The 230,686-nt window shown below is 47.9% G+C and carries 197 protein-coding genes and 2 riboswitches (2 of these 199 running past the window's edge); of the genes, 147 read left to right on the top strand and 50 right to left on the bottom strand.

The genetic code is table 11. From position 1 onward, the window contains the following. Both ADU23_RS07430 and ADU23_RS07425 read left to right on the top strand, forming a co-directional pair. Nucleotides 1–961, top strand: the 3' portion of a protein-coding gene (locus ADU23_RS07430) for a Gfo/Idh/MocA family protein (RefSeq protein ID WP_053373162.1). It extends 320 nt beyond the left edge of the window; only the last 961 of its 1,281 coding nucleotides appear in the window; the start codon falls outside the window, past its left edge; it ends in the stop codon at nucleotides 959–961. A 29-nt stretch (nucleotides 962–990) separates the two neighbouring features. Then, nucleotides 991–2,451, top strand: a complete 1,461-nt coding sequence (locus ADU23_RS07425; protein ID WP_082311035.1) for an arylsulfatase — start codon at nucleotides 991–993, stop codon at nucleotides 2,449–2,451. Between the two features lie 86 nt (nucleotides 2,452–2,537). On the opposite strand, the gene ADU23_RS07420 is transcribed toward ADU23_RS07425, so the two are convergent. Continuing rightward, entirely contained in the window at nucleotides 2,538–3,815 is a 1,278-nt protein-coding gene (locus tag ADU23_RS07420; protein ID WP_053373161.1) for an MFS transporter, read from the bottom strand. A 147-nt stretch (nucleotides 3,816–3,962) separates the two neighbouring features. On the opposite strand from ADU23_RS07420, the gene ADU23_RS07415 reads away from it, so the two are divergent. From ADU23_RS07415 to coaW, 3 genes are read left to right on the top strand one after another with little or no spacing between them, the layout of a single operon-like run. Then, a complete protein-coding gene (locus ADU23_RS07415; RefSeq protein ID WP_053373160.1) occupies nucleotides 3,963–4,328 on the top strand; it encodes a DUF423 domain-containing protein in 366 nt (121 codons plus the stop codon). A gap of 25 nt (nucleotides 4,329–4,353) precedes the next feature. Beyond that, nucleotides 4,354–5,019, top strand: coding sequence for a GNAT family N-acetyltransferase (locus tag ADU23_RS07410; protein WP_053373159.1), 666 nt, complete (start codon nucleotides 4,354–4,356; stop codon nucleotides 5,017–5,019). 39 nt (nucleotides 5,020–5,058) lie between these two features. After that, entirely contained in the window at nucleotides 5,059–5,880 is an 822-nt protein-coding gene (gene coaW / locus ADU23_RS07405) for a type II pantothenate kinase (RefSeq protein ID WP_231637333.1), read from the top strand. A 123-nt stretch (nucleotides 5,881–6,003) separates the two neighbouring features. Here the strand turns inward: coaW and ADU23_RS07400 are convergent, their stop codons facing one another. After that, the gene (locus ADU23_RS07400; RefSeq protein ID WP_053373158.1) at nucleotides 6,004–7,509 is read right to left on the bottom strand and encodes an MFS transporter; all 1,506 of its coding nucleotides are present in this window, start codon (nucleotides 7,507–7,509) and stop codon (nucleotides 6,004–6,006) included. Nucleotides 7,510–7,960: 451 nt separating this feature from the next. On the opposite strand from ADU23_RS07400, the gene ADU23_RS07395 reads away from it, so the two are divergent. The 20 genes from ADU23_RS07395 to ADU23_RS07300 all read left to right on the top strand — a co-directional run bounded on the left by ADU23_RS07395 (nucleotide 7,961) and on the right by ADU23_RS07300 (nucleotide 33,779). After that, nucleotides 7,961–9,283: a family 43 glycosylhydrolase gene (locus ADU23_RS07395; RefSeq protein ID WP_063845965.1), complete on the top strand. Its 1,323-nt coding sequence runs from the start codon at nucleotides 7,961–7,963 to the stop codon at nucleotides 9,281–9,283. A gap of 204 nt (nucleotides 9,284–9,487) precedes the next feature. Further along, nucleotides 9,488–9,904, top strand: a complete 417-nt coding sequence (locus ADU23_RS07390; RefSeq protein WP_053373157.1) for an SRPBCC domain-containing protein — start codon at nucleotides 9,488–9,490, stop codon at nucleotides 9,902–9,904. A gap of 229 nt (nucleotides 9,905–10,133) precedes the next feature. After that, nucleotides 10,134–11,243 (top strand): ABC transporter substrate-binding protein, encoded by a 1,110-nt coding sequence (locus tag ADU23_RS07385; RefSeq protein WP_053373156.1) that lies wholly within the window; start codon nucleotides 10,134–10,136, stop codon nucleotides 11,241–11,243. A gap of 95 nt (nucleotides 11,244–11,338) precedes the next feature. Then, entirely contained in the window at nucleotides 11,339–12,259 is a 921-nt protein-coding gene (locus ADU23_RS07380; protein WP_053373155.1) for an ABC transporter permease, read from the top strand. Beyond that, a complete protein-coding gene (locus ADU23_RS07375; RefSeq protein ID WP_157265678.1) occupies nucleotides 12,259–13,068 on the top strand; it encodes an ABC transporter permease in 810 nt (269 codons plus the stop codon). The genes ADU23_RS07380 and ADU23_RS07375 overlap by 1 nt, the downstream gene beginning before the upstream one ends. Next, on the top strand, nucleotides 13,065–14,108 hold the full coding sequence (locus ADU23_RS07370) for an ABC transporter ATP-binding protein (protein WP_053373154.1): 1,044 nt from the start codon (nucleotides 13,065–13,067) through the stop codon (nucleotides 14,106–14,108). Before ADU23_RS07375 ends, ADU23_RS07370 begins: the two co-directional genes overlap by 4 nt. Then, complete coding sequence (locus ADU23_RS07365; protein ID WP_053373153.1) at nucleotides 14,105–14,932, top strand: alkaline phosphatase family protein; 828 nt, start codon at nucleotides 14,105–14,107, stop codon at nucleotides 14,930–14,932. Before ADU23_RS07370 ends, ADU23_RS07365 begins: the two co-directional genes overlap by 4 nt. Before the next feature lie 276 nt (nucleotides 14,933–15,208). Further along, on the top strand, nucleotides 15,209–16,834 hold the full coding sequence (locus tag ADU23_RS07360; protein ID WP_053373152.1) for a response regulator transcription factor: 1,626 nt from the start codon (nucleotides 15,209–15,211) through the stop codon (nucleotides 16,832–16,834). Between the two features lies 1 nt (nucleotide 16,835). Further along, nucleotides 16,836–18,620, top strand: coding sequence for a cache domain-containing sensor histidine kinase (locus tag ADU23_RS07355; RefSeq protein ID WP_053373151.1), 1,785 nt, complete (start codon nucleotides 16,836–16,838; stop codon nucleotides 18,618–18,620). A gap of 13 nt (nucleotides 18,621–18,633) precedes the next feature. After that, complete coding sequence (locus ADU23_RS07350) at nucleotides 18,634–19,620, top strand: substrate-binding domain-containing protein (RefSeq protein ID WP_053373150.1); 987 nt, start codon at nucleotides 18,634–18,636, stop codon at nucleotides 19,618–19,620. 29 nt (nucleotides 19,621–19,649) lie between these two features. Further along, nucleotides 19,650–20,945 (top strand): extracellular solute-binding protein, encoded by a 1,296-nt coding sequence (locus ADU23_RS07345; protein ID WP_053373149.1) that lies wholly within the window; start codon nucleotides 19,650–19,652, stop codon nucleotides 20,943–20,945. 177 nt (nucleotides 20,946–21,122) lie between these two features. Then, nucleotides 21,123–22,499 (top strand): ABC transporter substrate-binding protein, encoded by a 1,377-nt coding sequence (locus tag ADU23_RS07340; RefSeq protein WP_141680396.1) that lies wholly within the window; start codon nucleotides 21,123–21,125, stop codon nucleotides 22,497–22,499. Between the two features lie 89 nt (nucleotides 22,500–22,588). Beyond that, on the top strand, nucleotides 22,589–23,491 hold the full coding sequence (locus ADU23_RS07335; protein ID WP_053373148.1) for a carbohydrate ABC transporter permease: 903 nt from the start codon (nucleotides 22,589–22,591) through the stop codon (nucleotides 23,489–23,491). 11 nt (nucleotides 23,492–23,502) lie between these two features. Further along, on the top strand, nucleotides 23,503–24,348 hold the full coding sequence (locus ADU23_RS07330; protein ID WP_053373147.1) for a carbohydrate ABC transporter permease: 846 nt from the start codon (nucleotides 23,503–23,505) through the stop codon (nucleotides 24,346–24,348). Between the two features lie 212 nt (nucleotides 24,349–24,560). Next, the gene (locus ADU23_RS07325) at nucleotides 24,561–25,658 is read left to right on the top strand and encodes a polysaccharide deacetylase family protein (protein ID WP_053373146.1); all 1,098 of its coding nucleotides are present in this window, start codon (nucleotides 24,561–24,563) and stop codon (nucleotides 25,656–25,658) included. A 181-nt stretch (nucleotides 25,659–25,839) separates the two neighbouring features. Then, nucleotides 25,840–26,991: an MFS transporter gene (locus ADU23_RS07320; RefSeq protein WP_053373145.1), complete on the top strand. Its 1,152-nt coding sequence runs from the start codon at nucleotides 25,840–25,842 to the stop codon at nucleotides 26,989–26,991. Nucleotides 26,992–27,149: 158 nt separating this feature from the next. Further along, nucleotides 27,150–28,241 (top strand): LytTR family transcriptional regulator DNA-binding domain-containing protein, encoded by a 1,092-nt coding sequence (locus ADU23_RS07315; RefSeq protein WP_053373144.1) that lies wholly within the window; start codon nucleotides 27,150–27,152, stop codon nucleotides 28,239–28,241. A gap of 173 nt (nucleotides 28,242–28,414) precedes the next feature. Further along, nucleotides 28,415–29,263 (top strand): ABC transporter ATP-binding protein, encoded by an 849-nt coding sequence (locus tag ADU23_RS07310; protein ID WP_053373143.1) that lies wholly within the window; start codon nucleotides 28,415–28,417, stop codon nucleotides 29,261–29,263. Continuing rightward, nucleotides 29,260–29,967, top strand: coding sequence for an ABC transporter permease (locus ADU23_RS07305; protein ID WP_053373142.1), 708 nt, complete (start codon nucleotides 29,260–29,262; stop codon nucleotides 29,965–29,967). Before ADU23_RS07310 ends, ADU23_RS07305 begins: the two co-directional genes overlap by 4 nt. A gap of 332 nt (nucleotides 29,968–30,299) precedes the next feature. Further along, nucleotides 30,300–33,779, top strand: coding sequence for an S-layer homology domain-containing protein (locus ADU23_RS07300; RefSeq protein ID WP_053373141.1), 3,480 nt, complete (start codon nucleotides 30,300–30,302; stop codon nucleotides 33,777–33,779). 76 nt (nucleotides 33,780–33,855) lie between these two features. Here the strand turns inward: ADU23_RS07300 and udk are convergent, their stop codons facing one another. After that, nucleotides 33,856–34,491 (bottom strand): uridine kinase, encoded by a 636-nt coding sequence (gene udk, locus ADU23_RS07295; protein ID WP_053373140.1) that lies wholly within the window; start codon nucleotides 34,489–34,491, stop codon nucleotides 33,856–33,858. A gap of 120 nt (nucleotides 34,492–34,611) precedes the next feature. Between udk and msrA the strand changes: the two genes are divergently transcribed. Continuing rightward, complete coding sequence (gene msrA, locus ADU23_RS07290) at nucleotides 34,612–35,289, top strand: peptide-methionine (S)-S-oxide reductase MsrA (protein ID WP_157265675.1); 678 nt, start codon at nucleotides 34,612–34,614, stop codon at nucleotides 35,287–35,289. Nucleotides 35,290–35,394: 105 nt separating this feature from the next. Beyond that, nucleotides 35,395–36,315: an aldo/keto reductase gene (locus ADU23_RS07285; RefSeq protein ID WP_053377515.1), complete on the top strand. Its 921-nt coding sequence runs from the start codon at nucleotides 35,395–35,397 to the stop codon at nucleotides 36,313–36,315. Nucleotides 36,316–36,434: 119 nt separating this feature from the next. Here ADU23_RS07285 and ADU23_RS07280 read toward each other — a convergent pair whose 3' ends face one another. The 7 genes from ADU23_RS07280 to ADU23_RS07250 form a co-directional block, all read right to left on the bottom strand. Next, the gene (locus tag ADU23_RS07280; protein WP_053373139.1) at nucleotides 36,435–36,887 is read right to left on the bottom strand and encodes a hypothetical protein; all 453 of its coding nucleotides are present in this window, start codon (nucleotides 36,885–36,887) and stop codon (nucleotides 36,435–36,437) included. Then, nucleotides 36,875–37,492: an ATP-binding cassette domain-containing protein gene (locus ADU23_RS07275; protein WP_053373138.1), complete on the bottom strand. Its 618-nt coding sequence runs from the start codon at nucleotides 37,490–37,492 to the stop codon at nucleotides 36,875–36,877. Before ADU23_RS07275 ends, ADU23_RS07280 begins: the two co-directional genes overlap by 13 nt. Further along, nucleotides 37,489–39,462 (bottom strand): DUF1430 domain-containing protein, encoded by a 1,974-nt coding sequence (locus ADU23_RS07270; RefSeq protein ID WP_053373137.1) that lies wholly within the window; start codon nucleotides 39,460–39,462, stop codon nucleotides 37,489–37,491. Before ADU23_RS07270 ends, ADU23_RS07275 begins: the two co-directional genes overlap by 4 nt. Nucleotides 39,463–39,548: 86 nt before the next feature. After that, complete coding sequence (locus tag ADU23_RS07265; protein WP_053373136.1) at nucleotides 39,549–39,896, bottom strand: mediterrocin family bacteriocin; 348 nt, start codon at nucleotides 39,894–39,896, stop codon at nucleotides 39,549–39,551. Nucleotides 39,897–40,234: 338 nt separating this feature from the next. Next, on the bottom strand, nucleotides 40,235–41,503 hold the full coding sequence (gene hflX, locus ADU23_RS07260; protein WP_053373135.1) for a GTPase HflX: 1,269 nt from the start codon (nucleotides 41,501–41,503) through the stop codon (nucleotides 40,235–40,237). A gap of 461 nt (nucleotides 41,504–41,964) precedes the next feature. Continuing rightward, a complete protein-coding gene (locus tag ADU23_RS07255; protein ID WP_053373134.1) occupies nucleotides 41,965–44,913 on the bottom strand; it encodes a DEAD/DEAH box helicase in 2,949 nt (982 codons plus the stop codon). After that, entirely contained in the window at nucleotides 44,910–46,121 is a 1,212-nt protein-coding gene (locus ADU23_RS07250; RefSeq protein ID WP_053373133.1) for a hypothetical protein, read from the bottom strand. The genes ADU23_RS07255 and ADU23_RS07250 overlap by 4 nt, the downstream gene beginning before the upstream one ends. Before the next feature lie 122 nt (nucleotides 46,122–46,243). Here ADU23_RS07250 and ADU23_RS07245 point away from each other — a divergent pair, with 122 nt between their 5' ends. The 8 genes from ADU23_RS07245 (at nucleotide 46,244) to ADU23_RS07205 (ending at nucleotide 53,676) form a co-directional block, all read left to right on the top strand. Further along, the gene (locus ADU23_RS07245) at nucleotides 46,244–46,564 is read left to right on the top strand and encodes a thioredoxin family protein (RefSeq protein WP_053373132.1); all 321 of its coding nucleotides are present in this window, start codon (nucleotides 46,244–46,246) and stop codon (nucleotides 46,562–46,564) included. Between the two features lie 103 nt (nucleotides 46,565–46,667). Further along, a complete protein-coding gene (locus ADU23_RS07240; protein WP_053373131.1) occupies nucleotides 46,668–47,927 on the top strand; it encodes an ATP-binding protein in 1,260 nt (419 codons plus the stop codon). A gap of 112 nt (nucleotides 47,928–48,039) precedes the next feature. Beyond that, on the top strand, nucleotides 48,040–48,270 hold the full coding sequence (locus ADU23_RS07235) for a hypothetical protein (protein WP_053373130.1): 231 nt from the start codon (nucleotides 48,040–48,042) through the stop codon (nucleotides 48,268–48,270). A gap of 412 nt (nucleotides 48,271–48,682) precedes the next feature. Further along, complete coding sequence (locus tag ADU23_RS07225) at nucleotides 48,683–49,816, top strand: GerAB/ArcD/ProY family transporter (RefSeq protein ID WP_053373128.1); 1,134 nt, start codon at nucleotides 48,683–48,685, stop codon at nucleotides 49,814–49,816. Next, on the top strand, nucleotides 49,776–51,257 hold the full coding sequence (locus ADU23_RS07220) for a spore germination protein (protein ID WP_231637332.1): 1,482 nt from the start codon (nucleotides 49,776–49,778) through the stop codon (nucleotides 51,255–51,257). Before ADU23_RS07225 ends, ADU23_RS07220 begins: the two co-directional genes overlap by 41 nt. Continuing rightward, nucleotides 51,250–52,449, top strand: a complete 1,200-nt coding sequence (locus ADU23_RS07215; RefSeq protein WP_053373127.1) for a Ger(x)C family spore germination protein — start codon at nucleotides 51,250–51,252, stop codon at nucleotides 52,447–52,449. The genes ADU23_RS07220 and ADU23_RS07215 overlap by 8 nt, the downstream gene beginning before the upstream one ends. A 215-nt stretch (nucleotides 52,450–52,664) precedes the next feature. Then, nucleotides 52,665–52,844 carry a hypothetical protein gene (locus ADU23_RS07210; protein ID WP_053373126.1) on the top strand — a complete coding sequence of 60 codons (180 nt, stop codon included), beginning with the start codon at nucleotides 52,665–52,667 and terminating at the stop codon, nucleotides 52,842–52,844. 175 nt (nucleotides 52,845–53,019) lie between these two features. After that, nucleotides 53,020–53,676 (top strand): polysaccharide deacetylase family protein, encoded by a 657-nt coding sequence (locus ADU23_RS07205; RefSeq protein ID WP_053373125.1) that lies wholly within the window; start codon nucleotides 53,020–53,022, stop codon nucleotides 53,674–53,676. Nucleotides 53,677–53,745: 69 nt separating this feature from the next. Here the strand turns inward: ADU23_RS07205 and ADU23_RS07200 are convergent, their stop codons facing one another. From ADU23_RS07200 to ADU23_RS07185, 3 genes are all read right to left on the bottom strand, one after another. Beyond that, entirely contained in the window at nucleotides 53,746–54,633 is an 888-nt protein-coding gene (locus tag ADU23_RS07200; RefSeq protein ID WP_063845962.1) for an IS3 family transposase, read from the bottom strand. 362 nt (nucleotides 54,634–54,995) lie between these two features. Beyond that, nucleotides 54,996–56,006, bottom strand: a complete 1,011-nt coding sequence (locus tag ADU23_RS07190; protein WP_053373123.1) for a bifunctional glycosyltransferase family 2/GtrA family protein — start codon at nucleotides 56,004–56,006, stop codon at nucleotides 54,996–54,998. A gap of 30 nt (nucleotides 56,007–56,036) precedes the next feature. Continuing rightward, complete coding sequence (locus tag ADU23_RS07185; protein ID WP_231637331.1) at nucleotides 56,037–57,014, bottom strand: phosphodiester glycosidase family protein; 978 nt, start codon at nucleotides 57,012–57,014, stop codon at nucleotides 56,037–56,039. A gap of 230 nt (nucleotides 57,015–57,244) precedes the next feature. On the opposite strand from ADU23_RS07185, the gene ADU23_RS07180 reads away from it, so the two are divergent. From ADU23_RS07180 to ADU23_RS07160, 5 genes are all read left to right on the top strand, one after another. Next, a complete protein-coding gene (locus ADU23_RS07180; RefSeq protein ID WP_053373122.1) occupies nucleotides 57,245–57,544 on the top strand; it encodes a hypothetical protein in 300 nt (99 codons plus the stop codon). A gap of 128 nt (nucleotides 57,545–57,672) precedes the next feature. Then, a complete protein-coding gene (locus ADU23_RS07175; RefSeq protein ID WP_053373121.1) occupies nucleotides 57,673–58,062 on the top strand; it encodes a hypothetical protein in 390 nt (129 codons plus the stop codon). Between the two features lie 110 nt (nucleotides 58,063–58,172). Then, complete coding sequence (locus ADU23_RS07170; protein ID WP_053373120.1) at nucleotides 58,173–58,640, top strand: CcdC family protein; 468 nt, start codon at nucleotides 58,173–58,175, stop codon at nucleotides 58,638–58,640. Between the two features lie 117 nt (nucleotides 58,641–58,757). Then, nucleotides 58,758–59,183, top strand: coding sequence for a MerR family transcriptional regulator (locus tag ADU23_RS07165; RefSeq protein WP_053373119.1), 426 nt, complete (start codon nucleotides 58,758–58,760; stop codon nucleotides 59,181–59,183). A gap of 4 nt (nucleotides 59,184–59,187) precedes the next feature. After that, nucleotides 59,188–60,612 (top strand): DHA2 family efflux MFS transporter permease subunit, encoded by a 1,425-nt coding sequence (locus ADU23_RS07160; RefSeq protein ID WP_053373118.1) that lies wholly within the window; start codon nucleotides 59,188–59,190, stop codon nucleotides 60,610–60,612. A gap of 48 nt (nucleotides 60,613–60,660) precedes the next feature. Here the strand turns inward: ADU23_RS07160 and ADU23_RS07155 are convergent, their stop codons facing one another. The 3 genes from ADU23_RS07155 to pyk all read right to left on the bottom strand — a co-directional run bounded on the left by ADU23_RS07155 (nucleotide 60,661) and on the right by pyk (nucleotide 63,163). Continuing rightward, nucleotides 60,661–61,035 carry a hypothetical protein gene (locus tag ADU23_RS07155; RefSeq protein WP_141680394.1) on the bottom strand — a complete coding sequence of 125 codons (375 nt, stop codon included), beginning with the start codon at nucleotides 61,033–61,035 and terminating at the stop codon, nucleotides 60,661–60,663. 254 nt (nucleotides 61,036–61,289) lie between these two features. Then, nucleotides 61,290–61,586 (bottom strand): hypothetical protein, encoded by a 297-nt coding sequence (locus ADU23_RS07150; protein ID WP_053373116.1) that lies wholly within the window; start codon nucleotides 61,584–61,586, stop codon nucleotides 61,290–61,292. 161 nt (nucleotides 61,587–61,747) lie between these two features. Continuing rightward, nucleotides 61,748–63,163 (bottom strand): pyruvate kinase, encoded by a 1,416-nt coding sequence (gene pyk / locus ADU23_RS07145; RefSeq protein ID WP_053373115.1) that lies wholly within the window; start codon nucleotides 63,161–63,163, stop codon nucleotides 61,748–61,750. Nucleotides 63,164–63,268: 105 nt separating this feature from the next. Here pyk and ADU23_RS07140 point away from each other — a divergent pair, with 105 nt between their 5' ends. The 5 genes from ADU23_RS07140 (at nucleotide 63,269) to ADU23_RS07120 (ending at nucleotide 69,811) form a co-directional block, all read left to right on the top strand. Further along, the gene (locus tag ADU23_RS07140) at nucleotides 63,269–64,051 is read left to right on the top strand and encodes a helix-turn-helix domain-containing protein (RefSeq protein ID WP_053373114.1); all 783 of its coding nucleotides are present in this window, start codon (nucleotides 63,269–63,271) and stop codon (nucleotides 64,049–64,051) included. Between the two features lie 388 nt (nucleotides 64,052–64,439). Then, the gene (gene thrS / locus ADU23_RS07135; RefSeq protein WP_053373113.1) at nucleotides 64,440–66,353 is read left to right on the top strand and encodes a threonine--tRNA ligase; all 1,914 of its coding nucleotides are present in this window, start codon (nucleotides 64,440–64,442) and stop codon (nucleotides 66,351–66,353) included. An 862-nt stretch (nucleotides 66,354–67,215) separates the two neighbouring features. Then, nucleotides 67,216–68,046, top strand: a complete 831-nt coding sequence (locus ADU23_RS07130; RefSeq protein ID WP_053373112.1) for a MetQ/NlpA family ABC transporter substrate-binding protein — start codon at nucleotides 67,216–67,218, stop codon at nucleotides 68,044–68,046. 72 nt (nucleotides 68,047–68,118) lie between these two features. Beyond that, a complete protein-coding gene (locus ADU23_RS07125) occupies nucleotides 68,119–69,147 on the top strand; it encodes a methionine ABC transporter ATP-binding protein (RefSeq protein WP_053373111.1) in 1,029 nt (342 codons plus the stop codon). Beyond that, complete coding sequence (locus ADU23_RS07120) at nucleotides 69,137–69,811, top strand: methionine ABC transporter permease (protein WP_053373110.1); 675 nt, start codon at nucleotides 69,137–69,139, stop codon at nucleotides 69,809–69,811. Before ADU23_RS07125 ends, ADU23_RS07120 begins: the two co-directional genes overlap by 11 nt. A gap of 96 nt (nucleotides 69,812–69,907) precedes the next feature. Here the strand turns inward: ADU23_RS07120 and ADU23_RS07115 are convergent, their stop codons facing one another. Further along, a complete protein-coding gene (locus ADU23_RS07115; RefSeq protein ID WP_053373109.1) occupies nucleotides 69,908–71,368 on the bottom strand; it encodes a DHA2 family efflux MFS transporter permease subunit in 1,461 nt (486 codons plus the stop codon). Nucleotides 71,369–71,634: 266 nt separating this feature from the next. Here ADU23_RS07115 and ADU23_RS07110 point away from each other — a divergent pair, with 266 nt between their 5' ends. From ADU23_RS07110 to ADU23_RS07095, 4 genes are all read left to right on the top strand, one after another. Beyond that, nucleotides 71,635–72,555, top strand: a complete 921-nt coding sequence (locus tag ADU23_RS07110) for a PLP-dependent cysteine synthase family protein (protein ID WP_053373108.1) — start codon at nucleotides 71,635–71,637, stop codon at nucleotides 72,553–72,555. A gap of 1 nt (nucleotide 72,556) precedes the next feature. Continuing rightward, entirely contained in the window at nucleotides 72,557–73,693 is a 1,137-nt protein-coding gene (locus ADU23_RS07105) for a bifunctional cystathionine gamma-lyase/homocysteine desulfhydrase (RefSeq protein ID WP_053377513.1), read from the top strand. A gap of 111 nt (nucleotides 73,694–73,804) precedes the next feature. Further along, the gene (locus ADU23_RS07100; protein WP_053373107.1) at nucleotides 73,805–74,932 is read left to right on the top strand and encodes a copper amine oxidase N-terminal domain-containing protein; all 1,128 of its coding nucleotides are present in this window, start codon (nucleotides 73,805–73,807) and stop codon (nucleotides 74,930–74,932) included. Nucleotides 74,933–75,179: 247 nt separating this feature from the next. Next, a complete protein-coding gene (locus tag ADU23_RS07095) occupies nucleotides 75,180–76,760 on the top strand; it encodes an ATP-binding protein (protein ID WP_053373106.1) in 1,581 nt (526 codons plus the stop codon). Nucleotides 76,761–76,816: 56 nt separating this feature from the next. Here the strand turns inward: ADU23_RS07095 and ADU23_RS07090 are convergent, their stop codons facing one another. After that, the gene (locus ADU23_RS07090; protein WP_053373105.1) at nucleotides 76,817–77,647 is read right to left on the bottom strand and encodes a hypothetical protein; all 831 of its coding nucleotides are present in this window, start codon (nucleotides 77,645–77,647) and stop codon (nucleotides 76,817–76,819) included. Between the two features lie 170 nt (nucleotides 77,648–77,817). Beyond that, a complete protein-coding gene (locus ADU23_RS07085; RefSeq protein WP_053373104.1) occupies nucleotides 77,818–78,624 on the bottom strand; it encodes a helix-turn-helix domain-containing protein in 807 nt (268 codons plus the stop codon). Nucleotides 78,625–78,758: 134 nt separating this feature from the next. Between ADU23_RS07085 and ADU23_RS07080 the strand changes: the two genes are divergently transcribed. The 7 genes from ADU23_RS07080 to ADU23_RS07050 all read left to right on the top strand — a co-directional run bounded on the left by ADU23_RS07080 (nucleotide 78,759) and on the right by ADU23_RS07050 (nucleotide 86,714). Beyond that, on the top strand, nucleotides 78,759–79,208 hold the full coding sequence (locus tag ADU23_RS07080) for an SRPBCC family protein (protein ID WP_053373103.1): 450 nt from the start codon (nucleotides 78,759–78,761) through the stop codon (nucleotides 79,206–79,208). A 170-nt stretch (nucleotides 79,209–79,378) separates the two neighbouring features. Continuing rightward, a complete protein-coding gene (locus ADU23_RS07075) occupies nucleotides 79,379–80,158 on the top strand; it encodes a Cof-type HAD-IIB family hydrolase (RefSeq protein ID WP_053373102.1) in 780 nt (259 codons plus the stop codon). A gap of 163 nt (nucleotides 80,159–80,321) precedes the next feature. Then, nucleotides 80,322–81,044 carry an ABC transporter ATP-binding protein gene (locus tag ADU23_RS07070; RefSeq protein WP_053373101.1) on the top strand — a complete coding sequence of 241 codons (723 nt, stop codon included), beginning with the start codon at nucleotides 80,322–80,324 and terminating at the stop codon, nucleotides 81,042–81,044. A gap of 14 nt (nucleotides 81,045–81,058) precedes the next feature. After that, on the top strand, nucleotides 81,059–82,288 hold the full coding sequence (locus ADU23_RS07065; RefSeq protein WP_053373100.1) for an ABC transporter permease: 1,230 nt from the start codon (nucleotides 81,059–81,061) through the stop codon (nucleotides 82,286–82,288). Between the two features lie 288 nt (nucleotides 82,289–82,576). Beyond that, a riboswitch (cyclic di-GMP riboswitch) is annotated at nucleotides 82,577–82,663 on the top strand. A 119-nt stretch (nucleotides 82,664–82,782) separates the two neighbouring features. Continuing rightward, nucleotides 82,783–84,471, top strand: coding sequence for a pyridoxal phosphate-dependent decarboxylase family protein (locus ADU23_RS07060; RefSeq protein ID WP_053373099.1), 1,689 nt, complete (start codon nucleotides 82,783–82,785; stop codon nucleotides 84,469–84,471). Next, nucleotides 84,452–86,200 carry a methyl-accepting chemotaxis protein gene (locus tag ADU23_RS07055; RefSeq protein ID WP_053373098.1) on the top strand — a complete coding sequence of 583 codons (1,749 nt, stop codon included), beginning with the start codon at nucleotides 84,452–84,454 and terminating at the stop codon, nucleotides 86,198–86,200. Before ADU23_RS07060 ends, ADU23_RS07055 begins: the two co-directional genes overlap by 20 nt. A gap of 130 nt (nucleotides 86,201–86,330) precedes the next feature. Beyond that, a complete protein-coding gene (locus tag ADU23_RS07050) occupies nucleotides 86,331–86,714 on the top strand; it encodes a GNAT family N-acetyltransferase (protein ID WP_053373097.1) in 384 nt (127 codons plus the stop codon). Nucleotides 86,715–86,995: 281 nt separating this feature from the next. Here the strand turns inward: ADU23_RS07050 and ADU23_RS07045 are convergent, their stop codons facing one another. Next, nucleotides 86,996–89,155, bottom strand: coding sequence for an ABC transporter transmembrane domain-containing protein (locus tag ADU23_RS07045; RefSeq protein ID WP_053373096.1), 2,160 nt, complete (start codon nucleotides 89,153–89,155; stop codon nucleotides 86,996–86,998). Nucleotides 89,156–89,352: 197 nt separating this feature from the next. On the opposite strand from ADU23_RS07045, the gene ADU23_RS07040 reads away from it, so the two are divergent. The 12 genes from ADU23_RS07040 to ADU23_RS06985 all read left to right on the top strand — a co-directional run bounded on the left by ADU23_RS07040 (nucleotide 89,353) and on the right by ADU23_RS06985 (nucleotide 103,695). Further along, nucleotides 89,353–90,171 carry a protein-glutamine gamma-glutamyltransferase gene (locus ADU23_RS07040; RefSeq protein WP_053373095.1) on the top strand — a complete coding sequence of 273 codons (819 nt, stop codon included), beginning with the start codon at nucleotides 89,353–89,355 and terminating at the stop codon, nucleotides 90,169–90,171. Nucleotides 90,172–90,283: 112 nt separating this feature from the next. Beyond that, nucleotides 90,284–90,964, top strand: coding sequence for a response regulator transcription factor (locus ADU23_RS07035; RefSeq protein ID WP_053373094.1), 681 nt, complete (start codon nucleotides 90,284–90,286; stop codon nucleotides 90,962–90,964). Next, on the top strand, nucleotides 90,961–92,337 hold the full coding sequence (locus ADU23_RS07030; protein ID WP_053373093.1) for a sensor histidine kinase: 1,377 nt from the start codon (nucleotides 90,961–90,963) through the stop codon (nucleotides 92,335–92,337). Before ADU23_RS07035 ends, ADU23_RS07030 begins: the two co-directional genes overlap by 4 nt. 71 nt (nucleotides 92,338–92,408) lie before the next feature. Beyond that, entirely contained in the window at nucleotides 92,409–94,601 is a 2,193-nt protein-coding gene (locus tag ADU23_RS07025) for an MMPL family transporter (RefSeq protein WP_063845959.1), read from the top strand. Between the two features lie 231 nt (nucleotides 94,602–94,832). Beyond that, entirely contained in the window at nucleotides 94,833–95,723 is an 891-nt protein-coding gene (locus ADU23_RS07020; protein WP_053373091.1) for an AraC family transcriptional regulator, read from the top strand. A gap of 119 nt (nucleotides 95,724–95,842) precedes the next feature. After that, complete coding sequence (locus ADU23_RS07015) at nucleotides 95,843–96,796, top strand: ABC transporter permease (RefSeq protein WP_053373090.1); 954 nt, start codon at nucleotides 95,843–95,845, stop codon at nucleotides 96,794–96,796. A 21-nt stretch (nucleotides 96,797–96,817) separates the two neighbouring features. After that, entirely contained in the window at nucleotides 96,818–97,711 is an 894-nt protein-coding gene (locus tag ADU23_RS07010) for a carbohydrate ABC transporter permease (protein WP_053373089.1), read from the top strand. A 59-nt stretch (nucleotides 97,712–97,770) separates the two neighbouring features. Beyond that, nucleotides 97,771–99,420 carry an extracellular solute-binding protein gene (locus ADU23_RS07005; RefSeq protein WP_053373088.1) on the top strand — a complete coding sequence of 550 codons (1,650 nt, stop codon included), beginning with the start codon at nucleotides 97,771–97,773 and terminating at the stop codon, nucleotides 99,418–99,420. 123 nt (nucleotides 99,421–99,543) lie between these two features. Further along, nucleotides 99,544–100,539: a BadF/BadG/BcrA/BcrD ATPase family protein gene (locus tag ADU23_RS07000; RefSeq protein WP_053377512.1), complete on the top strand. Its 996-nt coding sequence runs from the start codon at nucleotides 99,544–99,546 to the stop codon at nucleotides 100,537–100,539. Beyond that, nucleotides 100,524–101,822, top strand: coding sequence for a 6-phospho-beta-glucosidase (locus tag ADU23_RS06995; RefSeq protein WP_053373087.1), 1,299 nt, complete (start codon nucleotides 100,524–100,526; stop codon nucleotides 101,820–101,822). The genes ADU23_RS07000 and ADU23_RS06995 overlap by 16 nt, the downstream gene beginning before the upstream one ends. 567 nt (nucleotides 101,823–102,389) lie before the next feature. Further along, on the top strand, nucleotides 102,390–103,376 hold the full coding sequence (locus ADU23_RS06990; RefSeq protein WP_053373086.1) for an oxidoreductase: 987 nt from the start codon (nucleotides 102,390–102,392) through the stop codon (nucleotides 103,374–103,376). 19 nt (nucleotides 103,377–103,395) lie between these two features. Beyond that, entirely contained in the window at nucleotides 103,396–103,695 is a 300-nt protein-coding gene (locus ADU23_RS06985; RefSeq protein ID WP_053373085.1) for a hypothetical protein, read from the top strand. Between the two features lie 14 nt (nucleotides 103,696–103,709). On the opposite strand, the gene ADU23_RS06980 is transcribed toward ADU23_RS06985, so the two are convergent. Beyond that, the gene (locus tag ADU23_RS06980; RefSeq protein WP_053373084.1) at nucleotides 103,710–104,132 is read right to left on the bottom strand and encodes a DUF4395 domain-containing protein; all 423 of its coding nucleotides are present in this window, start codon (nucleotides 104,130–104,132) and stop codon (nucleotides 103,710–103,712) included. A 488-nt stretch (nucleotides 104,133–104,620) separates the two neighbouring features. On the opposite strand from ADU23_RS06980, the gene ADU23_RS06975 reads away from it, so the two are divergent. Genes ADU23_RS06975 through ADU23_RS06955 form a run of 5 tightly spaced genes read left to right on the top strand, consistent with a single transcriptional unit; the run spans nucleotide 104,621 to nucleotide 113,953 of the window. Continuing rightward, nucleotides 104,621–107,239, top strand: a complete 2,619-nt coding sequence (locus ADU23_RS06975; RefSeq protein WP_053373083.1) for an SLC13 family permease — start codon at nucleotides 104,621–104,623, stop codon at nucleotides 107,237–107,239. A gap of 25 nt (nucleotides 107,240–107,264) precedes the next feature. Then, complete coding sequence (locus tag ADU23_RS06970) at nucleotides 107,265–109,028, top strand: CHASE2 domain-containing protein (protein WP_053373082.1); 1,764 nt, start codon at nucleotides 107,265–107,267, stop codon at nucleotides 109,026–109,028. After that, nucleotides 109,025–111,598: a FecR family protein gene (locus tag ADU23_RS06965; protein ID WP_053373081.1), complete on the top strand. Its 2,574-nt coding sequence runs from the start codon at nucleotides 109,025–109,027 to the stop codon at nucleotides 111,596–111,598. The genes ADU23_RS06970 and ADU23_RS06965 overlap by 4 nt, the downstream gene beginning before the upstream one ends. Before the next feature lie 27 nt (nucleotides 111,599–111,625). Next, a complete protein-coding gene (locus ADU23_RS06960) occupies nucleotides 111,626–113,095 on the top strand; it encodes an NHL domain-containing protein (protein WP_053373080.1) in 1,470 nt (489 codons plus the stop codon). A gap of 36 nt (nucleotides 113,096–113,131) precedes the next feature. Further along, nucleotides 113,132–113,953: a class I SAM-dependent methyltransferase gene (locus ADU23_RS06955; RefSeq protein ID WP_053373079.1), complete on the top strand. Its 822-nt coding sequence runs from the start codon at nucleotides 113,132–113,134 to the stop codon at nucleotides 113,951–113,953. A gap of 221 nt (nucleotides 113,954–114,174) precedes the next feature. On the opposite strand, the gene ADU23_RS06950 is transcribed toward ADU23_RS06955, so the two are convergent. Both ADU23_RS06950 and ADU23_RS06945 read right to left on the bottom strand, forming a co-directional pair. Further along, on the bottom strand, nucleotides 114,175–114,378 hold the full coding sequence (locus tag ADU23_RS06950) for a hypothetical protein (protein WP_053373078.1): 204 nt from the start codon (nucleotides 114,376–114,378) through the stop codon (nucleotides 114,175–114,177). Beyond that, nucleotides 114,378–114,572 carry a sporulation protein Cse60 gene (locus ADU23_RS06945; RefSeq protein ID WP_053373077.1) on the bottom strand — a complete coding sequence of 65 codons (195 nt, stop codon included), beginning with the start codon at nucleotides 114,570–114,572 and terminating at the stop codon, nucleotides 114,378–114,380. The genes ADU23_RS06950 and ADU23_RS06945 overlap by 1 nt, the downstream gene beginning before the upstream one ends. Nucleotides 114,573–115,018: 446 nt before the next feature. On the opposite strand from ADU23_RS06945, the gene ADU23_RS06935 reads away from it, so the two are divergent. Further along, nucleotides 115,019–116,407 carry an asparaginase gene (locus ADU23_RS06935; RefSeq protein WP_082311028.1) on the top strand — a complete coding sequence of 463 codons (1,389 nt, stop codon included), beginning with the start codon at nucleotides 115,019–115,021 and terminating at the stop codon, nucleotides 116,405–116,407. 20 nt (nucleotides 116,408–116,427) lie between these two features. Continuing rightward, nucleotides 116,428–118,629, top strand: a complete 2,202-nt coding sequence (locus ADU23_RS06930; protein WP_053373075.1) for an asparaginase domain-containing protein — start codon at nucleotides 116,428–116,430, stop codon at nucleotides 118,627–118,629. Between the two features lie 73 nt (nucleotides 118,630–118,702). Here ADU23_RS06930 and ADU23_RS06925 read toward each other — a convergent pair whose 3' ends face one another. Then, nucleotides 118,703–120,532, bottom strand: coding sequence for an alpha/beta fold hydrolase (locus tag ADU23_RS06925; RefSeq protein WP_053373074.1), 1,830 nt, complete (start codon nucleotides 120,530–120,532; stop codon nucleotides 118,703–118,705). Nucleotides 120,533–120,593: 61 nt separating this feature from the next. Then, a complete protein-coding gene (locus ADU23_RS06920; protein ID WP_053373073.1) occupies nucleotides 120,594–121,175 on the bottom strand; it encodes a TetR/AcrR family transcriptional regulator in 582 nt (193 codons plus the stop codon). A gap of 147 nt (nucleotides 121,176–121,322) precedes the next feature. Between ADU23_RS06920 and ADU23_RS06915 the strand changes: the two genes are divergently transcribed. From ADU23_RS06915 to ADU23_RS06890, 7 genes are all read left to right on the top strand, one after another. Beyond that, a complete protein-coding gene (locus tag ADU23_RS06915; RefSeq protein ID WP_053373072.1) occupies nucleotides 121,323–121,961 on the top strand; it encodes a TetR/AcrR family transcriptional regulator in 639 nt (212 codons plus the stop codon). Nucleotides 121,962–122,145: 184 nt separating this feature from the next. After that, entirely contained in the window at nucleotides 122,146–122,922 is a 777-nt protein-coding gene (locus ADU23_RS06910) for an ABC transporter ATP-binding protein (protein WP_053373071.1), read from the top strand. Beyond that, nucleotides 122,909–123,058 carry a hypothetical protein gene (locus ADU23_RS33135; RefSeq protein ID WP_176707794.1) on the top strand — a complete coding sequence of 50 codons (150 nt, stop codon included), beginning with the start codon at nucleotides 122,909–122,911 and terminating at the stop codon, nucleotides 123,056–123,058. The genes ADU23_RS06910 and ADU23_RS33135 overlap by 14 nt, the downstream gene beginning before the upstream one ends. Continuing rightward, nucleotides 122,994–123,992 (top strand): aliphatic sulfonate ABC transporter substrate-binding protein, encoded by a 999-nt coding sequence (locus ADU23_RS06905; protein WP_231637582.1) that lies wholly within the window; start codon nucleotides 122,994–122,996, stop codon nucleotides 123,990–123,992. The genes ADU23_RS33135 and ADU23_RS06905 overlap by 65 nt, the downstream gene beginning before the upstream one ends. A 35-nt stretch (nucleotides 123,993–124,027) precedes the next feature. Further along, the gene (locus tag ADU23_RS06900) at nucleotides 124,028–124,879 is read left to right on the top strand and encodes an ABC transporter permease (RefSeq protein ID WP_082311027.1); all 852 of its coding nucleotides are present in this window, start codon (nucleotides 124,028–124,030) and stop codon (nucleotides 124,877–124,879) included. Continuing rightward, complete coding sequence (locus tag ADU23_RS06895; RefSeq protein WP_082311026.1) at nucleotides 124,876–125,703, top strand: ABC transporter permease; 828 nt, start codon at nucleotides 124,876–124,878, stop codon at nucleotides 125,701–125,703. The genes ADU23_RS06900 and ADU23_RS06895 overlap by 4 nt, the downstream gene beginning before the upstream one ends. Before the next feature lie 29 nt (nucleotides 125,704–125,732). After that, on the top strand, nucleotides 125,733–127,085 hold the full coding sequence (locus ADU23_RS06890) for an LLM class flavin-dependent oxidoreductase (protein WP_053373069.1): 1,353 nt from the start codon (nucleotides 125,733–125,735) through the stop codon (nucleotides 127,083–127,085). 49 nt (nucleotides 127,086–127,134) lie between these two features. Here ADU23_RS06890 and ADU23_RS06885 read toward each other — a convergent pair whose 3' ends face one another. The 3 genes from ADU23_RS06885 to ADU23_RS06875 form a co-directional block, all read right to left on the bottom strand. Then, on the bottom strand, nucleotides 127,135–127,707 hold the full coding sequence (locus ADU23_RS06885; protein ID WP_053373068.1) for a DUF6143 family protein: 573 nt from the start codon (nucleotides 127,705–127,707) through the stop codon (nucleotides 127,135–127,137). A gap of 64 nt (nucleotides 127,708–127,771) precedes the next feature. Then, a complete protein-coding gene (locus ADU23_RS06880; RefSeq protein ID WP_269433065.1) occupies nucleotides 127,772–129,298 on the bottom strand; it encodes a glycoside hydrolase family 43 protein in 1,527 nt (508 codons plus the stop codon). Nucleotides 129,299–129,419: 121 nt separating this feature from the next. Further along, nucleotides 129,420–130,139: a peptidylprolyl isomerase gene (locus tag ADU23_RS06875; RefSeq protein ID WP_053373067.1), complete on the bottom strand. Its 720-nt coding sequence runs from the start codon at nucleotides 130,137–130,139 to the stop codon at nucleotides 129,420–129,422. A gap of 356 nt (nucleotides 130,140–130,495) precedes the next feature. Between ADU23_RS06875 and ADU23_RS06870 the strand changes: the two genes are divergently transcribed. From ADU23_RS06870 to ADU23_RS06850, 5 genes are all read left to right on the top strand, one after another. Next, nucleotides 130,496–134,653, top strand: a complete 4,158-nt coding sequence (locus tag ADU23_RS06870; RefSeq protein ID WP_053373066.1) for a glycosyl hydrolase — start codon at nucleotides 130,496–130,498, stop codon at nucleotides 134,651–134,653. 234 nt (nucleotides 134,654–134,887) lie between these two features. Then, nucleotides 134,888–135,670 carry a CPBP family intramembrane glutamic endopeptidase gene (locus ADU23_RS06865; RefSeq protein ID WP_053373065.1) on the top strand — a complete coding sequence of 261 codons (783 nt, stop codon included), beginning with the start codon at nucleotides 134,888–134,890 and terminating at the stop codon, nucleotides 135,668–135,670. Between the two features lie 297 nt (nucleotides 135,671–135,967). Continuing rightward, nucleotides 135,968–137,269 (top strand): histidine--tRNA ligase, encoded by a 1,302-nt coding sequence (locus ADU23_RS06860; protein WP_053373064.1) that lies wholly within the window; start codon nucleotides 135,968–135,970, stop codon nucleotides 137,267–137,269. Nucleotides 137,270–137,517: 248 nt separating this feature from the next. Then, nucleotides 137,518–139,425, top strand: a complete 1,908-nt coding sequence (locus tag ADU23_RS06855) for an alpha/beta hydrolase family protein (RefSeq protein ID WP_053373063.1) — start codon at nucleotides 137,518–137,520, stop codon at nucleotides 139,423–139,425. A 340-nt stretch (nucleotides 139,426–139,765) separates the two neighbouring features. After that, a complete protein-coding gene (locus ADU23_RS06850; RefSeq protein ID WP_053373062.1) occupies nucleotides 139,766–140,287 on the top strand; it encodes a tubby C-terminal domain-like protein in 522 nt (173 codons plus the stop codon). Nucleotides 140,288–140,585: 298 nt separating this feature from the next. Here ADU23_RS06850 and ADU23_RS06845 read toward each other — a convergent pair whose 3' ends face one another. The 5 genes from ADU23_RS06845 to ADU23_RS06825 form a co-directional block, all read right to left on the bottom strand. Then, a complete protein-coding gene (locus ADU23_RS06845) occupies nucleotides 140,586–141,392 on the bottom strand; it encodes a stalk domain-containing protein (RefSeq protein WP_053373061.1) in 807 nt (268 codons plus the stop codon). Between the two features lie 157 nt (nucleotides 141,393–141,549). Further along, entirely contained in the window at nucleotides 141,550–142,044 is a 495-nt protein-coding gene (locus tag ADU23_RS06840; protein WP_053373060.1) for a glutathione peroxidase, read from the bottom strand. A gap of 148 nt (nucleotides 142,045–142,192) precedes the next feature. Then, entirely contained in the window at nucleotides 142,193–142,681 is a 489-nt protein-coding gene (locus tag ADU23_RS06835) for a hypothetical protein (RefSeq protein WP_053373059.1), read from the bottom strand. Between the two features lie 106 nt (nucleotides 142,682–142,787). Further along, nucleotides 142,788–143,765: an aldo/keto reductase gene (locus tag ADU23_RS06830; RefSeq protein ID WP_053373058.1), complete on the bottom strand. Its 978-nt coding sequence runs from the start codon at nucleotides 143,763–143,765 to the stop codon at nucleotides 142,788–142,790. 47 nt (nucleotides 143,766–143,812) lie between these two features. Further along, nucleotides 143,813–144,262, bottom strand: coding sequence for a MarR family winged helix-turn-helix transcriptional regulator (locus ADU23_RS06825; protein ID WP_053373057.1), 450 nt, complete (start codon nucleotides 144,260–144,262; stop codon nucleotides 143,813–143,815). A gap of 201 nt (nucleotides 144,263–144,463) precedes the next feature. Here ADU23_RS06825 and ADU23_RS06820 point away from each other — a divergent pair, with 201 nt between their 5' ends. The 7 genes from ADU23_RS06820 to ADU23_RS06790 all read left to right on the top strand — a co-directional run bounded on the left by ADU23_RS06820 (nucleotide 144,464) and on the right by ADU23_RS06790 (nucleotide 151,936). After that, entirely contained in the window at nucleotides 144,464–144,700 is a 237-nt protein-coding gene (locus tag ADU23_RS06820) for a DUF6953 family protein (protein WP_053373056.1), read from the top strand. 307 nt (nucleotides 144,701–145,007) lie between these two features. Continuing rightward, nucleotides 145,008–145,373, top strand: a complete 366-nt coding sequence (locus tag ADU23_RS06815) for a hypothetical protein (RefSeq protein ID WP_053373055.1) — start codon at nucleotides 145,008–145,010, stop codon at nucleotides 145,371–145,373. Nucleotides 145,374–145,624: 251 nt separating this feature from the next. Continuing rightward, nucleotides 145,625–146,968, top strand: coding sequence for an extracellular solute-binding protein (locus ADU23_RS06810; RefSeq protein WP_053373054.1), 1,344 nt, complete (start codon nucleotides 145,625–145,627; stop codon nucleotides 146,966–146,968). A gap of 72 nt (nucleotides 146,969–147,040) precedes the next feature. Next, nucleotides 147,041–147,934 (top strand): carbohydrate ABC transporter permease, encoded by an 894-nt coding sequence (locus ADU23_RS06805; protein WP_231637330.1) that lies wholly within the window; start codon nucleotides 147,041–147,043, stop codon nucleotides 147,932–147,934. A gap of 120 nt (nucleotides 147,935–148,054) precedes the next feature. Then, nucleotides 148,055–148,843 carry a carbohydrate ABC transporter permease gene (locus ADU23_RS06800; protein ID WP_053377508.1) on the top strand — a complete coding sequence of 263 codons (789 nt, stop codon included), beginning with the start codon at nucleotides 148,055–148,057 and terminating at the stop codon, nucleotides 148,841–148,843. Between the two features lie 72 nt (nucleotides 148,844–148,915). Further along, a complete protein-coding gene (locus ADU23_RS06795; protein ID WP_053373053.1) occupies nucleotides 148,916–150,739 on the top strand; it encodes a sensor histidine kinase in 1,824 nt (607 codons plus the stop codon). A gap of 27 nt (nucleotides 150,740–150,766) precedes the next feature. Continuing rightward, on the top strand, nucleotides 150,767–151,936 hold the full coding sequence (locus ADU23_RS06790; protein WP_053373052.1) for a response regulator: 1,170 nt from the start codon (nucleotides 150,767–150,769) through the stop codon (nucleotides 151,934–151,936). A gap of 47 nt (nucleotides 151,937–151,983) precedes the next feature. Here ADU23_RS06790 and ADU23_RS06785 read toward each other — a convergent pair whose 3' ends face one another. From ADU23_RS06785 to ADU23_RS06775, 3 genes are read right to left on the bottom strand one after another with little or no spacing between them, the layout of a single operon-like run. Further along, on the bottom strand, nucleotides 151,984–152,967 hold the full coding sequence (locus ADU23_RS06785; RefSeq protein WP_053373051.1) for an ornithine cyclodeaminase: 984 nt from the start codon (nucleotides 152,965–152,967) through the stop codon (nucleotides 151,984–151,986). A 33-nt stretch (nucleotides 152,968–153,000) separates the two neighbouring features. Continuing rightward, nucleotides 153,001–153,972, bottom strand: coding sequence for a 2,3-diaminopropionate biosynthesis protein SbnA (gene sbnA, locus ADU23_RS06780; RefSeq protein WP_053373050.1), 972 nt, complete (start codon nucleotides 153,970–153,972; stop codon nucleotides 153,001–153,003). Nucleotides 153,973–153,986: 14 nt separating this feature from the next. Then, nucleotides 153,987–155,225, bottom strand: coding sequence for a hypothetical protein (locus ADU23_RS06775; RefSeq protein ID WP_053373049.1), 1,239 nt, complete (start codon nucleotides 155,223–155,225; stop codon nucleotides 153,987–153,989). 163 nt (nucleotides 155,226–155,388) lie between these two features. Here ADU23_RS06775 and ADU23_RS06770 point away from each other — a divergent pair, with 163 nt between their 5' ends. Next, nucleotides 155,389–156,228 carry a YheC/YheD family protein gene (locus tag ADU23_RS06770; RefSeq protein WP_231637329.1) on the top strand — a complete coding sequence of 280 codons (840 nt, stop codon included), beginning with the start codon at nucleotides 155,389–155,391 and terminating at the stop codon, nucleotides 156,226–156,228. A 318-nt stretch (nucleotides 156,229–156,546) separates the two neighbouring features. Here ADU23_RS06770 and ADU23_RS06765 read toward each other — a convergent pair whose 3' ends face one another. Further along, nucleotides 156,547–158,214: a PucR family transcriptional regulator gene (locus tag ADU23_RS06765; RefSeq protein ID WP_053373048.1), complete on the bottom strand. Its 1,668-nt coding sequence runs from the start codon at nucleotides 158,212–158,214 to the stop codon at nucleotides 156,547–156,549. Between the two features lie 218 nt (nucleotides 158,215–158,432). On the opposite strand from ADU23_RS06765, the gene ADU23_RS06760 reads away from it, so the two are divergent. From ADU23_RS06760 to ADU23_RS06700, 13 genes are all read left to right on the top strand, one after another. Further along, a complete protein-coding gene (locus ADU23_RS06760) occupies nucleotides 158,433–159,194 on the top strand; it encodes an ABC transporter ATP-binding protein (RefSeq protein ID WP_053373047.1) in 762 nt (253 codons plus the stop codon). Continuing rightward, nucleotides 159,194–160,090, top strand: coding sequence for an ABC transporter permease (locus ADU23_RS06755; RefSeq protein WP_082311023.1), 897 nt, complete (start codon nucleotides 159,194–159,196; stop codon nucleotides 160,088–160,090). The genes ADU23_RS06760 and ADU23_RS06755 overlap by 1 nt, the downstream gene beginning before the upstream one ends. Before the next feature lie 87 nt (nucleotides 160,091–160,177). Further along, on the top strand, nucleotides 160,178–161,275 hold the full coding sequence (locus tag ADU23_RS06750; protein ID WP_053373046.1) for an ABC transporter substrate-binding protein: 1,098 nt from the start codon (nucleotides 160,178–160,180) through the stop codon (nucleotides 161,273–161,275). A gap of 192 nt (nucleotides 161,276–161,467) precedes the next feature. Beyond that, nucleotides 161,468–162,838 carry an allantoinase gene (locus ADU23_RS06745; RefSeq protein ID WP_053373045.1) on the top strand — a complete coding sequence of 457 codons (1,371 nt, stop codon included), beginning with the start codon at nucleotides 161,468–161,470 and terminating at the stop codon, nucleotides 162,836–162,838. A gap of 29 nt (nucleotides 162,839–162,867) precedes the next feature. After that, the gene (gene allC / locus ADU23_RS06740) at nucleotides 162,868–164,154 is read left to right on the top strand and encodes an allantoate deiminase (protein WP_053373044.1); all 1,287 of its coding nucleotides are present in this window, start codon (nucleotides 162,868–162,870) and stop codon (nucleotides 164,152–164,154) included. Further along, entirely contained in the window at nucleotides 164,151–165,377 is a 1,227-nt protein-coding gene (locus tag ADU23_RS06735) for a pyridoxal-phosphate-dependent aminotransferase family protein (protein ID WP_053373043.1), read from the top strand. The genes allC and ADU23_RS06735 overlap by 4 nt, the downstream gene beginning before the upstream one ends. 108 nt (nucleotides 165,378–165,485) lie before the next feature. Further along, entirely contained in the window at nucleotides 165,486–166,358 is an 873-nt protein-coding gene (locus tag ADU23_RS06730) for a hypothetical protein (protein ID WP_053373042.1), read from the top strand. A gap of 308 nt (nucleotides 166,359–166,666) precedes the next feature. After that, entirely contained in the window at nucleotides 166,667–168,673 is a 2,007-nt protein-coding gene (locus ADU23_RS06725) for a copper amine oxidase (protein WP_053373041.1), read from the top strand. Between the two features lie 188 nt (nucleotides 168,674–168,861). Continuing rightward, nucleotides 168,862–169,539 carry a FadR/GntR family transcriptional regulator gene (locus ADU23_RS06720; RefSeq protein WP_053373040.1) on the top strand — a complete coding sequence of 226 codons (678 nt, stop codon included), beginning with the start codon at nucleotides 168,862–168,864 and terminating at the stop codon, nucleotides 169,537–169,539. Between the two features lie 107 nt (nucleotides 169,540–169,646). After that, nucleotides 169,647–170,963, top strand: coding sequence for an ABC transporter substrate-binding protein (locus ADU23_RS06715; RefSeq protein WP_231637328.1), 1,317 nt, complete (start codon nucleotides 169,647–169,649; stop codon nucleotides 170,961–170,963). A gap of 72 nt (nucleotides 170,964–171,035) precedes the next feature. Beyond that, nucleotides 171,036–171,917, top strand: coding sequence for a carbohydrate ABC transporter permease (locus ADU23_RS06710; RefSeq protein WP_053377504.1), 882 nt, complete (start codon nucleotides 171,036–171,038; stop codon nucleotides 171,915–171,917). Then, a complete protein-coding gene (locus ADU23_RS06705; protein WP_053373039.1) occupies nucleotides 171,917–172,744 on the top strand; it encodes a carbohydrate ABC transporter permease in 828 nt (275 codons plus the stop codon). Before ADU23_RS06710 ends, ADU23_RS06705 begins: the two co-directional genes overlap by 1 nt. After that, the gene (locus ADU23_RS06700; protein ID WP_053373038.1) at nucleotides 172,741–173,913 is read left to right on the top strand and encodes a trans-sulfuration enzyme family protein; all 1,173 of its coding nucleotides are present in this window, start codon (nucleotides 172,741–172,743) and stop codon (nucleotides 173,911–173,913) included. Before ADU23_RS06705 ends, ADU23_RS06700 begins: the two co-directional genes overlap by 4 nt. A gap of 72 nt (nucleotides 173,914–173,985) precedes the next feature. Here the strand turns inward: ADU23_RS06700 and ADU23_RS06695 are convergent, their stop codons facing one another. From ADU23_RS06695 to ADU23_RS06685, 3 genes are all read right to left on the bottom strand, one after another. Next, nucleotides 173,986–176,127 (bottom strand): HAMP domain-containing histidine kinase, encoded by a 2,142-nt coding sequence (locus ADU23_RS06695; protein WP_053373037.1) that lies wholly within the window; start codon nucleotides 176,125–176,127, stop codon nucleotides 173,986–173,988. Beyond that, the gene (locus ADU23_RS06690; RefSeq protein ID WP_231637327.1) at nucleotides 176,105–176,803 is read right to left on the bottom strand and encodes a response regulator transcription factor; all 699 of its coding nucleotides are present in this window, start codon (nucleotides 176,801–176,803) and stop codon (nucleotides 176,105–176,107) included. Before ADU23_RS06690 ends, ADU23_RS06695 begins: the two co-directional genes overlap by 23 nt. A 202-nt stretch (nucleotides 176,804–177,005) precedes the next feature. Further along, nucleotides 177,006–177,620 (bottom strand): PH domain-containing protein, encoded by a 615-nt coding sequence (locus ADU23_RS06685; protein ID WP_053377503.1) that lies wholly within the window; start codon nucleotides 177,618–177,620, stop codon nucleotides 177,006–177,008. 250 nt (nucleotides 177,621–177,870) lie between these two features. On the opposite strand from ADU23_RS06685, the gene ADU23_RS06680 reads away from it, so the two are divergent. Then, nucleotides 177,871–179,253 carry an amino acid permease gene (locus ADU23_RS06680; RefSeq protein WP_082198434.1) on the top strand — a complete coding sequence of 461 codons (1,383 nt, stop codon included), beginning with the start codon at nucleotides 177,871–177,873 and terminating at the stop codon, nucleotides 179,251–179,253. Nucleotides 179,254–179,342: 89 nt separating this feature from the next. On the opposite strand, the gene ADU23_RS06675 is transcribed toward ADU23_RS06680, so the two are convergent. From ADU23_RS06675 to ytxJ, 3 genes are all read right to left on the bottom strand, one after another. After that, nucleotides 179,343–180,452 carry a stalk domain-containing protein gene (locus tag ADU23_RS06675; protein WP_053373034.1) on the bottom strand — a complete coding sequence of 370 codons (1,110 nt, stop codon included), beginning with the start codon at nucleotides 180,450–180,452 and terminating at the stop codon, nucleotides 179,343–179,345. A gap of 124 nt (nucleotides 180,453–180,576) precedes the next feature. Then, nucleotides 180,577–181,824, bottom strand: coding sequence for an S-layer homology domain-containing protein (locus ADU23_RS06670; RefSeq protein WP_053373033.1), 1,248 nt, complete (start codon nucleotides 181,822–181,824; stop codon nucleotides 180,577–180,579). Nucleotides 181,825–182,274: 450 nt separating this feature from the next. Further along, nucleotides 182,275–182,613, bottom strand: a complete 339-nt coding sequence (gene ytxJ, locus ADU23_RS06665) for a bacillithiol system redox-active protein YtxJ (protein ID WP_053373032.1) — start codon at nucleotides 182,611–182,613, stop codon at nucleotides 182,275–182,277. Nucleotides 182,614–182,848: 235 nt separating this feature from the next. Between ytxJ and ADU23_RS06660 the strand changes: the two genes are divergently transcribed. Next, nucleotides 182,849–183,424, top strand: a complete 576-nt coding sequence (locus tag ADU23_RS06660) for a TetR/AcrR family transcriptional regulator (protein ID WP_053377502.1) — start codon at nucleotides 182,849–182,851, stop codon at nucleotides 183,422–183,424. Nucleotides 183,425–183,500: 76 nt separating this feature from the next. Continuing rightward, a complete protein-coding gene (locus ADU23_RS06655; RefSeq protein ID WP_053373031.1) occupies nucleotides 183,501–185,741 on the top strand; it encodes a YhgE/Pip domain-containing protein in 2,241 nt (746 codons plus the stop codon). Between the two features lie 361 nt (nucleotides 185,742–186,102). Here the strand turns inward: ADU23_RS06655 and ADU23_RS06650 are convergent, their stop codons facing one another. The 6 genes from ADU23_RS06650 to ADU23_RS06625 all read right to left on the bottom strand — a co-directional run bounded on the left by ADU23_RS06650 (nucleotide 186,103) and on the right by ADU23_RS06625 (nucleotide 193,257). Beyond that, a complete protein-coding gene (locus ADU23_RS06650) occupies nucleotides 186,103–186,363 on the bottom strand; it encodes an HPr family phosphocarrier protein (RefSeq protein ID WP_053373030.1) in 261 nt (86 codons plus the stop codon). Continuing rightward, nucleotides 186,356–188,089, bottom strand: coding sequence for a phosphoenolpyruvate--protein phosphotransferase (gene ptsP, locus ADU23_RS06645; protein ID WP_053373029.1), 1,734 nt, complete (start codon nucleotides 188,087–188,089; stop codon nucleotides 186,356–186,358). The genes ADU23_RS06650 and ptsP overlap by 8 nt, the downstream gene beginning before the upstream one ends. Further along, the gene (locus ADU23_RS06640; RefSeq protein ID WP_053373028.1) at nucleotides 188,086–189,267 is read right to left on the bottom strand and encodes a mannitol-1-phosphate 5-dehydrogenase; all 1,182 of its coding nucleotides are present in this window, start codon (nucleotides 189,265–189,267) and stop codon (nucleotides 188,086–188,088) included. Before ADU23_RS06640 ends, ptsP begins: the two co-directional genes overlap by 4 nt. Continuing rightward, nucleotides 189,264–189,701: a PTS sugar transporter subunit IIA gene (locus ADU23_RS06635; RefSeq protein ID WP_053373027.1), complete on the bottom strand. Its 438-nt coding sequence runs from the start codon at nucleotides 189,699–189,701 to the stop codon at nucleotides 189,264–189,266. Before ADU23_RS06635 ends, ADU23_RS06640 begins: the two co-directional genes overlap by 4 nt. 2 nt (nucleotides 189,702–189,703) lie before the next feature. Then, entirely contained in the window at nucleotides 189,704–191,725 is a 2,022-nt protein-coding gene (locus ADU23_RS06630) for a BglG family transcription antiterminator (protein ID WP_053373026.1), read from the bottom strand. Nucleotides 191,726–191,820: 95 nt separating this feature from the next. Next, a complete protein-coding gene (locus ADU23_RS06625) occupies nucleotides 191,821–193,257 on the bottom strand; it encodes a PTS mannitol transporter subunit IICB (RefSeq protein WP_053373025.1) in 1,437 nt (478 codons plus the stop codon). A gap of 201 nt (nucleotides 193,258–193,458) precedes the next feature. Between ADU23_RS06625 and ADU23_RS06620 the strand changes: the two genes are divergently transcribed. From ADU23_RS06620 to ADU23_RS34190, 33 genes are all read left to right on the top strand, one after another. Beyond that, nucleotides 193,459–194,568: an ABC transporter ATP-binding protein gene (locus ADU23_RS06620; RefSeq protein WP_053373024.1), complete on the top strand. Its 1,110-nt coding sequence runs from the start codon at nucleotides 193,459–193,461 to the stop codon at nucleotides 194,566–194,568. Further along, the gene (locus tag ADU23_RS06615; RefSeq protein ID WP_053373023.1) at nucleotides 194,558–195,376 is read left to right on the top strand and encodes an ABC transporter permease; all 819 of its coding nucleotides are present in this window, start codon (nucleotides 194,558–194,560) and stop codon (nucleotides 195,374–195,376) included. Before ADU23_RS06620 ends, ADU23_RS06615 begins: the two co-directional genes overlap by 11 nt. Continuing rightward, nucleotides 195,360–196,160, top strand: coding sequence for an ABC transporter permease (locus tag ADU23_RS06610; protein ID WP_053373022.1), 801 nt, complete (start codon nucleotides 195,360–195,362; stop codon nucleotides 196,158–196,160). The genes ADU23_RS06615 and ADU23_RS06610 overlap by 17 nt, the downstream gene beginning before the upstream one ends. Next, the gene (locus ADU23_RS06605; protein WP_053373021.1) at nucleotides 196,160–197,233 is read left to right on the top strand and encodes an ABC transporter substrate-binding protein; all 1,074 of its coding nucleotides are present in this window, start codon (nucleotides 196,160–196,162) and stop codon (nucleotides 197,231–197,233) included. Before ADU23_RS06610 ends, ADU23_RS06605 begins: the two co-directional genes overlap by 1 nt. A 93-nt stretch (nucleotides 197,234–197,326) precedes the next feature. Further along, complete coding sequence (locus ADU23_RS06600) at nucleotides 197,327–198,268, top strand: DMT family transporter (protein ID WP_053373020.1); 942 nt, start codon at nucleotides 197,327–197,329, stop codon at nucleotides 198,266–198,268. Between the two features lie 362 nt (nucleotides 198,269–198,630). After that, nucleotides 198,631–199,293, top strand: a complete 663-nt coding sequence (locus ADU23_RS06595; RefSeq protein WP_053373019.1) for an HAD family hydrolase — start codon at nucleotides 198,631–198,633, stop codon at nucleotides 199,291–199,293. Between the two features lie 117 nt (nucleotides 199,294–199,410). Further along, on the top strand, nucleotides 199,411–200,577 hold the full coding sequence (locus ADU23_RS06590; RefSeq protein ID WP_053373018.1) for a mannitol-1-phosphate 5-dehydrogenase: 1,167 nt from the start codon (nucleotides 199,411–199,413) through the stop codon (nucleotides 200,575–200,577). 323 nt (nucleotides 200,578–200,900) lie between these two features. Then, nucleotides 200,901–202,160 (top strand): Glu/Leu/Phe/Val family dehydrogenase, encoded by a 1,260-nt coding sequence (locus ADU23_RS06585; RefSeq protein ID WP_053373017.1) that lies wholly within the window; start codon nucleotides 200,901–200,903, stop codon nucleotides 202,158–202,160. Between the two features lie 32 nt (nucleotides 202,161–202,192). Then, on the top strand, nucleotides 202,193–203,170 hold the full coding sequence (locus ADU23_RS06580) for a diaminopimelate dehydrogenase (RefSeq protein WP_053373016.1): 978 nt from the start codon (nucleotides 202,193–202,195) through the stop codon (nucleotides 203,168–203,170). Nucleotides 203,171–203,375: 205 nt separating this feature from the next. Then, the gene (locus tag ADU23_RS06575) at nucleotides 203,376–204,158 is read left to right on the top strand and encodes a tyrosine-protein phosphatase (RefSeq protein WP_053373015.1); all 783 of its coding nucleotides are present in this window, start codon (nucleotides 203,376–203,378) and stop codon (nucleotides 204,156–204,158) included. Between the two features lie 120 nt (nucleotides 204,159–204,278). Further along, on the top strand, nucleotides 204,279–206,384 hold the full coding sequence (locus ADU23_RS06570; RefSeq protein ID WP_053373014.1) for an S-layer homology domain-containing protein: 2,106 nt from the start codon (nucleotides 204,279–204,281) through the stop codon (nucleotides 206,382–206,384). Between the two features lie 161 nt (nucleotides 206,385–206,545). Further along, a complete protein-coding gene (locus ADU23_RS06565) occupies nucleotides 206,546–207,313 on the top strand; it encodes a YveK family protein (RefSeq protein ID WP_157265666.1) in 768 nt (255 codons plus the stop codon). Further along, complete coding sequence (locus ADU23_RS06560; protein WP_053373012.1) at nucleotides 207,294–207,986, top strand: CpsD/CapB family tyrosine-protein kinase; 693 nt, start codon at nucleotides 207,294–207,296, stop codon at nucleotides 207,984–207,986. The genes ADU23_RS06565 and ADU23_RS06560 overlap by 20 nt, the downstream gene beginning before the upstream one ends. Nucleotides 207,987–208,031: 45 nt before the next feature. Further along, entirely contained in the window at nucleotides 208,032–209,855 is a 1,824-nt protein-coding gene (locus ADU23_RS06555; RefSeq protein ID WP_053373011.1) for a polysaccharide biosynthesis protein, read from the top strand. A 32-nt stretch (nucleotides 209,856–209,887) separates the two neighbouring features. Further along, nucleotides 209,888–210,520: a hypothetical protein gene (locus ADU23_RS06550; protein ID WP_053373010.1), complete on the top strand. Its 633-nt coding sequence runs from the start codon at nucleotides 209,888–209,890 to the stop codon at nucleotides 210,518–210,520. An 83-nt stretch (nucleotides 210,521–210,603) separates the two neighbouring features. After that, a complete protein-coding gene (locus ADU23_RS06545; RefSeq protein ID WP_053373009.1) occupies nucleotides 210,604–211,980 on the top strand; it encodes a nucleotide sugar dehydrogenase in 1,377 nt (458 codons plus the stop codon). Between the two features lie 25 nt (nucleotides 211,981–212,005). Next, a complete protein-coding gene (locus ADU23_RS06540; protein WP_053373008.1) occupies nucleotides 212,006–212,608 on the top strand; it encodes a sugar transferase in 603 nt (200 codons plus the stop codon). Between the two features lie 37 nt (nucleotides 212,609–212,645). Further along, entirely contained in the window at nucleotides 212,646–213,542 is an 897-nt protein-coding gene (locus tag ADU23_RS06535) for a glycosyltransferase family 2 protein (RefSeq protein WP_053373007.1), read from the top strand. An 18-nt stretch (nucleotides 213,543–213,560) separates the two neighbouring features. Beyond that, nucleotides 213,561–214,337, top strand: a complete 777-nt coding sequence (locus ADU23_RS06530; protein ID WP_053373006.1) for a glycosyltransferase family A protein — start codon at nucleotides 213,561–213,563, stop codon at nucleotides 214,335–214,337. Between the two features lie 96 nt (nucleotides 214,338–214,433). After that, on the top strand, nucleotides 214,434–215,726 hold the full coding sequence (locus ADU23_RS06525; protein ID WP_053373005.1) for a glycosyltransferase family protein: 1,293 nt from the start codon (nucleotides 214,434–214,436) through the stop codon (nucleotides 215,724–215,726). A 4-nt stretch (nucleotides 215,727–215,730) separates the two neighbouring features. After that, a complete protein-coding gene (locus tag ADU23_RS06520; RefSeq protein ID WP_053373004.1) occupies nucleotides 215,731–216,951 on the top strand; it encodes a glycosyltransferase in 1,221 nt (406 codons plus the stop codon). 17 nt (nucleotides 216,952–216,968) lie between these two features. Further along, nucleotides 216,969–218,093 carry an EpsG family protein gene (locus tag ADU23_RS06515; protein WP_053373003.1) on the top strand — a complete coding sequence of 375 codons (1,125 nt, stop codon included), beginning with the start codon at nucleotides 216,969–216,971 and terminating at the stop codon, nucleotides 218,091–218,093. Nucleotides 218,094–218,104: 11 nt separating this feature from the next. Then, nucleotides 218,105–219,250, top strand: a complete 1,146-nt coding sequence (locus tag ADU23_RS06510) for a hypothetical protein (RefSeq protein WP_053373002.1) — start codon at nucleotides 218,105–218,107, stop codon at nucleotides 219,248–219,250. Nucleotides 219,251–219,306: 56 nt separating this feature from the next. Then, nucleotides 219,307–219,840, top strand: coding sequence for an acyltransferase (locus tag ADU23_RS06505; RefSeq protein WP_053373001.1), 534 nt, complete (start codon nucleotides 219,307–219,309; stop codon nucleotides 219,838–219,840). A gap of 12 nt (nucleotides 219,841–219,852) precedes the next feature. Beyond that, the gene (locus ADU23_RS06500) at nucleotides 219,853–221,355 is read left to right on the top strand and encodes an oligosaccharide flippase family protein (RefSeq protein WP_053373000.1); all 1,503 of its coding nucleotides are present in this window, start codon (nucleotides 219,853–219,855) and stop codon (nucleotides 221,353–221,355) included. A 1-nt stretch (nucleotide 221,356) separates the two neighbouring features. After that, a complete protein-coding gene (locus tag ADU23_RS06495) occupies nucleotides 221,357–222,376 on the top strand; it encodes a polysaccharide biosynthesis protein (protein ID WP_053372999.1) in 1,020 nt (339 codons plus the stop codon). Next, nucleotides 222,376–223,485 carry a polysaccharide biosynthesis C-terminal domain-containing protein gene (locus tag ADU23_RS06490; protein WP_053372998.1) on the top strand — a complete coding sequence of 370 codons (1,110 nt, stop codon included), beginning with the start codon at nucleotides 222,376–222,378 and terminating at the stop codon, nucleotides 223,483–223,485. The genes ADU23_RS06495 and ADU23_RS06490 overlap by 1 nt, the downstream gene beginning before the upstream one ends. A 5-nt stretch (nucleotides 223,486–223,490) precedes the next feature. Further along, nucleotides 223,491–224,615 carry a non-hydrolyzing UDP-N-acetylglucosamine 2-epimerase gene (gene wecB, locus ADU23_RS06485; RefSeq protein ID WP_053372997.1) on the top strand — a complete coding sequence of 375 codons (1,125 nt, stop codon included), beginning with the start codon at nucleotides 223,491–223,493 and terminating at the stop codon, nucleotides 224,613–224,615. 120 nt (nucleotides 224,616–224,735) lie between these two features. Beyond that, nucleotides 224,736–224,820: riboswitch (cyclic di-GMP riboswitch) on the top strand. Between the two features lie 48 nt (nucleotides 224,821–224,868). After that, the gene (locus ADU23_RS32695) at nucleotides 224,869–225,024 is read left to right on the top strand and encodes a hypothetical protein (protein ID WP_157265663.1); all 156 of its coding nucleotides are present in this window, start codon (nucleotides 224,869–224,871) and stop codon (nucleotides 225,022–225,024) included. Nucleotides 225,025–225,210: 186 nt separating this feature from the next. Beyond that, nucleotides 225,211–225,897, top strand: coding sequence for a hypothetical protein (locus tag ADU23_RS06480; RefSeq protein ID WP_157265660.1), 687 nt, complete (start codon nucleotides 225,211–225,213; stop codon nucleotides 225,895–225,897). Nucleotides 225,898–225,921: 24 nt separating this feature from the next. Then, nucleotides 225,922–226,905 (top strand): copper amine oxidase N-terminal domain-containing protein, encoded by a 984-nt coding sequence (locus ADU23_RS06475; RefSeq protein WP_053372995.1) that lies wholly within the window; start codon nucleotides 225,922–225,924, stop codon nucleotides 226,903–226,905. 576 nt (nucleotides 226,906–227,481) lie between these two features. Further along, a complete protein-coding gene (locus ADU23_RS32690) occupies nucleotides 227,482–227,655 on the top strand; it encodes a hypothetical protein (protein WP_157265657.1) in 174 nt (57 codons plus the stop codon). Next, on the top strand, nucleotides 227,630–227,884 hold the full coding sequence (locus ADU23_RS34190; RefSeq protein ID WP_369688959.1) for an aspartyl-phosphate phosphatase Spo0E family protein: 255 nt from the start codon (nucleotides 227,630–227,632) through the stop codon (nucleotides 227,882–227,884). The genes ADU23_RS32690 and ADU23_RS34190 overlap by 26 nt, the downstream gene beginning before the upstream one ends. A gap of 2 nt (nucleotides 227,885–227,886) precedes the next feature. On the opposite strand, the gene ADU23_RS06470 is transcribed toward ADU23_RS34190, so the two are convergent. Further along, nucleotides 227,887–228,207 (bottom strand): hypothetical protein, encoded by a 321-nt coding sequence (locus ADU23_RS06470; protein WP_053372994.1) that lies wholly within the window; start codon nucleotides 228,205–228,207, stop codon nucleotides 227,887–227,889. A 107-nt stretch (nucleotides 228,208–228,314) separates the two neighbouring features. Here ADU23_RS06470 and ADU23_RS06465 point away from each other — a divergent pair, with 107 nt between their 5' ends. From ADU23_RS06465 to ADU23_RS06455, 3 genes are all read left to right on the top strand, one after another. Beyond that, complete coding sequence (locus ADU23_RS06465; RefSeq protein WP_053372993.1) at nucleotides 228,315–228,857, top strand: VanZ family protein; 543 nt, start codon at nucleotides 228,315–228,317, stop codon at nucleotides 228,855–228,857. A 169-nt stretch (nucleotides 228,858–229,026) separates the two neighbouring features. Then, on the top strand, nucleotides 229,027–230,415 hold the full coding sequence (locus ADU23_RS06460; protein ID WP_053372992.1) for a stalk domain-containing protein: 1,389 nt from the start codon (nucleotides 229,027–229,029) through the stop codon (nucleotides 230,413–230,415). A 114-nt stretch (nucleotides 230,416–230,529) separates the two neighbouring features. Next, a protein-coding gene (locus ADU23_RS06455; RefSeq protein WP_053372991.1) for an acyltransferase family protein crosses the window boundary here: on the top strand, nucleotides 230,530–230,686 show its beginning. The gene runs 1,031 nt beyond the window's last position; only the first 157 of its 1,188 coding nucleotides appear in the window; its start codon is at nucleotides 230,530–230,532; the stop codon falls past the right edge of the window.

Below are 230,686 nucleotides of genomic sequence, written 5' to 3'. Positions count from 1 at the left end.
TAGCGAGTGTGTGGAAATGGAACAGGAGGCACTTAAGCAAGGACGTTTGCTGACGATCTGCCATGTGCTGCGTTATACGTCTTTTTGGCAGACGATCAAGCATGAGATTGAGCAGGGAGCCATCGGTGATATCGTTTCTGTCCAATTAAATGAGAATGTGGGCAATATGCATATGGCGCACAGCTTTGTTCGGGGGAACTGGCGCAATAGCGACGAATCAAGCCCGATGATTCTTCAGAAATCTTGTCATGATATGGATATTCTTTCTTATATTATGGATGAGCCTTGCGAGCGTGTGAGCTCGTTTGGGTCCTTGATGCATTTTCATGAAGGAAATAAGCCGGAAGGAGCGCCTGCATTTTGTGCTGAAGGCTGCGCGGCAGAGAAAGAGTGCCAGTATCATGCGGTAAACTACTATTTGAATGAAGGACGAGGATGGTCGCGGAAATTTACGAATAACGATACGGATGAGGAAATCATGGAAGCGCTCCGTACAGGTCCTTACGGTCGATGCGTGTACCAGACAGACAACAACGTGGTCGATCACCAGGTGGTCAATATGGAATTTGCCAGCGGAGCAACAGCAACCTTTAGTATGTGCGGTTTTACAGAGGACAACACTCGCATCGTGCAAATTATGGGGACAAAAGGCGATATTCGCGGGAATATGATGGATGATGCCATTACGATTCATCAGTTTGTTAAGAAGGAAAAACGTGTGGTGAAGCTGGAAGCGTCTGAATCGGGACATGGAGGCGGGGATGCCGGAATTGTCCGCTCCTTTATAAATGAAGTGCGAAATGATGGACAGAGTGATGTGGAAAGCTTATCTTCTGCAACGGTATCTGTGCGGAGTCATTTGATGGCCTTTGCCGCGGAAGAATCCAGGCTTCATAAAGGCAAGTCAATCGAATTGTCGCAATATAAAAATCAAATCATGCCGGCAGCCGTGAACAAATGAGCGAAAGTGAGACCATGAGGGGGTAAACCGTGAAACCGAATCTGCTGCTAATTACTGTAGACCAAATGCGCTTTGATTGCTTGAGCATTCAGAATCATCCGGTTGTGGAAACGCCAAACTTGGATGCGCTCGCAAATCGAGGCGTCCTGTTCAATAACGCGTATTCCGCTACGCCGGTATGCATTCCGGCAAGAGCCGCCATTATGACGGGAATGGGGCAGCATTCCCACGGAAGAGTCGGCTATGCCGACGGCATCCCATGGACGTACGAGCATATGCTGGCGGGGGAGCTGGCAAAGGAAGATTACCATACGCAATGCGTTGGGAAGATGCATGTATATCCAACCCGCAACTTATGCGGATTTCACAATATCGTATTGCATGACGGTTATTTGCATCATAACCGAAATGCAGCAGCTTCTTACGGGGAGCACTTCAATCAATGCGACGATTACTTGCAGTGGTTGTGGCGGATGGCGGGACCGGATGCCGATCTGACGGACCACGGGCTCGATTGCAACGCCTCTACGGTGGCAAGAGCTTGGCACCTGGATGAAGGGCTGCATCCCACAAACTGGACGGTATCGGAATCGATTGATTTTCTGCGGAGAAGGGATCCCGGGAAGCCTTTTTTCCTCTGGACTTCGTTCGTCAGGCCGCATTCGCCGCTTGATCCTCCTGCGGCTTACTTCGATCTGTATAAGGATGTTGAAATGCCGGACTCTCCCGTAGGCGACTGGGCTGACGAAGCCGCAGCGGAGAGAGGCAGGTTCAATCCGACGACCATTGCAGGCAAGCTTCCGAAGCGGCGCCTCAACCGTGCGAAGGCTGGCTATTATGCGCTTATTACCCATCTGGACGATCAGATCGGGAGGCTGCTGAACGCGCTGCAGGAATACAATGTGCTGGATAACACGCTCATTTTGTTCACCTCCGACCACGGCGAGCTGATGGGAGACCATCATCTATTCCGCAAAGGGCTTCCGTACGAGGGGAGCGCAAAAATACCGTTTATCGTATGCGATCCCGGCGGGAAGCTGGGTTTAAGAGCGGGCAGCGATGTTGATGAGCCGATCGAGCTCAGGGACATTATGCCGACGCTTCTGGAAGCGGCGGGTGCACCTATTCCGAAGACGGTGGAGGGCAAGAGCCTGCTGCCGTTATGCAAAGGGGAAGGGCCCGAATGGAGATCATATGTGCATGGGGAAATGGCGCTCGGTGAACTGTCCAACCAATACGTAACAGACGGCAAGGTCAAATATATTTGGTATTCGCAGACAGGCAAGGAGCAATTTTTTGATCTGCTTCAGGACCCGCAGGAGCTGAACAATTTGGCGGAGCAGCCGGAGCAGTCAGCAGAAGTCGCGGCTTGGAGAGAAGTGCTCATACATGAACTGGAAGGGCGTGAAGAGGGATTTGTCAGGGAAGGCCTGCTCATTGCAGGCAGGCCAGTCAAGCCGGCTCTGAATCATTTATTATTCGAGAAATAAAGAGCCTTTTTCATGGAAATGAAGAATAATCCCAAGGTAGAGGCTGCATTCATAACCAATGGGATCAAACAAGTTTTGCGGCCGCTTCATAGGGATGGAGCGGCTTTTTTATGCGCAGTTGACCGCTTCTGGCGAAATAGCATAAAGAAAAGCATAGACGCGGTAACATACAATATTCCTGTGATGCTGAACGTAATGGCGTAACCCCAATAATAACCATAGGCAGCGATAAGATGAGAATGAACCGGCCCCATTGTAGCCCATCCAAGCATAAAGGCTGTCTGCATGCAGGAATTGGCAAGGCTTTGTTTTTTGGCAGAGACCCGGTCAATGAGAATAGCAGATTGAAGCGGGTTAGCGGCATTCATAAGCGCCTGCCTAAATAAAAAGCTGATAGATGCTACGAGCAGCAGATTGGTGAAGCCAGTTAACAGCAGAAACGGCAGCGAAAGGGTTTGGAAAATAACGATCGCTTTCACTTGCCCAACTCGATTAGCTAGTGATGGACCAATGAGCATGGAGATGATCGTCATTACTTGTCCTAATGAGAGCAAGAAGCTCATCGCGCTAAGCGAAATCGAGAATCGATTCGTGAAATATAAATTTAAATAAGGAACGACAAGTCCGGACCCGATGCCGATTAATAGCTGTATCGCGGCAAACTTGGCAATAAACTTAATTTCACTGCTTGATTGCGCGCTTTGGCTTGCCGCAATGTCTTTGTTAACGGCTTGGTCAGCCTGCTTCTGAGCACGTGTTGATTCTCTTATAGCCTGCAATGGCAGAAATGCCGCAATTGCCGCTAGGCTGCCTGCGAGCAAAACGATTTTAAACGAGAGCAGCTTATCAAATCCTACGGTTTGCAAAATATCGGCAATGACGCCTCCGCCAAGGCTGCCGGCAACCTGGGAAGCGAGCACAAAGGCAGAATAGATGCTGAATATGCGCAGCCGGTCTGCTTTAGCTATATTTTCGGCTAAGAAAGGAATCGCGAGCACTTGAAAGATAGCAGCAAATAAGCCTGTCAGAACGGCCATCGTAAGCAGACTGCTCTCTGATTCGAATAAGGAGCGGCCAGCTAGTACGATACCGCTGCATAGAGCGCCAATGACGAGCAATCGCTTGCGGCTGGCGCGATCGCCGAACAAACCAATCGGAATGAAGCATAACGCCGTTGCGAGTGATTGCATACTTACGATTTTTCCGCTCATGGCGTCGGGGTAACCGAGCTCGTGGATATATAAGTTGTATAGTACTGCAAACATACCCGTTCCTATTTGATATAACATGTTAGCTAGAAAGAATAGACGAATGTTGCGGGACCAGCCCTGCCACTCCGTGGTGGTAGATTGAAAGAATTTCACGTAGATGCCTCCTGATGATGTTCCAACAAACAACCTTACTATTATGGCATCGGTAAATCAAGAGAGTAGAGACATGAGAATAATTCCATACCCTGTTTAATCATGATATGCTAAACATATAAATTGAAAATGAGGTGAGAAATACATATGCAAACCTTTGTTATACTCGGTAGTATTTTGATGGTTTTGGCGGTTGCGATTGGTGCGTTCGGCGCACATGCGCTTAAGAGCAAATTGGCGCCGGATAAGCTGAAGGTATATGAGGTAGGCGTGCAATACCACATTGCACATGCATTAGGTTTAATTTTGATCGGACTGCTTGCGGGCCAATATCCCGATGCTCAGATCATCGTTACGGGAGGCTGGTTTTTGGCAGCGGGAATTATTTTGTTCTCGGGAAGCCTATACGTGTTAAGTGTTGCGAAAGCTCGCTTTCTTGGTCCAATAACACCGCTGGGCGGACTTTCATTTATGATTGGCTGGGTGCTGGTCGCTGTGGGCGTCCTTTCATAAGTACAAATGTAAAGGTAGTGATGCCATGCTAACGCCAGTAACGCTTCTGGGGCGTATAGTCTGCCTGGAGCCGATGACGATGAACCACGTTCATGATCTCTGCTCTGCTGCCGCGGAGGATCGATCGACTTATTCGTTTACAAATGTACCTAACGGTCATGAAGAAACGAAACGATACATAGACGGCGCATTAATGTCTTTGGACAAAGGCCGGGCCATGCCATTTGTGGTACGTCATATCGAAACGGGCCGCATTGTCGGAACGACACGTTTTCTTGATCTTGAAGTGTTTTCTTGGCCGCCTCCAGGGCCGCCGGGTGTCTCCAGCGGCCCTTCGCCAACAGATGCGACCCCTCCAACCGTTGCTGAAATCGGGAGCACTTGGTATGCTCCCTCTGCTCAGCGCACGGGAGTCAATACAGAGTGCAAGCTTTTAATGCTTACCCATGCGTTTGAATCTTGGAATGCGATTAGAGTCACACTAAAGACAGATGCCCGCAACAAGCGCTCCCGTTCCGCCATACAACGGCTTGGCGCAGCATTTGAAGGTGTCCGCAGGGCACATGCTCCCGCCAGTGAAGGGGGCATTAGGGATACGGCATATTATTCGATTCTGGCGAATGAATGGCCGGAGGTACGTACGAATCTTCTAGAGCGACTAGAAAGAGGCTCGAGAGGCGCAGCCGAATAATGGAATAAATGTCTATACAATAGCGGGGTACATAAATCAATGATGAAAATTGGAATAGATGCTGGCGGTACACTAATTAAAGTCGCATGGATGCAGAGCGGCGCGCTCGAATTCAACAAGTTCCCGATCTCCCAATTGGAAAATGTGGCTCAGCAGATAAGCGGATTCGATAACGCTAAGATTTGTATCACGGGCGGTAAAGCCGCTTTATTGAAATCCTATTTGAGCAAAGAAGCGGCAGAGAAAGCGGCGGAGATCGTTGAATTCGAGGCAACCTGCAGCGGTGTGCGTTATCTTCTTGCGAAGAACGCTATATTAGAGGAAACGTATATTTTAACGAATGTGGGTACCGGCACTTCGATTCACCATGTCGGTCCCAGCAGTCAAAAAAGGGTCGGTGGAACCGGGGTTGGCGGCGGAACCATAATGGGGCTGTCGCAGCTGCTGACTGGGATAACAGATTATGAAACCATTGTATCATCCGCAGTTAAGGGAGAGCGTGACCGCATCGATTTGAAAGTAAAGCATATTTATGCAGGCGCAGAGCCTCCCATTCCAGGAGATTTAACCGCAAGTAATTTCGGAAATATACTGCCGTTGGTAGCTGCAGATCAATTGTCGAAGGAAGAACTACTGGCTTCTGTAATCGGCCTAGTGGGGGAAACGGCAGCTACAGTTAGCGTGCTTGCTGCGGGCCAATGTGGCGTCTCATCCGTCATTTTCATCGGTTCATCTTTCATTGGAAACGACCTTCTTAAAGAGGTTGTTCAAAATTATACAAAGCTAAGAGGAGCCTCGCCCTTGTTCATTGATAATGGCGAGTATTGCGGGGCAATTGGAGCCTTATTGTATGACAGTTAGAAAGCAAGATTCTCCGGGATCCGAGTTATGCAAACGCTCAGTCCCGGAATAATCGACATCTGCCAAAGCAATAACAGCCTCGAATTTCTGCCCCATTGTTTATCGCGTATTTTACAATCAGCTCTAATTGCCCCTAACCTTGGCACGATATGCAGCGGCACGGACCATAAACGCAGCGATCATAAGAATGAGTGTAGCAGTAGCTAGGACCGCAACAAACGACTTATCAAATGCCGCTTGCGCGATATGAATGAGGGTGGATCCGGCTGTGGCGGACAAATTTTCTGCTGCCATTAGTGCCTCGTCTAAGCTGTCCCGAACGACCGGAGAGACGGCTAGTCCTTCAGGAATAACGAATGAAGCGGTATAGATGAACGACGAAAGGCTGCCCAGAAGCGTAATGCTCAGCGTGCTGCCAAGCTCGAACGAGACTTCCTCGATGGATGCGGCCATGCCTGCTTTCTCAATAGGGGCATGAATCATAATCGAATTAGAAGCAGCAGTCATCGCTCCGCCAAGACCCGCCCCCAGAATCAACAGCGATACGACCTGTGCAATGATATTTCCATTATGGAAGAGCAGAAACGCACCCATCCCGAGACCAGAGATAAACAAACAAATCCATTGTACGTTCATCTTATCCACGCGATGCAGCACTAGCCCGATGATTATTCCGGAGAGGAATGAAGCGATCGGAGTAAATATAATGAACAGGCCGGCTTCTAGGGGGGAATACCCAAGCACGAGCTGAAGCCGCTGGGTGACGATCAATTCCATTCCTATTAGAGCAAAGCAAGACAGCAGAGCTGTCAGCACGCCTATCGTGAAGCGAGAATCTTTAAATAAGGCAAAATCGATTAAGGGATCGGTGCTCTTACGTTGGCGCAGCAAAAACAAAATCAAAGCCATAATTCCAATTGCGGCTGAAATCAAAGCGATGGCATACGAGCCATCACGCCTGCTGACCTCCTTGATTGCATACACGAGACCAACGAGGCCAATCATAATCTGGACGGAACCGATAAAATCCCATGTTTTGCTTGGATGCCCTTTAAGGTTCGGGATAAACAGAACGGCTAAAAGCAGAGCGATAATGACGATTGGAATATTGAGCAGGAACACCGAGCCCCACCAAAAATGCTCCAGCAATAAACCGCCAATGAGTGGGCCGATTCCGGCTCCGACAGAGGAGACGGATGCCCAAATGCCGATGGCTAGTGAGCGCTCGCGCTCATCCGAAAAGGTCGTGCGAATGATGGAAAGGGTTGCCGGCATCATCATCGCGGCGCCAACGGCAAGCAGGGCACGCGCGGCAATAAGAACGAGCGGGAATGGCGCGTAGGCCGCAAGCAGGGAAGCAATCCCAAATAGAATAAGCCCGCTGACGAAAAGCCTCTTATGACCGAGCCTATCGCCTAAAGTACCGAGACCGGGCAACAGCCCGGCCATCACAAGCGGATAAATGTTGACGATCCTTAGCTTTTCCGAAGCGGTAGCAGAAAGGTCATGCGTAAGCTGCGGGAGTGCGGTATAAAGCACCGTCATGTCAATGACGATTAGAAACAGGGCACTGGACACGATCGCCAGCACAATCCAGCGTTGAAGCTTAGAGAGATGAAAGGTAGACATTTGTAATCCTCCAAAGATGCGCAATAAAATTTTGCTCCCGTAAGGTATTATGAGGAACAACTGCCTTAATTAACCGCCCCTAAATTGATAGCAGCGCCTCATGTTCCTTGACGGGGCAATATGGTTACGTTAATGTACTATCGCCGCTAATCATTTGACGATTACGGGCAACGCATACGAATATGATTTGCTTAGTTATTTAGCTGTTGGAGATCCGGATAAATATGTCATCCAAATCGCGATCCAAATATAGTTCAGCAGTTACCCATCTCCACCATTCAAATCCACAACCATAAAAGGTTGTGGATTTTTTTATAAAAAAATCAGTTTAGATTCGACTATATTGTTTAATATCGTCCCATGGTGACGCCTAGTCATGCGGGGTATGCTGGAGTGAGCGTATATATTAAGTAAATCGTTCATTTTTAACGACAATAGGAGGATCAAAATAATGAGAAACGAAGGCGTATCGGCACCATCCATGAAGGTAACTTCGAAAAATCCCATTGTGACGTCAATATACACGGCCGACCCATCTGCCCACGTGTGGGGGGACGGCAAGGTTTATATTTATGCTTCCCATGACATGGACCCGGCAAGAGGCTGCGATCTGATGGACAGGTATCATGTGTTTTCCTCGTCGGATATGGTGAACTGGGTAGATGAAGGAGAAATTCTCCGCTCGGATGATGTGGCTTGGGGCAGACCGGAAGGCGGCTTTATGTGGGCGCCTGATGCGGCCTACAAGAACGGAACCTACTATTTCTATTATCCGCATCCGAGCGGCTCCAGCTGGAACGACACTTGGAAAATCGGGGTCGCAACGAGCCAAAGGCCTGCAAGCGGCTTTACCGATCAGGGCTATATTGAAGGGCTTGGGGGATTTGCGCTCATTGATCCTTGCGTGCTGGTGGATGATGATGACCGTGCCTACATGTACTACGGCGGCGGCAGCCGATGCGAGGGCGGCGAGCTGAACGAGGATATGATGTCGATTAAGGGCGAAATGCGGGAAATGGAAGGGTTGGAGGATTTTCACGAGGCGGCATGGGTATTCAAAAGAGAGGGCCTCTACTATTTGACCTACGCGGACAATCTGGACGGAAATAACCGGATGAGATACGCTACCAGCGAAAATCCGCTTGGCCCTTGGACCTATCGGGGGATCTTTCTGGAGCCGACCGACTGCTCGACAACTCATGGCTCCGTGGCGGAATTTAAGGGACAATGGTATTTGTTCTACCATAATCAAGATATCTCGGGCGAAGGCAATTTGCGAAGCATGTGCATCGACTATTTGTACTTCAATGAAGACGGAACGATCAAGACCGTCGTCCAGACTAAGGAAGGCGTTCAATCAGTCGGGGATGCTCCTGCACCCAATCCGAACGAAAAGGCCTACCCGGCAGAGAAATGCAGCGTTTACGGTGGGGCAGCAATCGAAACAAACGAGCAAGGCTCCAGCGTTGTAACCCATTTGCAAGCGGCAGGCTCCTACTGCCAGTTCGACAATGTCGATGGAGGGAAGGGCGGCAGAGCAACGATTCATTTTCGTTATGCCACGGCAGAGCGTCTCGCCAAGCTGAATCTGACGGTCAATGGCCATGATTATTCATTGCTAAATGCGTTGTCGACGGGAAGCTTGACCGATTTTACCGGCAAAGCCAGCCTTACAGTGACGCTGAATCCAGGGACGGACAACAGCATTAAACTGACAGGCGGCTATGGCAAAATCAGTCTTCAAGGCATAAGCGTCAGCCCGTTTGCTGATTAAGTGCAACCGGCCATTCACTCTCGGCATGCCATCGTTCACAAGTGTAGAAAGAGCGCCGTATTAGGCGCTCTTTGCCTTTTGCATGTTCGGTTGGTTACTATCCATAGATTGACAAAAAATAATAGAGAAGCTATCATGACCCCAAGAATAGGTTCGCGGTTATAAAATGAGCTAGTAGCAACAATTAATAGGGAGGCGGTTGCTATGTTAGGACAGACGGCTTCGGCAGGATTCCAAATTGGCGTTCGCAGGACATTTCCGATCTCGCAAGAGCAAGCATGGGCATTGTTGATTTCTCCTGTAGGACTAAAGCTATGTTTGGGCGACATTTCAGATTTAAAGCTAGAGGTTGGTCATCCGTACACAACCAAGGAAGGCATATTTGGCGAATTGCGTGTCGTAAAGCCGCTCCACCAGCTTCGGATGACATGGCAGAGGAAGACGTGGGAGAGCCCGTCAACGGTGCAAATCCGCATTATTCCTAATCCAAAGAGCGCAGGCAAAACAGTCATAAGCTTTCATCAGGAAAAGCTAAAGGATGCGAATGAGCGGGAAAATATGAAGCGGTACTGGGAAGAAGCGGCGGCTAAAATTTTGGGAAAAATAAATGCAGACATGTGAGTGCTATATATAAGGACTAAACGCTAAGAGAGTGCCTTAAAGGTGCTCTTTTTTTTGTGTAAATAGACCGCTGCCCACACTAAATTTACCATATAAATACATTAGTTTAACAAATGTGCTGAATTTAGATAACCTGGGGAAAATATTGCCGATCTATACTTTAAAAGGGTGAAAACAACAAGAATTCATAACAACCCACATTAATCCACATGGGAGTGAAAGAGAGATCATGAAACTTTGGTTCAAAAAAGAGTTAGTTGTAGGCGTTATTTTATCAGTGTTCGTTCTAATGCTTGCTGCATGCGGGGGAAGTAACAACAAGGAAGCAGCTAATGAGAGTGCTGAAGTTGAAGAAATCTCGGTAGCTGATCTTGAGAAGAACGCGAAGGAAGAAGGCTCTGTCGTAAGCGTCGGAATGCCGGACACTTGGGCGAACTGGAAGGACACATGGACGGATCTGCAAACCAAGTACGCGTTAACACATACGGATACAGATATGTCGAGCGCAGAGGAAATTGCCAAGTTTGAGGCTGAGAAAGATAAGCCAACCTCTGATATTGGCGACGTTGGTATTGCATTTGGACCGGTTGCGGTTGATAAAGGCGTTACGCAAGCTTACAAAACCTCCTATTGGGATGAAGTACCGGATTGGGCCAAAGATAAAGATGGGCACTGGATCGTAGGATACCAAGGCTCGATTTCGTTCCTAACGAATACGAAGCTTGTCCAAACGCCGCCCCAAAGCTGGGAAGACCTTAAGAGCGGCACCTACAAAATCATCGTTGGCGATGTAACAAAAGCAGCGCAGGCTCAAATGGCCGTGTTGGCCGCGGCGATCGCTTTTGGCGGGGACGAATCTAATATTGAGCCAGGAATTGCTTATTTCGAGGATCTTGCAAAAAAAGGCCGCCTTTCCAATGCGGAAGCTAGTCTGGCTAACATCGAAAAAGGCGAAGTCGAAGTGACGTTATTATGGGATTTTAACGCTTTGAACTCCAAAGACCAGCTTGGCAAGGACCAATTCAACGTAGCCATTCCTAAAGAAGGAAGCGTTGTGAGCGGTTATGCCACGATCATCAACAAATATGCTTTGCATCCAAATGCGGCGAAGCTGGCTCGTGAATATATTTTGAGCGATGCAGGCCAGATTAACTTGGCGAAAGGTTATGCAAGGCCGATTCGTGATAGCGTAAAGCTGCCTGAGGACGTAGCGGCAAAGCTGCTCCCTAGCGACGCATATGCTAACGTTAAGCCGGTTGGCGATTACAAGGTATGGGAAGAGACGGCTAAAAAATTACCGCAGCTGTGGCAGGAACGCGTTCTTGTGCACATGAACTAATCGTTAATCGTTAACCTGATAGCCGAAAATGGAGCGTCTTCGTCGTTGTTGCCGAAGACGCCCCCTTTTATTTAATAGGAGGAGAGAATACAGGCATGAGGCGAAGGAATCGGTGGGTGTTTCTAGGGTTAATCCCGTTTGTTGTCATGATTGTGGCGTTTCAATTCGCTCCAATCCTGTCTATGCTGGCCGGAAGTGTCAGGCCGGAGGACGGTCCGGGCTTTACGCTAAGCTATTACGCGAGAATTATGCAAAGTGAATACTATTTGAAGGCTATTAAGAACAGCCTGCTCATTTCTATATCCTCAAGTGCAATCGGAATCATCATCGGTCTCCTATGCGCTTACTCGATCACGCGATTTTCCCCAAAAATGCGGGATCGGCTTCTTATGCTCTCCAATATGACCTCGAATTTTGCAGGTGTTCCGCTCGCCTTTGCTTATATTATCCTGCTGGGCAGCAATGGCGTATTTACGCTGCTGTTTAAGCAGTGGGGCTGGAATGTATTTTCGGATTTTGATTTGTATAGCTGGACAGGTCTTATTTTGGTTTATGTTTACTTTCAGGTTCCGCTTGCCCTCTTGCTTCTGTATCCCTCTTTCTATGGAATCCGCGAGCAATGGAAAGAAGCGGCATCGCTGCTTGGAGCAAGCAATTGGAAGTTTTGGACCACGATCGGCATACCGGTTCTGATGCCAGCCGTCTTCGGGACGCTGGGCATTTTATTTGCGAATGCAATGGGCGCATATGCGACGGCTTATGCCTTAGTCGGAGGGAATTACAACTTGCTTGCCATTCGAATCGGTTCCCTGGTAGCGGGGGATGTCGTGAACGAGCCTCAGCTCGGCAATGCGCTTGCGGTTATTTTAGCGTTATCTACCTTACTCGCTGTATATCTTAATCATAAAATGGTTCAGCGATCCCAATTGTTTCAATCGAGTTCATCCCCTGTACAGGCACGAAAGCGCCGGAAACAGCTGAGCCGCCTTACGGCAGCCGTGAAGGAGGAGCTGTGATGGAGATGAAGAGGAAGAAGACGGGCTGGACGCATCGGCTGCTCATGCTGGTGCTCATGATTTATTTGCTGCTACCCTTATTAGCTACTTTCATTTATGCATTCGCCAAGGAATGGCAGACGACCGTACTCCCGACGCGCTGGACGACCGAATGGTTCAGCGGGATGTTCGAAGATATACGTTTTCTGGACGCGCTGTGGACCTCCCTCTATTTATGTGCAATAAGCGTAGCGCTGAGTCTCGTCATTATGCTGCCGGCCGTGTTTATTATTACGGTCTACCTGCCCAAATGGGAGACGTTTATGAAGGGGATTGTTGTGCTGCCTTATGCTGTGCCTGGCGTCGTGGCGGCGGTCGGTCTCATTCGTGCGTACTCCTCGGGTCCAATTGATATCGCTGGAACAGCCTATCTATTAATTGGCGCTTATTTCGTTGTCATTTTACCCTATATGTATCAAGGCATTCGTAATAGCCTGCTAACGGTGTCAGCGGTTGAGCTGCTTAATTCGGCAGAAATGTTAGGTGCCAGCCGGGCAAAAGCGTTCGTTAACGTGATTCTCCCCAATATTTGGCCAGGCGTCATTACCTCGACATTGTTATCTTTCTCTATCCTATTCGGTGAGTTTGTTCTAACCAACATGCTTGTCGGCGGGCATATCCATACGATACAGGTTTACCTTTATCAGAGGTTAGGGGAAAGCGGGCACTTGGCTAGCGCTATCGCGATTTCCTATTTCATTTTTATTCTGCTGTTGTCTATGGTCCTAATGAAGCTTGGCCAAAAAATGAAAAAGGGGATTCAAGGATGAGCGCATATTTGGAACTGCAAGGCATTCATAAGCAATTCGGCAGCACGAATGTGCTGAATCATGTTGATTTGCAAATCCGCGAAGGGGAGCTCGTGACGCTGCTTGGGCCATCGGGCTGCGGAAAGAGCACGCTGCTGCGCTGCATTGCGGGCCTGACGGAAATTGACGGCGGGCAAATTATTTTAGATAAAAAAAATATCGTGAACCTTCCTCCCCGCAATCGGGAGATTGGAATGGTGTTTCAATCTTATGCTCTGTTTCCTAATCTAACCGTCAGTGAAAATATTCAATACGGGATGAAAATGAGAGGGGTCGCCAAGGAAGAGAGAGTAAGGCGATCCGAGGAACTGCTTGCCATGATTGACCTGGAGGACAAGCGGGGCGCCTATCCCCAGCATCTTTCCGGCGGTCAGCAGCAGCGCGTGGCGCTTGCTCGTTCGCTTGCCGTTCAGCCCAAAGTGCTCCTGCTCGATGAGCCGCTGAGCGCATTGGATGCGAAAATTCGCAAAAACCTGCGGACAGAAATTCGTGATATACAGAAACGTTTTAATATGACGACGATCTTCGTGACGCATGATCAGGAAGAAGCGCTCATTTTATCCGACCGGGTATGTCTGATGAACAACGGAAGCATCGTGCAGGAGGGAACCCCTGAAGAGATTTACACGACTCCAAAAACAGAGTTTGTCGCCCGTTTCATGGGAAGCTACAACGTACTGACTAAACCTGAGGTTATGCGATTGTTCGAGCAGGTGGATAGTACGGCGGATAGCTTCGCTATTCGGCCTGAATCGGTCGTTCTGTTGGACGAGGAAGCTCGCCTAGCGGCAGTACGCGAGGGAAAGCGGATTGTGGAGGGAACCATCCATTCGGTCTCCATTCTCGGCAATATTATCCGTTATGCCATAGATGCCGCCAGCGTAAGGCTAACCATCGATGTGCTTAACGACGGCCGGTCACTGCGTTTGGGAGAGAGCAGCCGTGTATGCTTAGCGATGGATCATTCCCAGCTCTTGCATCTAGAGAGGGAGGGCGCATGACTGACACGTCACCAAGGCTGATCGTTGTTGTTCTGGACGGATTAAGATATGATTCGGCGCGAAAATATTTAGGCTACATGGAGCATCTTGTGGAGCAAGGACAGGTTCATTGTTACCGGGTTCAATCGGAGCTCCCGAGTCTGTCGCGTCCGCTCTACGAAGTGCTTCTTACGGGGACGCCGGCTGCGAAGAATGGCATTACGGCTAATCATATCGTTAGATTAAGCCAGGAGCAGAGCGTATTTGGGCTTGCTGCCAAGGCAGGACTCAGAACGGCTGCTGCCGCGTACCACTGGGTTAGCGAGCTTTATAATTCGTCGCCATTTAACCCGATTACGGATCGCCATCAGCATGACGAGAGCAAGCCGATCCAGCATGGTATTTTTTATTTCGAGGATCAATATCCAGACAGCCATCTATTCGTAGACGCCGAAAATTTGCGTGCAACGTATGACCCGCATTTTCTTTATATCCATACGATGAATATTGATGACGCGGGACATAAGCACGGCGGGGAAAGCAAGCCATATGAAGCATCCGTGCGCGCGGTGGATGGCATGCTTGCGACGTTGATGCCGCTATGGATGTCCCAAGGCTGCCGTATTATCGTAACCGCCGACCACGGGATGAACGCAGCCGGTTATCATGGCGGGACGGAGCCGGAGGAGCGGCATGTGCCGCTCTACATTTGCGGTGAAGCGCCTGACTTGCTGGCAGCAAGCGATGGCGAAGCTTTGCCGCAGCTTATGCTCGCCCCGTTAATGTGCCGCTATCTGGGACTGGAGCCGTCCGAGCGGATGATTGCTTTGGTAGATAAGCGGTAGCTGGACCCAGAGAGCATGACTGTAAAGATATGACGTGAAATAGTTATAAGATTTGGACGAAAAAATGAATGGTATGATTGTTGATCTGTAACACAAGGGAAGGAGCCTCGGTCTCCTTCCTTTTTTTGTATTATTCCCAAATTTACATGTGAGGTTTACGCATCTATATTTATTACGACCGTAAATCAATCAATTGTAAGCAAGCTAGTTCTCATGCATAATTGGGGTATATTGTTATAGCAAATAGATGTATTCCAATAGACTGGAGAGGCTTCGATGTACAGAGTAATGATTGTCGATGATGAAGCGGTTGTCCGGAACGGGTTGAAAAATACGATTAATTGGAGCGAGCATGGCTTCGAATTGATAGGCGATTATGCCAACGGCCGCGAGGCTTGGGATGCAGTAGAGATGTATAGGCCGGAGCTGGTCATTTCAGATATTAGCATGCCCTTTATGGATGGGCTGGAGCTTGCGGGATTAATCTCAGCGCAGTTTCCGTATATCAAAATGATTATTTTAACGGGGTATGACGAATTTGAATATGCGCAGCAAGCGATTCGGCTTAAAATATCGGATTTTATTTTGAAGCCGATTACGGCACAGGAAATTAGGCTTCTGCTCGACCGCATTAGAGCGGAGATGGATGAAGAGAAGAAGCGGCGCGAGGATCTAAGCAGGCTTAACAGCCAATTGGAGCAGAGCCTTCCGCTTCTTAAGGAGCGGTTTCTTGAGCGTCTAGTCGCAGTTGGGCTGAAAGAATCGGAGGTGACGGAGCGCTTCGCTTATTTTAATCTTCCGCCCGTGTCGCCGCTGTATGTGGTAATGGTTGTAGATATCGATGATTTCGGAAACCGCGAGCTGCATTCCTATGAGCATGATTCCGAATTTTTGCGATTTGCGGCATTTGATATTTTTCAAGAAACGCTGGAAGAAGATCATGTGCTAACCTTCCGTACCCGCGAGGAGCGGATGGTTGCGATTATTTTCGGACAGGACAATGAGAGTCTATTGTATGAGCTCGTATTTTCTCTTGCGGAGGAAGTCCGTTATCATGTGGAGAAATATTTGAGCTTTACGGTTACGATCGGAGTAGGCAGAGCCAGCGCTAACGTGGAGCAGCTTCCGATATCCTATAAGAGCGCTTTGTCTGTTCTGGATTACCGCTTTCTGCTTGGCAAAAATCGGGTACTGAGCATTATGGATATAGAGGGCAAGCCCACAAACGTTATGCCGCTTAGCCTGGAGTGGGATCGCAAGCTTGCGACAGCTGTCAAAACAGGCGCCATTCAAGAAGCGCATCAGTTAATTGAAACGGGAGTAGCCGAGCTTAAGGCGGCACTTGTCCCGGTAGAAGCCTGCATGCTGCAAATGCAGAAGGTTGTTCTATCGCTCATGAACTCGATCCAGGAGCTTGCTATTCAGCAGCAGGAGCCTTCCATCGAGCAGCAAATCAAGCTGATGAATGTGTTTAGATTCAAGACGCTGGATGAAATCGAGGTTTGGCTCAAAGAAGTGGTGAGCGCTGTCATTTCGACGATTACGGATAACCGCAATTATTTGACGAACATGCAAATTCATCGCGCAGTAGAGTACATTGATACGAATTATGCCAACGAGAAAATGTCTCTCCAGGATTTATGCCGCCATGTGCTCATGAGCACCAGCTATTTCAGCCTCGTCTTTAAGCAGCATACCGGAGAAACGTTTATCGAATATTTGACCGGTGTACGGGTTGCGAAGGCTAAGGAGCTGCTTCATAACTCAAATTTAAAATTATACGAAATCGCCGAGCAGGTCGGCTACAAGGACCCCAATTATTTCAGCATTCTATTTAAGAAGCATTCCGGAATAACACCCAAGGATTATCGAGATAAGCAAATAAAGGGGAGCGGAGCCTAGCATGCTCAAAGAACGTTTCTTTCCCTTATTCCCGCTCAAAAGCATTCAATCCAACATATCGTTAGCGTTCTCCTTATTAATATTGGCTGCAATCGTACTAACGAGTCTAGTAAGCTATCAAGTGTCCGTCGCCGCTGTCGAGCGGAACTCGAAAGGGTATATCGAAGAAATCATTAAGCAGGTCAATCTCAACATCCAATCCTATGTCGACAACATGGAGAACATCTCGCTGCTTGCTCTGACCAACAAGGATGTCAAATATTATATCTCCGACAACAGCTTCATAAGCGCAGAGAATCGCCGGATGTACGAGAAGCAAATATCCGACTTGTTTCAAGCGATTTTGTATACGCGCAAGGACATCGCTTCGATTATGGTGTTTGGCTATAATGGCAGATTTGTATCCGACCGCAGAATTACGAGCTTAAATCCGAATACCGATCTGGAGGAGCAAGCTTGGTATCAGATGGCTAAGGCAGCAGGCGGCCAGTCGGTCGTATCGGCTCCCCATGTGCAAAGCCTGATCGAGAACGAATACCGCTGGGTCGTTTCCCTAAGCCGGGAGCTTAAGAGCACCGATGGCATAACGGCCGAGGGCGTTTTCCTTGTTGATCTAAATCTCAGCATTATAAACGATATTTGCAACAACATTAATCTAGGCAAAAAAGGTTATCTCTTCATTGTGGACAAGCAGGGCAATATCGTCTACCATCCGCAGCAGCAGCTGATCGACAGCAAACTGCGGAGCGAGAGAATAACGGAGGTTTTGCAAGCCGAAAGCGGACAATCCTTTACCGTTAACCAAGGGGATGGCAAACGCATCTACTCCGTTCAGGATACAAACTTTGGATGGCGGATTGCGGGGGTTGCCTACACCGATGATTTGATTGCCAGCAAAGACAATTTGCGGAATTCGATTATTTTTTATTCCTTATGCGGCTTGGCTTTCTCGCTGCTTATTTCGCTTGGGCTGTCTCACCGGCTATCGAAGCCGATCCGGGTATTGACGTCGGATATGAAACAGGTGGAGAAAGGGAATTTCGACATTCAGACCGAAATCGGACAAATGAACGAAATCGGGCAGCTGGGCCGATCGTTTAATCTCATGGTCAGCCGGACAAAGTTTCTCATGGAGGAGACGATTCTAAACCAAGAGAACAAGCGCAAGAGCGAGCTGCTGCTGCTGCAATCACAGATTAATCCTCATTTTTTGTATAATACGCTCGATTCCATCGTCTGGATGGCCGAGCAGAAGCAGCATGAGGAGGTCGTGCTCATGACTTCCGCCTTAGCCAAGCTGTTCCGCGCGAGCATTACGAAGGATCAGGAGCTGATCCCGATTCGCGTAGAAATTGAGCATATTACGAACTATTTGCTGATACAGAAGATGCGCTACAATGATGAGCTTAATTATGTGATCGATATTGACGAAGCGATTGTTGGTTATAAGACACTTAAGATACTGCTTCAGCCCTTTGTCGAAAATGCGATCTATCACGGCATTCGCAGCATGTATGGTATGAATGACGGGTTAATTACGATACGCGGCAGACAATCGGGCGAACAGGTCATATTTGAAGTCGAGGACAACGGGCATGGCATGACACAGGAGCAGCTCGGACGGCTCTTCTTCCGCAGCGAGGAGGACAACCGCAATCAGGGCATCGGCATCCGTAACGTGAATGAGCGGATCAAGCTCTATTTTGGCCATGAATATGGCATTACAATCCGCAGCGAAATCGAGGAAGGCACCTGCATCACGATCGTAATACCGAAACTCGAGTAAGGAGAGCAGACTAATGCGGAAGCATCGATTTACGTTATGGCTCGTGCTGGCGATTGCGGTCATTGCGATCTATTCTGTATTTAATTTCAAACTATTTACGGGCTTTGCCCGCGAGGACAAAAGCGTCACCGTTATTTTGGAAACGCTGAATGTACGCTACGACTTCTGGCAGGCCGTGAACCAAGGCGCCGAAGCAGCGGCCAAAGAGATCGGGCTTAATCTGAGCGTGGAAGGCCCTCTTACCGAGGATGATGCGGATACTCAGATTCAAATATTGGAGGCAGCGATCGAGCGCAGGCCGCAAGCCATCGTCATTGCTACCCTTATGGATGACCGGATGCCGGCTGTTCTGGCGAAGGCGCGTGCGGCAGGCATTAAGCTGGTCGTTATTAATCAATCGCCGGATATGCTGCCTTCTCCGATCGTCGTCTCCAGCAATCATTTGGAATCAGGGCGGTTAGCGGGCCAGACGGCGATTAAGGAAACAAACGGCCATCCGAATATAGCGATTATTAGCGATAATGCGAATTCAGTCATTTCCGAGGAGCGGGTTGCAGGGATGAGGCTCGTTCTTGCCGGGTATACCGATAGCTTGAAGGGTCCCTATTATGCGGACAATTCCGAGGACAGAGCATACGAAATTGCCAAGCAGCTGATGATGAGCGACTCCTCCATCAATACGTTTATTACGCTAAACGGGTCCTCTTCCCAGGGCGTTGCTAAAGCGCTGAAGGAGCAAAATCGGATCGATGCGGTGAGCTTGATCGGGTTTGACAGCACGAGCGATGAGGTACAGCTGCTGGAAGCAGGCATCATCAAAGCGTCCATCGTGCAGAAACCGTTTAATATGGGCTACTTAGGCGTGAAAACAGCATTAAACCTAATCGAAGGCGACAACGCTGATCCTAAGATCGATATCGAATCCAGCGTCATTACGAAAGAGAATATGTACACCACTGAAAATCAGAAGCTGCTGTTCCCGTTTATTAATAGCAAGTAGACTTTTTTCTGGGAGGATAAGATCACCCTATGCAGCGAAAATTTTATAATAAGCAGCCCTTCATGATTTCCGTTATATTCACCCTTTCCGCGATTCTTCTCTCTTCATGCATGAATGCGAGCTCGGAGCCGATTGCGACGCCGAAGGAAGAGCGGGCGTTGATCCGGTTCGTTGCCTCTGAATACAGTACGGAGACGAAGCCGCTGCTGGAGAAGCTTGTAAAAGAATTCGAGCGTAAAAATCCGTTAATCGATGTGGAGCTGCAGGTAGCCAATTGGGATATTCTCGATGGCATCTATACGACTATGATCAGCAAGAATCAGCCTCCTGATCTTTTGAATACCAATGTTTATGCCCATTTTGCCCAGGATGACTTGCTTAATGACTTGGATGAGATCATATCGCCTGAGCTGGCGAGCAAGCTGTATCCGAATTTAGTTGAGATGGATCAGATGAACGGAGTGCAGTATGCCATCCCCTATGTAGCTACAACGCGGAATTTGTACTATAACAAAGATCTGTTCCAAAGAGCGGGCATCGCGGCTCCTCCGGCGACATGGTCAGAGCTTGAGCAGGCTGCCGGCAAAATCAAAGCGCTCGGCGAGGCGGAAGGATTCGGCGTAGATTTAACCGATAATGAGACGCAGGCATCGTTATCTTATATCTTTTACGGCTCGGGCGGAGAGTGGATTAAAGACGGGAAGTGGCATATTAACTCCAAAACAAACATCGAGGGTTTAACTTTTCTGAAAGAGCTGTTCGATAAAGGGCTGACCGATCCGGAGCCAACCGTTACGACTCGCGATGAGAAGCAGCGGATACTCGGAGCGGGAGAGCTTGCGATGATGATATCCGGCAATTATTTCTCGTCCGTCGTTCCGAAGGAATTCCCGAGCCTGCAATGGGGCAAAGGCCCGATACCGGTAAAGGACGGAACGCCGCCCATCACATTTGGCGTACACGATGTGCTAGTTTCGTTTAAGACCGATCATACGAACAAAGAAGCGTTGTCCAAATTTCTGGATTTTCTGTATGATGATCGTGCCTATGAGGAAATGATTAAGCGGGAAGGCTTCCTTCCTGCCACCACGACAGTAGGCGTTCGATTGTCCGAGCAGGACGAAGTGATGAAGAGCGATCTGGAAGCGCTGAGCAAAGCGAAGTTTTATCCGGTCAAGGAGCCGGCTTGGCAGGCCGTGCTCGATTATGCCCGCAAAATGGGCGATGCCGTCTTGTTCGAGCATACCACCCCAAAAGCAGCGTTAGATCAGCTCCAGCTTTTTGCCGAAACGAAGAGCAATCAGCTGAATAGCCGAAAAAAATGACGAAACACGATATTTTTCCTCTAAATTCATACAGAAGAGAAGATAATAAAGAATATATGGAAGATATTCAATAGAGAATAAAGCCCTCCCAATTTATGATGGAATTACGCGCTAGAGCTCAAATACGAGCTCATTGCTACGGCGTATAAAACATCATTTGTGGGAGGGTTTGCTTTAATGATTATGAAGAAAAAGTTTGCAGCGCTTGGTATCGCCGCTATATTGGCAGCCGTATCGCTAACGGGTTGTGGTGGATCGAATAACGGTGGTTCTACGGGTAAAGCTTCCAACACGCCTTCCAATTCTGCTCCTGCCGCCGAGACGACAGTCGCTCCCGATGCCGGGAACGAAACAACGAAACTGACGGGCGATTTCGAAATTCAATACTTTGTTGGCGGATATGGCGACAAATGGTGGAAAAAGGTTATTGCTGATTTCCAAGCCGCGAACCCTGATCTAAACATTAAAGAATCCGCAGGGCCAAAAATAAATGATCAAAACAGACCTCGTTGGATTGGAGGAAATCCTCCTGATTTCGTATACATCGACGGTCCGGTTCTAAATGACCGCCAAATGGTCGAGGATGGCCAGCTTGAAGATTTGACGGATTGGCTGAAGGAAGCCAAAAACGTGGACGGCGATTTGATTACCGATATTCTGGCTCAGCCCGCACAACAATTTGACGGCAAAGTGTACAACATTCCGCTCGTTTTGAACTCATGGGGCGTGTTCTGGAACAAAGCGCTCTTCAAGGAAAAGGGCTACACGGAGCCAACTGACTTCCAATCCTTCCTTGACGTAAGCGAAAAAATTAAAGCGGACGGCATTACGCCATTCATTCACACGGGCAAATATCCTTATTATATTAACGGTTCGATTCTGTATCCTGCTATCGTATCGGCAAACAACAATGATTTCTCCATTCTTCAAGACATGGCAGCTAACAAGGTAGAAGCATTCGAGAGCCCGGCTGTACTTGCTGCGCTTAACAAAATCGTTGCGCTGCGCGATAAAGGCTTCATTGACAAAGCTTCCATCCAAATCAATCACACGGATTCACAAATGCTGTTCCTGCAAAATAAAGATGCTTTTATCCCGAATGGTCTGTGGCTGCCTAACGAAATGGCAAAAGATATTCCTGCCGGCTTTGACTTTGGCTTCATTCCTTCGGTTACGCAGGAAGCGGGCGGCAAAGTGGTTGCCAACACTTCCACATCTACTGTAGCTATCGCTAAAAAAGGCAAAAACAAAGAAGCAGCTAAAGCGTTCCTGCAATTCATCTTCTCGAAGCAGCAAGCTTCCCAGTGGGCTGAGCTTAGCGGCGCGCCTTCCAACATCAAAGGCGACATCAGCGCTTCCAACGCTCCAAGCTTTGTTAAAGACGCAGCGAAATATTTGACGGACCCGAACACGGTTGTCATCCCGACGATTACTTATAACGCAGACGTGGATAAAGCGATGATGGATGCTACGGATGCCCTTACCATCAGCACGATTACGCCTGAAGAGTGGGTTAAACGGGTTACTGACGTCGTGAAAAAAGTGAGCAAATAATAAGCCTTTAACAAAATGAAAGCAGCGGGTGATCGAGGCATAACGCCCTTTGGTCACCTTCTGCGAGTTTACTTGGAAGGATGGGTAGCATGAGCTCAGGGACGGCAAAATGGCAGCGAAATATATTTATTGCATCATTCATCATTCCAACGCTTCTCTTTTTTGGCGTATTTACGATTTATCCGGTTTTGCAAAGCTTGTATTATTCCTTCTTCGAATGGTCCGGCATGTCGGACAAAAAAACGTTTATCGGCCTTGATAATTTCAAAGAGATGATTCACGATCCCATTGTATGGCGAGCGATTGGCAACGATTATTTTCTAGTTGCGGGCAAAATAATCGGCATTATGCTTCTCGCGACGTTTTTTGCAGTAGCGCTTACCCGCTTTGGCTTTAGGCTGGCTGGGTTCTTCCGCTCGATCTTCTTTATTCCGAATGTCATCTCCGTCGTAGTTATCGGCGTATTGTGGAATTTTATATATAATCCGCAAATCGGCTTCTTAAATGGTTTTCTATCGTTATTCACGAAGGAAAAAGTGACGATAACATGGCTTGGCTTTCCCGATCACTCGATTTGGATGCTGCTGCCTCCGGCCATTTGGGCGGGTATCGGATTTTATATGATCCTATTGATTGCTGCCATCCAGAGCATTCCCGAATCCTATTACGAGGCGGCTAACATTGAAGGCGCGGGCCAGTGGAAGCAATTTTGGAGCATTACCGTTCCTCTGACTTGGGAGCAAATCAAAGTATCCATTTTGAATATTATGATGACAACGCTCAATGGCTCCTTCGTTATCGTATGGATTATGACAGAGGGCGGACCGGATAACAGCACGCAGGTTATGGGCTCTTATTTGTACCAAATGGCATTCCGTCAATTTCATTTTGGCTACGGCGCTGCGATCGGCTTTATGATCTTGGTCCTCTCGTTAATTACGACTATCGCGCTTCAGCGGTTAATGCGTCACGATACCGTTGAGATGAGCTAAGGGGGATAAAGATGAATTTACAGATTAAAAATCCGGTCGCCAAGCTGATTGTTTATGCCATTTTGCTGCTGTGGGGCATTTCCGTCTTGTATCCTCTCCTATGGACGCTGCTTGATTCCTTGAAAAATAATGAACAATTTTTCTTGAATGCACCATGGTCATTGCCCGAAATGCCGCTGCTGTGGTCCAACTTCTCGTATGTATGGAACAAATATCATTTTGACACCTATTTCGTGAACTCGATCGTCATTACTTTCGGTTCGACCCTGCTCGCTTTGCTGTTGTCGGCAACGACGGCCTATGTCTTGGCTAGGTATAAGTTTAGAGGGAGCAATGCCTTGCTGCTGCTCTATATTTCGTCGATGATGGTTCCGTTTGTACTTGCGCTTATTCCTTTGTTCTTCTTAATGAATTCGATGGGCCTCATTAATACGAAGATCGGTTTGATCTTTGTGTATACGTCAAGCCTGCTTGCGTTCGGCATCTTTGTCCTCGTTGGGTTTTTCAAATCGCTGCCGAAGGAGTTGGAAGAGGCTGCAATCGTGGATGGCGCTTCGTATTACGGGACATTCTTTAGAGTCATGCTTCCGTTATCACAGCCAGGCTTAATTACCATTGGCATTGTGAACATCTTGAACATTTGGAACGAGTATATCGTAGGTACGATACTCATTAATGATCCTGAGCAATACACGCTGCCGGTGGAAATAGGCGTAATGCAAGCCGAGATGCAGTATCGTACAGAGTGGGGGCCGCTGTTCGCAGCGCTGCTCATCACAATTATTCCTGTCCTTATTATTTATATTATTTTTCAAAGGCAGATCGCGAGCGGCATTACGGCCGGTGCGGTCAAATAATGGCGACTACACGAAAGGGCACTTTTATCAAAGTGTCCTTTTTGGCGCGCTGCATTTCTTCGTGCTTCCAAACAAGGAAAATCGACTAGCTGGTCGGAGGGCGTTCACTAATGATAGTAAGATTGTATTACATATGGAGAGGACAATATTAGAATCACAAGGAAACCTCGTCTATAATACAGGGTATAAACCGAAAGAAGCGAGGCGGAAACATGGCGGCTGAAGCAGTTTGGAAGGGAAATACCAACCAGGCAATCTGTGCATTTACATTCGATGACGGTCCTTCCCAGCTTCCACTGGAACGATGGCTTGATGTTCTAGAGCAGGAAGGCGTCATCGGTACCTTTTTCTTCACCGGAGAATGGATCGATCAGTTCCCCTATAAAGCGAGAGAAATGATTTCCCGCGGGCATGTGCTTGCCCCTCATACGTATCACCATCGCAGGATGGCGCAGGTGCCAAAGTCTGTATTTCTTGAGGAGCTAAAGCTAACCGAGCTTGCTTATCAGGATGCAACAGGCTTGCCATGTCCAGCCTTTATGCGTTTCCCTTACTGCTCGTACAATGAGGAAAATCTGGAATGGCTTGCGGAGTGGGGCGGTTATCTGGATATCGAAGGAATCGATTCCGGCGATTGGGCTGGCGTTCCAGCCGAAGAAATCGTTGCAGAGGTTGAACCGGGCCTGGTTAACGGGGCGATTGTCGTTATGCATAGCAATGATATTGCAAAGCATTCTCCCGAGGCGCTCAGGGAGCTGATCCGAATGGCGAAGCAAAGAGGGCTTAAAGCCATAGGCATACCTGAATTGCTGCAATCGCTTGGCATAGAAGCGGGCCATAAATCATGGAAAATTACAGTCGAGGTTCCTGCCGAGCCGGATCTTCCTGCGGAGAATTGGGTTCCACTTAGCAGCCGTGAGCAGCTTGCGGAGATAGCGGCCCAAAGTATAGATTGGCACATTAGGCAATATACGCAAAATTTCACCTCCGAGAGCGATTGGCTTCAGCATCTGGAAAATTCGCTCCATGAGTTTCGCACGATAGAAGATCGCCAGTTATTTTATCTATGGGAATTTAGCGGCTCCTATTGGGGTTATGTTCGAGCTGGCGTTATGAAAGATACGCTCGTATTACTCGATTTTGCAGCTAAGGAGGCGCAGGCGGACACTTTGGTCTATATGCTTCGCTGGGCTGTGGAGACGGCAAACAGACTTGGCTTAACTCGAATTGAGGCCAGGCAGGATATTCGCAGAATGCACAAAATGTGCGTTCAGTTAGGCTGGCAAGCCGAGATTGTGGAAGATCAATAGGAAATAAGTAAATAGAGGGCTGCCCATTTATAGGCGGCTCTTTCTGTCTTGCCCTTTAGCAGGACGATCTTCAAATTTACAAAAGGCAATGATGAATATTATAATCCAATGAGTTGTTATAACCATTGAACGGATAGCTAACATATCAGTCAGTTTGCTGCGGAAAAGAGGAGAAGCTCGGGTGAAATCATTAGCAGGCTATTATTTTTTATTTTATCTGGCCATGTCAGTCGTTATGCCGTATACGAGCCTATATTTTAGCGATAGAGGCTTTAGCCACACCACGGTTGGCCTTATTTTATCTTTATGGGCTTTAGTCAGCGTCATTGCCCAGCCCGTGATGGGCCTCATCAACGACCGCATTAACAAACCGCGAAAAATCATGTTGATTTGTGCCATCGCGGCTCCCGTTCTCGGCTTAGGATTCCATTTTACGCATGGACTTGCGGCTATTCTTGTTTTATCTGTATTTTTCGCTTGGTTTCAATCCTCTGGCGGACCGATCGGCGACGCAATGGCAGTGGAAATAGCCAGCAAAAGGGGCTTCTCATTCGGCAGCGTTAGGCTGTGGGGAGCGTTAAGCTATGCGGTAGGAACCTTCTCGACGGGGATTTTGTACGAAAGATTTGGCTACACCGATATTTTTATTTATTATCTAGTTATAAGTACAACGGTCTGCCTGTCGCTAATGCTTCTTCCGGCAGCCCGAATTTCCCGCAGAAGAGTGACGTTATTTGGTCAAATGGGCGAGGTTGTTCGCAATAAACCTTTTATGATATTTGTGGTCACAAGCATGCTGATGATGATGTCGGCATCCATTAATATGAACTTTTTGCCGCTGTACTTTAAGGAAATGGGCTTCGATAAAAGCTGGATCGGCAGCGCTTTTGCGATTGCCGCCATTATTGAGGTCCCGATGTTTTGGGCAGCGACCAAGCTGAGCAAAAGAATCGGCAAATATCAGCTGTTATGCCTGGCCGCCGCCATTTATGGCATTCAATATTTCTTTTTGTTCTCATTCGCTAACGTTTCATTGACGCTGGCTGTTCAACTGTTGAACGGGATCGCCTTTGCTTTTGTAGCCGGCACATCGGTAGAAATCGTACAGAGCTATGCGACAGAGGGTACGAAGGCAACGCTTCAAACCGTATATGCGGCAGTAACATGGGGGCTTGGCGGAATTGTCGGAAATGCGATGGGAGGCATGGTTGTTGACCGCTTTGGGGCGCCATTCCTTTATTTAATCCTCTTCTGTCTATGTACCGCAGCTTCGCTGCTGTTTCTTTCAAGCCGGCATCACCAGAAATCCGCCAGCCATGTTATCGAAGCTTAATGCTGAAGGGTAGGCGCAGCAAAAAGGTCGTCTCTTACGGGAGCGGCCTTTTTTTTAATTTAACGCCCCTGTGTATTCGGAATGAGAGCCCGTATTGTATACTTGATTGGTCAAATGGATACTATTTCATTTAAATTAAAAATAGATTAGGTGATGAAATGACCGTGCTTACGATTCGGGAATTAGAGAGATATACGGAAAACGTGCTCGTATTCCCTGCTTTTCATATAGAAGTGGCTAGGCATGAGGTGGTCGCGCTCTATTCGGGCATGAGCGTGCGGCATACGCTAATCGCTATGCTAGGCGGAAGAATGCCGCTATCGAGCGGCGAGATTAGAGTGAATGATGTGGCATATACGACGAATAAAGCGGCTTATGTTTCGCAAATCGGTTTTGTTTTGTTAGAGGACGGGCTGTACGAGCGGCTAACGGTAAAGGAGCATTTTATATTTTACAAAAATTTGTACGGGTCTGATCTGGCGGTAGACAAGGCCATCCGCACGTCAAAGCTGGATGCCAAAGCAAATGTTAGGGTAGCTAAGCTAGGTTCGTCCGAGAAGCGCAGAATTCAATTTGCACGCTTATGGTTTCAGGACCCGGCGCTTTACGTATTCGAGGAGCCGGACCAGAACGTCGATCATGAAACGAAGCTCGTATTCCAGAGGATGGTCCAAGCGCTGAGCGATAACGGCAAAGGCGTGCTCGTTCTTACCGGCAATATGGAAACGGCGATAAGTGTGACCAGCCGCATATATCGACTAGATGAAAAAGGGCTAAAGGCATTTGATGTGCAAGATACGCAGGATGCTCCGCAAGCGGCGCCCTCCGAGACAGCTAACTATAACGAAGATCAGCAGCAATTGGCGGACGATGAGGAAACAAGCGAAGATGAGCCTGCCATTCAGCTAGTCAGGTTCGAGAAAATTCCTACCCGGATGAATGACAAAATTATTTTGTTCAATCCGCCGGAAATCGATTATATCGAAAGCAGCGAAGGGCAATCCAATCTTTATATTAAGGGCGAGATCTATCCGACGTCTTTCAAAATTAATGAGCTGGAGGAGCGGCTGCAAAGTTACGGTTTTTTTCGCTGCCATCGTTCCTACATCGTTAATTTGCAAAAGGTAAGAGAAATCGTCACCTATACGCGCAACAGCTACAGCCTTGTGCTCGATGACCAAGCCAAGTCGTCGGTTCCTTTGTCGAAAACAAAAATGGCGGAATTAAAGGACATGATAGGTCTCAAATAAGCTCCATTCGCCCAGCCGGCTGCTCCAAACAACGCCGATACTGCGCCATTCACCGCTAAATACGCGCCATTCATCCCTCCGTATGCTCCTTTCAACGGGAATATAATGCGCCTGCCTTCGTTCGAGGCTACGATTAGAGTAGATCGGATAACAAGACGGAGGTAGTGATCGCGATGGAAAATATCATTGAAGTGACTTCATTAGAAAAATCATTTGCAGATTTTCGAGCGTTGAAGGACGTATCCTTTAATGTAAGAAAAGGTGAAATTTTTGGTTTTTTAGGGCCAAGCGGGTCGGGCAAAACGACGACGATTAAAATATTAACGGCACAGCTAAAGCAGTCATCGGGAAGCGCTTTTGTATTGGGGGTGCCTGCAAGCCGATTGAAGGAAGAGAAATACCGTAAAAAAATGGGTGTCATTACGGACAACACCGCCTTGTATGGCCGGCTGAACGTATACGATAATTTGAAGCTGTATTGTGATTTGTATGATGTGCCTGCGAAACGGATCGACGAGGTTCTTCAGATGGTGAATTTGGAGAAAGAGAGCAAGAAAATGGTCTCCAAGCTATCCAGAGGGATGACGCAAAGGGTGACCTTGGCACGCGCTTTCCTGCATGAGCCGGAGCTGCTGTTTCTTGATGAGCCAACGTCCGCTCTGGACCCTGTCAACACAAAGCATGTCTATGAAGGGCTGACGCGTCTAAAGGAGAAGGGAACGACAATCTTTTTGACGACACATGACATGGTCGAAGCCGAAACGCTGTGCGACCGGGTTGCTTTCCTAAACAACGGGCAAATTCAACTGCTGGATGCGCCAAGGAAGCTGCGCGAGCAGCATGGGGATGCTACGCTAACGGTAGAGTTAAACAATGGAACTAGCGCTATCGTTCCCATGGGGGCTGAAGGCGCGCAGCAGCTATTCAACTATATGAGCTTGAATCAAGTCGTGTCGGTTCAAACCAATAATCCGACGCTTGGCGATATTTTTGTAGAGGTAACAGGGAGGGCATTGTCATGACTTTTTCCATGAAGCGCGTAATGACGATTATGCAAAAGGATTATAAGGATTTATCACGCAATCTGTATGTGTCCATGACGCTATTCATTCCGTTAATCATGGCGGCGATTTTTGGGCGCTTGGATAGCGGGACAGTTGATGCCCAGTATATGATTATCAATATGGCCTTTATTATGGTGGCGACCTATATTCAGTCCTCGCTCATTGCCGAAGAGAAGGAAAAGAATACGCTGCGCGGATTAATGCTGTCGCCAGCCAGCACGTTTGAGATTTTTTGCGGCAAAAGCTTGCTGACCTTCATTTCGACCGCTGTCATTGTTTTTCTCTCGTCGATGCTGATCGATTATCATCCGAAAAATATGTTAATCGTCACGGCGGCGCTCTTTTTGTCCGCGATTTTTTACCTAGGGGTTGGCACTTGGATCGGGCTGCTTACAAAGTCGGTTATGGAAGCCTCGGTTGCGATTGTGCCTGCCATCCTTATTTTTACTTTTGGCTCGCTTGTCATTCCTTTCATCGAGAAGTATCCGATTCTAGGTATCGTTGAGTATATGCCGAACTTTCAGCTTATCGACTTGGCCCGCCAAGTGGAGGCGGGTGCTGGCATGGTGGATGTGTGGCCCAATATGGGGATCATCCTAGTGTGGGCAATCGCCATTCATGTCTTATCTGTATATGTGTACAAGAAAAGCATGATGGATTAATGGAGCGAAAGATTGGCAAAAAAACTAAAAATACATTTTTTTGATTATATGTCATTGTTTTAAAAAATAATGCTCTTTAATAAACGGCTGGCAGATGCTGTATCTGCTAGCCGTTTATTTTATTTTTGCCCGTTTTACAGGCATTTCCTCCTCTGTTAACGCTATTGTTAAGAATTTGTATGGTTTGCTTCAAACGTATAGACAGAGCAAGTCCTATCCATTAATTTTAGACATGTGTTCATATGAATAGGTATGAGGGGGTCTTCTCTAGAAGCTTAGCATGCTATTAAACAAGCGAATGAAAGTACAACATTATAACGGAGGTTTATAACATGTTATCTAGCAAGTGGGCCAAGCTGGCAACAGCTGTTCTTCTATCGTCAAGTATTCTAGGACAAAACATTTCAATGACTACTGCTTTTGCAGACACAAATAATCAGCTAACCAAAGCTGCGGCTCCAAGCAGCGGAAAGTGGATGGCGGGCGATTACCATGTCCATACCTACGTTTCGAATGATGCGCAGCAATCCCTTCAAACCGTGCTTGACCAAGGCTTTGAAACATACGGCATGGACTGGTTGGCTTTATCCGATCACCTCAGAATGTCGGATCGTGATGACGAGGGACATAACGTACCAGGCGGACCGATTCCGCTTTCCCAAGCTATCGTTGATTATCAGACGAAAAAAATCAACGAACTGAGAGGTCAAGGCAAATACCAAGGCAAAATTACGTTTACGGGCTTTGAATGGGATATGCCAACTTACGACCATATGGGCGTAGGCATATTGGATGGCAGCATGAAGGCATCGAGCCAGTTTGAGTATTTATTTACGAATCGTGATGCCAATATGTTTAAGGCAGAGGATAGGGCTATATGGGATCAGAAGGATCAACGGGTCTATTCAAATGCAGCGGACGCCCGGACTGCGGTGAAGTGGCTGGCTTCGAATTACAATGACTCAAGCTACATGATTATTAATCATCCTTCAAGAAAACTAGCCAACGGGAAAACGATATTCCAAATTTCCGATATCCGCGATTTCAATAATATTGCTCCTAATGTCGTTTTCGGAATGGAAGGCATGCCGGGCAACCAGATGGAGCCTGACCGCGGCGGCTTGAATCAAAACAATCCGAAAAACAAAACGTATGGCGGTTCTGACTATATGATCGCGAAGGTCGGTGGCGTGTGGGATGCGCTGCTCGGCGAAGGACGCCATTTCTGGAATTTTGCTAATTCAGATTTCCATTTTAAAGTAGCCGGCGATCAATTTTCCAGCGGTTATTTGCCGGGTGAGTACTCAAAGAACTATACCTGGGTAGACGGAAATGATATGAATGCCGTTCTGAAGGGCATGCGCTCAGGCAAATCGTTTTCCGCGTACGGTAATCTGATCAATGCGCTGGATTTCAATATTGCAAACGAAACGGGCAAAGGCGAGATGGGAGAGGACTTTAAAGTAAAGGAAGGCGACCCGCTCAAGCTGACGATTCGGTTCAAAAGCCCAAAAACAAACAACTATGCCGTCATCAAAAGTGTAACACCTGCAGTTAACGACAGATATACGCATACTAGCAATGTAACGAATGAGGTTAACGTAGATCATGTTGATCTAATTGCAGGCGATGTCACAGGCGAGGTTAAGCCAGGATCACCGAATTACAACAAAGATACGAATGAATCAACGAAGGTTATTGCGAGATTTACGAGCAAAGACTGGACAACGGATGCAGAAGGCTACAATGTAATTACGTACAATTTAGGAGCTGCCAACAAGGACCAGTATTTTAGGCTTAGAGGAACAAATCTTGGCGTAGACGTTGCTGGCGAAACCGAAAACGGCGAGCCGCTTATTGACGCGAAAGTGGAAGACGACCGGAGTTTCGAGAATGATAAAGATGTTCAATCTATGAAGAGATTTAACGAAATTAACGATCGCAACTACAAGGATCTATGGTTCTATTCCAACCCAATCTTTGTAAAGAGCGAATCATACAGTGACGACCAAGCGGTGAGCGATGCGCTGAATGTACTGGATTTAGGCAACACGATCGGAGTAGAATCCGATATTGAGCTGCCGCAGCAAAGCCTGCACGGTACTTCTCTCACTTGGAAAAGCTCCAACCCGCAAGTGATCAGCGATACTGGGAAGTTCGGATTCCGTCCGAAAAATGATGCGTTGGTTACTTTGACCGCAACCGCTACTCGCGGCGACGTGTCCAAAAGCAAAGTTTTCTATGCCTCGGTGAAAGGCGCGGAGAATGCTGCCGGGCTGAAGCTTCAAGAAAAATTGAGCACAGAGGACAACCAAATTCTGAAAAATGGCGACTGGACGAACAAAAACGTAACGGTAAGCGTCTATGCATCCGTCTACAAGCCGGTTTCCATCGCGGAGCTGCTCGTGTCGAAGGATGGCGGACAACAGTATGAGCCATACGAGAACGAAAGCAAAATCGTAGTGTCGCAGGATGGCGAACATACGCTGTTGTTCAAAGCTAAGGATACGCTTGGCAACGAAACCTCATTGCCGGTGAAAGCTAATATTGACCGCGTCAAGCCGGTGCTTACTCTTGTAGGAGCAAAGACGATTAATCTAAACGTGGGCAACGCCTATACCGAGCAGGGTGCTACAGCAACGGATAACACTGGGGTAGCCGATAAGGTATCCGTCACGGGATCGGTGAACACTTCGACTGCCGGAACTTATACGCTGAAGTATAACGTTAGCGACCGTGCAGGCAATGCGGCGGATGAAATAACACGCACCGTTACCATAAGCAGAAACGATCCTGGAAGCAGCACTGGAGGCCCGGGTCCGGTTGTGACGAACCCGCCGAAGGGAGAGCCAAAGCCGGTCACTTCTGTAGAGGTTGAGCTTGATGCATCCAAAGGCACAGAAGGTTCGGTTAAAAATGTTGTAGCTTTCAAGGTGCCTGCCGACGCGGTTGCTACTGATGGAAAAATAAGCGCGAAGGTCGTTGAAGCGAGTGCCGTGCCATCGGCAGGAACGCTTGAGTCGCTTAGCCCTACGGTAGAGTTCCTTAGCACGTCAGGCAGCACGTTTAACAAGCCGATCGACATTACCTTCAACTACAAGCAAGAGCAAGTGCAAGCTGGCAAGAAAGCTGCGATCTATTACTACAATGAGCAGCAGAAGCGCTGGGTTTATATCGGCGGAGATGTTAGAGCGGACGGTACGATTACAGTTAGCGTTAAGCATTTCACCAAATTTGCGGTTTACCAAGCGGAGCCGAAAGTGCTCTCCGATGTGACCGCTCACTGGGCAGCACCATATACGGCTCGTTTGCTTGGCATGAATGTCATTCAAGGCTTTGAGGACAATACGTTCCGTCCTGATGTGACTGTAACGCGCGCAGCATTCGCGAAAATGATTGTCCAGGCGCTGGGGCTTCCAGCAGCTTCGGGGAATACCAGCTTTGCGGATAACAACGAGATTCCAGCATGGGCTAAAGGTGATGTAGCTGCTGCTGTACAAGCAGGCATTTTGAAGGGCTACGAGCAAAACGGAAAAACATGGTTTAAAGCAAGCCAAACGATTACACGCGCAGAAATGTCCGTGATGATCGCGAACGCTTTGAAAGCTAATTCGCAGCAGCCGGCAAACGCAGAGATCTCGTTTAAAGATGCTGCCGCCATTCCGGCTTGGGCAAAGTCCTCCATTAATACAGCTGTAACGGCTGGTATTCTTACGGGCTATAAAGATCTTACGTTCCGCTCGGACCGCGAAGCTAGCAGAGCAGAAGCTGCGGCTATGATTTACAGGCTGCTTGACAGCCTTCATATCTAAACGAATGGGATAACAAAAAGAACCTTCAAGCCACTCAAAAGGTGAGCTGAAGGTTCTTTTTTGTCGATTTTCAGCATTAAACGTCCGTTAATACCGTATCGTCTGTCAAATATTTTTCGGTCAAGATGGACAACAGCTGAATGCCGACCTCATTGTGTCCGCCCTCTGGGATAATCAGATCGGCATACTTTTTGGAAGGCTCGATAAAGGCCTCATGCATAGGCTTCACTGTTTTTAAATATTGGTCGTGCACGGATTGAATCGTCCGTCCGCGTTCCTCCATATCCCGAAGCACTCGGCGGAGAATACGGACATCGGGATCGGTGTCGACGAATACTTTGATGTCGAGTATGTTACGGATGCTCTCTTCATACAACACATGGAGTCCTTCGAGAATGACGATGCTGTTTGGCTTAAGCTCGACCGACTCACCCTCAACACGTGCAAAAAGGGAAAAGTCATAGACCGGCGCGTAGACGGTTTTGCCTTCTCTAAGAAGCAGGAGGTCGCGAGCTAACAGCTCGATGTCAAAAGATAACGGATGATCATAATTAATCATCTTGCGTTCGTCTAGGCTGAGATGTATGGGGTTACTATAGTAATTATCCTGGGATATGAATGTGACTTTTTCTGATCCAAGACGGTCGATAACAGAGCGGGCAACCGTTGTTTTGCCCGAACCGGTGCCGCCGGCGATTCCAATAATAAGCATGGCGATTAAATAAACCTCCCTAATTGTATTGCCGGTGCAATTTCAGCAATTTTAGTATTGTAGCATAGCCTTCACATTTTTTCATCTCAATCGTACAATCAAGCATAAGGAGGGCGGAAAATGAACAAATCGGGCTTTCAAGCTGGAAGAAGCGAGGCTTCGTTTTTGCACAGCAGCATTATGGCCGCAACGCTTGGAATGGGTTGTTTTTGGAGTCCGGAGGCATTATTCGGACATTTGCCTGGCGTGGTTCGAACGCGTGTCGGCTATGCTGGCGGCACCGCTGCGGACCCGACCTACAGGCAGATGGGAGATCATTCGGAGACGATCCAGATTGCTTTTGACTCGGAAATCGTTTCTTTTGAAGAGATTTTAGAGGTGTTTTGGGACAACCATAACCCGGATAACATCAATGATTATAAGGGGCGGCAGTATAGATCGATCTTGTTTTATACGGATGCACAGCAAATTGAAACGATTAGGCGCGTGTTGAAAAAACGGACCGTGCATGGAGTACCGGAGCCAATTACGGAAATCGCTCCTTTTGCGAAGTTTTATCCTGCCGAGGATCGGCATCAAAAGTATTATTTGAAGAGGTATCCCGATGCCATGGAGAAGCTTAGTGAATGGTATCCCACACAGGAAGAACTGATCGACTCCACCTTAGCTGCCCGTTTGAATGGCTTGGCCAAGGGCTATACAAATTTGGAGCGCATCGTGAATGAAATCGAGCGATGGCAGCTTCAAGCGGATGTGCAGAAGCGGATGGTGGAGCTCGTTAAGCGAATTCGGTGGTAGGAAATGCTTATTCCGATATAGGCGGACCAAGCTATTTCTTACCTGTGGCTAAGAATGGTAAAATGAATGAGACAGGCATCCGATCAAATCGAAGGAGTGATGAGCTTGAAGTATAGACGACTTGGAAGCACGGGGTTAAACGTATCGGTAATTGGTCTTGGAACCTGGCAGTTTGGCGGGGAGTGGGGCCGGGAATATTCGCAAAAGGAAGCGGATCTGGTTCTCGACAAAGGGCATGAGCTTGGCATTAACCTGATTGACACCGCTGAATGTTATGGCGATCATCTCTCGGAATCATTGATCGGGAATTATATCAGCCGCCGCAACCGCGAGGATTGGATCATTGCGACAAAGTTCGGGCATCACTTTCATGAGCGTTTCACTCGCACCGATTCATTTAACGCGGAGGGGGTCATTGCCCAGCTTGATGCATCGCTGAAGGCACTGCAGCTTGAATACATTGACTTGTACCAATTCCATTCCGGACCGGACCAGTCCTTCGACAACGATGAGCTGTGGACCGCACTGGATAAGCAAATAGCAGCTGGCAAAATCCGTTTTCTAGGCACGTCGATTGGAAGCAATGACAACCTTCATCAAACGGAGGCGTCATCCAAAGTGAACTCACGCGTCATTCAGGTTGTCTACAACAGGCTTGACCGCGCGCCGGAAGAGCGCGTATTCCCGTCTTGCCAGCAGCAGGATTTGGGCGTGCTTGCCCGCGTTCCGCTTGCGAGCGGTTATTTGAGCGGCAAATACAAGCCGGGTACAGTCTTCGGCGAGACCGATGTGCGCCACAGGCATGATGCCGAGAATACGCGGCTTAAGCTGCTCGAGGTGGAGCATATCCAGCGGGAAGAAGTTCCGCAAGGCGTAACGATGGCTAGCTGGGCGCTGGCATGGTGCTTGAAGCATCCGGCAGTTACCGCAGTTATCCCGGGCTGCAAGGACGCCGAGCAGGTTGAAGCCAACGCCAAAGCCGCAGACCTTCTCACTGAGCCGCATCCGCAGGATGTCAGCATCTAACTTGGCTAACGCCTATGATATAGCGTAAAAAAAATACCCCTAGAATCTCATCGGATAAACCAAGCGTTTATTCCGATGCTCATTCTAAGGGGTGTTTTTTCATTTGGCTGCTTTTTGCGTTAGTTCAAATCCCACATTTCATTTGCTCTAGCCAGCAGCCCATTTGCTTCAGCTTTATATTTCTCAATGAGCTGCACGGAATCCGTATCGTTCTTATCGATGGGGTTCATATTTTCATCCACATAGATTTCATGGGCTACTCCGTCTTTTTGCAGCCGGATTCCATACTCATAGCCGCCATTTATTAAGGGCCATATAATAAGGGCTTCCCCTTTATCATGATTAGCGATCCCTAAATTCCCTGTGAAGTGCAAGTAATCGGGCAGTTTCACATTGTAGATGTACCCATCCTTTGTTGTAATATACGAGCCGCCTTCTGTTTTAGGTATAGCTTCCGTAAAATCATGATAGCGGTTCTTTGTTATGAACAGCCAAGCCAAGTTCCAAACGCCAAATAGGATAAGTGCAGCAAGCACAACCATAAGAAATTTATTTTTCATTAACTTACGCATAAGTTTACGACCCTGCTTCCTTGTTTTTTAATCTCATCGTCATGTGTAACAAGAATGATGGTTTTACCTTCTTTATTCAGTTGCTTGAGGATGTTGATTACAACCTCTGCATTGTTTTTATCAAGTGATCCTGTCGGCTCATCTGCTAAAATAATGTCACATTTCTTAAGCATTAACCGAGCCAACGCGATCCGCTGCTGCTCCCCGCCAGATAAGGTATAAATTTTTTTGTTTATTTTATCCTCTAGCCCTACAATCCGTAACACCTCTTCGATGGTAAGGTCTGTTTTGCAGTCCTTGCGGATCATTTTCAAATTTTCTTTAACCGTTTTATTGTCAACTAATGCGAAGTTTTGAAATAAGAAGCCAATTTTGGTTCTAAAATAACCCAGATGGTTTTTTTTAACGCTAATGTCGATACCGTCAACAAGGATGGAGCCGCGCTCTATTTTTTCGATAGCTCCGATCATATTAAGCAATGTCGTTTTACCGCAGCCGCTGGGACCGGAAAAGATAACAAAATCCCCATTTTCAATGGTTAAGCTAAAATCTGAAAATAATAGCTTCTCTTCAAACGATTTGGTTACATTTTTGATCTCAATCATACGCTCCCTCCTTTCAATATTTTTTGGACTTTAACGTTTTCGATGCGCCGTATATAGAAGGTGATTACGAACAATTCCAGCACAAGAATAACGATACCCGCAGCAGTTAAATAGTAGACTTTATCCAATCCAAGAAGTATCGCGGCAACTACCGTTGATCCAATACTCACGATCGTCGTAATGCTTGTCATCAGAATGATTTTTCTGTTTTTCTCGAGTATACTGTGACCCAAAATTTTTTTAATCGAAAGCTCAATGGCGTTTACCTCGTACTCCAAACGAATGATGGAGGTAATGATTATAAATTCTAAAAACAATACTAAAAGGCTAAATATAAAGTTCATATATAAGATTCGTTTGGCGATATTCCAGCTCTTATTGTAGCTATCCAGAACATTCGTTTTTGTGACGATTTGACCTGTTAACTGATAGTCCTGCACGAATTGATTAAAAGGACCATCCGACATTTTATACATAATTTCAGTAGAACGGGCTAAGTAATGAGTGTCTTTATCAAACTTTTCAAGAGCGTCTGGTGGCAAGTTGTAATAAATAATAATTGGATTTTTCAGCAGATCGCTGCCGTATACCATATCCTCATCAATTCGGACGATGTCCACGTTATCCTCATAATAAATAACTTCATAATCGTAGGTGAAATCCTCTCCTTCATAAGACCGTACCGTATCCTTCAGCTCATCCAAGTCCACAGCGCTGCCTGACCGTTCTTTAGGCAAAAGGAAATAAATATCTTTGTTAAGCCGGAGACCCTTTAGCTCCTTAATTTTGCTGGATAAGTATGCAAGCGCGTTGCGATTTGCGATTAATCCCTTTCCGTCCAACAAACGATTGGTTCCGGATAACAATATGGCATCGGACTCCTTGAAAAATTGCTTGTAGAAGGCAGCTTGAGCCCTTTCTGCGTCTTCTGTCCTCAAATCATAAGATCCTTTGCCATAATCGATAACCCGGTATTCTAATCTTGTAAAGGAGTAGTCTTTGTGATCTGCGAAAAAGGATTTTTGTCGATACAGCTGATACGATTCAACCATTAGCACCACATTGCTCGAAATGACAAAAATCGTAATGACAACAGTCACCAGCTTTAAGCCGTAATTAAGCGATAGCAGCTTTTTGGACCCGCCTTTGACATTTGAAAAAACTTCTTTCAGATTGTAATGATATAGATTGATATATAACAGCGCGTTTGCAATTAATAAAATAGAGAAGAAGAGGAGCGAAAGCTGGAACCCGAAAAAAACATACGTATAACGGGATAAGCCGTATAAAATCAAGGCAAATAATAAGGCGAAGCAGAGCGTGTCCGCTAAAATGTTTTTCCAAACGATCCTGCTTATCGGTTCTCCCAATGAAACCCTGATCAGATTTTCTTTCTTTTGATAAATCACGTCATAATAGGATAACAGTAAAATAATCGATAGGATTAGAGCCCAAATGGCGATGATGGTATTCCTGGATTCATTGCTGGCGTAACCTTCCTTAGGGTGATTTCCGGCGTATTTATCAATGAGATCAAGCTTGAACTGCTTCACTTTTTCGTTGCTGCCGATGACATAGTAATCATTCATGCTCTTAATGCCCTGAATATCATTTAAATGATGGAAAGCAAAGCGGAAATCCTCCAAAAATATACTCGGATATTCCTTTGCAAAAATATTTAAATGCTTGTTCATATATTTTTCGACACGCGTTGTGCCGTAAATTTCGATTTCAGTAAGATACGTGCTTCGGGGAGATTTGATGTAAGTAAATACTTCGACTTCATTCCGAGCGGCGGACTCAAGAATATCCTTTATCATTTCTTGCTCCGTTGTATTCCGTTGTAAATATAAGGTCGTATTATCGAATTCCGTATAGAAGTTATTCAGGCGAAAGGTATGGCTTTCACCGATAATCAGTACGCCTACAAATAGAATGCAGAAGCTTATTATATACTTAACCGTTTTCAAAACGCTGACCTCCGAGGTTATTGATGTTACCGTTCAGTTCCCGATGCCGGGCGTCTGAACGGTAACTAAAGGCATATAGGCTTTAATTAAAATTTGATTTTATAAAATATTTTCGTGCCATTGTGAGTAACCTCAATTTTTGCCCACTTTTGGGACCCGGCTTGATCGTCATAGGTTCCATTGTCATTTCTAACAACAGCCGTGGAGGAAAGTGAATTATGATAGGTATGCGTATAATCCTCATTGATCCAAGCCGTATTGAAGCCATACTTCATTTCCCATACCCCAACGGATTGATCGGCTAGCTGCCAAGAGGAAGAGAAGGTTTTTCCTTCGGTTACGCTATCGTGCGCTTTCTCGAAAGCAAATGCGTTAGTAGCGAACCCAGACAGGGCGCTTACGGCGATAAGAGCGGAAATAAACAGCTTTTTCATTTTAAAATTCCTCCTAAAATTATGATTAAATTAAAAAATGAGGAGCAGGGGTTCATTTGACTGATTCCCCTCCTACACCAATTAAGATTTGTCGGCCGACATCTTCAATCCTTACCTAGCATAATTTATCGTGCGGAGCTTGTCTCCCTATGAAAATGTACAAGCCCCTTAATATCCTTTAGGGAATACCTTAGGGGCTAGTAGAAGATTTTTGCGGGAACACGTCCATTACGGGCATGAAAAAATAAACCCCTTAGAATTTCATCGGGCAAACCAGAGGTTTATTCCGATTGCTATTCTAAGGGGTACAATTCAAGCTAGGCTTGGTTTTCCTGCGGTTAAAGCACGGTTACTTCATTGCGATATCGCTCGAAATCGGCTACACGGCATTCCAGTTTCATTCGTGTGCCTTCCGGCTCATAGTCCGTCGATTGAACATGGGCATGCTCGTTGAAGTAGGCGACCAATCGGCCTTGGCTGAAAGGAATCAACAGCTCACATTCCATATAGTCGTCAAAAATATGATCGCGGACAAGCGCGATAAGCTCATCCAAACCGCTCTTTTTCTTCGCGGAGAGGTAGACCTTATTGTCCTGTACGGCTGGATAAGCATGCTCCGTCAAATCGCATTTATTGTAGGCGTAGATGGTCGGAATATGCTGGGCGCCCAGCTCCTTAAGCGTATCGTTCGTGACGGAAACGAGCTGCTCGTAGTCTTCATGGGAGTAGTCGACGACGTGCACCAGCAGATCCGCTTCAGCTACTTCCTCAAGCGTCGAGCGGAAGGCTTTAACAAGGTGATGGGGGAGCTGGCTGACGAAGCCGACCGTATCCGTAAGCAAAAATGATTTATTGTCATGCAGCTCAATGCTTCGCACCGATGTCTCAAGCGTAGCAAACAGCATATCCTGGGCAAAGACCAGCTTATGCGAGCCGCCGGGATTGCCGTTTTCGAGCAAAGCATTCATTAAGCTGGATTTGCCCGTATTCGTATAGCCGACGAGGCAGACGACGGGCACCTCGTTCTTTTGGCGCTGCTTCCGCTGGATCTGGCGCCTAGCAACGAGCTTATCCAGCTCAGCTTGCAGTGCTGTTATTCGCTCCTCAATGCGCCTGCGGTCAAGCTCCAGCTTCGTTTCGCCGGCGCCTCTATTTTTGAGGCCGGCCCCGCCGCCTTGCCGTCCTAATGATGCCCGAAGGCCGACCAGGCGGGGGAGCATATACTGGAGCCGAGCCACCTCGACTTGAAGCTGCGCTTCCCTCGTTTTGGCACGCTCCGCAAAAATATCTAAAATCAGAATGGTCCGGTCGATAACCGTCCGCTCCAAAGCAGCCTCTAAATTGCGAATTTGGGATGGAGACAGCTCATCGTTAAAAATGACGACATGCGCGTCATGCGCTTCAAGCAGCGCGAGCAGCTCCTGTATTTTGCCGGTCCCGATATAATGGGATGGATTGATGCGGGCTGCCTTTTGGCTAAGCTCATCAGCAACTTCTATATAACAGGCGGCAGCCAGATTGCGCAGCTCCTCCATGGAGTAAGCAAAATCAGTTTGATTTTGAAGCTGGACGCCGACGATAATCGCCTTTTGCAACGGTTGTTCCATTATTCATCATCCTCTTACGGTTATTTGGTCAAACAAAAAAAACACAGGCAGCTCTGCCTGTGTTCACAGTTATGGGTAAGAGGAAATCAAGGAAAATGGGGTCATCCATAGGCAAAGAACAACGGAGCCGGCGCGATGGGTAGGCGAAAATCCGCCTGCTGCACGAGCCGAGGTTCTTGTTTGCATATGGAAATTCCGTTCCAAAGGCGAATACGCCAAAAGGGAGTGCTCCCTTAGCAAGCGGCCGTATTCAATAATTATGGGTTACCTTTAAAATGGCAGACCTATCCTGAGTCCTCTGCACACAGGCAGAGCTTTGGCGCTATTCAATTAGCAGCTGCGCAAAGACCTAACTCGGATATAGTCTATCACACGTAACCCTCCGTTCCTTTAAATTAGAAACAGTGTAGCACAACCGTCCGTGAAACGGCAAGTCATAACCGAACAAATATTGGGTAAATTTAGGAGTCGCTCCAATCCTGACGCAGCGTAAACAGCTCCTTCAGCGCTTCCGTCGAAAGCTCCGTTATCCAGCCTTCCGAGCTGGAGATGACATTTTCGCTAAGCTGCTGCTTGTTTTCCAGCATCTCATCGATCCGTTCCTCCAGCGTGCCAAGCGATATAAATTTATGCACTTGGACATCGCGGGTTTGCCCCATGCGGTAAGCGCGATCGGTTGCTTGGTTCTCGACGGCGGGATTCCACCAGCGATCGAAATGGAACACGTGGTTAGCCGCAGTAAGGTTAAGCCCGACACCGCCGGCCTTGATCGACAGAATGAACACATTCGGCTGCTCGGCGGGCGGCAGCTCATACGATTGGAACCTCTCGATCATTTTATCCCGCGCCGGCTTGGATGTGCTGCCGTTCAAGTACAGAATCGGCTCCTGAAGCTCTTGCTGCAGCACGGCTTTAAGCAGCTCTCCCATCCCGATATACTGGGTGAAAATAAGGCAGCGCTCCCCCTCGTCCCGAAGCTCCCTCACCATGGCGAGCAGCCGCTCAAGCTTTGCGGAACGGCTGATTAGCGGCTCTGTATCGATGTCCTTGCCAGCGGAAGCGGCAATCTCTTGAATCGATTCCTTGGCGAGGAGCATCGGATGATCGCATATTTGCTTGAGCTGCATAATGGCGGATAAAATAGCGCCTTTTCGTTCGATGCCTTCGAGCTTTTGCATGCGGTCCATAAGCTGATTGACCGTTTGGTTATAGAGGGCGCCCTGTTCGGCCGTCAGGTGGATATAGGTTTTCATTTCGTTCTTGTCCGGCAAATCCAGCTGGATAGCAGGGTCCTTCTTCTTGCGGCGAAGCATGAACGGCTTGACGAGCTTTTGCAAATCCGCGGTGCGCTCCATATTGCGTTCTTTCTCGATGGGATTGCTAAATCGCTGCTGAAAGCCATGGGCGCTGCCTAGAAAACCCGGGTTCATGAAGTCGTAGATCGACCATAGCTCCGATAGGCGATTCTCGATTGGCGTGCCGGTCAGCGCGATACGATGCTTGGCGGACAAGCTGCGGACCGCCGTGGACTGCTTAGTCTGGGCGTTTTTAATATTTTGTGCCTCGTCGAGGCAAATCGCTTCCCAAGTAAAGCTCTTCAGAAGCTCCTGATCGAGCGTTGCCGTGGCAAACGAAGTTAGAATGACATCGGTATGCGGAAGGCCGGCATGAAAAGCGCCGCCTTCGAGACGCCTGCTGCCGTAATGAAGCATAACGTTAAGCGATGGCGCAAAACGGCTGATCTCCTTCTGCCAGTTGCCGAGAACCGAGGTCGGGCAAATGATTAGTGCAGGAAGCCGATCGTCCGCATTCGCTGCGCTTTCCTTGAGATTTAATAAATAAGCGATAAGCTGCACGGTTTTGCCAAGCCCCATATCGTCAGCGAGACAGGCGCCCAGCCCAAAGCGCCGCAAGAATGACAGCCAAGCATAACCCTCGCGCTGATAAGCGCGCAGCTCCGCCTTCAGCCCGGAAGGGACGTCAAGCACCGGCCAATCCGCTTTTTGATTGAGCTGGCTGACGAGCTTCATGAGATGCTCGTTCAGCTCGACTTCCAGCTGGATACGCTGCGCCTGCTCCATTTCTTGTTCAGGCTGCTCATCCTCCTGCCCCTCGCTGCTGCTTAGCAAATGAAGCTGGAGCACGTCTTGGAAGGACAACCCTTCAGAGCGGTCAATGCCTGCCATTGCTTTGCGAATTTGCGCAAGCAAGGCGGGATCAAGCGCTATCCACTGCCCGCGGAAGCGCACCAGCCGCTCGTTGCGGGCAACCAGCTCGTTGAACTCGGTTTCGGTAAGATCGGATTCGCCAATAGCGATTCGCCAATCAAAGTCAATCAGCGTATCAAGCCCAAACAAGGACTCGCCGGAGCCTTCTTCGCGGGTGCTGACCTTGGCGCGAAGCCGCGGCTTCTTGCGGCTTGCCGTCTCCCACCAGGCGGGGAGCAGCACCTGCCAGCCTGCATCCAGCAGGCGCGGGCTGTCAACGGTAAGGAAGCGCCATGCGGCATCATTTTCCAAAGGGGCGTTTAACAGATCATCGGCATTTCCGCCTAACCGCTCTCTTGGCAGACAGGCGCGCAAACTATTCAACCAGCCGGCAGAGCGCTCGCGTATGGCGTTCGACCAAGCTGCAGGCCATGAGCCGAACGCTTCGCCGGCTTCGGAGAGGCGTACCGGTAACAGCACCGCTTGGTCAAGCTTATCCTGCAGAACGAGCTTAAGCTGCCAAGTCGCTTCCATTTCTTCGGGCTCCACTAGCTGCAGAATAGGGCGGAAGGAGGCTTGATCGGCTTTCCAGCCTATTGCAATTAGCCATGCCTGTGCATCAAATCCCGCTGAAGCAGCATGATTTTTGGCGAATAGCAGCGGATATTCTCTTCGCAAATCGGCGGCAGTCGTTTCCGTCCCGTAATAAACGTCAAATAGGACAGCAGAGAACGCCGCTTGCAAGCCGTCCAGAACCTCTTTGTCCGCATCCGCCGCATCCAGCGCCGCTTGTATTTGTTTGTTTAAGGCTGCGTTATCCCAGGTCCATTGCAGCTTGCCGCTTCGGAAAGCGGAGAAGCTTGGCATATAGCGCTTGGCTTCGATCTCCGAAGCCAGCAGAGGCGCAAGCAGAAGGAGCTGCTCGGCTAATCCTCCCCACACCCACTCAATGTGCGCAAGCAGCCTCTTTTCTGCAAAGAAAGGAAGCACCTGCTCCGCAGGAAGCAGAACAAGCTCTAGTCCCTGAACCTGCTGCACCTCCAGCTCCGTTCCGTAGAAGGAAGGCTCATGCCAGGCAAATAAGCTTTGCTTTAAGCTTAGGCCGCTCACGAATTCGTCCGTACTGCTCACTCCGTAAAAAAGGGCATCGCCATGCGTCGTTAAATTAACGTGAACGGCAATGGATTTTGTATATATGCTCATGGGATTAGTTTTCCTTTCCGAAGCTCCTCCTGCAGGGCGCGAAGGCGGCTGTTGCGCGCGGCGAAGGCAGTGATGTAAGTCTCCCAGCGCTCTTCGTTTTTCATTTTTTTGTACAGCTTGGAGAGCCGTTTGAGCAGCTTCACCGCCATCTTGTAGCCGTGCCTATTTTTGAGCAAGACATATCTCTCCGCTGCCTGATGAAAGAAGGGAAGCAGCAGCTCAGGCGTTTCTTTCTCGATTGGAGCAAGAACGCCGACGCGATAGTCAAGAGGCTCGCTTCCTTTACTGATCTGGTAGTCGATCCATTGCTGCCACTTGGCGAAGTGGAGCAGCTTTTCCTCGTAGATGGTGTTCGTATAAGGCAGCATCTGAATAAGAGGCTCCCACATTAGCTGCTCGGCTTGGGGAATATGAGCAATAACGCCGTCCCAGTACTGATAAAAGCTTTTTAAATTATCCAGCCGCGCACTCTCCACTAACGGCGCAGCAGCCACAAGCCAGCCCTTCAGGCGCTGCCAATCTTCACCCGTCTGGAGCATTTCAAGCATAGGGAACAGATCTTCGGGACGAACGGCGGACCTTTTGTTCAGTTCTATCAGATAAGCCTGCGCCTCTTCATCGCGTTTTAAATAAAAGCATAACCAGCTTTGGGCAAGCAGCCATGGGTACTCGGAAAGCGCTGGGCCAAGCACAGCTGGCGCCGATTGCAGCTGACGAAGCTCGTCCGCAAAACGGCTAGCGTCTCCCTGATAAGGGGAAATCCAGCATCTCCAAAGCCGCAAATACCATTCGGTGAAGTAAGGCTTGGTTCCCGAATCCGTCAGCATAAGACTTCGCAAATAGTCTACTGTCTCCTCGATGAGAGGCCAGTAGGCAGGTTCGTCTGTGATTTCCGGTTTATTTTCGAATAGATGCTCAAGCGCCTCTCCCACATCGGAAATAGCGGCATGCGTATGAAATCCGATAAATGCTCCCGGCTGCGGCGCAGCATTCGGCGTTCGGTTAAGCAGCAGCCCGAGAACATAAAGATGGGCATGAAGCGTGAACAGCGCGTCGCGTCCGGAGGAAAGCGCCGGCTTTATTTGGTTAATGGACGCCATGGCTTCCTTTACGAAGGAGGGGTTCCGGGTATGGTCGGCCAAAGTGGCGGTACGCAGCTTGAACAGCCCGTGCCATTCGGCAATATTCATCGTATTTATTGGTTTCATGACGGATAGGTCTCCCGAACGAATATGGTTTATTTTCAATAAAGCTTATTATATCATTTATCTATACGAAGCTAGGCAATTCCATGAGCATGCTTAGAGGGTTATAGGAAGGAAAGATAACGATGGCTATTCTTGAAATACAAGAGGCGGATTGGCTCAAGCTGAATCGGATCGGCAACGGGAAGGATGCGCTTCTGTTTTCATCGCCGTTCTGCGGAACGTGCAAGGTGGCTGAGCGCATGCTGGAAATCGTCGACGCAGCCGAGGTCCCTGTTACCTTGTATAAAATAAATATCAATTATGCGGCAAAGCTGCGCAATGCCTGGAAAATTACGAGCGTGCCCTGTCTCGTCCTGCTAAAGGACGGCGAGCCTATACAATTTGAATATGCGATGCGGTCGGTTGATTATTTGTATAAGCTACTGAAGGACATGGACGAGTAGTTTGCGTTTATTTTAGTCCAATGATCTACGTTTTATGATATATTAAAAGGGAATTGCTAAAAATAGTAAATTTCAGGGGAAAATGAGCTTACGGGGGTCATTTATGTTAGGTTACTTTAAAGATTTTGTATTGAATATATTCATTATCTGCTCCCCTCTTGCTGTATACCCGTATATTCATAAAGCCAAAGGCAACAAAGTTCTTTATCGCTTTTTTGTAAGTATCCTTTTCTCGTTGTCCATCATGATGACGATGTCGTTTCCAATCCATCTTAATGGCTTAATCTACGATTTCCGATCGATTCCGCTAGCAATCGGCGCGCTTTACGGCGGCATGCAGGTATCCATATGTTTGTATGTGGTTCTCATGCTGTACCGTTTTTTTCTTAACAGCCCAAATGGCTTGGAATACGTCATTTCCTTGCTGCCGAGCTTTGTTGTTCTTGCCTTATTTTACAAGCGTTTTCATGCGTTAAGCCTTGCTCGGAAAGTTGCGGTTGTTATCGTGTTTTGCTCGCTCATTAAGCTGATTACCTTCACGATATACCTTGCTTTAATCGGAGAAATGGAGCTGCTGCTGGCGAATCCAATGGGCACCTTGCAAACGTATTTGCTGCAAGCTGTAATTGCGGGTTTATGCGCTTATGTCATCCATATCCAAGATCAATTTTTTCTCATGCAAGAGGAGATGGTTAGAAGCGAGAAGCTGAAGGTGGTCGGTGACATGGCCGCTTCCGTCGCGCATGAGATTCGTAATCCGCTAACAACGATTAGAGGCTTCATTCATCTCTTCGCTACAGCAGACCTCGGCAAAGAAAAGAAGGAAACCTATAAAAGGATTTGCTTCGAGGAGCTAGACCGTGCGGAGCTTATTATTTCCGATTACCTCTCGCTTGCCAAGCCTGACCTTGAGGTTGTCGAAGCTATCAATATCAATCATGAGATCCATTACTTAGCCAATGTGCTAATGACCTATGCCAACTACCACAATATAGAGATTGACGTGAAAACAATGAAAGAGCAGGAATTCCACATACACGGGGACCGCAATAAATTCCGCCAAGCTTTAATTAATATTGGCAAAAATGCGATCGAAGCGATGCAAAGCGGCGGTTTATTAGTGCTCAAAACGGATATCCGTGATGATCATGCCCTGATTGTATTAAGCGATAATGGGAGCGGAATGGCCCCTGAGCAGATGAAGAGGCTGGGCACGCCTTATTATTCGACTAAGGAAAAGGGAACGGGCCTTGGCACGATGGTCTCCTTTAGCATTATTAAGAAGATGAACGGGAAAATTGATATTAAGAGCGAGCTCGGAATAGGAACGGAGTTTTATTTCAGCTTCCCGAAAGCAAATTAATCATCATATTTCCGTTAAAATTTTTATCCAGCTAAGATTATGGCACGGTTCGTGTTATAATTAAGAGGTGCAGTCAATAAAGAACATTGACTATGATAAAGGAGTCGGAAATATGCAGGTAGTATTTGAAGACTGGGATCAAAAAGTAAAAAAGACGTTTAATGCGACGAGCAAGCAGGTTGTATTGACGGTAACCGAGGCCGGCGATCTCTTAGGCCTTACAAAGGACCAGATGAAGGTGTATGTGCTTAAGCATAACCTAACGAAGGTAGCGATTAATCGCAGCGTCCACAGATATCTATTACTGAAAAGCGAAATAGATGAGATCCTTGGAAAAGCTTAATATGTACGACTAACCACAGCCTCCCCGAGGTTGTGGTTTTTTGTTTTGTTGCAAAAAAGCGATAGGCATGATGATGTTTTGTACATAATTGCCATTGTTTCCGTGAAAAATAGCAATGGTAAATACATGCATGAGAAATGGGGCTGTTTAAAATGACGACCATAGGCATATTAGCAGTTTCCATTCTAGCCTCGCTGCTGTTTGTTGTACTAGATATGGGCGTATATCGCGAATCCCTTGGACCCGCGTTCTATAAGCAAACCTTAGCTTATAATAGCTGGCAAACGTACTTGATGGTAATAGCTGCTTTTATCATTGCCTTATTTCGGGATTGGCGTAGCCATAAACAATCGCAAGGCAGGAAGCGGCTGCAGCGTTTACGAGGTGAACGGCAAAGCGATAGGAATAAGTGATGACCAATAAAATGACCACCATTCAAATCTACAGCCTCATGCTTGTTTTACTGTTAGGCACGTCAATCCTGTTTGGAACCCCGAAGCTGGTGCCGGATGTATGGCTGGTTCAAGTGGTAACCATCGTTCCAGCGATGCTGTTGTTTCTGTTCTACACGACGATGGTTTCCAAGGTTTCTCCCAAAGGGCTATACACCCTGTTGATTGCAGTTTGGGGAAGCGTGCTGGGAAAAATATTCGTACTTGGCTATTCGATCTATTTTCTCTATATAGCGGCCCGAAATGTTCGGGATATGCTGGAGCTTGTCATGACTACGCTGCTGCGTGCTACTCCGCAGGAGTTCGTTGCCGTACTGTTTGTGCTTATTGTCGCCTATGCAGCGTCAGGCGGATTACTGGCATTAGGGCGCTTGTCTGAGGTTATTATCGGATTAATTATTTTGTTTTTTATTGCGATAGCTGCGCTATTGCTCATGAGCGGCTCGCTTGATTTGCAAAGAATGTTTCCTTTCTTGACTAAAGGCATAGCGCCAATTATCAAGACAAGCTTTACTAGCTCATTGTGGTTTCCTTATGGCGAGATGGTCGTCTTTCTTGTGTTATGTTCGAGAATGGGCGGGAAAAAGTCATTTCGCAAAGCGGGTTTGTGGGCAGTTATAAGTGCAGGGATGATTTTGGCTTTCTCCGATTTGCTGCAAATTTGGTCGATGGGAATGGAGTACGAGAAATTTTCTACCTTTCCGCTGCTGGATGCGGCAAGGCTCATTAATGTAATGGACTTTATTAACCGAATGGATGCTCTCGTTGCGTTGATCACCATATTCGGCGTTTTTTTGAAATGCACCATTTTTTTGTACGCGGGCGCCAAAGGGGTTGCTGTCGTATTCCGGAGGGCAAGCCGAACCTACATTTATCCGCTTGCTCTGCTAATTGGGGCGATGTCACTCATCGTTACGCAAAACTTTGCCGAGCATTCGGAAGAGGGGCTTCATTTTGTCACTTTCTTCCTGCATTTTCCGTTTCAGTTTGTGCTTCCGGTTCTAACAGGGGCGCTCATTTGGATTCGTTCTAGACGAAAGAGAGGCAATGCGGGTGAACCGATCAAACCAACCTTCACAGAACGGGATGGATAATCAGCCTATTAGGTCAATTGAGCAAATTCGCGCCTATTTGACGGATGTTTTCGGCAATACGGACGATCTTGCCGTAGTGTCGGTAGGAATCGGGGAGGACATCGGGCTGCTCTGCTATTTGGAGACGATGACGAGCGTCCCTTTTATTATGGATCATATCGTAAAGCCGCTATCGCATCGGAATAAGGGTGAACATGAAAGCAGTTCCGAGTCGTTGCTGCAAGGATTGATGGTACAGTATTTCGGTGGGTTATCCTGCGAGCTTATAGGTGATTTGAAGGAGCTCGCGCATAAGATGGCTGCCGGTTATGCGGGCTTAGCGCTAGACGGGGCGTCTTCCATACTTATGTTAGACGTGAAGAAGATGGATAACCGATCCGTTGCCGAGCCCACGTCACAAGCCGTTGTAAGAGGGCCGAAGGACGGATTTACGGAATCGGCGGATACGAATATGAGCTTAATTCGCAGGCGACTAATCAATGAGAAGCTGCGATTCGAAAAATATATAGTAGGCGCTAAATCGTTTACCCCCGTTTACTTAACTTATTTGGAAGGGGGCGTCGAATCCAAAGTTCTGGATAGGATCAGGAAAAGGCTGCAACAGAATGAAATGTCCAGCGTGATGGATTCCGGCAATTTGGAGGAGCTGCTTAGACCAAAGGGCTTCTCCTTGTTTCCGACCGTATACAGCAGCGAGCGGCCTGATGCGGTGTGCTGTTCCATCATGGAGGCGAAGGCCGCCATTATCGTGAACGGCAGCCCGTTTGTGCTCGTTGTTCCGGCTGTCATGAACGATTTTTTCAAGTCGCCGGAGGATCATTATCAATGGTTTGCTTTTGGAACCTTTACAAGGCTGCTGCGGTATTTGGCTTTCTTCTTCTCACTGCTTGCTCCCGCCATCTATATAGCGATAACGACCTTTCATGCGGAATTGATCCCGACGGTGCTCCTGACAAGCATTGTTGCGCAGCGGGAGGGTATCCCGTTCCCCGCCGTTATCGAAATACTATTAATGGAAATCACATTTGAAATTTTGCGCGAGGCGGGCACGCGAATGCCCCGTGTCGTCGGCCAGACGATATCCATCGTAGGAGCTTTAGTGCTCGGAGAGGCGGCGGTTCAAGCAGGAATCGTCTCCAGCATCAACGTCATTGTCGTGTCGTTAACTGCGATTTCCGGCTTTGCCGTTCCGATCTATTCATTCGGCACCAATGTTCGCCTTTTGCGGTTTGGCTTTATTTTTCTAGCAGGGCTGCTTGGACTTTATGGCGTCATATTGGGTAGCGCATTCCTGTTGATTCATATGGTTAGGCTGCAATCCTTCGGGGTTGTGTATCTATCTCCATTCGTCCCGTTCCGTGCAAGCAACCAGAAGGATGCGATCATGGTCTTACAAACGCCTTTGCCGGATGAGGGGATAGGAGGGGAGCGCCATGAATAAAGCGGTTAGATTATTTCTTGCCGTAAGTCTGGCAGCCGCCTCTCTTTCTTTGTCAGGCTGCTGGGACAGCTCGGAGCTTAATAAAACATCGCTTATTACAGGGGTAGCCTTAGAGCCCGGAAAAAACAGTAAGCTGCGGCTTACTGTAGAGACCATGATCGCCAAACGTCCGGAGGAGAGCAAGGACACGGCGCCATCGATCGTGCAATCGTTGGAGGGAAATTCGCTGCCCGATCTGTTGGTGCGGTTCAACGAAAGCTTGGATCGCAGTCTGCTCATCTCCCATATCGGCGTTATTGTCATCGACGAACGGCTAGCCCGCAAAGGCCTGCAGACTATATTGGACCCGCTGCAGCGGACGAGATTTATCCGAGAGGATGTCCTTATTTTAATTTCGGAAGGCGTTCAAGCCTCCCAAATATTTAAGGTGCTTTATCCTAGATCCATGCAGGCCTCTTCAAAAATCGTATCTCAGCTCAAAAGCTACCGCTCCTCCAGGGGAGGCATTCCCCAAAGCCGATTGTTTGATGCCTCTGAAGCTATACTGGCAGAAGGAAGAGAACTGATGCTTGGGGCAATCTCGCTTAAGGGCTCCATTAAGGATGCCGATAAAATGGAGAGCATCAAGATGGTCACGCCGAAGGCATCCATCGTTATAACCGGAGCGGGTATTTTCTCAGAGGACAAGCTGAAGGGCTTCATCACTGTCGATGAATGCAGATTGGTCATGATGGCAAGCGACCTGGTTAAAGATACGACACTATCGATACCGTATCATGATCATGAAGTATCCCTTCGCCTTCGGCATGTGCAATCTGATATTCAAGCCTATATGGATAAAGGAAAAGTGAAATTACAGATTAACTTGGAGGGCGACGGTGTGGTGTCGAGCATTGACGAATCCATTGATATAACCAAGATTTCCGGCTACGAAAAGCTCGAGAAGCTGGGTTCGGATTACTTGGAGAAGCAATTGAGTAAGGCGATCCAAAGCATTCAGGAGAAATATGGGCTTGACGTGTTCGGGTTCGGAGAGCAGATGTACCGCAACCATTATAAGCAATACGAACCGCTTGCGGAAAGATGGAATGAAATATTCGCGAAAACGCCTGTTACGGTTAAGGCTAGGATTAAGCTCCACCGCTCTGAATTGAAGACGAACCATATTAGAAACGAAGGGATAGGCCCGTAGCGTTCTCAAGCTTTTCCAGCTGATTTCGAAGAGATAAGGACGTTAAAAGGAGGATATGGCAGGATGTTTTCGAATGGCGGGCATCAGCTTCCGTTCATTCCTCCTTAGTCGGAATTATTAGATATATCGCAGCCTGATGCGGTTTTTCAATAGGTTTAGCATTCGCTATACTTATATAGACCGATTGGAAAACATCAGCTGGAGGGTGATTTTACTTGACTTACATGGATATGTTGGGACGTCGGAGCATTATTTTGAAGCGCAATATTGGTAATCTAGTCATTAAAGACAACAAGCAGGGATTAAGCGCGCAGGAAAGCAACTTTTATCACAGCATGATCAAAGAATGGCATCAGAACGAGAGCGAATTGAACGCGGTTCGAAAGCACCCGTGAAGAATAAGAAGAAATGAAGGAAACAAAGAAGAGTTGTTTTGCGAGGCGATTGCCTTGCGAAACAGCTTTTTTTCTTTAATATGGATCGCAAGCAAAACGAACTTTCCGCTCCATATAAGGTATAATACATAGATGATGTTTTTGGGCAGTAATACAAATTGGAGGTTTCTTGCTTATGCTGGCGGTTGAAAGAGCGGCGTACCTCACGATTGATGATGGTCCTGCGGATGATTTTTTGGATAAGGTCGATTATTTAAACGCAAAAGGAATTCGGGCGATTTGGTTTTGCCTAGGTGAAGCGTTGGAGCGGTTTGCGGAAGAGGCTATGCATGCGATTAAGACAGGACATGTCATTGGCAATCGCAGCTACGATAATGCGGACTTCTCAGCTATGAGCCTAGCGGATGTGAGATTGCAGCTGGAGCGATCCGATAGGATCATTGATAAGCTTTATGCTGATGCAGAGACGGCAAGGCCGTCAAAAGTATTTCGTTACCCTTATGTCCAAGACGAGACGGATGGAGCGCATTTCACAGCGATACAGCATCTGTTGGAGGGGCTCGGTTACCGGCAGCCATCCTTTGAAAATATTCGAGCAGTTGAGCCAAGTGGAGCAAGCCTGGGGCAGGGCATTCATGTGTCGTGCACGCAGGATACCTTCGATTTGGGAGCGGATGGGATGCTTGGCGCAGCGAATTATGGGAATGAGATCATACAGATCCATGATTGGATCTCGTTAGATCCTTTTAAGGCGCTCGTGGACAAGCTGATTGCGAAGGGCGTAGCCTTCAAGCTTCCGAAGGAAACGGACCTTCATGTACAATTGGTCTAGGTTATCAAAATAGTGAAGCCAGGTGCATGCTGGTCAAGACCCCATATAGCGGACACTGAATAAAAGACCCTACCTAACAAGCTGGAGCCGGTACTGAATCGGAGCCAGCTTGTTTAGTTTTCTTTGCGGACGCTTGTTGTTGTAAAAGTGTATATATTCTTCAATTCGGCTTTGTGCTTCTTCTACAGATCGAATATCATAAGGGTAGAGTGCTTCTGTCTTCAAATGCGAGAAGAAGCTCTCCATTGAGGCATTGTCGTAACAATTGCCTCGCCTGGACATGCTGATTTTGGCGCCAACCTTTGGCAGCATGTCGTGGTAATCGTAGGACGTGTACTGGGACCCCTGATCGCTGTGAACGATCAGCCCAGTCACGTCCTTTTCCTTTTCAAACGCCTTAGAGAACGTCTGTAGAACAAGTTGCTTGTCATTGTGTTGACTGGTTTGGTAAGCGACAATTTCGTTCTGACACAAATCTTTAATGGCAGAAAGATACAACCAAACATCACCAATTCGATACTGTGTGACGTCAGTTACCCATTTTTGATTGGGCGCTTCCGCTTGAAAGTTACGTTCCAGTATGTTCTTCGTAACGCGATCACCGATGTTCCAGCTTCGAGTACAGTGACGGTACTTACGACGTACTCTAGAGCGCAGCTCCATTTCTTGCATGAGCCGGAGTACCTTCTTATGGTTCATCCACACGCCATGATCTTGGAACATAAACAATTGAATTTGGCGGTACCCATACACGCCTTTATAGTATTCAAAGGTATCATGAATGACCTGTTTATCCTGCTTATTCTTATCTGTCTTCAAGCGCTTCACGTATGCGTAGAATCCGCTTCGGGAGACTCCGATTTCTTTACAGAGTTCTTTGAMGCTAAATCGTTCACGAAKTTCGTAGACGAGTCTATACTTCTCTGGTACACCTCCTTCTTCGTAATTTCCAACCACTTTTTTAGGACAGCATTCTCCATCTCCAATCGCTTTAAATAACGTTCCTGATCCTTGTACTGTTCTCGTCTGCCTCGGTGTTCCATAAGCCCATATTCGCCTTGTTCCTTATACTTCCTCATCCACACCTTTAATCGCCCAATATCTGCGATCCCAAGCTCATCCGCTACCCTCTGCTTGGTCATTCCCCCATGTCGTAGCTCRATAGCCTTCTTCTTTAATTCAAAACTATACGTCTCAAATTTCTGTCCTTTTCTCGCCATAACGAAAAGCACCCCCTATAATATCCATCGGTTTAAACACCAGGGTGTTTTTACAATGTCTACTATAAGGGGTGCACTTCATGCTGCACCTGGCTTTTTTTAATATACAAACCTGCGCTGCGCGTAGTAGCTGAATAGAAATAACGAAGCTTCGGTGAACAGCTTGGCAATCATTAAAGGAATGCCGAGGCGTTCATTAAAGAGAAACATTAGGCCGTAATTTAACGAAAAGATGACTGCGACGAGTGCAAAATATTTAGGCATCGAGGTTTTGATCGCGGCGCGCTTGCCTTTAGCAAATACATACTGCTTATTCATCATGTAGTTGAAAACAGAGCTTGCACCCCTTGCTCCGAGCACGGCGAGCAGCAGATTGGAGCTAAATGCATGGATTAGCGCCAGCAATAGAAAATCGATAACCGCAGACAATAAGGAGCTGGCGCTGAAGGTGATAAAAGGAGCATATATTCTGGCGGAATCGGCAATCGGCCTAAAATGGGACGATTCATTTTGGTTGAGATAGACCGTGTCTATCGGAACCTCATGAAAGGAAAAGCCGGCGGCGGGCGCTTCAAGCAGCACATTCATCTCATATTCGAAGCGCTCTCCGGGTATGCGGCATAACCAGTCCAGCATATCGGCCGAATAGCCGCGCAGCCCAGTCTGCGTATCATACAGGCGCTTGCCTGAGGCGAACGAATAGACGAGCCGGGTAGCGGCGTTCCCGAAGCGGCTGCGAAGGGGCACTTTGCCGGTGAAGCGTCTGCTACCGAGAATAATATGCCGATTGTATGACGCAATGCTGTTCGCAATCTTCATAATGTCCTGCGGCAGATGCTGGCCGTCGCTGTCTGCGCAGACGATGCCGTCTGTTATCCCTTTTCGCTGGAAATAGTGAAAGCCGCTCTTAAGCGCATGGCCTTTGCCTTTATTGGCGCTATGGGTAATGACTGTGCAGCCCAGCTCTCTTACGGAGCGGAAAAGCTCCCTGTACGCTATGCCGCTCCCGTCATCAACGACGACGATTGGGAACGAGCCGATCTCCCTTAGCTGCTCGATAAGGGATACGAGCCTCTCGTCGGGCTCATAGGAGGGAATGAGAATATTCATGGCGGTAGGCCTCCTCTTCTTTATGGCTAGTTATTTTGCGATATACAGGATGTCGCTGACGCCGCGCTCCTGCTGTTTGCCTAGCGGGTTGTTGACGACTCTGCCCATGAAGTACATCGTGGACGAGCCGCCTCCGTCAAGGTTATAAGCAACCGATGCGCCAAGCTCCGTAAACACATTCGCAAATTCAGTTAAGGTCATTCCTTTGCTGTAGTTGTCCTTGCGTCCGTCCACAACGACGAATACGTAGTGGTTCGGCGCGATCATGCCAATACCCGTCCTCGGATTCGATCCTTGAATCGAACGATTGCCGAAATTAGTGTCGATGGATACTTTATCGAAGTCTCCCGCTATAACGCCGTCGTTCACGAGAATGGGGCCGAATGAATACGTATCCGTGACGCCCTCAGCAAGCAGCTCTGCGGAGGAGAGCTGTTCCTCGTTGTAGGCTTTCATCGTGCCGTTCGAGAGCAATGCCATGGCGTCGCGTGTTGGCTCGTCCCGATACAGGGTGCCGCCGCGAACGATGACACCGTCATTCCGGAACCCGTAATAATCGCCATTGATTGCAAAAACGGCACCGTTCTCAGCCGCGATCGCGGACGTGTCTTCCGTAATGTTGCGGCCAAACGCGTTTTTGGCGAAGGCGGACTGCAATACGCTGGCATCCGTAAGCTGGACATCAGCGACAAAATAAGTGATTTTATCGCTGCCCGAGCCGGATTCGACTTTCTTAATATGAATTTGCGTATCGGCACTGCTGTAATTCCAATCATCCTGCTGTAACGTTTCCGTGCCGTCTGCTGGATTGGCGGCAGGAGCTGCTGCGGCTGGCGTCTTAGCGGCTACATTGACCTCAACATGCTCGATAAGATAACGGTCGGCAAGCACGTAGAGCACAATGCCGATTGCAAGAACAATGAAGGTAAGAAAAAGTGCTGCTTTTTTCCTTCTGGTTAAATTTTTAATGACGATCAACTCCTGATAGGAAATAAGAACCGAGAGCAAGGCTTGCGATCGCTTGAAATAAGATCATCCGAATAGGGTTATTGTCGTATCGGAACGTTAATCGCATATGAAGCCGGACTGAACGTTTACTGAAAGCTTGGCATAGGTGCCATGGGGGCAGAGTGAAGCATCGCGGGATTTGTTTTTGCGGCGGAAATCATTGTACAATGGTATGGAAGAAACTTCTTGCATGCGCCTCATAAATTCCATATACGAAGGGAATAGTGCCTATGAATTCACGAATGAAGCAGCTTGAGGATCGGCTTGCCAACCAGGACCACAAAGACTTGTTTCTTCAAACACAGCATACGCTTCAGGCGATCGATGATCTTGCGGAACAGCACCGGCGGTATCAATCTATACAAGCGATTAGCGGAGTGAAAATTGTTGGCGGAGAAGAGGCGTTGTTTTATGACACGCTGTCGGAAGTGAAGGAGCAAATCGTGGCTACACTGGAGAAGACGCTGAGCGACCTTGAGCACAAGGGCGATAAAAACTACGATAAAAACTTCAAGGATGGCGTTGAATAATAAGCGCTTCTTAGCAGAAGAGAGCATCCGGGCGGGTGCTCTCTTCTTTGCTTTGAGCCGAAACAAAGTAAGCGCTTCATACGTTTAATAAGCAAGAACGTTTTTGTATAAGAGAGGGGTTTTCACAGATGAGCTGGATTCCCGCAGAAAGAAGCAGTGGGTGGTGGCTGTTAGCCGGAGCATCCTCCTTGCTAGTCAGCATTTTGCTCTGGGTCATTCGTTTTCTACTATTAGGCCAGCCATTTACGGGGATGCATGCTTTCCGCTTTATGGTGCTCGCCATCCTCTTATCCTTTTTATTCAGCTTTGCCGGCTGGCTTGGGGCGAAATGGCTGTGGCTGTTCGCTAACCTTGGCTTGGCGCTTGGACTAATATTAATGGCAGTATACTCCCGGGATATGACGGGCTGGGAGGATTTGGTCAGCTTCCTTGTGTTCCTTGAAGCGGTGGCTGCAGGATTTATTCTTGGCTTGATTATTGAAGGAGTCTTTCTCATCCGGAGAATGGCAAGAAAATAGAGCATAAGAGCCGATCTCAAAGAGGTCGGCTTTATTGTATTCACGTTAAAGAGAGGAGGCTGTATACTGAAAAAAGGGGAAAAAAGGATAATAAGGAAAGTGGTGTGTACATGAATGAATCGTATTATGTGACCATTGTTTTAATCGTGGCATTTGTGCTATGGAGGAGGACGCGAAGCTTTTACAAGCCGATTCGCGGAGACGGCAGAAGAATTTTGTTTCCGTTGCTATTCATGGTACCGGGTCTTTTTCTTATCCTGAACCCGAATGTTCATGCACCGCTCTACGAATGGTTTATCGCCGCTGTACTTGGACTCTTATTATCGATACCGCTTATCTGGACGACGAATTACGAGGTGCGCGAGGATAATCAGATCTATGCGAAAAAAAACATGGGTTTTATTTTTGCATTTGTGGCAGTGGTCGCCATCCGCTTTGCCTTGCGCAACTATTTGAGCATGGTTGAACCGGAGACGCTTGGTGCTCTCTTTATGCTTGTCGCTATCTTTTACATCCTGCCTTGGCGCATTGTATCCTACATGAAGTTTCGTAAAGTCGCAAAGCAGCGTTCTGTTTAAAATGGTATTTGCGATGGAGTACAACCGATGTGCTCTATTTTTTTGGCATAAAGTTAACGTTGACGTTAACTGTCATTAAGCGTATGCTAGTAACATAGACTACGGAGGTGCGGCGTATTGGATTTGTTGAAAATCGAAGAAGTGGCGAAGCGTACAGGTTTAACGAAGCGGGCCATTCGTTATTATGAGGATTTTGGTTTGATCTCTGCGCCTGAGCGTACACAAGGCGGTATACGGTTGTATTCCGAAAGCGATATTGAGAAGATTAATAAAATTTTGCTGGTTAAGGAAGTACTGGGTTTCTCGCTGGCAGAGCTTCAGCAGTACCTGGAATTTCAGACGATCATCGAGCAGCAAAAGAGCGAATATCGTACGACAGAGGATCGCGAAGCGCGCAAGCTGAAGCTCATTGAGATGCTGAGTGTGCTGCAGAAAGAGAAGACGATGATCGATACTAAGCTTTTGCGAATGGAGCAATTCAAAGAGGCGCTATTAGGATACGAAAAACGTGTTTTGACGGCAATAGATCAATTAAAAGAATAGGAGCATGATTGTGGAACCCTCACAAAAAGCAGAATCAACGTTTTGGACCATTTTGGTTGCCGTTTTTTTCGGCAACTTCATGGCTTCTTTAAGCACGACTACGATAAACGTCGCATTGCCTATATTTATGGATGACTTTGGCGCCAGCTTGAATACCGTCCAATGGATGTTATCCGGCTTTATGATGGCGACGGGCATTATTGCTCCGGTTATCGGTTTTATGGGTGACAAATGGAGCTATAAAAAGCTGTATGTGATCGCATTGTCAGGCTTTACTTTAGCCTCCCTGCTTTGCACCTTCGCTTGGAGCATCGAATCGCTTATTGCATTTAGAATTTTGCAAGGTCTCTTCAGCGGTATTATTATGCCCACAACGATGACAATCATTTACCAGACGATAACGAAGTCGAAGCAGGCGGTTGCGGTCAGCTTTTGGAGCGTATCGGCGATGCTTGCCCCAGCGCTTGGACCGACCATTGGCGGCTGGCTCGCTGAGATTTACGGCTGGAAGTCTTTGTTCATCATGAACATCCCAATCGGCATTATCGCTGTGATCGTCGCCGCTAGGTATATTCCGAATTATCGCTTAAGCACCGGCATCAAGCTCGATTGGATCGGATTTGGAGCGGTGCTGGTCGGAACCAGCGCGCTGCTCGTGGCATTTAGCGAAGCCCACAATTGGGGCTGGGCGGGCTGGCAGACGTTAGGCATGATCGCAGCGGGTATTCTCGTCCTTGTGTTTTTTGTTCGAAGGACGCTGCGCGTCAGCAATCCTTTATTGAATTTGCGTGTATTGAAGATTCCGCGGTTTACGTACGGTTTGATTCTGAACTGCTGCATTACGATATCGCTTTATGCCGGCACGCTGCTCGTTCCCATCTTTATGCAAAATATTAAAGGCGAGTCCAGCTTTACGACGGGGATGGCCATGCTGCCGGGCACGCTTGCCATGGTGTTAATCTCGCTTGCGGCTGGCAAGCTTTACAGCAAGGTGGGCCCGTCGCGTCTCATTCTCGTCGGTCTTATTCTTATGGGCATAGCGACTTGGGAGCTCAGCCATGCGAATGTGGCTACAAGCGCATTGTTTATTACGGTATGGGTTGCCATTCGGTATATGGGGATTGGCTTCAGCAATATGCCGGTGACGAATGCGGCAATGTCTGCTGTGCCTAGCGTCAACTCGGGCCATGCGTCCGCGGTCATGAACTGGATCAGACAAGGGACATCGGCGCTTTCAATCAGCTTGTTCAGCTCGATATTATCAGCGCAGACGATCGCTCACTTGGGAGCGGGGAATGTATCCAAAACCGTCGCGCTCTCTTTGAGCGTCCAAGATGTGTTCCATCTGGGCACTATTATTATTATTGTGTCCTTGCCGCTGACTTTGCTGCTGCGGAAGCCAAAACCACAAACAGCTGCGATGCAATAAGAAAAGAGCGCCGGTTGCGGCGCTCTTCTTTATCGTGGTATCGCTTGTTTATAGCGCTTGTCCGCCTTCCAAGGCGACTTTTATTCGTCCGTTTGTCTCCAGCACCTTCACCTTTACTTTGCGGCCAGGCTGGTATTGCGGATTGTTAACCATATCGATGACCGTTTTTACGATTGCCCGGTAAGGCTCGGCATGCTCTCTTGGAATCGTTAATCCGATAAAAACCTCGGGATAACCGTTGATCTCCGTATTGGTTTGCCGAATGGAGCTTACGGTAGCGTCGAATGGAACGCCGTTTTTCAAAATATGTTTGACTTCAAGGTTATCTTGGAACGACTGCCTGATGACCATGAAGGCGAGCAGGCAAAGCGGCAAAGAAATCAGGATGACAACAACCAACGATATGCTTTCACCAGTACTCATGTAGCACCAACTTTCATGGACCATGATGGGCTTAGCTTCTTGCTTTTTTTGCAGTATATCTAATTCTATGAGAAGCATAGCATAACAAATACCATTTGGAAATATTTCCAAGGTCTTATAAAAGAATAGGTACTTTAGCAACTGTGAAAACGGTAATAAGTCTATTCTATACAAGACAAGAAGACTGTCCCATAAGGTCGTTTGACCCGGAACAGCCTTCTTAATAATTGATGTACCTATGTTTTTGCATGATGCTAAAGGAATGTCGTCTTTTTTACGAAGCTTTGAGCGAGATGGTCGGCATGCAAGTCTTTATTATTTTTCTTGTAGTTTTCCAGTACATCAATGAGATAATCGTCCGCGGGGTTGTTGGAGCGGAAAATAAATTGCTCTCTGTTCTCGATACGCACATCGTGGCCGCACTGCTTCAGGCATTCCTCATAATCCTGAACGGTGGGCTGCGTATTTTCCTCTAAGTAAATAAGTCCGGTAAGCATCTTAGTTTCCGTGCCATGGATAATCTTGAAATAGACGGTATGTTCCTTTTTCACACCTATTCCTCCTTAGCTTCATAACGAAAGTATTGTTATTATTATATTAAGCTCTACAAGCCGCTCGGAAGTATGCATATTGTGAAAGCTTCTTGAATGTCGCTTGAAATCAAACAAAGCTGCGAAGTCCTCGGACAACGCAGCTTTTATTCATTAAGTTGCTATACCTGTGCTACTTTAATCAAGTTGGTAGCTCCGGCTTGGCCAATTGGAACGCCTGCGGAGAGAACGATGATATCGCCTTCTTCAATCAGGCCAGTCAGCTTGGCATTGCGGGTCGCGGATTCGAACATTTCGTCTGTTGTTGTTACTGCGTCGCCCTTAACCGGAATGACGCCGGAGAGCAGACAAATCTTTGGAAGCACATGGTCATGCTGCGTGATCGCAATAATCGGCGCCATCGGACGGTATTTGGATACCATGCGCGCAGTAAAGCCGCTTTCTGTCGACGTAAGAATCGCTTTTGCGCTCAGCTCAAGCGAGGAGCTTACGACGCCTTGGCTGATAACCTCGGTAATGTTCGTGCTTTGCTGTGCTCTTTTTTTGTCGAACTGCTCTTTGTAGTCGATCATGGATTCGGCTTTTTTCGCGATGGAAGCCATCGTCCTAACAGACGGAATCGGATATTTGCCGGCAGCTGTCTCGCCTGAGAGCATGACAACGTCTGCGCCTTGGATGACCGCATTGGCTACGTCGCTGACTTCCGCTCTTGTTGGACGCGGGTTAACCTGCATCGATTCAAGCATATGTGTAGCAACGATAACCGGCTTGCCTACGAGGTTGCATTTGTTGATCATTTCACGCTGCATCATCGGCACATCTTCAATCGGCACCTCTACGCCAAGATCTCCGCGCGCGACCATAATGCCGTCGGAAGCTTCGATGATCGCATCAAGGTTGAGCATGCCCTCTTCATTTTCGATTTTGGAAATGATTTGCACATGTCCCGCATTCGCTTCCTCAAGAATGTTGCGGATTTCCAAAATATCCTCTGCTTTTCTAACGAACGAAGCGGCAATGATCTCAACATTATGTTTGAGGCCAAAATGGATATGCACAACGTCGCGTTCGGTTACGCCTGGCAGCGTCGTTTTGATACCTGGCAGGTTGACGCCTTTGCGCGGTTTCAAAGTGCCGCCGCTAACGATTTTGCAGCGGATTTCAGTTCCGTCTACGGAAAGCACGGTAAGGTCAACCAATCCATCATCAATCAAAATCCGGTCATTCGCCTTTACGACAAGCGGCAGCTCGGAATAATTAACGGGCAGGCGAGTCGCATCGCCCAGCACATCCTCCGTCGTTAGAATCAGCTCTTCGCCGATAACCAGCTCGCATGAAGCCTCTTTCAGCTTGCCGATCCGCACCTCAGGTCCTTTAATGTCCATCATAATCGGCACGAAAGTGTTAAGCTCCCGCGCGGCTTGCCGTATATTATTCATTCGCATGACATGATCTTCTAATTCGCCGTGAGCCATATTCAGTCTACCAACGGTCATCCCTGCTTGGATCATTTCTTTGATCGTCGAAACGGAGTCGCAAGCGGGACCCATTGTACAAATAATTTTTGTTTTTAGCATGTTGTAGGCCTCCTCGTTTTTTTCATTGTAACGCTAATGCTCGAAAGGCAATGAGAACTATAGTACAATGAATGTACTATAGTACAGTTTCGGGGAGGGTGTATCATGATAGCCATTTCGGATGCTCATCAGGACAATGGGGCGGCTTGGTACGAGGAAGGAGGGGGGCGTGAGCACGCCTTTCACCTCTCGCTTGTGACGTATGGGAAATGTGTATATTGGGTGAACGAGGAGAAGGTTATTGTGGAGAAAGGGGATGTGCTCCTCATTCCGGACCACATTCCGTTCTATGGCAAAAGCATCCCTACGGTTGTGCACACGAAGTACGTGATCAACTTTAGAAGAAATACGGCAGAGTGCGGATTAACGCTGCTTCAGCTCCAAGAGCCATATAAGCAAAGGCTCGGTTGCTTTGAGGTTGTGCAGGAGCGCCTTCGGGGCATTTTGACGCAGCATAAAGAAAGGCCCGCCTACTTTGAGCTGATGGCGGAGGCGCTGCTGATTGAAGCGCTGATCTTTTTGAATCAGGAGAAGGATCGCGGCATGATCTCCTCCGAGAAGCACCGGCGCGTAGACAGCATGAAGCAGTACATTTCCACCCATTACCGCGAGAAGGTGACCAAGGAAGAGCTGGGCGATGTCATCAACACGACGCCAAATTACGCCGCAACCTTGTTCAAGTCGGTCACCAATCAGACGATTAGCGAATATGTGCACAATCAACGGATGAAAACGGCGATCTACATGCTGACCGAGTCGCAGCTTATGATCAGCGAAATCGCTGATTACTTAGGCTATAACGATGTCTCCTATTTCTACCGCATTTTTAAGCGAAGCACGGGAAGCTCGCCGTCCGACTTCCTGCATGAGCGATCCTCTACCGAATAAAAATGGGTATCCGCCGCGGTTGACATATCAGTTTGTTCGGATTAAAATTTAGCCATAAATAGGCTTCGACCAAAGACATGATTACCTATACGAGCTGTCCAGAGAGAGAGGCTAAGGCTGAGAGCTTCTCCAGCAACCGATTGTGTAATTACCCCTTTGCAGCCGTGTTATGGAACCCGCTGCTCTAGCTGGCGGTTGTAAATAACACCGTTTCATCCCCGTTATCGGATGCTCAATAAGGATCTTGCTTCAGCTGAATGCCTGGCGATTAGCCAGTTACATAAAGCAGCGGATCGAATGAGGGTGGAACCACGAGCTGAACGCACTCGTCCCTTTGTGGAGAGATGTGTTTTTTTTGCGTTCTACTAATTCGATCGGAGGCTGCATGATGAGTATTGCAATTACATTACCGGATGGAACAGTTAAGGAGTATGGGCAAGGGACGACCGTCTTGCAAGTTGCCGAGTCCATCAGCATTGGGCTTAGAAAAAACGCGGTAGCGGGCAAAGTGAACGGCAAGCTTGTCGATTTGAGCCAGCCTATTGACGCAAGCAGTCATGTTGAGATCGTAACGCTCGATGGGGCAGACGGGCTTGAGCTATACCGCCATAGTACAGCTCATGTTATGGCGCAAGCCATTAAGCGTATTTATGGGGAGAAGGCTGTGAAGCTGGGAATAGGACCTGTCATCGAAGACGGCTTCTACTATGATATCGACATCGAGAAGCCGCTATCGACTGATGATCTTACAGCGATTGAAGCGGAAATGAGCAGAATCGTTCAAGAAGATCTGCCCATTACAAGGCGGGAAGTAAGCCGCGAGGAAGCAACGGCGTTTTTTGCCAAGCTGGAAGAGCCGCTCAAGCTGGAGCTGATCCGCGATCTGCCGGAGGCGTCTGTCATTACGATGTACGAACAAGGCGAATTTGTTGATCTATGCCGAGGGCCGCATTTGCCGTCCACTGGGCGGATCAAGGCGTTCAAGCTGCTTAACGTTGCCGGAGCTTACTGGCGCGGCAATTCAGACAATAAAATGCTGCAGCGGATATATGGCACCTCTTTCCCTAAGAAAGCGCAGCTGGATGAGCATTTGCATCTGCTTGAGGAAGCGAAGAAACGCGATCACCGCAAGCTTGGCAAGGAGCTTGAGCTATTCATGTTCTCCGAGGAAGCGCCGGGCATGCCTTTTTACCTTGCTAATGGCATGACGATCCGTACGGAGCTGGAGGATTTTATCCGGGAGCTGCAGCGGCAGCGGGATTACGAGGAAGTACGGACGCCGTTTATGATGAACAGGCGGATGTGGGAGCAGTCGGGACACTGGGACCACTACAAAGACAATATGTATTTCACGGATGTTGACGATACGAGTTACGCGCTGAAACCGATGAACTGCCCAGGGCATATGCTTATTTTCAAAAATAGCCTGCATTCCTACAGGGAGCTGCCGATTCGCGTTTCGGAATTCGGCCAGGTTCATCGGCATGAGTATTCAGGCGCGTTGAATGGGATGATGCGCGTGCGGACATTTTGCCAGGACGATGCCCATATCTTTGCTAGGCCGGACCAGATTCAAGAGGAAATTAGCCGCGTGATTGCTTTGATTGATCACGTGTATGGCGTATTCGGCTTCGAATACAAGATCGAGCTCTCGACAAGGCCGGAGGACTACATGGGCTCAGATGAGCTGTGGGATCAGGCGGAGCAATCGCTGAAGAGCGTGCTGGATCGCAGCGGCATTCCGTATAGGGTGAATGAAGGCGACGGCGCGTTTTATGGGCCGAAGATCGATTTTCACATAATGGATGCGCTAAAGCGCAGCTGGCAGTGCGGCACGATACAGCTTGATTTTCAAATGCCGGAGAAATTCGATTTGACTTACATCGGCGAGGATAACCAGAAGCACCGTCCCGTCGTCATACACCGCGCCGTATATGGATCGGTTGACCGCTTTATCGGCATGCTGACTGAGCATTACGCAGGCGCGTTCCCGTTATGGCTGGCTCCTGTGCAGGTGAAGCTGCTGCCTGTCTCGGAGAAGTATATCGATTATGCGCTTCAAGTGAAGCAGGCGCTGACGGAAGCGGGTATCCGGACACAGGTGGATATTCGAAACGAGAAGCTGGGCTATAAGATCCGCGAGGCAGGGCTTGCAAAGGTTCCTTACACGCTCGTTCTGGGCGAGAATGAGAAAAATGCAGGCACGGCGGCAATTCGGAAACGCGGCGAGGGAGACCTCGGGACGGAATCCGTCAGCGAGATCGTGCTGCGTATAAAGGAAGAAATCCGGGTTAAGTCATAGTTGATGGCTAAGCCGGTGTTTGAAAAAGCAGCTCACGCACGAAAGAGAAGCGATTAGGGGAATTGGATGGGTTCCCGCAGCTTAAACGAACGAGCCGTAGAAGTGATTCTACGGGCTCGTTTTTCTTTTCCGGCTCTTCTTGTTGCCGTGCACGCGTACTAAAAGCAACAGTAGCGGCGCTGATGGTTGGAAGGCTTGTCTGTCTACCCCGCCAACCCCCAACCCACCCGCCAACAACTTAACAGGAAAAACTCCTGTTATTTCAAGAGATTTCACGCCAATTGGAGTATTAGAAGGATTTTCTCCCGTTAATTTTCTGCATTTCGGCTAACTTCGGGTGCAAGCGCTCCTTTTAACGGGAGATTTTCCAGCTAAATTGTCTTTTTGCCTCCATATTGAAAATTTAGAGGGAGATTTTCCTGCTAATTCTGTTCACACGCAACGGTTCGAAGATGAAGTCAGATGAGTAAAGCTCCTATGAGTTGGCATAGCATTAGGGGATCGAATAGGAACCCTGATTGAACATGTCTCTCTTATGCCTGTCCAACTGCAACGGGCGGAGGTGGCTAGCGTACGTGGACGAAGAAAATTATCATAATTCCACTGCTCTAATGGGCGACGCTTCTTTTATTTACCCTATTTTGGAAGCGCTAGCATCTATATGATAAATAAATCGTTGACAGAAAGCTCCGCTTTAATCTATAGTAACTACATCGGAATAATAAGAAATTGAGCTGATTAGACGACTAAAAGCTCTTATTTGACAGGAAGGCCATGCGGGCCGGCTTCTGTTTAATAAGAGCTTTTTTGTTTGTCCGGACGCTTAATGAGCCTCAACATTATGAAGCAGGGGGATTTTGAAATGAAGCAAAAAATGGTGTTTATCGTGCTGACGTTGGTGTTGACGTTCACACTTGCAGCTTGCAGCAGCAAATCGGACACAAATGAGGGAGCAGGTGCCGGCGATGGCGAAAAAGCAACGTTAAAGGTAGGCATATCGGCAGGCGTCGAGGAAGAGATCTGGGCGCAGGTGAAAGAGGTTGCCGCCAAGGATAACCTGGATATCGAGCTCGTTGTATTCAATGACTACGTGCAGCCTAACAAAGTGCTGGCAGAGGGCGAGCTTGATGCCAATGCGTTCCAGCATGAGCCCTATTTGGACCAATTCAAGAAGGACAACAATCTTGATCTTGTAAAGATCGCCAATACGCTTAATTTCCCTATCGGTTTCTATTCCGAGAAGATCAAAGCGGTATCGGAGATCAAAGAAGGCGACGTCATCGGATTGCCGAATGATCCAACGAACGGCGCTAGAGCGTTAATCCTATTCGAGAATGCCGGCCTTATTAAGCTGAAGGAAGGCGTTGGCATTAAAGCGACTGTGCGCGATATCGCAGAAAACAAGCTGAACCTGAAATTCGAAGAGCTGGATGCTGCGTTCATACCGAAGGCGCTAGGCGATTTGACTGCGGCGGTTATTAACACGAACTATGCGGTGGAAGCGGGCTTTGTACCAACGAAGGATGCAATCTTCATCGAGCCTAAGGACTCGCCGTGGGTCAATATTATTGCGGTAAGAACCGAAGACAAGGATAAGCCCGTATTCCAAAGACTCATTAAAGCGTATCATTCCGATCAAGTGAAAAAGTTTGTAGAAGAAAAATACGGCACTTATATCGTAGCGTCTTGGTAACTAGGTAAAGGGCAGGTCTCTTCTTAAGGGAAGAGGCCTTTTTTAACATTTTAGCAGAGGAGCGTTCATACCGTGATCTGGATCGAGAATGTAAGCAAAACGTATCAGCAAGGCAATCAAGCCGTCCACGCGGTCAAGGATGCCAATCTTCATATTCGCAAAGGCGAGATTTTTGGCATTATCGGCTACAGCGGGGCAGGCAAAAGCTCGCTTCTGCGCTGCATCAACTATTTGGAGAGGCCAACTGCCGGCGTGGTTCGCGTCAATGGGACGGAGCTAGCGAAGCTGAATGAGCAGCAGCTGCGCATGATGCGGCGCAAGATCGGCATGATTTTTCAAAATTTTAATTTACTGATGTCGAGCACCGTTTATCAAAATATAGCCGCGCCGCTCGTGCTCGCTGGCGTGCCGAAGAAGCAGATCGAAACGAGAGTAAGCGAGCTGCTGTCGCTCGTCGGGCTGGAGGACAAGAAAGGGGCGTTTCCCGCCCAGCTGTCGGGAGGCCAGAAGCAGCGCGTAGCCATTGCAAGAGCGCTTGCCAATGAACCGGAAATTTTGTTATGCGATGAGGCAACCTCGGCGCTTGATCCGCAAACGACGGATTCGATTCTCAGTCTGCTGCAGGATATCCATCGAGCCTACGGAATCACGATCGTGCTCATTACCCATGAGATGTATGTCGTTAAGAAAATATGCGACCGAGTAGCGGTAATGGAAGATGGTCTCATTGTGGAGCAAGGCACCGTTCTAGAGCTGTTCACAAGCCCAAAGACGGATACGACCAAAAAATTTACCAAAAGCGTATTTGATGTTGATTTGCCGCAGGAGCTGCTGCAAAGTGTATGGCGCCGACCCCATTCGGGACAGCTGCTGCGCATTTCATTCGTTGGAGAAACGGTGAGCGAGCCGATTTTAGCGGATTTGACGGTGCGCTATCAGCTTCGGCCGAGCATTTTGTATGGCAATATTACTAAAATCAAAGACACGGTGTTCGGCTGCCTCATCATAAGCTTGCCTGGCGACCCTCCTGCCATACGGGAAGGCATTGCGTATATGGCTTCGCATGGCATGCAGGTGGAGGTGCTTGAGCATGTTGGGTAGCTTTTTCCAAAGTCTCATTGAAAATCAGGATCTATATACAGAAGCGATAGGCGAAACAGCGGCAATGGTCGGCTATTCCTTGTTCTTCTCAACCATAATCGGCCTATTTCTAGGCGTTTGCCTTGTCGTGCTGCGACCGAGCCATATTTATGCGAACAAAACGTTTTATTATCTTTTGAATACGACTATTAACATCGTCCGCTCCGTTCCCTTTATTATCATATTGATCGCGATCATTCCGATTACGAAATTTATTGTACACACGACAATTGGGGTGAAGGGAGCTATCGTCCCGCTAGTTTTCTATACGGCGCCTTATATTGCAAGGCTTATTGAATCAGCGCTGCTTGAGGTTAATCCCGGCGTAATCGAGGCTTTTCAAGCGATGGGCGCCTCGCGGCGGCAAATTATTTGGAAGGTGATTTTGAAGGAAGCGAGACCGGGTATTGTCCTTGGGTTGACCATTGCGACAATTGGTCTAATTGGGGCGACAGCGATGGCAGGGGTGATGGGCGCTGGCGGCCTCGGCGACGTGGCGATCCGTTATGGGTATCAGCGCTGGGAGCCTGATGTAATGTACGTGTGCGTCATTATCCTTATCCTGCTGGTGCAGCTAATGCAATCAATAGGCAATCGCATTTCGAAGAGGCTGCGGAAGCATTAGTCTCACCCAGCACCAACGTTGATTATAAAAATAGGGCTGTTCTGACGTGGTTATCGTTCATCCATCCGTCAAAACAGTCCTATTTAGGTTTTTTCGCTAAGCCTGCTTGCTGCTGCTGCTGGTACGCCGCCGCTTGCGAAGCAACAGGGCTAGCGGCAGCGCCGCTACAATTATGACAGCCGATAAGAGAAAGGCGTCATTGATGCTCATCGTATAAGCGTGTGGTTCAACAGGCTCGCTGCCTGTGCCTGAGGAACGTGCTTGGTGAATAGCCAACCGCGCATAGAACAACGAGGTGAACATACCGAGCGCCATTGCGCTAAATACTTGCCTGAGCCAGTTGATGAGTGCCGATGCGTGGCCGGACAGCTCCTTCGGAATGGCCATCATGCCGGCATTGGTTACAGGTGTAAGCGCCAGTCCGGTTCCAGTATTGCGTATCGCGATGATGATCATAATCGTCAGCAAGCTCGTAGTGAGCTGAAGCCGGCTGAACATATATGTTGTGAGAATGAGTATAGTGGTGCCTACTATCGCAAGCACAGCAGGGCCGAATTTGTTGTAATACTTGCCCGAGAAGAAGGTGGCGCAGGTTAAGCATGCCGCGCCCGGCAAAAACAGAAGCCCGATATGAAACGAGCTGAGATGATGAATTTGGCTCAGGTAAAGCGGAACAAAATAAATGCCCGAATATAGCGCAACAGAAAGGATAAGCGAAATAATCAAGCTTACCGTAAACGTTTTGTTGCGGAATAAACGAAGCTGAAGCAAGGGCGCCGGCGTGCGAAGCTGGTGAATGACAAACCATGCCGCACTACCGAGGCCAACGATGAGGCAGATCCAAAACGCGGCCGACCGCCAGCCCCAAGCGTAAATATTGCCGAATAGCAGCAATAACGAGAGGCTGCCAAGGGCTGCAAGCGCAAGGCCCGTGCGATCCAGCTTGGTTTCCCTGTTAACCGGATTGGAAGGGAGAATCCGGATGCCGATCATGAGCGCGAGAATGCCGATAGGCACGGTCACGAGGAAAATGAGATGCCAGTCATAGCCTTGCAGCCAGCCGCTGACCGATGGGGCAAGCGCCGTTCCTAGAATGGTGGAGAACGACCAAATGCTCACCGCGATGGGCTGCTTTTCGGGCGGAACGGTACGGTAGATCATGGCCAGCGATACCGGCTGAATAAGCCCGCAGAAAATGCCCTGCAGGATGCGAAACGCAATTAACGCGTAGATATTCCATGAAAGGGCGCATAGCACCGACGTAACGGTAATGCCGGATAGACAAAACAGAAAGACCTGCTTTCCTCCAAAACGATCCCCCGCGTAGCCGCTGGCAGGCGCTATAACGCCGCATGCAAGTGAAAACCCTGTTACAATCCACTGCACTTTTCCTAAATCGGTTTGAAAAATGTCAATGAAGCCGGGCAAGGAGACATTAAGCGAAACGACATGATACATGCCGACGAATGAGCCGAAAAAGAGGGTCGCAAGAGCTGGCCAAAATGACTGGTTTGCAGAAAGAGGCTTATTTAACTTTTCGGTTAGTCCGGCAGACAACCCTTCACCTCCTATTTTATTGGAAAAAAACGAATGGCTCGGAAGCATAAAGGCAGTATAGCACATTGGAATAGTGAGCTATTATTGAATATTTGTATAAAGCGATAGAACTATTTGTGGCTTATTGCTTACGAATGGCGTTGCAGAGACGGCTAAAGAGGGGCAGCGGGCATAACACAAAGAGAAGCAGCTTCATATGATGGAGGGTGTAGACCAATCAACGGATGAGCGTACGATGAAACGGATTATCGTGGGAGGGACTGCGGATGGCTATGTATCAAAATGTCCACGAGCTTATTGGCAACACGCCACTGGTTGAGCTTAAGGGGTATGGGCTGCCAAGCGGCATACGTCTTTATGCGAAGCTTGAATGCTTAAATCCGGGAGGAAGCGTCAAGGATCGGCTTGGCATCCAATTGTTGAACGAGGCGTTCGCAAACGGGCAATTGCTGCCCGGCGGCACCGTTATCGAGGCGACGGCCGGCAATACGGGAATAGGGCTCGCGCTGGCTGCAATCGGACGCGGCATATCAACGATCTTTGTTGTGCCAGACAAGTTTAGTACCGAGAAGCAGCAGCTGATGAGAGCGCTTGGCGCGCAAATTATAAATACACCAACGGAGCTTGGCATATTAGGAGCGGTGCAGAAGGCGGAAGAGCTGGTCGAAGAAATTCCAGGCGCCTATTCGCCCAGACAGTTCTCCAATGCGGCTAACCCGGAAACCTATTATAAAACGCTCGCGCCGGAGTTGTGGCGCGATTTGGGCGGCGAGCTTGACGTATTTGTCGCCGGCGCGGGCTCGGGAGGCACCTTCATGGGAACAGCCCGCTATTTGAAAGAGCAAAACCCCAATGTGAAGACGGTGATTGTGGAGCCTGAGGGCTCGGTTCTTGGCGGCGGAGCGCCAGGTCCGCACAGGACGGAGGGAATCGGCGTCGAGAAGCTGGCCCCGTTCATGGACAGCTCGTATTTTGATGCGATTCATACGATTTCGGATGAGCATGCTTTTGCAAGGGTGAAGGAGATTGCGCAGCTTGAGGGACTGCTTGTCGGCAGCTCGTCAGGCGCTGCGCTGCATGCCGCCTTGCTAGAGGCGGCGATCGCGCCGCCGGGCAGCCGGATCGTTACGATTTTTCCCGACAGCAGCGAACGGTATTTAAGCAAACAAATTTATGGAGGTGCTTGAGCTGAAGCGTAAAACGAAGCTGATTCATGGAGGCATTCCATTTGATCCGCATACCGGCGCGGTTAGCGTTCCGATCTATCAAGTCAGCACCTATAAGCAGGACGATATCGGCGTGCATAAGGGGTACGAATATTCGCGTACCGGCAATCCGACACGTCATGCACTCGAGCAGTATATTGCCGATTTGGAGGAAGGTGCAAGAGGGTTTGCCTTCAGCTCGGGAATGGCTGCGATCAACGCTGTTTTTTCGCTGCTGAGCGCGGGAGACCATATTATTTTGACCGATGATGTGTACGGAGGAACCTATCGAATCGTTACGAAGGTGCTCAGCCGGCTAGGCATTGAAGCGACCTTCGTCGATACGACGAGGCTGGAGGAAATCGAAGAAGCGGTCCGACCGAATACGAAGGCGCTATTCGTGGAGACGCCAACGAATCCGCTGCTTAAAGTGACAGATATTGCGAAGGTTGCAGATTATGCCAAGGCGAACCAATTGCTATTTATCGTCGATAATACGTTCAGCACGCCTTATTGGCAGACGCCGATTGCGCTTGGAGCTGATATTGTCGTTCATTCGGCTACGAAATACATTGGCGGACACAGTGATGTAGTGGCGGGCCTTGCTGTCGTGAATAGCGAGAAGCTCGGCGAGGAGCTTCATTTTGTGCAAAATGCTACGGGCGGCGTGCTTGGTCCTCAGGATTCATGGCTGCTCATCCGCGGTTTGAAGACGCTTGGCCTTCGCATGGAGGCCCATGAGGAAAATGCACAGGCAATCGTGGCCTATTTGACGGGATTGGACTCCATTAAGAGCATCCATTACCCCGGACTGAAGAGCCATCCCCAGCATGAGCTGGCTATTCGGCAGGCACGCGGCTTCGGCGGCATTATCTCCTTTGACGTAGGCAGTGCGGGGCGGGCATCGGAGGTTATCCGCAAGCTGAAATATTTTACGCTAGCCGAGAGTCTGGGAGCCGTTGAAAGCCTCATCTCTGTGCCTGCAAAAATGACGCATGCCTCGATCCCGCGCGAGCGTCGAGAGCAGTTGGGCATTACCGACGGTTTAATACGCGTATCGGTAGGGATTGAGGATAGCGAGGATCTGATTGCTGATCTGGAGCAGAGCTTGAAAGGCTAATCCAGCATTTGTTAGAGCGGCAAGATTGATCGAACCCGCAACTTATTCCATCCTAGTCACGTTAGTAGGGTACCCCACAAAAAACGACTAACGACAAAGGATGGTAGACAAATGGCGATTAAATCAAGGTTAAACCGAAATCTTTTGGTTGCTTCTATTGCGACAGCCGTACTTCTAAGTGCAGCAGTACCTGGAGGAACTTCATATAGCGCTTCAGCTAAACCGTCTGTCCCACTTCAATTTCAAATAGGCAGCAGCAAATCCATCGATTACCGCGGCGAGCATACGCTTGCCGCAGCCCCATACGTCATAAACGGAATCTCGATGGTGCCAGTGAGAGCATTGGCGGAGGGATTGCAGGCCAAGCTCGTTTGGGACGGTAAAACGAAGGGAATCACGCTGACTCGCGATGGGCTTACCGTGCAGCTGACGCAAAACAGCGATGCGGTAGTTGGCACGTTTATTAAAAACGTAAAGCTGCCCGCCAAAGTGACGGTTGTAAAAGGAAATATTTTCGTCCCAGCCAAAAGCGTGGCGCAATTGCTTGGCGCTAAGACAACTTGGGATGCGAAGCAGAAAAAAATATCGATTCAAACAAGCGAGGCCGCGATATCGTATCACTATACGTTTGATCAAGGCGAAGATGGCTGGAAGGGAGCTTTCGCTGACCTGCCCGTTGATTATGATCCGGCCATTTATGAGCTGAAATACGGCAGAGAGCTGCTGCCAACAGCTAATAATAAAACCAATTATGGTTTGATGTTAAACGGAATGAATCGAAGCGATGATTTGTTTATGTATGTGACCAAAAAAATCGAAGGCTTGGAGCCGGGCAAAGCCTATCAAGCATCGCTCTCCTTCCAGCTGTATACCGACCAATCCGGCGGAATGATGGGCGTTGGCGGAGCGCCTGGGGAAGCGGTCAGCATTAAAGCCGGCTTCGTGAACAGAGAGCCGGCAGCGACCGAGTCGAATGCGGAAGGCCAACCTCATTTCCGTATGAATATCGACAAAGGCAATCAGAAGACAGAGGGCGCGGATATGAAAATCGTTGGCAACATGGTGCAGCCTAATGATGCGCTGAAAGGTTTCCAACCGGTGGCCATGCAGCATGCAGCAACCCTTACCGCTAACGATAAAGGCGAAATTTACGTGATCGTGGGCAGCGATTCCGGATATGAAGGCCTTACTACTTTTTACCTAGATAATATGAAGGTTACGCTCCTGCCCCAAGGGTAATGTTTCAGCAAAAAAAAGCGGCTCTGCTATGGCTCTATGCCGTCGTAGGACCGCTTTTTTTATTTGGAAACATTATGAAAATACCCGATCAAATGTTGATTTTCTTTTGGTACTTTTCTATTTTTGGGGAATCTCAATATTTATAAACGAATTTTAATAAAATTGGGAAGGATTGTGAGCAGTATAGCTAGAATAATTGGGTAATGTCCAACAAAATGGAAGCTCGCCCTCCTGGAAAGGTAACAACATGATAAATAACGATAGACTCATAGAGTCACATAAGCAATGCGTGCGGCTAGGCCTTGATTCAAAAGAACTACCTATTTTCCTTGAATGCTATACTGCCGCTGAGCTTGATGAGCAGCGCAGCCAATATAAAGAGATTATTGAGGTCATCGGTTTTTTTGTGGATAAATTTTTATCCTCTGTATCAGGAGATCCTTTTTTTATTGCGATTTCAGATCATGAAGGCCATATTCTTGAATTTAAAGGCGACCCGTCCATCATCGCTACGGTTCGGCAGCTAGGCATTATGGAGGGCGTTCGGTTCACGGAAGAGCTGGGTACGAATGCGGTCCATTTGAGCATATGCCACAATGAGCCTATTCAGCTTATCGGTAAGGACCATTATCACGAGGTGCTGCATGAGCTTGCTTGTTATACGACGCCTTTCCACAATCAGGGTAACGGACAGCTGCTCGGAACCCTCTCATTGATGACCAGTGTGCAATTCACCCATCCTCACATGCTTGCGCTTCTATGTACGATCGTCGATTCTATTGAACGCGAGCTGCTATTGCGAAAAAACAATACCCAGCTGCAAATCCTAAATCAGGTGCTGCTGGAGACCAACTATTATGGTGTGGTCATTACAGACGCGCTGGGAACAATTATAGATACAAACGATATCAGCGAATCCATTCTCAGCAATGGGTTAGACGGCGATCGCGGCTGCTTAGGTACAAGCGTTTTTGAAAGGAGCTTGATTGGCCCTTATTTCGAGCAGGTTATTAACTGCAGGGAGTCATGCGTAGGGATAGAGGTATCGTTGCAGGTTGGTACGATGCAGCACCATTATATGCTTGATGTAGTGCCTATCTATGATAATGATAACAAGCTTACAAGAGTGGTTGGCAGCTTGCGGGATATTACAGAGATGAAGATGACAGAGGAGCTGCTGCGGAATACGGAGAAGCTCTTGTTTGCAGGCCAGATCGCAGTCAGCATTGCACACGAAATCCGCAACCCGATGACTACGGTTAAGGGGATGCTGCAGCTGTCCAGTAAAACGACCAACCCTCATTATTATAACATGATGATGTCTGAGCTGGAGCGTATGAATGCTATCGTAGGCGAGTTCTTAATATTAGGGAGACCGCAGGCGGTCCAGTACAAAGAAGAGCTGTGCGGCAATATTTTGCTAGAGGTGCTGTCGGTATTTGAAATGCAATTTGCAATGAACGGCATTCAAATACAAAGCGATATTAAAGAGCAGAAGACGATACGTTGCGATCGCGATCAAGTGAAGCAGGTCATTTTGAACATCTTGAAAAATGCGATGGAAGCTCTTCCCTATGGAGGGGAGATTAACATTCGGCTGGATATCGTCGATGGGTATCAGCGGCTGCGGTTTGCCGATAATGGCGTTGGCATGACGGACGAGGTTCTGCAGCGTATTGGACAGCCCTTTCATACGACAAGGCGAGACGGCAATGGTCTTGGCATGATGATCGTGGACAAAATTATTTCCTCCCATAATGGCCGTCTTGTGCTGTCAAGCGAGCTTGGAGTAGGGACAACGGTTGAGGTGTGGTTCCCTAGCATATAAGACTAAGGTTATGCAGAAGCGCGTTCGGTTGCCGAGACGCGCTTTTTTTGCCGTGTTTATTTCAAGGAGGAGGCGATTTGCGCATCGACCTTGGCAATGATGGCCATCGCCTGCTGTTCATACGCGTACGTATTTTGTTTAAAGCCGATGATTTGCTGCATATAGGCGAGCAATCGTATGAAGGAGCTTTGCGTCGCTGTCGCGTCACCCTTTCTGACTACTTGCTTTAAAATAGATGCTTCCGCGGCGAACTGTTTTTTTGTGTGGCTAACGGAGCTGTTGGAAGCTTTAATCTTTATCTTGATGGGGTCGATATGGCTGAGTTGCTCGCGCAGCTTTTTTATCGTGTTAGCCGTGCTTGCTTTCCCGTTCTTAAGCGCGGCTTCCTTGCTGCGGATATCGAGCTTGGCAAGCTGAACGGCTGCTTTGGTCGTTTCGACCTGTGGCTTGAGCACATTAACAATGGTCTTATCCTTAAATGATTTGGCGATGCTTAGCTGCTGATTTAATGAGTCATACATTCTAAATAAAGGCTCATATTTCTTTTTTACCTGTGTGACGGCAGCCTCAAGCTTCAGCAGCTTATCCGCGTCTAATTCTTTTATTCGTTTGCGCGTTGCAAGGATGGCCTCTTCGTTTTGAAAACGCAGCTTGCTTATTTTAGAGTCCCAATCCAACGCCAGCTTCTGTGTGGTTTGCAGTTCTGCGTACTGTGTCGTCAGCTTGGCTGCGGTCGTTTTGTCCGAAGCTCCTTTCATTTTGTCAAAGGCGGTTTTGACGGTAACGCTAAACTCGAATGAAGCGGCAGCATAGACGGAAGGATGAACAAGCGAGAGCAGAAGCGTGAGGGCAATCGATAATGCGGCAAACCTTGAACTAAAGCGCATAATGAGTGAAGCCTCCTTTTTTTATAGGCAAACAACGCAAAAAAAGCACCTGCAAGATAGGCGTCATACGCCATCTCTTACGGGTGCTTCCATCGTAAGCCGTACTTATTTAACTGATTTCTATCAATATACAGGATGCTTCCGTCTGTCGTCAAGAAGCGATTGGTTTGCTATAAAGCCGCGGGTTTCGCATACACGTCCGGCGTTTTGCCGATAATGGATTTGAAATCCTTTATGAAATGCGATTGATCGTAATACCCGAGATCGGCAGACAGCTTAAGCGGATCGTGGTGGCTGCCTGTATCTATAGCTTCAGCGGCGTTTTGTAATCGGTACAGCTTGATGACCCATTTGGGGCTTATCCCGACGTACTGATTAAATAAGCGCTGAAGCTTTCTTTTGTTTATGGCGAACAATTCGCATATTTGCTCTACTTTAGTCAGTTCGCGATCCTCCTGGATGCGCGTTATGATTTGGTTGATATGCGTAATTGCATCATCATTCTCAGGAAGGCAACTTAGGAACAGGGCTTCCGTAAGCGCGATTTTGCGGGCTATATCGGTCGTGGAATGGAGCTCCTGCTCATAGCGGGCAGCGTCGGTGCCAAATACAGCTTCAACGGAAAGAGCCTGATCCGTAAGGCTGGAGAGCGGCGATAGAACAAAGGGATAGAAGCCGCCGGGTTGGAATTTAACGCCGAATACTTGTCCCTTGCCTTCAATTTTCTTCGTATACATCCGGCTGGCTACGCCATAGATGCCGCTTCTATGATCCTCCATAACCATATTGACGCATGGGTTCGGAACAACATCCTGCAAATAAGGCGGCTCGCCTTCCAAATTCCAGCTAACGACCCAATAGTGTTTAATGAAGTGGCGAAGAGGCTCAGAGGGAGTATAACGGGAAAGCTGAAATTTTTTCTCGCCCTCGTTCATCTGCAAAATCCCCATACTGCGCTTTTGGTCCGTTGCGTTCATCAATGAATCACTCCTATTGGTCATTTTGTCGCGTTTTTACAATACTAGCTATTCGAATGGCGTTATACTACGTATGGAAGCGCCTATTGAGCACAAAGCAAACCCTATATGGATTCAGAAAAGGAGTGTATGTCATGGAGTTTAAATATGAGTTTTATATCGGAGCATCACCGGAGAAGGTATGGAATGCATTTGTATCGCCGGAAGGAACGCGCCAAACTTTTTTTGGCTGCGTCATCGATTCTACCTTTGAAGTAGGATCTTCCTACCGGTATGTTGGCCCGGGTGCTGATGGTGACGAGACCGTTCACATCTACGGTACTATTTTAGCATATGAGCCGAATAAAATACTGAGCTATTTGGAGCATCCGGGGCCTTCTTACAGGGAGAACCATGCGGAGCTGGAATCTACGATCACCTTCAAGCTAGAAGAGGTCGGGGCAACAACGAGACTTACGGTAATCAATCATGCATTTACAGAAAACCATCCGGGGCTGGAGACAGTCGATAGCCAGTGGTGGATGATTCTAAACAATTTGAAAACCTTTATCGAGACAGGCAAAAACTTGGATTTTGGCTGGTAAGCATAAGGATAACCATAATAGGGCTGTTCCAAGAGGCGATGACCTTGAGGGACGGTCCTTTTTTTCGTTCGTTCGATGAGGAATGATTCCTTTTAAGTCCCTGATTCTTTATACTGTATAAAAAGGACAGGCGGCATACGTCTGCGACATCGGATAGGAGAGAAGACAGAATGAGCTATAAAATCGTTTTTTTTGACATCGATGGAACGTTGATCAATGAGCATAAGGAAATACCGGCAGATACGATCAAGGCAATTGCAGAGCTGAAGGAAAGCGGCGTTGAGCCGGTTATCGCTACAGGAAGAGCGCCATACTTTATTAAGCCGCTCGCTGAACAGCTGGGAATTGAATCGTTCGTTTGCCTAAATGGCGGTTATGTTGTATATAAAGGAACCCCGCTATACAGGCGTGAAATTGAGAAAAGCCGCTTGGAGGCGCTCGTTAAGGTAGCAGCAGAGCATAATCACGGACTCGTTTTTGAAGGCGAGCATAACTATTTCGCGGACAAAGAGGATCATCCTTTTATTATCGAATCGGTTAATTCGCTAAAGGTTGATCTGCCGGGCTATAATCCTGAATTTTGGAAGACGGATGGCATTTATCAAGTATTTCTCCACTGCGAGAGCCATGAGGAGCATTTGTACGACGGGCTGCATTCGGAATTAAAGCTTATTCGCTGGCACCCGCAAGCTATTGATGTTCTGCCGGCAGGCGGATCGAAGGCGCAAGGCATCGAAGCGCTGCTGGATAAGCTTGGCCTTACTACGGCGGATGCGGTCGCATTTGGCGATGGGCTGAACGACAAAGAGATGCTGGAGACGGTTGGTTTCGGCATAGCGATGGGCAACTCTCACCCGGAGCTGCTTCCATTTGCTGATTTTGTGACGACGCACGTGGATGAGCAGGGTATTCGGAACGGTTTAATTGAAGCGGGCTTATTGCAAAAATAGATCCATTCATGCCGGGCAATTAGCCGGTTCATATAAGCAGCAATGCAGCCCTGCCTCTTCTTGAGACGGGGCTGTTTGCACTTCATGGTCGTGAATGGAACTTTCTGGGAACACTATTCGTAGATGATCTATAGAGTGCGTCAGGAGAGGCGGTTATTTACATATGGATAGTTCGGGAAAACCTGATTATGCGCTGCGCGTCGCTATTTCGGAAGCGGGCTATGAGGAAGGCAAGCCCACTATACGCAGCATTAAGCTCGAAGTAGCGCCAGGCGAGCTGGTGGGCTTAATTGGGCCTAACGGAGCGGGCAAAAGTACGACGATCAAGACGATTCTTGGTTTAATGGCATACGTAAGGGGCGAAATCGAGATCGGCGGTCAAAATAAACGGTACGCCTATGTGCCGGAGCAGCCGGTGTTTTATGACTATTTTACGCTGTGGGAGCATTTGCATTTGGCAGCATCGGCGTTCGGAATCGAGGAGAAGGCGTTTGCTGCCAAAGCGGAGGAGCTGCTGGAGCAATTCCGTTTGACTGGGGAGAAGCATCATTATCCGACGCATTTCTCCAAGGGAATGCAGCAAAAGCTGATGCTCATCATCGCTTTTCTGCTTGAACCGGACATTTATATCGTCGATGAACCGTTTGTCGGCCTTGACCCGAGAGCTACGACGGATTTTTTAACGCTGCTTGATGGCGAACGGGCGCGCGGTGCAGGCGTGCTCATGTCGACTCATGTCCTTGACGCCGCAGAGCGGATTTGTAATGCGTTTGTCCTCATTAACAAAGGATCTGTCGTTGCACGGGGTACGCTTGGACAGGTTAGGCAAGACGCGGGATGCGCAGCGGATGCGACTTTGTTCGAGTGCTTTCACGCATTGACTTAAAGGGGCTGAATGTGATGCTTACACCAAGGCAGCTCTTCTGGATTCGCTTGAAAAAGAATGGGAAAGAGCAGCTCCGGGTTTGGAATAGCGTGCTCGACTGGTCGGTTTGGCTCTATTTGGTTATACCGGGCTTGTTCATTGGCGGAGGATTGTATAGGGAGATTTTGCTGGAAATGCCGAAATGGGCATTGAGCCTGCCATGGGCAAAGTTTTATCCTATTTTGCTTCTTCTTCTGTTGCTCTCCGGGCAGATCCGCATATTCGTTGAGAGCGCCGACCGATTGTTTTTGCTGCAGCGGCCGGAATGGCTTCGGACGCTAAAACGATGCGGATTCGGATATACGCTGGCGGTTAAGTTCGTTGTAATCGGATTGCCGTTTCTTCTCTTGCTGCCATTTTTGTTAAAGGCAGAAGGATTAACGGGACTGCAGCTTGTTCTAGCTTATTGCTATACCATCGTAACCGGCATGATACTGGCTATTGGCATTCATATGCTCCAAGGCAAGCTGGTCGGTTGGCGCAAGCGGTCGGCTCAATTGATGACCTTGCTTCTTTTCATAGCCTTCTACATCACTCCGATGCTGGCATGGACTTACGATACAAGGCTGCTCGGCATATCCCTTGGCGCTGGCATTGTTGCCTTGCTCGTTATGACGCGATTTGGCTTGCGGTCGCCCATTAACTTTGAAGCAGAGGTGAAGCAGGAGAGCGAGACGCGCCTGCGCAGCACGGAACTGCTCATGAGCCAGGTCATTGAAGCGAAGCCGCTCGTGCGCCTGAAAAGTCCGTTTCTCTTCCGCAGGTCCCAGCGCTTGTTCCGCAAATCGGACTCAGGAACTGTCCTCGCAGAGCTGAGACTAAAGGCGTTTTTGCGAGGCATGACCAACCTCAGGGTCTGGCTTAGTTTTATATCCGCATCAACAGTGGCCGTCTCGCTAGTGCCGGGACCGGTTGCGCTGTTCCTTGTGGCAGCGTTATCGCTGCTTGGCGCGGCGTGGCTTCAGCTCCAATGGAAGCAGTGGTTCGCGGAAGCGTTTATCGTACAGTTCCCATGGACGTCTGGAAGCGCTAGGAGAGGGGCGGTCATTTCACGCTTTTGGCTGCTGCTGCTCCCTATGCTCCTGTGGTCCGCCATTGCCGGATATAAGCTGCTTGGCGTACAAGCTGCTATTATGGCAGCATTGCTTTGCTTTATCCTATGGGGCTGTATCAGCCTCTTTACACTGCGCAAGCCAGCTGATTAAACAGCGTTGAGAAACAGAGTAAGCGGCCATGGCCAGTCACTGATCATGGCCGTTTTTTTCACTATAAATGTAATCGCTTTAACTTAATAATATCCAATATTTATTTCATTTATCGACAGTTAACGATGGGTGCAACGAAATAATAGATTTTTTTGTGTCGAATCGTGATGAATTATGATGAAGATTAAGATAAAGGTGTTGATCTTATAAATGGAAAATAGTAGAATGTTTCTAAATCAATCCAGTGATTGCCAATATTATCTATGGAATAAATATGCATTTTAAAAATAGAATATCAGGCAAAACCTCTGAAAAGCGGTGACGCAAAGCTATAGGGACTACTTCTTAACCGAGAAATGTCAGCCAGTTGCAACCGAAGCAAACGGTATAGCTATGAATATATATAGCCGGTATCTTTTTTTTCTATGCCTATTTTTCCGTAGAGTGTATCTATGGAGAGATTTTAGAGATAGGAGAGAGAAGAGGGATCGTTCATGGATAAAAGCATTGGATCTGATATTCGCAATCTTTTCCCTAGTGATGATGGCAGCTTGGAGCAACGTAATAAGTTGCTAGAACTATTTACTCAGCTTGTAACAGGCGTAGATGAGTTAAAAGATCCAGAATCGGTTTATCTGAAAGGTCAAAAAGAAAGAGGACCTTCTTTTTACAGTGATTTGGTAAACGAAAGTCGCATTCCCCGTACGGGCCAACCGCTTCAAGACGTGAACAAAGAGCTTCTGAAACTTCTTTACGCTCACCCTTATCATACGAAGTATTTTCTTACGAACATTTTACCGATGGCAAGCATACCTGGCGTGCTTGGCATGATCGCCGCATTTTTGGTAAACGGCAACAATCTTTGGGATGTATACGGGCCAGCTGGCGCTGAGGCTGAGGTCAAGGTTGTTACGATGATGTCTAAGCTTGTTGGATATAACGCTTCCGTAAGCGGAGGATATACGACCTGGGGCGGACAAGGGGCTATATTCACCGCGCTGCGGCTAGCTATCAACAAGAACTCTGCTGCCGCTTCCAAGAGCGGAGTGCCTAAGCATGTATATTCGTTTTGTTCCGAAGCGGCACACTACAGTTTATATAAATCGATGGAAGCGACCGGTCTTGGCAGCGACAACCTCATTAAAGTAAAAACGAATGAGGACAGCTCGATGAATGTCGCCGATTTAAAGGGAAAAATGGAGAAGGTTATTCAATCCGGAGGCATTCCTATCTTTATAGTCGCAACTACGGGAACAACCGATGCAATGGGCATAGACAACCTTGATGAAATTGCCGGAGCGGCTGAACAGCTTGCTAACGAATATGATGTTCCACGTCCGCATATTCATGCCGATTCTGCTCTTGGCGGATTTTTTGCCTTTTTTAATGATTATGATTTTATTGGCAATCCGCTCTCTTTCTCTCAGGGTGTGTCGGCTAGTCTGCAAGAAATCCAAAGCCGAATGAAGCATCTGCATCTAGCCGATTCACTTTGCTTTGACTTTCAGAAGCTGGGGCAGACGCCTTATTCGACAAGCTTGTTTTTGGTGAAAAATGCTGCCGATTTGAAGCTTGTGGATTTGGACCCGGACGAGACTCCGTACGTGGGGCATCGCGGATATGGCCAGTACCATACCAGCTATACGCTCGAATGCTCAAGAATGGGCAGCTCTATCAGCATATACAGCGCCTTGTTAGCGTTTGGCGTCGAAGGGTATCAACGGCTTTTGGCTCAATTTGTCGAGGTCAACCATACGTTCCGCCTTGCTTTGGCTCGCGAAATTCCTGAAGCCGTTATCGTTAATGCGGACAATCCGGGTATTATCACTCTGTTCCGAATCTATAGCGACGGTTCCAATGGCTATAAAAGCGAGCTAAGCGGGCAGCAGTCCTATGAACAAATTGCCCACACCAATGAGCTGAACGAAATCCTTTTTGAAATATTGGGAAAAGAGAGAGGGAAAATGTTTTTTGGCGATACGAAGAAACATCTCTATGTCCCAACGTCGGACGGAAAACGTCTCGCCCTGTTCGCATCCAAGCTATTTGTCATCTCTCCTTATACGCAAAAAGAGCATGTCGAAGAAATCGTTAGCTACTTAAAGCAGAAAGTGCAGGAAACTTACACAGCATATCGGCGATTACATCCTGGGGGTATTGTCCATGAAGAAATCTATCATTAATTTTGCATGGTTTAAAGAGCATCTCTCTGTAAAAATCGCATTCAATATTTTTATTTTGCAGCTCATTACATGTATTGCCTTTGCTTTTTCGGGTTATGTCGTAAATCAGAATCTCACGGAAAGCTTAGTCGACCAATTCGATAAACGCCTCCAGACCGACATTCAAATCGCCTCGGATGCTTTTGCAGCGATACCCGGCACAGATATGGAAATAGCGAGTGCAGAGGATCCTAACTACACGAAAGTCAAAGCGGCATTTGAAAATTTAAAAGTAGAGCATAGTTTGGAAAATATTTATGTCTTGTCAAATAGTCAGCAAAAGGAACGTATTCTGATTTTATCTGGCGTACCTGATGATTTTGGAACGCCTTATCCTTTTACGAATGAGATGAAAGAAGCCGTAAGTGCAAATCAGCCTGTCATTAGCCCGATCTATAAGGACGAGTATGGCACGCACAAATCGATTTTTGTTCCGCTCACTAACCAGAAGAGCGAGGCTTACGGAATTCTTGGGATTGACTTGGATGCCTCAATCGTTCCGAAAACGACTTCCTCAGCAAAGGTTACCTCCCTCATCATAACGATAATGATGTTTGTTGTGGGCAGTGTCTTGGCCATCGTAATCAGCAAAATTATAACGAACCCATTACGTAAACTGATGATTGCTACGGAAAAAATCGCTAAAGGCGATTTGCAGACGACGATCTCTGTCGCTAGCCGGGATGAAATCGGGAAGCTGGCGGGTTCCTTTGACTCCATGATTACAAGTCTAAAGGGTCTTATTCATCAGGTGACTTCATCCTCCACTCTAATAGCAGATACTAGCCAGCATCTGCACCAGTCTGCGGGTGAATCGACGAACAGTGCAGCACAGGTAGCGGATTCTACGAACCGAATGAGCGACGGCATCAACCATATTGTCATCAGTGTGTCCAACAGCAATACGACCATTCTCGATATCGATTCCGAAATCAAAAGCGTATCGGGCGGCATGAAGGATATGCAAAGCATTGCGGCCCAGGTGCAAGAGCAATCGGAGCAAGGGCAAAATTTAGTCGAGCATACGTTAAAGCAAATGAATCTTATTAAGGATGCGATGACCCATTCGCAAGAAGCGGCAGCAATGCTTGATGAGCGCTCCAAGGAAATAAGCGAGATTATTACGATCATCTCCGACATTTCCTCTCAGACAAATCTGCTGGCTTTAAATGCTTCGATTGAGGCGGCCCGTGCAGGAGAAGTCGGGCGTGGGTTTGCGGTTGTAGCGGGTGAAGTGAAGAAGCTGGCCGCTCAATCCGCCGAGGCTGCGCTATCCATAACAGAGCTCATTTCCAGCACGCAGGCTAACAGCAGGCTAGTCATAGAACGCATATCAGAAGGCAGCAACGCGGCCGATCAGGGCTTATCGTGGATTACGGGCACATACGACAACTTTAAAGACATTCACAGCGGCGTCTCGCACTTCTACGAGCATACGGATCATCTGCTGCACGCGCTGGATAAGGTGGACGATTCTTTCGGACAGATCTCTGGCGCTATGCAGCAAATTTCGGGAATTACGCAGGAGCAGGCTGCAGGTACGGAAGAGGTTGCGGCAGCCGCTCAGCAGCAAAGCGCATCCATGCAGGAAATTTCTGCGTCCATTGCACAGCTATCCACGCTCTCTGTTGATCTTAAGGAATCGGTTAAGCATTTTAAGCTTGATAAACAAGGTCAAATTGCGGTGTAATTTCCTAGACGGATTAGAAACGCTTATGGACAGGCGGTTCATCGCAAGTCTATTAGGGTAAGGACTAGTAGAAAGCAGGTTAAGCCCAATGAGGGCTTCGACTACACCGTTCTAGGAGGTGCGACCGACAATGAGTACAGACAAGGACATGTATGGGGCAGTAGAAGAGGAAATTTTGGCCAAAAAGCAGGGCAACAGCTATTTGCTGACGACTGCAAAGGGAACGATCGGAGAGATCACGTACTCGATGGTTGACGTGGATACGTGGGTTATTGACCATACGTTCGTTGACGGCGCGTATCGCGGCCGCGATTTGGGACGGCAATTGTTAGATTTTGTTGTCGAAGAGGCTAGGGAAAAAGGCAGACGGATTATCCCTTCGTGCACTTACGCGTTAGCGCAGTTCAAGCGGCATCCCGAATATGCGGATGTATGGGAGAAGACGAGCAAGGAATACTCGGACCCATACAGCTCAGGAGGCGCCGGGGCATCCGGAGGGAAATTGCCTAATTAAATTCATCGCTCGACGCAAAGAAGGAACGCTCTCGAAAGGTCTGGATGGACCTTTTGGGAGCGTTCTTTTTTGTTTTTAGAGGATGCGTGAAACAGTGTCTGTGTTCTCCCGCCAAATGAGCTCCCAAGCCGCCACCGGCTGAGAATAGAGCTAGAAAGCAGCTCTATTCCGCTCAAACGAAGCAGAGTCCATATACTTGTGCCGCTAGAAAGGGGCTGTCTCATAAGGTCAGAAACGACCAAAGAGAAAGCCCCCATATAGTTGTGTAGGAATGAGTTCTTCTATTTACGTTCTTTCAGCGTTTGTCTTACGCGCACATTCATTTCTGGATGCTTAGAGAGGACGTAATGCAGCCCTTTCCGCTGCAGGGTAAGAAAGACGCAAGATGTAATAGCCGTTACATCGGCGGTACGAGGGACGTTGTTAAGCAGCGCGATTTCCCCAAAATGATCGCCGTCCTCCAAAATAGCAAGCCGCTGCTTGCCGTCCTCAGCCTGGGCATTCCGGCGCGATACCTCCACTCGGCCGCGAGCAATTAAATAAAATTTCTCCCCCTGCTCGCCCGCATGAATGATGGGCTGGCCGGCGGCAAACGTCTCCGTATTAAACAGGCTGCGAATCTCCTCCAGAATGCCAGTATCCACCCCTTGAAAGAACGGAAGCTTCGCAAGCCTTTCCTCGTCAATATCCGCTTCCTGTCCGCTACCCGATACCTGCATGCCGTTTTGTTTATCCCATAGCTCTTTATAATACCCGCCGCTCTCAAGCATATGCTGATGAGTGCCGCTATCGACAAGCTCGCCCTTATCAAATACAAAAATACGATCCGCTCCGGTAATGGAGGACAAGCGATGAGTAACCGTAATGACCGTCCGATTGCGAGAAAGCTCCTTAAACGTACGATTAATGGATGCCTCGGATATCGGGTCAAGGGCAGAGGTTGCTTCGTCGAGCAATAAGATTTGCGGATTTTTGAGGATGGCGCGTGCGATTGCTAACCGCTGCCGCTGCCCGCCGGAGAAGTTTGAGCCTTCGTCCAATACCTCGGTGTCATAGCCGCTTGGGAGAGTCATGATGAAAACATGAATTTCCGCTTTCTTGGCGGCCTCCATCACTTCTTCCTTGGTTGCTTCCGGCTTGCTGATGCGAATGTTCTCAAAAATCGTTCCGCGAAAGAGGAAGTTTTCCTGAAAGACGACGCCAAGCCGTTCACGGAAGGAGCTGCGGCTAATGTCCTGCATCGGATGGCCGTTGATTTCCAATTGGCCGGCCGTCGGCTCGTAGAAGCCTAACACAAGCTGGACGAGCGTGCTTTTGCCGGAGCCGCTGGAGCCTACGAATGCGGCGGTGGTACCGGGCGCGATATGAAGATCGATGTTTTTCAAAGCTTCCTGCTCTTCGTTATAGCGGAACGACACGCCAGAGAACCTGATGCCCGGCAGCTTGTTCTGCTCGCTTGTCAAAGGCATGTTTCCTGTCGCTTCTTTGGGCGCCAGCAGCAGCTTGTCCATTCTCTCGATGCTGACCGAAGCGTCGGTTAGGGTCGGTATCGTAAAGGTAAGGTTGAAGACCGAATTGCCCATTGAAGTATACATGGTGAAGAAGGCAACCAAAGAGCCCAGTGAAATATATCCGCGAAGCGCCAGATAAGAGCCAAATGCGATAATCGACAGGTTGACGAGCAGCAGGCTGACCATCGGAATTCTCTCCAGCTGCGCGTTTATTACATTTTTACGGTAATGAATGAGAAACATCGCTTGCAGCCTGTCGGCAAATTTATCTTTCATCGCTTGCTGCAGGTTATAGCCTTTGATGACCTTTTGCGCTTTAATATTTTCCTGCACATCGCCGGTCATATGGTCTAACTGTTCCTTGTGGCTGGCGTTGATCGCCTGCGCTCGGCTGCCCAGCAAATAAGGTCCGGCAAAAATAACGACGGCGCCAAGCAAAATGGCAAGCGCCATGCTCCACTGCAAATAGATTAAGACGGCGGTACTGATCGTGACAACGGCTAACGATTGGAGACCAATAGTCAAAACGACATTCATCGCTCTTTCGATAGCAGGGAGATCAACGGAGAAATAGGAGAGAAGCTCGCTTGAGCGCGTTTGCTGGAAGAAGCCGATATTGACCTGCTGCATATGCTCGAACAATCGCATCCGCAGATCCCTTTGCACGCGCGCAGTCAGCTTGGCGAGCGCATAGTCGCTCAATACGCCGGCGCTAAGGCAAATTACGCCGCTTACGGCGAGGACGATTAAGATAAGGAAAAAGGCGTCCATATCCTCAGGCACGATGGCTTTGTCGATGAGCAGTTTAAAGCTGAGCGGAGCTAATGATATAAAAGCGAGATCAAGAGCCAGCATGAGTAGGAAAAAGGCAGCCAGCGGCTTATAAGCGCGCAAATAGCTGATTAAATGCTTCAAGACGGTAAAAACCATATCGTTATGGGCTCCTTCTGAGCAATTATGGGGGATATCGACAAATTATACCATGGCAGGACCATGAACAGAAGATGGTTTGCAGATAAGGCGGCGTGCTGCAAAAGGACAGGCTTTTGCCCAATCACTGCTCACAAAAAAATTTTTCGTACGTACAATAACCTAATGGAATATCGAATAATGGGAGGAGAACGACAGTGATACTTGTTTCGGGCAGTCCTACGTTTTCACTTAATCCGCTTACGCTGACAGAGCTGGAGAGAAGAATACTGCAAGCCAAGCAGAAAAGTCAGGTCGTTTATCGCTATCCGTCTGTCGATGCATTGGAGTTTGAGCTGAAAATGCGCACCCACATCGTAGAAGCGGCCAAAGCGCTCTATGCAGGCGGAGCGAACTTTGCGACTTTTGCAGGCTCTAAGTGCAATGAGCAGTACTGGACGCGGACGGAAAACGGCGGCTTTCAGCTTAATGGAGGCGTACTGCCTTCGGTGGGAATAAACGATATTTTCGAAAATGGGCATCTATACGGATTTGAATGCGCAGGCGCAATCATCATTATATTGTACAAGGCGGTGCTCGATACCGTCGGCGAAGCGGTGTTTAATACGTATTTTCAAAACCTGTTTCTTCGGGATTGGCAGTATGACCGCGATCTGCGCTTAGTTACGACTTATAATAAAAATGAAGCTTATCCCGGCGATGTGCTTTATTTCAAAAATCCGGAGCATGACCCGGAAACGCCGGAATGGCAAGGCGAGAACGTCGTCATGCTGGATGACAATTTGTATTTTGGGCATGGCATTGGCATTGAATCGGGACAGGATATTATAGCTTCCCTGAATCGTATGCGTAAGGATGGCAGCACGATATCGGCCTATTTGCAGGATTTGGTCGTTACGCCGGATTTCGAGTATTTGCGCGGCCTTTCCGTGAGGGATGCTTGGTGGGACGCGGCTGGAGAGGAACGGGAATACCCGGTCGTTGGGACTGTCGGCGGCGGCTACCTTTATTTATAAATAAAGATTATGCTTTAATAATAAGCATCAGCGCAGAAGCACCCGTAACGAGAGCGTATCCGCTTGCGCTTACCGGTGTTTCTTTTATCAATAACAGGACTGGAGCCATCCAATGAGAATGCATGTATTAATTGTTGATGACGATCCATCGATTCGAGAACTGCTTCGATTTGTATTGGGGAAGGACGGGTATGTCGTGCTTGAGGCTGAAAATGGACAAGCTGCCTCCCGTCTGCTTGAGAATGAGCAGGTTCATCTTGCTGTCGTGGATATTATGATGCCGGGCATGAACGGATTTGAGCTATGCCGTGAAATAAGAGAGCATTATGACATCCCCGTCATTATGCTCACGGCTAAAGCGGAGATGGAGGATAAGGAGCAGGGCTTTGATTCCGGGACCGACGATTATTTGACGAAGCCGTTTGATCCGAAGGAGCTGTTGTTCCGAATGAAGGCTTTGCTTCGCCGTTATCGCCTTGTGTCGTCTGAGGTCATTCGGCTTGGACATGTATCGATCGACCGCAAAGGCTATGAAATCAAAGTAGGCGATGAGTTGATTACGCTGCCGCTGCGGGAATTTGAGCTGCTGTCGCAGCTCGCGAGCCATCCGGGGCGCATTTATACGAGAGAGCAGCTGATTCAGCTCATTTGGAGCGCGGACTTCAAGGGCGATAGCCGGACAGTCGATGTGCATATCAAACGGCTGCGTGAGCGCTTCGCGGACAACCAGGATGATTTTACAATCACGACTATTCGCGGGCTTGGCTATAAGCTGGAGGTGCGCGAGGGATGAAATCCTTATATGTGCGAATTGTGTTCACGTTTGTCATGGTCGCTATGATCAGCGGCATTCTGGGGCTGATGTTAACCGGACTGTATTATCAAAATAACCAGCAAAGCAGCAACGAACAAAAAATGATCGATATCGCGCAAAATATTAAGGTCCAGTATGAGCAAAATCCGCAAATGGATCTGAACGCTTATTTGACGCATATCGCGGCGCTTGGCTTTCAAATCTATTTGGCTCGCGCGGATAAGCAGGGACAAGCATACGGCTCGCCCTTTAAGCATGGGAAGCTGACGGAGCAGCAAATCCAAGCTGTAATAGGCGGCGCCATTTACCGCGGCATGGAGGAGCAGAAGGACCGGCTGCAGCTGTTCTCTTATTTTAAAAATAGTTTGCTGAACACGGCAGGCCTGCCCATCGAGACGAAGGAGGGCATGGCAGCGTTGTTTATCCGGCCTGACCTGCAGCAGCAGATTGGGGAAATTCGCATTATTGCCGCGATATTAATCGGCCTCACCTTCATGATCAGCTTGGTGCTTATCGTTATATTGTCGCGGCTCATCGTGAGGCCGGTAAATGTTCTGACGAAAGCGACAAAACAAATCGTAGCCGGTGATTTTGACGCGGGGCTTCAGCTGTCCCGAAAGGATGAAATCGGCGAATTAGCGCGCAACTTCTCGGTCATGACACGTGAGATCAAGCAGCTTGACCAGATGCGGCAGGAGTTTGTCTCCAACGTCTCGCATGAGTTCCAAACTCCGCTTACCTCGATTCAGGGCCTGGCTCGGGCCGTGCTTGATAAGGAGACGACGGCGGAGCAGACGGAGAGTTATTTGACGATCATCGAGAAAGAAAGCAAGCGTCTATCGGCTATGAGCAAGCAGCTTCTAACGTTAGCCGCGCTGGATAAGGAAAATAAGCCGCTGAATAAGACGACCTTTCGGTTGGATGAGCAGATTCGCCATATTTTAATTACGCTCGAATGGCAGTGGATGGAGAAGGAGCTGCAATGGGAGCTTGACTTGCCTGACACGACTATACATGCCGATCATCAGCTCCTCCACGAAGTATGGCTGAACCTGATCGTAAATAGCATCAAATTTTCCAAGCCGGGACAATCGATTGGCATTACTTTAACGGATTCGGATGCGATTACGGTCGAGATACGCGATTCGGGCATTGGAATAGCGGAGGAGGACCTCCCGCATATATTTGACCGCTTCTATAAAGCGGACAAGGCCCGCGGCCATTCTTCGGCAGGCAGCGGCCTTGGGCTCTCCATCGTTCATAAATTAGTTGCCCTTCATCAAGGCGCGATTCACTTCCAAAGCCAGCCTGCTGCCGGCACGACTGTTACGGTCACGCTTCCGCGTTTGTAATGTTCCGTTCATCATTCGTTCATGTTCCTATTCGATAATGCAGGAGAAGGACAGAATAGGAGGACATGAACATGAACATTAGGCCATTGCAAAAGGTGATTCAATACGTGTGCAGCCCGCGAGGGGCCAAAATAAGCTTGTTATGCTGGGTGCTGCTTGCTATAGCGCTTAGCTTTGCCGCTCCCGGTGCGAAGGAATACGGAGTGAGCGCAGGCGAGGGCAGTGCCAGCGGCAATAATCCGGCACAGCAGGCGCAGCACCTCGTGGATGAGCAATTCCCTTCAGCGGAAGGGCTGCCGGCGCTGCTCGTTTTCCATAATAAACAGACGCTAACAGCCGAGCAGTTGAGTAGCATATCGGGGCTTAGCGAATGGCTTTCTTCGGATTCGAAGCCGGCTAATATAGACAAAGCGATGCCATTTCATAAAATGCCTGCCCCTGCGCAGGAGAAGCTGCTATCCGAAGATCATACGACGCTGCTGCTTCCTGTTACGCTTAAGGAGCATACGGAATCGGATCAAGTGCTGGCTGATCTCGATGCGATCAGAGACAAATGGAAGCTTACCGGCGCTGCGGATGTCCAGCTTGAGCTAACGGGTCCAGCGGCGATCTCCGCTGATACGCTCACGCTCTTCCGCAATGCCGACATCGTATTAATGCTTGCTACGGTCATGCTTATTCTTATTTTGCTCGTTGCGATCTACCGGTCGCCGCTGCTTGCCATTATTCCGCTTGCGGCGGCAGGACTTGTATATGCCGTCGTAGACCGCTTGATCGGGCTTGCGGGCAAAGCAGGCTTGTTCCTCATTGATAAGCAATCGCTATCGATTATGATGATTTTATTATTCGCCGTTATTACCGATTATTGTTTATTCGTATTTTCTCGTTATCGCGAGGAGCTGTTGGGGACGCAGAGCAAATATACGGCGATGGAATCCGCGATGAAGCATGTCTCCGAGCCGATCCTCTTCAGCGGAGGAACGGTGCTGCTTGCGATGCTGGCGTTGTTCGCCGCTACGTTCCAGCCGTACCGCGGGTTTGCGCCGGTGTTTGCGATGGCAGTTGCCGTTATTTTGCTGGCGGGACTAACGCTTGTCCCTGCGGTGTTCGCGCTGCTAGGCCGCAAGGCATTTTGGCCGTTCGTGCCGAAAGCGCAGCCGCTGCCAGTTAGCAAGCACAATCGCAACCGCCTGTGGACAAAAATCGGCGATTTCGTTACGACCAAGCCAAAGCGTGTTGCGGGCATTTTGCTTGTTCTGCTGCTGCTTGCTGCAATCAACAGCGTTGGAGTCAGCTTCTCCTTTAATCTGATGAAATCATTTCCGGAGAAGCTGGGCTCCCGCCAAGGATTCGAGCTGCTGGAGCAGCACTATCCGCCAGGCGAGCTTGCTCCCGTCACGCTGCTGGTGAACAACGCGAAGGATATTGAATCGGATGCTTCATTTGGCAATAAGCTGCGCTCGTTAACCGAGGAAATGCTAAAGCAAGGCGATGTCGCATCCGTAAGCCCGGATATGACCAAGGTTGATGCTGTTCCTTCCGATGCATTGTCGGTAGATAAGCATTCGGTGCGGCTGCAGTTCATTTTGAAAACAAATCCCTATGATCAAGAAGCATTGGATGTTGTGGAGCACTGGCAAAAGGAGAGCGAATCCTTGCTTCGTGCCAGCGGCTTCGATCCGGCGCAGCAGTCGCTGCAATTCGCCGGCCAAACGGCTGAGCAGGTAGACGTCAGGGCGATGAACAAGCAGGATACGCTCGTTGTTTTCGGACTCATTACGCTTCTTATTTTAATTATGCTTGCTTGGCAGACGGGCTCGATCAAGCTAGCTTTATCTATGATGATCACGATTTTATTATCCTATGCAGCAACGCTTGGCTTAAGCTGGGGCGTGTTCCACACCTTGCTTGGCTATGAGACGATCAGCTACCGATTGCCGATGTACAGCTTTGTATTTATGGTTGCGCTTGGCGTCGATTACAACATCATGCTCGTATCAAGAGTGCAGGAGGAGGCAGCCCGTCATCCATGGCGGAAGGCCGTGCAGCTTGCGGTCGCATCAACCGGCGGGGTGATCTCGTCAGCAGGCATTATTCTCGCTGCGACGTTCGCGGTGCTAATGACTCAGCCGCTTCAGGAGCTATTTCTCTTCGGCTTCATGATGGCGCTAGGCATCCTTATCGATACATTCCTCGTTAGAGGCATGCTGCTGCCGGCTTTGATGACTTTATTGCACAAAAAGAAAAATAACGTCGTCTCCTAACTTTATTTCACTAAATAAGTAAATAGACAAAGAGCCTTAGAGTCGTTTCTAAGGCTATTTTTTGCGTTAAGAAAACGCGACTTTTTTGCTGATACCTGATTTTAATGTAAGGTTATTTAACATAAAATGCTGTAACATAGAAAAAACGATTAATTTAGAACAGAAATGATGGTAGATTTGCGTGAAGTAATCAAGAGAATCAGCATAGTTTAAGCAAAAGGAGAGGTTGACATGTCCATGTTGAGAAGCGGTCATATTCCGAGGGAAAAGCTGGAATTAGCGAGACATTATCCTATTCAGGTTGTGGATACGATAGGCGTTACCGCCTACTATCAGAAGCTTCATTGGCATGATGTGCTGGAAATTAACTTCATTAAATCGGGGACGGGCTACTACATCATTAATGGGAAGACGTTTGAGTTCCGGCAAGGCGACATCCTTCTCATAAACTCCAATGATTTGCACTGTGCTTACGAGACGAAGGATTTGGTCATGCAGGTCATATCGTTTGATGCCTCTTGGTTTGTAAGCAGCCAAAGATACGATCCGGAAGTTTTGAGCCCGTTCAAGGAAATGGGCGTGCATTTTACAAATCTGCTTGATCGGGATGAGCCACATATGGAGCACCTTAGAGGACTGCTGCTTGAGCTTCAGGAGGAGCATGACAGGGGCGGCGGCTCCTACGGCTCATTGGTTTATTCCAATATGCTCCGCTTTCTCGCCTACGTAAACCGCTATTTCCGCAGGGAGGGCGTAGGGAGAGGGAAGGACGGCATCAGTGCCGCGCAGCTCGACAAAATGCGGAAAGTCATTTTCGACATGGAACAAAATTTCGCTTATCCATGGACGCTCGAGGAGCTTGCGGGGCTTGTCTATTTAAGTCCTTCGAGGTTCAGCGATCTCTTTCGGCAAGCTGTAGGGACGCCTCCTTTGCTCTATTTGATTCACATTCGGTTGGTCCATGCGGTCAAGCTGCTCGAGTGCAGCGATATGAAAATAACGGATATCGCGCTCGAGTGCGGTTTTCGCAGCCTTTCTAATTTTAATCGCCTATTTAAGAAGCATATCGGCACATCTCCTAAAATATCAAGAAGCCGCACAGGTCGAGAAACAGTAAGATAGTGCCAGTAATCAATCATTTTAGCGGTGAATGAGTGTTTTCAGGAGGCTAAAATAAAGAAATAGTAAATATGTAACACGATAAGTTAATAAATCTAACATGCAAAAAAGGAGAGGGAACCATGCTGCAAACCGATATCCGTACAGAGCAAAATGTGTACAAGCAGACGGGAAGCATTAGACGATTCATAAAACAATGGGATGTTCAACTCATGGTTATACCGGCGATGCTCTTCATTTTTGTATTCAGCTACCTTCCCATGTACGGGGTTCTGATGGCTTTTCAGGACTACAGCATTTTCAAAGGTTTTTTTGACAGCCCTTGGGTCGGCTTTAAACATTTTGAAATGTTTTTTAACGCGCCGGAGTTTTGGACCGTCATGCGGAACACTTTGATTATTAGCCTGCTTAAGCTCGGCGTAGGTTTTCCTGCGCCGATCGTACTCGCATTGATGCTGAACGAAATCAATAACCGCATGTTCAAACGCATCATTCAAACGATCAGCTATTTGCCGCATTTCCTATCTTGGGTTATCGTGTCGGGCTTCGTTGTTTCCTTGCTCTCGACAGACAATGGCAGCTTGAACATCCTGCTCGAGAAGCTGCATCTCATCAAAGAGCCGCTTAACTTCTTGTCCATGCCGGAATATTTCTGGGCGATTCTCGTTACGACGGGCGTGTGGAAGGAAATTGGTTTTGCTTCCATCGTTTATTTGGCCGCTATCGCGGGCATCAATCCTCATTTGTACGAGGCGGCTTCTATCGACGGAGCGAGCAGGGTGAGACAGATCGCTTCGATTACCATTCCATCGATCATGCCCGTTATCGTCGTGTTCTCCATACTAGCTATCGGCGACTTGCTCAATGCCGGCTTCGAGGATATTTTGCTGCTGGCTGGAAATCCGGTGCTGCGCGACGTGAGCGATGTTATCGACACTTATGTGTATAGGGTGGGCATTCAAAATTCCCGATTCTCTTACGCTACGGCTGCCGGCCTCTTTAAAGCAGTTATAAGTATTGGTTTGCTAGCAGGAGCTAACTATTTGGCTCGCCGGTCAGGCAACAGCCTGTGGTAAAGAAAAAGAGGGGGCGACACGATGAAACTATCCTTTAGCGACAAAACGTTTATGACAGTCATCTATTTTTTATTGTTTGTGCTTGGTTTCACTGCCTTCTATCCTTTTTGGAATGCCGCGGTTATCTCGTTTAATGCGGGTACCGATACGATGCAGGGCGGAATTACGTTTTGGCCGCGCGTATTCTCCTTTGAGAATTATGAGGTGGTGTTCAAGGATAAGCGGTTGATCGACGGCTTTATCATTTCCGTTCTTCGAACCGTAGCAGGAACGGTGTCCTCGATTGCCGCAACGGCGATCTTCGCATACGGCATGACAAGGCGCAATTTGGTAGGACGCAAGTTTTATATGATCTTTTGCGTGCTGACGATGTATTTTAGCGGCGGATTAATTCCGAGCTACCTGCTCATTCGCGAGCTGCATCTGATGAATACGTTCTGGGTTATGGTTATTCCCGGCATGATCAGCGTGTGGAACATGATTATTTTCCGGACGTTCTTTATGGGCATTCCGAGCGGGCTGGAGGAATCGGCGCAAATTGACGGCTCCAGCAACTGGGGCATTTTATTCCGCATCGTGCTTCCGCTCTCAGGGCCGGTCATTGCAACGCTGTCGTTGTTCACTGCCGTTTATCACTGGAATGACTGGTTTGCTCCGAGCCTTTATATTTCCAACCTTGATTTGCTGCCTATTCAAACGAAGCTGCAGCAAATATTGAACTCTAATATCATGCTTGAGCAGATGTCGCAAATGGATTCGGCGGCACAGGGCCGCATGAATGCAATGAGGCAGGTAACGACCAAGTCGTTATCCATGGCAACGATGATGGTGGCGACCGTTCCGATTTTGTGCGTGTATCCTTTTGTGCAAAAGTATTTCGTTAAAGGCGTGCTTATTGGTTCATTGAAGGAATAACGAAGGGTTCAAGGCGTTAGCTTTAACCATAGATAAACATGCGGAAGGGAGTTTTGGCGATGACTACATTCAATAAAGCTTTTCAAACAGCGTTGTCAGTCACACTTGTCGTCCTATTGGTATTGACGGGTTGTTCAAGCAACAACAAGGGGGGGGATACCGGAACAGAGGAAGCTGCAAATGGCAAGCAAGAGGAGAGTGCTGCACCTTATGTTTTTGGGGAAAAACCGCTCGAATTTTCGTTCTACGGACATTATGACTGGTATACGATGCCGGCTTGGGGCGAGGATCTAGCGACCAAGTGGATTAAGGACAATAAGAAAGTGAACGTAGTGCCAATCAGCTCTGGAGGCGCTGCTAAGCAAAAGCTGAATACGATGATTGTCTCGCAGGAGCTTCCGGATGTCATTTGGATGGAGCGTGACGCGGACGTGGAGAAGCTGCGCTCGGAAGGCATGCTCGTTCCCTTCGACGATTATTTGGATAAATACCCGAATCTCAAAAAATGGGCCGGCGATGCTACGCTGGACATGCTGCGCTCGCCTGACGGCAAGCTCTATCAGTTCCCGAACTGGTATACGACGCAGCCTAACGGCAATGCGGGTTACTTGGTAAATAAAAAAATCTATGAGGAGCTTGGCTCCCCGAGTCTTGAAACGACGGATGACTTGTTTGCCTATTTGTTGCAAGTGAAGGAGAAATATCCGAACGTTGTTCCTCTGGAAGTAGGGCAAACCGCAGCGGGTATTGATATTCTGGTATCGGCTTTCGCGGAAAATCGTCCTTATACGTACAATGCGATGATGGCTGTACCGTCGGGCGACAAGCTCGTCTCGATCTTTACTGATCCTGTATACCGTGAGTCAATTCAATACGCAAGCAAGCTTTACCGGGAGAAGCTGATTTCTCAGGATTCTTTCACGCAAAAGCTGGAGCAAGTGGAGCAAAAGGTGATTACAGGAAATATAGCGGTATATGCTGCTTCCAGCCCGACGGAATTTGGGGCGAAGGGCAATGCGCTGCTAAAAGCGAAGGACCCTAATGCGGGCTACATTATGGTGTGGCCGGTTCATAAAGCGGGCCTCGACAAAACGAAAATATTCCCTGGCGATTACAAGCAGCTTGGCTGGAACGTGAGCGTAATTACAAAAGCGGCCAAAGATCCGGAAGCGATCTTCGCATTCCTGGATTGGTTCACTGGTCCGGAAGGACAGCGTACGATTATGTGGGGGCCTGAAGGTTTGTATTGGGATGGCACGGATAGCGATGAAGCGCCGTTGTTCACGGATAAATTTACGGGCGATGTTGAAGGCCGCGAGGCTTTGATGGCATCTACGGTCAACTTCCAGTGGAACGGAAATACGGTTTATGTGGATAAATCGAAAATGAAATTTGAATCGACGCTTCCAGCGGAAAAACGCAGCTGGGAGACGTACTGGCAATCCGAGATCACATGGAAAACGCAGTACGATACGACTGAGTTCGTTAACTTAGACCCTGCAGGCGATACGGATGAGGGCATTGCAGCCCAAAGTGTGCTCGATATTTACGAGAAGGCAAGAGCTGCGGCTATTATGAACGCAAAATCGGACGAGGAAGTAAATAGCATTTTGGACAAGGCTGAGGAAAATGCGATGAAAGTCGGTTACGAGAAGCTGTTGCAATACAAAACGGCTAAATGGCAAGAAAATGTAAGCAAGCTGAAATAAAGCGGCGGGAGATTTATCGGGTACGATAGTCACATTTTGCAGCAGCGGTTGGGAGGCCGTGTCGTTTCTATTGGGAAGCGGGGCGGCCTTCAAAACCAAGCGTCTACATGGGAGCGATATTATTTGACCTATTATTTGGGAGTCGATGGCGGAGGCAGCAAGACGATAGCTGTAGTATCCGATGAAGCGGGACGCGTTATCGGCGTTGGCGAAAGCGGCTGCGGCAATCATCAAATCGGCGTGGAGCTGGCGAGAGGCAATATTCAGAGCGCCGTCATTCAAGCTTTGAGACAAGCAGAGGTAAATAAGGAAGATATCGCGTATGCGGTATTTGGACTGGCTGGCGCTGACCGCGAGGCAGACTTTCAAGTTTTGCGGCCGATGATCGCGAAGCTGGGCTTTGAAAACCATGACATTGTATGCGATACGGTAATCGGTCTGCGTGCAGGCACGAAACAATCGGATGGAGTCGTGGTCATTTGCGGCAGCGGGACGAACAGCTTTGGCGTTAATCGGCAAGGCGAGAGCGTGCAATGCGGCGGATTTGGCTATGCTTTTGGCGATTTTGGCGGAGGGAGCGGGCTGGCGGTCGAGGTGTTTAGATCGGTCATTCGTTCATGGGAGGGCCGTGAGCAAGAGACTTTGCTTACGGGCTTAACTCTCCAGATGCTGGGTTATGATTCGGTTGAGCCGATGTACAACGATTATTTGGATCATGGCAAAACGATTCCGCATTTGCTCGCGAAGCTGCTTTTTGAAGCGGCAGAGGGCGGGGACGTAGTTGCGAAGGGTATTTTGCAGCGGCAGGGTGAAGAGCTTGGCAAGGCGGCAAGTGCGATTATTCGGAAGCTGTCGATGCAATCCGATGTGTTTGACCTCGTCATGGTTGGAAGCGTGCTGACCCGTGGAGATAGCAGCTACATCGCACCTTTTATCGAGCAGCAGGTCCAGAAGGAAGCCGCTGGCTGCAGCTTAACCGTACTGGCGATGGAGCCTGTGGCAGGCGCTATTTTACTCGCTATGGATAAAACAGAAATGACAATTGAAGAGTCTGTGTATGCTTGCTTGCATGAATGCTTATCGGTGAAGGAGGCTCCCGTAGAATGGGCGCTCGATTAAAAGTAGTCGTTATTGGCGGTGGATCATCCTATACGCCTGAGTTAATTGAAGGCTTTATTCTGAATTATTCAACTTTTCCTGTAACGGAAATTGTCTTGGTGGACATTCCGGCAGGACGCCATAAGCTGGCTATCGTGGGTCAATTGGCGATCCGCATGATCGAAAAATCAGGCTTGCCGATTGCGCTGCGTTTAACGCTGGATAGACGCTCCGAGCTTGCAGGCGCTGATTTTGTAACGACGCAAATGCGTGTCGGACGGTTGGAAGCCCGCGGCTGGGATGAGACTATTCCGCTGAAATACAACATGATCGGGCAGGAGACGACCGGCGCTGGCGGCATGATGAAGGCTTTGCGCACAATACCTGTACTGCTGGATATTTGCAAGGATATGGAGGAGCTTTGCCCGGATGCTTGGCTGCTTAATTTTACGAACCCTGCGGGCATGGTTACCGAAGCGATCAATAAATACTCGAGCATTAAATCGATTGGTTTGTGCAATTCACCCATAGCGGCGTACAAATGGTTAACAGCCTTGTACCAAGTGCCTGTTGAAAGCATCTATTGCGAATTTGCGGGCTTGAATCACTTGCACTGGATCAGCACGATTACCGTTAACGGTGAATCCAAGCTTGAAGAGCTGCTGAACGATCAAGACGGCTACTCAGCCAAGAATGTCCCGCAATATGCATGGAACGGCAGCTTGCTTCGCTCCTTGGGAGCCATTCCATCCTATTATTTAAAATATTTTTATTTGCAGCGTGAGATTTTGGCTGAGCAGCAGACGGCTGCTGCACGTGGAGAGACGCGGGCCGAGACGGTGAAGCGGCTTGAGGATGAGCTGTTTGAAATCTATAAAGACCCGAATTTATCCGAGAAGCCGAAGCAGCTAGAGCAGCGCGGCGGTGCCTACTACTCGGAGGCGGCTGTGAAGTTGATGAACTCGCTGTATAACGACAGCGGAGATATCCAAACCTTGAACGTGCCTAACCAGGGCGTGCTGGACTTCCTGCCGGATGATGCATGCATTGAAGTAAACTGCATCGTCACGAAGGAGGGGCCCATTGCTCAGCCGGTCGCCATCGTGCCTGCAGCTGCCAAAGGGCTCATTCATGCCGTGAAGGTATATGAGCAGCTGGCGATTGAGGCGGCGGTTACCGGCAATAGGGACACTGCGCTGCTGGCGCTGGCGCATCATCCGCTCGTGGATTCAACGAATGACGCACAGCGCATGCTGGATGAAATGCTTGAGCGGAACAAGGCTTATCTGCCGCAGTTTTACTAAAGAAGTAGGAGGACGTACCGTAGCTGCTGAGCTGCCGGGACGTCCTTTTTTGCGCTCAAATAGCGATGTCGCAATCCTCGGCAATAACTGTTACTGTAGAGGGTAAGAAGAGAAAAAACGCAGCTTATTTCAATCCTTTGCGCTTGCTGTAATCGGGTGCAAGCTAGCCTTGGCAGGAGGCTGCTAGAGTGGACTCTGTTGGTTTATAATGACAAGAGTCAGCTGAATTTGAGTAGTGCATTTAGGTGGCGGCTTTGCTCGTAATGGATTGAATTCGAACGAGCCATTGCTATATGGCATAGAAGCTTGAAGGGGAACCATGACGCTTAAGAAAGCGTGCCGGGGCTCATGCTGTCGAATGGTGTCATTTAGTATTACTTGGTGTTACCGCCTTTCCCGATTCGATTTGCGGCGGTAGAGAATCGTCACAAGACTACCTGATCCGAACGAGTTGAAGGCATAGATCAATCGTTAACGAAAAATGAAAAGTGAGCTTATTTCAGAAGGCGGCTGCTATATGGCTCACAGATTTTTTAATATCATTAAATCCTAAATGGAGGTGCTTGAATGTCAACTTTCAGAGCGCTTGTAATCGATAAAAGGCATAACGAGATTGTTGCGGAAACGAAGCAACTGGAGATCGATGATTTGCCGGAGGGCGAGCTGCTCATTCAGGTCGCGTATTCCAGCGTTAATTATAAGGATGCTTTGGCTTGCAGTGCGAATGGAGGCGTCGTAAAGAGCTATCCGATTGTTCCGGGGATTGATTTGGCGGGTACGGTCATCGCAAGCGAAAATGAGCGATTTCAAGCCGGGGACCAGATCGTGGTAACGGGATACGGTCTTGGTGTTAGCCACTACGGCGGATTTAGCGAATACGCACGGGTGCCAGCAGCGTGGGCGCTTAAGCTGCCGAGCGGCTTGTCGATGAAAGAAGCGATGATTATTGGGACAGCGGGCTTTACTGCCGCTTTATCTGTGTACGAGCTTCAGCAAAATGGCGTTCGTCCAGAGGATGGGCCGATTCTGGTTACGGGAGCTACGGGAGGCGTAGGCAGCGTGGCTGCTGCGATAGCGGCAAAGCTCGGCTACGAGGTGGCGGCGAGTACCGGAAAAGCGGACAAGCATGAATATTTGCGCGGGCTTGGCGTGAAGCGCATTCTCGCAAGGGAGGAGCTTGCGGTTGATTCGCAGCGTGCGCTGGATAAGCAGCTGTGGGCAGGCGCGATCGATTGTGTCGGCGGCAAGACGCTGTCTTCGCTCCTGCCTCAGATCCAATACGGCGGCGTCGTTGCCGCGAGCGGTTTAACAGGCGGTTCGGAGCTCTCGATGACGGTATTTCCTTTTATCATAAGAGGTATCAGATTGATCGGCATTGACTCGGTTATGGCAGGCATGGAGAAGCGGAGCAAGGCGTGGGAGCTGCTGGCCGGAGACTATAAGCCGCCTATGCTGGATGAGCTGTGCGAGGAAATTGGGCTGGAGCAGGTAATCGGGCAGGCGGGCATTCTTTTAAAAGGGCAGTCTAAAGGCAGAACGATTGTTAGGCTCTAAAAGAACGGGTTAGACGAACATGGATTTTCAACAGCTCATTATGCTTATAGCTTGGCTGGAACTTCATGTCCATCATGTCTCGCAGCAGCTTGTGCTTAAGGCGGATCAGCATGCGCTTCTTATCGTTAGGCGCGGTCACATTACGGTGAAGACGGAGGGGGGACGCGGTCGTCTGCTCGCAGGACTGCGCGTGTCATCCTCTCCGGAGCATGTACAGCATCGAGGTGCCGAAGACCGAAAGAGGCGGAGTACGGCGAAGAGGCTGACGAGCCTCTTCGCTTTCGGCTGCGGCTTATCTGGAGCGGATAATCGGCATTAGAAGAAGCGGAATAGCTAGCTTCTTCTTAATCGGCGTGCGCGGAATTGCTTGAACTGAAAATAGATGGTGCAGCCGATGCAAAAACCGAGGATGGCGGCAAGCGCGGCGGCTCCCATCATGCCAGCAAAGATATAACCGGCTACGGACCAGCCGAGCGCAAGGCTAAGCAGCGACAAGGTGAGAAACCCTACACCGAGTGAGTTGTTAAAGCGCTGCAGCTCGGCTGCTTCTGTTTGTGCATTTGCTATTCGTCCGCCAAGAAAAGGACGGGCGACAATAATAAACAAGTTTGCTTTTGGTCCATAAATCAAACCGGCGACCTGAACAACCCAAAGCGCGGCGATGAGCCAAGGCAATTGCAGGGCAATCGCGATCAGGAGTACGGCGACGATACCGGCTTGATTGCTGCGAACGTACGGAATCGGAATCTCCTTCATTTATCAAAACCAACTTTCCTTATTGGATTTATTTAATTTAATAGTAGAGAATTTAAGGCTGTTTGGCAATAGACAATATGCGAAGAGCTGAGGCGGTCTCCTTGCGATTATAGGATAACCTGGCATATCAACAAATATTTTGTTAACGCTTACATAAAGGATTGTAATGACGTTAAGCTTTTATTTGATTAAATACTAATGACGTATCCAGCAGGCCGCTTGTTCTGCCCGAGCAGGCAATTGTTGTTGCGCAAATTTTAGAGCCTATCTATCAGTCGGCGGAGACAGGGAAAGAAGTATATTTGTAATCTTGGAATCAGAGGCGTCTCTTTGTGAGGCGTCTTTTTTGTTGTCTATCTTTCTGCCAGAAAAGCAAAAAAATATAATTAGATAACTTTCGACAACTATCTATTATTTTCAATCTTCATATATAATAGATTCATATAACTTTAGAACTAATTTCCCTTAAGTAAGAGGTAGATTAATCAGTGAACCTGACGGGCATAGAGATGTTTAAGGGGCTCTCCAATATAGAGCTCGCAAAGCTGCTTGGCATGCTGGAGAAGCGGGAAATAGCTGCCGGAACGAGGTTGTTCCGGCAGGGTGATCTCGGCGATCAAATGTATATTATTGAACGCGGCTCGATTGAGCTTTTTTCTAGTGCGGATAATAGCGCCAGACGGTCGCTTGCTGAGCTTGGAGCAGGCGAGGTCTTTGGAGAAATGGCGCTGCTTACTGGCGAGACAAGGTCTGCGGAAGCGGTTGCTGCGGAGGACGCGGTGTTATATGTCATCGACGGCAAGACCTTCGACCGCCTTGTTGCGGAAAATGCTATATTCTCGGCTTATTTCATCAAGCTGTTATCGCAACGATTAATTGCGACGAACGGCCGGCTTCAGGCTGCCAAAAAAACAGAGTCGGAGCGTATCGCTGACGAGCTGGCGCAGCTGGGCGAGACGGCGGCCCGATTTTTGCTGTGGTGCGCGCATGTTCCTTTAGTTAGCAAGGAGCTGGCGGAGCACGCTTTTCAATTTTCGCTGGACAAAGAGCTGGCTGCTTCCCCTTTCCTCGCTTCATGCTTTCAAGAAAACCCTCTTGCTTCCGAATGGCTGACCCTAGTAAACGGACTGAAACCAGTACTAAATGACATAAGCAAGGAACAACACGGCTATGAGGAAATGGGACTTTGGATCGAGAAGGCGATAGCTTGGTATGCGTCACGGGGCAAATGGGTCGCTTTTATTATTATCCAAGGGGAAAAAGGGAACTGGCCAATAGCGCTCGATACTTACGCCCGCGTAGAGGGAACGGTGTCAGACCGGCTGCGTGCGGAGCTTTTTCGAACGATTAACCGCTGTCCCATAGAGCAGCTTGCTTATAACTACCCTGTTTTGAAAACTTATTTGCCTTATTGCGAGAAAAATGCGCCTGAGATCGGGCTTGCTGTCGTGGAAGCAGCCTTAAACCATACGAAGGCTTTCCGGCCGAGCGAGCTATTGTTTTTGTATGAGCGTGCGACGGAGCTTTGCCGGCTCGCCGGCAAGAAGAGCCAGGCGCTTGAATATTTGAAGCAAGCGGATGCTTTGGCAAGCACGCTGTCCAATCGGATTGGCGACGCAATGAGCGACGACCGCGCTTATGATTTAGCCAAGCAAAAGCTTGCCAGAAAACGAAGCGAGCTGCTCGTTCAGGGTGCAGGAAGATTGTTGAAGGGAAATCGAGCTGCCGAAGTGACGGCGGTCATTGCTGCCTTGCTTTGCATCTTGCTGTCATTCGTAATGGACCCGATTGGGGGGTTGTCGGAGGCAGGCATGCGCTTTATCGGCATTGCTGTTGCTGCCGTTATGATGTGGATCGTGCCGATTTTGCCGGACTATGTCGTTGCGCTTGGCATGATTATGCTTTGGGTGCTTGGCGGCGTTGCATCGCCGGAGACGGCATTGTCGGGCTTTGCTTCCTCTTCTTGGTTATTTATGATTTGCATTATGGCGATAAGTGCGGTCATTACGAAATCCGGGATTTCGTACCGCTTTGCCCTTCATGCGCTGAGGCGTTTCCCCGCCCATTACCGCGGCCAGCTTTGGGGTATTGTGGCGGGAGGGGCGCTGCTTAATCCGCTGCTCCCCTCCTCCTCGGCAAAGGTTTCGCTGGGCGTTCCAATGGCGCAAACGCTGGCTGAGTCGCTTGGCTTCGGGGAGAAAAGCAAAGGCTCTGCCGGACTTGGACTAGTCGCCATGATTTTCTTCGGATTTACCGCTCCGTTTGTCATGACCGGCTCCTATACCAACGTGATGGCTTATGGGCTTGCCTCGGCGCAGCGATCGGTGTCATGGCTGCAATGGTTTTTGTACGCGCTGCCGGCGTTCGTTATTTTTGGCGGCGTGCTGCTTGCCATTCTTTTCTTTATGTTCCGTAGAGTTGAGCCTTCCAAAATCGTAACGGGAGAAGTGCTGGATGAGCAGCTCCGGCTGCTTGGACCGTTTACGAAGGATGAGCGGGTATCGCTATGGACGATCATTTGCTGCATAGGGCTCATGATACTCCAGCCGCTGCACGGCATCGAAAGCACTTGGATTATGCTTCTCGGCTTTGCCGCATTAGTCGTTAGCGGGGTGCTCGATAAGCAGACGGTTTCGACTGGAATCGACTGGACCTTCCTGCTGTTTCTTGGAGCGGCATTCAGCTTTGCGGGTGTTGCCGAACAACTCGGCATAGCGGAGCTGCTATCCTCTTTGCTCGGAGAGCATATGTCGTTCTTCATTGCCTCGCCATCTTTGTTTCTTGCCGCAGTAATCGTGGTTTCGTTCGTGGTGACGCTCGTCATTCGCGATGACCCGGCTGTTATTTTGCTAGTAACCGCCATTATTCCTCTAGGAGAAGCGATAGGCATTCATCCGTGGGTGCTTGTCTTTATTATATTGCTAGCCACCGACCCATTCTTCTTTGCTTATCAATCGCCTACCTATTTAACTGCCTATTACAGCACAGAAGGCAAAGCATTCACCCATCGGCAAGCGCAAAAGGTTGCTTTGGGCTACGGTCTCGCCGTTTTGCTCGTAGCCATTCTCTGCGTACCGTATTGGAAGTGGCTTCATCTCATTTCTTAAGGACATACGTGAAGGGGGGGATATTGTGAAAATAAAGCTCGTACATATGATAGCGCTGCTGACAGCGCTGGCGGTATTCCTCATGTATAGGGGAACGCTCGATACGATGGATTATTTTTTCCAGGATCGATTTATGCAGAAGGAGAGCGCAGCCGATACCCGGATTGCGATTATCGCCATTGACGACGAGAGCGTTAACGATTTTGGAAGCTGGCCGTGGAATCGCAGCGTGCACGCACAGCTGGTTGATACGCTCGCGGAAGGAGAGCCTGCGGTCATTGCTTTTGACGTCACTTTTCCGGCGTCGTCAGCTGACGATCCTTCCTCTGATGAGGCGCTCATAGCAGCAGTGTCGAATGCGGGCAACGTGGTCATGCCTGTCATCGGCACCTTTGCTTCATCTGCTAAGCAGGGGACTATTGCGGCGCTGAGCATATCGGAGCCGTTTCCGGCGCTTAAGGAGGCGGCCGCAGCGGTTGGGCATATCAATACGATTCCGGATCGCGACCGAGTCGTGCGCAAATCGTTATATAGCTTTGCAAACAACGGAGAGGATGTCGAAAGCTTTTCCTGGACGATTTACAAAATGTTTATGGAGCGCTCAGGCAAGCAAGTGAATGCGAATATGCTCCCGCTCGATGCGTTCGGACAGTTCCATATTCCGTATACAGGACGGCCGGGGCAGTATGAAGCGATTCCTTATTCAGCCGTTCTTGGCGGCGAGGTGCCTGCGGATTATTTTAAGGACCGCATCGTGTTGATTGGTCCCTACGCGACGGGGTTTAAGGATGATTACCCTACTCCGCTGCAGGTAAAGAGTCTTATGTATGGGGTGGAGATACACGCGAATATTATTCAGGCGCTGCTCGAGGGTGATCTCAAGCAGGAGCTGGATTGGAAATGGAATGCGCTTATCCTGCTGATTGCCGCCGCGCTCGCTTACTTCCTGTTTCGAAAATGGAATATGGCGATTTCCTTTTTGTCCGTTACAGCTATTATTGCGTTGTTCGTTATCGGGAGCAGCTATTTATACGCCCAAGGTTATATCGTTTCGATTGGTTACGTCGTGCCGCTGCTCATTATAAGCTGCATTGTCGTCGTAGGCTTCCACTATGTGGAGGAGCTGCTGGAGCGGCGCAGAGTGACTGATATATTTGGCAGATATGTTGCGCCGGAGGTTGTGAACCAGATTTTGAAAAACGGCGAGGAAGGCTTGAAGCTGGGCGGGACGCGCCGTGAGCTGACCGTGCTATTCGTTGATATCCGCGGCTTTACGCCTCTCTCGGAGAAGGCGGAGCCGGAGGAAATCGTTGAAATTTTAAATGAGTATCTCGATCTTGCGGCTAACTGCATCTTTAAGTTTGACGGTACGCTGGACAAATTTATTGGGGACGCGGCGATGGCTATTTTTAACGCGCCGCTGCTCCTGGAGGATCATCCGATGCGGGCTGTGGAAGCGGCCTGGGCGATGAAGGAAGGCTCGGCTGCGCTAGAGCGCAAGCTGGTCGAACGGTTTGGGTTTGGCGTTAAGTTTGGCCTTGGCATTCATACGGGCCCAGCCGTCTTTGGCAACATTGGCTCGAGGAGCCGGATGGACTATACCGCAATAGGCGACACCGTCAATACGGCGGCAAGGCTGGAGAGCAACGCAAAGCCTGGGCAGATTATTTTGAGCGATGCGGTATATCAGGCCGTTAAGGATCGGGCGGAGGCTCGGTCGCTTGGCGAAATCAAGGTCAAAGGGAAAGAGCAAGGCATATTAATCTATGAATTGGAGGGGTTAAAATGAAGACTTTCAAGCTGTTTGTCGTGACCTTGCTCGTCATGGGTCTTATTTTGCCGGCTTCCGTCTTTGCGAAGGATACGGATAAGGCGGGCAAAATTACGCTTGTCGACGGCAAAGCGGAAGTGAAAAAGGGCGGCGGCTCCAAAAAGTTTAATGCTTTTAAGGGGATGGCCATAACGAAAGGCGACACCATTACGACCGGCAGTGACGGCAAAGTGACGATGGATTTGGATAGCGATAAAGTGGTAACGATCGGCACCGATACAACACTGGTTATCAGTGAGCTGGTTAAGAGCGCCAAGGCGCTGGGCGGCAAGACAAGCCTCAGCCTGCTAAAGGGAAAGGTGCTTGTTTCGATTAAGAAGAAGCTTGATGGAGACTCCAGGTTCGAGATCGAGACGCCTACCGCGATTATGGGCGTAATGGGCACGCAGTTTACGGTTGAATACGAGGATGACGCAAGCTACGTCGGCGTATTCGAGGGCGCAGTAAAAACGAAGCATGGCGATGCGCTTAAGGATGAGACAATCGTTAATCCGAATGAGCAGCTGCCGCTAGACGGAGAGGGCGCAGGAGAAAAAGAGAAGCTGGATTATCGCGATCTTCCGTTAGTGGGCTTGGAGCATTACCTTCAGCTGCTTGAGAAGGACGCTAAAGCGGATAAAACATTGATTAATGAAGTAAAGCAATGGATGGCTGTGAAGAAGCAGGAGGAAGCAGCCGAGGCCTCCAAGCCTGCTGGAGGCGCTTCATCCAACAGTACGATTGTCTACGAGGATAAGTCGGGACAATCGAGCGGTGGTGGCGGGGGTGGAGTGACGCCAACCACGTCACCGACGCCGACCGCGTCACCGACGCCAACCACGTCACCGACGCCGACCGCGTCGCCGACGCCGACCGCGTCACCGACGCCAACCGCGTCGCCGGAGCCAACCGCGTCGCCGACGCCAACCGCGTCGCCGGAGCCAACCGTGTCACCGACGCCAACCGCGTCACCGACGCCAACCGCGTCGCCGACGCCAATCGCGTCGCCGACGCCGACCGCGTCACCGACGCCAACGGCGTCACCGACGCCTGTTCCAGAACCGCCGGTATTCGATACGAATGCTTTTTACTTTGATCTTTACTCTTACATGATAGATAATAAAACGTTTATTTTGCCGTTTACGACAGCACTGGCCTATAACGGTCCTCATTCGGAGTTCCCTGCAAAAGGATCAGGCGTCGTGAAAATCGAACGATTTGAAACGGAAACGGAATTAAGTGAAATGATAGATACCATTGAATCAGTCCGCATCGATCCGGTACATTCCAATCGATTGATTGTTGCCTTATCCGAGCCTATTCCATATGGTTCTGAAATTCGAATCTCGGTACTGGAAGACCAGCTGAAAAACGCAGAAACCGGTGATATCCAATCGGATGAACAAATAACGGATAGGGAGCCTGGACAAGGGTTTGTTTTCAAACTTGAGGATGTAAGTGAGCCGATTATTTACAGGCACGCGGCGGCTTCGGAAGAACCTAGCCGAATCGTGACGTTTTCTGCGCTCGGTTACTATTCAGCCGAAGACCTTGACATTACATTAAGAAGCGTTTGTCCGGGCAATGGGGATGAGGAAGGGTTGCCGTTTGGTTTGGATGAAAGGCCTGAATGCAACCCGTTCCTTGAATATAATTTGAATGATGTCATCCACATGAGAGTCGATAATGGCATCGTGTCCGTTACGCTGAAAGCATCGTATTTTAACGCGGATTATGTAGATCCGGGCATGTACCAATTACGAATCACATTTACAGATGATGAAGAAGTCCATGCTGACATTTATGTGAATGTAGCGGAATCAACGGCACCAATAATTCTTAGCGACCAAGCATATATGACAGATGCTTATACATTAATCTTGCCTTTTAGCAGCAGTCTTCAAATGACTTCTAACTATACCGATCCAGTCGACACCATGGTGGTCAGCGTTTATCCCGGCGAATCTGAGGGGCCATATAATCCGATAGTCGGAGAAGGCGGAGAGACGAGCTTGCCGCCGCTTAACATCGCGAGAGTAGCGAGCGTGGTCATTGATGAGGATCATCCGAAGGAGCTAATCGTTACGCTGTTGGATGCTGTTCCATACGGCTCTACAGTAGGTGTCATTGTTCAACCGGACAGCTGGGAAAACGCAGAAACTCAAGTAGTGCAGGACAGGGCGCAAGTTGTTTTCTATTCCTATCTGGCTCAAATATCAGACCATTTCGTCGTATTTAAAAAAACGGACGAAGAAATGGCTGACGTGGCGCTGACATTGAATGCGTCTGGATTTGACGTTGGGCGGTTAAGCCTCTCTAAGTTTTGCGGCGAGAATGATGAGAGCTGTAATGGATTCGAAGCCCCTTATAAAATGGAAGGGCAAGCTTACGAGCTGACGGGGACCGGCATTAACCGGACTCTCGTCCTTAAGGCGAACTATTTCAAAGACGTGCCAATGGGAATGTACGAGCTTAGTATTCCGATTTTAAAAAATGAAGAACAGATAGATGAGCTCATCATAGAAATTTTGGTTATTGTATGGCTTTAAATCGTAAAAAGAGAAAGGAGCAATAAAGTGAGAAAAACATTTCGATTACTTGCAGCGGGAGCTGCGATTGTGACCGCATTGGTTGCCGTTCATGCAACGGCATATGCGGCAGTTGAAGGGAATGTGTCCATAACCGAGAGTGCAGGGGCCATAAAGGTTGAAAAAGCGATCGAGAAGATCATTCAGCCCTCCGGGCTTGCAACAACGCTTGATGGCGGTTTTGTTGTCGTGGGCTCAGGCAGCAATCAAATTAGCAAGTGGCAAAATGGCAAGCTGTCGCCTGTAACGACTCAGACTGCAGCGGGATATTTTGACGGGACGACGGCGAATTCCGCCTTTAATCAGCCCAACGACGCGGCAGTGAACAGCAAAGATGTCATCTATGTGAGCGATACAGAGAACCATGTTGTTCGCAAAATCGTAAACGACCGCGTGTACACGGCTGCCGGTAACGGCAAAGCGGGCAGCAAAAACGGAAAGTTCGGAGAGGCGCAGTTTAACGCTCCGACGGGTCTGGCGATAGACAGCAAAGACAATGTGTATGTAGCGGACTCGCTTAATCACGTTATTCGCATTATTTCGCCAGAGGGTGTGACCGCTACTTTTGCAGGCAATGTCAACGAAAAGGGCGGCTATAAGGACGGAAGCGCAGCTGAAGCGCTGTTTAACGAGCCGATGGGCCTTGTTTTTGACGAGAAGGGCGGCTTATACGTAGCGGACAGCGGCAATCATCTCATTCGCTATATTTATGAGGGGAAAGTAACTACCGTGGCGGGCAAATCGACTGCCGTCGATTCGCTTACCGGGTACATGACTGGCGGTTATGCAAATGGCCCAAGCAGCGAAGCGCGTTTTAACCGCCCACGGGGACTTGCTTATGCAGAAGGCGTTTTGTTTGTCGCAGACAGCCTGAATAACCGGATTCGCGCCGTGCAGGCTGATCGGAAGGTGGTTTCAATTGCAGGCCAGAGCGCCCCGGGCGATAAGGTTGGAGCAGTCGATGCCGCGCAATTTAATCAGCCCTCCTCTTTGCTCTATGCGGCAGGCAAGCTTTATGTTGCCGATACTTTGAACAATAGCGTAAAGGTGCTTGCGGTTGATCCAAAGGCGCTTAAGCCCGTTCATACAAAAGAGGAACTGATTGCTGGCGCCGAGCTGCTTCCGGCAAGCAAGGACGTTCAGGTCTGGCTGGAGGGCAAGCAGGTAAAGTTCTCAGCCTCGCAGAAGCCCTACAAGAACGGAGATAAAACGTATTTGCCGGTCAGAGCCTTGTTTCAGGCATGGGGAGCCGAGCTGAAATGGCATGCTGCTGCAAAGGAATTGAGCCTTGCCAAACAGGAGTGGAAGCTTTCGCTCAAAGCTAACGCGAAGCGTACGGTCGTTATCGAAAAAGGCATTATGTACGTAGAAGTATCCTATTTAGAAGACGCGGCGTCATTCTTGATTGCGCAGGACAGCGAATACAATGCTATTATTATTAGTAGCGGGCAGCAATAAGCTCAGCTCCTTGATATTAGGAACGGAGGCTGTGATATGACTTTAGGAAGCCATTCTCAAAACAACGTAGATCGTTTCTCCGGATTCGAAAATGATTATGACCAGCATCGCCCGAAGGCGCCTGCAGCAATTGTTGATATTTTAACGAGCTATTTGGGCCGAAAACCAGGCATTGTTGCTGATGTCGGCTGCGGTACGGGCTTGTCCTCCTTTGTGTGGAACGGGCATGCCGAACAGATTATTGGCTTTGAGCCAAATGATGATATGCGGGGCAAGGCGATTTCTCACTTGCCTGAGCCGGCAGACGGCGGGCATATTTCCTTTGTCAAAGGTTACTCGGATAGGCTCGCCTTGGAAGCGGAAAGCGTTGATGTCGTAACGTGCTCGCAATCGTTTCACTGGATGGAGCCTGTTAGCACGCTTCGTGAATTCGCGCGCGTTCTTAAGCCGGAGGGCGTGTTTGCAGCCTATGACTGCGATTGGCCGCCGACGCTGCATTGGTCCGTTGAGGCGGAATATAAGCGGCTGATCGACCGAACGGAGGAAATTATCGCAAGGAACATACCTGAGAAGGACCGTGCAAGCAAACGGGACAAGGAGCAGCATTTAACGCAAATTAGAAACAGCGGCTTGTTCCGCTTCGCGAAAGAGATTGTGTTTCATAATATGGAACGATGCCATGCAGAACGTTATGTTGGTTTGGCGCTTAGCCAAGGCGGTGTACAGGCTGTGTTTAAGCTGGGCTCGACAGAGCTGGTTAAGCCGATAGAAGCGTTTCGCAGCAGCGTGGAGAATTATTTTGCAGACAGGGAACTAGAGGTCATGTTCAGTTACAGGATGAGGCTGGGCGTGAAATAAAAATATTTTTACTTTTGGCAGACAACTCAAAGAAGCAAGTCGCTGACGCCGTAATTAGGCAAAGGCTGCTTGCTTCTTTCTTTTTGTTAATGGAATGGGATGAGGAGGACTACGGCTTGGTGAATATTCCGCTCTTTAACCTATGCAATCGATCGTTAGTAAAGTCGTTCATGGCCAACCTCCGTACGATATATGTGATAACGGTTGCAAGACAGCTGCTTCTACTGCTTGACGAACAGATAAACGGTATACCCGATAGCCGCGGCTATTAAACCGATTGTTGCCGTGTAAGAGAGGATGTGGAAGAAAACCTCCCATTTATCTCTTTTTGTGCCTCGAATGTCCTTTGCCTCATTCCCCTTTTTCTCCGTTGGCGGCAGATTGTCTTGACGGGGTTTAATGATGGGATCACCCGCTTTCTTCATTACTTTTCTTTATTTTGCTTATAAACGACCAAGATGGTGCTGCGCTGATAGGTATTGCCGGATGTAGCCGTCTTGATCATGGAGCCGTAACAAATGTTGATAATCTGGTCGTCATTTAGTTCCGCCAAAAACTCGTTTGCTCTTTTTTCAGCAAATACGGTATCCGTATCGATAAACTCTTTAACCTGTATCATGCTTATTTCACCCCCTTACCAAATAGACAGATAGGCACCCCGCGAAAGTCGCGAAATGCCTTCTGACGTCCACCATAGCATTGAGTTATGCAGGTGTCAACTTGGCCGGGCAAATGGCGAGTACCATGACAATATTCCTGAGCAGCACCCCATTAATGAAGCGGATTTTAGCCGCGATGAGGCCGTGCCGAGCTCCTATCTAATTCTCAGCCTATCCCTCATTTACCATCTATCACAAAAGCAGCTTCCAAACGAAAATGATGTAAATATAGTTAACATATGTATACTTTATAATAGTAAGAAACTAAACCAAAAAAGAAGCTATAACGAGCATGTGACGAATGAATACGCTTTATTCGCGATTTTTCGGCTTGTTAACTTATATAACATAAAATAGACTGTTGAATTAGATAGAGAGAAATATATAACATTGGAGGAGAATTAATATGACACAAATGGTAAAGAGTGAGTTGGCGAAAAAGGTTCTTATTCCTCTATTAGTACTATCGCTGCTAGCAGCAATGGTTGGGGTGCTGACAAGAATGGACTTTGTTCGAGCGGAAGAAGCGCCACAGCTTCCAAAATTTGATATACCAGCTCTTTCATCCGAACACAAGGCATCAAGCCTTCCTAATGTTATCGTTGTTGCAACCGGGGGCACGCTTGCGGGCAAAGCGAGAAATGATGATCCGACAAACTTCCAAAACTATGCGGCTGGCACTTATTTGATGGCTGATCTAGTCGCGCAGCTTCCTAAAAAAGATAAAATAGCCGATGTATCCACTTTCCAATTCGGAAATAAAGGATCAGGCGGCTACAGCATTAAAGAGCTATACGATCTCTCGCTGGCTGTTGATGCTGCGCTTGAGATTTATGACAGTGCTGTCGTAACGACAGGTACGGATACGATGGAGGAAATTGCTTACTTCCTGGATTTGACGGTCCGCAGCGAGAAGCCGGTCGTTGTAACTGGCGCAATGAGACCTTGGGATGTAATCGGCACGGACGGTCCTGCCAATCTTTATCAAGCGATTAAAGTAGCTGGCAGCGGCAAAACAAAATGGTTTGGCACAGTTGTAATGCTAAACGATGTGATTTATGCGGCTCGTGAGGTTACAAAAACGAACGCACACCGCAACGATACGTTTGATGCTCCTATGTTTGGCGCACTTGGTTATGTAGATGATCCTGCCGTTCGTATTTACCGTGCTCCTGCAAGAGCGAGCAAAGCGGGCACGGACAAATGGGCATCGCCATTTGATCTTAAAACGATCTCCAAGGACAGCCTTCCAATCGTAGAAATTATTTATGGCTACCAAGAGGCGGGCGGCGGAAGCATTCGCGGATTGGTAGAGGACGGGGCAAAAGGAATCGTCACGGCAGGCACGGGTGCAGGCGGAATTTCGTCCAAGCAAAGCACCGCTCGCGCGGCAGCCATTAAAGATAAAGGCGTAGTGTTCGTCTCGACGACAAGAACAGGCTCCGGCTCTATCTATGATAGCGGCAGCGGCAACGTCATTGGCGGCGATAATCTGAATGCGGCGCATGCTCGCATGATGCTGTTGCTTTCACTCGCTTTTACAAACGATGTAAGCACGATCAGAGGCTGGTTTACAACCTTCGGTACACAGGACGTTGAAATTTCGGTGGATGAAAATACAGTGTTGAAAACTTCTGTTGAAGAGCCGCTGGTTGAGCCAGTTGTGCCGGAGCCTGTTGTTACCCCAGCTCCAACCCCTGAGGCTGGATTGCCGACTGCTACAGTTGAACCAACCGTTGCACCAACAGAGACTGTGCCGACAGCAACGCCTGAAACAGCACCGGTGACGCCATAATTTAGGGGAGGAGTACGGTTATGACCATAAGAAGCCATCCAAAAACAGCGAAGAAAATATTTATTCCTCTCCTCATAGCGGCTCTTCTTGGCACGATCCTGACTGGCTATGCCAGCTCGGTTCGTGCCGAGACGGCAGCTCCGCAGCTGCCGACCTTTAACATTCCGGCTTTGTCTGAGGAGCATAAGGCATCACCTCTGCCAAATGTCATCGTAGTGGCGACAGGCGGGACGCTTGCGGGCAAAGCAAGGGACAATGATCCGACCAATTTTCAAAATTACGCAGCAGGCACATATCTGATGTCAGATCTAGTGGCGCAGCTGCCAAGAAAAGATAAAATCGCCGACGTTTCGACGTTCCAATTCGGCAACAAAGGATCAGGCGGCTACTCCATGAAGGAGCTCTACGATCTATCTCTTGCGGTAGACGCGGCGCTTGAAGTTTATGATAGTGCTGTCGTGACTACGGGAACCGATACGATGGAGGAAATTGCTTATTTCCTAGATCTGACGGTGCAAAGCGAGAAGCCGGTAGTCGTGACAGGGGCGATGAGGCCTTGGGATGTAATTGGAACAGATGGCCCGGCAAACCTTTATCAAGCGATTAAAGTAGCGGGCAGCGGCAAGACCAAATGGTACGGCACGGTCGTTATGCTAAATGATGTGATTCACGCAGCGCGCGAGGTGACGAAATCCAACTCGCATCGGATGGATACGTTTGAAACGCCGATGTTTGGGGCGCTTGGCTACGTGGATGATCCGGCCGTACGCATTTACCGCCTTAACGCAAGAGCGCTGAAGGCCGGTCAGGCTGACTGGAAAACGCCATTTAACTTGAAGCTTATTTCGAAGGATAATCTTCCGATCGTGGAGATTGCCTACAGCTATCAGGAAGCCGGCGGCGGAGCGATTCGTGCATTAGTTGAGGACGGCGCGAAGGGAATTGTTACGGCTGGCACTGGAGCGGCGGGCATTTCATCGAAAATGAGCGCGGCACGAACAGCAGCCATTCGGGACCATGGCGTCACGTTTGTCTCAACTACAAGAACGGGTTCGGGTACGATTACGGGCAGCAGCAACGGCATTATTGCCGGAGATAATTTAAATCCGCAGCATGCTCGTATTATGCTTATGCTGTCGCTTGCTTTCTCTAGTGATTTTAATACGGTGAAGGGTTGGTTTGAGACGGTAGGCACGCAGGATATTGCGGTAGATGTGCCGGAAGCGACTACTCCTCCAGTAGGCGGGGAAAGCGGCTCGGGCGGCTCGGGCGGTAATGTGCCAGGCAAAGGCGAGGTTGCGATCGGTGCTGGAAGCGCAGGTACGCTAGGCTTGGATGATAGCGTCACCGTTTCCGTGCCGGCAGGAGCGACGAAGGAGCAAATGCTGCTTTCCATTGAAAAGCTGACGGGTACGGGCGGTATTGTGGAATCAACGAGCCGGCTGGTATCGCCGATTTTTGAAATACTCAAAAATATTTCTGCTAATTTCTTAGTTCCGGTCACGTTAACCTTCAAATTTGATACGAGTCTGATCAAGGAGGGCAATACAGCCTCCGTATTCTATTACGATGAGACGAAGAAGCAATGGATTGAGATGGGCGGGTCGATTAGCGGTAACCTCATTACTGTAAAATCCGATCACTTCACGAAGTTTGCTGTATTCGCCGTAGATAAGAAGGATGAAGCGGCGTCCTTTACGGACATTTCCGGACACTGGGCAGAAGCAGCCATTAAAGAGGCGGTTGCATCCGGCATTGTGAAGGGTTATGTCGACGGCACATTCAAACCGAACAACACGGTAACGCGTGCAGAGTTCTCTGTCATGTTGATGGGAGCGCTCAAAGCGGAGGGTGCTGGTGCGGCGCTTGCCTTTACAGACAATGACAAAATCGCGGCGTGGGCAAAGGATGCTGTTGCACAAGCGGTCAAAGCAAAGGTCATCAGCGGTTATCCAGACGGGACCTTCCGTCCAAGCGCCAACATTTTGCGAATGGAAATGGTATCAATGATCGCAAGCGGCGCTGGGCTGACGCTGGACCCTAATGCCACAACGAGCTTCGCCGATAATGGCGACATTCCGGCATGGGCGAAAGGTGCTGTCAAAGCAGTCAGCGACAAGGGCATTATTCAAGGCAGAACGGGCAATCTATTCGCGCCAAAGGCTACCGCTTCGAGAGCGGATGCTATAACGGTTATTATGAATATGCTCAAGAATAAGTAATGAACTTAAAATAAGGGCGGTTCCGAGAGGTCTGATTAGACCTCGGTGAGCCGCCTTTTTTCTATTTTCTCAACTAGATTCCCGATTGGAGCAATAGCTTGGCGGTTTCGGCTGGATGAGAGACCGGGAAGTGATGTCCATAAGGCAGTAGCGTTGTTTGTATGCCGGAATAGGCTTCGGGAATCGTGTAGACGGGCTCTTTGGTGCCCCAAATTATGTTTGTTTGGCGAGTGTTCCAGCTCTCGGGCTGCAAACGGAAGTGCTCTGCTCTGGTTAAAGCAGCCTGCGTATCTGCTAAGGTGGCTCTCACGCGCGGGGAGCTAAGCTCCTCTCGCGCAAATCGGATATAGCTATCTGGTATTTCATTTGGATGCTCAAAGCAGCCGCGTGCTAAAAGCTCCTTTCGCAGCCTATTCTCCGTAACATGCGGCAAAAGCAAACGATTTGCCATGCTGCTCTTGTACCGCGAATTAGCCGGATGAAGTACGGGCTGAAGCAGGCGGACGGCGCCAATATGATGCGATGGCATACGCTCCATTACTTTGGCTGCGAGCAATGCGCCATAGGAATGGCCGATTAAGGTAACGGGCTCCTGCTGTGAAGCGATTGCCTCCATAATCGCTTGGACATGCCCCTCGATTACGCTAGCGCTATGATGATAGGGCGATCGTCCGAAGCCGGGCAGATCGGCGACCCAAACTTGGCGGCCTTTCAGCTCGGCGGCAAGCGGCAGCAAGCAATCGGCCCCGCTAAACGTGCCAGGCAGCAAAAGAATGGGATGACCGCTGCCAGCATTCTCCAGCGTTGCCAGCGGGCCGCGCCTATTGCGCTCAAAGTCCGGACGACCGTTCAGTCCGTGCGATAGGCGATAGTCCAGATCAGCGATCACATGCGGTAGAATCGAGTGATTCACGGATGCGTAAAGAGCATGCTTTTGCTGAATATGTCTCGTGGATTGGAGAGGAAATGGCTTGCTCGCAATAAAGCTGAGCGACTGCCCGGGAATGCCTAGCTTGCTGCCGATGCGTGTGCCCAGCAGCTTTCCTAATAACGAAAGCGAAATCGAACCGATCGGAGCCGGAACGCGGAGCTCCTTATTGATGAGTCTTATGAGCTCGGTCATATTCGGGCTGGCATTTTGTTCATCGAGCAGGTAGTAGGTATCGCTCGTTGGCTGCTGCTCGCTTACGAGCGCGGCAATAAATGCGGCGGTATGGTCAACGTGGACAAGCGGAAGCCAGTGCTTCGGCCCGCCGGGCACTGTGCCCATCAGCTTCCGTCTAGCGGAGGCGATCAGAATGCCAAGCCCGCCGGTTTGCTCGGTATTTCCTGTAACGGAATCGCCGATGATGACGCTTGGGTTAACGACGGAAAGGGAGTAGCCGCTTCGCTTTGCTTGCTGGCGGATATGGAGATCGGCTGTGATCTTCATTCGCTCGTAAGGAGACTCATGCTCTAGCAGCTTCAAAATGGCGGCTTGCTCGTTTATATTTTGCTCCGTAACAGGGCTCTTGAAGCCAACGACATGAATAAAATGGCGGAGCTGGCCGCTCTTATGCAAGTGGTCGGCTAATAGGGTTAAATGCTCGGCGGCATCTAGAAATACTTGCTTCGCTTGCTGCTTATTCAGCAGGATATCCATTGGCCCTCCGGCATGAATTATTACGTCGGCAGTAAGCAGAAGCTCGCGGTCGCTTGGAGAGAGGCCAAGTGCCTGCTGGGTCAAATCACCGTTAATAGCGGATAGGGAAGGGGGCATGTCTCCATCTGTCTGCTTGAAAATGGCGTTAAACCGCGACTGTGACCGAACCAGCGCTGTGATGCGGTGACCTTCGGCTGCCAGCCGTCTCACCATATGTGAACCGATAAAACCGGTACCTCCCGTGATGAATACATGTGCCATGTTAGCATCCTCCTCCATTATTTAATGTTAGTACTAAACAGTACTAGTGTACTCAAAAAAATTACTTTAGCACGGCGGCTAAAGCATAAAGCGAATGCTGCAATATTGCTGGGTCACGGTTGGCATGCTGTAGGAACAATCCGCCTTCAATGGTGGATAGGATTAAAGCGGCCGTCTGCTTCGGCTCCAGCTTGCTGTTTATTTCTTTGCTGGCGATGCCTTGGCTAATAAGCTGTTCGAGAACGAGCAGCTGCCTGCCAAAAAACAGGCTGATCTGCTCTCGAATAGCGACGGCTTCCTTCGGTGTCTGTGTATATAGCGTCAGGAAAGGGCAGCCTCCAAGGCAGTCAATGTCCTGCTCGATAAGTACCTGCATCGCTCTCATTAACCGGTCCGTGACGGGCAGCTCCGTTTGGCTTGCAATGTAAGTAATGAGCTGCTCGTATTGGTCGGTCATCTTCTCGATGATGGCGGACAACAGCTCCTCCTTGCTTTTGAAATAATAATAAATATTCGTCTTGGATACTTTGCTTTCGGCAACAATATCATCCATGCTGGTAACGAGGTAGCCTTTGCTCAAAAATAGGCTCGCGGCGGTTTGCAGTGCAACCTCGCGATTGGAAATTTTCGTTTTTGGTGTCATGATTAGCACTATACAGTACTAATAATAAAGCTGTCAATGGGCGGCGGACATTCAAAAAAATAATAGAATGGATTGATAATCCTTCAGTATAATGGCAGGATAATAGGCAATGCCGGGCATAAAAGAATCACGAGAGGAGATAATCGAATGTCGCCGAGAAATGTGGAAAAGGATCGAATGATGCGCGAGAAGCGAGTTCAGCACATTTTGGACTGTGCGCTAAAGGTTATGGCTATTAACGGCTTTCAGCTTACCTCGATTCAGGATATCGCAAGCGAAGCGAATATGAGCGTTGGCAGCGTGTATCACTATTTTGAATCCAAGGAAGAGATTTTTAGCGAGGTATTGCGGTCAGGGCAGACGAATTACGGCAAATATGTTTCTGAGGTAGCGGCGATGGATATAGATCCGGTAGCGAAGCTGCGAACGATTATGTCCTCGTGGCTGTCCATTCGCACCAATTGGGCATTTACGATTTTGATGAATACGGCAAGGCTCTCCCAAGCAACTCCCCCTGATATCAAAAAAGCGATCACGGACCGGTTTACGGCTAACTTGAATCCGGTAGCTGCCATTATGCGGGACGGCATGGAGCGGGGAGTAATCGTTAAAGAGGACCCTCTTCAGCTTGCGTTTTATTTTGTCAGTCTCATACAAGGGTTGACGCTGCAGCGGCCGCCTGATTACGAGGTACAAATCGAGATGAATGTCGATGCGATGATCGGCCTCTTTAAGGTTAAGGACACAGGAAAAAGCGTATCGAAAAAAAAGATTGACAAAGCGTAACCCGTGCCGCAAAATAAGCAACATAACAAACCGAATGAATATTCAGTTTGTAACAACATTAAACCAAATCGACCAGACAGCTGGAGATTTAACGTTCGTATCGCTACGCGTTAAGTCTTTTTATTTTGCTTACAATACCAAGTAAATAGGTGCGAATAATAATGTATGATAGGGGGGTAACGGCATGTCGGCAAAAATGCTCGTCGTGGAAGAGCTTAATAAGACGTTTGCTACGCCTTCGGGCGATGTTATCGCATTAAACCGAATCGGGCTTCAGGCAAAGCAAGGGGAGTTCATTACGATAATCGGCCCAAGCGGCTGCGGCAAAAGCACATTGCTCAAAATCGTCGCCGGACTCGACACGCGTTATGAAGGGACGGTGCTGCTGAACGGCAAGCCGATTGACGGGCCGAGTATCGAGAAGGGATTTATTTTTCAGGAGCCGCGCTTGTTCCCTTGGTTAACGGTGGAGAAAAACATTGCGGCTAACCTGTCGCTTCGCAAGGCTGAGGTTCGGGCGAGGGTGGATGAGCTAATCGAGCTGGTTCGGTTAAAAGGGTTCGAGCAAGCATATCCGCGTGAGCTATCCGGCGGAATGGCGCAGCGCGTCGCTATTGCCAGAGCGTTGTTGCGAAGCCCCGATATTTTGCTGCTCGACGAGCCGTTTGGCGCGCTGGACGCTTTTACAAGGTCGCATATGCAGGAGGTGCTGCTCGATATTTGGCAGAAAAACCGGACGACGATGCTGTTCGTCACGCATGATTTGGATGAGGCGGTATTTTTGGGCGAGCGTGTCGTTATTATGAATCCGCGCCCTGGACATATCCGAAATATTTTAACGATCGATCTTCCGTATCCGCGCAAGAGAACGGGGCAGTCCTTCCAAGAGCTTCGTCACAAGGTGTTAAGCGAGTTTGAGAAGGTTGAAGAGCCGGAGCTGGATGAGGGTGCAGGTATTTAAGACGGGCATTATTTTAGAGAAATCGAACAAGGGTCACATCGGACAAAAGGGAGAGATTACGAATGAAGCAATTGAGATGGCTAACGGCCGCAATCATAGTATTGGCGGTATTTATAAGCGGATGCGCGGCTGCTAACACGGAAAAATCGGAGAAGGGCGGCAATGGAGCCAATAAATACGAAGGACTGAAGGTAACGATCGGCTATCAGGGCAGCGGCGGCTTGTTCGGCAAGGCGATTGAAGAGAAATGGTTCGAGGAGGAGTTTGATAAGCTTGGCGTCAAAGTGGAGTTTGCCGAATTTCAAAGCGGGCCTCCCATGACAGAAGCGATGGCTTCTAATCGGCTTGATTTTGCCGGACTTGGCAATATGCCCATCATCGCGGCACAAGCGGCAGACATTAAATTTACGGTCATCTCGCAAGCGCTCGAAGGAAAGAACAACGTTGCAATCATCGTCCCGAAAAATAGCGACATTCAATCGATAGCGGATTTGAAAGGGAAGAAGGTATCCGTAGCAAAGGGAAGCAATGCCTACAACTTCTTATTCCGCGGCATTGAGGGAGCAGGGCTGAAGGCATCGGATTTGGAAATCATTCAGCTTCAGCCAGACGAGGCTCAGCCGGCATTCGAATCGGGCAAGATCGATGCGTGGGCAACTTGGGACCCGAACATAACGCTTAATACGCTTCAAGACAAAGCTAGAGTGCTTGCGGACGGCGAGCAGCTAGGGGTATTGTCCCCATCGTTCTACATTGCAAGAAAGCAATTCGCCGATGATTATCCGGAACTGGTCACCTTGTATTTGAAGGTGCTGGATAAAGCGCTGAAGTGGGAAAATGACAATAAAGACGAGGCGCTGGAGCGTTATGCCGCAGAGCGCAACGTGCCGGCAGCACTCATAGAGGCGATCTTTACTCGCTCCAAATCGATCAGCATCCCCGTCACGGATGAAATCATTGCCGAGCAGCAGAAGACGGCGGATTTCCAATTCGAAATCAAATCGATTCGCAAAAAAATTAACGTATCCGAAGTGTTCGATAACCGCTTTATAGAAGAGGCAAGGAAGTAAGCCTTCCGAAATGATGAAGAAATGAGGCGTTCGTTATGCAGCGAGCAGGAGTGGAAAGCGCGTTGCCAAAGCAAATAAGGGCGCAGAAGAGGCGGCAAACGAGCCGTCTCTCCATACAATCGGCAAATCTGTTGCTGGGTGTTTTGCTGCCGGTCATCCTGCTTGCCGTTTGGCAGATTGCAGGCATGATGGGCAAGCTCAACCCGACGCTGCTGCCAACGCCCGGGGTCATCGTTCAAGAATTCGTGAGCCTGACGTTGTCAGGCGAGCTGCTCCGGCATCTTGAAATCTCGACTTGGCGCGCGTTGCTGGGCTTCTTGCTTGGCGGCGGGCTTGGACTTGCGATGGGGCTTTGGGTTGGATTTTCCTATAAGACAGAGAGGCTGATCGATCCTTCGCTGCAAATGCTTCGCACGCTGCCGCATTTGGCCGTGGCGCCGCTGTTTATATTATGGTTTGGGTTCGATGAGACCTCGAAAATACTGCTTATTGCCAAAGGAGCTTTTTTTCCGCTTTACGTCAATACGTTTCTCGGCATCCGGTCGGTGGACGGCAAGTTGTTTGATGTGGCCCGCGTGCTGGAGTTCAGCCGCTGGCAGATGATAACGAAGCTGGTGCTGCCGGCATCGCTTCCGAATATTTTTCTAGGCATCCGCTTATCCATCGGCGTAGCGTGGCTGGGTCTGGTTGTAGCTGAAATGATGGGCTCCAGCTCAGGTATCGGCTTCTTGATTAATGATGCCCGTTATTTCTCGATTACTTCGGTTGTATTCGTTGGCATCATCGTTTTTGCTGCTGTCGGGAAACTGACGGATTCCCTTGTGAAGCTGCTGGAGCGAAGATTGCTTAGCTGGCAGGACAGCTATAAGGGGGATGGAGCATCGTGAGCGAACAGGCCATTAAGAAGGCTAGCGTTAGGGACAACAAATCCGCTTCGCGAGAGTGGCTTGATCATGTGCCAAAGCCGCTCCATGGATGGATCGTGCCGATTATAATCGTTGTCTTGTGGCAGACGGTCAGCGGTTTGGGGTTAATAGCCGAAACGCTGCTGCCTGCTCCCCTCCTGATTGCGAAGAACTTTATCCAGCTATGCGCGAGCGGAGAGCTATTCGAGCATCTAGGGATCAGCGTATACCGTGCGGCACTTGGTTTTTTGCTTGGCGGAACGCTCGGCTTGCTCCTTGGTTTGTCGACTGGGCTTGGCAAGGTAGCGGAGAAAACGCTCGATCCTTCGCTGCAAATGCTGCGGACAGTGCCGTTGCTTGCGGTTATCCCTTTGTTTATATTGTGGTTTGGCATCGGCGAGTTCGCCAAGGTGCTGCTGATCGGGTTAGGCGCTTTTTTTCCCGTGTACGTGAACACGTTTCTTGGCATTCGCAGCACGGATGCAAAGCTGTATGAGGTATCCCGGATTTTTCAATACACGAAGCTGCAGCAAGTAACGAAGCTTATTATTCCTGCTGCGCTTCCTAATATTTTGCTCGGCGTTAGGCTGTCGCTTGGCGTCTCTTGGCTGCTGCTCGTTGTTGCGGAAATGATGGGCACGAGCGCAGGGATCGGCTATATGATTCAGGATGCGCGGGCCTATTCTGAGACGGAAATCGTATTTGTAGGCATCATTATTTTCGCAGTGGTCGGCAAGCTGTCGGATTCGGCGGTTCGCCTGCTGGAGACGAGATGGCTCCGCTGGCGCGATACGTATAAAGGTTAATTTGAAGTTCGGAGAGGCGGTCATTGATTATGGGGAAACGGCACGAGCAGCTCCACCTTGGGGCATTCATTTATTATGCGGGGCATCATCATGCAGGCTGGCGCCATCCTGATTCAGGCGTGGAGGGCATGTTTGATGTGAAGTTTTATCGCAAGCTGGCGCAGACGGCGGAACGCGGCAAGTTCGACATGATTTTTTTCGCCGACTTATTGTACGCGGCGAATGTGGGGCAAGCGGTAGCCGGCATGCTGGAGCCGCTGACGCTGCTATCGTCCCTGTCGGCGGTAACGGAGAAGATTGGCCTGACGGCGACGGTATCGACGACCTATAACGAGCCGTTCAACGTGGCGCGCAAATTTTCCTCGCTCGACCATATTAGCGGCGGGCGCGCAGGCTGGAATATCGTGACCTCCCAGCTTGATATTGAAGCCCATAATTACGGCAAGCCGAAGCATCCCGAGCATGGCCTGCGTTACGAGATGGCGCGTGAGTTCGTCGATGTCGTGACAAGATTGTGGGATAGCTGGGAGGATGACGCGCTTGTTCTTGACCGGCAGTCCGGCAAGTTTGCCGATGACTCGAAGGTTAAGCCGGTCGATTATAGCGGGGAATGGTATTCCGCGAAGGGGCCTTTGAACGTACCGAGATCGCCGCAAGGCTATCCGGTACTGATTCAAGCTGGCTCGTCGGAGCCGGGGCAGGATTTTGCCGCGAGTATCGGCGAGGTTATTTTTACGGCGCAGCAATCTCTTGAGTCTGCCAAAGCATTCTATGAGCGTGTAAACAGCAAGCTTGGCGATTATGGCAGAGAGCGCGGCAGCCTGAAAATAATGCCGGGCCTGTCTCCTGTTCTCGGAGCGACCGAGGAGGAGGCGAAGCAGCGTTTCCAAGAGCTGCAGAAGCTTATTCCAGACGCGGCGATCGCCGGATTTCTATCCGGGTTTCTTAACTTTGATGTGAGCGGCTATTCGCTTGACGAGCAGGTGCCGGACATTCCGGACCCAGTTGGCGCATCCAATGGAATGAAGAGCCGCGTACAGCTTATTATGGACTTGGCGCGCAAGGAGAAGCTGTCCATGCGCGAATTAGGCGGGCGTTTTCTCGGTGCCAGGGGCCATTTGCAATTTGTAGGTACGCCTGAGCAATTGGCGGATCTCATTGAGCTATGGTTTGAGGAATATGGCTGCGACGGCTTCAACATTATGGCGCCTGTCCTTCCCGGCGGACTGGATGACTTTGTCGATTTAGTCGTTCCGATTTTGCAGCAGCGCGGACTGTTTCGCGAGGATTACACGGGAGATACGCTTCGCGACCATCTGGGCTTGCAGCGCCCAGGCGAAAACCATTTTCGCAAAGCGCATGCCTCAGCCGTACTGAGGTAGACAATCGCCCCTCAACCTTTGCGGGTTGAGGGGCGATTTGGGCTTAAAGCTAGTGCATGCCGGGAGACTCTTCCCACCAGCCGAAGGAGATGACGGCGGGAGCGGGGGGGTTCATGGAGCTGGTCAGCGTGAAGAGAATGGCTTGGCCGGGACCGACAATCCAGTGGCCTGCTTTCTCGCTTGATACGCTGGAGTAAGCCGGGATGACGCGCGTGGATACGGGAATTGCAGCAAGCGCGGTCGTATCCAAGCTGCTTCCGAACTGAACTTGTCCGCGCGGCATCGGCCTTGGATCGAGCGTCAGATTGGCAGTGGATACCTCATGGGACTGCTTGCCATGCGTTGGCAGGCTGGAGCAGAAGCAGATTTGCGAGACGAGCTTATCATCCGACAGATTGCTTAGCACATAAAGATCGAGATAGAGATTAACGCCCGAGCCGGGAGGATTTATTAGTGCGCCCCAAGTCCGGTTTGAATCGGTTGGATTCAGCTGGTCGGTCTCGCCTACAAAATATTTCCCTTGCAGCGACTTGCAGAGCGGATTCGTTAAATTGACCACGCTGACTGGCCCATTGCCATTCATCGCTTCACCATCCTTCGCAACATGCTTATACTCCACCATATGATTGGATTCCCGTAACATGCCTGCGATTCCAAGCGGCGACAGCGTATGCCAGCTGCGAAGGCTACTCCTTGGACACGTGACTGCCCCAAATCGCAACGCCTTCTTTGGATAAAGCGCTAAACGTCATGACATGGCTAAGCGTTCCTTCGTTCCACTCTCGCAGCAGCGCGCCGTTATACAGCACGCCATCAATCGTAAGAGCAATGGTTGCTGCTCCGGTGCTTATCCAAGTGCCGCTTGCGCCGCCGGAAATGGTGCCGTCCTTGCCCAGCGTTATGAGAGTCGCTTGCTTGACCTCAGCCGTAATGTCCTTGCCGTGATTCACGTATTTATAGTCGCCGGCGATTTGACCGGCGGTTACGCTCTCAACCGTCTCGCCCGAATAGCGATGCGGCGCAATGACCGGCCAGCCCTCGGTATTCATCAGCATCTGATGCACTCTCACCTCATGGCCCTCTCCGCGAGAAGGAAAGCGGGTATGGAAGATAAGAAACATTTTGCCGGTATCCGGATCAACGTAGGTTGAATTATGGCCGGGCGAAGCGTACCCCGTGCCGATATTCGCGACCTCTCCTTCGATGTTATCCATTTGGAAGTTGCCCATCAGCTTCACCCCGTAAGGGGCGATAGACGCATCGTCGAAGAGCGTGCCGTAAGCGCCAAAGGCGTCGATCATATCCTTGCCTTCCGAGTCGAGGAACGGTCCGTCAGGCTTTTTGGAGCGGGCGACTCGGATGTTATAACCGCCGCTAGAGTCTAGTCCGCCATAGGACAGAAATAAATAGTAATAGTCCGTTTCCTTGCTGTGCATCATATACGGCGCCTCGATGCGGCTGTGGTTATTGCCGAGCAGCCGCTTGCCGTAGCCTTGATCTGGATAAGGCAGACCGGTTTCCGGATTCATTTTCATAATAAAAATGCCGCCCGAGTAAGAGCCGTACACCATCCACAGCACGCCGTCTTTATCGTAAAAGACATTCGGGTCCACCACGTTCGGATGTACGGCCGCATCATAAATCGTCCCGTCCTCGCTCAGGTCGTTCCACATGCCGGATTTCAAAATCGTTCCCTTGTTATGGTAAGGCCCTTCTACTTTATCTGCGACGGCATACCCAAGCACAGAACGCGGAGAATCCCCCTTGCACATGCTGTAATACATATAAAACTTGCCGTCCGGCAGCTGAATGACATCGCCCGCCCAGAACGTATCGGTCTCCGCCCAAGCAAGCTCCTCTTTCATTTCAGTTAATACGTCCGGGATAATGGGGTTCCCCTCATAGACGCTTGAGTTGAGCTGCTCCCAAGACATCAGGTCCTTGGACTTCGCAGCGGCGAGATGGGAGCCGAAAATATAAAAGGTATCGCCGACTTTAATGATCGATGGATCATGAACAGAAGCGTCGGCGAACGCAGGCTCATTAGTTGTAACCGCTTCCGAATTTGCGCTGCTTGAAGCTACGGCAGTTGAGGCAGGCGCAGCGCTTTCGGTAGGCGATGGACTGCTTACACTGCCTGCGCTGCTGCCGCTGCATGCGCTCATAAAGGTCATCAAACATGCAGTTAGCAAAACAATCGTTTGTTTTCTCAATGTGATAAATCTCCTTTGGCGGATGTTTAACTATTTATATTATTATTAATCAATTAATAATTTTATTATATATTAAGCCGTAAAAAAAGAGAAGGGCTTAGCCCTCCTCTTAGCTCTTCTCTTATTCCGTTTTTTTCGGTTCCTCAAACGTCATGCCGAGCGTGTCTACCGTTACTTTTTTCATCGAAATCGGAGTTTCAGGCCGATCGTTCGCACCAACGGTCTGATTAACAATTTCATCTACAGCTTCCATTCCTTCCGTTACTTTACCGAAGGAAGCATAGAGGTTATCGAGCGAAGGAGCGTCAGCCACCATGATGAAAAACTGCGAACCTCCTGTATCCGGTTGGTTCGTGCGAGCCATCGAGAGTACGCCGCGCGTATGCTTCAGCTTGTTCTCAAAGCCGTTTTCTTTGAACTCGCCGGGGATGCTGTAGCCAGGGCCGCCCGTTCCGGTGCCTTCAGGATCGCCGCCTTGAATCATAAAGCCCGGGATAACGCGGTGGAAAATAACGCCGTCGTAGAAGCCTTTATTAATGAGCGAGATAAAGTTGTTTACTGTATTAGGAGCAACCTCTGGGTAGAGCTCAAGCTTAATGGTTTTGTCATTGCTTAGTTGAATCGTTACGACCGGATGCTTGTCCGAGCCAAGCAGCTCAGGGCCTTCCTCCGTAGGAGCTTCGGTAGGGGGAGTTGTTGTGCTAGTGTTGCCGCTGTTGGAGCCGGATCCGGTATTTTTGTCACCGCTTGTATTTTTGTTTGCTCCGCATCCTGATGCTACAACGAGCAGAACGAGCATAAGCAGCAGCATGGTACCAAGGCGTTTGTTTTTAAAAAACATTTCAAATATCCTCCTTAAGTTGTGCGAATGCGTAAAAAGGATTGCAGAATGACCTGCAAATTTTTCCACATTCCCATTCATGATTCCCTTTGTATAATACCATATTGGTTGATTTAAATGCGAGGAGCCGTCTAACTGCAGATGGTGAATAACAGATATTTTCATAGCGATTATCGTTTATTCACTTAATTATTAACCTAACAAAATAACAAAAATAAATAATGAAACAGCATTTCAGCCCTATAAAAGCTAGTTTAGACCATTTATTTTGCGATAGGAACCTCTTATACTTGTTGTGAAGCGCTTACATATATCAGTCATAAGCAATAACAAAAATAACAAACAGGAGGGTTAACATGAAGAAGATACGTAAGTGGATTGCTGCGTTAATCGTACCTATGCTCGTCATCTCGGTAGTCTTGCCTGCATTTGCTCAAGCGGCAGCAGCAGACGAACGCGGACACTGGGCACAGGCGGCGATTGAGAGATGGAAAACAAATGGCGTAGTGGGCGGATATTCGGACGGCTCCTTCAGGCCGAACCAAAACGTGACTAGAGCGGAGTTCGTCACGATCGTTAACGCAATTCTTGGATATACGGCAGAGTCGAAAGAACCGTTTGCGGACGTGGAGTCGGCTGCTTGGTACGCAAAGTCCATCTCGGCTGCCCGCGCGGCTGGTTATTACGAGGGCGGCTCCAACAATAAAGCGAATCCGGCACAGCCGATCACCCGTCAGGATGCAGCGGTCCTAGTGGCTAGAGCCTTTCACCTGAACGGAAATGGCAGCGCTTCCTTTGCGGATGCGGACAACGTTTCGGAATATGCAAAAGCCGGCGTGGATGCGCTGGCAGGCGTGCTTAGCGGCTATAAGGACGGCACCTTCCGGCCTAAGGGCCATTTGACGCGCGCGGAGCTTGTGACGGTAATAGACAAGCTTATTCAACAATATTATCCGAAGGCGGGTTCGTTCGGAGGCTCGTCCATTTCAGGCAATGTTGTTGTGAATGCGGCAAACGTTGTCTTAAAGGATGTTGCGATAACCGGCAATCTTTATTTGACTGCAGGCATTGGCGATGGCGACGCGACGCTCGATAACGTAACGGTAACGGGCACGACGTACATTTGGGGCGGCGGGGTCCATACGGTTGCTGTCAATAACTCGGTACTTGGCCAAGTTCAAGTGAATCGTCAGGATGGGCCGGTACGCGTCCTGTTTAGCGGAACGACGACTGCTCAGCATCTAACGGGCAGCAGCGAGTTTACGCTTGAGCTTGGCGAGGGCACCTTCATTGGGGAGCTTGCACTGGATGGTCAGGCGAAGGGTTCCGCTATCAAAGGCCAAGGCAATGTGAAGAAGGCGAATGTGGATGCGGACGGCGTTACCTTGAACGGCAAGCCGCTCAGCAGAGGAGCTAGCGTGATTACGAAAGGCGCTGCGGATGCTTCTGGCGCAAGCGGCGGCACTGGCAGCTCCGGTAGCGGCAGTGGTGGTGGAAATGGCGGCGGTGACGGCAACGGTGGCACGGAACGTGTAGAGAACCTCGTCGATTCGTATGCAACCGATTATACCAAATCGCTGTTTGCTTATTTGGATGATGTGCGCGGCAAGCAAGTATTGTTCGGCCATCAGCATGCGACGACGGAGGGAATCTCTTTTACCGATACGAAAGACATTCAATCGGATGTTAAAAATGCGGTAGGCGATTATCCGGCTGTCTTCGGCTGGGATACCCTTAGCTTGGAGGGCAAGGAGAAGCCCGGCGTTTCGAACGATACGGAACAAAGCAGAATCAATCTGACCGCCAAAATGAAGGAAGCGCATGAGCTCGGGGGCATCGTTACGCTCAGCGCGCATCTGCCTAACTTTGTAACGGGCGGCAGCTTTAACGATACAAGCGGCTCGGTTGTGCAGCATATTTTGCCGGGAGGCGACAAGCATGCTGACTTTAACGCATTTCTCGATCGGATCGCCGCGCTTGCGAGCAACCTGAAGGATAACGACGGGAAGCTTATCCCGATCTTGTTCCGTCCCTTCCATGAGCAGAACGGCGGCTGGTTCTGGTGGGGCGCCAAAACGACAACGACAAGCGAGTATGTGGAAATTTACCGGTACGCCGTTGAGTATTTGCGCGACGCCAAGGATGTTCATAACCTGCTGTACGTCTACTCGCCCAACGGTACCTTTGGCGGCAGCGAATCCAATTATTTAACGACCTATCCGGGCGATGATTACGTTGACGTGCTCGGCATGGACCAATACGACAATCAGCAAAGCCCGGGCAGCGAGTCCTTCCTTAACAATCTCGTTGCGGACTTGGCGATGATCTCGAAGCTCGCTGATTCCAAGGGCAAAATAGCCACTTTCTCCGAGTTCGGTTATAGCCCGCAAGGGATGCTGCAGCAGGGCAACGCGGATAAAGCTTGGTTTACGAAGCTGCTGAACGCCATCAAGTCCGACCCAGACGCCAAACGGATTTCTTATATGCAGACTTGGGCGAATTTCAGCACGAACGGCAATCTATTTGTTCCTTATCGCAATGCTCCGCTGCTTGGCGATCATGAATTGCTAGAGGATTTGGTCGCGTACTATAACGATCCGTATACCGCGTTTGCCAAAGAGGTAACGGACGTTTATGGGCATCAGGTGAAAGCGGCGGCCGAGCAGCCATTCCTGCATGTTGCAAGTCCTGTTAATCAAAGCACCGTAAGAGAGAACCGGACGGTTGTTCGCGCCCGCGTTCTGAATACGGTACCGTCAAAAGTCGTGTATGTAGCACAGGGCTCCTCGGTTGAAGTGCCGATGGCCTTAGACTCAAACGGCTTCTACTCGGCGAATTGGATGCCTAACGGAAAGCAAAATGGCAAAACAGCCGATATTACGGTGAAGGTTTACAAAGAAAACGGCGTGGCGCTTGAGCAAACCGTGACGGTTTTTGTCAAAGCGGATCGAATCGCATTGAAGACATACACATTTGACACAGACATCGCGGGTATTCAAAATAACGGCACTTGGCCGTCAACGATGGGCTTAACGCTTAGTCATGAGAGCTTTAACGGCGATGGCGCCCTTAAACTTAGCGTAACGGATGCGGTATATCAAGATACGTGGCAGGAGCTTAAGCTTGCGCTAGTCCAAGCGGCAAGCGAGGTTCCGCTCGCTGCGGTGAATCGTGTTTCCTTTGATGCTTGGATTCCGGTTTCGGCGGGCTCGGAGTCGGCAAGCGCAAGTCTGCGCGGCATCGTGCAGCTTCCGCCAGACTGGACGGATGCAGGGAAATACGGCATGCTGACGACGGAGAAGAAGCTTGCGGAATTGCCTGTCGTTACGGTAGACGGGGTGGATTATGCGAAATACAGCACTTACATTGATTTAAACGATCCGGGCAAATCAGCAGAAGCAACAAGCCTTGCTTTGTCGATTATCGGCAGCGGCCTGCAGCTTGACGGACCGATCTACGTCGATAATATTGCACTCCTAAACAGCTATTATGAGCCGCCGGTTATCCCTTCGTTAGTCGACCATTTTGAAGGGTATCAAGGTGTGAACGCTGCGCTGCAAGCGAAGTTTGTAAAAGCGGGCGGCGATACGGTTAATGTCAGCTTGGATGGCGAGCACGAGAGCGGCGGCATGTATGCGATGAGATTCGACTACACGCTCGCAGGCTCGGGTTATGCCGGTATTACCAAAGCTCTTGGCGGCGTAGACTGGTCTACGTTTAATAAGCTCAAATTTTGGCTTGTTCCGGATGGCAGCAATCAGAAGCTGGTCATTCAATTGAAGGTGGATGGCGTCTCTTATGAGGCTTATCCATCGCTCGCGGGAACGGCTGGCGAATGGGTCACCCTTCCATTCAGTGAATTTGCGGTAGCCCCGTGGGATACGGGCAATGCTGGCAAAAAAATAAATAAAGTCAGCTTGAAAAATGTGCAGGATTTCTCGGTTTATGTCAATGCGGTATCAGGAGCTGCGCTCAGCAGCAGCTTGTACTTCGACGATATCGAAGCGATCAATGACGGTACGGGCGGCGTGCCAAATGGCGGCAGCGGACCGGGCAGCATGCCTGAGAAAGCCGGCGTACTGTATGATTTTGAAAGCGATGCTTCAGGCTTTATCGTTGAAGTGAACAATGCGAGCGCGACTGCGCCAGCCATTGCCGCTGATGCGGCTGCGAGTGGCAATTTTGCCCTAACCTCTTCATTCAGCCTCGCAGGTTCAGGCTTCGAGCTGACGAAGGCATCGGCGCTTGATCTATCCGCAGTTAGTTCGATAAGCGTTAAGGTCAAGCTGTCAGCCGGTTCGGCGAATGCGCGGCTGTATATCAAAACAGGACCGGATTGGAGCTGGTATGATAGCGGGATGACGGCAGTGGATTCCTCCGGGTTCCAGACGCTTGCGATTCCTCTTGCAGGGGTAGCAGGCCGTGATGCCGTGAAGTCTATCGGTATCAAAATCGAGCCAACAAGCGGCAGCGGCACTGCGTCCGTATACGTGGATGAGATTACGCTAAACTAAAATAAATAATAGACAAAACCCCGGGAGTGGCTGGCGAAAGCCGCCAATGACCGGGGTTTTTCTCATGGCAAGGCGATCACGAATAAAGGATTGAAAAAGTCGGCCGGGCTTAGGGATATACGGCAATCCCGCGAATATACATAAAACGATATGAACAACGACAATGGCAGTCACTTTGCTCATTGGATTTGGACGAGCGGGTATCCATTATCTTTCGTAGGAAGGGTTTGAACAATGGAAAAGCTATTCGCAGTCATTGGTTTTCTCATTATCGATTTATATTTTAATTTAATCCCGAGGTTATTTTCGCTGGAAACTATTCCTTGGCTGCTTTATGCCATCCTATTCTTCATCCTTGTTCATCAAGTGGCCAAGCTGACCGGCTTAAGGGGGATAGAGGATTTAGGCGTAAAAGCCCATTTTGGCTGGAAAAGAAACCTGCGAATCGGTCTGCTGCTTGGCGCCGGCACTTGGGCGGCCATGTATGTGCTCTTGTGGGGCTTCGGGGACTTTCAGATCGTGGGCGTAAAAAAGGCACCGGAAGCGGTCCTTTTTGCCATCGAGGTCATTGGCGTGATGTTTCTTGGCTCGCTCATGTATAATCTCATCGTAAGAGGTTATATCTTCGCTCATCTTAAGGGCAAAATACGAAATGCTCATTTGTTGCTTGTATCGGCTCTTATATTTGCGCTGGATGATATCTGGTTAGTCGGCTTCAGCCTATCAAATGCTCTATTCTCGTTCATACTAGGACTATCGCTTGGTTATGTGCTTCTAAAAACGGGCTCGATTTGGATGAGCACCGGCATGCATATGGGCGTAAGCGTCATGTATTGTTTCGTATACGGAGTTCCGGGAAGCGAAGCTGCGACAGGCTTGCTGGTTACGGCATCCGGCGATAACGTTTCGTTTGTGCTTGAGCATGCCCATACGTTTGCGGCTATCGTATTGCTTCTAGTTATTCTGGTTATCTATCCGTGGTTGAAGCTGAATTCGGTTCATACATACAGGCACTAAATAGAGCGAAGGATGGGGAGGATACTATAGCAGTTGAGTCGAGTGATGAAAAATAAAGTTGCGCCGCATGCTTCGATTCGCTATAATCACTATAATTCAAGTCGAAGGGATTGGGTATTATGTACACACTCCAATTGAATCAGCATCATTATTTCACCAAGCGTTAGCACCCCTGATCAATATTCAGGGTGGGCTAGCGCTTCTCGCGTTGGCCTCCCTGCAGCATACGATGCGCGCAGGACCAAGAGGTCCTGCGCGTTTTTTTTATTCCAATAAATGTAGAGAGGAATGATCGTGATGCAAAATGTAAAGGGGACTTACGATTATTTTGGCAAAGAACAGGCGCTGCGGAGACGGATTCAGGATACCCTCCGCGATAAGTTTGAGCTTTATGATTTTAATGAAATGGTGACGACCGAGCTGACCGAACTTGATTTATTGACCTCAAAATACGCAGGCGGCGATGAAATTATAAAAGAAATGTACCAGCTCACCGATCAGCGCAGGCGACGATTAGGCTTGCGGTACGACCTCACGATTCCATTCGCGAAAGTGATCGCTTTAAATCCGGGTATGGAATTGCCGATTAAACGGTATGAGATTGGGAAGGTGTTCCGAGACGGCCCCGTTAAGCGCGGAAGGCTGCGGGAGTTTTTGCAATGCGATGTGGATGTGGTTGGTGTGAAAGGCCCCGAGGCTGAGGTCGAGTTGATGCAGCTGGCAATCGACGTGTTCCGGTCGCTTGCCATCAAGGTTCAGCTGAAATGGAATAACAGACGGTTTCTTGGCGAGATTATGGCAGCCATCGGCGTTCCCGCAAGCGAATCGCTGTCGGTCATGCTGACGCTGGATAAGCTTGCGAAGGTGGGAGAAGCCGGCGTGAAGCTGGAGCTGGCCGAGAAAGGGTTGGCTGACGAGGTGACGGAAGCTGTCATTGAGCTGATTGCCTTGCAAAATCCTACGTTTGAGGAAGTTATGGACAAATATGGCCTGCGAGGCAGCGCCGGGGCGCTGGAAGTGCTGGCTGTAACCGATATTTTGCGTAAGCTTGGCCTTGCGCAGGATTGCGCATTTGATCCTTTTCTCTCGCGAGGGCTATCATTCTACACGGGGACGGTCTACGAAATTTTCGAAACGTCAAACGGCTTCGCTTCGAGCTTGGGCGGCGGCGGGCGGTATGATGCGATTATCGGACAACTGGTCGGCAGGGACGATACCGAGTATAGCGCCGTAGGGCTATCGTTTGGCATGGAGTCGATTATGGCGCTGCTCGAAAACCGTGCGTCGGAGCCGTCCTCCGCTCCCGTCATTCTCATACCTGTTGGCGTGACGGCTGCGGAAATGCTGCAAGCGGCGGCCGAGCTGCGCGCCAGCGGGATTCGTGTGAAGCTGGATACTAGCGGACGCAAGCTGAAGAACATTCTTGCCTCGGTTGCAGGCAGCGGCATTCGTTATGCGCTGCTTCTGGGCGAGACGGAGTGGAAAGCCGGAATGGTGAGACTAAAGGATATGGCTGAGCGGACCGAGCGTGAAGTGAGCTTGGACGAAGCGATATATGTGCTGGAGAACGAAAGCTGTCCCCTATTATTCGCTAATTAATGAAAGGAGAGCGGCCATTTCGAACAGATGCTTTCTGTTTGAAATGGCTGTTTCTGCCTTCCGAAAGATAGGACAAGCAGGCGGCCAAACAGTGATTGACAGCGTTTTCAAACTAGCATATACTGGGAACAAGTTAATAATGTGACGGAGACATGGAGATTCACAACAATTGCTTATCCTATTTTGGGTTTGCTTTTGATGGGAATCTTTTTTTGTTCCTCACAAACCAAAGGGAGGTCGTTATTAGGATGAAACTTTTCTTCTCTAGGCCTATCTCGATTATTGTCGCGCTTGTGGTTGTGCTGGCTGGCTGTTTGATCGCGAGCAATGTGCAAACAAGCGGCGGCAGCGTGAAAGTATCGGACGTAAGGTTTGCCGGCGACGGGGGCAATATGCTTAGCGGCCTGCTCTATACACCGGCAGACATGGACCCGAGCAAGACGCATCCTGCCGTGCTGACGATGCACGGCTACATCAACTCCCGTGAGGTGCAAGACCCATTCAATATCGAATTCGCGCGCAGAGGTTACGTGGTGCTTTCCATGGATATGGAGGGTCACGGTTATTCCGAGCAATCACCGCTTGATCCTACAATGAGAGGATCGCTGGCTAGCCTTAGCTACCTTAGAAATTTAGCCTTCGTCGATAAAGAGAAAATCGCGTTAGAAGGCCATTCGATGGGCGGCTGGTCGGTGCTGGCAGCAGCAACGGCGAAGCCGGAGTGGGTCCATACCGTAATTCAAGAGGGCTCTTCAACCGAGACGTTTGGCTCCGGTGAAGTGACTGCGGAGACGCCTTTCAATTACGCGATTGTGTTCAGCAAATATGACGAATTCGCCCCGCTCATGTGGGAGGTGCCGAAGGCATCCCAAATTGTGGGCACCGATAAGCTCAAGAAAGTGTTCGGCACGGCTGAAGCGGTAGTTCCAGGCAAGCTGTACGGCTCTTTTGAAAATAAATCGGCGCGTTTGCTCTATATCCCGAATGTCATTCATCCTGCAGACCATTGGTCGACTGCAGCGGTCGGCAATGCAATTGATTTCCTTCAACAAGCGATGCCTGCTCCAAACGCCGTTGATCATAACGATCAAACATGGCGCTTGAAGGAATATGGCACATTGCTCGCGTTAGTCGGAGCTTTTATGCTCATGTTCTCCGTAGCAGGAAATTTGCTTGGAACGAGCTATTTCCGCAGAGTCATCCAGCCATTGCCAGAGCCGCGCGGCGTCCGTCCGGGAGCAGGCTGGGTGCTTGGCGCTTTTGTTGCAACGGCAATTCCGGCGATTACCTTCTTCAAATTCCAAGAATGGGGAAGCAAATGGATGCCGGCAGGCAGCTTCTGGTCGCAATCGCTCACGAATGGCTTCGTCATTTGGATTCTTTTTAACGCGGTTATTGCTGTTGTCTTGTTCGGATTATGGCATAGGTTCGTTAACCAGAAGCAGGGAGCTTCCTTGCGGCACTACGGGGTATCCGGTCAAGCCGGTTTCTTCGGACTAGACATTGGAGCAATGGGCAGAGCTCTTGCGCTTGCTCTTCTATCTGTTGGAAGCGTGTATGCAACGACGGTTGCCGCAGCTGCGCTTTTCCACATCGATTTTAGGATATGGGTGATGGGCCTGAAGGTGATGAGTATCGACCAGCTGTCCCTGATGCTCAAATATACGCTTCCTTTCCTTATTTTCTTCTTAGTGAACGGTCTGCTGCTGCATGGTCAATTCAGGCTTAAAGAGAGCGGCTCTGAAACAAAAACAGCATGGAAATGGTTTCTCTCTAACGCGATGATCAATACAACCGGCATCCTTGTCCTCATTCTCATCCAATACGTGACGATGTTCGCAACAGAGCAGCTCTTTTGGAAATCGCAGGCGCTGCTTGGCATCGTAGCTTTCCAATTCGTTCCGGTAAACATCGTAATGGCGCTCGTGTCGACTTATTTCTTCCGCAAAACAGGCACCATCTATGCAGGCGCATTTGCCAATACGCTCTTGATCACCTGGTACATCGTCGCAGGGCAAGCGATTCAATTCGCAGGCCAGCCAGCCTCCAACACGACAGCGATTGTCATATTCGCCATCTCAGCTGTTATTGTTGCTGCTGTGCTGTTCTTGAGAGGCGGCAAAGCTGTGAGCAAAGGGAAGAGCACGTCTGCTTAACGAGCATTTCTGCATATAAGGGCTGCTCCAAAAGGTCTGAGACCTTTTGGAGCAGCCCTTTGTTTATGTTATGTTCTCCTCCCGATATGGGGCAGGTGAAAGACCGTATGTTTTTTTGAAAGGAGCTTTGAGTCCTGTGCGTTTTTTTTTATTCCAATTCAAAGAGAATCACCGCGCAAATGCTCTTTCGGAAAAGACGAGTTGACTTTGCGTGGATAAAAAATAAAAACTAAAGGGTATTATTGAAATTATTTCCTTAAATAAGCGAAGCGCTATCTAGAGTATGGGCGCTTGTTCGTGTTATCCCGTATGCGAGTATTTCTTTTTAAAAGGAGTCAATATGATCTATAAAGCCATAATTCCTCTTCTGCGGATGAGCACCTCTCCGGTATTGATCAACGACGAAATAGGCCAAGCCGTAGGAACAATGAACAGGTATCACTCTAGCAAAATACAAAGGCTGATGAATACTCTTTTTGATAATGTAGTGAATAATGTTCAGGCTTTTAACCTAGAGGGTGAAGTTCAGGCAGATATTAAAGAGATAAACACAATAAAAACATTGCTTATGGAAAAATGGCATGTCCGCTTGCGGGAACAACATTTCATATGCGAGAAGCGGACGAAGATTAGAACACATCCGCAGTTTTATTATGAGAAGGGCACGGTTAAGGTATGGATAAAAAAAGATTTCACAGATAGAACCATCCGATTTACCGTGGATCAAGTCGTCGTTGCCGAGGTTTATCCAGAAGGGTTGCTGCCGCCAAAATCCAACCATCTTACATTTAAAATATGGGATGCTCGATTTGATATTTACGAAATTGCGTCATTATACTATGTGTTTAACTTGAAAAACTAGCTGATTCCTGTGTGTTAGATCCATTGCAGCTTTACAGGATTAACAGGAAAATATCCATCTAATTTTCTAGCGGGGGCGGCAAATAGAGCATTTAGCTGGAAAATCTCCCGTTAAAAGCAGCACTCTTACTCCAAATGGGCATATATTTGAAAATTAACGGGAGAAAATCCTGCTAACATTAATTTTCAACGGTAATCGCTTCGAATAACAGGAGTTTTTCCCGCTAATCTTGCTGCTTTCAGTGCGCTATGGGGAGGGGAGGGCCTCAACCAGAGGCGCAAGCTGCTCTTTTTTTGGACTATGCTCCCGAAATAGGTGTGGAGATCTTTGTGAAGCTCACACGATCTACCTTCCACGTCTTATCCACATAAACCAGATTCATTTGTCGAATAACGGAAAAGATTTCATAACCATCATGCCCGGTGTCCAATGATTGCGAAAGCCTTGCAGTTGTCCGGCTCAAATAATTGGGGGAGATTAGAGGAGCGCCAAACTGATTCTTGTATTCAAACCCTTTAGTTTGAATAATCGCATTAATGAGACGATCTGTGAAGTAAGGCTTAAAATAAGTCCGAATCTGCTTGATGGAAGACAAATCGGTTGCTTCGTTCAATTTATCGGATAACCGTTTCAAATGGGCAGCCGTTGCTTTTTGAGAGGAAGCAGGCTGAGTTCGTTCGATATTTACGATAATCTGTTTTCCATTCAACGTAATCGTTGCTTGTTGGCCGTACGGATTCCAGTCTACACCCGCTCCTAACGTTTGGCTGACAAATCGCAGCGGAACAAAGGTCGTGTTCTGGATTAAGACGGCTGGAACGTCCAGCTCAATTTCAGACTGGTTGACGAGCACTTTTTTGGAGTTAACGGTTAGCAGCAATTCGGTGTCGTCTTTGTTGATTTTGATGGTTTTGAGCTTCTGATTCCACTCCACGGCAGCGTCTAAATTTTGAGATACGTCGCGCAAAGGGATAAGCACCCGATTGTTCTTCAATTGGCCGTTATAAATCTCTACGGGCCGGCTATCTGCAAAGCTGCAAGTTGAAAAAGCAGGGACAGCAAGCAGGGCAGAAGCCAATAACGTTAACGTCAACTTTCTAAACATTTATTCCTCCCGAAAATATAAAGATTATATAGTCCTTTCTTATATTAAGTAGACGTAAATCTGATCAGAAAGTTACAGGCGGTCAAAATCACCAAAGTAAACTTTGCTAATTTTGACCGCCTGTTAGACGTTCGTATAGGAGAAGCTTTTCGCAGCTTTAAGCGTGGGTAGGCACTTTCAGCAGTTTCTGGATATGCTTTTCGATTTGCTCAGGCGTATCCTTTGATCCGAAGCGCTTCAGTATTTTGCCGTTCTGATCGACTAGAAACTTCGTGAAGTTCCATTTGATCGATTTGGAGCCTAGGAAGCCGCGTGCTTCATTGGTTAGGAGCTGGAACAACGGATGAGCAGTGCTGCCGTTCACATCGATTTTCGCAAATAGCGGGAAAGATACTCCGAAGTTGATTTCGCAAGCTTCAGCCACTTGGCTGTCATCGCTTAGCTCTTGATTGGCGAACTGTGAGGAGGGAAAGCCAAGCACGGCGAAGCCTTGTTTATTGTACGTATCGTGAAGCTTTTGGAGACCCTTGAACTGCGTGGCGAAGCCGCATTTGGTTGCTGTATTTACGATGAGCATAACTTTCCCTCTGTAGGGGGCAAGCGTTTGTGATTCACCTCTAATCGTCTTTACGTCAATATTGTAAATGGACATAGGGATAACCTCCAATAACCGATTTTATATTTTGTATAATTAAATTGTAAACAATTTATCATGCGATGTCAATTTATATTTAAAGGCTGAAAGCAAAAGAGAGGCTGCCCGCATCGATGCTCGGCAGCCTCTCCGTTCCATTTTATTATTAGATAACGACATTCGCAGCCCCGGCTTGACGAAGCAGAGTTTCCGCTTCAGCCGCCGATTCTGTTTCGATAATGAGTAAATAACGTCCGAGCTCCACGGCATCGCCGCATTCCTTGGCATGCTCCGCTGGAATGCCGATGTCATGCAGCACATCATGGGTACTCGGGTATTGGTCTGGATCGTTCACGATTGGAACAAAGCCAGTCGGACTGCCGCTTGCGCCAATCGATCCGGCCGTGTAGCCGCCAGCAGCGAGCGGTACGGCTCCTACCGGAGGTACAGCCCTCTCGATTAGAGGCTCCTGAGCTTCGCGTATTTCATAGACTTCTTCTACAGGGACATCTGATTGAGATGCTAGTATGGGGGCCGACTCCTTGTTTTTTACGACAATTCGAAGGTTGTAGTCATTCCATGCATTTGCTTGAAACCTTTTGATTGCGTCCAATACGCTTTCTTCTTTCTTGAAAATGCCGATGGTCACCGTCATGGTGAGCCCTCCTCTCGCCTTATAGCTATAATGAGGTACAGCTACTAATACCCTTCCCTCACAGCTTTGAATCGAGATTCGGATTGAAGATTCGAATAAGCTCAGCTCAGCGACAGACGAACCGTGACACCTCGCTGATTTCGTTAATTTCATCAGCCGTCAGTTTGAAGCGCATCGCCTTCACGTTTTGTTCGGCGTGATGGATTTTTGATGCGCCGGGAATGGCGAACACCGTCTCTCCATGAGCGTGGATAAGCCAGTTCAGCGCCACCTGCGTTGCGGTCGCATCGTAATGGACAGCCATTTGCTCCAGCGAATCTATGAGCGGCTTCGAGCGGCTCAGTCCCTCTTTGCGGAAAGCAGGGCTCCATTTGCGCGGACCGCTTATCGATTTAACCAACTCGGGGTTATGATGAAACTTTCCGCTTAATATGCCTTGCTCAAGCGGAGAGTATGCGATAATAGCAGCGCCAAGCTCCTGCGCGGTTTCCAGTATGCCGTTCTGCTCGATTCGGCGGTCAAGCAGGCTGTACTTCACTTGATTGGATGCGAGCCGCAGGCCATGCTCCCGCAGGACGCGGTCAGCCTCGCGCATTTGCTTGGCGGAGAAGTTGCTGACGCCTACATGCTCAATTTTGCCGGCAGCCGCAAGCTTCGCCATTTGCTTCATCTCACTGCTTACGGATGATAAGGAGAAGGGCTGATGCACCTGATACAGGTTAATCGTGCGGCCTTCAAGCAGCTTTATTCGTTCGTCGATGGTGCTGCCGATACTGCTGGCTGTGCGCATAAACGGCCACCATTTGGTCGCAATGAAGACAGGATCATTCGCAGGTATCGTTTCGCGCAGCGCACGCGCGAGCAGCTGCTCGGATTGGCCGTTGCCGTAAATTTCGGCTGTATCGAACCAGTTCATCCCGCCTTCATAGCTGGTTTTGACAATGTCATTAATGATGCTGCCCTGCAGAACAGGCCAAAACTTTCCGACGAGGCCTTTGCCGTTGCTGAACTGCCAGCAGCCGAGGCCAAGTGGAGATAATTGCAAATTCGTATGGCCAAACGGCCGGAGTACGGATTTTGTCATTGCTTATTGCCTCCTGGATAAGTAGTGGGAGCACTGCTTATTGGCAGTTACTCTTTGGCAGAGCTTTGCTGCATGCGATGAAGGAATTGATGCATAAGCTCCAGCATCGCAGCTCCTTCTTCCGGTGTTCCGTCAAGCTTGCATGCGAGCTGGTAAGGGAAATCAAGCGCTTGTTCCTTCAAGGCTCTGCCTTGCTCAGTCAGCTCGACCAAGACGCTGCGCTCATCATTGCGATCGCGCGTGCGAGTGATATGGCCGGCAGCTTCCAGCTTTTTGAGCAATGGAGTCAAGGTGCCGGAGTCGAGGTAAAGCTTGTTGCCGAGCGCAGTTACTGTGACGTGATCCTGCTCCCATAGGGCGAGCATCGTCACATATTGGGTGTAAGTGAGGTCTATTTTCTCCAACATCGGCCGATACAGCTTCGTTATTTCTCTGGAACAGGCATAAAAGACGAAGCAGATTTGGTTGTCGAGTTTTAACAGATCGTTGCTATCCATGTTGTTGTCCTCCAAAGGAAGGTGAATTTATTTTTTATCGTGCCATCCAATCACTTTATTTCGTAAAATTAAATTGTGATAAATATAATATAGAGGAAATGACAATAAACTGTCAATGAAAGCGGCGCCGCGACTATTGTTGAAGTTATACGTTTAAGTATGCTATAGTTACAGCGTTTATTTGATGAAGGAGTGAGCAGGATGTCCCATACGGCTAATGAAGTTGCAGAGTGGATGCTGAACGAGTTGAAGGAAAAAGGAATTTTGCACCAAAGCGCTGCCGTTGAGCATATTAAAAGCCAGTTTGGCGAATCTTTTATATATGTGAATGAGCATGGCAACCAATCGATCGATAAAGAAGTGAAGAAAGTATTCCGTAAGCTGCACAAAGGGAAAGCGGCATGGGAGAGAGACGGCTTCTTCTGGGGCTGGAGCTAGTTTTTGAAATAGGCGTTGCAGCTGCATGGCTTGATGCCGATGCACGAATGGTGCAACGCCTCGGGGTACCATCCATTTATAAATATGAGCTGCAATGATGCAGCTTCACCAACATATCGTCCATTTTGGATGAACAACTTGACAAAGGTAACTGTAATCATTAAACTTACAGTATGGAAGTCACGAATTAGACGGCGCTAGAGCCTCGGGAGTCTCAAAGTATCGTCTACTTTTTTAAAGTAAATGTACTAAAAAAAGTTACAGTTAAAAGGGTATTCTTACTATTAGGGATAGGTGGTGTTGGAAGATGAAATTCAACATAAGCGACTGGGTGCAAGGTAAAACGAAAGATGGCGAGCTTATTCACGGGTTTGTCGAAACGATCGATATTTTGCAAGGTTTCGTGACCGTAAATGTAGTGAAATCAGATAACGAGGAAGTCATAGGGAAAATCGTTGCCGTTCGGTCATCTTGGCTCAAAAACGTATCCGACATTGCATTAGATGATGCCCAGGTTTTTCAAAATTCAATCGACCTGGCATTGGATACTTGGGATGAGGCTTGGTTTATGGAGCTTACGAATTCCCAGAAGGCAAGCGAGGAAGCAGCCAAATCCGGAGACCGTTCCAAAGTATATTCATTCCCTGTCAATCGACTCGGCCAATCCGCTTAAATAAGCGGGTTCGGCTTTTAAACCATAGCAGTGCCTATAAGAAGGATGATGCCAAGCAAGCTGCTGGCGTCATCTTTTTTATTTGCGCGGGAAGAGGGACAAATCCATCTATTTGAATTTAAAATGGGTAAGGGAGTCATCAAATGTGATTGAAAATTTCAACATGAGTGGTTGATTTTTTGCATTACGGGAAATTGTCATAAATTGTACAGTTATACGTGTAAGCGATATCAAGCATAGGGGGAAACAGTATGATAAAAAAACGAGTGATGGGCGCAGTGCTGGCGACAGCGCTAACGTTCACTTTAGCAGCCTGTGGGGGAAACAATGTAGCGAGCAATAGTGAAGGCGGGGCGGCAACAGGGAATGCTCCAGCTTCGGAAAAGCCGGAAGCGAAGAAAGTAACCCTTACCTTCCAAACGCTGCAGACAGACAAAAGCACGCCGTCTTATCAGGTTGAGGAAGAGATCGCCAACAATTATATGAAAGAGTTTCCGAATGTAACGATCGAATGGGATCGTCTTGATACGGAGCAGCAGAAGGTTAAGCTGAAGACGCAAGCCGCATCAGGCGAAGTGTCCGACATTACGATGGTTAATCCGGGCGCGCAGCTGCAGCCATTCGCGAATGGCAAAGTGCTCGCGCCGTTAAATGATATTTTGGACGATGAGCTAAAAGGAACGTTCCTCGAGGGCGTGCTTGATTACTACTCCTTCGACGGAAATGTGTATGCGCTTCCTTATAACATGAATATCGCAGGCATTTACTATAACAAGGAGCTGTTCGAGAAGGCCGGCGTACAGCCGCCAGCGACTTTCGAGGACATCCTTGCATCGGTTCCAAAATTTAAAGAGGCAGGCATCCCTCCGATTATGCTCGCAGGCAAGGATAAATGGCCGCTTTCCTTCATGTTCACGAACATTTTGCAGCGCGTGAACGGCGGACCTAAATTTTTGGATGATGTTGTAGCCGGCAAGAAAAGCTTTACGGATCCTGTATTCGTGGAAGCGATCCAGAAGACGCAGGATTTGATCAAGGCTGGCGCGTTCCAAGAAGGAGCAGCTACTTATGATTACAATACCGCATCGCAACAATTCCGTGACGGCAAAGCTGCCATGTACTTCATGGGAACTTGGGAAATTGCATCGATTGACGCATCCGACGCGGTAAAAGGGAAAATCGGATTCCTGTCATTCCCGACTGTTGGCGGCAAAGGCAGCGCGACCGATTACGTTATTGCGCCAGGAACGGCATATGCGCTCGGCGCAAACAGCGAGCATTTGGAAGAAAGCAAAGCGTTCTTGAAATACCTCCTTCTGAACTACCCGAAAGTAGCTTTTGACAAAAAAGCGGCTGTTGGCTTGGCGCAAAAAGTAGAAGGTGACCTGAAAGCGGCAGGCTACTCCGATCTTGCGGTTGATGCGATGGGCCGTTTCAATGAAGTGAAGGGCGGCGACATGAACTTTGACAACGTGATCGAGCCTGCAACGACACAAACGCATTTGACTGGCTTGCAAAGCTTGCTGATCAAGGATGTTAAAGCGGAAGATTTGGCTAAAGAACACCAAAACACATGGGAATTGAACAAAAAATAAAAAAATGGATGCTGCAAAGGGAACCGGGTGGTTCCCTTTGCAGGTTCTAGCAGAGCATAGGAGGGAATTCATGTGAACGGTGTGTTGAGAGTAGGCAAAGGAACGTTAGCCGTCTTCGTTCTTCCCTGTTTATTATTTTATTTGGCTTTTGTTTTTGCGCCCATTCTCGTATCGGTATACTATTCCTTTGTGGAATGGGCCGGGATGGGAGAGAAAACGTTCGTTGGGCTTGATAACTATCAAGTGTTGTTTACGAAAGATACGATTTTTTGGCCGGCTGTGCTAAGAACGCTTTATATCTCGTTGTTCTCGCTTGCGCAAATCCCGATTGCCATACTGGTAGCTGTGCTGCTGAGCCGTTACGTCAAAAAACCGAATTTTTTAGTGTCCAGCTACTTTTTGCCGGTTATTTTATCGGTAGTGGTCATCGGCCAGCTCTGGAAAGCGATCTATAATCCAGCTTCGCTTGGCGGAATGCTGAATCAACTGCTTGATGCTGCGGGACTGCAATCTTGGACCAGAACCTGGCTGGCGGATACCGACATCGCGATTTTTGCACTGTGCTTCGTTATTTTCTGGCAGTATATCGGCTATCACGTTCTGATTCAATTTACGGGGGTTCAAAATATTTCGACGGATCTCTACGAGGCAGCGAGCATAGACGGCGCGGAAGGCTTCAAGGCGGATCGCTATATTACGCTTCCCTTGCTAGCCCCGGTGATCAAAATTTCCGTCGTGCTTGCCGTCATCGGATCGTTAAAGGCATTTGATCTGATCGTCGTCATGACAGGCGGCGGACCGGCCAATACGACAGAAGTCATATCGACGCATATGTACTATATGACGTTCAATTCATTCAAATATGGATACGGCAGCGCCATCTCAACGTTCCTTGTCATTTTCTGCTTAGTGATGACGGTTGTGTTGAACCTGCTGTTCAAGCGTGCAGAAGAGGCCGCCTCTTAGGGAAGGGAGCTACGAGAGATGATTACAGACGCAGCAAGCAAAAAGGTTACGAAATCACCGTCTACAAAAACAGAGAGCTTCGATACCCGCAAATTCAGACGAGCCGGAGCATGGGTGTTCATGGGGATACTAGCTGTCACGCAGCTTTACCCGCTCATCTGGCTCCTGTTATATTCCTTTAAGACCAATAGCGAGATCATGTCGGGGCAATTTTTTGCACTCCCGAAATCGCTGCAGTGGAACAATTACACAGAAGCCTTTACTTCCGGCAATTATATGAAGTATGTTGGAAATAGCATTATCGTAACGGGAACGACGCTCATCTTAACGCTGGTGTTCAGCGGAATGGTATCGTATGCGATCACGAGGTTCAGATGGCGTTACGGAAGCACTATTTTGCTTCTGTTCATGGTCGGGATCATGATTCCGATTCAGTCGACGCTGCTGCCGTTAATGATTATTTTCAAAAACATGCATCTGCTCAACACGCATTTGTCGATCATCATTCCTTATGTCGCCTTCTCGATTCCGATTGCCGTATTTATTTTATCGGGATTTCTAAAAGGCATTCCGCATGAAATCGAAGAATCCTCTATGATCGATGGAGCATCGATTTATAGAACTTTTTTTAGCATTATCCTTCCTATTATGGTGCCGCCGATCATGACGGTCACGATTCTGACGTTTATATCCATTTGGAACGAATATATTATCGCAGCAACATTCCTATCCTCTGACTCGCTCAAAACGCTGCCGTTTGGACTCAATAGCTTCGTTGGCCAATATACGGCGAATTTCGGCGCAATCGGCGCTTTCCTTGTACTGGGCGCGCTGCCCGTCATCATCGTTTATTTCATACTATCGGAGAAGATTACGAAGGGCATGGTTGCTGGCGCGGTTAAAGGCTAAGCGGATGCAAGGAAAGGCTGGTGACAGCCTTTTTGCGTTTGAGAGATTGGAATGTTTGTAGGGGGTACGTTTTTGAAAAGGCTAAGGCTCAACTCGTTCGGCGCGCGGCTGCTGCTCTGGATATTGCTGTCTACTCTCGTTCTTCTTAGCGGAGTGACCGGCGTGTTCTATCATTACACGACGAAGCAAATCGATATGCGTGTCGGCGAGGCCGCGCAGCGAAACGTCTCGCAGGCGATGGACAATTTCACGCTTCTTACGAAAGGGTACGACAGCCTCACGAAGTCGATTATCGGCAATGTGGAAATTCAGCGCCTGCTGTCGAAGGAAGAGACGGATCCTAATTTGCAGTTCAACAAAGAGCTGGAGATGATGAGCGCTTTAGGCTCCATTCTGTACAGCTATAACGATGTGAAGGGGATTCACGTCATTACGAGAAACGGCAATGTGTACAGCTACGAGACGACAACACATGCGTTAAATCGTGGTTTTTTGAAAAATGAGTGGTATCGGCAATTAGAAGGCTCGGACGGAGCGATGGTATGGGGCGGCATGCTGGAGGAGACGCTGACAGTCAGGGATGATGCCGTATTTGTGTTCGGCAGAGTCATGACCAATCTGTCTACAACGCGAGAGTTAGGCGTTCTCCTTATTGAAGCCGATCCCAAATCGTTCATTTCTTCGATGAACAATCTGACGATCAAGCCGGATAGCCGCTCGTACGTTTATTCGGAGACGAACAGATTGCTCGTGTCCTCAGGCCCCAATAAGGAAGCTGCTCCGACATTGTCGGATTTGGCGCGTTATTCGTTTCTTGATGAGGCGACGGACAGCAGTGATTCCAGCCGTTTGATCGTAACGGCGCGGGATCAGAAGCTCGGCTGGAAGCTTCTGAGCATTACGCCTAAGCCTGTAACGATGGTCGAGCGGGCAGAAGTGAACCGTTATTTTATTATCGTGACTTCTTCGCTCGTGTTACTAGCGATTATGCTGGCTGCCTTTCTATCGAGATCGATTTCGAGACCGATCAAGTCGATCGTGCAGGAAATGAGGCGAGTCGAGCGCGGGAATTTGAGCACCAATCTGGTTTCGATGCGATCCTATGATGAATTCAATTATTTGAATGAGCATTTCAACCGGATGATTACCGAAATTAATCAGCTTGTGGAGCGTGTGAAATTGGCGGCGGCAAGCGAGAAAAACTCAGAAATTCATGCCCTGCAATCGCAGGTGAATCCGCATTTTTTGTACAATACGCTTGATATGATCTATTGGCTGCTGGATGAACAGGGCAATGACAAGCCTGCGAATTTGGTTCTTTCTTTATCGCGGATGTTCAGATATAGCAGCGACTGGCGGAGCTCGCTCGTCAGCTTGAAGGAGGAGCTTGATCAGATCAATCATTATCTGACGATCATACAAGCGCGCTCCGATGGCCGGATACGGGTAGACATCAATAAAGACGAGCAATGGCTGCAGACGCTTTTGCCCAAAATGACTCTCCAGCCGCTGATTGAAAATGCCGTTATTCACGGCTTGACGCAGCGCGAGGCGGAGGGGCTCATTCAGATCATGACCTCCGAAGAGGGTCAGGTGTTGTATATCCATATCAGAGATAACGGCAAAGGGATGACCAAGGAGAAGCTGGAGGAGCTTCGGCAATCGCTGAGACATGCGGAGCGGCTGGACTGGAGCCAGCTGGAGGAAGAGATGCGTGCGCATAGCGCCGAGCCGCAGGTTTATGGGGATTCGCTGCGTTCGGGCACGGGTTTTGTAAACGTGCATAGGCGGCTTGTGCTGGAATATGGCATTGGTTATGGCATTCAAATACAGAGTGAAGAGAATAGCGGAACGACGGTCACCGTGATGCTTCCCGTATTAAAGCCGCAGCCTTAAACGGCTGTGCGAAACGGAGGGACTTATGTGAATGTATTAGTGGTCGACGATGAAAGGGCGATTCGGGAAGGGATTAGACGAACGGTCGTAAATGCATTCCCGCAAATGGAAGTAAGCACGGCCGCTTCTGCATCGGAGGCGCTTCAGGTGCTGCAGCAGGCCCGGGTTCAAGTCGTTTTTCTCGATATCATGATGCCTGGCATGAACGGACTGGAGCTGCTTAAGCATGTCCGAGGCTCGCACGCTTATACGAAGTGGATTGTCGTGACGGCCCATTCCGAATTTGCTTACGCCCAAGAAGCGCTCCGCCTCGGAGCGCGCGATTATATATTAAAGCCGATCGGCAAGGATCAGATCATTGAAGCCATTGCGGCGCTTGAAGCTGAATATGATGTCGAGAAACGCCAGACACCGGATGCCGGTTTATTTGAGCTGAATTTAAAATATTTGCGGGAGGCTGTGTTTAGGAGATGGATCTGGGGGCTTGATATTGGGCGCTTCGATCTCACCGCCATTAAGGATGAATACGAGCATTTTCATCTGATTACGGTCAGGCTTGCAAGCAGCGTAGAGCTGACGCTTCATAATTTTATCGTCGAGAACGTCATGTCGGAATATTTGGGCTTGAGCGGCAAAGGGTTCATCTTAAGCCTTGAGGGCGACTTCCTGACGGGTGTCGTCATGCTGCGCGAAGGCCTTACCCCCGACGCATTTACGGCAGGCGCTAACGAGCATTTGACGCGCTATTTGAAGGTCGCTTATCAGTTCTATATGAGTCCGCTGCTATCGGATTTTTATGCGATTCCAAGTGAGATTCGCAAGCTCCACACCGCGGGTAACGCGCCTGAGACCGCCCCTCCGTCCGAAAATAAAAATGATGTCATCGACATCGCCCTTCAATATATTCGCAGCAACTTTAAAGAAAACTTATCGCTTGAAATCGTTGCTTCCGTCGTGTTTTTGAACCCGGTCTATTTTAGCAAGCTGTTTAAGCAAAAGACCGGCAACGGCTACAAGGAATATGTGACCCAGCTTCGGATGGAGCGGGCGAAGGAGCTGCTTGCCGCTCCGGATATGAGCGTGACGCGGGTTGGCGAGCTTGTTGGTTACCCCGATGTCCGGCATTTCACGCAGGTGTTTCGGAAATATAACGAAAGTACCCCGAGCCAGTATCGGCTGGAGAAAAAAAGCTTATAAGCAGGTTGGGAATGGCGGCGGAGAAGCTGCTTCTGCAGGTTGGCGTGTTATTTGAGCCGCATGCCTATGCCAAGAGCTTTTGCGCGCCCTACAAAATAATCCGCGATCGCCATATCGAACACCGCCATACCCATCGGGCAAAATAATACGGGCTCCGCAGCGGCGAAATCCGCCAATGCTCCGCGGCATACGGCATCGGCTAATGAGATGGTCTGTGCTTTGCTAAGTCCGCGTTCTAGATGCAGCAGCTCGATGTCGGTATTTTCGCGGCAAACTTCGTCCCAATCATCGACAACAATCGCATGGATACCGCTTATGGCCGCCGTTGTATAATCCCTCAGGGATACATCAAGCAGAAGGCTGCCCGCTGCCGGAGGGAGATCGATATAGCGCTGCTTGCTCACCGTACAAGTAATAATGAGATCACACTCGTTATATAATGTGTCCCAGCTGCTCGCGATCCGTGTGCGGCTGCGCATATCTTCGTCTATATTCGCGAGCTCAGGGCTGTCCGGCTCACATCCCCTTATATCGTAAATTTGCACATTCTCCAAGTGCTCCCCAAACAGCTGGCAGCACATGTCGTAATGAAGCCTGCCTACGGGTCCGAAGCCGATAATGCCAAGCTTAAAGCGTCTCTCTGCTCCATGCGCCTTAAGATAATGGCGGATAAGCAAGCCGCTGACCGCCGCGGTTCGGGCGGCGCTTGGCAGAGGTGTGCCAAGCATGGCATATGGAATGCCCGTATTCGCATCGTTCAGCAGCGTAACGCTGTGCGCGCGAGGCAAACCGGCGTCGATATTGCCAGGGAAGCTGGCAATCCATTTGATGCCGGCTGTCTGCACGGCGCCGCCGATGTAAGCGGGCATGGCAATGATTCGATTCGCGGCATTCCGGTAACGCAAATAAGGCTTGATCGGCTGCGCATAGTCGCCGGAATCCATAATTCGCACCGCAGCCTCTATGCTGTCCACAAGCTCTCCCCAGTGCAAGCCGATCGTGCGAATATGCCGATCTCCGAGATATAACACGGACATCATCCTTTCGGTTATCGAATGTTGAAGCTATGCGTCTGTTGTAAAGCTAAACCCTCCGAACTGCTGCGCCACCCATTCATCGCTAAATACAGTATCCATATAACGCTCTCCGCGATCATGCAAAATAACGACACAGACCGCGTCATTCGGCAGCTCGCTCTCGATCGACTTCAAGGCATGGATAACCGCGCCAGAGGAGGGGCCGGCTAAAATCGATTCCTTCGCAGCGAGCAGCCTGCAGCCGGCGACCATATCGAGATCGGCTACCAATAGGGCTTGATCCATAAATTTCGTTTGGCCAAAAGGAGGGACAATGCCAGCGCCAAGGCCCGGAAAACGCCGAGTGCCGTTCGCTCCTCCGAAAATAACGCTCCCCTTTGCATCAACCGCGACGATTTTGGTAGGAAGCTTACGATCACGCGCATAATTAGCACAGCCGAGCATCGTGCCGCAGGTGCTGACACCGCCAACTATGTAATCGACATGACCCAGCTCCTCAATCACTTCGCGCATCGTTCCCTCGGAATGGGACAAATGGTTGTTTTTATTCGCATACTGATTCGGCCAAAAGCTGCTCGGCGTGCTTGCGACAAGCTGCTGCACCCGGTTGAGCCTAGCAGGCAAAAATTCTCCCGTTTCGGCGTCCGCCTTGTCAACCAGCTCAATATGGGCGCCGTAGGCGCGCATAATACGAATGTTCTGCTGCGTTGTTTTCGGATCAATGACGCTAATGAACTTCATGCCCAGATAGGAACAGATGGCAGCGAGGCTAATGGCCATATTGCCGGAGCTGGATTCGATGATGACGGAGCCGGGTCCGATCAAGCCTTCGTCCCATGCTTCGTTAATGATGCGCGCGGCGGATCGATCCTTTGAGCTGCCTCCCGGGTTGAGCAATTCGAGCTTGCCATATACTTGAATGCCGCGGTCATTCGCAAACAGCCTCGACAGATGAATGAGCGGCGTATTCCCGATAATGGACAACAGATTTTTCCCCATAGGCTAAGCACCCCTCAAAAATACAATTTTTTTGATTTCACCGCCCCGCGCTCTAGCTGTTCGTCATCAGCTGCGCGCGTTACCGTAATGCTATCCAGCATCCGATTTTGAATCATTTGTCCGATCTCACCAACCTTATGCTCGATGGCATGCTGAATATGAACAAGCATCTCATCGCTCAATGATTTACTTTGAATATGAATGGCCAGCTTGTTGTGGCGAAGGCTTACGCGAAGCGCAGCATCGCTCACGAACTCGTGAACAACGCTTTCGATGTCGTATAAGCTAATTTTTTCTCCATGCTTCAAATCCGTGCCGATTCGCTTCGAAATACAGCTGAAGCCTTGCCTCTCGCGACCGTCAATGGCGATACTTTGGAAATCCCGGACGACGTCGTAGGTGACGTAGCGAATAGCTGGGAAGAGCGTGCGCACATAGGAGGTCAATACGAGCACGGCTTCGTTTTGCTGAAGAGGTTCAAACCGCTCATGGATTTGCTCCGCAGGCAACGCCTCGGCATGTATGCCGTCCGCAATGATATATAAGTCGTGCGAGTGTGAATAGGAGGCGATGGCGCCAATCTCAATCGAGCCGTACGTATCGAGGATGTGATGCGGCTCGATTCCGAAGCGATCCGCCATATTGGACTGCCAGTGCGGCGGCGCGATTTCGCCGACGAGAATAATTCTTTTGATGCCGTAATCCCGGGGGTTGCGTGAATGTGCGGCGATCGCATCCAAAATCGACGGCATCGTATAAAGCAGCTCTGGGCGGGTGGATGCAAGCTTAGCGATGTGCTCTTCAATGGGCAGGGCAAAGGAGATCGAATCCGCCTGCAAGCCAAGCCGATCAAAGATCAACATAGCCGTATTGGCCGCATGTCCGGTACCCATGTCCGCTAATGCTTTGTGTATTGCAGCTGGCTGCTGCTCCGCCGTGCGGGTGGCTGCCAGCCATTCCCGAAAGCAAGCGGTTTTCGCTTCGATATAGCACTCATCGTCTTCTGGCGAATAATAAATGGCCTTGCGGATGCCTGTTGATGTGCCGGAGGTTCGGTAAACGGACAAATCGGCTTCTGTTCTAGCCTCGTTGGTGAAATAATGTTTCTCCAAAATGTCTGATGTGATGAGCGGCAGCTCGGCGAGTTGGCAAGCTTGGGGATCAAGCCCCTGCTTCGCAAGAAGATCCGTGTACCACGGGTGCAGCTGGCTTATCCGTTCAATATGCTGCTCTATTCGTGTTAATGGCGACATTCGGGTTGAGCCTCCTTTATGGGACGAGCATCTCGGATGAATGCGTTAATTAAGCATATGTCACTTTTATTTGCAGGTTCTGCGCATGCCGACAGCGGCCTACATCCATTTTGCAAAAGGTTCGTATGCTAATAGGGAATAGAGTGAAGAACGGAGGGATTTGGTGAGGGGCAAGCGAGAGACGATGTTGTCAGCGAAAAAATTGAGCCGCTATATACCGGATAAGTGGGCGAAGACGGAAGTATTGAAAAATGATGCGGAGATAAAGAAACATTTGCCGCTGACGCAAATTTTGTCGGAGAGCGGTTTGCGGGAGATGCTGGGAAAATGGCGCATGGTTTACGTGAAACCAACAAGAGGATCGCGTGGACGTGGTGTCATGAGGGTGGAGGCAATCGAGGGGAAGGAAGCAGGCCGTTCGGCGCGAAGCTATGCCTATCAGCTGGGCGAGAAGAGGTTAACCTTTGGTACTTATAAGGCGATGTACCGGTCTATTCTAAGCCAGGTTAAGGGAAATGCCTACTTGGTGCAAAAGGGGATTCAGCTGCTTAAGCATAAAGGGCGCCCCTTTGACATTCGGCTTGTCGTGCAGCAGGCGCCTCGCGGTGGATGGGAAGCAACCGCCACTGTGGGCAGAGTAGCGCATCCGCGCAAAATCGTAACGAACGGCAGCGAAGGAGGGACGATATACCCTACGGCATACTTGCTGAAGAGCTATGCGGATAGGGTGAAGCTAAACGGTATGCTGAAGCAAATGGATCAGCTCGGCGTCCGCACGGCCAAGCGGCTGCATCGCAGCTATCCCGGCATCGTCGAGATTGGGCTGGATTTAGCGCTGGATCGCCAGTTGAAGCCATGGATTCTTGAGGTAAACACCGTTCCCGACCCTTGTCCGTTTGCGCTGCTGGAGGATCAATCGATGCTCCGCAAAATCGTGCGCTACGGCAAAGCATACGGTAAAACCTACCGGCTTCGCTGCAAAAAAGCGAAGCGCGGGCTGTGAAAGCAGCTCTGCAATGACGCATATGTGCTCTTATAGCAGCAAGGTAATCTGAGTTATTGGTGTGTAAGCACGTATACGTGCTTATTGAGCGAAAACGGCGTATGTGAGGCGTCTGAAAAATGTACGTAAGCACACATGTGCTCCTTCAGCGGAAAAGCAATCGGATTTACTTATTTTCAAGCAATAATACGTAATTATCGAGTCTATTCAGATTATGATTCGGTTCAAAAAATGTCCGTAAACACACATGAATGTTTGCGAAGCGATATTGGCGTAGGATGAATCACGGAACTGCTGCCGGGATGGGAGCGGCAGCAGTTAATCGGCCAGAAACAGCGATTCCATAGAAAATGCGGTACGGAAGCGGAGGCTTTCGACGGGATCACGGAGATCGCGGCCGGTGAGCCGCTCGCATTTTTCAAGGCGATAGGTGACGGTGTTGCGGTGGACAAACAGCAGCTTGGCAGTCTCCGCCAGCTGACAATGTGTCTCATAGAAGGTGCTGAGCGTCTTGAGCAGGTCGCTTCGCTCTTTCCCTTCAATGCTGAGCATATCCTTGAACGTTTCCTCGTAATACTCCCGCAGCTCCTCCTTCGGAATCATCCGCAGCAGATTGTTGAAGTTTTTGGCGCGGTATGGCTGAACGAACTGCTTCTTGCGCGCATCATAGCCGGTTTGCAGCGCTTCGACCGCTTCCTTGTAGGACAAGGGGATATCGGGCAGCTTGGATACCGGATTGCCGATACCGACGGAGATGGGAATGCCGTGAGCCTCGCTTAAGCCGCTGACCATCTGCTTCAGCTGCTCAAGAAACCTGCTCCCTTTGCCTTCCGTCAAGTCTTGGCTTGTTTGCATGGCGATGAGAAAGCAGAAATATTCGTTCTTCGTAAATAAGACAAAACGAAGATCCAGCTTCGAGAACTCGCTCTTCAGCAAATTATAATGGCGGTCGCGCTCGGAAATGAACCGGCCATCCGACTCCAGCGCGCTGGACGGGCGAAGCAAGTCAAAGGAAGTATCCCGCTTGGCAACAACGCAGATATAGACGGGATGGTTGAGCAGATCATAGTTTTTGCTGCGGTGCAGAAGCTCCTGCTCGGAGGTAATCAAGCCGTCGACAAAGTCGGAAAAAAACTCGTTTTTGTATCGCCGCGACCGTTCCTTGACGGCCTGCTTCTTCATCAGCTCCAGCCCGATTACGTTGGCGGCTTGCTCCATCGCATGTTTCGTGAGGTTGCCGTACTGCTTGCTTATATCACTCGTTAAAGCGATTAAGCAGCCTTCCAGCTGAAAGGTTACGATAGGATGCAGCTCGGCAGCCGAATATGGCGTGCCAGCGAACGGTTGCGAGGGAAGAGGGATCGTCATGGAGCTTTGCAGCGTAGGCGTGACAAGCTCTGCATGAAGCTCATTCATCAGATGATACAGCTCCTCAGTCATAGAGCTGGATCGAAAGAGCAGATCGGCTTGCTGGTTCATGAGCATGACCGGCGAATCAATCAGAATCGCCAGCGCTTCAATGACATCCTCCGTGCTTTTGCCCTGCATGATCATTTGAGAAAATTGTTTGTGCGTCGTTAACGCATAATGCAGCTCATCCGTCCGCTTCTCCAAAATGTGGCTGAGCGAGTAGTTGGAAATATCGCCAAGCGATTGCTCCAGGGAAAGCTCGATAATCGGGAATTGCAGCTGTTCTGCACGCTCGATTACATCCTTTGGCACCTCGAGCAGAAAACGTTTTGTCTTAATCGCTAGACCCGCGCATCCGACCTTAGCCATGTTAGTTACCAGTGAAAGCAGCGCCTCCGGGTTATCCTTCATCGCATATCCGGTCGTCAGGAGCAGCTCCTGCGGCTTTAAATAATGAATTATATCCGGTGCGTCCATGATGTTGACCGATTGGACGCTATTTGTCATGCCGTCGTGTCCGGCAACCACTTTTGCGTTCGCGTAAATAGGGAGAGAAATGAGCTCTTTGAGCAGCATGACAGCACCACCAGTGAGTTAATGTTATATTTTATGACATAAATATATCACTTATGCTTGTGGGTGTAAATGTATGTTTGTATAAGATATTCAATGGATTACGGTTATTTTTAGCTAATGTGCACAATGACAATGCATTCGATTCCGATTATGATGTAGCTATACATCACCGATACATGTAACGTAAACTGACAACAAAATGGATTGGGGTTGGAGAAATGAAATTAGTAGTCAGCCAAGTTGGGAAGAGCTTCGGAAGCAGGACGATTTTGAAAAATGTAGATCTCACAGTTAACTCACACGAGTTTATATGCATACTTGGCCATAGCGGATGCGGCAAATCGACGCTCTTAAATATGATTGCAGGTTATCTACTGCCTGACGACGGCGCCATAACGGTAGACGGAGAAGAAATTAAGGGACCCTCGAAATCAAGGGGAATGGTGTTTCAAGACCATGCGCTTTTTCCGTGGATGACGATTAGGGACAACATCGCTTTTGGCCCGGAGGTACAGAGGATGCCGAAAGCGCAAGCGAAGGAAACGGCGATGGAGTTTCTGAAGCTGGTGGGACTGGAGCAATACGCTTCGCACTATCCTGGCGAGCTCTCTGGCGGCATGAAGCAGCGCGTTGGCATAGCGAGGGCGCTTGCGAGCAAGCCGGATATTTTGCTCATGGATGAGCCCTTTGGCGCACTGGACGTATTGACGAGGGAGACGATGCGCGTCGAGCTGCAAAAGATATGCAGCCAATTAAAGCCAACGATCCTATTCGTAACGCACAGCATCAGTGAAGCGGTGTACTTGGCGGATCGCGTGGTCGTCATGAAGCATGGCGAGATTGCGGAAATTTTCGAGGTAGGCATCAAGCATCCGCGTTCGTCGCATTCCGCAGGCTTTGGGGAGATGATGAGCCGGATTGAACGGGTCCTAATGGATGAGGAGCATTTGGAGCTTGCTCCTGCAAAGGTGGGGTCGTAATGAATGGAGCCAAATTATCTGCGATGAAGGAAGCGGGAGCGGGTTCGACCGCACTGGGCGGAGCGACGTCCATTAACAAGCAAGCCCGCAGCAAGCGCCCGTCCGCAATCAATACGTTTTTTCAAAAATATAACATTCTCCCTTCGATCTTGTTCTTTGTGTTCTGGGAGCTGTTCTCTAGAGTGAATGAAACCGCCAAGTTCTTTAATCCAAACTTCCTTCCGGCGCCGACGGTGCTGCTGTCGGAAGGCTGGGATCTTGCCAAGACCGGCATTATTACGGACAGTCTGATCTCCAGCACGATCCGCATCGCACTCGGGTTTGTCATCGGCAGCGCGGCAGCCGTGGGGCTCGGCGTCATTATGAGCAAGTTCAAAACGGTGGAGCGCTGGTTCTCGCCGATTCTAAATCTAGTCGGGCCGATTCCGACGCTGGCGCTTCTGCCCTTGTTCATTATCTGGTTCGGAATCGGCGAGTTTCCGAAGGTGCTGCTGATTGCGTGGACTACCTTTATTCCGGTGCTGGTGTATACGCTTGACGGCTTCAAATCCGTTCCTTCGACGCTGATTCGTTCGGCGCTCAGTCTGGGGGCGTCGGAGCGGCAAATTTTCACAAGAGTGATGCTGCCTTCGGCTATACCGAATTTCCTTGTTGGCGCGCAGGTAAGTCTCGGACTCTCCTTCTCCGCTCTCATTGTCTCTGAGATGATGGGCGCAAAATCGGGGCTCGGCTACATCATCGTTGACGCAAGAAATTATTTCAAAATCTCCAATATGTTCATTGCCATCATTTTGATTGGCTTGGAATATAGCTTGTTCTCTTATCTGCTGAAGCTGGTTGAGAAGAGGGTCATGGTTTGGCGTAAAGGCGGGCTTCGAGATGCCATCGAGAAGTAGAGCCGCCTATCAAGCCTTGGAGTAACAAGCGAAACCCGCAAGGCGCAAAACCAAGTAACTACAAAGAGAAAAGTGGAGGGATTACCTATGAAGAAATCGGGAAATTGGTTCAAATCTGCAATTGTACTTACGTCGTTAACATTTGTGCTTGCTGCCTGCGGCGGCAACAATAATGCGCCAGCGGCAACGAATGGAGGAGCAGCATCGAATACGCCAGCTTCTACGGAGGCTTCCACGGCGCTTGAGACAGTGGATCTAACGCTCGTTGGCGTTCGTGACGCTCAAATTTCCTCGCAGCAAATTATTGCCGACAAGCTTGGTTATTTCAAGGAAGAAGGGCTTAACGTAACTAGCCAACTGATTGAGAGCGGCCCGGATATCGGTCCGATGGTTGCCGGAGGAAGCGCACCGGTAAGCATTCAAACGAACTTTATGGATATTATTTTAAAATCAACGGATATTCCGGTCAAAATCATTGCGCCGCTCGCTCAAATCGCCGGCACGCAAGCGGTAGTTGGTTCAAGCAAGCTTGAGCTGAAGAGCGCGAAGGATCTGGAAGGCAAAACGATCGGTATCCCGAGCGGCGCCGACGTTACGATCGCGATTAACAACATGGCCAAAGAGCTTGGCGTAGACGCCAGCAAAATCAAATACGTAAACCTTGCGCCAAGCGATGCGGTTGTCGCACTCGAGAAGGGCGATATCGATGCGCTGGCTGCATGGGAGCCGTTCATTACGAAGGCGATTCAAGGCGGCGGCAAATTCCTGTTCAGCGGAACGAAGAGCGAGCTGCCTGACAAGCAAGGAGACGTGAACTGGATGAGCGTGCATACGACGATTCAAGTAACGGATGATTTCCTTGCGAAGAACCCGAACACGCTGAAAGCAGTGCTGCGCGCTTTGAAGAAAGCGACAGACTACATCAACGACAACCGTGAGGAAGCGATCAAGACGCTGGCTCCTGAGCTGCACTTAAGCGTAGAAGAGCTTACGCAAATTATGAGCCGCAACGTGTACGCGATGGAGGTTGGCGACACCTACGTGAACGGAAGCAACGGCCCCGCTGTTGGCGAATACCTGAAGTCGGTTGGCAACATCAAGTCGATTCCGGCGGCAGCTTCCTACCATGACCTAAGCCTGTTGAAAGAAGTAGATGCAAGCTTGATCGTAACCGAGCTGAAATAGCAAACGGAAGAGCATGGCGCTACACGCCAATTAAGAAAAAAAATCGGGCCGCTGACCTCATAGTCCGCGGCCTGATTTTTTTACAAAGCTGCTGCAAAGGACAAAAATTTCATAAATGAAGCTTAACTATTTGGCTGTATGGCCTCATAAACTGCAAGCAGAGCGTTTAAGCCGAGAAAGGCGGGGAATTAGATGGTCGGACGAGATAAGCTGGATGTCATTATAAAAAATGGTACCGTCGTATTAAAAAATGAGGTTCTTGTGCTTGATATAGGCATTAAAGCGGGGAAAATCGTTCAGCTTGGCGAGGGATTGGGCGAAGAGCAGGCGGCCGAGCTTGTGGATGCGTCCGGACTGACGGTCATGCCCGGCATGATTGATGTACACGTGCATTTGAACGAGCCCGGCCTAGGCGACTGGGAGGGCTTTGAGACGGGGTCGGCAGCACTTGCGGCTGGCGGCTGCACGACTTATGTCGATATGCCGCTGAACGGGATTCCGCCTACCGTTACCGTGAGCGCGATGCAGCAGAAGCTGGCTGCCGCAAACGATCGGTCCTATGTGGATTATGCCTTATGGGGCGGATTAGTGCCGGGCAAGCTGCATGAGCTGATTCCGCTGCACGAGGCAGGCGTGGTGGGCTTTAAGGCGTTTATGTCATCGCCGGGCGATCCGAGCGAGGATGCGTTCCGCGAGGTGGACGATTATACGCTGCTTGAAGGAATGAAAATCATTGCGAGCGTGAATAAGGTGCTTGCGCTGCATGCCGAGAGTGAGCCGATTGTCGCTAAGCTCGGCCAAGCTATGCGGGCGGAAGGGCGGTTAACGCCAGCTGATTATGTTGCCTCGCGGCCTATCATCGCGGAGCTTGAGGCGATTAACCGGGCGCTCTTTTATGCGGAGCAGACGGGCTGTGCGCTTCATTTTGTCCATATTAGCAGCGAGGCAGGCGTTCAATCGATTACGGCGGCGCGCGAGCGCGGGATGAATGTGACGGTGGAAACCTGTCCGCACTATTTGGCTTTAACGGCAGCGGATCTAGATGTGAGCGGCGCGGTTGCCAAATGCTCGCCGCCGCTGAGAGATGCAGAAGAACAAGAAAAGCTGTGGAGCGCCATTGCCGATGGGCGTGTCGATATGATCTCATCGGACCACTCGCCTTGTCCGGCCTCTATGAAGGAGGCGGATAACTTCTTTGATGCATGGGGCGGCATTGCCGGCGCGCAAAGCTCGGTGGAGCTTATAGTCGGGGAGGGTCATATCAAGCGGGGCTTGCCGCTCACGCTGCTCAGCGATTTGCTTGCAGGCGGCCCGGCTCGGCGCTTTGGCTTGCAGGCTGCCAAGGGCGAAATACGAATCGGCGCGGACGCCGATCTGGTTCTGCTTGACTTGAACAAATCCTACCAATTGAAAGAGGAGCATTTGTATCAAAAGCATAAGCACAGCCCGTATATCGGCAGACAGCTTCATTGCCAAATAAAGTCCACCTATTTACGGGGACGCTTAGTATATGAGGAAGCTGCGGGACTTAGCGAGAGTAAGCATGGCAAGTGGGTTAAATAGATTTGGCTAACGGGATAGGAGGAGCAGTTATGGAGCGAAGTGCACGTGTCTCCCCGCAGGAGAAGGACCGGCTATTATCGTATTTCGAGACGCAGGTTATGCAGGTATTGAACTGGCTGGCCGCATTCAGCCCGGATGAAGAAGGCGGCATTACGCGGCTGCTTTACACCGACGGCTGGCTAGAAACACAGCAGGCGCTAGCGGAGAAAATGGCAGGATACGGACTTAAGACGGAATATGATAGTGTAGGCAACTTATTTGGAAAATTACTAGGCGAGGATTTGGATGCGCCTTCGATTATAACGGGCTCCCATATTGATACGGTAGTTCAAGGCGGTATGTATGACGGAGCCTATGGCATTGCGGCAGGGCTGCTGGCGCTGGATTATTTGCAGCGGCAGTTCGGCAAGCCGAAGCGTACGCTTGAGATCGTGTCCCTCTGCGAGGAGGAAGGCAGTCGGTTTCCGATGGCTTACTGGGGCTCGGGCAGCATCGTGGGGAAACGGAATTTTGAGCAAATCGTACATTTGCAGGATACGCAAGAGGTGTTTTTTGCGGATGCGATGCTGCGATGCGGCTTTGGCGAGGGAATGGGCAGGGATAGCCGCCGCAGCGATATTGGCGCCTTTATTGAAGTCCATATTGAGCAGGGCGCGGTACTGGAGAAGGAGGGCATTGCAATCGGAGTGGTCGAGACGATTGCGGGCCAGCGCAGAATGAAATTCGAGGTCGTCGGCGAATCGAATCATGCGGGAACGACGCCGATGCATATGCGAAGGGATGCGCTTGAAGGTGTGAGCATGATGATTCAGACGCTCCGCCAAGAGGCGATTCGGCTGGGCGAGCCGCTCGTAGCGACCGTTGGCAGGCTTCAGGTGCAGCCGAATGTGCCGAATGTCGTGCCGGGCAAGGTTATCTTTACGGTTGATGCCCGCCATGCCGATGAGCCGGCGCTGGACAGCTTTTGCCAGTGGGTAATGCGGGAATTTGCTTCCCTTGCTGACGAGCGCGGGCTTGCTATTCATGGGACGGAATGGTTTCGGGAAGAGCCGGTGCCTATGAATGACAAGCTCAAAGCGCATATGGATGACGTATGCGGCAAAATGGCGATTTCCTCGAAACGAATGGTTAGCGGAGCGGGGCATGATGCCCAAATGTTTGAGCATATTTGCCCGACTGCAATGCTGTTCGTTCCGAGCAGGCGCGGCATTTCGCATTCGCCCGAGGAGTATACGGAGCCGCGCGATCTTGCGGTTGGCGTACTCGTATTAACGGAGCTGCTTTACCGATTAGGCTATGAGGGGGAAGAGTTATGAAGGCTTATAGGGATTTATCGCCGTCGCCGCGCACCATTATGACGCCTGGTCCGGTTGAGGTTGACCCGCGGGTGCTGCGGGCGATGTCCTTTCCGATACTGGGGCAGTTTGATCCCGAATTTACGGCGCTTATGAACGAGACGATGGAGATGCTGCGGCAGCTGTTCAAGACCGATAACGAGTGGGCGTTTCCGGTGGACGGGACATCAAGGTCGGGCATAGAAGCGGTGCTCGTTGGTTTAATTGAGCCGGGAGATAAGGTGCTTGTGCCTATCTATGGGCGATTTGGCCATCTGCTTACGGAGATTGCAAGGCGCTGCGGCGCTGAGGTTGTAACGCTGGAGAAGGAATGGGGCTATACCTTCGGCACGGAGGAAATCGTTAGCGCGATTCGGGAGCATCAGCCTAAGCTCGTAGCCATTGTCCATGGCGAGACGTCGACGGGGAGAATGCAATCGCTCGAAGGAATAGGGCAAGCGTGCAGGGAAGCTGATGCGCTATTCGTAGTGGATGCCGTTGCGACGATCGGCGGTATCGAGGTGGCGACGGATCGTCTGCTTATTGATGCCGTTATCGGCGGTACGCAGAAATGCTTATCCGTACCGGCCGGAATGGCGCCTATCACCTACAACAAACGGGCGGAAGCAAAGCTGCAAAGCCGCAAAAGAATTGAAAGGGGGCTGCTGCTCGCCGATGGCGAGGATGATCCGCTGCTGCGCCCGATTCAGAGCAACTATTTGGATTTGAGCCAGCTTCAGGACTACTGGAGTCCGGCGCGGCTTAACCATCACACGGAGGCAACCTCGATGCTTTATGCGCTGCGCGAGGGATTGCGCCTAGTGTTGGAGGAAGGGCTCGAAGCGCGCTTCGCCCGGCACCGCGAGCATGAAGGCGCGCTGATTGCCGGCTTGGAGGCGATGGGGCTGCGGCTTTACGGGGATCCGTCCTGCAAAATGACCGTCGTTACCTGCATCGAAATCCCCGCAGGAATAGACGGGGAATCGGTCAGGTCGATGCTGCTTGACCATTATGGCATCGAAATCGCCAGCTCCTTCGGTCCGCTGAAGGGCAAAATATGGCGCGTCGGCACAATGGGCTATAGCTGCAGCAAACGGAACGTGCTGCTTACGCTTGGGGCGCTCGAAGCGGTGCTGCTCCGCCATGGTCACACGCTGGAAGCGGGCAAAGCGCTGCAAGCTGCGATGGATGCCTATGCGATGTAGCCACATTTTATAAAAACTTTACTTTAAATTTACTTTGCCGCGGCCTTCCTTTTACCCGCTACCTATACAATGACCTCATGGTGAATGAATCGGAATGGGGGCATGGGGATGGTTAAATACAAGTGGACGCTTATGATGACGATGCTGCTAATCGCTTTGACGGCGGCATTTCTGCTGCAAGGGATGGATCGCTCAACGGCTTCGGGCGATTTGTCGGATCCGTTTCTCGACCCTTATGCCTTATCCCTTGCGCATCGGCATGCAGGGCCGGCGATGGAGTCGGCGGCGGAGAAGGGGGTGCGAATGCAGCTGTCTTGGCCGCAGGGCGAGCCGGCAGCAGGTGAGCCATCCCTGCTTGCATTAACCGTTGTGAATGGTCGCGGAGCCACAGTCAATGACTTCGCCATTTCGAATGAGAAGCTGCTTCATCTCATCGTCGTAAGCAAGGATTTGCAGCAGTTCCAGCATGTTCATCCGGCGTATAAAGGTGACGGGCTGTTCGAGCTTCCGATTGCGTTCCCATCGGGCGGCGGATATAAGCTGTATGCGGATTTTTTGCCAAAAGGGATGAATGAGCTGACGCGAATAGGCGAGGTAGAGGTCCAGGGCGCGGCGGCTGCGCCGTCTATTTTGAAGCCAAGCGAGAGCTTGGTTGCCCATGTGGACGGCATGAAGGTTGAGCTTGCGTTCGCTGAGAAGCCGGTGCCGCAAACCGCGATGAATATGACCTACACGTTCACTGACGAGCAGACGGGCGAGCCGATTGAGGATTTGGAGCTTTACCTTGGCGCGGTGGGTCATGTTGTCGCAATTGACCAGAAGACCGAGCAGTTTATTCATATCCATCCGCTGAACTGGGCATCATCTGGGCCGCAGGCGGTATTCGGCGTCAGCTTTCCGGCGGGCGGCCTCTATAAAATATGGGGCCAGTTCCAGCGTAATGGACAGACTTTGATTGTGCCTTTTGTCATACAAGTGTAGCTGCTAGAGCCAGTGTTAATTAGATGAGCCTATCTACGAGAGCAAACTTCGGTTTCCTATTTGGAGCGGGAGAGCGTTGCTATCGCAGGTAGGCTTTTTTTGTGCTGCACGGCAAGGCAAAGCTTTACCAAAAACGGATAAACATATTAAGTTTCCTTTACCTTTATATCCGTATTCTATTACCTTCGCATGTTAGAGTATGTAACATCAACAAACGGAAAAGGGGAATGCGATGGAAGCGTGAATAACGAGCGCCAGTTGGCGAGAGCATCACCGGTTAATAGAGAAATAATAATGGGAGGGAAACTATGAGAAAGAAGAAGCTAGTCGTATCCGTTATTGCGGCATCCGTCGTTATTGCATCTATAAATATTTTTCCGGGGGCGCTTGGGCTTGGTCGGCTCAGTGCGGCGGAGATCGACAAGATCGTCTATCATCCGCTTAATCCGCTGAGTCCGCAGGAGATTGAAGAAGCAGCCGACATCATTCGCAAGTCGCAATATGGCAGCAAGGATATGTATTTCTCTGAAATTAAGCTGGAGGAGCCGGAGAAGCAAAAGGTATGGGCTTGGGATGATGCCGGAGGAGCGAAGCTGCCTAGGGAGGCGACGTTCACCCTCATTAAGGAAAACAAGCCGTATGAAGGCACGGTGAATTTAGATACGGATAAGGTCGTGTACTGGAAAGAAGTGAAGGAAGGCTGGCCATTCTACACGGAGTGGGGACAATCGGAGGCCATCGTCGAAAAGGATAAGGAAGCAGTTGCCGCACTTGCAAGGCATGGCATAACCGATCTGAGCAAAGTCTCCTTCGCAGACGGTCCGCTGGGCGACTATGGTCCAGAGCTGACACCGCCGGGCTCGCGACTTGCCATGTCGGTGCCTCGTCCGAAGATCGAGGGTGCCGTCAACAACTTTGCGCATCCGATGGATGGCCTCGCCTTCCTAGTTGATTTGAACGCCAAGAAAGTAATAAAAATTTACGAGTCGGGCAATCCTCCGGTCTCCACCGATCCGAACGATTACACGAAGGTGATCAAGACGAAGCGGACGGACGAAATTAAACCGCTCATCATCAGCCAGCCGCAAGGCGCAAGCTTCTCCGTTAAAGGGACGTCGGTCGATTGGCAGAACTGGAAGTTCCACTTCCGTCTAGATCCGCGAGTAGGGCCGATGGTGTCGACTGTATCCTATACGGAGAATGGCAATAAGCGCAAAATTATGTACGAGGGCGGTCTTGGCGGCATGATGGTTCCTTATGGCGACCCTGACGCGGCTTGGCTGTACAAAATATTTATGGATGCAGGCGAATACGGCGTAGGCTTATCGACTCGGACGCTCAACATCGGTTCCGATGTGCCGAAGAATGCGACCTTGTTCGACGCAGCCGTTAATGACACGCAAGGAAAAGCGCAAGTTATTAAAAACTCATTTGCTTTGTTCGAGCGCTACGCGGACCCGGAATGGTCGCATAACGGCGATGCGAGAGAGCGCCGCGAGCTTGTGCTGCGGGCGATTGCTACGATCGGCAACTACGATTATGTGCTTGACTGGGTGTTCCTGCAAAACGGTTCGATCAAGCTGATGGCAGGAGCAACCGGCCTGGCTCAGGTCAAAGCGGTCGATTCCAAGACGATGGCTGACAAGACAGCGGTGAGCGATACGCGTAACGGCAAGCTTGTTGATGCGAACATCGTCGCGCCGACGCATCAGCATATTTTTAGCTACAGGCTTGATTTGGATGTGGACGGGGAATCGAACTCCGTTGGCGAGATTTTGCCGAAGGCGGTTACGGTCAAAAATCCGGAATTCGCGCGCAGCGAGATGATTACGGTGGAGAAGACCTACAAGCTCGAGCAGGACGCGATTCAAAAGTTTGATCCGGACAAAATCGTCCTCGTGACGAACACGAGCAAGGAAAATAAGCTTGGTTATGCAACGGGCTATCAGGTTATGCCTTATGCAGGCGGCACTCATCCCTTTATGGAAGAACCTCTATTCACGAAAACGGACTATGTACTGAAGCGTGCGGAATTTATTAATAACCATATTTGGGTAACGCCTTACAAGAAGGATGAGCAATATTCCGAAGGCAAATATACGACGCATAACAAAGACACGGGACTTGGCCTGTGGACGCAGCAAAACCGCAGCATTGAGGATAAGGATACAGTCGTATGGCTGACGACGGGAACGACGCATGTAATGCGGGCGGAGGAATTCCCAATCATGCCGACTGAGTGGGTAACCGCTATGATTAAGCCGTTCAACTTCTTCAACGAAACGCCAACGCTGGATTTGAATAAGACAGAGTAAGAGCTTCGCTGTATAAAACAAGCTGCCGGGCGATCATAAGCCCGGCAGGTTTATACGCCGTGTTTTTTTGAAAAAACGAAGCTGGCGATAATGACTGACTTGAGTATCACCCTCATTGACAATCCTAGAACTGTACCTTAAGATTTACCTATCCGATAGGTAGTAAGGTGAGGAGCGAGAAGCAGTCTATGAGGAAAATTCAAAAAATACTAGTACATGAATTGGTATCTCAGGAAATTCAAAACTATATTCAGGAGAAAGACCTTCAAGAGGGGGATAAGCTCCCATCCGTTGAGGAAATGACACAAATGTTCGGCGTCGGCCGTTCCTCCTTGCGAGAGGCTTTGCGATATTTGGAAGCGGTAGACATCGTTCGAGTGGAGAATGGCAAGGGCATTTTTGTGAGAGACGTCCATACGTTTCGTTTTTCGGGAAAGGTTAAGATTGAGCGGGAACGCAATTATCTATTAAATACACTCGACATCCGCAGAGCGTTGGAAGGGAAGGCGGTTGAGCTGGCGTCGAAGAGCATTACACCGGCCCAAATCAAGGAATTGGAGATATGCCTTCAGCAGTACCAGGCTTTGAAGGAAAGCAATAAAGATACTTCGCAAATCGATTTGGCCTTCCATCGCTACGTGATTAAAGCCGCCCACAACCCTATTCTTGAGACGGTAATGGACTCCATTTCAGGGCTGTACGAGAAGTTCTTTAACGAGCCGCTAGGCGAGAAACAGCTGTTCGACGAGACTTATCCTTATCATAGAACGATGTTTGATGCCATAGCTGCCCATAATACGGAAGGCGCTTTAGAAGAGTTTAATAAGATGATGGATTGCATTGAAGAAAAGATTAAAAGTTTTTGATGCGAGCGCTTTATTTTGTATTGACAGGGTAAAGCGCTTTCAATATAATCTACCTATCAGACAGGACGACTGTATGATACATGTGATTTAAAGGGGGATTTAAATCGATGAGAACGCGTAGAAAAATGTTGGCTTCACTGTTATGTGCAATATTGACGATTGGTATGCTAGCGGGATGCGGAAGTAAAAATGAAGCCGAAGGCGGCAACGGTGGCGGGGACAAGGTCACGCTTCGCATGATTGAAAGCTTGACTAGCCCGAAGAGAACCGAATTGATTCAAGCCATGGTCACCAAATTTGAGGAGGCCAATCCAAACATTAAAGTGGAATTTATTTCGCCGCCATTTGATCAGGCGGACAACAAAATCAGAACGATGCTCGCGTCCAACGAGCAGATTGACGTGCTGGAAGCACGGGATTTAAACGTTGCCGAGTACGTGAACAACGAATATCTCGAGCCGCTTAACGCTTACGCCGACAAATGGAGCGACTTCGCTACGGTTAGCTCCGTATCCAAGTCGGTCGGATCGATAGGGGATAAGCTTTATTTTGTGCCTAACGGCCTCTATGAAAGACAAATGTTCTACCGTACGGACTGGCTGAAAGAAGCAGGCCTAAACCCTCCGACAACTTGGGACGAGTTGTACGAGGTAGCGAAGAAGCTAACGGATCCGGCCAAAAACCGCTTCGGCTTCTCGTTCCGCGGCGGCGCTGGCTCCACGGGAACTACGGATGCAATCATTCTAGCTTACAACGGCGACAAGGTGAACTTGGAAGACTCCATGTTTACGAAAGACGGGGCAACGGTCTATTCCACGCCTGAAGCAAAAGCAGGCATGGAGCTTTACCTGAAGCTGTACAAGGACGCTTCGCCTCCGGATTCGATCAACTGGGGCTTCCAAGAGCAAGTACAGGCATTCACGTCTGGCGTAACCGGCATATTGCTGCAGGATCCGGACGTTATCCAATCCTTGCAGGAGAAGATGACAGAAGGCACTTGGGCAACTGCTCCACTCGTAACCGGTCCAACGGGCAAAGCGCTGTTCGCAGCCGGCGGAGCCGGATGGGGGATCGCATCCCAATCCAAGCATAAGGAAGAAGCTTGGAAGCTGGTGGAATTCCTCTCCAGTCCTGAAGCGAACACAGCGTTCTCCAAGGATTACGGCTTGATTCCGATTCATACCAAAGCTACGGAAGACGAGTTCTTCAAAACCGGCCCGTACAAGACGTTAATCGACATGTCCAACAATCCGGATGTGTTCGTAAACTTCAAGCCGGCGTTCCAATATCCGGGCAACGCACAATGGGGACAAGTTGCGATGGAGTCCGGACAATCGCTGCTGCTTGGCGGTTCGAGCCTTGACGATACGCTCAAGAAGTGGGACGAATACTGGGTTGATCAGAAAGCGAAATTAAAAAAATAACGGCGTGAAGTCATGATGGGCGGCGAAATAGTTGCCGCCCATCAACCTTTATCTGCGAAAGGCGGTGCGGAAATGAAAAAACAAAAGGCGTTTATTCTATCTGGGTTGATTCCCGCCTTACTGCTCGTGCTGGCGTTCACCTACTACCCCTTTCTTAAAGGGATCGTTATGGCTTTCCAGGAATATAAGCTGTTTGATTTGCGCAATGTCCACTTCATCGGGCTAGACAACTTTAAAATTGCTTTTAAAGACCCGAAATTTTTAATGGCTATGGAGAACAGCGCGTACTGGGTGTTCTTCTCGCTCATTTTTCAATTTCTATTTGGTTTTACGCTTGCGCTCCTGCTCAAGAAACCATTTAAAGGGCGGGGAATATACCAAGGCTTCGTATTCTATTCTTGGGCGTTGTCCGGCTTCCTGATCGGGATGATCTGGAAGTGGATGTTCAACTCCCAGATTGGCGTTATCAACGACATTCTGCTCCAATTTGGCATTATTCATGAGAGAATCGGATTTCTATCAGACCCAAAATGGGCGATGACATCCGTCATTATCGCCAACGTATGGTATGGCATAGCGTTTTTCGCCATCATGCTTTTGGCGGCTTTGCAATCGGTGCCTTCCGAGCTTTATGAAGCGGCGGTAATGGACGGAGCGAACAGCTTCCGCAAGCTGTGGAACGTTACGCTGCCTTACATTCTGCCGACGATTATCGCGACCACGCTGCTGAGGGCCATTTGGATTTTCAACGATCCGACGATTATATACGGATTGACGAACGGGGGACCAGCCGGCAGTACGCATATTCTCTCTTCCCTGATGCTCGATAAAATCATTTATGCGGGAGATTACGGAGCCGCCTCTGCTATTGGCATCATTATGATCGTTATTCTGCTGCTCTATACGATCTTCTTTCTGTCAGTCACCAAGGCGGAGAAAGCGGGGGATTTCTAATGAAGCTGCGACTATTGGGAGCGTCCAAAATCATTTATTTAGCTATCTATTTGCTGATTATGGTTTTTCCGCTGTATTGGATTATCATTACATCGCTCAAGCCGCAAAAAGATATTTTTTCATTTCCGCTGAAATATTGGCCGGAACGGTTTACGCTGGACAATTATATTCATATTTTCAAAATATCAAAGTTTCATATTTACATCGGCAACAGCTTGCTGGTGGCCATTTCATCGGCGATTATCGTGCTCGTTATCGCCATCTTAAGCGCATATGTGCTTGCCCGCTTTAAGTTTCGGGGACATCGGCAAATTATGCTCGCTTTTTTCGCTACGCAAATGCTGCCCGGATTTGTAGCGCTTGCTCCGCTTTACTTGATGATGAGCAACATGGGCTTGATCAATAACCGGATTTCGCTAGTTCTTATGTACACCGTTGGCCTTATCCCATTCTCGACCATCATGCTGCGCGGGTTTTTCGAGCGGATTCCTTCGAGCTTGGAGGAAGCGGCGATGATCGACGGATGCTCAAGGTGGACGGCGCTTGTGAGAATCATCATTCCGGTCATGCTGCCGGGTATTGCTTCGACCTTCATCTTCGCCTTCGTGCAAAACTGGAATGAGCTGTTTCTGGCGGTTATGTTCATCGATAACGATGCGCTGAAGACGCTGCCGGTGGCGATGAATTCATTCATACTTAAATTTGACGTAGATTGGGGAGCGATGTCCGCCGGAGCGGTATTATCGATTATTCCAACGATTTTATTATTTGCTTTCGCCCAAAGATTCATTGTGGAAGGCTTGACGCAAGGAGCGGAAAAAGGATGAGCAAACTAGAGAAACAATTCACCAAGACAGCCTATGATCCGCTAGACAAGAGACATCATGGCGCAATTCATGTACCGATTTATCAAAACAGCCTGTTTGCCTTTGATAGCTACGATCAATTCGACGAAGCGATGAAAGCGCAGCTGGACCATCATATTTACTCGCGCGGGAACAACCCTACCGTTCAATATTTGGAGATGAAGCTGGCGGATTTGGAAGAGGCTGAGTCCGCCAAATGTTTTGCTTCGGGAATGGCCGCCATTTCCTCAAGCATTATGTCCGTCGTCTCGCAAGGCGACCACGTAATCTGCGTCAATCAGGCCTACGGCCCGACACGCGAATTTCTTGGTTCCTATATGAGCCGTTTTGGCGTGGAGACGTCGTTTATCGACGGAAGCTCAATGGAAGAGTGGCGCAGTGCCGTGCGCCCGAATACGAAGCTGTTCTATTTGGAAAGTCCGACGACGATGTATTTTGAGCTGCAGGATCTGAGGAAATGCGCGGAGCTGGCTCGAAGCATAGGCGCCGTAACCATCATTGACAATACTTGGGCGACACCGTGCTATCAAAACCCGACTAAGCTGGGGGTTGATCTGGTGGTGCATTCCATAACCAAATATATCGGCGGGCACAGCGATTGTGTCGGAGGTGTCGTGCTGGGCTCGAAAGAGCTTGTGGAGCGTATTCAGAACAATGAATATATGCTGCTTGGCGGCATTATGACTCCCCAAACGGCTGCGCTTGTAGCCAAAGGCCTGCGGACGCTTCCGCTGCGCATGCAAAGACATGAACAGAGCGGGCTGCAAGTGGCTGAGCATCTCGTTAAGCAAAGCTATGTCACCCGCGTCAACCATCCGGGCTTGCCTTCCCATCCGCAGTATGAGCTTGGGCAGAGCCAGATGTCGGGGGCAAGCAGCGTGTTCTCCTTCCTTTCCAGTGAGCCGCTCGAGAAAATGAAGGAATGGGCAAACCGTTTGAAGTATTTTAAAATCGGCGTCAGCTGGGGCGGCTTCGAAAGTTTGGTAACCGTTAATCGCCCGGTAAGCGACGAGAAAACCAGCGACCATTCGGCCGCTATCGTTAGGTTATATGTAGGAATGGAGGACCCAAGCGATCTGATTGCGGATATCAATCGGGCTTGGGAGCAAGTGTGTAATCCTGTTGCGTAGAATAAATAGCGGCTTCTCCGTGGTATTGTACCTTGGAGAAGCCGCTTTTTTGATGAGCAAGCTCAGCGTCATTCAAGCGCGGAAAAGCGGGAGCGTTAGGGAGAAAATACAGCCTTGGCCATGCTCGGGGTTAGGCATTGCGCTGAGCTGGCCGCCATGGATATCGGCAATTTCTTTGGCGATCGATAAGCCGAGTCCGCTGCCCGGTATGCCGCTGTTTCTTGACTTATCGACGCGGTAGAAGGAGTCGAACACATAAGGCAGTGACTCCTCCGGAATGCCTGCTCCGTTGTCGATGACGCGGTAGATGGCGACTTGGTCAGCGAGCTCGTATGCAAAGGTTATAGGGCTGCCCGGCTCCGAATATTTCATGGCGTTATCCAGCAGGTTGTCGATTACACGGCTGATTAGATGGGGGTCGGCGCGCAGGCGGCCGCCAGCTGCAAGCTGATTCGTATGAAAGGGACGGCGCTCCAGCTTCATATATGCTTCCCACTTCATCACGATGTCCCTGAAAAAGGCGTCTGCTTCCACAACGTCAAATTTTGCCTCCAGCTGGCGCGTTTCGAGGAGGCTCAGTTCATTTAAATTGCGAACGAATTGATTGATCGTTTGGATATCCTCGTATATTCTGCGCAAGAAGATACCCGTATCCTCGCCGCTGATCGTGCCGTCGTTAATGGCTTCGATGTAGCCGCGGATTAAGGTGATCGGTGTTTTCAAGTCATGCGATATATTCATGAACAGCTCCTTGCGCCAATGCTCGAGCCGCAGCAGCTCATCCACGCGCGCCTCCAGCTCGTTATTCATATCGCGCAGCTCTTCCGTGCGCAGCTCCACCTTATGCTCAAGCTGTTGGTTAAGCTCCGACTGCTGCTCCATTAGCTCGCGAATTTTGAGCGACATCCGGTTAAAGGAGCTTAGCAGCTGATTGAATTCGAGTGTTCGCGTATCATCTAATGAAGCGGTGAATTGGCCTTCGCCCATTTCAGCGAAGGCGCCGGCAAGCAGGTTGACGGGCCGTGACACTTTGGAGCGCAAATAAAACGAGAGGATGACGCATAAGCCAACGGCGACTAAGCCGAGCAGGGTGAGCTGGACGATGAGCCGGTCGCCTGTTTGTGTTGAAAGCTCATCCGTAGCCGCATGAATCGATTCAAGGAGCTTATGCTCCGGAATAATATAGCCGAGTATCCAATCGGTCGATGGGATGGCGCGGCTGAATACAACCTTCTGCTGGCCGCCAAGCTGCATGCGGCGGAAGCTGTTTACCGTATCTTGGCTGAAGAGGGCGGCCAAATCGAGCTGATCGATCTCGCCAGCTCCATGCTGCTGGGCGGCGATCAGCTCGTGATCGGTTCCAAGCAGCAGCGCGATGCCGTCCTCGTCGCCGAATCTCGTATCCAGTACGTTGTTAACGAAGCGTTCGATCGTTACATCAGCGGCTACGACCCCTTTTAGGACACGGTTCTCATCATAAACAGGCGTTGTTGCGGTGAACATCCAGCCTCTTGGCGTAATGTCGAGGTAGGGCTTCGTCCATGCGACCTGATTGGTCTTCGGCCTGACGTTTAAGGCATCGGAATAAAATTTGTAAGAGGTCAGCGTGTTTATGGGCTTTGCCGTCTCTTCTTCTAATGGGCCTGTATATTCCGGGTAATAGAAGGAGCCGGATTTTGGATGGATATAGTACATCGATACGATATTTTGCTTTCGGGACGATTCGGATTTGAATAGCGGAAACAAAGCTTTGCTTAGCGCCAAATCGTAAGCCTGCTCGGGAGACGGATAAGCGAGCGGGTTATCTGTGCGAATGGAAATGACGCCCATGCCGTCTGTATGCCTCTCGGTAAAACGGTGCTTCTTCGAATCGTACAGGAAGGAGATGGGCTGTACGGCCGTATGATTTTCAGTAGAGAAAATAGATTCCGCAAGCGCTTTGGACAGGAGAACCGCATCCTCGACAAGGCGGAGTTCGGTATCAATGGCGCGAACCTGCTCTTCAATATTCGCTTCGTACATGCTTATGTAATTTTTTTCGATCAGTGCGGTATTCAAAGCGCTGAAGCGATGAAGCTGAGAGGTGACCGTTTGTAAGGCGAACGCGGATAATAATAGCAGCGGAATAAGAGACACGGTCAGCATAGCCGCCAGCATTTGAAAGGCGAAGGTGCGCGGCCGGAGGAGAGCCTTAATGCTCTTTAATCGGTTCATCGAATTTGTACCCAATGCCGCGTATCGTTATGATGCGTGACGGAGACGACGGATTGCGCTCGATTTTTTTGCGTAAATGCCCGATATGCACTTGCAGGGTTTTGGTGTCGAGGCTGCTGTCATATCCCCATATATGGCTGAGCAGACGTTCGGTCGTGAGCACTTGGCGCGCGTTTTGCATGAGGTAGGCAAGCAACTGGAATTCCTTGGCGGACAGCTCGATTCGTCTGTTGTCGACGTATACCTCATGCGCGTCGATACGCAGCTGCACATGCTCGGAAGCGATCACAGCCGAAGGTGCTGACTCGGATTGCCGATTATTGACGATCCGGTTGCGGCGAAGCTGTGCCTTAATGCGGGCAACCAGCTCGATAGGACTGAAGGGCTTGCTGACGTAATCATCCGCACCGACGCTTAGCCCGACCACTTTATCGATTTCGGTATCCTTGCAGGTGAGGAACATAATCGGGACATCGGTCTTTTGCCGCAGCCTAGTGCAGAGCTCATAACCTTCCATATCGGGAAGCAGAACATCAAGCACGATAAGCGAAGGCTGCTCGTTCTCGGTAAGCTCGATCGCTTGCTTGCCGCTTGTTGCGCTCAAATGGCGGAAGCCGTCCTTGGATAAATACATGCCTACGAGCTCGCCGATTCTAACTTCATCATCTACCGTCAATATGAGTTCTCCTGGCAAGTCGATTCACCTCTTCGCATGTGATATAAACGTTACCCTTTCGTTTAAATATATACGCGAAAGAATGAATTTCGCAATATGTATGTAAGGTAATATTACATAAAAACGCTGTCATCCACGAAAAAAAGCAGATCAGCCTCAAACTGCTGATCTGCTTGGTCACACTACCTTACAAATAAAGGATTTAGTTGTTAATATAACGCTCAAAAATAGCGCCAAAATCTTTAATGCGATACTGCTTATGTGTGTTTACAAGCCAATTGAAAGCGGATTTGTTCAATCCGTCGAACTGCTCAACGACATTGAAGTCTCCTTTGTGGAAATGCTGCAGCGTTGAGGATGCGAGATCCATGCTGCGTCTTGCGTATTCAAGCGAAATTTCATTCTCGCGAGTAATTTCGGAGATTTTGATCAGCGCTTTATAAAGGTCCTTCAGCTCTTCGATATGCTTCTTGTTGACGTCGATCGAGAATGGAACGGAGCCGATGGTGAATTTGATCTCGACGTCAAGATCGACAGTGCCAGCGGTTTCAAGCGCGACCTGTGAAATTTGGTTTGAGCTGTAGGAATAACGTTTTAGCGTGCGTTTCTTGCTCAGTGCGCTTGTGCCGTCCAAATGGATAAGGGCGAGATTCGTAAAGCAGTATTCGTCGGACTTTGATTTAATGAGAAAATAAATCTTCTCATTATCCTCATGCATGACATAATCGTCAGAATCAGCTTTGCTGAAATCCGCCGGCTTGATAATGACGCCAATGTCGCTTAGTCCTAGCGCGTCTGCAGCTAATTTACCAAACATCGTACCATTCCCTTCATAATTGCTTTGACTTATTACGCACTCATTATATAATAGATTTCTGATTTTATGATCATTCATTTTAAGGTTTTTTCCTAACAGATGGATAAAATGATAAAAAATTAACAAACTGAGGACATGGCATACGTGATAACGATGTAAGTCGATAAGTGGTGAAGAACGGAGTGTTTTGTAATTGAGCAAGAAACAGGAAGATTCGAATACGCTGCACAGGGGGCTGAAGGCCCGGCATATGACAATGATATCGCTGGGAGGCTCCATTGGTACGGGGTTGTTCCTAGCAAGCGGCGGCGCTATTCATTCCGCTGGACCCGGAGGCGCGGTGCTTGCCTATGCGCTGATTGGCATTATGGTTTATTTTCTAATGACTAGCTTAGGCGAGATGGCTACCCACATGCCCGTATCGGGAACGTTCAGCACCTATGCGACTAAGTTTGTTGATCCATCGCTAGGCTTTGCGCTAGGGTGGAACTATTGGTACAACTGGGCGATCACGATTGCGGCGGAGCTGTCGGCAGCTACGCTGATTATGAAATTTTGGTTTCCGAACAGCCCTTCCATTCTGTGGAGCGGCTTGTTCCTGCTGCTTATGCTCGGTCTCAATCTCTTGTCCGTCAAGGGCTACGGAGAATCGGAATACTGGTTTGCGATGATCAAAATCGTAACGGTAATCGTGTTTATTGCGCTAGGCCTTATGATGGTGATCGGCATTTGGAACGGACCGGCCGTTGGCATCAGCAACCTGACGGATAATCCTTTCCCTGCGGGCTTTCTGGCAACTCTAGGCGTGTTCATGGCGGCGGGTTTCTCGTTTCAAGGGACGGAGCTGATCGGCGTTACGGCAGGAGAGAGCGAGAATCCGCGCGAAAATATTCCCCGTGCGATCCGCTCCATCTTTTGGCGCATTCTCTTGTTCTATATATTTGCGATTCTGCTGATCGGCATGCTGATTCCTTATTCGAATGAACAGCTGGCGAGCGGCGATATTTCGACGAGTCCGTTTACGATTATTTTCGAGAAGGCCGGGCTTGCGGTTGCGGCTTCTATTATGAATGCGGTCATCTTAACCTCCGTATTGTCGGCGGGCAACTCAGGCATGTACGCTTCCACGCGCATGCTTTGGGTGCTTGCGAAGGAGGGCAAAGCGCCTCGTTTTCTAGCTCGCCTTAATCAGCGCGGCGTTCCGGTCGCGTCGCTTCTCGTAACGGGGGCGCTCGGCATGCTAGCTTTTCTTGCCTCGTTCTTTGGCGACGGGGTTGTCTATGTATGGCTGCTCAATGCATCCGGCATGTCTGGGTTTATCGTTTGGCTAGGCATTGCCATCAGCCATTACCGGTTCCGCAAAGCTTACGTAGCTCAGGGACGGGATCTGAAGGAGCTTGCCTACCGTGCCAAGTGGTTCCCCTTCGGTCCGATACTGGCGATGCTGCTCTGTATAGTCGTCATTGGCGGACAGTTCATCGGAGCGATCAAGGACGGCCGCATCGACTGGCCTTATATGATTGCTTCCTATATCGGAATCCCGTTGTTCCTCGCCATCTTTATCGGACACAAATGGAAGCATCGTACTCGCATGCTTACGCTTGCTGAATGCAAGCTGGACCCGGAGGAGTAGACGGCAGCAACTTAAAGAAAAAGAAGGTCTCTATCAGGCTGCTGCCCGATAGAGACCTTCTTTGTTTTGTGCGGCGATCAAATGGTTGTCTACTCGAATGCTTTGAACGGAATAGCGAATTCCGGCATGCCTTCTGCATAGGAGGTGTATTCGTATTGACCAAATGCGATCACAACAGCGCCATGCTTAAGGTAGAAGTCGCGATCCGGCTTAATTCCCTCAAACGGCGAGATCAGAAGCAGCTTTCTAGCCTTGATTTGCTCACGAATAGAGGCGTCGATAATAGAGGTGTAATTCAAATTGCCGCTCGTTACATCCTCAAGCTTAAGCTCCTCGCCCGTCATAAGATCGAACGTGTACGACACGCGCTCGGTCATGCCATGCGCACCGCCGAGATAGGAATAGTAGTCGACGTAGAGACTGACCGTATTTTGCTCGTTATACGTGATGGTATAAGCGCCGTCGAAGGATAAGACAGGCATCGTCATGTCTTTATTGTTCGCTTCCATTTCTTTGTTGTCCGCAGCAGCTTTGGCAATAGCTTGCTGGCCTGAGGCGGCATAGGTTTCTGCTTCTTGCTTTAGAAACTCATTGATCTTGGTCTGTGACGCTTCGTTCGTATAACCCGTTATGACCGGATAATGGATGAGCAAGGATTGGTCCTTCGTCACTTTGCTGATCGTTTCCGTGCCGATGGACAGCGCGTTTTCTTTGATTGTCTCAATGCCAACGGTACGCGTTTTGCCGTCATACGAAATACCATAGCCCATTCGCTCCAAAACAAATCGAAGCGGCAGGTAGGTGGAGCCGTTAATTAAAATCGCGGGATTGCCATATAAAGGCTGGCCGTTTAGCTTGTAGCTGCCATCATCGGGTGAGGCGGAAAGTGTTCTGTCACGCCCTTTGATGACAACCGATCTGGTTGCCGCATCCCAGCTTGTCGAGAGCCCAAGCTTATTATTAAGCGCACGGATGCTGATATACGTATTTCCATCTACATTGGCGGTAGGTATGGAAGAGCGGATGCCGTCTATGACAAAAGGCTGCGAGACGATTTTTAGCTGCTGCGCGGCCGCGGCTGCTACCCCGCCGCCAGGGAGCCATCCTGCAACGGGAGCGGACGCAAATAGCATAGCGGCAGCGATAACGGTTGCGGCCTTGCGAGTTGAACGTGATTGTTTAGGGCTTGTGTGCTTCATTGAAAAACCTCCTCATGGATAGTGGGTTTAAGCATAGACGAGAGAATGAATCTTGATGTTGCATACGAAAAGAAGCTGCTTCTGGTCATTAACCTTCAGGCAGCTTCTTTAAACAGGAATAAGCCTATTTTTTTGTAGCAATGGAGAAAATAACCGTCTTCGTCGCTGCGTCCACTTGAATGCTGACGTTGTCGGTGCCGATCAGCTTCTGCTGGGAGGCTACCTTTGCGCCCGACTCGACGCGCTTGCTAAGATCGTTGAACAGCTCCTTGAACGTGGAGGCGTTATAGCCGAACAGCTGGTTGGCGAATTGCTCGACAACCTCTTTGTTGCGGGCAAGCGTGCCCTCGCGAAGCCTCATCGTAATGCCGTAGGTATTGTATTGCGGATCAAGCCATACAGCCGCTTCCTCATTTAGTGCCGCCGAGCCGGAAGGACGGTTCATTACGCTGTCTTTCTCCGATTGATCCTTGAAGAGGCGAAGCGTCGTTTCGTACAAGTCATGATTCGAGCCCCGCAATTGCCCCGCCACAAGAAGCGCTTCGTAAGCGTCCCACATCCGTTTGTCTGGGAAAATAATAATTTTTTTGCCGCCGCCAGCAGTTGGAACGACACGCTCCAGCTTCTCGGGAGAGACGGGCACGGCTAGCCGCTTCGATTTGTCGGTAAGACGGTTCAGAATGACAAGCGACTCCGCGCGAGTGACGGTATCGCCAACGCCGAAGAAGCCGTTCGGGTAACCCTGCATAATGCCCTTAACAAGCGTCTCGGCGATAAACTTTTGCTCGCGCTCGGTGGCGCCCATGAGATCGCCGTAGGCTTGGGCCATTTTCTGGCCGAACAATCCGTCCTCAAGAAATTCCGTTTCCTGAATGGTGTAGTAGACAATTTCTGCGACGTTCTCGCGGGTCATGTCGGCTTGGAAATCGTTATATCTGCTCTTGTTCAGAAAATGAAGATCGCTTGCTACATCTATGAACTGCTTAGCCCAATAGCCTACCGGGCTTGGCTTGAAGTCGAAATAGCGGTAATCCTGCTTCAAAATGGCTTGGTTCTCTTCGCTAAGCGATTGAAGGAACGGTATGTTCCAGCTTCGCGAACCGTTTTGATGCAAATCGGTATACGAAAGAATGAGCATTTTAATAAATTGATCAACCTTCACGGGTTCTTGTGGTCGGAAGGTCCCGTCCGGATATCCGTCTAAAATCCCTTGTTTTACCATATCGTTAATCGTTTTCTCCGCCCAATGGCCTTTAATATCTTTGAATATGGGCGTCGATGACGCTGCTATTGCTTGTTCATTTGCGAGTGAGCCAGAGAACGCTGCCCAAAAAACGGTGATGACGACTGCGATTAAAGCGAAACGCTTCATAAAATATCCCCCTAATTTATAAAAAACGATATATTCCGACATTCTCTAGATAACCACAATAATGCGTTATTGAGAATGGGCTGAATGGCATGAATAGTTCTACTTTTCTAGTTCTAAGTGCCATGAGCCTTTAAGCATGGTGGTGAGATATAGGGGGTTTCAGCGTTTTTTTGGAGACAATAAGATAACAAAAATCACATTATGATAAAGAACAATAACGAACAAAAATAGACGAATATATGAAAATAATGGATGAATAAGATGCGGCGACCTGTTCATTATGGATAAATTTGAAAATGAACAGTTGAAATTCGTAATCAAAGCCGTTGTAGATGGAGAAGAGGAATGATTATTGGATCTTGGGATATAGTAAAGGAATTAAAAATAAAAACTCCCAGCCTTGCGCTTAAAAGCGAAGGGCTGGGAGTTTTATTAGTAAGGGGGTAATGATTAGTCAAGAACCGCAGCAATATGAGCCTTCGTAACAGACCAGTGGGAAGCCGTCCATACTTTTTCTTTTTTCTCGATGAACATAATTTGCGGCGACTCATGCTTAACGGATGTGTCTTCTGCAATTTGGTTGGAAACGGGGCGCGACTCTATGACCTTCACGAGCACGTATTCCACGTCTTCTCTTGGCTTGCCGTCGAGGTAGTTGTTGAATTCTTGAAAAGCGTTCGCGCTTACCGGGCAAGTTGTGCTGTGCTTGAATACAACGAGTGGACGAGTAGCGGAAGCCTCATAAACATTATTCCATTCTTCAATAGACGTAATTTCTTTGTATGACATAAGGGATACACTCCTTTTTATCTGCTGTGCAGAAGATAGTTACAACTGTATTTGTATTATAGCTCTTTTTGCCGAGTAAAGTCATCTTTAGGCGAATAGGCTACTGCGGATTGTTCTGCTAATTTAGGTATTGCAATCGGAAATGGAGCGTGCTATGATTACGGAAGTCGAAATGACCGTTTTAGTTTTTTGGTCAGTTATTCAAACGAGGATTCGAACGCACGGAGGTGAAGGAATGGCCATTGATCGACGACAGCAGATTGTGGATGCTGCGGGTAAGTCGTTCGCGTTGTTTGGATATAAGGCGACGACGATGGATCAGGTAGCGAAGATTGCGAATGTAGGCAAAGGGACGATTTATACGTTCTTTACGAATAAGGAAGAGCTGTTCCACGAAATTATGAAGCGGCTTATTATCGAAATGAAACAGGTGGCGGAGAGAGTCGTTGATCCGAATCGGCGTTTTTTCGATAATTTGAACGCTGCGCTCGAGCAGCTGCTTGAATTCCGCGAGGAGCATGAGCTTGCGCTCAAGCTGTCTCATGAGGTGCGCGAGATCGGTACCCCGATGGCAGTAGAGGGCATTCAGCAAATCGAGAAGGCGGTTGTTGGCTACATTCAGCAGCAGGTACAGCTTGCGATGGATAAAGGCGAAATTAAGCCTTGCAACCCGGAGATGACAGCATTCGTCATGCTGCGGCTGTATATGGCGCTCACCGTAGAATGGAAAAAAACGCATGAACCGCTGAATAAGCAGCAAGTAGCGGAACAACTGCGATTCTATATGCAAGTAGGATTGGCTCCGGAATAGCCTGGATGCCTTTTTTTACACAGAAAAATGACTAAATGAGAAAAATGGTCAATCAGTGATTGGGAGAGTGGACGATTTGAAGTTCAGAGGTTTAAAGCAGTTTGGTGAGGAATTGTCCGGGATCGCGCGCAACAAAATGTTGTTGATATCGGTGATTGGCGTATTGATGATACCCGTTATGTATTCCTCGATGTTTCTAGGTGCCTTTTGGGACCCGTACGGTCATTTGGATAAAATGCCGGTAGCCGTCGTAAATGCGGATAAAGGTTATGAGTATAACGATGAGATGATGCATATTGGCAAGGATTTTGAGGAAGAGCTAAAAGAGAATGAAAAGTTCGAATGGCATTTTGTAAACAAGGCGGATGCAGAGGCGGGAATCGAAGACCATTCCTATTATATGGCGATTGAAATTCCGGCCGACTTCTCGGAGAAAACAACTTCTCTGACATCGGATAACCCAACGCCTGCACAGCTCACTTATTTGGCTAACGAGAGCTATAACTTCTTAGCTTCGCAGATCGGCAGCAAAGCGGTCGACACGATGAAAATGGAGCTTAACAAAGAAGTAACGGCTGCTTATACGCGCACCGTATTTGAGCAAATGGAAGAGCTCGTGGACGGTATTGGCAAAGCGAGTGACGGAGCAGGCGAAATCGCCGACGGCACGACGAAGGCGAAGGATGGCGCCGTGCTCATCGAGAAAAACTTGGCGAAGCTGGTCAGCGGATCAATGACGCTGCAAGAAGGTGTCGGCAAGCTGAATGATGGCGGCAAGGCGCTTGGCAAGGGCAGTGCCGAGCTGAGCACAGGCACGGCAAGCTTGGCTAGCGGCCTGGCGCAGCTGCAGGCAGCGCAGCAGCAGCTTGGCGCGGGAGCCGCATCGCTTGGCGATGGCGCGGGCTCGCTTGGAGCCGGAGCGGTGAAGCTTAGCGACGGCTTGTCGCAATTGGCCGGAGCTAGCGGACAGCTGGCGGGAGGCGCTTCTGACGCGAAGCAGGCTGCGGGGCAGCTAGCGGGCGGTCTTAAGGAATCAGCTGCTGGCGAGGAGCAGCTGAAGGCAGGTGCGGCGCAGCTTGCGAATGGGCTGGCGCAGCTGGGTCAGGCGAACCCGCAGTTGGCGGAGAGCGAAAGCTTTGCATCTCTATTGAAGGCGAGCCAAGAGCTAGCGGCGGGCTTGGAGAAATCTTCGGCAGGCCAGAAGCAGCTCAGCGATGGAGCGGCAAAGCTGAGTGACGGCCTTGTTAAAGTGTCGGATGGTCTTGGCACCTTTGACAAGAAGGTCGAAGAAGCGGCTGCCGGAGGCAAGCAGCTTGGCGTAGGCGGACAGCAATTGGTCGCTGGGGCAGAGAAATTTACAAGCGGCATGACGCAGTTTGGTACGAAGCTTGCTGAAGCGAGCACGGGCGGAGCGAAGTTGGCTGCTGGCGCTAAGCAGCTTAACAGTGGAGCAGCGACGCTGACGGCGGGTCTTTCCCAGCTATCTTCTAGCGTAACGCCATTTGTTGACGGATCAGTCCAGCTGGAGGATGGCGCACAGCAGGTTGCTTCCGGGCTGTTGAAGCTAGAGGACGGTACGCAGGAATTGTCCGGCAAGCTGAATGAGGCTTCCGATAAAACATCCGATCTGAAGTTGACGGATGCCATGGTGGATATGTTTGCTGATCCCGTAAAGCTTGATGTTGAGAAAGTTACGAAGGTAGACAACTATGGTACGGGGCTTGCTCCTTACTTCCTATCGCTTGGCCTATACGTTGGCGCAATGCTGCTAACGATTGTTTACTCGGTTCGCGAGCCGGCCGTTCGTCCGGTCAACGGTTGGAGCTGGTTCTGGAGCAAGGCGCTTACGCTTGTGCTTATCGGTACGATTCAGGCATTGATCGCTGATGCTGCACTGATTTTTGTTCTGAAGCTAGAGGTTCAGAGCATGGGGCTGTTCTTATTCTATTCGATTCTAACGAGCATTACGTTCATGATGATCATTCAGTTCTTGGTCGCTTCAATGGGTAATCCGGGACGGTTTATCGCGGTTATTCTGTTGATCTTCCAACTAACGAGCTCAGCGGGTACATTCCCTATCGAGCTTGTCCCTGGCTTCCTGCAGAAAGTATCTCCATTCCTGCCTATGACTTATTCGGTAGCAGGCTTTAGAGATATCATTTCCAGCGGTGACTACAGCATGATGGGCAGATACACGGCCGTTATGGCGGGTATAGCAATCCTGTTCGCGGTACTATCTTACATCTACTTTGCTTTGTCCCACAGGAAAACGAAGGACGACAGCACGGAAAAGGCAGTGCCGGCATCATCCGTTTAATTTCGAAGGACAGCGAGCAATCGCTGTCCTTTTTTTGTGTGTATAAGGGGGGCTCCGTATCATTCTCCAAACGTAAAACATACTCACCATTCTACCTTGCAGTTTATGCAATGTATGAGGCCGTTAAGCCGTTCTACCCTCGCTACGTTGTTGTACATGCAGCAAAATTCCTCAATTCCTTCATATTAACCGAATTAGCGATACGTTTCGCTGCAAAACTGCAGCGTAGCAACAAATTCGGAGTGCCATGTGAGGTTTCTAGTGTACTTTGTGCATTGTAGCCGCGCCGCGAGGACGATAAAAAAACGGCTGCCCGAGAAGGGAGGCATCTAGCCTTCTTTCTCGGACAGCCGCTGCTATTTTATTCGTGAATGGCTGTGAGCAATTGGCCGAGCGCTTCGAGCGCCTGCTCTTCCTGCTCGCCGTCTATCTCCAGCGTGACTTCCTCGTTCATCGCGATGCCTAGTGTAAGCATGCTCAGCGAGCTTTTTCCGTTTACCTTTTTGCCTTTATTGAGCACGCTCACCTTGCAAGGGAAGCTGCTTGCGGTTTGGACGAAGGTTTTGGTCGGGCGTACGTGAAAGCCCGTCGGATTAAGGATGGTAAATGTTTGGCTAATCATGATGAACCACTCCGTTTCTTGTACGTTCTACAAATTGTGTGATTTCCTGTGTGCTCCGCATGGTCAGCGCTTGATTCGCGCAGCCTGCCCATTCGGCTTGGTCGAGCTGACCGATCAATTCTCTTGCTTGCAGGATCGAACCTGCGCTCATGCTGAATTCATGCAGGCCAAGTCCAAGCAGCAAAGGGATGGCAGTCTGATCGCCAGCCATCTCGCCGCACATGCCGACCCATTTGCCTTCCTTCTCCGCCGCTTGTATAACGAAGCGAATCAAGCGCAGCAGGGAGGGATGCCATGGCTGATACAAGTAAGATACCGTTTCGTTCATGCGGTCTGCTGCCATGGTGTATTGAATCAAATCGTTTGTGCCGATGCTGAAGAAATCAACTTCCGGTGCGAAAAGATCCGCTGAGACAGCTGCTGCCGGAATTTCAACCATCATTCCAACCTCGATATGCTCGGCAAGCTGAACGCCTTCGGCAATAAGCTTCTGCTTCTCTTCCTCAAGCAGCTTCTTCGCCTCAAGCAGCTCCTCCAATACGGCGATCATCGGGAACATAATTTTCAGGGTGCCGTACCGGCTGGCGCGAAGCAGCGCTCGCAGCTGCGTGCGGAACAGATCCTGTCTATCCAGACATAGACGCAAGGCGCGTTGTCCGAGGAAGGGATTCGTTTCCTTAGGCAGCTCCATATAAGGAAGCTCCTTGTCGCCGCCTATATCAAGCGTTCTGATGACGACGGGTTTCCCGTCCATTTTTTCAAGCGCATATTTATAGCTGGTGAACTGCTCCTCCTCGGATGGGAGGGAACCGCGTCCCATGTACAGAAATTCGGTACGGAAAAGGCCGATCCCTTCGGCACCGTTGTCGATCGCGCGCTGAATGTCCTCAAGCTTGCCGATATTGGCTGCCAGTTCAACTTGTTTGCCATCCTTAGAGAAGGTAGGCTGATCCTTCAGCTTGCTTAGACTCGCTCTGCGCAGATCATCCATCTGTTTCTTGCCTTGATAAGAAGCTAGCTCCTCCGCCGTTGGATCAATAAGGACGACGCCCTCATTCGCATCCATAACGATTACGCCATGCTCCGAAATATCGCGTATCGCAGAGCCGATCCCGACGATCGCAGGTATTTCCAATGATCGCGCCATGATAGCGGAATGGGAGGTGCGGCTGCCTACCTCAGTAACAAAACCCCGAACGAATTCCAGATTAAGCTGAGCGGTATCCGATGGCGTCAAATCACGCGCTACGATGATACATTCTTCCGAAAGATTGGCGAGATCGACATGCGGAATGCCGCGCAAATGGCTCATAATGCGGCCGGAGACGTCCTCGATATCAACGGCGCGCCCGCGCAGCAGCTCATCCGACATGGATTGCAGCAGCTCGACAAAAGATTGCGATACCTCGTGCAGCGCAAATTCGGCGTTAATGGATTCCTCTTCAATTTTGAGCTCGATTGCTTCTATGAGATCCGGGTCCTCAAGGATCATCAAATGTCCTTCGAAAATTTCAGCTTTGTCCGCGCCAAGACGTTCCTCCGCCGAGGCGCGAATCGCCTCGACCTCGCCTTTGGCCAATGCGACAGCGCCGCGAAACCGTTCAACCTCGGACGCGCTGTCTTGTATGGCTTGCTGAACCGGAATAAACCGCTCGGCTGCAAGGTGGTACGTGCGTGCAATCGCGATGCCGGGCGATGCCGCGATTCCTTTTAATGAAACGGTCATAAAGATCCTGCTCCCCTCGCCGCTGCTTGGAGTACCGACTCCTGCGCGCGGTATTGCTCTGCCGCTTGTTTATGAAGCGGATGCTGTGCTTCTAAGCCTGTATATTTAGTTAATGTATAATGAAGGCCATGTTCCTTGATGGAGGCTTGAAGCTCAGCAGCCTCGGGATCATCAGCGTTGTTAAAGTGAAGGGCTGCTGCCATCGCAGCTGTCAATTCAGTAACAGGAATGCCATATTGATAAGCTAATAAGGCCGGTCTAACAAGGCGGTCCTTCGGTGATAGCTTGCGAATCGGCGAGCGGCCAATTCGGGCTACCTCATCTACCAAGTATGGGTTGATGAAGCGCTCCAGTATTTGATCGATATAGAGAGCGTGCTCCTTCTCGTCGAACTGATACATTTGCACAAGCGCAGCTCCCGATTCCTGAAGCGCGCCTACGACCTTAGCCAATATCTCGCTGTCCTTCATCGCTTCTTGGATCGTCGCATACCCCTTCAAATATCCGTGGTATGCCGCAACGCAATGACCCGTATTGACGGTAAACAGCTTGCGCTCGATATACGGCTCCAAATCATCGACATAATGCACGCCTGCGATTTCTACCTGCGAAGCAAGCAGCGGGGAGCGCTCTACCGTCCACTCATAAAACGGCTCAACCGTAACTTGGAGCGGGTCCTCATGCTGCTGCAGCGGAACGATGCGGTCAACGGCGGCGTCAGGGAAGGCGATATGCAAATCAGCGTCCTTCTGAACGTCCGCGGACAAATGCTCATAAACGAACTGTTTCAAAATCGTGCTGCCGCCGAGAGCATTCTCGCACGCGATAATAGGGAGAGCGGCTTTGCCGCTCGCGAGCCTTAGCTCAATGCCTTTAGCTACCGCAGCTGCAATATGCTTTAGAACGGATACGCCGACTGCCGTTGTTACGATGTCAGCTTCTGCGATCATCTCGGCGACTAAGCCGACATCCTTGCCGTCAATAGCCGTTACATGATCAACAAGATACGTATCGCCTTGCTCGTTTGCAATTTTCACCGCATACTGCCGCTTTGCTTGCAGCTCCGAGACGAGCGCTTCGTTGACATCAACGAAGCATACCTCATAGCCGGCGTTATGCAGCAGCAATCCGATAAAACCTCGGCCTATGTTGCCAGCTCCGAAGTGTACGGCCTTCATGATTCCATACCCGATTCAAAGATAGAAATCAGCTCTTGCGGCGAGGAAGCATTCAAAATGCGCTGCATGTCTTCCTCCTCCGATACAAGCACGGCAACGTTGGTCAAAATATCAAGGTGATCGTCGCCGACCGCCGCTAAACCGATAACTAGCTGCGCGGGCTCCTCGCCGCCGAAGTCCACGCCAGCTGGGACAATGATGATCGCCATGCCTGTCGATTGAATAAGTGCCTTTGAGTCGTTTGTTCCATGCGGCATGGCGAGGCCTCCGCCGATATAGGTGGATAAAGCTTCCTCGCGCTCAATCATCTTGTCGATATACGCCTGCGGCGCGTGTCCTGCGTCAACAAGCATTTGTCCGACCATGCGGATCGCTTCGTATTTATCTTTTACGCTCACGTTTAGTTTAACTTTCTCTGTCGATAGAATGGTCATGTTCATTCTCTCCAATCCAATTTGGTTTTTATATAATGCTCCAGCTTTTTTGAAATAAAGAGCTTGATGCCGGCTGTATCATCATTCTCCAGTACGGCAAGGAGATCAGGCAGCAGCAGCATCGCGCTAATTTCGCTGAGCAGCTCTAGGCTATATGCATCAAGCTTGAGGGGGCCTAGCATCATTAAGAGATGTCTGGCTTCTGCATCCTCGCTAAGCTTTAGCGGTCTGTCATATCGGTACAAAGCAAGCAGCGGCTCTTCAATCCATTCGCTGCGCGTATGAAGCAAAGCAAGCTCGGTGTCCGGAATGACAAGGCTGCCTTGCTGCTCTCTTGCCAGCAGCTGAGCGGTTATTTTCGCGCTATTTTGTTCGATATATGGCTTGCCAATCAAGGAAAGCATGTTAGGCAGCTGATTATCCAGATGCTCGCGGCCTTCCATTTGAGTCAGGTCATGAACATGGAATCCGTCAAGCAGCCGCAGGACGACGCCGGAATAGAGCTGCAGCAGCAGCAACCGGTCCATTGGCGATTGCCCGGAAGCTTCTGTGTCTGCCGCAAGGGCAGGACTGATCTTCTTTAAGGTCGTGCCTTTGATATAAGCGCGCAGCTTATTGGTTTCTTCCGGCGTTAGCATAGGGCTTAGCTTAATGTAACGGTCCGGCTCCAGCGGCAAGTCCACGGTGGAAATGATCAAATCATATCTACTGGGTGGAAGCCTTGTCGCTTCATACCACGAATAATGTCCGATCAAATCGATTTGCGGCAGCTCCTTGGCGATTTTGACGGCAAGCAGCTTGGAGGAGCCAATACCGCTCGTGCAAACGAGTACAGCCCTTATTTTTCTGGGAAAAGGCTTTAATCGCTCCAAGGAAGCTCCAAAATGCATGACGATATAACCGATTTCCTCATCTGGCACTTGGATGTGCCCGTATACTTCCTGTACACCGCTTCGCACGATTGAAAACAGCGCGCCATAATCCTTCTTGATCGGGGCGAGCATCGGATTGCGAATCGCAATACCGACCGAAATGCGCTGGAAAGCCGGCTTTATGTGCTGGATAAGGCCTTCCTCAAGCGATCGATCCTCCATAAGAGACATATGCAGCCGTTCTTCGACGTAGCGGATGAGCCGCTTGACGCCCTCGATGGTCGGCATGTCATCATGATGGATCAACAGGCTGCTTTCCGGAAAAGCTTCATTTCCGAGCAATTGAGAAAGATAACTTTTTTCTTCTATGGGCAGCTGGATGTCGAGCAGGTCAAGCAGGCTGCGCAGCAAAGGAATGTTATCGCCGTTATCGTATTTGCCCGCGGATACCAAGCAATCATGCTCGATGCGGGTTAACGCAACCGACAGCTTAATAAGTAATCTTGTATAGTCTGATTCGGACAAGGTGCTTGGCCAATCATCATTCAGCTCCCACAAAGCATGCTCGAGCCTTTTAAAATGCTCTTTTCCGATCATATCAAGCAGCTGTGCCGTTATCGGATTCGTGACCGCTTGGTCTTTGAATTGCCCGAAGAGATCGGAATCATCAAGATGGTTAAACGCAAGCAAGCTGATAAAATGGCGCTTCGCTTCCTCGGGACCGTTGATTTCAACGCCGTAGCCTCTTTTTCGGACGAGTGTCAGGCCTTGCTTGATGATCAATCCTTCGAGCTCATCGAGATCATGGCTGACGGTCGGCATGGTAACGCGCAGCTCATGCGCAAGCGAGAACAGCTTGATGGGCTCGTCATGCTCAAGCAGCCTGCATAGAACAAGAACCTTGCGTTCTTCCCCCGTATACTCGAAGGAATCGGTTTGATCAAGCGATTGCTTGAATCGCTCCAGCGTTTCGTTATCTGCTTCAATTCGAATGCCAAGCCCGGCTGTTTTGTGTAGAACAATGCCGTTTGCAGCAAGCAGCGGTTCAATATCGGCAAGCTCGCGGTGAACCGTCCTCGTGCTCGTTCCGACGATTGCTGCGATGTCCGCCGCCGTAATTTCCTGCTTCTGATCAAGCAGCATCTCAATCATTCGACGTTGCCTAGTTGAGGCTTTGATAGGCTATCCTCCTTAGCAGAAGAATGGACATAGGCGCCGACAGAAATCTGTCAGCGCTGAGTCTAATTTTATGAACTTAGTCTTTGTACGAGCAGGTCATACTCTGGGCTTTTGAGAAAATTATCGATTGAAATATGCTCGGCGCCTGGCGCTTTTTGCCTTGCGCGGTCGGTTAGTGTCTTGTGGGTGATGACGATGTCGGCATCTCCGGGAATATCGTTGATCGCCGTGTTGATGACGGTAATCGGCAGCTCGGCTGCATTAATTTTTTTGCGCAAAATGGAAGCGCCCATTGCGCTCGAACCCATCCCGGCATCGCAGGAAAATACGATTTTGTTAACCTGCTCCTTCGCAAGCTGTGTTTGCGGAGCGGAAGGCGCCGCGGCATTGCCTTTGGATTCGGCTTTCATTTGCTGTACTTTTTTCGCTGCTTCCTCTAGCTCGTTGCCCGCATTCTCGTTCTGCTTGCTGGTCTTAAGCAGTACGGCTGAGACGAGGAAGGAAACGATCGTTGCTACCGCTACGCCGCTTAGCATAGCCAGCAGACCGCCTTTTGGCGTCATCGTGAAGTAAGCGATAATACTGCCTGGTGACGGAGCCGCGACAAGTCCTGCTCCGAAGACGGAGAAGGTGAACGTGCCGGCTACGCCGCCAGCGATGGCTGCAAGAATCAAACGAGGATTCATGAGAATGTACGGGAAGTAAATTTCATGAATACCGCCGAAGAAATGGATGACAACCGCGCCTGGCGCCGATTGCTTAACCATCCCTTTGCCAAACAGCCAATAAGCGAGCAAGATGCCAAGGCCCGGACCTGGATTTGATTCCAGCATGTAAATGATCGATTTGCCTGTTTGCGAGGCTTGATCGAGTGCAAGCGGCCCAAGTATGCCATGGTTGATGGCGTTATTAAGAAATAACACTTTAGCCGGCTCGATCAAAATGTTCGCGAGCGGCAGGAAACCTGTGTTGATCAGCCACTCTACGCCGGAAGCAAGCACTTTGCTTAGCGATGCAACAACGGGACCAATCCCTTTGAATGCAATGATCGCAAGCCCGCCGCCGATAATGCCGGAAGAGAAGTTGTTGATGAGCATTTCAAAGCCGGAAGGAATCTTTCCTTCTATAGACTGATCGAATTTCTTCAATACCCATGCAGCGAACGGGCCAACGATCATGGCTCCGAGGAACATCGGAATATCCGCCCCTGCAATAACGCCAAGTGTGACGATTGCGCCGACTACGCCTCCGCGTACGCCGTGAATCATTTGACCGCCGGTATAACCAATGAGTATAGGGAGCAAGTAGGTAATCATCGGCCCGACTAGCGTTGCCAGACTCTCGTTCGGAATCCAGCCAGTCGGAATAAATAGTGCCGTGATGAGTCCCCATGCAATAAACGCGCCAATATTCGGCATGACCATGCCGCTTAGAAAACGACCAAATCGTTGAACGGAAACTTTAACACCGCCGGATACCGGTTGCTCGGATGTCAGTTTACTCATGCTTCAACCTCCAATGTATAATAATGTTCACTAACTGAACCTGAATTAATCGTAATGTATAGCGCTTTCATAATCAATGAATTGAAAAGCAGGTTGCGTCATGATGAATGTTGACATCATTTTGCCTTTTACTATTGCCGAATTTCGGGGATGCTGTATAATCACTATTGTTTCTTCTAAATATGCAAAGGGGAATGCCATATGCAAGATCAAACTATCATTCGCTTTGAGCATGTGACAAAGCAATATGATCATAATGACGCCGCTGTTCTTAGGGACGTCAGCTTTACGATAGAGCGAGGCAAGTTTTATACACTGCTTGGCCCTTCGGGCTGCGGCAAAACGACTATTCTCAGACTGATCGCGGGTTTCACCGAGCCGTCCGAGGGGCAGATTTATTTTAATGGAAAAGTGATTAATAGGGTGCCGGCGAACGAGCGGCAGGTGAATACTGTATTCCAGGATTACGCGCTGTTCCCTCACTTGAACGTGTTCGAAAATGTCGCCTTCGGCCTGCGCATCAAAAAGCTCAAAAACGCCGATGTGACCGCTAAAGTTAAGGAAGCGCTGCGCTTCGTAAACTTGAACGGCTACGAATCAAGGGAGATTACAGAGATGTCCGGCGGACAGCGGCAGCGCGTTGCGATCGCGCGGGCTATCGTGAATGAGCCGGAAATTATTTTATTGGACGAGCCGCTCTCCGCGCTTGATCTGAAGCTCCGGACGGAAATGCAGTATGAGCTGCGCGAGCTGCAGCGCCGCCTTGGCATCACGTTTATATTCGTTACGCATGATCAAGAGGAAGCGCTGGCGATGTCGGATGAGATTTTTGTTATTAATGAAGGAAAAATTCAGCAGAGCGGAACGCCTACTGATATTTACGATGAGCCGATCAACCGTTTTGTCGCTGATTTTATCGGAGAGTCGAACATTGTACCGGGCCGGATGGCGCGAGACTTTGTGGTGGAATTTGCTGGCCGTTCCTTCGAATGCGTTGACCAAGGGCTGACGCCAAACGAGGCGGTCGACATCGTCATCAGGCCGGAGGATTTGGAGATTACGTCATCTGACAACGGCAAGCTGCAGGTGCGCGTAGATTCGCAGCTGTTCCGCGGCGTTCATTATGAGATCTGCTGCTATGATGAGTCAGGCAATGAGTGGCTTGTCCATTCCACGCGCAAAGCGACGGTTGGCGAGCAAATAGGGCTGACCTTTGACCCGGAAGCGATTCATGTCATGCGTCTTGACGAGACGGAAGAGGAATTCGATAAACGTCTCGAAGCGTACAGCGAGGCCGTCGATGTCAAATAAATCACGCAGTTTTTATCTAATCCCTTATATGGCTTGGATCGTGCTGTTCGTCATTGCGCCAATCGTCTTAGTTGCGTATTATTCGTTTTTTGATGTGGATGGCAATTTTACGTTTGGCAATTACGCGAAGTTTTTTACGCCGGTCTATTTAAAGATGACGCTTAGCTCGTTTTGGTATGCGTTTCTCATAACCGCCATCTCATTGCTCGCCGCTTATCCGACGGCTTATTTGCTGACGAGGACCAAGCATAAGCAGCTTTGGCTGCTGCTTATCATTTTGCCAAGCTGGATCAATTTGCTGCTCAAGGCATACGCTTTTATCGGCTTGTTCGGTACATATGGTTTTGTTAATTCGGTGCTTGAAGCGATCGGCATCGGAAATAAGCAAATTTTGTTCACCGATTTCAGCTTTATTTTCGTATCCGTTTATATTTTTATACCGTTCATGATATTGCCGATCTTTAATGCGCTGGAGGAAATGAATCCATCGCTCGTCTATGCGGCGCGTGATCTGGGCGCATCGGCGTGGACGACGTTCCGCCGCGTTATTTTTCCGCTCACGATCAGCGGCGTGAAATCCGGCTGTATGGCCGTATTTATTCCGGCGCTGTCGCTGTTTATGATTACGCGGCTCATCGCAGGAAACCGCGTCATTACGCTCGGAACGGCAATCGAGCAGCATTTTCTCGTGACGCAGGACTGGGGGATGGGGGCGACCATCGCGGTATTTTTAATTTTGGCGATGGCAGCGATGATGCTCATAACCGGCAATCGAAAGCGAGGTGCAGCCGATGCGCGGAACAAATAAATGGTCAAATCTTTATTTAGTATTCATATTTGTGGTGCTCTATGCGCCGATTTTCTATTTAATGTTCTATTCGTTCAATAGCGGCGGGTCGATGCGCAATTTCGAGAGCTTCACGCTTGATTACTACAAAGAGGTGTTTGAGGATACGCGCCTGCTTATCATCGTACTGAATACGTTCGTGATTGCGCTGCTGTCCGCGGCGATCTCGACAATTTTGGGCGTAATTGGCGCAATCGCCATCCATCACATACGGAGCAATAGGCCGAAGCAAACGCTCCTCACGCTCAACAACGTGCTCATCGTCAGTCCGGACGTCATTATCGGCGCGTCATTTCTAATCCTTTTCACCATTATCGGCATTAAGCTGGGCTTCGTGTCCGTGCTGCTGTCGCATATCGCGTTCAGCGTGCCAATCGTCGTTATTATGGTGCTGCCGAAGCTGCAGGAAATGAGCTCGACGCTGGTCGATGCGGCTCGCGATCTCGGCGCTAGCTCGTGGCAGGTGCTGACGCGGGTGATGCTGCCGTTCATTAAACCGGGCATATTTGCGGGTTTCTTCATGGCGCTGACCTATTCGCTTGATGACTTCGCTGTCACGTTTTTCGTAACGGGCAACGGCTTCTCGACGCTGTCGGTCGAGATCTACTCACGGGCGCGCCAAGGCGTGTCGCTGTCGATCAACGCGTTATCGACGCTTATTTTCCTATTTACGATCGTGCTGGTCGTCGGGTATTACTTTATTAATCAACGGAACATGAAGCCGTCAGTCAAGGAGGGGCGCTAATGGGACAGCTTGTGCGCATGTTCGTTGTCGTGTTTGTTGTTTCATTAGGGCTTATCTATTTGACGTCGTACCTGAATTCAAGCGAGGGCTACAGCGGCGACAACACGCTAACGATTTACAACTGGGGCGATTATGTAGATCCCGAGCTGCTTGAGCGCTTCGAGGAGGAGACCGGCATTAAAGTCATCTACCAAACCTTCGATTCGAATGAAGCGATGATGACCAAAATCGAGCAAGGCGGAACGACGTTTGACGTAAGCATTCCCTCCGAGTATGCGATTAGCAAAATGAAAGAGGAAGGCGTTCTGCTGAAGCTTGATCACTCGAAGCTGCCGAATTTGAAATATATCGATCCGCGCTTCATGAATCTGTCCTTTGATCCGGATAATGCGTATTCGATTCCGTATTTTTGGGGAACGGTCGGCATTATTTATAATCCTGAGCTTGTAGGCGAGCTCGACTTCTCCAGCTGGAATGATCTGTGGGACAAGAGCCTCCGCAATCAAATTCTGCTGCTCGACGGCGCTCGCGAGGTCATGGGCATGGGGCTGAACAGCTTGCACTACTCGCTCAATGATACGAACGAAGCGCATTTGCAGGAGGCGAAGGCGAAGCTGCTTCAGATGACGCCTAACGTGAAGGCGATTGTAGGCGACGAGATCAAAATGCTGCTCGCGAACGAAGAGGCGGCTGTCGGCCTCGTCTGGTCCGGGGATGCATCGGAAATTATGGGCGAGAACGATAAGCTCGATTATGTCGTGCCGGAAGAAGGCTCGAACCTGTGGTTCGATAATATGGTCATTCCAAAAACGGCTCGAAATATCGAGGGCGCGCATCAATTTATTAACTTTATGCTCGATCCCGAGGTTGCGGCGCAAAATGCGGAATATGTCGGTTATTCGACGCCAAACGAGGCGGCGATGGCGCTGCTTCCGGAGGAAATCGCGACCGATGACCGTTTTTATCCGAACGAAGAGCTGACCGGCAGACTTGAGGTTTACGATAATCTCGGCAAAAGAATGCTGGCCCATTACAACGAGCTGTTTCTAGAGTTTAAAATGCATAAAAAATGAGCAAAATCCCTTGAATATTTTAACCTGTTCGCATGCTATGATGGATGAGGAATTTCTGGATAGTGACATATGCGAATAGATGGGGCGGAAAGAATGAACAACAAATGGTTGAATTACGGTGGGCTTGTTCTGATTGCAGTTGTATGGGGGGCGAACTTCGGCATATCTCGCCTGGCGATGGAATCGTTTAACCCGATTGTGTTTTCTTTTTTGAGATTTGGACTTGCTCTGCCGTTTTTCTTCCTTATTCTAAAAATGACCGAGGGCAGCGTAGGCATTCCTTGGCGAATCGTGCCGAAGCTTGCGTTGATCGGGCTCGTCGGCATTACTTTGCTCGAAATTATGGTGATGTACTCGATCAAATATACGACACTCGCGAACGCTTCGCTCCTTAACGTGGCGCCATGGCCGATCTTCGCTGCCTTATTCGCACCGCTTTTCGTCAAGGAATCGATTACGCTTCGGCTTATCGTTGGCGGCGCAATCTCGATTGTCGGCGTCAGCTTAGTCATACTCGGCGGTGGAGAAGGCTTTAACCTCTCCTCTGAAAATATGATGGGCAACGCGATGGCTTTTGCCGTCAGCATCATCGGTCCGCTATTCAATCTCAGCTCAATGTCGCTGATGAAGCAATACTCGGCCCTTCGGGTAAGCACATGGACCATCGCGTTTGGATCGTTGTTCATGCTTCCGCTAACCTTCGGTTCATGGGGACAGACCGACTGGTCCGCTCTAAATGCCGGCCATTATTTATCGATTGGCTACAATGTGCTTATATGTACGGTGCTTGCATTTGTTCTATGGAACGCCTGCATGTTTAAGGTCGGAGCCACCCGCTCGAACTTTTTCCGCTATGCGGTTCCTGCTGCGGCAGTCATTGCCGGATACTTTATGTTCGATGAGAAAATCGCATTCATCCAAATGTGCGGTGCTGGCTGTATGGCCGCTGGCCTAATCTGGATCAGCATCGAGCGCAAGCAGCAGGCGAAACCGATCGTCCCGGTTACGAATACGGGCGGCGGTCAATTGCTTTAATGAGAACAGCGAATCAAGCGGCGTAAGCTGCGTGAATTCGTAGCCTACGAGCGTTCATACGTAAGGAGTTGCCCTAAGCGCTATTGTGCTCATGGGGCGGCTCCTTTTTGCTTGGGAGAAGAGGAAGGGGTGATGTAAGCGGTTAATAAAAAAGGGCTGAAATTTTTTTCGAAAAGCAGCAAAGCGCTTGCATAAAATAGCGAAAAACGAGTCGGCTCAATGGTTTGAACCGTTTTCACGAATACCGCTGCCGTGCGCTTGGAGGCGCATTTGGGCAGTGCCCTGCCTTGACGTGAACTTTTAAAACATGTTACGGTTTTGTTAGTAAATCTAACATTGAACGCTTGAGAGGAGATGGAAGAATGATTAAAGCGATAATCTTTGATTTTGACGGTACGATAATTGACACGGAAACGGCTTGGTACTATGCATTTCGTGACGCGTATAAAGAACATGGGGTAGAGCTGACATTGGAGCAGTATTCCGGCTGCATCGGCACGAGTCTGCATGCGTTTAACCCTTATGAATATTTAATGACGGATCTTAACCTGCCGATCGATAAGCAAGCTTTCCGTGAACTGGTGCATCTCCAACATGCTGAGCTAATGCGAAGCGAACAGGTGCGGTCCGGCATACTGGATTATTTGAAGGATGCCCAGGAATCTGGCTTGAAGATCGGACTCGCATCCAGCTCGGCCCGTGCTTGGATCGATAAATATTTGGAGCAGCTCGAGATCGCGCATTATTTCGAATGCATTCGGACGGCGGATGATGTGGCGAAGGTGAAGCCGGATCCAGAGCTATACAGGCAGACGCTTGCTGGTCTTGGCGTAGAAGCGAGTGAAGCGGTGGCAATTGAGGACTCCCCGAATGGAGCGCGTGCTGCATCGGCAGCCGGGATGTCGTGTATAGTCGTTCCGAATACGATTACGAAGAGCTTGGCATTTGATAAGTCCGATCGGTACTATCATGCGGAATCCTTGTCGCATATTGATTTTCACGAATTGGTTGCGGGTGCTCTATAAAGCTCGTTGTCGAGATGGGTGTTCGAAGGGAACATGCCGTGCTTTCCTGCAAATAAATTAGTCAGAATATTCTGATTATATGAAAGGCGATACCATCCACTGAAGGAGGTTCGGACGATGAAGGCTGTACATTTTGGCGCGGGCAATATAGGTAGAGGCTTTATTGGCCTTCTTTTGTCGAATGCGGGTTATGAGGTTACTTTTGTGGCTCGGAACGAGAGGAAGGTGCAGCTGCTTCAACAGCAGGGGCAATATACGGTTACGCTGGCTAACGAGTCGCGAGATTCGGAAATTGTGAAAAACGTAACAGCCATCAGCGGCAAAAATAAATCGGCGGTATCCGATGCGATTGCGACTGCGGATATGGTCACGACAGCTGTAGGTGTAAGTGCGCTGAAGCATATCGCGGAATCCATTGCCGCAGGCATTGAACGGAGGCTTCGAAACCGCAACTACAAACCTTTGCATATCATTGCATGCGAGAATGCGATTTCCGGCAGTTCGCAGCTCAAGCGCCGCGTGTATGAGCATCTACCGGCGGATTGGCATGAGACAGCAGATCGGTGCATCGCTTTTCCAGATACGGCTGTTGATCGAATCGTACCCGTGCAGGAGCATGATGATCCGCTTAAAGTGACGGTGGAGCCTTATTTTGAATGGATTGTGGATCGATCGGCGATGATTGAGGGTTATGAGAAGATCGAAGGGGTTAAATATGTGGATGCGTTAGAACCTTACATTGAGCGTAAGTTGTTTACGGTGAATACGGGTCATTGCACCGCTGCTTATCATGGTTATCTTGAAGGGTATGCCACGATTCAGGAGGCGATGAGAGATGATGGAATCAAGGAGGAATTGTCGCAGGTGCTTATGGAAACGGGGAGTCTCCTCACCTCTAAATACCACTGGGACAAGAAGAAGCATGACCGGTACATTCAGAAAATGATGATGAGGTTTACTAACCCTCGTTTGACCGATAATGTCATACGTGTCGGGCGCTCTCCCCTGCGCAAGCTCTCGTTGAACGATAGGCTCGTTAGGCCGGCTTTGCAGGCGCATAAGCTAGGGATTCCGATTCCCCATCTGACCTCAGCGATAGCCGCTGCCCTGCTCTTTGATTACGAGAAGGACGAGGAGGCTGTCATGCTGCAGACGGCGCTTCGCTGCTCCGGCATTCACGAAGTCGTCACCTCCCATATGGGAATACCTCACAAGCATGCGATTCATCAGGAGATTGTAGATAGCTACAGCGCTCTGAGAGAGACTTATGCAGCTGCAAAATGAATGCTGAGATGAATGATTGGCCGTTTGATCTTGGGTTAGATTTGCAAAGATGTAAAAGATGCGGTGGAAGCTGGCCTTCCGTCGCATCTTTTTTGCGTTTTTTAGAGCAAGCGATTGCATAAAAGTCATATTTATACAGCCTATGTCAGGTGTTACTGTTACTGTCATCTAATGAAATCTTACATGACAATGGATTTATTGAAAGAATATTTGCACTTTATAGCGAAAAAAATCTTTTAAAATAGAATTGAAAAAGGTAAAATCAAAAAAGCGGCTTTTCAATGGAATGGGAGTCGAACTTTGAGAAGAAGGACTGAACCTAAATGACAGTGAGTATAGTTGAAGAAACGTTAAACCCGTACCAAATCGCACAGCAGCAAATTGACGCGGCAGCGGCGCATCTGCAGCTGCCTGAGCATGTTACGCAAATCTTGAAGCGTCCGAAGCGCGTGCTGTCGGTTAGCTTCTCTGTTCGTATGGATGATGGCTCGATCCGAGTGTTCGAAGGGTATCGTTCCCAGCATAATGACGCAATTGGTCCAACTAAGGGCGGCATTCGTTTTCACCCTGACGTAACGCTTGATGAGGTTAAAGCACTTTCCATGTGGATGAGCTTTAAATGCGGCGTTGTTGGGTTGCCGTACGGCGGCGGCAAAGGCGGCGTTATTTGTGATCCTCGCCTTCTAAGCAAAGGTGAGCTTGAGCGCGTGAGCCGTGCATTTATGGAATCGATCGCGGACTTTGTAGGACCGGATAAAGATATTCCTGCACCGGACGTATACACGACGCCTCAAATCATGGGTTGGATGATGGATACGTACAGCAGACTGAAAGGCGTGAACTCGCCTGGCGTTATCACGGGCAAACCGCTTATTTTGGGCGGATCGAAAGGCCGTAACGAAGCGACAGCGCAAGGCTGCGTGTATACGATTTTGGCGGCGCTTCAAGACAAAGGCATTCCTGTGCAAAATGCGACTGCAGCGATTCAAGGCTATGGCAACGCAGGCCGCATTGCAGCTCGATTGCTTAGCGAAGCAGGCTGTAGAATCGTAGCGGTTAGTGATTCCAAAGGCGGCGTTTACGATCCGGATGGATTGGATATCGAAAGAATCTCCATACTAAAGGATACGTCTTCCATCCGTGAATATGGCGAATCCTATGCGATTTCAAACGAAGCTCTGCTTGAGCTTGATGTTGACATCTTGGTGCCGGCTGCACTTGAGAACGTTATTACGGCTGCCAATGCAGACCGTATCAAAGCGAAGATTGTTGCAGAAGCTGCTAATGGTCCAACAACGCCTGAGGCGGACCGTGTGCTTGCGAGCCACGGCATCACAGTTATTCCGGACGTGCTTGCTAATGCGGGCGGCGTTACGGTTTCGTATTTTGAATGGGTACAGAACCTGATGAACTACTACTGGAGCGAAGCGGAAGTGCTTGAGAAGCTGGAGACGAACATGATTCTATCGTATGTGGCTGTTCGCGACCTGGCTAAAGAGCATAATACGGATCTTCGTACGGCGGCTTACATGATTTCGATTAAACGGATCGCGGCAGCTATGGAAGCAAGAGGCTGGATCTAAGCACTTATAATATAAGAAGAGGTGACGGCATCATGGCAAAACAGATTCGCATCGGTATCGTTGGTTACGGCAACCTTGGTCGCGGCGTAGAGCTTGCGATCAAACAAAACCCGGATATGAGACTGGATGCGGTATTTACTCGCAGAGACCCGGCATCTATCCCATCTGCAGCTAAAGCATATGCAATTGAAGATGCTGAGCGCTTTGTCGATGATATCGACGTTATGATTCTATGCGGCGGTTCGGCGACGGACCTGCCGGAGCAGGGGCCTGCTTTTGCACGATTGTTCCATACGGTAGACAGCTTTGATACGCATGCGCGCATCCCTGAATATTTTGAGCAGGTAGATGAGGTTGCGAAGGTGAGCAATAAAGTGAGCGTCATTTCAACGGGCTGGGACCCGGGCTTATTCTCACTTAACCGCTTGCTTGCGGAATCGATTTTGCCTGAAGGCAAGGAATACACATTCTGGGGCAAAGGTGTAAGCCAAGGCCATTCCGACGCTATTCGCCGAGTGAACGGCGTGAAGCATGGCGTGCAATATACTATTCCGAGCGATGAAGCGGTAGAACGCGTACGCGGAGGGGAGAATCCTGAGCTTACGACGCGCGAGAAGCATATTCGTGATTGCTATATCGTTGCTGAAGAAGGCGCGGATCAAGAGGCTATCGCGGAGGAAATCCGTACCATGCCGAACTACTTCTCCGATTACAATACGACGGTTCACTTTATCGACGAAGCAACAATGAAGGCTGAGCATTCCTCGATGCCGCATGGCGGGATGGTGCTGCGCAGCGGCAAGACGGGCGAGAACAGCACGCAAATCATTGAATTCGGACTGAAGCTGGACAGCAATCCAGAGTTCACGGCGAGCGTTCTAGTTGCTTATGCTAGAGCGGCATTTAAGCTTGCAAGTGAAGGACAGGCTGGCGCGAAAACCGTTTTCGACATTCCATTTGCCTACCTTTCGCCAAAATCTGCAGCGGAGCTGCGCAAAGAACTGCTTTAATCTGAAATTTTTCTGAACAAATCCTCATTTTGACATTTTATGCCTATCACATTTGTCAAATGTAGGATATACTTAGAAAAGTGTGAGAAAAGAACTGTCGAATTATAACGAGAAGTGCTGAAAGATCTAACTTCCTGTGGTAGAATAAGATCAAACCTGCCTATCAGGAGCCTTTGATCAAAATCTACTAGGACGTGAGATCAGCATGATAGACATCCATACCCATATTTTACCCGGTATTGACGATGGTGCGGCGAGTTTTGATGATACTCTGAATATGGCCCGGGCAGCCGTTTCAGAGGGAATTACAACAATCATTGCAACTCCGCACCACGCCAATGGGACCTATACCAATACAGCAAACGACGTAGCCGAGCACACTTCCTCCATTAACGAACAGTTATTGGCAGCAGGTGTGCCTGTTACTATTCGGACTGGTCAAGAAATTAGAGTCCATGATGATTTGCTAGATGCTTGGAATAGGAAAGAGCTTCTCCCCTTAGCTGACTCTAGCTATGTATTAATTGAAATGCCATCCTCTCGCATACCGAAATCGATGATTGAACTCGTTCACGAGCTCAATATATTAAACCTCAAACCGATTATCGCTCACCCTGAAAGGAACGCAGAGGTAGTGAAGCATCCTGAACGATTAGCTGAGCTAATCGAAGCAGGAGCATTCGCGCAGGTTACATCACATTCCCTATTAGGGGGATTCGGTAAGCGTATTGAGCAAGCTTCATGGTCTCTGATGAAAGCTGGTCTTATCCATATAGTATCTTCCGATGCACATCATATCGAGCGGCGCGGTTTTCGATTGCGCGAAGCCTACGATTCAATTGAGAGGCGGATGGGAGAACAGTGGGTGAGCTATTTGCAGATGAATGCGGAGTCCATCATTAAGGATGAGCCTTTTCATTCTCAACCGGCTGTTTCTAACGGGGAAGGAGTCGTTCGGCGCATTATTTCCTATTTTTACAAGAAATAGCCCGTGATAGCGAGAATGACATTTGAAGTAAATACATACGAAGTGCGATTCTATTGGCTTTATTAGTCATTCATCTATTTTGGATGAGTGCAACTATTCTACATACAGGAGTGAAACAGAGTGACATTAAGAAAAAAACTGGCAGTATCTACTATTGCAGCGAGTGTAGCCCTAACGGCTCTCGCTGGCATTCCGCTTAGCAGCAAAGGCTTGGCGGAGAAGCTTGGAGTAAGTGGGGTAGCTTATGCCTCTTCATTGGCTGATTCTTCGCTAGTGAATGATATCAAGAAGCTTCGTGACGCACTTGTTGCGACAAGTGGGATGGACAAAGTTAAAGCGCTTCAAGATGCGTTAAATGATTTGGAAATTCATCAAAAGGGCGATATTGTTGACCCTATCGTTGACAAGTTTAATCCGACTAACGAAGAAGAAACGCAATTGGAAAATCTTTTTTATGCTGCGGTAGAATTGTCATATGCACCTTCAATTGAAGGTCTAGAGAGCTTGCGCGCGCAGTATGAGCCATTGCTGCAATCCTTTGCAAGTCGCGCGGATGTGGTCTTAACTGTTGACGACGTCCTCAAATATTTCTTGGATATTCAAAAAGAGCTCGTTAATCAAGTGAAAAACAAGGGATTATCGGAACTGCTTGACCTTATGCAGAACAAGGACAGCGTGAAGAAATTGATGCAGGATACTCTTGCTGCATTGTCTGGAACGCAATACAGCCTTCAGAAGGTGTTTGTATATTACAAAGTAAATACAGATGACGTTCTTGAAGTGTTCACTCGTTCAAGAGACGCAGTAGGCGAAAATAAGTATTTCACGGATGCAGCTGCTGCTTTGTTTAAAGCTTATGAATCACTTCTGCCTACAAACCCAGGGACAAATCCGGGTCCGAATTCAGGTCCGAATCCAGTGATTGATGCACCGCTTCCAGAGTCAACTGATAAATTGCTGAAAAACTTGAAAGCAGCGCTTGATAAGGCAACAGAAGCTGAGAAAGCTGCTATTATTACTAAATTCGTTTCAGATGCGAAAGACGAGATTACAAAGCTGGCAACAATTAGCGCATCAACAAATGTAAGTGTTATAAATGGACAAGCTGTTCTTCAATTGAACGAGGGCAGCGCATTATCCGCAATTTCTGGTATTAATGCTGTAGCAGCAAAAGTGAAAGAAGTTTCACCATCTTCGGCACTTGCGAAGTCTGCTCTAAAGATCGATCTTGGTTCGGTCGTGCAAAAGGATGTTGTTTTGAACCTTTCTGACGCTATCGTTAAAGCAGCGGCAGCTGGAAACGTATCCGGTGCAACTTTCGTAGTCGGTAAATTCGAAGTGACGCTTCCTGTCGGAGGTTCATTCTCGTCTGCTATCGGGCTTACGATTAAGAAAACGGACGCTACTGCTGAAGTTGTAGGCACGTTGAAATCGGTGTCTGAAGTATATGACTTCAACCTAACAGTTGGCGGCGCTGCAAAAACAACGTTTGATCAACCGATCGTTATCAGCATCCCGCTAGGCGATACTACAGGTCTTGATCAAGAACTTCTTTCTGTTGCAAAAATCGTTGATGGCAAGCTAGTATTCCACGGCGGACGCGTAACTGGCAGCTCTATTGTCGAGTCCCGTGATTCGTTCTCTTCATATGTAGTCGTTGAAAACAAAGTATCATTCAGCGATATCGCTTCCGTTGAAGCATGGGCTGGCCGCGAAATTCAAGTCGTTGCTGCCAAAGGCGCGATTGAAGGCAAGTCGGAAGGCGTATTTGCTCCGAAAGATAAAGTAACACGCGCTGAATTCGCAAAAATGCTTATCCGCGCCCTTGATTTGGAGAACGGTTCAGCAACAGAAAGCTTCGATGATGTGAAAGCAGGCGACTGGCATGCACCATATGTGGCTGCTGCTGTTCAGCTTAAAATCATCAACGGACGCTCCGCTACTAAATTCGATCCTAACGCAACGATCACGCGCGCTGAGATGGCTACGATGATTGCGCGTGCGCTGAAGGTATCACAAGGTGCGGCTGATGTGACTGACGTTAATGCGGCTTTGAAGGACTTTGCTGATGCAGACAAGATCAGTGCTGCATTGAAAGACGGCGTTGCATTTGCAGCCACTCACAAAATTGTCATCGGAAACGAAGGCAAGTTTTTGCCGAACAACAATGCAACTCGTGCAGAAGCAGCTGTAATCATTTACAGAGCTTCAAAAAATGTTAAATAATTCAAGTTATAAGAAAAATCTTCCTCTCATGTAGATGGGAGGGAGATTTTTTTCCGAAAAACATAGTATATTGTAAGATTATAGTTTATTATGTAATAGGGTATAGTTCTTAAGAATCATATAATCGTTCTAATTGACTATATCAGATGGAGGAATACGGAGTGTCTAACGAACTAGATTTGCGACAATATATGGCGATTATTAGGAAGAGATTAGTTCTTATTATCTTGTTTGTCTTCGTTTGTACAGCAGCAGCAGCCGTTGTCAGCCTGTTTTTCAAAGACCCTGTATATGAGGCCTCTACCAAAATAATCGTAAACCAGACTACCGCACAAATGGCGACTGGTCAGCTTGATCTCAATCAAATCAACTCCAATATCAAGATGATCGATACATACAAAGAGATCATTAAGACACCTGCAATATTAGATAAAGTAGCAGAGCAGTACCCGCAGCTTGGCTTAACGACAACTGAGCTTTCCCGCAAAATCCAAGTTAGCTCCGTGAATAACACCCAAGTTATGACTTTGGTCGTTCAGGATGTGGATTATAAGCAAGCTGCTCAAGTCGTAAACGCCGTATCTAACGTGTTTAGGGAAGAGATTCAGCATATTTTCAAAGTGGAGAATGTATCAATCCTGAACGAAGCGGTAGTAAATGCTCAGCCTAGTCCGGTTGCACCTAATGTACCGCTAAATATTGCAATTGCTTTTGTCGTATCTTTAATGATCGCGGTTGGGATTACCTTCTTGCTTGAATACATGGATGACACGATTAAAACCGAAGCAGATGTGCTGCAATATTTGGGCCAGCCTACGCTTGCAATGATCTCAAGAATGAATACGGAGGATGCTAATTCAAGCCAAACCAGCAAAACCACTCAAACCTACAAGGCAGGTGAATTAGAGCGTGTCTCGATCGAAAAATAAGCGTCAGATTATTACGCTAACGAATCCTCGTTCCCCCATCTCAGAATCGTATCGTGCATTGAGGACGAACATTGAGTTCTCATCCATAGATGAGAAGCTTCAGGTGTTAATGGTTTCATCAGCGGGCCCCGGCGAAGGAAAGTCGACAACCATTACGAATCTGGCAGTCACTTTCGCACAATCGGAGAAGAAGGTTGTTCTAATCGACGCCGATCTTCGTAAGCCCACTGCTCATCATACCTTTTCCATTTCGAATCGCTGGGGGCTTTCCTCCGTTATTTCGCAGCAATGCTCCTTAGAGGAAGTTCTACAGGTAACGGATATTCCGAATCTGGATGTAATTACATCGGGTGCTATACCGCCTAACCCGGCAGAGATGATGAATTCCAAACGGATGACGGCAATCATAGCGCAGCTTAGAGGTATGTATGACATTATCTTAATCGATACGCCGCCGCTGCTAGCGGTTACGGATGCTCAGATTGTAGCTACGAAGAGTGACGGCGTCATTCTAGTCGTTGATCAAGGCAAAGTGAAGCGTGAGATTGCAGGCAAAGCGGTGAAAAACTTAGAGAGCGTGAATGCGCGTATTCTAGGTGTCGTATTAAATAATGTTAAGCGTAGAGCAAATGAAGAATCGTACTACTATTATTATGGCGTTCAAGACAAATAAAGAGAGTTGTTCGTAGATGGTTATTGCTGTGGGGGGATGAGCTAGGTGAGTAATAAGAATAGAATGCTAATCATACTGGTTGTTGATATTTGTATTATATGGATAGCGATCGGGATATCCTATCTCTTTCGTTTCAATGGAAATGTCCCTCCCATCTACGAAAAACAAATGCTCGAATTTGCATGTTTAACAACCGTTATATGCGGCAGCAGTCTTGCTTACTTCCGCATGTACAGACGAATGTGGCAATATGCCAGTATTGGGGAGATCATTGAGCTTGCTAAAGCGATTCTAATCGGCATTATTATATCCTATGGAGCAACCTATGCCTTAAATGGAGAACGGGTTCCATTATCCATTACTTCAAGAACGCTGGAGTTAATGCTGCTTTTTATGGGAGGCTCACGATTCCTATGGCGCTTAATCCGAGTAAACAGAACAAAAAAGACTGCTTTAACGAACAATGTGCTAATCGTTGGAGCTGGTGACTGCGGAGCGTTAATCGCGAAGGAATTTATGACGAGCAACAGCTTTTTGGGCAACCGAATTATAGGCTTTATCGATGATGACCCTCATAAACGCAATATGCAAGTGGTAGGCTTACCAGTGCTTGGCACACGCCTCAACATAGAAGAGATTGCAGCTAAACATCAAATTCATGACATTGTTATCGCGATGCCATCCGTCAAGCGGGTACATATAACGGAAATCATCAATATTTGCAAGCTGACTGGGGCCAAAGTCAAAATTATTCCATCCATTAACGATTTTATTAGAGGCCGAGTCGCTGTAAAATCATTGCGCAACGTTGAAGTCGAGGATCTGCTTGGGAGAGAGCCTGTTATAACCGACTTGGAAGGCATAGCCAATTATGTATCGGATAAAGTTGTCCTTGTCACAGGTGCCGGCGGTTCCATTGGCTCTGAGCTTTGCAGACAGATTTCTGCCTTTAAGCCATCAAGCCTGCTGCTGCTCGGACATGGCGAGAACAGTATCTATTTGATTGAGATGGAGCTTAGATCAAAGTTTCCGAATGTTCATTTGGAAACGGTTATAGCGGACATTCAGGATAGAGGCCGCTTGGAGAGCGTATTCCACAAGTTTAGACCGCAGGTTGTATTTCATGCAGCGGCTCATAAGCATGTACCGCTCATGGAACGAAATCCATCCGAGGCAGTAAAGAACAATGTTTTTGGAACAAGAAACGTAGCGGATTGCGCAGATAAATACAAGGCTGAGCGGTTCGTCATGATATCCTCCGATAAGGCTGTGAATCCTTCCAGCATCATGGGAGCGACCAAGAGAATTGCAGAGATGTACATACAGAGTATCAACACCTTAAGTGAAACACAGTTTGTAGCGGTCAGATTCGGAAATGTACTAGGCAGCCGCGGAAGCGTTATACCGAGATTCAAAGAACAAATTGCTGCAGGCGGTCCCGTTACCGTGACCCATCCGGATATGGTTAGATATTTTATGACCATACCCGAAGCCGTACAGCTAGTTATTCAAGCGGGATCGTTCGCAAAAGGCGGCGAAATCTTCGTCCTGGATATGGGCAAGCCGGTTCGTATTCTCGATCTGGCGCAGGATCTCATTCGCTTATCAGGCTATGAGCCTAACGTGGATATAGAAATTAAATTTAGCGGCATGCGAGAAGGCGAGAAGCTATTCGAGGAACTGCTAACCGATGAAGAGGCCGTATCATCTACTCAGCATGAACGCATTTACATAGGCAAGCCAACACAGATCAATAGAGTAGAGCTCGAGCTTCAGTTCAAACGAATTGAAAAAGCAATTGGAGAAAACCAAAATTCGATAAAAGATGTTATTGAGCATCTTGTTCCTTTTTATTCACATGTATCCTAACAGACAGTCTATGAGAGCGGAGGAGATTACATATGCGTAAGAAAAAGTGGAAGAAGATATTAATTTGGGTGGCATCGATTATTGTCATATTAGGAGTAGGAGGCTTATTTGCAGCTAATTATGCTGTAGATAAGCTTATTTCTACTCTTGCCGCCGACTTGGAAAAGGATCTATTAAATGAAGAGGTTACAGCCCCGGAGACAAAGCCTGATCAACAGGGGACGGATCAAACGGATCAGGGCGATTCGAATCCAACGGATGGTAAGGATGGAACGACGGAGGGCTCTACAGACAATGCAGAGAAGCCGGGAAAAGATGGCTCGAGCACAACGGGCGGCGACTCTTCTGAACCGAAAGAAGAAAAGCCGAAGGATAAATATAACGGCGAGGTAACGGTAGATAAAGCCAAAGATCTTCAAGAGAAAATTACTGTCTCTGAAAAAGCGCAGGTTTCATCCGTGTTGCTTAAAGAGCTTAGCATGTCTGATATAAAAGAGCTGCAAGCACTTGCTAGCGGCGGGATGACGCTTGAAGAGAAGAAAAAAGCTCGCAGCATTATTTTAGATAAGCTATCTCCTGAGCAGTATGATGAGTTGATTCAGGTGGCTAAGAAGTATGGGATGAGTCAGGGTAAAAGTTATGATGAGGTTGTTAAGGATAAATGAGTTATTTTCTCATGATCAGTGAGATGAAGTGATGCCTTAAATTAGGAAGTTTATTAATTAGATTGTTAATAAGGAGAAAAGGTATGAGTTTATATAGTGATATTTTAAATAGAAAAGAAAAAATCTCAATTGTGGGTTTAGGTTATGTTGGTATGCCTATTGCGGTCGCATTTGCCAAACATGTAAACGTTGTTGGCTTTGATATCAATAATAAGAAAGTAGAAAGTTATATTGCAGGGAAAGATATAACTAAAGAGGTAGGTGATGATGTATTAAAACAGACAACAGTACATTTCACTTCAGATGAGAAGGAATTGAAAGGTTGTAAGTTTCATATTGTGGCTGTCCCTACTCCAGTATCAACTGACAAAACACCTGATTTGACACCAGTAGTTAATGCGAGTATGACTGTGGCAAGAAATCTTGTGAAAGGGTCAATTGTTGTATATGAATCTACAGTTTATCCAGGAGTTACAGAAGATATTTGTGTGCCTATTTTGGAAAAAGAATCAGGATTGAAGTATGGAGTTGATTTTAAAGTAGGGTATTCTCCAGAACGTATTAATCCAGGAGATAAAATAAACAGATTGGAAACGATTGTGAAAGTAGTTTCTGGGATGGATGAGGAGTCTTTGGATACTATTGCTAAAATCTATGAATTGGTTATTGAAGCCGGGGTGCATAGAGCGGAAAGTATTAAAGTAGCCGAGGCCTCAAAGGTAATAGAGAATTCACAAAGAGATATAAACATTGCGTTTATGAATGAATTATCTATTGTTTTCAATAAGATGGGAATAGACACAAAAGCTGTTTTAGAAGCAGCGAGTACAAAATGGAATTTTCTAAGATTTAGCCCAGGCTTAGTTGGTGGACATTGTATTGGGATAGACCCTTACTATTTTATTTATAAAGCAGAAGAATTAGGCTATCATTCACAAATAATTCTATCAGGCAGAAGAATTAATGATGATATGGGGAAATTTGTAGCTGAAAATGTAATTAAAAAAATGATACAGGCAGACAAACAAATTAAAGGGGCAAAAGTCGCCATTATGGGCATAACCTTTAAAGAGAATTGCTCTGATTCAAGAAATACAAAGGTAATTGATATCATTAAAGAGCTGGAAGAGTATGGGGTTGAAATTGTAGTAGTAGACCCAATCGCAGATGCAGAAGAAGTATGGGAAGAGTATCATATTCAACTTAAAAAAATGGAAGAGATTAAAGATGCAGATGCAATAGTATTTGCAGTGCCACATGATGAATTTTCTAAAGTGTCTTTGCAAGAACTAAGGAAACTATACACGAATAATAAAGGTGTTGGGACTTATTTGTATAATGAGGTCGCTGCATCAAGCGAAAACGCAAGTGAGATTAGTGATAATGTTTTAATAGATGTAAAAGGAATGTTCAATAAAAATGAAGCTGAAGATATTGGTTATTTATACTGGCGACTATAAAAACTTAAAAAGATAGGCTGATAATATGAAAATATATCCTCTATTCAAACGTATTGTGGACATGGTTCTATCTCTAATTACAATTGGAGTAATCTGGCCATTATTTTTAATAATTGCAGTTATCATTAAATTAGATTCGAACGGACCTATATTTTTTAAGCAAAAAAGGGTGGGTAAGACAAAAAGACATTTCTATATACTTAAATTTAGAACCATGAGAATAGATGCACCAAAAGATATGCCAACTCATATGTTAAAAAATTCAGATGCTTTAATTACTAGGTCAGGAAGATTTCTGCGGAAGACGAGTTTAGATGAACTTCCACAATTAATAAACATTTTAAAAGGTGACATGAGTTTTATTGGTCCAAGACCTGCTCTTTGGAATCAATATGATTTAATTGATAAAAGAGATCAGTATGGTGCGAATGACATTTATCCTGGACTTACTGGCTGGGCACAGATCAATGGTAGAGATGAACTTCAGATTGATGAGAAGGTAAACCTTGATGGGGAATATGTTGCCAGGATGAGTTTTATCTTTGATGTACAAGTATTAATAAAGACTGTATTTATTGTCATAGGAAGTAATGGGTTTAAAGAAGGAAAGATTGAACCGGATATTTAATGTACTAAAGTGCATGTATAGTAAGTGAGGGAAACATATGAAGAATAGCCCTTTAGTAAGTGTAATTATTGCTACATATAAACGCTCGGAATCTCTAAAAAGTGCAATAAGTTCTATTAAACAACAAGTATATGAAAATGTTGAAATTATTATTGTAGATGATAATGCTAGTCAAGTTGAAAACGATATTGTAGAAAGAATAGTTGAATCGTTTGAAACTAACCTTACTGTGAAATATATTAGGAATGAAATTAATCAGGGGTCAGCTGAAACGAGGAATATTGGTATTAGAAATGCCTCTGGTGATTACATCACTTTTCTTGATGATGATGATATTTATCTGCCTTATAAGATTGAAAATCAAATAAAGCATATGTTGGCGGAGAAATCAGATTATAGCATCACAGATATAATGTTATACAACGAAAACGATAAACTAATTGAATATAGACGTAGGGATTATTTAAAAAATTATAATTCGGATGAGTTGCTCAAGTACCACTTGATGTATCACATGACTGGTACTGATTCAATGATGTTTGAACGAAAATATTTGATCAAAATCGGTTGTTTCCCTCCAATTAATATTGGAGACGAGTTTCACTTAATGCTAAATGCAATTGCGGGGAAAGGAAAGTTTAGTTATTTACCTGTATGTGACTTAAAAGCTTATATTCATTATGAATCAGAAGGTTTGTCTAGTGGTGATAGTAAAATAAAAGGTGAAAATGAATTATATGAATACAAGAAAAAATACTTTAGTAAGATTAGCGCTTCTGAAAGACGCTATATAAGAATGAGACATTATGCTGTCTTGGCATATGCTGAACTACGAAGAAAAAGTAATATGAGATTTTTTACATATACAACGCTTTCCCTTTTATCAAGTCCTTTACAGTGTCTGAAGGAGTTCCAAAGAGTGGTTTCAAAATGATGAACTGGAGAACTACATATGAAATTACAGGTTTTATTGTCAACTATGCATCAAAAGGATCATAGTATAATCGATAAAATGAATATAAAAACAGATGCAATTATTATTAATCAATGTGATAGAAATGAAATTGAACAGTTTAATCATAAAGGGAACACTATAAATTATTTTTCACTTGCAGAACGCGGAGTTGGATTAAGTAGAAATAATGCTTTGATGCGTGCAACCGCAGATATTTGTTTGTTTGCGGATGATGATGTTACATATGTTGAAGGATACAATGAAACAATTATAAGAGCATTTGAGCAAATTCCTAATGCTGATGTTTTGTTATTTAATATACCGAGTACTAATTCTGAAAGGCCTACTTGTAATATATTAGTTCAGCATAAGGTGAATGTATTTAATAGTTTGAAATACGGTGCGATAAACATAGCTGTGAAAACAAAAAAAGTACACATGGCTAATATTATGTTTTCACTAAAGTTTGGCGGGGGAGCCCAATATAGTGCAGGGGAAGATAGTTTGTTTTTGACTGATTGTATCAAGAAAAAACTGAATGTATATGCAGTTCCCGAAACTATAGGATATGTAGAGCAGGAGACTTCTACGTGGTTTAATGGCTTTACGGATAAATATTTTTTTGATAAGGGAATATTTTTTGCTTGCTTGTCAAAAAGGTGGGCGTATCTTTTGTGTTTGCAGTTTGCATTCAGAAAATCTCGTTTGTATAAAAATGAAATGAGTATTACTCGAGCATGTACTTTAATGTTTCAAGGAGTCAAGGCTGCCTAATTAAAGGAATCTATTTATGCAATGAAATAGTGGTATGGTTGGTGACGATTACCCATTTGAAAGTTGTTAAATCTCTAACCGGGAAGGGTTTTAGCTGTGGTGAGTGAGGAAGTATTACCAAAAGTTTTAATAGTCAGTCATAATTGTATGTCTAAAAGTGGATCTAATGGCAGAACATTATCTAACTTCTTATCAAACTGGAGTTCTGATTCGTTAGCTCAATTTTATATATATCCTGAAACGCCTGATGTTGATAATTGTAACAATTATTTTCGGATAACAGATTGGGATGTTTTAAACAGTTTAATTAAACAAAAGGCACCGGGAGAACGTTTAACTTCAAAGCATAAAGTTAGTATAAACCATGAGAAATCTCACATTAGTAATAAACTACATAAAGCAGGTAAAGGTAGAGGCACACTTTCCTATATTCTTCGTAATCTACTCTGGGATTTAAAAAAATGGAAATCAAGTGAGTTTGAAAAATGGGTAGATGATTTTAAACCAGATGTTGTTTTACTCCAAGCAGGCGATTATGCGTTTATGTACAAGATTGCAATGCACATATCACAATCAAGGGGTATACCTTTAGTTATTTATAATAGTGAGGATTATTATTTCAAGGATAAAAAGTCATTATCACCATTTTATCATTATTATAGAAGATCCTTTAAGCGTCAGTTTGAACGCACAATAGAATATGCGACTCGAAGTATTTATAACTCTGATATGTTAAAAGAAACTTATGATAAATCCTTTAACAAGCCTAATACTGTAATTTATACTGCTTCTAAAATACAAACAGTAATAAACAAAAAGAAAAATGAAAATATAAAAATATCTTACCTTGGCAATCTGGGTGTGAATAGGGTATTACCGCTTGTTGAGATGGGGAAAACTATAAAAAAAATTGATCCATGTGTAGAGTTTAATATCTATGGAAGCATTCCCTCAAACGATGTTAAGCACTCATTAACAATAGATAATGGGATAAAATACAACGGGAATATTAGTTATGATGATGTTATTACAGTAATGCATGATAGTGATCTGTTGATCCACGCGGAGGATTTTTCAGATTTTTCTCAGTGGGATTTGAAACATGCCTTTTCAACAAAAATCGCTGATAGTTTAGCTTGTGGAACTTGTTTTGTTGTATATGCTCCTCCGGATATCGCTTCTAGTAGATATCTAATAAATAATGATGCTGCATGTGTAATAACAGATCAATCAAAGCTTGAAAGTACTTTGAGAACAGTATTAAACGATAAATATATTAGACAAACTTATATAGATAAAGCACTAAAGCTAGCAGAAAAAAATCATAATTATCAGAAGAATAGCGACGTATTTAGGAAAGTACTTATTGAGTGCTCTAAAGGAGTTTGATTGCATGAAGGTTTTACAAATTAATACCGTTTACCGCGTGAAAAGTACAGGTCGAACTTGCTATGAACTCTCTATGTCAATGGAGAAAGCAGGCCATGAATGCTATACTGCATACGGCTTTGGTTTTTGGGAAGATAAAAATTCCTATAGAATTGGAAATAATAAAGAATATTATTTTCATAATATATCTTCACGAGTAACAGGGAAACAAGGTTATTATTCGGTTAATGGCACTAAAAGATTAATTAACTATATAAAAAAAATAAATCCCGACATTATTCACTTGAGAAATCTTCATGCTAACTACTTGAATTTACCCATTCTGTTTGATTATTTAGCAAATGCGGATATTCCCGTAGTTTTAAATTTACATGATTGCTGGGCCTTTACAGGAAAATGTGCTCATTATACTGAGATTGGCTGCTATAAGTGGAAAACTCAATGTGGTAAGTGCCCCAAAATTAAAGAATACCCATCAAGCATATTTAGAGATTTTACTACTACTATGTATGAAGATAAAAAAAAGTGGTTCTCCAGTATAAAAAACTTGACTGTTGTTGGTGTTTCTAAATGGGTTGCTGAACAGGCAAGGCAATCATTTTTATCTAACCGATCAATTACGTCTATCTATAATTGGATTGATCATGAAATTTTTAAACCGTATCAAGAAGAAGTGTTCCAAAAGTATGATATTGAAGATACCAAGTTTACAATAATAGGTGTTTCTGCAATTTGGTCAAATGATAGTCCGAGGTTACAGGATTTTAGAGAATTAGCAAAAATAATTAATGATGATATGCAAATTATATTAGTTGGACAAACTCAAGGAACTATTAATGAAATAGATAAGATTAAATTCATACCATTTGTTGATAATACAAAAGACTTAGCTAAACTTTATTCATCAGCTGATGTTTACGTGCACCTTTCCGTGGAAGATACATTTGGCAAAGTAATTGCCGAGGCAATGGCTTGCGGAACACCAGCTATTGTATACAATTCGACTGCATGTCCAGAAATAATTGGTGAAGGCTGTGGGTATATCGCTGAGCCACGTGATGTTGAACAAATATATAATCATATCGTTAAAATTAAAGAAAATGGAAAGCAATATTATTCAGATAATTGTGTGAGATTTACTAAAGAGAATTATAATTATGAAAAAAATGTTGGAAAACTTTTAGAGATATATACTCACTTATCTGAAGAAAGCAAGAAATGTTAATGGGAGATAATTAAATTATGGGAATGTATATTATTAATTTGTTTTTTCTTCTTATTTGGTGTTTGTGTTATTACGTCTTTCCTTATAGAAACAAGTTTGAGAAAGTGCAGGATTACTCGAATAACGTTATATTAACTAAAAAAGATGCTTTTAATAATCGTAGAAGTATCTTTATTATAATTGCTTTAATACAGATGTATTTGATCTTAGCCTTGAAAAACATTAGCGTTGGAACGGATACGATAAATTATTATCTAGGATTTAGTATTATTAGAGATTTGGACTGGATAGAAGTTTTCGATTTGGGAAGAAATAACTTAGTATTTAATTATGAACGAGGTTTTATTCTTCTTACTAAAATAATATCAATATTTACTGATGATTTTCAAGTATACTATGGAGTTTTATATTTTATTATTATGTTTTTAATTTATAAGTTCATAAAAAAATATGCAATCATGCCTTTTCTTTCAATATACCTATTTATTTCGTTAGGTTTTTATAATTTTACTTTTAGTGGGATTAGGCAAGCAATTGCTATTTCAGTAATATTATTTTCATACAAATATATTATTAACAGAAAGATTGTTAAGTTTAGTATATGTGTGATTATTGCAGCGCTTTTTCATAAATCAGCTATTATTTTTTTACCCGCATATTTTCTTTATTTTTTCACAATCACACCAATTATAGCCATTCTATATTTTGTTATTTTGATTGTATTATTTATTTTTAGAATAGAAATATTTCATTTAATCACTCCGCTAGTTGGTTACGAAGAATCAATTGAAACTACTAACGCATATACTTTATTAATAATTCTATTGTTAACATTTACTATAGGGTTGTTCTTTTATAATAAGGTTATACGGAAAAATGAAAATAATAAGGTGATTTTCAATTTGATTGCGATTGCTTCATTATTAATGATCTCAACAACTATAAGCAGTGTCGGATTAAGAGCTGCAAATTATTATTATATTTTTATAATTCTATTTATACCCAATATAATTAGTTCTTTCAATAATAGATCAACAAGAATATTAGCAGTTTTATTTTCGATTATTCTTACTATAATCTTTTATATCTTGAGAGGTGTCTATGATTTAAATGGTATACCATATAAGTTTTATTGGCAATAGGGGGAATGATGATGTGTAAGAATCTTAAATATATAGGGTTTTATGATGATATTAATAATCATGAAGAAAAAAGAAACTATTTTCTAGCAGCTACAAATAAGATGGATTATATAATGTCCGCTTTGATAAGATTAGGGTATGAAGTGAACATTATCTCTCCTTCATGGACGGCAAATAATAAGGGTATTTATTCAAAAAAAGAAAGAATCCTGAAAGAGGGCGTAACATTAACATTAGGTACTACTTTCGGAGCTAATAATAGGGTTACAAAAACTTTGAGAATATTAAACTCGCAAATTTGGTTATTGATCAAATTATTGTTTAGCACGAAGAAAAATGAAGATATACTTGTTTATCATTCATTGTCATTAATTCCAACCATTTTACTTGCGAAAAAAATCAAAAAATTCAACTTAATTCTTGAGGTTGAAGAAATATATCAAGATGTTAAGAATTATTCTGGAATTATTAAAAAATTAGAATTTATGATATTTGAAAAAGCTGATAAATTTTTATTTTCAACCGAAAAATTGCATGAAATTATTAATTTTAAAAGTAAACCTCATTGTATTATATATGGAACATATCAAGTTGAAAAAGAAAGAAACTCCAGTTTCGGGGACGAGAGTATACATATAGTATATGCTGGTGTTATTGATACACATAAAGGAGGAGCTATGGCTGCAGTGTGTGCTGCAGAGTACCTATCGAGTAAGTATCATGTTCATATTATTGGATTTGGTGATAAAAAAGATATTGATATGCTCAAAGAAAAAATTGTTGAAATTAATACTAGATCGAAATGTAAAATTACTTATGATGGTTTATTTAAAGGTGAAGAATATATTCAGTTTATACAAAAATGTCATATTGGTCTTAGCACGCAAACTCCAAATGCGAAATTTACAGAGAGCTCATTTCCATCAAAGATTTTATCCTATCTTTCTAATGGATTAAGAGTAGTATCAGCACGTCTTAGTAGTATTGAAAACTCTAGTATATCTAATGATATAGTATATTATGAAAATCAGAATGCAATAGAAATTGCTCAAGCTATTATGTCTATTGATATTCATGAATTAATCGATAGTAGAAAAACAATTACGAGGTTGGATGAGGAATTTATAGTAGAGTTAAATCAATTGATGAAAGACTAACAAGAATAACGTCTAAAAAAAATTATTTAATATCATGTATTATTTGGGGGATTAAAATGTACCTAATAATTGATAAAATAAAGGAGAAAATTCTTAGACATTATCGAAAAAAGGTATTTCTATTACGTATTAAGAGTAATAATAATAGCGTAAATATAATTGGTAAGGTATATGTTAATGCTACTAATGTGAAAATCGGAAACAATGTGACAATCTATCCTGGTGTAATGTTTTGGGGAGATGGCGAAATAGTAATTGGTAACAATGTCGATATAGGTAAAGATACGATTATATTTGCAAAAAAGGGAGTCACAATTGGAAACGATGTTGCTATTGCTGCTCAGTGCTACATAATTGACAGTAATCACGGTATTGAAAAGAACACATTAATTAGAAACCAGCCCTTGGACTATCACGAAAGAATTTATATTGGCAATGATGTTTGGATTGGAGCAGGTTGTAAAATATTAAAAGGTTCTATTATTCAAGATGGTGCTGTAATTGGTGCAATGAGCTTAGTGAACAAAGAGATTAATAATAATGCTGTTGCTTATGGTATACCTGCTAAAATAATAAAATTCAGACAGTAGGATTGAGAGAATGTGAATAAGAAAATCTATGGTACCATAGTCGGTTATTTAAATATGATTACCAGCAACTTAGTGGCGTTTTTTTTAACTCCAATAATGATCTTAACTTGGGGTGATGCGGAGTATGGTCTTTATAAACTTATGTTTTCATTTATGGCATACTTTTTTTTAATGGATGTTGGGATAGCTAATTCAATAGTTAAGTTTATTTCTGAATATACAACTAAGGAGGAAACAGAGAAAGAAAGCAATTATTTTGCTCTACTTTTATTCTTTTATGCTTTAGTATCCTTAGTAATTTTATCTATGGGTTATGGTTTATCGCGAATTCTACCCTATATGTACCAGAATACGTTATCATATTCAGAAATAAAAATGGGGCAGAATATAATATTATTGCTGCCGATATTAGCTATCGGAACAATATTCATGAATTTTTTCATTGGTATTCTAAGGGGTCATCAAAAACACATTTTTATTAATCTTATTAATCTATGTAAGACTTTGGTTAGGTTCCTATTACTTTATTATGCATTGATATTGCACAATAATATTATAAATATAATTGTATTAGATATTATTATATGTTTCTGTTTTACTTTTTTAGTTCTACTATACGTTATTTTTAAAATCAAATTAACTCCTAAAATAAAAGGAATAAATTTTGTGTTTGTTAAGTCAATATTTTCCTTTTCTGGATATATGTTTTTAGCCACTATAGGATTTCAGATATTTTGGTCAGTGGATAGTATAATTATTGGTTCGATTCTCTCTACGGAGATGGTTGCTATTTACTCAATCGGTACACTATTTATTGTATTATTTCAAACTTTATCAAGTGTAACAAATCAAATTATTGCGCCTGAAGTAATGAAAATGGTTTATTCAAATGTTGATAAGAACGAAATGAACCAATTAATGGTTGATGTTGGGAGAATAAAGTTCTTCATAATATTATTACCAATGATAGGTTTCGTTTTTTTAGGTAATCATTTTATTTCTTTATGGGTTGGTAGAGGTTTTGAATTAGCGTATGTTGTTGCACTTATTGTGATTGTTCCTCAAATATTTTCTTTTATACAAGACGTTCCTGTAGCTGCAATGTATGCTAAAAATAAACATAAGTGGTATTCTATTACAATATTGTTTGCGGGTTTATTAAATTGCGGATTAACTATCATAATGGTAAACCTGATTGGTATTATTGGTGCAGCAATTGGAACGACTTTCGCATTTGTTTTTATATTTGTATTTTATGCAAGCTTTTTTTATAAAAAAACGTTGGACTTTGACATGAAGAGGCTCTATCTTGAAGTGATTTTAAAGCACATTCCTTCAGTTCTGTTGGTATCGATTTTATCACTTATAATAAGTCAGTTAGGTACGCTTAGTTGGTTTTGGTTGGGAATACAATCATTGTTAGTCACACTATTATACATAATAATCTTATGGACAATTATGCTTAATTCGCGAGAAAAAGGTGCAATTAAAAATATTTTAAGAATGGGGAATTAATATGTTTGAAGGAAAGACAATATGCATCACTGGTGGAACAGGTTCTTTTGGTAATGCTGTGATGGAAAGATTTTTGGCTACCGACATAAAAGAAGTTAGAATATTCTCTCGTGATGAAAAAAAACAAGATGACATGAGAAAGATATATAAGAACGATAAACTTAAATTTTACATTGGTGATGTAAGAGATATTGATAGTTTTAAGAATGCAATTTATGGAGTAGATTATATATTTCATGCCGCTGCTTTAAAACAAGTTCCTTCGTGTGAATTTTTTCCACTTGAAGCGGTGAAAACTAATATACTAGGTACAGATAATGTATTAACTGCGGCTATTGAGTGTAACGTAAAAAAAGTGATATGTCTATCTACAGATAAAGCCGCTTACCCAATAAATGCTATGGGAATATCAAAAGCAATGATGGAAAAAGTATTTGTTGCGAAATCTAAAGCGGTACCCTCTGAAAGAACACTGATTTGTGGAACACGCTATGGTAATGTAATGGCTTCTAGAGGCTCAGTGATACCTTTATTTATTGACCAAATTAAGAATGGTATGCCGTTAACTATTACGGATCCCAATATGACTAGATTTTTAATGAGTCTAGAGGAAGCTGTAGAACTTGTTGTTTTTGCATTTCAAAATGCGAATGCTGGGGATATCATGGTTCAAAAATCACCTGCAAGTACCATAGGAGATCTAGCTCAAGCAATTAAAGAATTATTTAATGTAGATAATGAGATTAAAATTATCGGTACCAGACATGGTGAGAAATTATATGAGACATTACTTACCAAAGAAGAACATGTTGTAGCTGAGGATATGGGCGGGTTTTATAGAGTACCAGCTGATCAAAGGGATTTGAATTATGATAAATATTTTGTGGATGGAAATCAAAATTTAATAAATGAAGATGAGTACAACTCACATAATACTGAAAGATTAAATATAGAACAGATTAAGGATAGATTATTAACGCTAGAATATGTTCAAAATGAACTGAAAACATGGAGGATGTAATGAAAATTCTTGTAACTGGTTCTAAAGGGTTTGTAGGTAGAAATTTAGTTGCAGAGTTGAAAAATAAAAATTTTATTCAAATTCTTGAATTTCATCGAGACACAGAACCATCATTATTAGATATTTATACTAAAGAATGCGATTTTGTGTTTCATTTAGCAGGAGTAAATCGTCCTCAAAATGAGGATGAATACACCACTGGTAATGTGGAGTTTACTTCTAAATTACTTGGTTTGCTTGAGAAACATAACAATAAAGTTCCTGTATTGATGACATCTTCTATTCAGGCCGAAAAAGATAACTCTTATGGTCATTCTAAGAAAGCCGGGGAAGAGTTACTCTTTAAATATGGAAAAGAACATAATGTTGATGTATTTGTATATAGGCTTTTCAATCTATTTGGAAAATGGAGTAGACCTAATTACAATACTGTAGTTGCTACTTATTGTTACAACATAGCCAGAGACCTTGAAATTCAAATTAATAACTCTGAAGCAGAATTAACACTATGTTACATAGATGATGTCCTTGAAGAATTTTTAAAGGCATTAAAAGGTACTCCTACTAAGAAGGAATCAATTTGTTACATACCAGTAACTTATAATATTAAACTAGGTAAATTATCAGAATTAATAAAGAGCTTTAAACGGAGCAGAATGGAACTAAGTATTCCAAATATGGAGGATGAACTCACGAAAAAGTTGTATAGTACATATTTGAGTTTTCTTCCTGAAAATGACTTTGCTTATGATTTGAAAATGAATGTTGATTCTAGGGGTTCATTTACAGAATTTATTAGAACTTCTGAAAGAGGACAAGTTTCAATAAATGTATCTAAGCCTGGAATAACAAAAGGAAACCACTGGCATCATACGAAAAATGAAAAGTTTTTAGTGGTTAGTGGGCAAGGGGTTATTAGTTTTAGGAAAATTGATGAGTCAGAAATTATAGAATATAAAGTATCAGGAGATAAATTACAAGTAGTGGATATTCCTACTGGTTACACACATGCAATTAGAAATACTGGCAATATGGATATGGTTACCGTTATGTGGGCAAATGAATGTTTTGATGCGGATAAACCAGATACGTTTTATTTGGAGGTATAGTAAGAATGGGAAAATTGAAAGTAATGACTATCATCGGCACTAGACCTGAAATTATTAGATTATCAGAAGTTATAAAGGCTTGTGATAAATATTTCAATCATGTTCTAGTGCATACGGGTCAAAATTGGGATTATACTTTGAATCAAGTTTTCTTTAATGAATTAGAACTAAGAGAACCTGATGTTTATCTTAAGGCGGTGGGAGATAATCTTGGTGAAACGATGGGGAATATTATTTCAAAGTCTTATGAAATTCTCAGCCAAGAAAAGCCGGATGCACTTTTAATATTGGGTGATACTAATTCGGCATTATGTTCGATATCAGCAAAAAGACTTAAAATCCCAATATTTCATATGGAAGCAGGTAATAGATGTTTTGATCAAAATGTACCTGAAGAAATTAATAGAAAGATAGTTGATCACATATCTGATATTAATTTACCGTATACAGAGCATAGTAGAAGATACCTGCTCTCAGAAGGAATCAGAAAAGAACATATGTTTGTTACGGGGTCTCCAATGACCGAAGTTTTAAATAAATATAAAGAAAAAATTAGTAGTAGTAATGTTTTAAGTGAATTGGGATTAGAAGTTAATAAATATTTCTTAGTTTCAGCTCATAGAGAAGAAAACATAGATAATGAATCCAATTTTAATTCCCTTATGAATGCAATAAACAGCATTGCTGAAACATACCAGTTGCCAATTATTTATTCTACACATCCAAGAAGTTGGAAAAGGATAGAGGAACGGGGATTTAAGTTCCACTCGTTAGTTAGACAATTAAAGCCATTTGGTTTCTTTGATTATAACAAGTTACAAATGAGTTCTTTTAGTGTGTTGTCAGATAGTGGAACTCTATCAGAAGAATCAGCAATATTAAACTTCCCAGGTGTTCTTATAAGAACATCAACTGAAAGACCAGAGGTATTAGATAAGGGTAGTGTTGTAGTAGGTGGTATTACTTCCGAAGATATTGTTCAGGCAGTAGAATTAAGCAGAAACATGTGGGATAACAAAGAAAACGTCCTTATTGCTTCTGATTACGCTGATGTAAATGTTTCTGTGAAAGTTGTTAAAATTATACAAAGTTATACAAAGATAATAAATCAGACTACCTGGAAGAAATGATTTAAGTGGAGTGTACTGAAGTGAGATAAACTCATAGTACTGCATAAGAGTATAAACATTCCCTATACTTCCACCCACATTTTTGTTACCATACCCTTAAACAAAACAACCGCATAAACCGTACGATAAAGGCAAAACCATTGAAAAGTGGTGACGCAAAGCTACAGGGGCTTATCTGAAATCAGACTGCCAGCCAGCTACCGAATATCGTGCCTCCCGTCAAGGTTTATGTGAGAACATGGAGGTTATTTGTATGTTCATACGAGCCAATATTGTGCGTGAGTGGCATCAGCTTTGGATGGAATTTCATGAGATGCTGTGGGAAGACTGCTTGGATGAAGATAAGCGCATCGAGATTTATTTGAAGATTGTTTATCATAAAGATAAACTAGCAGCCGTTGGTCTCTAATGTTCAAGTTCTTGTTGTACATATTATATGTTTGGAAAACCGAGATCCCAAGCTGGCGCCCTGTCACTATGAAGCGTCAGCTTGTTTTTTTGAAAATAAACAAAGGAGAGTCATATGAGGTTATAGCTCATGCAGCACCCATATGAAACCAATACTATGAAAATATCAAATAAAATGCTTTTTATAATGGCAGGTGCAATTGTCGTTATTGGGATTGTGATTTATGGCAGCATGAGTCTGTATGCGAAGCTGAATAAGGTAGAAGAGTTAAATGGGCGTTTAGAAGAGACGGCTCAAAATGATGGGGTACAGGCCTCGCCAGAGAGCACTGAGCAGCCTAGCAATCAAGCGGAGCAAAAGCCGGAGGATGAACCAACGCAGACGCCTGTTCCGGTTCCAACGACTCAGAGCGAGGAAGGCCTTAAGCCTAGCCCGGATGCAACTTTGACACCAGAACCAACGTCTGATAACTTAGATATAGGCCATAAGCCGGAGGATGAATCTACCAATACGGATGATAAGTCCCAGAAGAAGAAAGAGATTGATGCTTCGGTTACAGCGAAACTAGCGAAGCTGAAATCGTCGTGTCAAGCAAGCAGCAATAGTTTGGTTCAGCAGATCGCAGAAGAGCTTAGCGCGGATAAAGACGCGACGCTTTCGACGATTCAGAGCAAATATCTGAATAAGGTTTTTGCTGCTGAAGCCGACTGTGATGCTAAGTTTAATCAGTTAATAAGCACTGCCAAGAGCGAGTACAAGGCAGCCGATCTAGGTGATCAGTCCTTCCCTGATTGGAGCTCGCAATACGAGAGCGCGAAGGCTGCTGCTAGAGCCAATGCGCTTACTGTAATTGCTAACTCGCTCAAGAAGTAAGTTCTATTATTTTTAGGAGGCGCTATGAAAAAGTCACGTGTACTATCTATTTTTCTTGCCATTATGATGCTGTCATCTGCACTGGCAACCGTCGCATCTGCGGCAACAACGACGATTAAGGCAACAACGCAGCCGATTAAATTGCAATTTGATGGACAAGCTCTACAGCTGCCGGACGGTCAGTATTCGTTTATTTATGAGGGGCGTACATATGTGCCGATTCGCTACATTTCCTATGCACTGCAAAAAACGGTGAACTGGGATGGCGGAAAAGCTACAATCTCCGAACCGACAGAGAAGGAGCTTGCCGCACTGAAGAAGCAATTGCAGAGTGCAGCATCAGGTAGCCCAAAACCGCAAGCAAGCGTTGAAATTACGATTCAGCCTGTCAAGGCAACGCTCGTATTCGATGGGAAGACAGCAGCTTTGCCAGCTGGCCAATCCATTTATGGCTATAAAGGCTCCATCTATGCGCCACTACGCTTCTTGTCAGAGTCCGTGGGCACGCAGATCAGCTTTGATCCCGTGACTAAGACGGTTAGCGGCGAATCGGCTGCTTACCGGGCTGAACAGGGTGCTGGCGGAGGTGTGGTTCTGCCAGGAACAGGCGGAGGCACAGGTGGTACCGGTAATAACGCTGGCAATGGCAATACTGGAGGTAATGCCGGCAATGGCGGCGCGGGCGGGGGCGTGGTTAAACCGACATCTGAGCAAATTACGGCTGAAGCTGAATCGAAGCTTAAAGCATTGAAGGCAAGCTGCGATGCAACGCTAAAAGATATTGGCATGCAATACATCCTAGCGTCGACTGCTGAGGAAAAAGCTAAGCTCAAGGAGAGTGGCCGCTCGGAGGTTAACAAATGTTCGGCGAGTTTTGAGGTCATTATGACGGATACGACGTCTAAGCTGACAACAAACGGCTACAGCACGAGTATCATTGCTTCCTATCGCGAAGCTTTCAACAAGGACATTGAAGATTTAAAAGCAATTGTAGCAAAAACGGCATAATCAAATTTTGAAACAAATAAGTGGGGCGGTAGCGAAGTCGATGAGACTTCGTTACCGCCCCTTTTTTTGGCTATGCTGCTGACCGTAATAACAGCAAAAAACATTATATTAATATCTTGTTTTGCATGTTTTTGTCTTTCTTTACTTCACAGTGCAACGAAATGTAAAAAAATAACTCAATTCACTAGTAAAGCCACTACCATAGTACTAAAATATGAATTACACTAATATTACACGCCAGCCTAATTTCATACAATAGTGGTAATCTAGGGGGACTATGGGCATATTTAAAGCGTTTTACCGAATGGATGACTATACTTCCAGCCTAGTTGCTGGACGCAATATATACGTTTGTGAGGTGGGTCAAAATACTCAATCTCGTGAGCTGCTTTGTGCGGCACCTTACAGCCTGTTTCACTACTGCGGCATAGTGGTAAAAAATGATAGTGCATAACATAAGGGATAGCTCAGAGTCCGGGTATAGAGCGTTTTGTGCGGTACGAATCAAGAAGCTCATGTGTATGCTGCAATCAGGAATCTATATACCCTTTTATTAGTCCAGAGAGGCGAAGTCGAATGGAAGATATGAAGTTGGAGTATGCTGGTCCGAACATAGACAGCTGCAAGAAAGCTGGCGATTATTTTGCGAAAAACCAAGCTGCAAGAAGGTTGAATCATCTATTTTGCGAGGAAATGCCCGTAGGTGTCTATTCAAATATACTAAATCAGGGAGAGGTGCGGGTCCATTAATAGAGATACTGTTCTACAGAAAATAAAGCTAGAGCAGACGATCGAGCTGCTGCGGCAGGAAATGGTCGAAAAGCTATTAGTGAGCCAGTCTTACCAATCTGATGAAGTGCTAGGAGCGAGCCAAGCGTTGGATCGCGTTCTTAATTGCTATGATTGTGTAAGATATGAAAGGAAATGTAAAAATGAATCCAATTGCGCATCGCTTACATTTTCATTTGAAAGAAAATAGCTCTATTTAAATATCCGTTTACGCTTGTTATTCTTATATTTGTACCAGTATTTACCGTTTTCATCCTTAAAAACCCTTATTCCTATTAGCTTAAATGGTGTTGTTATCTCGGTGAACATTAAATAACTAGACATATGATCTCCCTCTTTCGCATCTTTTAAGTAATAATACCAAACTTTAGACATATTGACTATATTAAAATAGGACTTTTTTACTGCTATCTTTTTATACTTGATTGGGTTATACTTCTTTTTCTTCCAAATACGTGCTATTAATAATGTCAACGGCTGCTTCTTTTGAGCGAGTTTGCCGTTTTTTGGCATGCCTTCTCCTGCCCCGAAACGCTCAAATTTTGTTTGTGTGATTCATTTCAAGTATGATAGAAGGAGAAAAGCGGGAGAAGGCTGCTGTGCAGGAGGTGCAAGAGAAAATGAACAAATCTACGAGATGGATACCAACCTTAATATGGGGCATTTTGTTAACCGGATGGCTCGCGCTCTTATTTATGTTTTCGTCCCAGACCTATGAGCAGCAAAGTATTCAGCCTTTCTTGCGGAGCCATTTTAATTATGATCAGCTTGTGAGATGGCTGCCTGATATGACGATTACCTATCGAGCCAGCGTTATTAATTCACATGATCGGCCATATAGCTTCATTGAATTCCTATTTCGCAAGGGCGCGCATTTATTTGTGTACGCTACGTTTGCTGCCATGCTGTTTATGTTCCTGCGTGCGCTGACCCGCGGGCGTTGGTTCATTTCGATTGTGCTTACGCTATTGGTTGCCGTTGCCGTCCCGGCGCTAGATGAATGGAATCAGCTGGGCTCTGATGAGCGCACGGGCAACGCGACGGATGTGGTGCTTGATTTTGCAGGAGGCTGTGCGGGGCTGCTTGTCTGCTTGTGTATCTTAGGGGTTGTTAAGCTGTGGCGCTCCCGTACGCGGTCTCGATCAAGAAATAGGCATTACTAGATGCACGCCTGCTAGAGCTGCCATTCAACCGCTGAGAGCGGCTTGAAGGGCGGTTTTTTTTATATGCGATTCTTTTTAAAAATCTCAATCGATTCACATCACAACTTTTTTAAAGCAAATTCGTCTAAATGGTATAAAATTCAAACTTTGTTAATTAGGAGTGACGTAATTGAAACGATCCATTGCCATGCTGCTCGTCTTATTGTCTATGCTGTCATTAGGAAACAACAACTTTGTGTACGGAGCGAAGGTCCAAATCCTCCAAGCGACTCCGCTAACCCAAGTTATTGATATCGATGATAGAAGCTATTCGGAGTACTTCTACGCCTTACAGGAGGACGGTACGATATGGATAGGCTCTGATCATGCTCCTGCTATTAGAGGACCTCAAATCAAAGGAGCCGTAAAAATCTCGGGCAATCTTGTCCTTACCGCTGAGGGAGACGTATGGACTTGGAGCACCAATCCTGCCGATCATCCGAAGCGAGTTCCGGAGTTATCCGGTATTCAAGATATTAGCGCGGGGCCTGCGTTTATGGCTTTAGATAATAAAGACCGAGTATATGTATGGGGCAACGTATGTTATGTGTCGCTTATGAGGCCAGACCTTCAGGATCGCCAAGGACCGTCATGCGTGAATCCCAGCCAAGCTTCGCAAGCAGATGTGGATCTAGCGAATATTCCTAAGGTTGCGCTTGAGAAGGTGAAGGCGATTCGGAGCTCGCTGCAAAGTCTAATGGTGCTGATGAGTGATGGGAAAACGGTACAATGGTATGGCAATACCTACATCATGGACATGGGAATGCATAAGGTGGTTTCGCAGGCGCCCGTAACTGATTTTACCGGCTTTGACACCGATGTGGTTGGAGGCGGGGAAGTGAAAATGCTTCCAGATAAAGAGCTGGTATCAGCACTGCCGAATGCTCAATTTAACAAGCTTAGTGTGAGCTATGAAAGCTTTTATTCGTTATATTTGAAGCAAGATGGCACAGTATGGGGCAAGTCGGACTGGGTGGATGGATCGCTGCAGCAGATACAACCTTTGAAAAATATCGCTCAGGCCCATGCGATCGCCTTAAATAGCGGCACAGCCTTGGATAAGAATGGTATAGTCTGGACGTGGGGGAATCGCAGTAATATGCCTTATGCTGGAATACCGGACAAAATCTTGAGCAAGGTAGATGCGAAGCCTGCTCTGCGGCAGTTATCTTTGAAAATCAATGGGAAATATATACCGTCAGATCCCGGACCTATCCAAATGAACGGAGTCACTTTCGTACCGCTTCGTGTATTATTTGAGTCGATTGGCGCAAAGGTTAACTACGTTAATGACAAGATCGCGGTTACATACATTAATCAAGTATTGCAGATAAAGGTATACGATACAAATGCCGTTTGGAACGGCGAAAATATCAAAATGAACGCAGCGGTGACCTCCTATCAGGGTAAAACGTATGTGCCTGTCAGGTTTATTTCAGAGGCGCTAGGAGCGAATGTGCAGTGGGATGCCAAAGATGGCTGCGTTGTTGTACAGTTTGCGGCATCAAATGCAAATTGAATGGTTTGGAATGGTCTGGAAGAATGTGAAAAATAAATGCGGACAAAGCGGCATGCTATCCCTTATAATCGTCTTTGTACTTTAAAGATTCGGTAAATGTGGAGGAGTCGCAGCTTGCAGCGCTATGAAGAGTTAGATTCGCTTAGAGGATTGGCGGCGCTTGCCGTTATGGTAGGACATTTCTTAATGGTGTTTACGCCAATCGTGCAAAACACATCAGGCTTAGGCTTTTGGGATTATCCGCTAAACCTGCTGAAATATACGCCGCTGC

Origin of the sequence: Paenibacillus sp. FJAT-27812 (assembly GCF_001273905.1) — a bacterium.
In the GTDB taxonomy this organism is placed as follows: domain Bacteria; phylum Bacillota; class Bacilli; order Paenibacillales; family Paenibacillaceae; genus Pristimantibacillus.
This window is presented reverse-complemented; position numbering and strand designations above follow the sequence as displayed.

Bases quoted from the DNA above. Each gene is read 5' to 3' on its own strand.
- ADU23_RS07415 (WP_053373160.1), top strand. From the start codon at position 3,963: ATGCAAACCTTTGTTATACTCGGTAGTATTTTGATGGTTTTGGCGGTT.
- ADU23_RS07410 (WP_053373159.1), top strand. From the start codon at position 4,354: ATGCTAACGCCAGTAACGCTTCTGGGGCGTATAGTCTGCCTGGAGCCG.
- coaW (WP_231637333.1), top strand. From the start codon at position 5,059: ATGATGAAAATTGGAATAGATGCTGGCGGTACACTAATTAAAGTCGCA.
- ADU23_RS07400 (WP_053373158.1), bottom strand. From the start codon at position 7,509: ATGTCTACCTTTCATCTCTCTAAGCTTCAACGCTGGATTGTGCTGGCG.
- ADU23_RS07395 (WP_063845965.1), top strand. From the start codon at position 7,961: ATGAGAAACGAAGGCGTATCGGCACCATCCATGAAGGTAACTTCGAAA.
- ADU23_RS07390 (WP_053373157.1), top strand. From the start codon at position 9,488: ATGTTAGGACAGACGGCTTCGGCAGGATTCCAAATTGGCGTTCGCAGG.
- ADU23_RS07385 (WP_053373156.1), top strand. From the start codon at position 10,134: ATGAAACTTTGGTTCAAAAAAGAGTTAGTTGTAGGCGTTATTTTATCA.
- ADU23_RS07380 (WP_053373155.1), top strand. From the start codon at position 11,339: ATGAGGCGAAGGAATCGGTGGGTGTTTCTAGGGTTAATCCCGTTTGTT.
- ADU23_RS07375 (WP_157265678.1), top strand. From the start codon at position 12,259: ATGGAGATGAAGAGGAAGAAGACGGGCTGGACGCATCGGCTGCTCATG.
- ADU23_RS07370 (WP_053373154.1), top strand. From the start codon at position 13,065: ATGAGCGCATATTTGGAACTGCAAGGCATTCATAAGCAATTCGGCAGC.
- ADU23_RS07365 (WP_053373153.1), top strand. From the start codon at position 14,105: ATGACTGACACGTCACCAAGGCTGATCGTTGTTGTTCTGGACGGATTA.
- ADU23_RS07360 (WP_053373152.1), top strand. From the start codon at position 15,209: ATGTACAGAGTAATGATTGTCGATGATGAAGCGGTTGTCCGGAACGGG.
- ADU23_RS07355 (WP_053373151.1), top strand. From the start codon at position 16,836: ATGCTCAAAGAACGTTTCTTTCCCTTATTCCCGCTCAAAAGCATTCAA.
- ADU23_RS07350 (WP_053373150.1), top strand. From the start codon at position 18,634: ATGCGGAAGCATCGATTTACGTTATGGCTCGTGCTGGCGATTGCGGTC.
- ADU23_RS07345 (WP_053373149.1), top strand. From the start codon at position 19,650: ATGCAGCGAAAATTTTATAATAAGCAGCCCTTCATGATTTCCGTTATA.
- ADU23_RS07340 (WP_141680396.1), top strand. From the start codon at position 21,123: ATGATTATGAAGAAAAAGTTTGCAGCGCTTGGTATCGCCGCTATATTG.
- ADU23_RS07335 (WP_053373148.1), top strand. From the start codon at position 22,589: ATGAGCTCAGGGACGGCAAAATGGCAGCGAAATATATTTATTGCATCA.
- ADU23_RS07330 (WP_053373147.1), top strand. From the start codon at position 23,503: ATGAATTTACAGATTAAAAATCCGGTCGCCAAGCTGATTGTTTATGCC.
- ADU23_RS07325 (WP_053373146.1), top strand. From the start codon at position 24,561: ATGGCGGCTGAAGCAGTTTGGAAGGGAAATACCAACCAGGCAATCTGT.
- ADU23_RS07315 (WP_053373144.1), top strand. From the start codon at position 27,150: ATGACCGTGCTTACGATTCGGGAATTAGAGAGATATACGGAAAACGTG.
- ADU23_RS07310 (WP_053373143.1), top strand. From the start codon at position 28,415: ATGGAAAATATCATTGAAGTGACTTCATTAGAAAAATCATTTGCAGAT.
- ADU23_RS07305 (WP_053373142.1), top strand. From the start codon at position 29,260: ATGACTTTTTCCATGAAGCGCGTAATGACGATTATGCAAAAGGATTAT.
- ADU23_RS07300 (WP_053373141.1), top strand. From the start codon at position 30,300: ATGTTATCTAGCAAGTGGGCCAAGCTGGCAACAGCTGTTCTTCTATCG.
- udk (WP_053373140.1), bottom strand. From the start codon at position 34,491: ATGCTTATTATTGGAATCGCCGGCGGCACCGGTTCGGGCAAAACAACG.
- msrA (WP_157265675.1), top strand. From the start codon at position 34,612: ATGAACAAATCGGGCTTTCAAGCTGGAAGAAGCGAGGCTTCGTTTTTG.
- ADU23_RS07280 (WP_053373139.1), bottom strand. From the start codon at position 36,887: ATGCGTAAGTTAATGAAAAATAAATTTCTTATGGTTGTGCTTGCTGCA.
- ADU23_RS07275 (WP_053373138.1), bottom strand. From the start codon at position 37,492: ATGATTGAGATCAAAAATGTAACCAAATCGTTTGAAGAGAAGCTATTA.
- ADU23_RS07265 (WP_053373136.1), bottom strand. From the start codon at position 39,896: ATGAAAAAGCTGTTTATTTCCGCTCTTATCGCCGTAAGCGCCCTGTCT.
- hflX (WP_053373135.1), bottom strand. From the start codon at position 41,503: ATGGAACAACCGTTGCAAAAGGCGATTATCGTCGGCGTCCAGCTTCAA.
- ADU23_RS07255 (WP_053373134.1), bottom strand. From the start codon at position 44,913: ATGAGCATATATACAAAATCCATTGCCGTTCACGTTAATTTAACGACG.
- ADU23_RS07250 (WP_053373133.1), bottom strand. From the start codon at position 46,121: ATGAAACCAATAAATACGATGAATATTGCCGAATGGCACGGGCTGTTC.
- ADU23_RS07245 (WP_053373132.1), top strand. From the start codon at position 46,244: ATGGCTATTCTTGAAATACAAGAGGCGGATTGGCTCAAGCTGAATCGG.
- ADU23_RS07240 (WP_053373131.1), top strand. From the start codon at position 46,668: ATGTTAGGTTACTTTAAAGATTTTGTATTGAATATATTCATTATCTGC.
- ADU23_RS07235 (WP_053373130.1), top strand. From the start codon at position 48,040: ATGCAGGTAGTATTTGAAGACTGGGATCAAAAAGTAAAAAAGACGTTT.
- ADU23_RS07225 (WP_053373128.1), top strand. From the start codon at position 48,683: ATGACCAATAAAATGACCACCATTCAAATCTACAGCCTCATGCTTGTT.
- ADU23_RS07215 (WP_053373127.1), top strand. From the start codon at position 51,250: ATGAATAAAGCGGTTAGATTATTTCTTGCCGTAAGTCTGGCAGCCGCC.
- ADU23_RS07205 (WP_053373125.1), top strand. From the start codon at position 53,020: ATGCTGGCGGTTGAAAGAGCGGCGTACCTCACGATTGATGATGGTCCT.
- ADU23_RS07190 (WP_053373123.1), bottom strand. From the start codon at position 56,006: ATGAATATTCTCATTCCCTCCTATGAGCCCGACGAGAGGCTCGTATCC.
- ADU23_RS07180 (WP_053373122.1), top strand. From the start codon at position 57,245: ATGAATTCACGAATGAAGCAGCTTGAGGATCGGCTTGCCAACCAGGAC.
- ADU23_RS07175 (WP_053373121.1), top strand. From the start codon at position 57,673: ATGAGCTGGATTCCCGCAGAAAGAAGCAGTGGGTGGTGGCTGTTAGCC.
- ADU23_RS07170 (WP_053373120.1), top strand. From the start codon at position 58,173: ATGAATGAATCGTATTATGTGACCATTGTTTTAATCGTGGCATTTGTG.
- ADU23_RS07160 (WP_053373118.1), top strand. From the start codon at position 59,188: ATGATTGTGGAACCCTCACAAAAAGCAGAATCAACGTTTTGGACCATT.
- ADU23_RS07155 (WP_141680394.1), bottom strand. From the start codon at position 61,035: ATGAGTACTGGTGAAAGCATATCGTTGGTTGTTGTCATCCTGATTTCT.
- pyk (WP_053373115.1), bottom strand. From the start codon at position 63,163: ATGCTAAAAACAAAAATTATTTGTACAATGGGTCCCGCTTGCGACTCC.
- ADU23_RS07140 (WP_053373114.1), top strand. From the start codon at position 63,269: ATGATAGCCATTTCGGATGCTCATCAGGACAATGGGGCGGCTTGGTAC.
- thrS (WP_053373113.1), top strand. From the start codon at position 64,440: ATGAGTATTGCAATTACATTACCGGATGGAACAGTTAAGGAGTATGGG.
- ADU23_RS07130 (WP_053373112.1), top strand. From the start codon at position 67,216: ATGAAGCAAAAAATGGTGTTTATCGTGCTGACGTTGGTGTTGACGTTC.
- ADU23_RS07120 (WP_053373110.1), top strand. From the start codon at position 69,137: ATGTTGGGTAGCTTTTTCCAAAGTCTCATTGAAAATCAGGATCTATAT.
- ADU23_RS07110 (WP_053373108.1), top strand. From the start codon at position 71,635: ATGGCTATGTATCAAAATGTCCACGAGCTTATTGGCAACACGCCACTG.
- ADU23_RS07100 (WP_053373107.1), top strand. From the start codon at position 73,805: ATGGCGATTAAATCAAGGTTAAACCGAAATCTTTTGGTTGCTTCTATT.
- ADU23_RS07095 (WP_053373106.1), top strand. From the start codon at position 75,180: ATGATAAATAACGATAGACTCATAGAGTCACATAAGCAATGCGTGCGG.
- ADU23_RS07090 (WP_053373105.1), bottom strand. From the start codon at position 77,647: ATGCGCTTTAGTTCAAGGTTTGCCGCATTATCGATTGCCCTCACGCTT.
- ADU23_RS07085 (WP_053373104.1), bottom strand. From the start codon at position 78,624: ATGAACGCAACGGACCAAAAGCGCAGTATGGGGATTTTGCAGATGAAC.
- ADU23_RS07080 (WP_053373103.1), top strand. From the start codon at position 78,759: ATGGAGTTTAAATATGAGTTTTATATCGGAGCATCACCGGAGAAGGTA.
- ADU23_RS07075 (WP_053373102.1), top strand. From the start codon at position 79,379: ATGAGCTATAAAATCGTTTTTTTTGACATCGATGGAACGTTGATCAAT.
- ADU23_RS07070 (WP_053373101.1), top strand. From the start codon at position 80,322: ATGGATAGTTCGGGAAAACCTGATTATGCGCTGCGCGTCGCTATTTCG.
- ADU23_RS07065 (WP_053373100.1), top strand. From the start codon at position 81,059: ATGCTTACACCAAGGCAGCTCTTCTGGATTCGCTTGAAAAAGAATGGG.
- ADU23_RS07060 (WP_053373099.1), top strand. From the start codon at position 82,783: ATGGATAAAAGCATTGGATCTGATATTCGCAATCTTTTCCCTAGTGAT.
- ADU23_RS07055 (WP_053373098.1), top strand. From the start codon at position 84,452: ATGAAGAAATCTATCATTAATTTTGCATGGTTTAAAGAGCATCTCTCT.
- ADU23_RS07050 (WP_053373097.1), top strand. From the start codon at position 86,331: ATGAGTACAGACAAGGACATGTATGGGGCAGTAGAAGAGGAAATTTTG.
- ADU23_RS07045 (WP_053373096.1), bottom strand. From the start codon at position 89,155: ATGGTTTTTACCGTCTTGAAGCATTTAATCAGCTATTTGCGCGCTTAT.
- ADU23_RS07035 (WP_053373094.1), top strand. From the start codon at position 90,284: ATGAGAATGCATGTATTAATTGTTGATGACGATCCATCGATTCGAGAA.
- ADU23_RS07030 (WP_053373093.1), top strand. From the start codon at position 90,961: ATGAAATCCTTATATGTGCGAATTGTGTTCACGTTTGTCATGGTCGCT.
- ADU23_RS07025 (WP_063845959.1), top strand. From the start codon at position 92,409: ATGAACATTAGGCCATTGCAAAAGGTGATTCAATACGTGTGCAGCCCG.
- ADU23_RS07020 (WP_053373091.1), top strand. From the start codon at position 94,833: ATGTCCATGTTGAGAAGCGGTCATATTCCGAGGGAAAAGCTGGAATTA.
- ADU23_RS07015 (WP_053373090.1), top strand. From the start codon at position 95,843: ATGCTGCAAACCGATATCCGTACAGAGCAAAATGTGTACAAGCAGACG.
- ADU23_RS07010 (WP_053373089.1), top strand. From the start codon at position 96,818: ATGAAACTATCCTTTAGCGACAAAACGTTTATGACAGTCATCTATTTT.
- ADU23_RS07005 (WP_053373088.1), top strand. From the start codon at position 97,771: ATGACTACATTCAATAAAGCTTTTCAAACAGCGTTGTCAGTCACACTT.
- ADU23_RS06995 (WP_053373087.1), top strand. From the start codon at position 100,524: ATGGGCGCTCGATTAAAAGTAGTCGTTATTGGCGGTGGATCATCCTAT.
- ADU23_RS06990 (WP_053373086.1), top strand. From the start codon at position 102,390: ATGTCAACTTTCAGAGCGCTTGTAATCGATAAAAGGCATAACGAGATT.
- ADU23_RS06985 (WP_053373085.1), top strand. From the start codon at position 103,396: ATGGATTTTCAACAGCTCATTATGCTTATAGCTTGGCTGGAACTTCAT.
- ADU23_RS06980 (WP_053373084.1), bottom strand. From the start codon at position 104,132: ATGAAGGAGATTCCGATTCCGTACGTTCGCAGCAATCAAGCCGGTATC.
- ADU23_RS06965 (WP_053373081.1), top strand. From the start codon at position 109,025: ATGAAGACTTTCAAGCTGTTTGTCGTGACCTTGCTCGTCATGGGTCTT.
- ADU23_RS06955 (WP_053373079.1), top strand. From the start codon at position 113,132: ATGACTTTAGGAAGCCATTCTCAAAACAACGTAGATCGTTTCTCCGGA.
- ADU23_RS06950 (WP_053373078.1), bottom strand. From the start codon at position 114,378: ATGAAGAAAGCGGGTGATCCCATCATTAAACCCCGTCAAGACAATCTG.
- ADU23_RS06945 (WP_053373077.1), bottom strand. From the start codon at position 114,572: ATGATACAGGTTAAAGAGTTTATCGATACGGATACCGTATTTGCTGAA.
- ADU23_RS06935 (WP_082311028.1), top strand. From the start codon at position 115,019: ATGACACAAATGGTAAAGAGTGAGTTGGCGAAAAAGGTTCTTATTCCT.
- ADU23_RS06930 (WP_053373075.1), top strand. From the start codon at position 116,428: ATGACCATAAGAAGCCATCCAAAAACAGCGAAGAAAATATTTATTCCT.
- ADU23_RS06925 (WP_053373074.1), bottom strand. From the start codon at position 120,532: ATGGCACATGTATTCATCACGGGAGGTACCGGTTTTATCGGTTCACAT.
- ADU23_RS06920 (WP_053373073.1), bottom strand. From the start codon at position 121,175: ATGACACCAAAAACGAAAATTTCCAATCGCGAGGTTGCACTGCAAACC.
- ADU23_RS06915 (WP_053373072.1), top strand. From the start codon at position 121,323: ATGTCGCCGAGAAATGTGGAAAAGGATCGAATGATGCGCGAGAAGCGA.
- ADU23_RS06910 (WP_053373071.1), top strand. From the start codon at position 122,146: ATGTCGGCAAAAATGCTCGTCGTGGAAGAGCTTAATAAGACGTTTGCT.
- ADU23_RS06900 (WP_082311027.1), top strand. From the start codon at position 124,028: ATGCAGCGAGCAGGAGTGGAAAGCGCGTTGCCAAAGCAAATAAGGGCG.
- ADU23_RS06890 (WP_053373069.1), top strand. From the start codon at position 125,733: ATGGGGAAACGGCACGAGCAGCTCCACCTTGGGGCATTCATTTATTAT.
- ADU23_RS06885 (WP_053373068.1), bottom strand. From the start codon at position 127,707: ATGGTGGAGTATAAGCATGTTGCGAAGGATGGTGAAGCGATGAATGGC.
- ADU23_RS06875 (WP_053373067.1), bottom strand. From the start codon at position 130,139: ATGTTTTTTAAAAACAAACGCCTTGGTACCATGCTGCTGCTTATGCTC.
- ADU23_RS06870 (WP_053373066.1), top strand. From the start codon at position 130,496: ATGAAGAAGATACGTAAGTGGATTGCTGCGTTAATCGTACCTATGCTC.
- ADU23_RS06865 (WP_053373065.1), top strand. From the start codon at position 134,888: ATGGAAAAGCTATTCGCAGTCATTGGTTTTCTCATTATCGATTTATAT.
- ADU23_RS06860 (WP_053373064.1), top strand. From the start codon at position 135,968: ATGCAAAATGTAAAGGGGACTTACGATTATTTTGGCAAAGAACAGGCG.
- ADU23_RS06855 (WP_053373063.1), top strand. From the start codon at position 137,518: ATGAAACTTTTCTTCTCTAGGCCTATCTCGATTATTGTCGCGCTTGTG.
- ADU23_RS06850 (WP_053373062.1), top strand. From the start codon at position 139,766: ATGATCTATAAAGCCATAATTCCTCTTCTGCGGATGAGCACCTCTCCG.
- ADU23_RS06845 (WP_053373061.1), bottom strand. From the start codon at position 141,392: ATGTTTAGAAAGTTGACGTTAACGTTATTGGCTTCTGCCCTGCTTGCT.
- ADU23_RS06840 (WP_053373060.1), bottom strand. From the start codon at position 142,044: ATGTCCATTTACAATATTGACGTAAAGACGATTAGAGGTGAATCACAA.
- ADU23_RS06835 (WP_053373059.1), bottom strand. From the start codon at position 142,681: ATGACGGTGACCATCGGCATTTTCAAGAAAGAAGAAAGCGTATTGGAC.
- ADU23_RS06830 (WP_053373058.1), bottom strand. From the start codon at position 143,765: ATGACAAAATCCGTACTCCGGCCGTTTGGCCATACGAATTTGCAATTA.
- ADU23_RS06825 (WP_053373057.1), bottom strand. From the start codon at position 144,262: ATGGATAGCAACGATCTGTTAAAACTCGACAACCAAATCTGCTTCGTC.
- ADU23_RS06820 (WP_053373056.1), top strand. From the start codon at position 144,464: ATGTCCCATACGGCTAATGAAGTTGCAGAGTGGATGCTGAACGAGTTG.
- ADU23_RS06815 (WP_053373055.1), top strand. From the start codon at position 145,008: ATGAAATTCAACATAAGCGACTGGGTGCAAGGTAAAACGAAAGATGGC.
- ADU23_RS06810 (WP_053373054.1), top strand. From the start codon at position 145,625: ATGATAAAAAAACGAGTGATGGGCGCAGTGCTGGCGACAGCGCTAACG.
- ADU23_RS06800 (WP_053377508.1), top strand. From the start codon at position 148,055: ATGGGGATACTAGCTGTCACGCAGCTTTACCCGCTCATCTGGCTCCTG.
- sbnA (WP_053373050.1), bottom strand. From the start codon at position 153,972: ATGGGGAAAAATCTGTTGTCCATTATCGGGAATACGCCGCTCATTCAT.
- ADU23_RS06775 (WP_053373049.1), bottom strand. From the start codon at position 155,225: ATGTCGCCATTAACACGAATAGAGCAGCATATTGAACGGATAAGCCAG.
- ADU23_RS06765 (WP_053373048.1), bottom strand. From the start codon at position 158,214: ATGCTGCTCAAAGAGCTCATTTCTCTCCCTATTTACGCGAACGCAAAA.
- ADU23_RS06760 (WP_053373047.1), top strand. From the start codon at position 158,433: ATGAAATTAGTAGTCAGCCAAGTTGGGAAGAGCTTCGGAAGCAGGACG.
- ADU23_RS06755 (WP_082311023.1), top strand. From the start codon at position 159,194: ATGAATGGAGCCAAATTATCTGCGATGAAGGAAGCGGGAGCGGGTTCG.
- ADU23_RS06750 (WP_053373046.1), top strand. From the start codon at position 160,178: ATGAAGAAATCGGGAAATTGGTTCAAATCTGCAATTGTACTTACGTCG.
- ADU23_RS06745 (WP_053373045.1), top strand. From the start codon at position 161,468: ATGGTCGGACGAGATAAGCTGGATGTCATTATAAAAAATGGTACCGTC.
- allC (WP_053373044.1), top strand. From the start codon at position 162,868: ATGGAGCGAAGTGCACGTGTCTCCCCGCAGGAGAAGGACCGGCTATTA.
- ADU23_RS06735 (WP_053373043.1), top strand. From the start codon at position 164,151: ATGAAGGCTTATAGGGATTTATCGCCGTCGCCGCGCACCATTATGACG.
- ADU23_RS06730 (WP_053373042.1), top strand. From the start codon at position 165,486: ATGGTTAAATACAAGTGGACGCTTATGATGACGATGCTGCTAATCGCT.
- ADU23_RS06725 (WP_053373041.1), top strand. From the start codon at position 166,667: ATGAGAAAGAAGAAGCTAGTCGTATCCGTTATTGCGGCATCCGTCGTT.
- ADU23_RS06720 (WP_053373040.1), top strand. From the start codon at position 168,862: ATGAGGAAAATTCAAAAAATACTAGTACATGAATTGGTATCTCAGGAA.
- ADU23_RS06715 (WP_231637328.1), top strand. From the start codon at position 169,647: ATGAGAACGCGTAGAAAAATGTTGGCTTCACTGTTATGTGCAATATTG.
- ADU23_RS06710 (WP_053377504.1), top strand. From the start codon at position 171,036: ATGAAAAAACAAAAGGCGTTTATTCTATCTGGGTTGATTCCCGCCTTA.
- ADU23_RS06705 (WP_053373039.1), top strand. From the start codon at position 171,917: ATGAAGCTGCGACTATTGGGAGCGTCCAAAATCATTTATTTAGCTATC.
- ADU23_RS06700 (WP_053373038.1), top strand. From the start codon at position 172,741: ATGAGCAAACTAGAGAAACAATTCACCAAGACAGCCTATGATCCGCTA.
- ADU23_RS06695 (WP_053373037.1), bottom strand. From the start codon at position 176,127: ATGAACCGATTAAAGAGCATTAAGGCTCTCCTCCGGCCGCGCACCTTC.
- ADU23_RS06685 (WP_053377503.1), bottom strand. From the start codon at position 177,620: ATGTTTGGTAAATTAGCTGCAGACGCGCTAGGACTAAGCGACATTGGC.
- ADU23_RS06680 (WP_082198434.1), top strand. From the start codon at position 177,871: ATGACAATGATATCGCTGGGAGGCTCCATTGGTACGGGGTTGTTCCTA.
- ADU23_RS06675 (WP_053373034.1), bottom strand. From the start codon at position 180,452: ATGAAGCACACAAGCCCTAAACAATCACGTTCAACTCGCAAGGCCGCA.
- ADU23_RS06670 (WP_053373033.1), bottom strand. From the start codon at position 181,824: ATGAAGCGTTTCGCTTTAATCGCAGTCGTCATCACCGTTTTTTGGGCA.
- ytxJ (WP_053373032.1), bottom strand. From the start codon at position 182,613: ATGTCATACAAAGAAATTACGTCTATTGAAGAATGGAATAATGTTTAT.
- ADU23_RS06660 (WP_053377502.1), top strand. From the start codon at position 182,849: ATGGCCATTGATCGACGACAGCAGATTGTGGATGCTGCGGGTAAGTCG.
- ADU23_RS06650 (WP_053373030.1), bottom strand. From the start codon at position 186,363: ATGATTAGCCAAACATTTACCATCCTTAATCCGACGGGCTTTCACGTA.
- ptsP (WP_053373029.1), bottom strand. From the start codon at position 188,089: ATGACCGTTTCATTAAAAGGAATCGCGGCATCGCCCGGCATCGCGATT.
- ADU23_RS06640 (WP_053373028.1), bottom strand. From the start codon at position 189,267: ATGAAGGCCGTACACTTCGGAGCTGGCAACATAGGCCGAGGTTTTATC.
- ADU23_RS06635 (WP_053373027.1), bottom strand. From the start codon at position 189,701: ATGACCATTCTATCGACAGAGAAAGTTAAACTAAACGTGAGCGTAAAA.
- ADU23_RS06630 (WP_053373026.1), bottom strand. From the start codon at position 191,725: ATGATTGAGATGCTGCTTGATCAGAAGCAGGAAATTACGGCGGCGGAC.
- ADU23_RS06625 (WP_053373025.1), bottom strand. From the start codon at position 193,257: ATGAGTAAACTGACATCCGAGCAACCGGTATCCGGCGGTGTTAAAGTT.
- ADU23_RS06620 (WP_053373024.1), top strand. From the start codon at position 193,459: ATGCAAGATCAAACTATCATTCGCTTTGAGCATGTGACAAAGCAATAT.
- ADU23_RS06615 (WP_053373023.1), top strand. From the start codon at position 194,558: ATGTCAAATAAATCACGCAGTTTTTATCTAATCCCTTATATGGCTTGG.
- ADU23_RS06610 (WP_053373022.1), top strand. From the start codon at position 195,360: ATGCGCGGAACAAATAAATGGTCAAATCTTTATTTAGTATTCATATTT.
- ADU23_RS06605 (WP_053373021.1), top strand. From the start codon at position 196,160: ATGGGACAGCTTGTGCGCATGTTCGTTGTCGTGTTTGTTGTTTCATTA.
- ADU23_RS06600 (WP_053373020.1), top strand. From the start codon at position 197,327: ATGAACAACAAATGGTTGAATTACGGTGGGCTTGTTCTGATTGCAGTT.
- ADU23_RS06595 (WP_053373019.1), top strand. From the start codon at position 198,631: ATGATTAAAGCGATAATCTTTGATTTTGACGGTACGATAATTGACACG.
- ADU23_RS06590 (WP_053373018.1), top strand. From the start codon at position 199,411: ATGAAGGCTGTACATTTTGGCGCGGGCAATATAGGTAGAGGCTTTATT.
- ADU23_RS06585 (WP_053373017.1), top strand. From the start codon at position 200,901: ATGACAGTGAGTATAGTTGAAGAAACGTTAAACCCGTACCAAATCGCA.
- ADU23_RS06580 (WP_053373016.1), top strand. From the start codon at position 202,193: ATGGCAAAACAGATTCGCATCGGTATCGTTGGTTACGGCAACCTTGGT.
- ADU23_RS06575 (WP_053373015.1), top strand. From the start codon at position 203,376: ATGATAGACATCCATACCCATATTTTACCCGGTATTGACGATGGTGCG.
- ADU23_RS06550 (WP_053373010.1), top strand. From the start codon at position 209,888: ATGCGTAAGAAAAAGTGGAAGAAGATATTAATTTGGGTGGCATCGATT.
- ADU23_RS06545 (WP_053373009.1), top strand. From the start codon at position 210,604: ATGAGTTTATATAGTGATATTTTAAATAGAAAAGAAAAAATCTCAATT.
- ADU23_RS06540 (WP_053373008.1), top strand. From the start codon at position 212,006: ATGAAAATATATCCTCTATTCAAACGTATTGTGGACATGGTTCTATCT.
- ADU23_RS06535 (WP_053373007.1), top strand. From the start codon at position 212,646: ATGAAGAATAGCCCTTTAGTAAGTGTAATTATTGCTACATATAAACGC.
- ADU23_RS06530 (WP_053373006.1), top strand. From the start codon at position 213,561: ATGAAATTACAGGTTTTATTGTCAACTATGCATCAAAAGGATCATAGT.
- ADU23_RS06520 (WP_053373004.1), top strand. From the start codon at position 215,731: ATGAAGGTTTTACAAATTAATACCGTTTACCGCGTGAAAAGTACAGGT.
- ADU23_RS06515 (WP_053373003.1), top strand. From the start codon at position 216,969: ATGGGAATGTATATTATTAATTTGTTTTTTCTTCTTATTTGGTGTTTG.
- ADU23_RS06510 (WP_053373002.1), top strand. From the start codon at position 218,105: ATGTGTAAGAATCTTAAATATATAGGGTTTTATGATGATATTAATAAT.
- ADU23_RS06505 (WP_053373001.1), top strand. From the start codon at position 219,307: ATGTACCTAATAATTGATAAAATAAAGGAGAAAATTCTTAGACATTAT.
- ADU23_RS06495 (WP_053372999.1), top strand. From the start codon at position 221,357: ATGTTTGAAGGAAAGACAATATGCATCACTGGTGGAACAGGTTCTTTT.
- ADU23_RS06490 (WP_053372998.1), top strand. From the start codon at position 222,376: ATGAAAATTCTTGTAACTGGTTCTAAAGGGTTTGTAGGTAGAAATTTA.
- wecB (WP_053372997.1), top strand. From the start codon at position 223,491: ATGGGAAAATTGAAAGTAATGACTATCATCGGCACTAGACCTGAAATT.
- ADU23_RS32695 (WP_157265663.1), top strand. From the start codon at position 224,869: ATGTTCATACGAGCCAATATTGTGCGTGAGTGGCATCAGCTTTGGATG.
- ADU23_RS06480 (WP_157265660.1), top strand. From the start codon at position 225,211: ATGGCAGGTGCAATTGTCGTTATTGGGATTGTGATTTATGGCAGCATG.
- ADU23_RS06475 (WP_053372995.1), top strand. From the start codon at position 225,922: ATGAAAAAGTCACGTGTACTATCTATTTTTCTTGCCATTATGATGCTG.
- ADU23_RS32690 (WP_157265657.1), top strand. From the start codon at position 227,482: ATGGAAGATATGAAGTTGGAGTATGCTGGTCCGAACATAGACAGCTGC.
- ADU23_RS06470 (WP_053372994.1), bottom strand. From the start codon at position 228,207: ATGCCAAAAAACGGCAAACTCGCTCAAAAGAAGCAGCCGTTGACATTA.
- ADU23_RS06465 (WP_053372993.1), top strand. From the start codon at position 228,315: ATGAACAAATCTACGAGATGGATACCAACCTTAATATGGGGCATTTTG.